Here is a 230,686-nt window from a genome sequence, read left to right as displayed (position 1 = left end):
CCCTGCGTGAACGCGCGGGTCTGTCGCAGCGGGCGTTGGCCAAAAAGTCGGATGTGCCGAACTCGACCATCTCGCTGATCGAGTCGGGCAAGATGAACCCTTCGGTCGGAGCGTTGCGGCGGATTTTGCAGGGTATTCCGATCGGCATGTCCGACTTTTTCTCGTTCGAGATCGAGGCCGAGCAGACCGTGTTCTATGCCGCAGAAGACCTGACCGAGATCGGCAAGGGCGGGCTGTCGCTGCGGCAGGTGGGATCGAACTTGCACGGGCGCGCGATGATGATCTTGCAGGAAACCTATGATCTGGGCGCGGATACCGGACGTGTAATGTATGGCCACGAGGCCGAAGAGGGCGGCGTGGTGATTTCGGGTCGGGTCGAAGTTACGGTGGGCGATCATCGCAAGGTGCTAGGGCCGGGGGACGCCTATTACTTCGACAGCCGCACCCCGCACCGGTTCCGTCAGGTTGGACCGGAAAAATGCCGGATCGTCAGCGCCTGTACCCCGCCGACTTTCTGACCGTCATCGCGGATGTATCCGCACTATGAACCATAGTGTTGCAATGAGTGACCAGTTGATCCACAGTATGATTCATACTGTGGGATTTTCCCGCATGTCTCATCGGGCGTTCCCCCGCCCAATTCGGAGATTTGAGATATGAAAAAGAAGCCTGCCACCCTACCTCGCGGCTATCGCACCTGCACGGCATCGCTGGCTGTTGCGGACGTGCCTGCGGCGCTGGCCTTTTACGAAAAAGCCTTTGACGCCAAGATTCAGGCCTTTGACGCGGATGAGGCCCCCGGCTTTGCCGCCATCAAGATCGGCAACTCGATGCTGTTCGTCACTGCGGGTTGGGGCGCACATGTTCCGACAGTTGCGGGCACCGTTACCCCGGTGGGCCACCACATGTATGTCGAAGACGCGGATGCCGCGCTGGAGGCCGCTTTGGAAAACGGCGCAACCCTGATGGCCGAGGCAATCGACACCTATTGGGGCGAACGTTGCGCCACGGTTGCCGACCCGTTTGGCCATATCTGGACACTGGCGACGCGGATCGAAAATCTGAAGTCTGAAGATATCAGCGAGCGCCGCAGGGCCCTGTTCCGCGCCATTCAGGATCAGGATGCTGAAGCTGTGGTCGAGACCACTGAGCCGGCAAACCAGACCGTGGCCGCGTGATCCGTCATATGCTGATCTACAGACGGATCGTGGGGTGCCGGAATGGGTGTGTTCATTAACAGGCTAATCATGAACGACGTTCCCTTTCCCACTTTCACGATCCGCCAGAACGACTTGGCCATCCTTGCCGCTGAGAACCGGATCGGAGACTATCCTGTCGCCGTGCGCACTGCGCGCGAGGTGGTTAGCGGCGGCTTTGCCAACCACTCGGCGCATCCCAACACCTGGACGGTCTATTTTTTGGTCGACGGTCAGTGGGCGCTGGTGGAATCCACGCGCGGTCTGCGGCGGGAATGGTCCAGTCTGGACCGGTTGGAGAAATGGCTGCGTAGTTGCGGGTTCCGGTTCTTTTGGGTGCGCAACGATATCGACTTTGTGGAATCCCCCGGCGAGGAGGAGGCCGACTAAATCACCCCCGTGCGGATCGTGGGCTTGCACCAATCCGTGCTTTCATGTTCCGATGAAGAACGCCGGACCACCTCGGCGGTCGCAATCGGCAAGAAGAAGAGACAAACAAGATGACCCCTTTTGCGATAACCGGAATTCAGATGCATGTGGGCGCGTTGCAGTCGAATGTAGATGCGATGCTGCACCGGATCGACATTATGATGGCGCGGTTTCCCTGGACCCAGATGGCGCTGTTCAGCGAGTTAGCCCCCTATGGTCCGCTCGACCGGTTTGCCCAGCCTTTTCCCAATGACGATCTGTCACGTTTTCAGGACGCTGCGCGTCGCTATGGAATTTGGCTGATCCCCGGCTCGATGTTCGAAAAGCGCGAGGACGGGCGGATTTTCAACACCTCGGTGGTGATCAACCCCGAGGGTGAGATCGTTTCGAAATACTCGAAGATGTTCCCGTTCAAACCCTACGAACAGAGCATTTCATCCGGCACGGAATTCTGCATTTTTGACGTCCCGGATGTGGGTCGGTTCGGCCTGTCGATCTGCTATGACATCTGGTTCCCCGAAACCACTCGCCACCTGACCAGCCAGGGGGTCGAGGTTCTGCTGCATCCGGTGTTGACCGGCACCACTGACCGTGAGGCCGAATTGTCGATTGCAAAGGCCACCGCGGCGCAGTTCCAGTGTTACGTGTTCGACGTGAACGGTCTGGCCGCTGGCGGGGTGGGGCGGTCGCTGGTGGTTGATCCCTCGGCCACAGTGCTGCACCAATCGGCGGGGCAAGAGGACATCTTCCCCATCGAGATCGATCTGGATCAGGTCCGCCGCCAGCGCGAGGTCGGGCTGAAAGGTCTGGGTCAGGTCCTCAAAAGCTTCCGCGACCGCGAGGCGGATTTCCCGGTTTATGACCGGGCCAGCGGAGCAGATGCCTATTTGCACACACTGGGGCCGCTGCGCATCCCGCAAAAGGGCGATGTTGCCGGTGTTGCCGCTTCCGACCCCAGAACAGCGCTGGGATATAACGAAGATACCTCGACCAAGCCCGATAATCTTTATCTCTACAAAGGGCGCTCAGGCACAGACTGATACCAGAGCAGCTTTTCGGGAATTGCAGAAAGGACATTGATCTCATGCACGGCTTATCCGACAGCGAAAAGCTCCACACCATCTCGGACTATTACAGCGCCTCGCAATTGCGGGCGGACAGGTGGAGCGCGCTGCGGGAAACAGCCGAATCTCTGGATCAAAACGCCGGTGACTCTGATCGGGACAGGGCGCGCCGTCTGCTTCAGGCACTGGCCCCTATCGAGGTTTATTTCGCGTTTCCTGGCGCGTCGGCGTTTGACTATTTGCGCAGGCTGCTGGACCACGGCAATTTCGGCGATTTCTCGACCGCCGTGCGCCGGGTCTCGCGCGCGCTGACATCGGGGGCGTATCGGCGTCGCTCGATCCCTCTGATCGCGGATGAGACCGAGGGCGACGAGTTCGAGGATGAAGCGGCTCAAAGCCACGAAGCCCGTGCGCTGGGGCGACCCTATTTCGAGGTAATGATCGTCGACAATGTCAACGAACATCAGGAACGGTTCCTGCAATCCAGCTTGCAACGGATGCGCCGCAGCGAAGACCCGTTCATTTATGAGACCGTCGTGGTGCCCAGCGTCGAGGATGCGCTGATTGGCGTTCTGTTCAACCAGAATGTGCAGGCCGTGATCGTTCGTCCGGGTCTGAGCCTGAAGTCCAAGAACGAAACCAACGTGTTGGGGCGCTATATCAGCCTTTACGGCGAAGGCGCAGATCTTGATGCGCTGTCCCCTTCGGAATACGGGCCGGAAACCTGTCGCCGGATTGGAATGCTGCGCCCTGAGCTGGATGCCTATCTGATCACCGACCGCTCGGCCGAGGATATCGCCGGGCTTGATCTGGGCCTGTGCCGACGAGTGTTCTATAATCAGGAAGATTTTCTGGAACTGCATCTGAACATCCTGCGCGGGGTGCAGCGGCGGTTCAAAACCCCGTTCTTCACCGCGCTGAAAGAATATTCCAAGCAACCCACCGGCGTTTTCCACGCCATGCCGATCAGCCGCGGCAAGTCAATCAGCCGTAGCCATTGGATTCAGGATATGGGGGCGTTCTACGGGTCGAACATCTTTATGGCCGAAACCTCGGCCACATCGGGCGGGCTGGATTCTCTGCTGGAGCCACGCGGCCCCATCAAGGAAGCGCAAGAGGCCGCCGCCCGTGCGTTCGGATCAAAACAGACCTTCTTTGCTACCAACGGTACCTCGACCTGCAACAAGATCGTGGTGCAGGCGCTGGTGCGCCCTGGCGATATCGTTCTGGTCGACCGTGACTGCCACAAATCGCACCATTACGGCATGGTGCTGGCGGGCGCGAGCGTAGTCTATATGGACAGCTACCCTCTGCACGACTACTCGATGTACGGTGCGGTGCCGATCCGCGAGATCAAGCACAAGCTGCTGGCCCTGAAAGCCGAGGGCAAGCTGGATCAGGTGCGCATGGTGCTGCTGACCAACTGCACCTTTGATGGCATCGTCTACAACGTTCAGCGGGTGATGCAGGAATGTCTGGCGATCAAGAAAGACCTTGTGTTCCTGTGGGATGAAGCCTGGTTCGGTTATGCCCGTTTCGCACCCAACACGCGCGTGCGAACGGCGATGCGCTCGGCCAATATCCTGCGTGAACAGTTCCGATCCGCAGACCATTCCGAAGCCTATGCAGCCCAACAGGTCGAGCTGGAGGGCGCGGATGATGAGACCCTGCTGAACACCCGTCTGATCGCCCCGCCGGACGCACGGGTGCGTGTCTATGCCACGCAATCCACACACAAGACGCTGACCGCGCTGCGGCAGGGCTCGATGATCCACGTAAACGACCAACAGTTCAAAGGCGCTGTGGAAGAAGCGTTTCACGAAGCCTACATGACGCACACCTCGACCTCGCCCAACTATCAGATCATCGCTTCGTTGGATGTTGGCCGCAGGCAGGTCGAGATCGAAGGTTATGAGTTCGTCCAGCGTCAGGTCGAAAGCGCCATGGCGATCCGCCGGGCGGTCACGACGCATCCGCTGCTGAAGAAATACTTCAAACTGGTCACTGCAGGCGACATGATCCCCGAGGAGTACCGTGAAAGCGGTATGACCAGCTATTTCGATCCCGATCAGGGCTGGGCGGACGTTTGGGATTGCTGGGCGAAGGATGAATTTGTTCTGGATGCCACGCGGATCACCCTGCATGTGGGCGCAACGGGCTGGGACGGAGATACGTTCAAGACCAAGATCCTGATGGACAAATACGGCATCCAGATCAACAAGACCTCGCGCAATACCGTGCTGTTCATGACCAATATCGGCACCACGCGCAGTTCGGTCGCCTATCTGATCGAGGTGCTGGTCGAGATCGCCAAAGAGCTGGACGATCTGATGGACGATGCGTCCAAGATGGAAAAGCGCGCCTTTGACAAGCGCGTCCGCAACCTGAGCGAACACGTCCCGCCACTGCCCGATTTCAGCCGCTTCCATGATGCGTTCCGCTGTGTTGATGGCACCGAGGCGGGCGATATCCGCACCGCGTTCTTCCTGTCCTATGACGAGGACAATTGTGACTACGTGGAACCCGATCAGGACATGCTGGACCGGCTGGAGGCGGGCGAGGAAATGGTCTCGGCCACGTTCGTGATCCCGTACCCGCCGGGCTTTCCCATTCTGGTGCCGGGGCAGGTGATCAGCCCGGAAATTCTCAAATTCATGCAGGAATTGGACGTGTCCGAGATCCACGGTTTCCGCGCCGATCTGGGCCTGCGCATCTTTACCGAAGACGCTTTGAAATCAGTCAAGAAAACATAAGGGACTGGGAGGACCATATGCCTAAGAAGGTGCTGAAGAACATCTCGGAAATCCGCCGGTATTTCCACACCAACAAGGACCCGATCTATTTCGTGTCGGCGACCAATTTCAACTTGTTGGGGTTGGATGAGTGGGTGATGAACTTCACCTATATCTGCTACATGGATTGCTTTGACGGGCGGCATCCGAACGTGTTCGTGCCCTCTGAGATGCCGCATGACGAATTCCAGTCGATCGAAGACATCAACAACTATCTGCTACAGCACAAAGAGGTCATCGACCTGGTCAAGCGGCGCGGTGGCAAGCCCAAGTTCGTGTTCCTGATGTTCGATGAGACGACCGAGAAACTGGTCAAGGAACTGGGCGGTCAGCTGTGGTTCCCCAAAGCCAAGCTGCGCACCAAATGCGACAACAAGATCGAAACGGTCCGCATCGGCAACAAGGCGGGTGTGCCGTCGGTGCCCAATACGCTGAGCGTGGTCAAAAGCTATGATCACCTGAAGAAAATTTGCGACAAAGCCGGGTTGGGGCATGATCTGGTGCTACAATCGGCCTTTGGCGACAGCGGCCACACCACTTTCTTCATCAAATCCGAGGCGGATTTCAACAAACACAAGGATGAGATCGTCGGCGAGGGCGAGATCAAGATCATGAAGCGGATCGATTGTCGCGGTGCGGCGATCGAGGCCTGCGCGACGTCCGAAGGCACTATTGTGGGCCCGCTGATGACCGAGCTTGTGGGCTTCAACGAACTCACCCCCTATCGCGGCGGTTGGTGCGGGAACGAGATATTCTCGACTGCCTTCCCACCCAAGGCGCGCGAACAGGCGCGGCAGCTGACCTACCAGTTTGGCGAGGAATTACGCAAATCCGGTTATCGCGGCTATTTCGAACTGGATTTCCTGATCGACAAGAAGACCGATGAGCTGTGGCTGGGTGAGTTGAACCCGCGCATCACTGGGGCCAGTTCGATGACCAACCATGCGGCTTTTGCCCATGCCGACGCGCCCCTGTTTCTGTTCCACCTGCTGGAATTTTCGAAGAAGCCCTTCGAGTTGGATGTCGAGGAACTGAACGCCCGTTGGGCCGACCCTGACATGATCGACAGCTGGTCGCAGATGGTGATCAAGCATACCGATGACAGCGTCGACCGCATCACGCAGGCCCCGCAATCGGGCATCTACAAGATGCTCGAAGATGGCCGTGTGGTGTTTGACCGCTTCGACTATCACCGCCGCGCAGTGGGAGAGAATGAGGCGTTCTTCCTGCGCATCTCGAATGTCGGCGACTACCGCTATGAAGGGGCCGATCTGGGCATTCTGGTGACGCGGGGACGGTCAATGACCAAGGGGTTCAAGCTGACGGACAAGTCGAAAAAGTGGATTCACGGCATTACGTCGGCCTACGCCGCCGAACCGCTGCCAGCCGCGCAGCCGATGGAAGATCCAGCGTTCAAAATCATGTAGAAGGCCTCATGGCGCTTGTTTTTCGCTCAATCGACGAGGAACAGCCCGGTCCCAAGCTGGCCGGGCTGTTTGCCGAATACTGGCCCGCCTACCATAAATGGTGGGTGCAAGAGGGGTATTCGGCGCGGCCCACCTATCGCGAATGCTTACGCGCGTTGCAAACGCACATGCCCGAGATCCTGCCGCTATATGAAGAGGTGGTTGAACTGGTGGGCGGCAGCGACAGTCAGGCGCGGTTTCTCAGCTTTTATTGCCCGCCCAAATATCTGTCGGGGTGTAGCCAGGCGATCTGGCGTGGCAAGACACCCATTTTGGTGCGCAACTACGACTACCACCCCAAAACCTTTGACGCTGCATTGTTGAAAACCCGCTGGGGCGGGCGCGGCGTGATCGGGATGAGCGATGGCATTCTGGGCCTGCTGGATGGCATCAACGATACCGGCCTCACGGTCTCATTGACCTTTGGCGGTCGGCGCGAGGTGGGCGACGGCTTCGGCGTGCCGCTGATCCTGCGCTATGTGTTGCAGACCTGTGAGACCACGGCACAGGCGGTAGATGCGCTCTGTCGAATTCCCTGCCACATGAGCTACAACGTCACCGTTCTGGACGCGAAATACAATCACAGCACGGTTTATCTTGCCCCTGACCGGCACCCGCAAATCTCGGACGTGCCGGTGGCTACAAACCATCAGGGGCAGGTTGAGTGGTCCAAACATGCGCGATTCACTGCAACGGTCGAGCGGGAACGGTTTCTACTGAACCGCCTGAGCCAAAACCCCGAAAGCGAAAAGCGTTTCATCGACGCGTTCCTGCGCCCGCCGCTTTATTCCACCGCCTTCAAATCCGGGTTCGGGACGCTTTATACAGCCGTCTACCGGCCTGTGAATAAACAGCTGCAACTTCTGTGGCCAGGCGCTGCATGGGACGTGTCTTTTGACCAGTTCGCGGAAGATGATCTGACCTTGTTGCTGCCCGATGCGGCTGAAGCGGTGTTTTGACGTCAGGTTTACGGGCCGTATCCTCAGGGAAGACACTGTGTGTTTCGACATTAAGTGCCAGTAATGCCCGGGCTAGATTCGCGTTCTGGCTCGATCCGTTACAATCGGATGCGCTTCCTTTTCCGGAACTGCAATTTCACCCAGGCGAATGCGATCGGGTTTAGCTGAGCAACGTAGCCAGCCCTCCACCGGCTGCCTTTCGCATTTCGGTAATGAGATTTGCGTTCGCCAACGCGGGTCAAGCTTTCTCCGGTGGTATCGCCCACACCTGAAAATATGCGGACCTTGTTGAAGCGGGCGGCATCGTGGCGGTGCGGTTTGCTTAGAAACTGTCGAAGATCCTTTTCGTCCCTTGGATCGGCATATTTAGCGAGCACATCGATGGGTATGGCCGAAGTGACCGACTTGATGGCACGCAGCGCGCCATCCTGAATCTTTTTGGCGCGTTGGAGGTTTTCAGCTTCTGCCGTACTGACGTCAGACGTCTTCCAAGCGATTTCGCCCTGCGGTTTTTCCTGTAGACCCAGAACGCTGCCATGATCGGCAGAAAAGAAGAATTCTACGATATCGCGGAAGTCTTCGACCCAAGGATACATGAACAGAGGAAGGCCATTGGACGCGGCGAAACTTTCGTACTCCAGCCCATTTCGGCGCAGAATAGAGGCAGCCTGAGCGCTCGTGCCAAAATAAAGACCCAGAACATGTGCGTCCTTGCCGATAATCTCATCAATAGACCGCTGTAAACTGCCGCGCCACCCGACGTCGAAGATGGCTGTATGTGTGCCTTCAGGGAAGACCGAGCGGTAGTAGTTGGACAGGACCTCCTTTTCATGCGCGAAAGATTGATAGAAAGCGTCAGGGTTTTCACGCAACAGGTTCAGGATGGTGCGGCGGCGCTCTTTTGTCAGTTCGTCCGTGCCGGATAGGCCGGCGTCTGTAAATAGAGATTTCAACAGCGGGCCTGCGGAAATCTTCCCGAGAAACGCGTCGAGCGTTTGCGAACCCTCAAGCGTGGCATGCAACATTCCCGCGATTGTATCAGGGTCTAACTCGGTAAAAGGAAGGGTCAACAAACGCCGGGAAGCAGCGACATATTGAGTTTCATATCCTTGCGGCCAAAGCAGATCGAAAACAGCTTTTGGAAACATTCCATCCCGTGCCAGAAACGCGAGCCGCGAAATACCTTGTTTGTCCATTTCCCGCTTTATCCAAATCAACAGCGATGTAATGAGCGGAGCAATCATCAAGGCGCCAAACGCTTCAAGATACTGGTCGTCGGACAGTTTTCGAAAGTCGACATTTTCCGAGTCGTAGTGATGTGTTTCCAAGTAGTTGGCGGTAAAAATCTGTGAGATCGGCTGCGTTCCATTCAGCAGACTAGTGTGTCGCCGGGGTTTTGGAGATCGCGTTGGCAGGTCTTTGCTGGCCAGTAGCACATGCGATATGAACCCTGCCTGCGTCGCCATTTTCCCGTCTGCATGGCGGTTGTCGCCAATGTGGAGGATCTGGTTGCGGGGTACATCAAAATGCGCTGCGACGTCGTCAAACAGGCTGCCCGTGTGCTTGGTCTTACCCTGTTCACCGGAGACGAAGACGCGCTCCCATCCGGTTATACCCTTTTGCGTCAGGAGATCTTCCAACTCGTCTTTCGGCAGGTACATGTCCGAGGTGATCACCCAACGCGACTTACTGTCCTGAATACGTGTCAGAAGTTTTCTACCCAGGCTCGTCACATGCAACAGATCGCGTTCAGTCCGAAGTTCCAGCTGTTTGATCTTGTCAGCCTGATCTTTTGTGCAATTTGTCAGTTGCGCGAAACAGGCATAGATCTGATCCAGCGTCACGTCTTCGATCCGCTGTGCGGAAGCATCCTCTCGCGCCATTGCCTCGGCGCCAGTGCGATAGTCTTTGAAATGTTGGGTAGCTAGGAGGACCTCAGGGTGGTCCGCCATGAATTCGAACAGATCAACAGGAGACTTGCAGTGGCGGAACAGAAGCGTGTCGAAAATATCGACCGATAGAAAATCAAAGGAATCGACGCGTTCGAGCAGTTGATCGCTTGGAGCCAAGTTGTTCATACCTGTTATTTAAGTTCGAGCCCTGTTGAAGGTGGCAACCAATTGAAACCGGGATCTGACCACCGCATTTTATCGCGGAAATGCGCCAGCCTTCAATGTATCGGTCCGCTCAGGTGCCGAGCCCAAGTAGTTTTTCCGCAGGCTCGTAGGTTAGTTGAACCTGCGGGAATTATCTTATTTTGGACGACAGACCACTGCATCATGCACATGCCCGAAGCCTTTAGGAATAATCTCGACGACTTCCACGAATTTTGACCAGTGGTTTTGAATGTACTGGGGTGTATGGCCAATATCGCGATAATATTCCGGGTCGGTTACGTCTGCGATGTCTGGGTTCGGGTCGGGTGCGTCTACGATGCCTTGCAACATGTAGTGTTCGACCGCGTAGGGGTTTTTCGACCACTCGGCGGTAGACACGCTATACGGGCCGTGAACAGACAGAACCATCAAGCCACGGGTTATGCGCGACAATTCTTTGAGCCAGTGATTTTGGTCAGGTTCTGCAAGATGGGTCAGCACACTATGAGAGTAGACCAGATCGAATTGATCGTCATCGTAAGGTGTTGCGCTGTATGGATCGAGCACTGTGTAGTCCCCGAACGGCATGTTCTCCTTGCAATAGGCAATATTGACAGGGTCAACGTCAGCGCCAAACAAGTTTGGTTTCAATATGTCGGGGATATGTCTGGCGATGCGTCCGCAACCGACGCCCCAATCAAGTGTAACGGTGTCCTTGGTTAGCGGCAGTCCCATAACCTCGCTGATGTTCATGACAACGGTCATGTCTTCTATGCCGCCTGAAATAAACGACTTATTCAGCGCATCCGGTTCAGATCCATCTGTGCCCACGACACAGGGATTATACTTACCCTGTATCCTGCCAATATTGTCGCGCGACGGTATGGGGGTTTCGTAGTCAGGAGCAATGTCGACATTGGGTGTCCGAGCCAGCGGCCATGTAGCAGCAACCGCGCTCCAGTTCCCTACGATCGCCTTGTGTAGATTCAATGCAAGTTCCGCAGGTTGCGCTGGATAAAGCGAACCGTCACCTGTCAGCGCCTGTTTTAGCTCGCTAACTTGTGCGATCAATTCGTCAACGCTGCGCTTGATGTGTTTGTTTCGAATCCGCGATTTCATAGGGTTTTTCATCTTACGGTGCCTTCCGTGTGCTCTACCGGCTATGCCACAACATTCTGAGTATCAAAATCGGGTAACTTCCGAAGCTGACCTGCAGAAATCCTGGGCCAGTTTCCGCAATTTACTCAGTTTCTTTTACTGCATGGGTCGATCTGTCCAGATCGTTCCACGTTTGGTCTTTCTGCGAAACTTCCTGAGCTGCCATAGGCCAATTGATGCCGATCGCCGGATCATCCCAACGCAGACCACGCTCACTTTCCGGCGCGTATGCCGCGCTGACCGGATAGATGATTTCCGTGTCATCAGTCAGGCTCATGAAGCCGTGGGCAAAGCCTTTCGGCACATACATCATCTTGCGGTTCTCAGCGGTAAGTTCAGCGCCGAACCATTGACCGAACGTCTTTGACCCATCCCGAAGATCGACGATGACATCGAAGATCGCACCTTTTACGCAGCGCATCAGCTTGACCTCGGCGTGGGGGGGAAGTTGATAATGCATACCCCGCACTGTGCCCTTCGACATGGTCAATGAATTGTTGATCTGCACGAACTTTCCGACAAGGCCATGTGCTTTGAACTCGTCCTCGCAGAACATTCGGGCAAAGAAGCCGCGGTCATCGCCGCGTTTTTCCAGCTCGATCAGGTAAGCCCCTTCAAGCGGGGTCGGGGTGAACAGCATTTACAGCGACCCCCAGCGAAGATCACGCGACAAACGTCCGCTGTCGATATGCGCACGCAGTGCGTTCAGGCGGATGAAAGACGAACTGCGGAAATCAGTGTCGCCAAAGCCGAAATGTTCCAGCCCTGCGCGCAGACGTTCGATGGATTGCTCGAGTGTCACTTGCGGGATGGACTCGGGGGCCAGCGATTTGAACAGCGCGAAGTCAACCTGGTACGAGCGTTTGTCGGGCGGCGCGTCGGTATTGATCTCGACCACGGTGCCGGGGAATTGTGCTTTGACCTTTTCGGCCAGCTCAGAGATACGCACATTGCTTTCGTCACGTCCGGCATTCACGGCCAGGAATTTACCGCCATTCGACGTTTCGCGCAGAGCTGCCCATTCAATGGCGCGAGCCATGTCCTCGACATCGATCAAGGGCCGCCACGGCGTTCCGTCGCTGAGAACGACGATCTTGTTGGTAGCCATGGCGCAGGCCACGAAGTCGTTCAGCACTAGATCCAGACGCAGCCTGTCGGACATGCCGCAGGCAGTTGCGAACCGCAAAGAGGTCAGGGTCATGTCGCCCAAATCGGCCTCTTGCAGGTCAAGCTCGGTGCCTATTTTGGACCGGGCATAGGCGGTTTGCGGGGCGGTAGCGTCGGTTTCCTTGCGCGGGCCGCCCTCGGCCGCGCCGTACATGGAACAGGAGGAGGCAAAGACGAAATTCGATACGCCACATTCGGCGGCAAGCTTGGCCAGCCGAACGCTTGCGGCGCGGTTGATGTCATGGGTGACTGTTTCGAATTCTTTGCCCATGGGGTCGTTGGAAACGGCGGCCAGATGGACCACCGCGTCGCAGCCCGCAAGATGGTCAGCGGTGATGTCGCGTGTGTCGCCATAGTGCTGTGTGTCATACACGATTTCGGGCAGGAAATCGGACCCGGTCAGCGAATGCGAGAAAAAGCCCGCGTCATACCCGACCAGATGCAGGTCCGCGTGTCGCTGTTTCAGAAAACGCCCCAGAACGGGGCCGACATAACCTGTGTTTCCGGTCACTAGGATTTTCTTAGACATGCTACGTCACCACACTTTCCATTTTGCTTCGTTGTTGGACCAAAGACGGTTCAAATGCTCCTTGTCCCGCAGGGTATCCATGGGTTGCCAGAAACCATGGTGGTACCAAGCCCGCAACTGATCGTCATTTGCAAGGTTTTCCAGAGGTTCGCGCTCCCAAACCGTGAAGTCATCGTCGATATAGTCCACGATTTTCGGAGAAACGATGAAATATCCGCCATTGATCCAGCCGCCGTCGCCAACCGGCTTTTCCTGAAACCCGAGCACCCTCTCGTCTTGAAGGTCCAGTGCGCCAAACCGCCCCGGAGGCTGAACGGCGGTGACGGTAGCCAGTTTTCCGTGTTGTTTATGGAATTCGATGGCAGCAGTGATGTTAACGTCAGCGACGCCGTCCCCATAGGTGATGCACACGGCCTCGTCATCTTTGAAATACCGCGAAGCCCGCTTGATCCGGCCACCAATCTGAGAGTTTTCGCCGGTTTCAACCAGTGTAACGGTCCAAGGCTCGGCTCGCATTTCATGGACGGTCATGCTGTTTTGTTTGATGTCAAAAGTGACGTCGGCATTGTGCAAGAAATAGTTTTGGAAATACTCTTTGATAAAGTAGCCCTTATATCCCAGGCAAATAACGAAGTCATTGATGCCATGGTGGGAATAGGTTTTCATGATATGCCACAAGATCGGTTTGCCGCCTATTTCAACCATCGGCTTTGGGCGCAATCCGGTTTCTTCTGCAAGGCGCGTACCGAACCCGCCGGCAAGAATAACAGCCTTCATTTTTCTATCTTTCAGTTCCTAGGTGTTTGGATTTATTGAACGCAAATAATTTCTTCGAGTATTTATTGTGGTTTACGCTTCCCAAATGCTGCTGCCCTTTGCAACAAGTATTCCATTCCTACTTTTGTTGCGTTGGCGCGTCCTTTTGATTGACGGCCGAGTTCAGACGATCCAGAGCGTCAGCGATTTCCTTTTGCTGCATATCTATCTTCGAAAGCTGGTCGACAGCCACCGCCTGCCGCTCGATCAGATAACTTTGTCCGGCTAACATGTGCCTCATCCGCATTCGGTTGCGTTTTCGGCTCTGGGTGAGGCGTCTCCAAGTTCTGACAAACCAGTTTTTATGCCGTTCCTGAGCATGGTGCAGCGTAGGTGTTGCCGAAAAATCTGGCTGATCGGCAATGCTTGCATCCCACATGACATGGTCTTTTTCAGGGCGCGCGGGCAAACGCTCGAGCTTTTCGATCAGGCGGCCATAGGTTTGCTGGCTATCATATTCAGCTGCAATTTCGCGCATCATGGCTGATTTTTCGCTGACAAGCTCCGGGCGATCCGTAATTTGCCGGAATATGGTTTTATACGATTCCGTATCTTTGGGTTTGCAAACGAACAACGCGTCGGGATGCCTGGTCGAAAAATCATCCCCGGACGTGTTGATCACTGGAATGCCGAAATACATGTAGTCCAGAAAGCGCATTCTGTAGCTTTGCCACGCCTCGAGCGTGTCCTGGCTGACATTGATCCCAACATCGGCGATGCTCAGATAGTCTTGGACATGTTTACCGCCCTCGTCCCAGTCTTCAAACAGGACAAGGTGTTTACCCAGCTTATCCCGGTATTTGTCCAGAATGGCACGGAATTGCGCGACGTATTCGTCGTGATCGCGGTTAAAAGGCTGCACAATTCCCATCATGTAGAGCCGCAGCCTATGAGACGGGTTTTCGACAGTAAATTCGCAGAACGCCTGGAAAAAAGTGTTGAAGTCTGTCCATTTCCAAATGCCGCCGGAATTCAGAACCATGATGTCATCGGGCTCAAGTCCCAGTTTCTGCCGCAGTTCCTGCCGATCAGGGGCCTGTCGCTTGACCTCATCCACGATCCCTTGGGGTGCGACCAGGATACGATCTTCGTAAGGAAACCGCGCCAGCAGGTGCAGCAAGGAAAACAGCACCTGCTTCATACGGATATTTTGGGTGACGTAATAGTCCACATGATAGCGGGCCGCGGTAATCACCCGCCGCAAGTAGTCGTGCGTAAACAAGCCGGGATCTTCAACCCAATGCAAAGCGGGCATAATGGCGATGATCTTGGCACTGGGAAATGTCGGCTTGATGTTGAGAGCGTCGGGGAAAACGCTCACGACAAAATCGACGTCCTTGTTGTTAATATCTGCGGTTTCGCACACATAGTTGGGGTAGGCGCTGACTACCTTCACGCGGAATTTCGGGTCCGTAGGTTCCTGCGCTGAGGCCAAAAATACAGTGTGACCGCGTCTGAGCGCTTCGTGCACAAATTGAAACAGGTTCTTGTCGTGGCTGTAGTTCAAGGCAAGCGGTTTGCCGTTTTCCAGCTTTGGAAACTGGATGTTGTCCAGCAGCGCGAGAGTTGTGAGCGTGTGTTTTTGCGACATTTACTTTGCCAGTCTCAATGCTTTGCGTTTTGATTCCCACACTCTTTCAAGACCTTTACGAAGACTGACGCGAGGGGACCACCCCGGAACGCGCGACAATTTGCGATTGGGCTCCATTATTTCATTCGGACGATACGGGCGTTCGCCCCATTGGATGGGGGGTGCTGCCTCCGTGATCTCGCCGATCAATGCTTCGAGATCGCGAAGCGAGTGATGCTCACCTGAAGACACACCATAGACTTCCAATTGGTCCAGCGGGTCGCCTGCCGCGCGCTCGGTCGCGGCGACAATCGCAGCCGCAGCATCTTCGACGTAGACGAGGTCCATTTTCTGAAACCCCGGCGACATTTTCAGAGGCTCTTGCGCGACTACCGCGTTAAAAACAAGATCGACAACTTTGTTGCGCCAATCTGATGGGCCGTAGTTGTCAAACATTCTAAGGGAAATGACATTCAGCCCGTTCTTTGCGAAAGGAACCAGAATATCTTCGGCGGCCTGCTTTGTCGCTGCGTAGTAGTTGAACGGGTCATAGATGTTTTCCGGCGACGAAGTTTGCCAGCTTGTGCCGCATACCACCATGCCCTTCGCCCCGCAGCGCGCCGCGCTTTGGGCCAGAAGCGACGGCAATAGCGTGTTGACCTCGAGCATCGCGCGTATGCCCTCTTCGTCTTCCTTGGCCCGAGAAACGGCCGCGATATGCACGATTACATCAGGCGAAAAGGCTTCGACCTGCGCGCAAATATCCTTCAGTTCTGGTTTCAGGATCAGTGTCTCAACGGTCGCGGATCCATCTGCGAGAAGGTCGTCAACAGAGGTAGATGATGCCCGTTGCAAGCTGCCTATGTGAAAAGGTTTCTCGGCCAATTGGCGTAAGACTGCTTGCCCCAGAAAACCGGTTCCACCCGTCACCAATACTCTCATCCTGAGCCTCATTCCGCATTCGTCGGGTAGGTCACTCGCACACTAAAGTGACATTTACCAGACACTAGCACATTGGATTTGAACAGGGGCAAATGCAGTGGAGCGGGACAAGCGGAAAATCGCCAGTTTCGAATGGGTTATTTAAGGGGTCATTGCTTGTGTTTATGTCGATTGACTTCTAGCGTGCGGGCTGACTTAACCGCACACAACAGCTATTTTGGGCCGTGAGCTTTTTTGGCCTCCGACGCCTCACTAAGGATCGCATTTGATGGAAGTATTTTCGACAAGCCCAGATTATATGACCTTCGAGGTCAGGGATAGAACAGCGCGTTTCGTCCGGGTTTCTCAAAATCAGGATATGCACTTCCATGTCGCATTTTTCCGCCTAGACCAGGTTCTTGACCTGTCAGGCGGAAAACAGTGGGTTGAAGTGTCGTTCTCATGGTTTGGGCGCCATGATCAAAGCGGCGACATGCCGCCTGTTTTCGAAGCTTATTTGGAGCACGGCGCCCCTGAAAATCGAAATTTCAACGCGGCTTCTCACCCGCGGTTACTGGATCATGCTTGGGGCCGCGAGACCTTGGTTTTCGAGCTGGATGGGTCCGAAGTGGATCCGATCATTGGCCTTCGGTTCAGCGACCCGCGTATAACCCTGATGACGTTCAAAGCGTTAAATCTAACGGTGCAATCCAGTCCTCAGGCACCGACGCCGCAGCAGTTGCAAACGCAGTATGCTCCGTTTGTAAAAGACGGCTGGTTTCCTGATCCATTCATGCAGGCGCTGCATGATGTTGTCCGGCTATATTATACGCCGGTGCTTGAACGCGGCGGTGACGCTATCGACATCGGGGCAAACAAAGGGTTTCACACCCATGCCATGCGCAATGCCTTTCGCCGACCGGACCAGAAGCTGATTGCAGTCGAACCGCACCCGACGCTGCATCGCGCGTTGCAGCAAGGTTTTGCGGGCGACCCGCAGGTCGACATTACCAATGTGCTTATCGGGTCTCGGGCGGCCAGCGATGTCAGTTTTACCTATTCCGAAACTCATCACGAGCTTGGCTCCGCGCGCCCAAATTACATTGAAGAGTTCTTCCCTGATATCGAGGATGATTTTGAAACCATCCGTATGGATATGCTGAACGTTGATGTGCTGGTCGATCAGTTCGGCCTGACACCTGGTTTCATCAAAATCGACGTGGAAGGGTTCGAGCTTGAGGTCCTGCACGGTGCTCACAAAACGTTCGAAAACTTCCGACCCGTTGTAGCGTTTGAGTTCAATGTCACGAGTTCACCCAATAACAGCTATCTGCTAGCCGATATGTTTGACCATTTCGACTATGTGATTTTTGATTGCTTTGGCAACCGGCTGGGGGCCACGACCTGGTGCAATCCCAGTATCGCTCCGATTGACCGCGTCGCCATTCCCGCTGAACAGGCCGAGGCCGTGATGGCTGCAGTACAGGGGCCTTTGGACCAGCATTGGCGAGAGTGGCAGCAGGCGCAGAAATCACCCGGCTAACGCAGTTCGGCCTCAGTGTTGCCGCCATCGACGGTAAGGACGTGGCCGGTGGTACGCTCGGACAGTGCAAGGGTCACGAAACCGTCGGCGACGTGGTGAGCCTGAACTTCGCGGCCCAGAAGATTTCCGCCCATATAGGTGTCTTCGCTGACACCACGGGCGGAGGCGCGTTCCTTGATGAAATCGTCCGTTAACAGGCCCGAGCGGATGCGGTCGGCATTCACCCCGTTCACGCGAATGCCCGCACCGGCCAGTTCCAAAGTCAACTGGCGCATCAGGAACATGGTGGCCGCTTTCGGCGTGCCATAGGCCCCGAAATTCTTGCCGGGATTGACCGCCTGTTTTGAGATGTTGAACAGAATCTGCCCGCTGCGTCCCTGCGCCTGTATCACGCGGGCGGCGGCGGTGGCAAAATTCTTGTGGGCAAAGAAATTCAATTCGAACGCCTGCCGGAAGGCCGCATCGTCCAGATCCAGCAAAGCCCCCGACGTTGCTGTGCCTGCGTTTGAGATCAGGATGTCCAAGCCGCCAAAGGCGAGGATCGCGGCGTCCATCGCCCGCTGGGCCGCGCCGTCCGAAGTGATGTCTTCGGCATGGGCGACGTGCCACCGCCCAAGCTGGTCCAGCGCCTGATCCAAGGCCTGCGGGTCCTTGTCGATCAGCACCAGGTTGGCCCCCTTGGCGGCAAAGGCTTTGGCCGTGGCCAGCCCGATCGCGCCCGCACCGCCCGTGATCATGACGACTTTGCCCTGAAACGGCGGTGGCGTTCCCTTGCCCAGCTTGGCCTGTTCCAGCGACCAATATTCGCAGTCGAACATGTCCTTTTCGCTGATTGGATAGAACCCGCCCGCATCTTCGCCAACGGCGCGCACGCGGATATTTTGCTCGGCCAGATCGGCCGCTGCTGCTGCTGCTTTGGCGTTTCCGCCCATGCCGGCGATGCCGATCCCTTCGATCCAGGCATGTTTGGGATCAGGGGTCAGCAGGGTTTTGGGTTCCTTGGCGTGCGGAGCCTGACGGTTGAAATAGGCGCGATACTCGTCGGCAAAACCTTCGACCTTGGCTTTGATGGTCTCGCGGTTGGCTAGATCGGCGCGGCGCAGCACCAGCGGGCGGCCCTTGGTGCGGATCACGTGATCGGGTGAGGCCATCCCACGTGTGGCCAGCGCGTCGATATCGGGGCGGGCCATGAAGGTATGGGTATGATCGCCGTTGCGCAGATCAAAGATGGGCATCGCGTCGTCGCGCTCGGCATTCACCTCGGCGATGACACCGCGCAGCATAGGCAGAACCTGCAAACCCTCAGCTGGACGGCGTTCGCCGATAGGGGTGACGCCCGTCAGGTCCAGATAGGCGGCGACCTCATTGCTGTGGCTGACGATCTTGTCATAGCTTTCCTGCGCCGTGTCACCGAAGGCAAAATGCCCGTGTTGCAGCAGCAAGAGCCCGTCGACGGCAGGGTTGGCGTCGTAGACATCAGCGGCCGCTTTGGCCAGATCGAAGCCGGGCATGATATAGGGTACAATGCCCAAACGATCGCCGAAGATCTCGCGGCAGATCTCGGCTGCGTTCGGCAGGTTAGCAAGGATCAGGAAAGGTGTCGCGTGGGTGTGGTCAACATATCTATGCGGCAGGAACGCATGCAGCAGCGTTTCGACCGACGGGTTGGGCGAGGTCGAATCCAGCAAGTTCGAGCGCTGGTAGTTGACCATGTCTTCGTCGGAAAGGGTTTCAAGTTGCCGGGCCTTCAGCAAAGGATCAAGCCAGACCCCTGGCAGACCCGGTGCCTCGATCGTGTCCAGATCCCAGCCCGAGCCTTTGACATGCAGCACCTGGCGCTGGTCGCCGAACAGATCAGGACGCTCCAGTTTAACCGAGGTATTGCCGCCGCCATGCATCAACAGGTCGGGGTTCTGGCCGATCAGGCGCGAGGTATAGACACGCTCTGCCAGTTCCTGATCGGCGGGGTCATCGCCCGCCGCCGCGCGCCATTCCTGTGCTTTTGCCGCGTCGTACCAGTTTTCAATCATCGGTGTTCTTTCGGTTTGCAGTCTGTGGGCTTTCAATGGGCTTTGTCGGGGAATAGGCCGGCCAGGCCTTGGGCGCTGGCGTGGCAGATGCCACGTTCGGTGATCAGCCCCGTGACCAGACGGTTGGGGGTGACGTCAAAGGCCGGATTGCCGCCTGATGTGCCCTGTGGCGTGACCAGAACCTCGCCGATCTGACCCTGATTCAGGCCCTGAATACGGGTAATCTCGGCCTCGGGGCGATCCTCGATGGGGATTTCGGCGACCCCGTCTTGCAGCGACCAGTCTATTGTGGGCGAGGGTAGAGCGACATAGAACGGCACCCTGTTATCATGGGCCGCCAGCGCCTTGAGATAGGTGCCGATCTTGTTGCACACATCGCCGCGTGCGGTGGTGCGATCGGTGCCGGTGATGACCAGATCGACCAGCCCGCGCTGCATCAGATGCCCGCCTGCATTGTCCACCACATAGGTGTGCGGGATGCCATGTTCGCCCAGCTCCCACGCGGTCAGGGCCCCTTGGTTGCGGGGGCGGGTTTCGTCGACCCAGACATGGATCGGAACCCCTTCGTTGTAGGCGTGGTACATCGGGCTGGTGGCCGTGCCCCAATCGACCGTCGCCAGCCAGCCGGCGTTGCAATGGGTCAGAAGGTTCACTGGCTCGCCTGCGGGCTTCTTCGCGGCGATCTCTCTGATCAGGGCTAGGCCGTTTTCACCAATGCGGCGGTTGATTTCGATATCTTCCTCGAACACCTCCTGCGCCAGCGCCCAAGCAGCGTCAGCCCGGTTTTCAGGGGGCAGCGGCAGCAGAGTCGCGCGGCACCGCGCAAGCGCCCAGGCCAGATTTACCGCCGTGGGCCGCGTCGCGTTCAAAACGGTGCTGGAGTGTTCGAAATTCACGTCCGAGGGGTCCCTCGTCATCGCTTCGGCCATGCCATAGGCGGCGGTCGCCCCGATCAGAGGCGCCCCGCGCACCCACATGTCGCGGATTGCGACTTCGAAATCTTCCAATGCGGACAAGGTGACGACTTTGAATTCATGCGGCAGCCAGCGTTGATCAATGATCCGCACTGCGCCGCTTTGCGCATCGCGCCAGATCGACCGATAGTGAATGCCGCCGACTTTCATTGCCTATCCTCCTGGTTGTGTCGTGCCCCCGAGGGCCGTGTCCCCGCCGCAACAGGCCCAAAACGCGCCAGCCCTTCGAAATGAGGATTGTAAACCACGGGCGCAGCGGGTCGGTTGACGAAATGAGACATGCAAGTTGTTGGCGATTGGCCCGGCATTGTCAAACCCTTGCAAGGTGAAAAGATCGGTGGATTTCAGCAGCCTATGGTTGTATCGCCACAATTCCGGGGCAGATTGGGTTGCACATCTTAGCTATCCGGTCTCTGCTACGGCAAACCGATTTGTAGGAGAGCACCATGCCCCAATCCCCCGACACAAACCGCCGTATTGTTCTGGCTGAACGTCCCAAGGGCCAGCCAGACGAGAACACTCTGCGGTTAGAGACAACCGATGTCCCGACGCCCGGGGCAGATGAAATGCTAGTGCGCACGGTCTTTCTGTCTTTGGACCCCTATATGCGTGGACGCATGAATGATGCAAAATCCTATGCCGAGCCGGTGGCGATCGGCGGTGTTATGACTGCGCAGGTTGTGGGACGGGTCGAGCAGTCGAACCTTCAGGGCTTTGCGGTTGGCGATTATGTCCTGAACATGAGCGGCTGGCAGGATTATGCGATCTCGGACGGGGCGCAGGTGGTCAATCTTGGTCAATTACCGGACAACCCGTCCTGGGCGCTGGGGATTTTGGGGATGCCGGGCTATACGGCCTATGCCGGGCTGCTGAAAATCGGTGAGCCTAAACCCGGTGAAACCGTTGTTGTCGCCGCAGCCTCAGGCCCGGTAGGGGCGACTGTGGGTCAGATTGCCAAGCTGAAAGGTTGCCGGGTGGTCGGCATTGCGGGTGGGCCCGAGAAATGCGCGCATGTGGTGCAAAATCTGGGATTTGATGCTTGTTTGGATCATCGCTCGGATGATTTGGCTGGACAACTGCGTGATGCCTGCCCGGATGGCATCGACGTCTATTTCGAGAATGTCGGCGGCAAGGTGCTGTATGCCGTACTGCCTTTGTTAAACCCGTTTGCGCGCGTTCCGGTTTGCGGCGTCATGGCCTGGTACAACCTGCCCGGTCTGCCCGAGGGGCCGGATATGGGCCCGGTGATCATGGGGACGTTGTTGCGGATGAAGGTACGCATGCAGGGTTTCATCATTTTCGACAATTTCGGCCCCGAAGTGTATCAGGAGTTCGTTCGCGATATGACCGGCTGGTTAAAAGACGGCTCGGTCACTTACAAAGAACACTTGGTCGAGGGGCTGGAAAACGCGCCTGAAGCGTTCAATCAGCTATTGGCCGGGGGGAACTTTGGTAAGATGGTCGTAAAGGTGGGGTGATCTGACCTCCTCTCATTTTAGTGCACCGCCCCGGACAAATCGGTCTGCCGGGGCGGTCGCGGGTTAACTTGCTGCCGCCAAAAGCGAGGCGTTGCCACCGGCGGCGGTGGTGTCAATACACACGTGACGCTCAAGCTGGCAGCGGTCGCCAAAATCCGCGTCATTGATCAGCGGGATCAAAGCACCGGGTCGCTGCGCCAAGGCCGCGCGGATGGCGCGAAGCTGCGCCTCTTCTCCCCAACAGACAACCGCATCGAAGCCCGAAATCGAGCCTAACACAGCGGGTTCCAGTACACCGTCCACCGTGTTCGGACCGCTCGCCGCAGGCGCAACGACGACGGCGGAACAGCCATGCGCCACAGCGATTTCGCGCTGCGCCTGCGCGGCCTCAAGCGATGGGCCAAGACACAGGATGATGCCACGGCCATAGGTCGACAGCGTGTTCGACTCGCCCGTCGGTCCTGGTAGCTGGTGCCGTTTCAACGCGATACGCGGCGGGCGTTTGGTTGCCGTCAGGACAGCCTGAACCGTGGCCTGATCGGCGGCCTGCCCCGTGGCCGCGGTAAGGCTATGCGTCGCGGGTTTGGTGAAACGCTTGACGTAAGACGGACCGCCCGCCTTGGGCCCGGTGCCCGACAATCCCTCACCCCCGAAGGGTTGGGACCCCACGATCGCGCCAATCTGGTTGCGGTTGATATACATGTTGCCGACGTTCAGTTGCGACGTAACCTGTTCGATCCGGTCGTCGATGCGCGAGTGCATTCCGAAGGTCAGGCCAAAGCCGGTGGCATTTATCGCAGCGACCACCGCGTCCAGTTCCGACGCCTTGTAGGTGGCCACATGCATGACCGGGCCGAACACCTCTTTTTCCAGATCAGCAATACCCGATACACGCAGGACGGTTGGGGCCACGAAAGTGCCGTCTGTCGGAGTATCCAGTTGTTTCAACACGCGTCCCTGCGCGCGGGCGCCTTCGACATAGGCTAGAATTTCACCCTGCGCGCCGTCACTGATCACTGGCCCGACATCTGTGCGCAAGTCCCATGGGTTGCCCACGACCAGCTCATCCATCGCTCCGTATAGCATCTCGAGGAATGGTTCGGCCACGTCCTCTTGCACGTAGAGCAGCCGTAGCGCAGAACAGCGCTGACCGGCGGATTGGAAGGCCGAGGCGACGATATCCTTGATCGCCTGTTCCGGCAGCGCCGTGGAGTCCACGATCATCGCGTTCAGCCCACCAGTTTCGGCGATCAAAGGGGCCTCGGGGGCGATCTGATCAACCATGGCGCGGTTGATCGTCTGCGCCGTGTGGGTCGAGCCGGTAAAGCACACCCCTTTGATCCTTGGGTCCGACGTCAGCCGTGCGCCCACGACCGAGCCGCGGCCCGGCAGCAGTTGCAACGCCGTCTTCGGAACCCCGGCTTCATGCATCAGGTTGACGGCGACCCAGGCGGTGATGGCCGTTGGGTCCGCCGGTTTGGCTAGGACACCATTGCCAGCGGCCAGCGCGGCGGCGATCTGCCCGGTGAAGATGGCCAGCGGGAAGTTCCACGGTGAAATGCAAGCCATCACACCGCGCGCAGGTCGCGTAACTTCGATACCGCGCACGGCGTAGTAGCGCAGGAAATCGACCGCCTCGCGCAGCTCGGCGATGGCGTCCATCGGGGTCTTGCCCGCTTCGCGGGTGAGGATGGCAAACAGCTCTCCTAAGTTCTGCTCATATAGCTCGGCGGCGCGAAACAGGGTCTGGCGACGCGTTTCAGCATCTGCGTTCCACTGGACCGCCGCGCCAAGTGCCGTTTCGACATCCTCCACCGATGCCTCAGCCACCACACCCACTTTGTCCGCGTGATCGGCGGGATTGAGGACAGGGCGGTCTGTGGTGTTTTGCGACGTGCCCTCCAAAAGCGGCCCAACCTGCCAGAACTTAGAGCGAAATGGCGCACGGGCCTGTTCGATCTCGGCCAGATCGTCTGTGTCGTGCAAGTCCCAGCCCCGCGAATTCGGGCGCTCGGTCCCATAAAGGTCCGCAGGCATCCAAACAGCCGCATTAGAGCCTGAGTCCAGCGCATCAAACGGGTCGGCGGCGACGATTTCCGGGGCCACGGATTGGTCCACGATCTGATTCACGAACGAAGAGTTCGCCCCGTTTTCCAGCAAGCGCCGCACCAGATAGGCCAGAAGATCCCGATGCGCCCCGACCGGCGCGTAAATCCGGCACCGGGTGCCGCTGCCCTTCAGGACCAGATCATGCAGGCTTTCGCCCATGCCATGCAGGCGCTGGAACTCAAAGCTGCGTGTGTCTGTGGCCATGTCGAGGATCGCGGCCACTGTATGGGCGTTATGGGTGGCAAATTGCGGATAAATTCGATCTGTCATGCCCAGCAGTTTCTGGGCGCAGCAGATATACGAGATATCGGTGGCCGCCTTGCGAGTGAAAACCGGGAAGCCGCGCAGCCCTTCGACCTGCGCGCGCTTGATCTCGGTATCCCAATAGGCACCTTTTACCAGACGCACCATGATTTTACGGTCCAATTCAGCAGCCAGCGCATGCAGCCAATCCAGAACATAGGCTGCGCGCTTGCCATAGGCCTGCACGACCACGCCGAACCCGTCCCAGCCCGCAAGCGACGGGTCGCGCAGAACAGCTTCGATCACGTCAAGGGACAGATCCAGCCGATCCGCCTCTTCCGCGTCGATATTCAGGCCCATATTGGCGGCCTTGGCCTGTTGAGCAAGTTGCAGCGTCAGGGGCACCAGCTCCGCCATCACCCGGTCTTTTTGCCCGACCTCATAGCGGGGATGCAGCGCCGAGAGCTTGATCGAAATGCCGGGGTTTTCCCGAATGTCCTGCGCGTCGCATTCCCTGCCCAGCTTGGCGATGGCGTCCGAATACGCGGCCAGAAACGCCTTGGCGTCGTGGGCTGTCAAAGCAGCCTCGCCCAGCATGTCGTACGAATAGGTATAGCCCTCGGCTTCTTGTTTCTTGCCGCGTTCCAGTGCTTCTTCGATGGTTTCACCCAGCACGAACTGCGCGCCCATTTCCTTCATCGCCCGCGCCACCGCGACCCGGATCACCGGTTCCCCCAGCCGTTTCACCGCCCCTTTCAGGGTCGCAGCAATGCCGGTGCCATCCTGCAGAACCTTGCCCGTCAGCATCAATGCCCAGGTGGAGGCGTTGACCAGAGACGACGACGATTGCCCTAGATGCTGCCCCCAGGCCGAAGGGGCGATCTTGTCCTCGATCAGCGCGTCAATCGTATCTGCGTCGGGCACGCGCAGCAGCGCCTCGGCCAGACACATCAGGGCCACGCCTTCATTGGTGGACAGGCCATATTCGGCCAGAAAGACTTCCATCAGGCCGGGGCGGCTGTCGTTGCGGATCGCGCGTACAAGATCAGCCGCGCGATTCTGGACCACCGCCCGCCTTGCTGCGTCAATCGGATAGCGGCTTGTCAGGTCCCGCAATACCTCGGATTCTGCCCGCAGGTGGTTGTGTCGAAGGTTCAGACGAATATCATGTAGCCTAGTCATGTTCTTTCCAATCCGCGTTCGATTTAAATAATCTTACCAAATCGCCGAAAGTTATGTTGACTAAAGCTTCAAAATAGGCGTGTTTATTGACCAAATTTCCTATTTAGTTTTGGCGATTGAGACCGTGTTAATAGAGAAAAATAGTCAACTAGACCGACATGACCTGAAAATCCTACGTATTCTGAGCCGTGAAGGCCGTATTCCGGTGACGGAATTGTCGGCGCGGGTCGGATTGTCCAAGACACCTTGTCAGGTGCGGATGAAACGTCTGATCTCGGAAGGGTATATACAGGGGTTTCGCGCGATTCTGGACCCTTCGAAGCTGGGGGTCGAACAGGTGGTCTTTGTCGAGGTTAGCCTGAAAATCACCACCGAAGCGGCTTTGACTGAGTTCAATGAAGCCGTGCAACGAGCGCCCGAGGTCGAACAATGCCACATGATTGCGGGTGCCTTTGACTATCTGCTGAAACTGCGCACCAAGGATATGCGCAGCTACCGTGAGATTTTGGGCCGTGTCGTGTCCACGCTCCCGCATGTGGACAGCACTTCGACCCATGTGTCGATGCAGTCGGTGAAAGACTGAGCCGCCCGACAGCGTTCATTGATGCAGGGCATCAATGATCTGTCGTGGCATTACCAGATCGCGGAAGGCGCGATGGATGGTTTCATCCGCTTCACTCAGCGGGGCACCACCAAGGTTGAAGCTGAGAAACCCGTGGGGAAGGCTGAGCGCCAGATAGAATTTGTTGCCCGAAAATGCCGCTGAGCAATAGTCGCGCCCACCTTGGTAGCGTTTGGCGATCTCGCTCAGCGTATAAGCGAATTCGGGTTTGACGTATTGTTCCAGCTGGTGCGGGTCGTCGGTAAAAACCTCAAAGATCTTCTCGGCATCCTCTAAGCCCAGATCCCAGCGATGTTGGGGCAAGACGTTGCGGCTTGCCCAGCTATACAGCTTGTTTAGGGTCTCACCGAAATCCTTGACGAAGACCGTGCGTGGCATTGCGGCCGGGCAATCGATTTCCAGCACGATGCCCGAGAACAGGGTTCTGGTCTTTCGTTTGTTGTCGCTGTCTCTGTAAGTGTCCGAGCAGCTCATTTGCAGCAGTTTGTAATTGGTGTCCCGCCAGGTGCCGCTGATCGCGTGATTTTCGCGCACGCGTTCGGATTCAGGTATGATTTGCAATGAAACCAAGCGCCCAATGGGAAGGAAGCTCATAGGTACGTCCGAGTGCAGCTCCATATGCCCTAGGAATTTGCACAGGATGGGGCGAATGTATTTCGAAACATCGGAACTGACTTTTCCGCCTCGTTCCAGAAAAAGGATCAAGGCCGCGGCCCCGCCGAAAGCAAGTGGAAAAATCGCAAAAAGAGGATGAATGTAGTACCCGCCTAATCCGGCCAGTACGACGGCAACAACGCCAGAGAACTTGATCCAGAACATACTGCGCGAGACGGCGGCCTGACGTTCAACTTCTTTCTCGCGTAGGAATGGGGCGATCTGCTGGTCAAAGATCCGGGAAAACCCGGTCTCGAACGGGGCAGATTCGACAAACTGGTATTCTGACATCGTTAAATCCTGACCAACAAACTACGAGTTTGGCGCAGATGCTAGCGATCCCTTGTCCGCCAGAATATCCCCAGACGTGTATCATTTGTATCGGATGTGTCCGTCTTAGCCATGTTCGCGCAGGCGACGCCATTTTCGACACAGAGAAGCGCCTCGCTGGACCTCGAGGCGCGATCTGATGCGCTATCGCAGGCCCAGTTTGGACAATAGCCAGTTGCGTTTCATCAGCCACCATCCGGCCTCGACGGGCCATAGGGCATGGTTCTGGTCGGCCCCTAGTGCAGCGGCGCTGCGCAGGGGCCAGTTCGGGTCGTCCAGCAATTCGCGGGCCACGGCGATCATGTCGGCGTCGCCCTTTTGAATCACCGAGTCGCACACCTTGGGGTCCCACAGGAAACCGACTGCCATTGTCGGCATATCCGCCCAGGACCGGACTTGCGATGCAAACGGCACCTGAAAGCCGTGTTCGATGGTCATCCGCTGTGGGCGATCCTTGCCGCCGATCCCGCCCGAGCTGCAATCGATCATGTCCACGCCGGCAGCTTTGAGCGCCTTGGCGATGTCAACGGTGTCTTCGACGGTCATGCCGCCGTCCACCCAATCCGACGCCGATAACCGAAAAGCCAGAGGATAGTCCTCGGGCCAGTTTCGTCGGATTTCACGTGCGATCTCGACGGCAAAGCGCACCCGGTTCTGCGCGCTTCCGCCCCAATGGTCCGCCCGCTGGTTGGTGATCGGAGACAGGAATTGATGCACCAGAAAACCATGGGCTGAATAGACCTCGATCATCTTGAACCCGGCCGCCTGTGACCGTCTGGCCGCTGCACCGAAGGCGGCGATGACGTCTTCGATATCGGCCTGGGTCATTTCGCGCGGGGTCGGCCAGCCCTCGGCATAGGGCAGGGCAGAGGGTGCCATTGCAGGCCAAGCCGCTTCCTTGCGCTGCGTGGCGTCTTCATCATTCAGCGGAGTTTCGCCGTGCCAGGGACGCCGCTCCGAGGCTTTGCGCCCCGCATGACTCAGCTGAATGCCCGGCACCGCGCCTTCGCGGGTGATGAAATCGGCGATGGGTTTCAGCGGGGCAATCTGGGCGTCTTCCCACAAACCCAGATCGCCGGGCGTGCGCCGCCCGTCACGGGTGACGGCGGTCGCTTCGGCATAGATCAGCCCCGCACCGCCCATGGCAAACCGGCCCAGATGCACCAGATGCCAATCATTGGCGCGGCCTTCATTCGCCCGATACTGGCTCATCGGTGAGACCGCGATACGGTTCTTGAACGACACAGATCGCAGGTCAAATGGACTGAACAATGAGGGCATTCTGGTCTCTCCGACTGTGATTTTCCGTCAACCTAGCGAAACCGAGCGGGCAACCCAAATAGATAATCTGTTAACGACGCCCGCGCCCAGTTTGACCGGCCCCGCCATCCTTGCGCATGGACAGGCCGATGCGTTTGCGTTTGACGTCCACTTCCACGACCGAGACTCTGACGATCTGACCGGTCTTTACGACCTCATGCGGATCTTTGACGAAGCGGTCGGCCAGTTGACTGATATGCACCAGCCCGTCCTGATGCACGCCGATATCCACAAATGCGCCGAAAGCCGCGACATTGGTGACGGTGCCCTCAAGCCGCATACCAGGTTTCAGATCAGTGATCTCATTGACCCCTTCCGCGAAAGAGGCGGTCTTGAAACTGGGCCGCGGATCGCGGCCGGGCTTTTCAAGCTCGGTAAAGATGTCCATCACGGTGGGCAGGCCAAAGGCATCGTCGACAAAACGCCGGGCTTGCAGCCCTTTCAGGGCGTCTTTCTGCCCCATGATCTGACGAATGTCGCGCCCGCAGGCGGCCACGATGCGGCGCGCCACGCCATAGGCCTCGGGGTGGACCGAAGAGGCGTCCAACGGCTCTGATCCGTCTCTAATCCGAAGGAATCCGGCGCATTGCTCGAAAGCGCGGGGGCCTAGGCGTGCGACGTTCAGCAGGTCTTCGCGGCGGTCAAACGCGCCGTTCACGTCCCGATGTGCCACGATCGCGTCGGCCAAACCCGGACCCAAACCCGATACGCGCGACAGCAAGGGGGCCGAGGCGGTGTTCAGATCGACACCGACCGCGTTCACCACATCCTCGATCACAGTATCCAGCGATTGCGACAGACGGTGCTGGTCGACATCGTGCTGGTATTGCCCGACGCCGATGGACTTGGGTTCGATCTTGACCAGTTCCGCCAGCGGGTCTTGCAAACGGCGGGCGATTGAAACCGCGCCGCGCAGGGACACGTCCAAATCGGGAAACTCGCGCGCGGCCAGTTCCGAGGCGGAATAGACAGACGCGCCCGCCTCTGAGACGATCACCTTGGTCGGGGCTTTCACCGCGCTTGGCAGCAGTTTCAGAGTATCGGCGACAAAGCTTTCAGTCTCGCGGCTGGCGGTGCCGTTGCCGATTGCGATCAGGTCAATGTCATGGGTCGAGATCAGCTTGAGAATGGCGGCTTGCGCGCCGCGCAGATCGTTTTTGGGCTGGAACGGATACAAGGTGTCGGTGGCGACCAGCTTGCCGGTGGGATCGACCACCGCCGCTTTGACACCAGTACGAATACCGGGGTCCAGTCCCAGCGTTGCCTTGGCCCCGGCGGGAGCGGAAAACAGCAGATCTTTCAGGTTGCGGGCGAAGACCTGAATCGCCTCGTCCTGCGCGCTGCTTCTGAGATCGGCCATCAACTCTACCATCATCGACAGAGACAGTTTGACCCGCCATGTCCAGCCCGCCACCTTGCGAAGCCAAAGATCGCCGGGTGAATTGGTCCGCGTGCCTAGATGGGCGGCGACCATAGCCTCGGCCCTTGCGGCGCCGGTTTCGGGGTCGGGGGCAATATCGAGCGTCACGATCCCCTCTTTCGAGGCGCGCAGCATCGCCAGCGCCCGGTGCGAGGGTGTATCGGCCCAGCGTTCGCTGTGGTCGAAATAATCGCTGAACTTGGCCCCTTCGGTCTGCTTGCCGTCGATTACTTTTGCGGTCAGCAGGGCCTCGCGTTGCATGAAGCTGCGCAACTCACCCAGCAGGACGGCGTTTTCGGTCAAATGTTCGGTGATGATGTCGCGGGCACCGTTCAGGGCGTCTTTGGTGGTGGGTACTGCGTCCGAGACATAGCCCCCGGCCAGCGCTTCGGGATCGGCAAAGCGGTCGGCCAATATCGCCTCTGCCAGCGGCTCCAGCCCGTTTTCGCGCGCGATCATCGCCTTGGTGCGCCGCTTTGGCTTGTAGGGCAGATAGATGTCTTCCAACTGCGCTTTGGTCTCGGCCCCGGCGATGGACTTGGCCAGGTCGTCGGTCAGTTTGCCCTGATCGCGGATTGAATTCAGGATCGTGTCACGGCGGGCATCGAGTTCGCGCAGATAGTCCAGTCGCTCAGACAGGGTGCGTAGCTGGCTGTCATCCAGCCCGCCGGTCGCCTCTTTCCGGTAGCGGGCGACAAATGGTACTGTGGCCCCCTCGTCCAGCAGTTTGACCGCAGCGCCGACCTGATCGGGGCGGGCGTTGATCTCGGCGGCGATGGTGCGTGCGATGCGGTCCAAGGGGGTCTCCTTCAACTGGGTCGGAGGGTCTTCTTAGCCACAGGCACCGGCAAGGGAAAGAGGTCGAATTCTAACGGACCAGAGCCAGCAGATCGTCGTGCAGCGTTTTTGAGATTTCTGCATAGCCCCGCGCCCTGTTGCGCGCACGCGCGGCATAGCGCCGTTGCGAGGGCAGGCGCGCGCCCTGACCCGTGATATCGGCAAACAGCCGCTCGGCGCGGGCATCGTTTTCGTCCACGCGGCCGCCGCTGAACTGGGCGGGGTCGAAGGCCAGGATGATCTCGCCATGATAAGGTGCGCTGCTGGTGCCGTCGGCATAGGCCAAGCTTTCCAGACTGGTCAGATCGTCGATCAAGGGCCCAGCCAAAAGCTCGATCATGATCGACAAAGCTGACCCCTTATAGCCGCCGAAGGTCAGCATCGCGCCTTCCATCGCAGCGTGCGGGTCGGTTGTTGGGTTGCCCTCCTTGTCGAGCGCTACGCCGTCGGGCAGGGGTTTGCCTGCGCGGCGGTAAAGCTCGATCTCTCCCCGCGCAAAGGCGCTGGTGGCAAAGTCGAAGGTGAATGGATCCTGACCCTGACGCGGCCAGCTAAAGGCCAGCGGGTTGGTGCCAAGTGACCCGCGTGTACCTCCGGCTGGGGCGACCCAGGAATGGCTGGGCACCATCGCCATCGCGGCCAGCCCAGCCGAGGACAATTGTTCAACCTCGGGCCAGAGGGCTGAGAAATGGAAACACCGGTTGATCGCCATTGCGGCGATGCCGTGCGTGCGCGTTTTCTCGATCAGGTGGGGAAGGGCCTCATGAAAGGCCAGCAAGGAGATCCCGCCGCGTGCATCGACACGGACAATGGCATTGTCTGAGGGGGTGATGACTGGCGCGACATGGCCGTCGACCTTGCCCGCGTCCATCGTTTCTGCACACATGAGCAGGCGAAACAGTCCGTGCGAGTGGCAATCGTCGATCTGGCAGGTGGTCAGCAAATCCGCGATGGCGGTGGCATGGTCCGGGCCATAGCCCGCGTTTTTTAGGATAGTCAGGCTTAGCCCGTGGATCTCATCCAAAGTCAGTTTGACCGTTTCGCTCATGCCCCGCCTTCCTTTTCCATGTTGCCATGGACAGGAATAACGCGGCGGGGCAGGCGAAGGAACAGCTTTCCGGCGTTAGCCTTCCGATTCTGATTGCAGATAGGCAATGACGTTGGTGATGTCCTCATCCTTCTTCAAGCCGGCGAACTGCATCTTGTTGCCGGGCAGAGTGCCCTTGGGGTCAGCCAGAAAAGTGGTCAGGGTCTCGACATCCCAAACAATGCCCGAGCTTTTCAGCGCGTCCGAGTATTTGAACCCATCCGCTTGGGCAGCCGACGCGCCAACGATGCCGTACAGCGAGGGGCCTACACCGTTCTTGCCCTCTTTAATCTGATGGCACGCCTTGCACTTGCGATAAACTTTTTTGCCCGCCTTGATATCCCCTTCAACTGCGGCAACAGCGGCAACCTCAACCGGAGCAGCGGTCCCAGCGTCGGCTTTTTGCTCGTCCATGTTGAAGAATAGGCGTGCGGTGATGGGCACGGTCCGGGTGATGCCGGGAAGGCTGGCCAGCTCCATCAGCTTGTCGACCCCGGCATTTACGCCCGCGTCTTCGGTGCTGAGAAACACCATGTCGTTGGTCGAGACCATCACGGATTTCTCAGAAACCCGCAGGACGAACATTTCAGTATCAAACTCAACATCCGTGCCGATCAGCGACAGTGCCGCTTCGACATCAACGACTGCTGTTTGACCGACGGCCAGCGCCTTCACCTCGTCCATATCGATCTGGGCGGTCAAAGTCGCCGTACCTGCATTGCGAAAGACATGCTCGATCATGCGCTCGTTGCGGATGTCTATATTCGTCTCGACCGAGGACAGGTCGATCTCGATCTCGGCCTTGCCATCGGGGCTGACATGGCCCGACAGGTTGGTGAAGGAATTGACTTCGCCCACGGTGTCTTTCTTGATAGTGCCATAGGCCAGGTGTGAGCCTTCGGGCGACAAGGTCCAATGTTCAGCCAAGGCCGGGGTTGCAATAATTGCCGACGCAATCGTGACTGCTTTCAACATAAGTTTCATTTCATTCCTCCACAGGTTATGACATTCCTGACCTCGCGGGCCCGATCCGTGAATGTCAAACACACACAGGTCACTATTTATTCAATGGGTGGTGAAATTAGTTCCGAACAGGCCGTGCGCGGCGCGATACAGACGCATTCGAAACGCGTCTGGCGCTTTGGGCTTGCCTTGTCCGGAGCCTCTGATGTGGCGGATGACTTGCTGCAATCCACGTGCCTGCGTGCGTTGGAGCGTCACCATCAGGTGACTTCGCATGATCGATTGGACAGTTGGCTGATGACGATCTGCCGCTCGATCTGGTTGAATGAGGTGCGCTCGCGCTCGGTCCGCAAGGCGCAGGCGTTGTCGGTGACGCCCGAGGCGGAATTAATTTCACATGATTCCGATTCCGAAACGAATATTTTCGCGGCTGAGGTGTTTACCCAAGTGATGCAACTGCCAGAAGCGCAGCGCGAAACGGTAATGCTGGTCTTTGTCGAAGGCTACAGTTACCGCGAAGCGGCGGCGATGCTGGACGTTCCCATCGGTACGATTATGAGCCGGTTGTCCAACGCCCGGCAGAAACTTAAAACCGTGATGCAGCAGGATGCTGCAAGCGCCGTTCGACGGAGTGGCAAATGAAGTTTTCCGATGAGACGCTGACAGCGTATCTGGAAGGCAATGTGGATGAGGCCGAGGCAAACGCGATTGAAACCGCGGTTGCGGCCGACCCCGAGCTGGAAGCGCGCCTGATGGCGCTGGATCCGTTTGCACCGGTTGTGCAGGCGGTGTTTGAAAACGTGCCTGCCGAGGCACCGCAGGTCGATCTGCCTGAACCGCAGTCGGCTGTTCCTGTTCACCATTCCGGAAGCCCGTGGCGTTTGGTGGCTGTCGCCGCTTCGGTCGCGGTGCTGGCGGTGTCGGCAACCTTCTGGAGCACCCGGCCCGAGCCGCTGGGCTGGGCCGAACAGGCGGCGATCTACCAGTCGCTATATGTGCCCGATACGATTGCTTCGCTGGACAATTCGGCTCAGGCGCTGGACGCGCAGTTCGAATTGGCCGAGGCCGAGTTGGGACGGTCGCTGAACCGCGACACGCTGGAAGCCCTGCCGGGGATGGAGCTAAAGCGCGCGCAGGTTCTGTCGTTCAACGGAAAGCCGTTGATTCAGGTCGTGTTCGCAGATGAACAGGGGCAGCCCTTTGCCTTCTGCATCATACGTCAGGGCGAAGGCGCCCCCAGCAAGGCCGTGAAGCTTGCCGAGTTGAGCGGTCTGGCAACCGCGACATGGTCCGAAGGAGGCTATGGCTATATGCTGATTGGCAGTAGCCCTCAGACCCCACTGAAGGGACAGTTGGACATTCTGACCACAGGTTTCGCCAGCTAGGTCCGCAGCCACAGAAACACCTTGTGAACCGGTGGAAATACCCGAAATATGTCGGGTATGACCACAAACCCTGCCATGCCTGATCCCGATGAGGATGACGAAACGCTGGGCCCCGGCAGTATCTATGATGTCGACCCGCCCGAGGATGACGATCTGTGGTTTCTGCCCCCCGACGAAGAGCCCGAAGAGGATTTTATCCTGCCGGGCCCAAAGGCCGATCGCAGGCTGTTGTTCGACTCTCGGGATTGGCGGGCAGCGCAGGCAGAACTGTCACTGGAACTGGCGGATCTGGCGGCCACATTCGGCGCCTTGGATGAAAGGCTACGGGCTGGTCCCAAAGGCTGGACGCATCGTCTGGCATTGATGGACGTGTCTGATCTGGGTTGGTGGACTGGTGACCGGATCGGTGTCGACCGCTTGGCGCTATGGACCGGGTTGCGGATCGGCGCGACCGGTGATGACGTACAGGCCTTGTTTCGGTCCGGCTGGGCCGTGCGGCGTCTGACATCAGGTGCAGGACCGTCCGAGGGCGGATGGGCCACCGGGGTAACTGCCTTTCTTGACCGGATGGCGCAGGGGATCGACGAAGTGCCCGAGGCCATCGCCGACCTGGCCGAGGTGATGGGGCATGCGGACGGGCTGCACCCGGTCACGCAAGCCGCGATTGCTTTTCATGCGTGGCGTGCGGTTTCACCGGGTGTCGGGCACGACACCGAAGCAGCCATCATCGCAGCACGCCATGCAGCCACGATGGGTCGGGGCGGCGCGCTTTTCATGCCATTGGCCCTGTCAGGCCCCGGCGCTTTGCGTGGCATGGGTGATACCGGGGAAAAGTTGGGCGCGTGGTATCGGGGTCTTGGGCAGGCCGCCTTGGCCGCCTTGTTGCATCTGGACCGTGTCAGCGCCTGGGATAACCGTGCCCGCGCCGCGACCGACGACCTGAGCGGACGAACCCCACCCAAACTGATCGAAGCGCTGACAGCCTGGCCCATGGTGTCGGCCCCGTTGGCCGAAGAGTTGACGGGTGCCTCGCGCGCGGCGGTTCAGCGCAATATCGACAGGTTTTCGGATCGCGGCTTGATCCGTGAAGTGACCGGGCAGGGGCGTTACCGCGTCTGGACTGCCGCGCTGTGATCCATGATCCAGTCCCGAAAACGCCGAGCCGGAGGGCGCAGAGTTCGGCGGGACGGATAGATCAAGTGATAAGCTTCTTGCCCCGGTACCTCGATCCCGTCGAGGCATGGAACCAAGCCTGACAGAGCTACAATACGGTCTGACGCAGGCGCTCGGGCAAGCGCAATGCCCGCGCCTGCCGCCGAAAGCTCGGCCGCGATAAGCGAGTTGTCTGCAAAGAAATACCGCGCCTGACCCCCGGGCAGGCGTAGCGTTTCGAACAGATGTGGCCAGCTTGCCCGGTGGGTCGAGACCTCGATCAGGGTGAAGTTGAACAAATCCTGCGGCGTGTCGATCTGCGCAGCCAATTCGGGCGGGGCCACGGGATACAGCCTTTCACGCACCAGTTCATCGCTTTCCGTGCCAAAGAGGTTTGGATTGCCAAACACAATCTGAAGATCGGTGAAACGATTGCTGAAATCAGCGTCCAGATTGCCGGTCGACAGCGACAGGTTGATATGGGGATTTTGCGTGTGAAAATCGGGCAGACCCCCGGCCAAAACCCCATGAGCGAACAGGAGAACCGACTGCACGTAAAGCCGCTGTTCGCGTGTTTCGCCGAACAATCCGGTCGTTGCGGTTTCCAGCATCAGCAGTGATTGCTGCACCGATGGCAGATAGGCGCGTCCGGTCTCGGTCAGGGTGACGGAATGCGCATGGCGGTGAAACAGAGGGGTGCCCAATTGCGTCTCGAGAGCCTTGACCTGTTGGCTGACGGCGGCGGCGGACATGTTTAATTGGGCTGCCGCGCGCGCAAAGCTTTCGGTTCGCGCGGCGGCCTCGAACACGCGCAGCCAGTTCAGCGATGGGATACGGCCTGCCATGGCAGTTAGACTAAGCTGAACTTAGCCTGACGGGCAAGAACCTGTGCTCTGCCATTAATGATGCATCAACTAGGCTGCAATCACATGCAGTAAGGAGGAGCGCGCATGTCTGACCCTGTCTCAATGGCTCAAACCGCCCTGACGCCCGAACAATCCGCTCAGTATTGGGAGGATGGGTATTTGTTTCCCCTGACCGTTTTCACGGGCACGGAAACGGCCGCCCTGCGGGCCGAGTTCGAACAGATTGAGCGGGAATGGCTGGATGCCGATCTGCCTTTGCCGTTGAACACCTATAAGCGGGTCAATTCGCATCTTGTAATGCCTTTGGCCGCCCGCGTTGCCATGGACCCCCGTGTTCTGGATCTGGTCGAGGGCGTTTTGGGCCCCGATATCATGATCTGGTCAGCCGAATTTTTCGTCAAGGAACCGCGGACAGCGCACACGGTCGGTATGCATCAGGACCTGACCTATTGGGGTATGGGCGAGACGCCGGATCAGGTTACGGCCTGGATCGCGCTTTCGCCTGCGACGCCTGAAAGCGGCTGCATGGATTTTGTGCAGGGCAGCCATAACAACCCGATCCTGCCGCATAACGACACCTATTCTGACACGAACCTTCTGTCACGCGGGCAAGAGATCGCCGTGGAGGTGCTGGAGGAGGACAAAACCCGGATAGAGCTGTCGCCGGGGCAAATGTCGCTGCATCACGGTTTAACGATCCACGGGTCAGGACCGAACAGCTCGAACGACCGGCGCATCGGGTTGGCGATCCGATATCTGAACCCCAATGCCAAACAATTGGTGGCCGAAAAGGACTATGCCATGCTGGCGCGTGGGCGCGACGGGCAGAGCAATTTTGTTCCCGTTCCTCCGCCCAACAGTTTGTTTTCAGCAGAATCGCTGGCTCTGTACGACCAGGTGCGGCGCGACCAGAGCAAGGCTTTGGCCGAGGGCGCGCAGGCGGATGTGCCGCTGTACGGTTAGCGACCGACCCCGGAATAGCTCTCGAACCCGGCCTTCAGGGCCATGTCGCGGGAATAGATGTTGCGCAGGTCGACCATTCTGGCCGAGGTCATCGAGGCCGCCATATCGCCGAGGTTCAGGGCGCGGAACTCGTTCCACTCGGTCAGCAGCACGACCGCATCCGCATCCTTTGCGGCGGCATAAGGATCGTCGAACCAGTCGACACCGGGCAGCAGGGCCTCGCCTTCGGCGCGGCCTTGCGGATCGACGACGCGGACACGGGCACCGCCCCCGATCAGGGCGGGCACGATGGTCAATGAGGGCGCGTCGCGCATGTCGTCGGTGTTGGGTTTGAAGGTCACGCCCAGCACCGCGATGGTCTTGCCATTGAAACTGTCGTCGCAGGCATCCCGGATCTTGTCGATCATCCGGTTTTTTACACCGTCATTGACCCGAATGACCGTCTCGGTGATTTGCATCGGATAGGCGTGATCCTGTCCGATCCGCGCCAGCGCGTTGGTATCCTTTGGAAAGCATGATCCGCCATAACCGGGGCCAGCATGCAGGAATTTATTGCCGATCCGACCATCCAGACCGATACCGCGAGCCACCTCTTTGACATCGCCGCCAACACGTTCGCACAGGCCGGCGATTTCGTTGATAAAGGTGATCTTGGTCGCCAGAAACGCATTGGCCGCGTATTTGATCATCTCGGCGCTTTCCAGATCGGTTGTCAGGATCGGAAAATCGCGCAAGTAGAGTGGGCGGTAGATATCGGCCATCACCCCGGCGGCCCGGTCGTTTTCGACACCGACAACCACCCGGTCGGGCCGCATGAAATCATCAATGGCGGCCCCTTCGCGCAGGAATTCCGGGTTCGAGGCGACATCGAATTCGGCCTGCGGGTTGGCGGCGGCGACCACCTGTTGAACTTGACGGTTGGTGCCCACGGGAACAGTGGATTTCGTGACAATCACGGTATACCCGGTCAGCGCATTGGCGATCTCTTCGGCGGCGGCCATCACATAGGTCAGGTCTGCATGCCCGTCGCCGCGGCGGGTCGGGGTGCCCACCGCAATGAACACTGCGTCCGCCCCATCTACGGCAGCGGCGAGGTCGGTGGTGAAACTCAACCGTCCCGAGGCGACGTTCTTGGCCATCAGCACGTCCAGACCGGGCTCATAGATCGGAACTTCGCCCGTCTGAAGCATCTCGATCTTGCCTTCGGCCTTGTCTACGCAAATGACGTCATGGCCAAAATCCGAAAAACAGACCCCCGACACGAGCCCCACGTACCCTGTGCCGATCATTGCAATACGCATGTATCAATATCCTTCTTCGGAAACCGCCTTGTGGCGCATTCATTCAGGAAAGTTTCGCCGGTTTCAATGCCCAGCCGTGACCTTGGGTTGCATTCCGGGGTATCTTGCTGTTTCTGAGTCTGCGATCAAGCAGATAGAATGTGTGGAATGGACCGATGACAAAAACAGCATTAATTACCGGCATCACTGGGCAGGATGGCTCTTACTTGGCCGAGTTTTTGCTGGAAAAAGGATATGAGGTGCATGGTATCAAGCGCCGTGCCTCGTCATTTAACACGCAGCGGATCGACCATATCTATCAGGACCCGCACGTGCCGAATCCACGCCTTCATCTGCACTATGGCGATCTGAGCGACACGTCGAACCTGACCCGGATCATCCAGCAGGTGCAACCGGATGAGGTTTATAACCTGGGAGCGCAATCCCACGTGGCGGTCAGCTTTGAGTCGCCGGAATACACTGCCGATGTGGACGCCATCGGAACCCTGCGCTTGTTGGAAGCGATCCGCTTTCTGGGGCTGGAGGAGAAAACCCGGTTCTATCAGGCCTCGACTTCGGAGCTTTACGGTCTGGTTCAGGAAATTCCGCAGCGTGAGACAACGCCGTTCCATCCGCGCTCACCCTATGCGGTGGCCAAGCTTTATTCTTATTGGATTACGGTGAACTACCGCGAAGCCTATGGAATGTATGCCTGCAACGGAATCCTCTTCAATCACGAAAGCCCACGCCGGGGCGAGACGTTTGTCACCCGCAAGATCACGCGGGGGTTGGCCAATATCGCGCAGGGTCTGGAAGAGTGTCTGTATATGGGCAATATCGACAGCCTGCGGGATTGGGGTCACGCCAAGGACTATGTGCGTATGCAGTGGCTGATGTTGCAGCAGGACACGCCAGAGGATTTCGTGATCGCAACCGGGGTGCAGTATTCGGTGCGTCAGTTCATCGAATGGTCAGCGGCCGAACTGGGCGTGACGCTGGCGTTTTCGGGCGACGGCGTTGATGAGATTGCCACTGTGGTCTCGGTCGAAGGCGCGGATGCGCCTGCATTGAAGGCCGGGGACGTTGTGATGCGGATCGACCCGCAATATTTCCGCCCGGCTGAAGTGGAAACTCTGTTGGGCGATCCGTCAAATGCCAAAAACAAACTGGGGTGGGAGCCCGAGTTGACCGTTCAGGAAATGTGCGCCGAAATGGTGCGTGAGGATTTGAAGACCGCCAAACGCCATGCCTTGTTGAAAGAGCACGGGTATGACTTGCCGGTCAGTCTGGAAAATGGCTGAGGAGCGGGGCATGCGAAAGATCTATGTTGCCGGACATCGCGGCATGGTCGGTGGCGCGATCCTGCGTCGGTTGCAAGGCCGTAAAAAAGCAGGTGAAGCGCTTGAGCTCATCACCCGCACCCATGCCGAGCTTGATCTGACCGATCAGGCGGCAGTTCGCGACTTCATGCAATCCGAACGCCCCGATGTGGTGGTGCTGGCCGCCGCCAAGGTTGGGGGCATTCATGCCAACAACACCTATCCAGCCGATTTCATTTACGAAAACCTGATGATCGAGTGCAATGTGATCCATCAGGCTTTTGCTGCAGGGGTTCAGACCCTATTGCAATTGGGCAGTTCCTGCATCTACCCGCGCGCGGTTCCGCAACCCATGCGCGAAGATGCCCTGCTAACTGGCGTGTTGGAGCCGACAAATGAACCCTATGCAGTCGCCAAGATCGCGGGGATCAAGCTGTGCGAAAGTTACAACCGGCAGCATGGGGTCGACTACCGCTCGGTCATGCCGACGAACCTTTATGGTCCGGGTGACAATTTCCACCCAGAGAACAGCCATGTGCTGCCCGCCCTAATCCGCCGCTTTCACGAGGCCAAGCGCGACGGGCTGGATGAGGTGGTGATCTGGGGCACTGGCAAGCCCCGGCGCGAATTCCTGCATGTGGACGATATGGCCGAGGCCTCGTTGTTCGTGCTCGACCTGCCGCGCGATATTTACGAGGCCAATACCCAGCCGATGCTGAGCCATATCAATGTGGGCTGTGGTGAAGATATCTCGATCGCGGAACTTGCCGCACTGGTGGCGCGGACCGTGGGGTATGACGGGCGAATTTCACAGGATAGCAGCAAGCCGGACGGGACGATGCGCAAGTTGATGGATGTCTCGCGGCTGGCCGACATGGGATGGCGCGCGCGGGTCGGGCTGGGTGACGGTATTCGCGAAACCTATGCGTGGTTTCTGGACCAGTCTCAGGCGCAAATCCGCGCGAAGTAGCCGCCCGACATATTGCCGGGCGTCCTAAGATCAGAACCAGCGACCGATGGCGACAGCGCCGGGGGCGACCATGGCGGCGTCTGAGGTGAACGATTGCACCTTATAGGCAACCTGCGTCGCGCTTGGGATGCCCCATGCAGCAAAGCGATTTGTGTCGCCGCCATCACCGGACAGTGCGGGCATAGAACCCGCTGCAAAGGGCATCGGGAAGGTCCAGATGGCTTCCGCGCTGGTAAATCCCGCGCCTTCGCCAGTGGTACAATCCGTCGGGTTTAGCCGGGCTGTGCAAATTTGGGTGCCATCTGCAAAACGGACATAGTCGCCATTCACGTTTGAACCCCGTTCGATCACTGCGCCCGTTGGGGTGCCTGCGGTTTCTTGCACCGAGCCCAAAAGGTTGCCGGGCCCATAACCGTAATCCGCCCGCATCAAGCGGCCGGTTGTGTTGTCACTGGCGTTTTGCTGGATCGCAGTACCGGATGCAGTGCCGGTTGCGGGGTCAAAAGCCAACGCGTCGCTCCAGTTGCTGCCATCCGGGGATACTTTGATCGTAAACCCAGTGGTTCCGGTCAAACCCATCTCGGCATGACCTGTCCATTCCGACTGGAACAGCAGCGACGCGGTCTCGCCCGCCGCTGCCTTGTTGATCTTCAACTGATGACCCGCGCCATCATGGCTTAGCAACGTAGCATTTGCCCGCACCGCCAGCTTGTTGGTGTCATCATACGATGTTCCAATGCCCACACCTTCTAGATTCTGCGTGCCCGCCGGGGGCGCGACCCAATTCGACCCGTCCCACAACTTGAGGACACTCGCACCCTGATCCCAGGCGCGCCATCCCAAGCTCGGGTCAAAAAACACCCAGCCATTGTCCAGCCATGCAGCCAGCTTCCCGCCTTGTCCCGCCCAATCGCCGGTGGGCGCGGCACCCAAAGCGTGGATGTCACCTTGCGCGGGCGTCGCGGGCGGGGTAACAGCATCGGTTGCGATAAGGCTGAGTTGCACGACCAGATCCAGATGGCGCAGAGCTTCGTTGTGGGTGACATGCTTTTGCGCCTGCGATGGCTGGATAAATGGCAGGTTCAAACGGGGTGAGTTCTGTGACATTGGGCGCGCCCTCCTGTGGTTGTCGGTCCGGCATTCACTGCGCGCCACAATGAGATTAAGCGCATGAATCCCGTGTGACCGGCACGCACGGCGGCGAAACCAGTTGGTAACTTTCAGTTTGCAAGCAGATGTTGGTTAGTCGCGGGCGTAGATGTCTTCGTATCGGATGATGTCGTCCTCACCCAGATACGAGCCTGTCTGCACCTCGATCAGAACCATCGGAACCTTGCCCGGGTTCTCCATCCGATGGACCGCGCCCAGCGGGATGTAGACCGATTGGTTTTCCGAGACCAGACGCGCCTCGTCATCAATCGTGACTTTCGCCGTTCCTTCCACAACGATCCAGTGCTCGGACCGATGGTGATGCGATTGCAAGCTTAGCGCGGCGCCGGGATGCACGTGGATGCGTTTGACCTGAAAGCGGTCGCCGATCACCAGGCTTTCGAACCAGCCCCAGGGGCGATGATCCACCGGCAGGGATTCTGCCTGCTTCGCGCCCTTTTCCTTCAGGGCGGCCACAGCTTTCTTCACGTCCTGCGCCCGATCCATACTGGCCACAAGAACGGCGTCTGGCATTGCAATGGCGATCATGTCTTGTACCCCCAACGCGACTACTTCCTGCGCCGAGGATTCCGAGCGGATCAGCACGTTCTGACAGTCGATAGCGGTCGCCTCGCCTGCAGTTGCGACCCCTTGCGCGTCTGGTTCTCCCAACTCGTGAACAGCGGACCAACTGCCGACATCGGACCAGCCTGCGGCATAGGGCACGACGCTCAGGTTCGGGGCTTTTTCCATGACGGCGTAGTCGATCGAGATATCCTCGACCTGCGACCAAGCCTCGGGGTCAAGGCGCAAGAAACCAAGGTCCGTTTTGGCGTTCGAGACTGCGGCGCGCACAGGGTCCATCAATTGGGCCGCATGGCCTTCAAAGGCTGCGATGATATCGCGGACCGCAAACAAGAAGATGCCCGAATTCCACAGATAGCTGCCATCCTCCAACATGGATTGTGCGCGGGCCAGGTCGGGCTTTTCAACAAACCGTTCCAGTGGAACAGCTTGGCCCTCACCGGTCGGTGCATGGCTGAGTTTCAAATAGCCATAGCCGGTTTCGGGGCGGTCGGGCTGAATACCGAATGTGACCAAATCACTGCGAGTGGTGATGGCGTCCACACCGGCTGCAACGGCCGTATGAAATGCCAGTTTGTCCGGAACCACATGATCGGACGGGGCGACCAGCATCACCGCATCGGGGTCGCTGGCGTGCAGATAGAGCGCGGCGGCCAGAACCGCCGGGGCAGTGTTGCGCCCTTCGGGTTCGATCAGAATGGGGCCGGGATCAATGCCGATTTCCGCCAGTTGTTCGGGCACCACAAAGCGAAAAGCATCATTGGTCAGAATCAATGGCTTGGCATAAGGGGCATCCGCAGGGCCACGCATCCGCTCGGCACAATCCTGCAACAGGCTTGTCGCGCCGATCAGCGGCACGAATTGCTTGGGATAGCTCTTGCGCGACAAGGGCCACAGTCGAGTCCCCGCCCCACCGCAAAGAATCACGGGATAAATCGTAGTCATCAATATCTGCCTATTAGCGCGTCGCGCCTATATTGCGCGTCTTGCGATCAAAGGAAAGAGTGGCCGATTACTGGGCCGCCTGATCCGTCGCAACAATGTCATGCAGATATTCGCGCAGATCGTCGCGCAGATCCGGGCGGGCCAGAGCAAAGGCCACGGTGGCTTGCAGGAACCCGGACTTGGAACCGCAGTCGAACCGCTGGCCTTCAAACTTGTAGCCAAAGACGGGAACTCCGTTGCCGATATCTTCTGCAATGGCGTCAGTCAGCTGGATCTCACCGCCGCTGCCTTTCTTCTTTTGGTTGAGGTTGTAGAGAACCGACGGCCCAAGAATATAGCGCCCGATCACAGCCAGATTCGACGGGGCTTCTTCGGGTTTTGGTTTCTCTACCATGCCGCGCGCGCGCACAACCGATCCGATGTTTTCACCGACATCCAGAACACCGTAAGATTTTGTTTTCTCTTGCGGAACTTCCATCGCGGCAACCATATTGCCGCCGGTTTCCTCATAGGCTTCGACCATCTGTTGAAGGCAAGGTTTGTCCCCCGCAATCACATCGTCGGGCAGCATAACGGCAAAGGGCTCATCCCCGATCAGGCGGCGGGCGCACCAGACTGCGTGCCCAAGACCAAGTGCTTTGTGCTGACGAATATAGGCAATCGCGCCGCTTTCCATATTGGTGGCATTCAGCGCTTCCAGCAGGTCATCCTTACCCTTGGCTTTCAATTCCTGTTCGAGGATGTGGTTGTGATCAAAGTAGTCTTCGAGGGCGGATTTCCCGCGTGACGTGACAAAGATGAATTCCGTAATTCCGGCTGCCCGGGCTTCGTCGATCGCGTATTGAACCAGCGGGCGATCCACCAGAGTCATGATCTCTTTTGGGACGGATTTCGTCGCAGGCAAAAAGCGGGTACCAAGTCCCGCTACCGGGAAAATTGCTTTGGTGACCTTGCGTGCCATAGTACCTCTCAAGTTCAATCTATAGTGCCGGAAATTCCGTCAAGTGCCCACGGCGAGTTCATAGGCGGTGCCGCCGGAATGTACAACGTCAACACTCGTATCAAATAACCAATCGCCGACAAGCGTGCCACTCAGACGGCAGGAAGTCAAAACGATCCGATGTCAAAGGTGCGCGCCGGGCGAATGAGTTCCAACGGTTTGGAAACAATCTTACTTATTTGAGTTAAACTAGTGCTGAATTATTAGTTAATCTTGCCTGCAAATTAAGCAGGGTTTGAATACGCCCGAAGTCAGCATTCTGACTTCGGGCCGGGTATCACCCATTGGCCATGATGGCATCCAACGGGTCGTGTTCGGCGACAAAGTGGTCAGGACGAACTTCGCTGAGGCTTGGAACATAGTCGGTCTCACCGGCAGACAACCGGCTGGGCAAAAAGCGCAGCGCGGCTTTGGGGTCCATGGGTGAGGGCAGCTCTCCTGGCAGCTTCAGCCGCTGACGGGTGCGTTCCACATCCGGGTCAGGGATCGGAACAGCCGAGATCAGCGACTTGGTGTAAGGATGGATCGGGTCCGAGCAGATCACCTCGCCATCGCCCAGCTCCACGATCCGACCCAGATACAACACCATGATCCGGTTCGACACGGCACGTACCACCGACAGATCGTGGCTGATGAAGATCATCGACAGACCGAACTCCTGCTGCAACTCGCGCAGCAATTCAACGATTTGCGCCTGAATGGACACGTCCAAGGCCGAGACTGCCTCGTCGCAGATGATCAGCTTGGGTTTGTTGATCATCGCGCGCGCGATGCCGACCCGTTGGTTCTGACCGCCTGACAACTCGTGCGGATAACGGTTGATCATGTTGGCATTCAGGCCCACACGCTCCATCATTTCGCTGACCATCTGCTTGCGCTCGCGGTCCGTCAGATCGGGGCGATAGGTCTTGAGCGGCTCGGCGATTGAGGCCGAGATTGTCATGCGCGGATCGAGGCTGGCCAGTGGGTCTTGAAAGACGATCTGCAAGTCCTTGCGGTACTTGTTCAGCTCGGCGCGTTTCAGACCCACAATGGGATGGCCCAACCAACTGACATTTCCACCGCTGGGTTCGATCAGTTGTAATACGGCGCGCGCCAGCGTGGACTTGCCGCAGCCGGATTCGCCCACAACACCCAGAGTTTCACCCTTGCGGATGTCAAAGCTGACGCCATCGACAGCCTTGAGCGGCACTTTGCGGCCGAACAACCCGCCTTTGACGTTGATCGGGAAATGCACCTTGACGTCATCGACCTTGAGCAGCGGTTCTTCGACCTTCTCCAACGCCTTGGGCGCATCGCCCGCATCAATGCGCGGCATCGCATCGAGGAGGGTGCGGGTATAGTCGTGCTGCGGGTCGCGGAAGATTTCGCGGGTGTCTCCGGCTTCGACAAATTCGCCCATGCGCATGACTTGAATGCGGTCGCACATACGGGCGACTACGCCCATATCATGGGTGATCAGGGCAATGGCGGTGCCTTCGTCTTTTTGCAGGCGCACCATCAGGTCCAGAATGTCGGCCTGAACGGTCACGTCCAGCGCCGTGGTGGGCTCATCCGCGATCAGCAGCTTGGGATTGCACAGCATCGACATGGCGATCATCACGCGTTGGCGCATCCCGCCGGACAGTTCGTGGGGGAACTGGTCCAGTCGCCGCGCGGCCTCAGGGATACGGACGCGGTTCAGCCAGTCCAGGCAGCGGGCCCGCGCCTTCGCGCCTTGCAACCCTTCATGCACCTGCAGAACCTCGCGCATTTGCTGGCCTATCCGAAGATGCGGGGTAAGTGCCGTCAACGGGTCCTGAAAGATCATGCCCACGTCAGAGCCACGTATCTTGTTCAGGCGGTTGATCGGCAGGTTCAGGATTTCGGTGCCGTTCAGAGTGGCTGACCCCAGCGCCCGTCCTGCGGGTGGCAGCAACCCCATCGCGGCCATGAAGGTCTGGCTTTTGCCCGACCCGCTTTCGCCCACGATGCCAAGGCATTCGCCGGGGTTGATGTCGAAGCTGATGCCTTTGACGGCCTCGACCACGCCATCGGGGGTGTCGAACTGGACCTTCAGGTCTTTTACGGAAAACAGGCTCATATCAGCGATCCTTCGGGTCCAGAGCGTCACGCAGACCATCCCCGATGAAGAACATCGTGATGATGATGGCGACGTAGAAAGTCAGCGGGAACATCAATTGCCACAGGGTGCCATACCCCATGGTTCCCGCCCCTTCCGCGATGAGACGACCCAGCGAGGTGTACGGTTCTGAAATCCCCAGCCCAAGGAACGAGATAAAGCTCTCGGTCAGGATCATTTCAGGCACCAGAAGCGAGGCATAGACGATCACAACGCCCAGCAAGTTGGGCAGGATATGGCGGTACATGATGGTAAATTCGCTGACACCTGCGGCGCGGGCGGCCTCGATGAACTCGCGGTTCTTCAGGGTCAGGGTCTGACCCCGTACGATCCGCGCCATGGTCAGCCAACCAACCGCGCCAAGGGCGATGAACAGCATGAAGAAGGATCGACCCGCCACGACAAGCAGCAGAATAATCACCAGAGTTGCCGGGATCGCCAGCAAGATGTCGACAAAGCGCATCATGACGCTGTCGGTCCGGCCACCGATATAGCCGGCGGCGATGCCATAGCAGGTGCCAACGATCAGCGCTGTCGCTGCACCGATCAGACCGACCAGCAGCGATGTGGTGGTGGCCTGAATGACGCGGCTGTACAGATCGCGCCCCAAATCATCGACGCCAAAGAAATGGCCCGTTTCGACCGAGGGCATACCCATGCCCTGCACGTCACCCATGACGTTCCAGTCGATCTCTTCATTGTTCCAGACCGCGAAGTAGGGTCCGATGAGGGTGAACAGAACGATCAGCGCCAGAATGATTACGCTGGCCATCGCGGCCTTGTTGCGCACAAAACGCATCCGTGCGTCTTGCCACAGTGAACGCCCCTGAATGACCGTGTAATCGGTGATATCTTCGGCCAGATGGGCGGCTTTTTGAGATTTTCCAAGCATGTTTCGCCCCTTAGTACCGGATTTTCGGATCGAACCAGGCATAGGCTAGGTCGGTCAAAAGGTTCACGATTACGGTCAGCGCGCCATAGAGGATCGTGACCCCCAAGAGCACCGCATAGTCACGCGACAGGGCCGAGCCGACATAGGCTTGCCCCAGACCGCCGGTCGAGAAATAGATGTCAACGAAGACCGAACCCGTCAGAACATAGACGAAGACCGGTCCCAGATAGGACACCACCGGCAAAAGCGTCGGTTTCAGCGCATGGCGCCAGATCACGGTTCTGGTCGGCAGTCCTTTGGCCCGCGCGGTGCGGATGAAGTTCGAGTTCAGAACCTCGAGCATAGACGATCGCGTGATCCGCGCGATCGAGCCGATATATGAGGTCGCGAGCGCGATAACGGGCATGATCAGATATGGCCATTGCCCTCCGTTCCAGCCACCGCCCGGCAGCCAACCCAGCCAAAGGGTGAAGGTCAGGATCAGGATCGGGCCCATGATGAAGTTCGGCAGCGCCTGAGCTGCAATGCCCAGACCGACAGCGAAATAGTCGATCCAGCTATTGTGCTTGATGGCCGCCGCAATCCCCAGCCCCACACCAATCGTAGTGGCAAACAGGAACGACAGGGACCCATAGGTCAGTGAGATCGGGAAACCTTGGGCGATGATATCATTCACATCGCGATCCTTGAACTTGAAGGATGGCCCGAAATCGAAATGCACCACGATGTTATACAGATAGTCCCAAAGCTGCTTCCACAGCGGCTGGTCCAGCCCATAGCGTGCCTCGATATTGGCCAGAACCGCGGGCGGCAGAGGCCGTTCCGAGGTAAAGGGCCCACCGGGCGCGAAGTGCATCAGAAAGAAACTGGCGACGATCAGCAAAAGGATCGTCGGAACGGCGACCAATAGCCGCCGGATAATATAGGCAAGCATTTCATGCCCCCAATTATTGGCTGTGCCCCAAAGCGGTCCTTGGGGCACAGCGGGATCTAAAGGTGATTACTCGGCTGTTTTGTAGAGGTTTTTGGAGTACCAGTTCTGCTCTACGTTATTGACCGGCCAGTTCCCCACATCGCTATCCATCATATAAACGCCAGCATAGTGATAGATCGGGATGACGGGGGTCTCTTGCGCGATGATACGCTCGACCTCGGTATAAAGCGGCGCGGCATCGTCTGCGGTTTTGGCAGAGGCCAGCAGTTCATCAACTTTGGCGTTGTTGTACTTGCCGTCGTTATAGCCCGAATCGGACTGCAACAGGTCCAAGAAGGTGGAGGCTTCGTTATAGTCGCCACACCATGCGCCACGGGCCAGATCGAAGTTCTGGTTGCCGCGCTCTTCCAGGAACACTTTCCATTCCATGTTGGCCAGCTCGGCGTTCACGCCCAGTTTCTGTTTCCACATCTGGCTCAGCGCCACGGCAACTTTCTTGTGCGCTTCTGACGTGTTGTAGACCATCTCGAAGCTCAGCGGATTGTCTGCGCCATAACCAGCCTCGGCCAGCAGTTCTTTGGCCAGTTCGTCCCGTTCGGCTTGCGACATCGACGCCATTTCGACGTCCGGAACGGTGAAGCCTGCGGTTGCTTCGGGTGCGAAAGTATATGCCTGCGGCTGACCGCCTGCCATGATGTTCTCGGTGATGATCTTACGATCGACAGCAAGCGACAGGGCCTGACGGACATTCGGGTCTTTGAACGCTTCCGGACCACCTTCGGACAGGTTGAACGTGTAATAATAGTTGCACAGACGCGGGAAGCTGATCGCCTCTTCCGGGTGCTCTTTTTGCAGGCGCGGGAACTGGCCTGCGGGCACTTCGGTGCGGTCCAGTTCACCGGCCAGATAGCGGGTCAGGGCCACGTTTTCGTCGTTAATGACCAAGGCCACGACTTTTTCGATAATCGTGTTGTCGTTGTCCCAGTACATCTCGTTGCGCTCGCGAACCGAGCGTTCCTGCGGCAGATGCTCGGTCAGAACATAAGCACCGTTCGACACGATGTTGCCGGGCTTGGTCCAGGCGTCGCCGAACTCCTCAATCACTTTCTGCGGGGCAGGGAAGGTGGTCGCATGCGTGGTCATCTGCGGGAAATAGGACAGCGGCGCGCTAAGTTTTACTTCCAGCGTGTGGTCGTCGATGGCTTTGACGGCCAGATCGTCAACCGGCTTTTCGCCTGCAATGATCTCGGACGCGTTCTCGATCGACATCAGCTCCATGTACCACGCATAGGGCGAGGACAGCGCGGGATCGACGGCACGTTTCCAGGCGTAAACGAAATCGCCAGCTGTAACCGGATCTCCATTGGACCATTTGGCATTGTCGCGCAGGGTGAAGGTATAGACGTCCTTGGCATCATTGGTGGTGAAGCTGGTGGCAACACCCGGCACCAGATTACCGTCTTCGTCCTGGTTCATCAGACCTTCGAACAGATCGCGGACGATCTCGGCGCCCGAAACATCCTCAACTACCTGCGGATCGACCGAGCTGTGCTCGTCCAGAATGCGATAGGTGAACGTCTGGTCATCGGCCAACGCTTCGCCCGTGGTCGGGTGGGTCCCGGCGGCAAAAGCCGCGCCGGTGATCATGGTCGAGGTCAGCAGACCTGCCAGAGATGTCCGAATATACTTGTTCATATTGTTAACTCCCATTTTTTGAAGGCAAGGCGCACGCAGCCGATCAGGGCGGCCCGTTGCCACCTTGATTGCCCGACCAGAAAGCGGCCCGGAACAGGTTCAGATTTTGCTTTGTCAGATCGCAATGAACACCGCGTCACTGGGTTTCGGTTTGCAGTCAGGAATGTTGTTGCGAAAGTCGCCTTTCACTGGGGCAGACGTTGGCATTATTTCAAAAAAGGTTAAAGCCTTTGCCTGCAAATTAGGCAACCTTAGGTGGATTGTGAATGAAACCGAGAGGTCGCAGGCAATAAAATGGCGAAACTTCACGTGTTCTTGACACTTTCGTGAAGCGCGGGGCTTGGACTTGACCTGAAGTCTTTGCATTTCCCTCACGTCACCTGATCCAAAAATGCGAATCGCTCCTGAATACATCTGTCCGTCTTGTGATCCGGCAATCAGGCGCTTGGGCCTTGGCACCGCGCACGACAGAGTATAACAGGGCGCATCCCGGTCGCAGCCTACCCGGGTATCAAAACAAGGGTTCAAAATATGAAAACGATCGTAATCTGCTCGGGCGGGCTGGATTCGGTATCTTTGGCGCATATGGTTGCGCAGGATCACGAATTGGCGGGCCTGATCTCTTTCGACTATGGCCAGCGTCACCGCAAAGAGCTGGACTATGCCGCGTTGTGTGCACAGCGCCTTGGCGTGTCTCATGACATCATCGACCTCCGCCCTGTGGGTGCGGTTCTGACCGGCTCGGCCCTGACCGATGATGTGGATGTGCCCGACGGGCATTATGCCGAGGACAGCATGAAAGTGACCGTGGTGCCCAACCGCAATGCCATCATGCTGACCGTCGCATTCGGTGCCGCCGCCGCCCGTGGTGCGGATGCTGTGGCCACTGCCGTGCATGGCGGGGATCACTTTATCTATCCCGATTGCCGCCCGGCCTTCACCGAGGCCTTTGAGGCGATGCAGAAACTGGCGCTGGATGGCTATGCCGATGTCTCGCTGTTCACGCCGTTCGTGCATCGCAGCAAGGCCGATATCGTGACCGAGGGCGCACGGGTGAACACCCCCTTCGCGCAGACATGGTCCTGCTACAAAGGCGGAGATCATCACTGCGGGCGCTGCGGCACCTGCGTGGAACGGCGCGAGGCGTTCCATCTGGCCGGCATCCCGGACCCGACCACCTATGACGACCCTGATTTCTGGGTGGCGGCCACGGCACAGAAGGAAAGCGCCTGATGTATCGGATCACCAAGGAATTCCACTTTTCTGCCTCGCACCAACTGACCCATCTGCCCGACGATCACCAATGCGCGCGGATGCATGGGCATAATTATGTGGTCGAGGTCGAACTGGCCGCCAAGGACCTGAACGCTGACGGGTTTGTCCGCGATTATGGCGAGCTGAAGCCGCTCAAGACCTATATCGACGAGACGTTTGATCATCGCCATCTGAACGATGTGATGAACATCCTGACCACGGCCGAGAATATGGCGCGTCATTTCTATGACTGGTGTGCTGCCCGTTGGCCGGAAACCGCTGCCGTGCGGGTCAGCGAAACTCCTAAAACATGGGCCGAGTATCGCCCATGACCCGCCTGCGCATTGCCGAGATTTTCGGCCCCACGATTCAGGGCGAAGGCGCGCTGATCGGGGAACCTACTGTATTCGTGCGCACCGGCGGATGTGATTACCGGTGCAGCTGGTGCGACAGCCTGCACGCGGTTGATACTGCCTATCGTCATGACTGGGCGGCGATGACCACGGATGCGGTTTGGAGCCGAGTGCGCGACCTGTCAGGCGGGCGGCCTTTGACCGTGTCGCTGTCGGGTGGCAATCCTGCCATTCAGGACTTTGCGCCCCTGATCGCGTTGGGACGGACAGAGGGTTATCGGTTCGCCTGCGAAACGCAGGGCTCCATCGCAAAGCCGTGGTTCAACCATCTGGATACGCTGGTTCTGAGCCCCAAACCGCCCTCGAGCGGGGAGACGGTGGATTGGGTCGCGTTCGACGCCTGTCTGACGGCTGCTGGAAACGGCCCCAAAACGGTGATGAAAATCGTGATCTTTGATGAGCGTGACTACGCTTGGGCCCGTGCCGCGGCGGATCGCTATCCGGCGCTGCCACTGTATCTACAGCCGGGTAATGAGACGGTCGACCCCACGCAGCCCGTCGATCCGCAAACCCTGTCGGATCGTCTGTTATGGCTGGTCGAGAAAGTTACCGCAGATGGCTGGTTCACCCCGCGGGTGCTGCCGCAACTGCATGTCCTTTTGTGGGGCAACAAACGCGGGGTCTAAAACCCCATCAGGAGAAGACAATGGAAACCATCTACAGCGACCTGACCCAATTGGGCGGCAAAACCGAACTGCCCACCTCTCCCGAAACCGCCGAGCTGGAACGGGTGCAAAACCCGCAGGCCGATATCGACTATTGCGTGCGGTTCACCGTGCCCGAGTTCACCTCGCTGTGCCCGATGACGGGGCAGCCGGATTTTGCACATCTGGTGATCGACTATGTGCCCGGCGAATGGTTGGTGGAATCGAAGTCGCTCAAGCTGTTTCTGGGCTCGTTCCGCAATCACGGCGCGTTTCACGAAGATTGCACCGTGTCCATCGCGCGTCGTCTGGTCGATTTTCTTGACCCGTGCTGGCTACGGATCGGCGGGTACTGGTATCCGCGGGGCGGTATTCCGATTGATGTTTTCTGGCAGACGGGGGCCATGCCTGAACATGTCTGGATCCCCGATCAGGGCGTGCCGCCCTATCGCGGGCGCGGCTGACACCGCCCACTTGGTTCGGGCGAAAACGCGACCCTAAAAAGCCTTGAGTAATCGTGTGGTTCTGCCGATAGTTGACCCTGATATCGGTATAAGGGCTTTTGGGTGTGAGGTATTTCAGTTGGTCGCGGGTGCTCGTGCTGGTTGTGCTTGCACTTGTGTCCGCGCAATCCGTTTTTGCCAGCGACAGTTTTCTGGACCCGCAGGGGCCGATTGCGGCCGTGCAGAAGACCCATCTGCTGCGCGCAACGGCTCTGATCCTGATTGCGGTGATCCCGGTGTTGGTGCTGGTACCCCTGATCGCCTACCGCTATCGCCGTCGCCCCGACACCTCTGCCACTTACCGACCCAAATGGGATTTCTCGGGGCCTCTGGAATTTGCTATGTGGGGTGTGCCGGTACTGATCGTGGCCATCCTGTCGTTCTACTTGTGGAAAGCGACGCATCGGCTTGATCCCTATGCCGCGCCGTTTGGAGATCAGCCTGCCGTGAACGTTCAGGTTGTGGGGCTCGACTGGAAATGGCTGTTCATCTACCCCGATCATGGCATCGCCAGCGTGGGAGAGTTCGGCATACCCGTGAACCAGCAGGTGGCCCTGACCTTGACGACCGATACGGTCATGCAATCCTTCATGATCCCGGCGCTGGCAGGGCAGATTTACGCGATGCCCGGCATGACAACCAAATTGCATCTGGTGGCCGACACCCCCCGGACCATGCAGGGCGAAAACACCCAATATAACGGCCGTGGGTTCACCAAGCAGAAATTCGTGACGCAAGCGATGCAACCGGGCGATTTTGAGGCCTGGGTCAACAGCGTCCGCACCCATGGCATTCCGCTGACCGATGAGACCTATCAAACATTGGCCATGCGCACCGACCGCGATGAGGTACAGGCCGCGTTGGGTACGCCGCTCATGCCGCTCAACGCGCTGTATTTCACGCTTGAGGAGGGGGATTTGTTCCACTCGATCCTGCACCGATATCACGGTGGGCAACCGCTACCGACAGATCAGCAACCCGGAACTGCAACCTATGGGCAGGAGGGTGCGCAATGACGTCGGAAGCAGGGGGGCTTATCGGGCGCCTAAGCTGGGATGCGTTCCCGATCGTAGGTCTGATCCAGACGCCGAACGCCAATGAGATCGTGGCCAATGCCGCCGCCGCCGTTGTTCTGGTCGGGGTGGGTGTCGTTGTAGGGCTGCTGACATGGTTCCGCCTGTGGGGGTCCTTGTGGCGTGATTGGCTGACCAGTGCGGATCACAAGAAAATCGGTATCATGTACATCGTCTTTGCGATCGTCATGCTGGCGCGTGGGGTGCTGGAAGGCGTCGTTATGCGCGCCCAGCAGGCTGCGGGGCCGGGGGACGGCTTCCTTGAAGCCGAACATTTCGCCGAGCTTTTCAGTACCCATGGCACCATCATGGTGTTCTTTGTTGCGGTGCCTTTTGTGTTTGGGGTCGCGAATTTCTTGATCCCCCTGATGATCGGCGCGCGTGATGTTGCCTTTCCGGTCATGAACCAGATCGGCTTGGGCCTGACGGTTTCTGCCGGGATGATGTTGATGGTTTCGCTGGTGGTGGGCGCGTTCTCGACCGGAGGGTGGACGGCCTATCCGCCCTATACCAGCGCCGCGTTCAACCCGGGGGTCGGGCCGGATTACTGGATTTGGGCGATTGTCGTATCGGGGATCGGCACCACCCTGACAGGGATCAACTTTGCGGTGACGATCTACAAGCTGCGGGCGCCGGGCATGACCTTCATGCGGCTGCCGATGTATTGCTGGACGATCATTTGCAGCTCGATCCTGATCATCTTTGCGATGCCGCCGTTGGGCGTGGCCGCTTTGATGCTGGCGGCCGACCGGTATCTGGATTTCCACTTTTTCACCAATGACCTTGGCGGCAATATGATGAACTACGCCAATCTGTTCTGGCTGTTCGGCCACCCCGAGGTCTATTTGTTGGTTCTGCCCGCCTACGGGATCTATTCCGAGATATTCGCCACCTTTTCGGCCAAACGGCTTTACGGGTACAATTCGCTGGTTATTGCGACCATGTCGATTGCGATTATGTCCTTTACGGTCTGGCTGCACCATTTCTTTACCATGGGGCAAAGCGCGCTGATCAATGCGGTTTTCGGCATCGCCACAATGCTGATCGCCATCCCGACCGGCGTGAAAGTCTATGACTGGATGGCGACGCTGTTTCGCGGGCGCATCCGGTTTTCGGTGCCGATGCTTTACGGTTTGGCGTTCCTGATGCTCTTTGTGATCGGAGGGCTGTCGGGTGTCATTCTTGCCAATCCGACCATCGACTATCAGGTGCACAATACTCTGTTCTTGGTGGCGCATTTCCACAATGTGCTACTGCCGGGGGTGCTGTTCGGGCTGTTGGCCGGGTATAACTATTGGTTCCCCAAGGCCTTCGGATTTCGCCTGAACGAAACATGGGGCCGGATTTCGGTGGCCCTGTGGACGGTCGGGTTCATGCTGACCTTCCTGCCGCTTTATTTCGTGGGGCTGATGGGGATGCCGCGCCGGTCGTTCAGTTGGGAAGACCCCAGCTTTCACCCTTATATGATCGTGGCTGCACTGGGCTCGCTGGTCATTCTGGCCGCACTTCTGTCGGTTGTCGCGCAGTTGTGGGTCAGTATCAAACAGCGTGAAACCACACGCGTTCCTGTCGGGGACCCATGGGACGCGCGCACGTTGGAATGGTCCATCCCGGCCCCGCCGCCGCCCTATAATTTCGCCGTTATCCCGCAGGTGACAGACCGTGACGACTTTGCCGAAACGAAAGAGCGCGGCGCGGCCTATCCAACGCCGGATGCCTACGAGGATATCCTGCTGCCGCGCAACACAAGCATCGGTTTCATCCTCTGCGTGCTCAGCGGGGTGTGGATGTTCGCACTTGTCTGGTGGATCTGGTGGCTGGCGGCGCTGACTACCGGTCTGATGCTCGTGTCCTTCATCGCCTGGACGTTCAGAACCGATACCGAAGAAGTTATCTCAGCCGAACAGGTGCGCAAGGAACACGAGGCCTGGCTGGATCTGGTCCGCGCAGCGACCCCCGTTGACCGCGATCACGAATATGCGTCGGAAAATCGCGGTCTCGCTCGCCCCGATCTGGAGGTGGCGGCATGAAACGCGCGCCCACTCACAGCTATCCGGGCCTGAATCTTGGTCGCCGCCACCCCGGCGCGGACAAGGCCAGTGAGGTCGTCTCGTTCGGGTTCTGGGTCTTTCTGATGAGCGATCTGGTTTATTTCGGCCTGATGTTCGCCATCTACATCACCATGATCGACGCTCAGGCCGGTGGCCCCGGTCCGCATGAGCTGTTCGATCTGACCAGTATTTTCGCCCAGACGCTGATCCTGCTGACCAGCAGCCTGACGGTCGGGCTGGCAATGCTGGCGCTGAAATACAACCTGCCCCGATCCCGCATCGTGATGTGGTTCGGGATAACGCTGGTCCTTGGCCTCAGCTTTCTGGTGCTGGAACTGCGCGACTTTATGGCCATGGCAGAGAAGGGCGGAGTACCCCAGCGCAGCGGCTTCCTGTCGGCATTCTACGGGTTAGTCCCGCTACACGGGCTGCATGTTGCGGCGGGGTGCCTGTGGTTGATCGTGCTGGGCATACAGCTGCGCGTCTTTGGCCTGACTGATGTGCTGATGTCCCGCGTTGTGCGTCTGGCGCTGTTCTGGCACTTTCTCGACCTGATCTGGATCGGCATCATCACTATCGTCTACTTCGGAGGGCTGACCTATGGATAACCTCACCGAGATGCACCGGCGCGAACGCAGACGCTATGTTGTCGGTTACGGCGGTTCATTGGTGCTGACGCTGATCGTTTTCATCATTGCCTATGTGTTCGGCATTAAAACCACGGGCGTCTACCTGACGATTGGTCTGTTGGGCCTGGCCCAACTGATCGTGCAACTGGTGTATTTCCTGCATATTGATCGCCGCCGCAGCAGCCGCGAGGATTTGGACCTCGTGCTGTTTTCAACGCTTGTCCTGTTGATCATCATCGTGGGCACGGTCTGGATCATGGGCAATCTGTCGGTGCGGATGCATACCTATCCGATGTAGCCCGCGGGGGCCGCGATCAGTCACTGCGTCAGCCACATTCCCAGTACTACCGCCCCCCAGCACAGGGCAAGGCTGAACGCGATGTTGCCAGCGGCCAACACAAGGGTGCGTTCTCGTTTCAGGTCCAGCGTTTGATAGGCAAAGCTAGAAAACGTGGTGAAGCCGCCGCAGAATCCGAATACCAGTCGCCGCGCCTCCTCCCCCATCTCGACTGGCCCGCCGAGAACCCCTATCCAAAGCCCCAGCAACAGGCTGCCCAGCACGTTCACAAACAGCGTTGCAATCGGCAGATCGTGCCGCAGCCGCAAGGCGATCCAATGGCGCAGAACCGCTCCCAACCCTCCGCCGAGGCCAAAGATGGCGTGCAGATAGGCTTCGGTCATCTGGCCCCCTTCACGCCGTGAACGCGCCGCCCGACTGCCTCACCCAACAGGGCTGCGGCAAGGCCTAAGACAATCTCGGACGTGGCAGCATAGACCGCGCCCCATGGGCTAGTTGAGGCGATCGCGGCCAGATCGGCCACGAAAGAGGAAAAGGTGGACAGCCCGCCGCAAAACCCCACAGCTCCCAGATGCAATACATGCGCATGAACCCGGCGCCGGATGGAATAGAGCCAGCCTAGGACGAAACAGGCAAGAACATTGATCCCGAAGGTCGTCGTTACGGCCAAGATACTGGGCAGCGGGACCGACAACCCTTCACGCAGCAGCGAACCTGCCGCGCCGCCGACAAAAACGGCAAGGAACATGCGCCCAATGTTGGGTTGAAGTTTGCTATCAGTCACAGACCCTGCCCAGTTCTTTGTGCCTTTCGGCATACCCACTGGCTGGGGACGGATCAACCATCGACCGCCACTATCACGAATCCGCTGGAACAGGTGACAAATGGCATAAACGCTTGCAACAAAAGATCGAATTGCCCAACTTCCGATGTAACGCAGGCCAGTTCAGGAGAGCCCCAATGATAGTCCGCCGACTCTATTACTTTCTAAGCTGTGTTTGCCTGCCGCTGACCCTGATCCTTGGGTTTGTCTGGTCTCCGATCCATTGGCTGTTGATCTTGCTGATCCCCTACGCAGTGATCGGTCTGTACGACATACTGACGACGAAGCACAATGTTCTGAACAATTACCCGGTGCTTGGGCATTTTCGCTATATGCTGGAGTTTGTCAGCCCCGAAATCCGCCAGTATTTCGTAGAAACGAACGAAAGTGGCCGCCCCTATAACCGAATTGTTCGCGGGTTGGTCTATTCCCGCGCGAAAGGTCAGGTGGACACGCAGGCTTTTGGGACGCAGTACGATATCAATTCCGTGGGTTATCACCGCACCAATCACTCACTCGCCCCCAAACATGTGGACGAAAGCGAAGAGCGCGTTTTGCTTGGCGGTCCGCAATGCTCCCAGCCTTACAATGCTTCGCGCCTGAACGTGTCGGCGATGAGCTTTGGCGCGCTTAGTGCAAATGCGATCAGGGCTCTGAACGGCGGTGCCAAGGATGGAGGATTTGCTCATAACACTGGCGAGGGCGGTTTGTCTCCGCATCATCTGGCCGAGGGTGGGGATATCATCTGGCAGATCGGAACCGGCTATTTTGGATGCCGCTCAGCGGATGGCGGGTTCGACAACGACAAATTCGCCGAAAAGGCCAAAAAGGACGTTGTAAAGGCAATTGAGATCAAACTGTCGCAGGGGGCCAAGCCCTCGCATGGGGGGGTGTTGCCTGCCGCCAAGGTTGATGAGGAGATTGCTGAAATTCGTGGCGTTCCGGTGCACCAGGACGTCATTTCGCCCCCCACGCACTCCGCCTTTGAGGGTCCGACCGGATTGATGCAGTTCGTTCAGCATCTGCGTGAGATGTCGGGTGGTAAGCCGGTTGGCTTCAAGCTATGCATCGGTCGCCCGTCGGAATTCATGGCAATCTGCAAAGCGATGCTTGAGACAGGCATTCTGCCGGATTTCATCACTATTGACGGGTCCGAAGGGGGCACTGGCGCGGCTCCGGTCGAGTTCACCAACCGTCTGGGCATGCCTCTGAACGAGGCATTGATCTTTGTGAACAATTGCCTGCGTGGCGCAGGGTTACGCGACAAGATCCGGGTGATTTGTTCGGGCAAAGTGGCCACCGGTTATGACATGATCGAGAAATTCGCGCTTGGTGCGGATATGTGTAACGCGGCAAGGGCGATGATGTTTGCCATTGGCTGTATTCAAGCGCTGCATTGCAACACCAACCGTTGCCCATCCGGCGTCGCCACGCAGGATCCGATCCGGGGACGTGCGGTGAACGTACCGCAAAAACGCCAGCGGGTACATCGCTATCACGACGCCACTCTGGAAAGCTTCCGCGAAATTCTGGGGGCCATGGGCAAAGAGAAAGTGTCCGAACTGAATCCGGCGGATATCCGGCGTCGTACAGCGGATGAGCGAGAGCACTCATATGCAGAACTCTACGATATCGTGGATGAGGGCGCGTTCCTGGGCGATGCCGTCCCGGACGAGTTTGCGGCCGATTGGAAAATCGCCTCGGCCCAGCATTTCTGATTTTTTTCACAAGCGCGCCAAGGATTGACCTTCTCCATCCGTCTTACTCATCGTGATGCGTATGGAAACATCGGATGAGGATCTGGCCCGGGCGGCGGCAAAAGGCGACGCGGACGCGTTCGCTTCTCTTTTGCGGCGCCACTATGACCGGATTTTCCGGCTGTGTTTCCGGCTGACCGGGCGGGCGGATCAGGCTGAGGACCTGACGCAGGATATCTGCGCGGCGCTTCCTTTGAAAGTCCAGGCCTTTCAGGCGCGGGCCAAGTTCACCACATGGCTTTATCGTGTGGTGGTCAATGCAGCCGAGGATGCGCGTCGCCGCGCCACTTCTCACAGTCGCGCCGCAGCAGGGTGGGGCGACGTCGAACAGATGCGCCGGGCCGAAGCGACCGAGGCCGCCGAGGCCGTGGATTGGTTGCAAAGGGCAATGCGCAGCCTGCCGCAGGATTTGCAGGAGACGCTTGCCCTGACCCTTGAGGAAGAGATGACCCACGCGCAGGCGGCTGAGGTTCTGGGCGTGTCTGAAGGGACGGTCTCGTGGCGTATGTCGGACATCCGAAAGCGCTTGCGGGCCATGCGGCAAGAGGAATTGGACCAATGACCGACGATCTTGACCATCTCAAATCGCTGATGGATGCGGCAACACCCGCCCCCGACAGCGCACGCCGGGCGAATAATCTGGACCGGGCACGAAAATCTTTTGCGCGTGCCCAAGGATCTCGCGTCGGCGCACGTCCCACTGTCAAGCGTGGCCCAGTAGCCCGCCTGACAAAAGGAGCGATTTTCATGCTGAATTCCCTGACTTCCCGTGGTGTTTTGACCGCTACAACAGCCCTTGGGGCTATCGCATTGGTGCTTATTGTCCCGCAGATGCAAACTGGCCCGCTGCGCGTAACGGACCAGATCGAAAGCCGGGTTGTTGAACCGGCACCCATCCCTCAGCCGTTGCCACAAGCCGAGGAAAAATTTGCCGACGCTATCGCCGCTGCCCCGCAGGCGCTGAGCAAGCGCGCGGAAGGTGCAAACAGCGAGCCGACGGTTCGCCTCGGTCGGGATAATGTCGCCGAGGTTGCCCGGATCGCCCCGGCTTCACCCGACGTCGTAGTCGCATCAACTCCGAACACAGAAACCTTCGCAAACGCCGATAGCAATCCACTGAAAGTCACGGCCGAGGACCCAGTTTCGACCTTCTCGATCGACGTCGACACGGCAACCTATGCGATTGTCCGGTCCTCGCTGTTGAATGGTCAGATGCCACCGAAAGACGCGGTGCGGGTGGAAGAGATGGTGAATTACTTCCCCTACGCCTATCCGGCACCCGATGGTGCGGCCCCGTTTCGTCCGACGATCACGGTCAGCCCGACGCCTTGGAACGCGGGAACGCAGCTTGTGCATATCGGTATTCAGGGCGCGCTGCCCCAGATTGCCGAACGTCCGCCGCTGAATCTGGTGTTTCTGATCGACAGTTCAGGCTCGATGCAGGATGCAAACAAGCTGCCGCTACTCAAGCAGTCTTTCCGGCTGTTGCTGTCGGAACTTGGGCCCGAAGATCAGATCTCAATCGTGACCTATGCAGGCAATGCAGGGCAGGTGCTGGAACCCACCTCGGCCACTGAACGGCGCAAGATTTTGGCCGCGCTCGACCAGCTGGAGGCTGGGGGCGGGACCGCCGGGCAGGCAGGGTTGCAACAGGCCTATCACGTGGCCGAGGGGATGGCTTCAGAGGGTGAGGTGACGCGGGTCATTCTGGCAACGGACGGAGATTTCAATGTGGGGCTGTCTGACCCGGAAGCCTTAAAGGACTTCGTCGCCCAGAAACGCGATAGTGGCACATACCTGAGCGTTTTGGGGTTTGGGCGCGGCAATCTGGATGATGCCACGATGCAGGCGCTGACGCAGAACGGGAACGGGCAGGCGGCTTATATCGACACGCTGGGCGAGGCGCGCAAAGTGCTGGTCGATCAACTGACCGGCGCGCTGTTTCCGATTGCCAATGATGTCAAAATTCAGGTCGAGTTCAACCCCGCGCAAATCGCCGAATATCGCCTGATTGGCTATGAGACGCGGGCACTTCGGCGTCAGGACTTTGACAATGATGCAATCGATGCAGGCGATATCGGGGCAGGGCACAGTGTGACTGCGATTTACGAAGTCACACCTGTCGGCTCCGACGCGATCCGCAATGGTCCCTTGCGCTATGGCGCGTCTCAGGTGGTCGCGGATACGGACGAGGAGATCGGATATTTCAAATTGCGCTACAAGCAACCCGGATCGGACCGCAGCCAGTTGATCGAAAACCCTATTCGTTTCGACCAGGGCGTTGTGACGGACGATGTCGCGTTTTCCCACGCGATTGCGGGATACGCCCAGGCGCTGCGGGGCGGTGAATATCTGGGCAATTGGTCTTATCCGCAAGCCATCGATATGGCCACGGCGGCACGGGGGGACGATCCGTTTGGATACAGGGCCGAGGCAATCATGTTGATGGGCCTGGCCCAGTCCTTGGCCGATTAGAACGACCTTGGGTTATTGGTCGAGTGTGTGTGTATTCTTCGAACGCTCCACTCGACCGCGTCGCGCATGGTTTTGCCCAGGGCGATATCGAAAGCGTTGACCAGATCCGGGGTTTGTTCACTTTCGGCGATTACGGCTTCCTGAAACGAACCAGACGCTATGATCTTGTCTTCGAACTCGTCGATTATCTTGATGTTCATGCGCACTTCTATGCGAACGGTCGACTCGCCATCTGTGCCGCTGACGACTATGCCCTGAAACTCGCGCAGATCGGGGACGATGACATAATCTGCTCGAAGGCCAACAGTGGACCGACCAACCGCGGCCACTTTGCCGCTGTTTTCATAGCTTTCAACCATTAGCGCCTGCACGATCAGGGGGGCTCGGTCGACCCACCGCGCGCGGGACAGGTACTGTACTTGCAGATGAGAAGGCTGGATCGCAATCTGATCCGTATTGACCGCCGCCGTTGCGGTCGGCTCTTCTACAACGATCTGTTTCTGTACGCGTGGCAGCGACGATGAAAATGTGCTTTTAGGCGTCAGCAGATACAGGTCGTTGGGCTTTGACGCCTGTTGCAACGTACCCAGCCCGGTGCATCCAGCCAGAACCACTGCCGCCAGAACGAAAGGAAGAAACCTGATCATTGGCGAAACTCCGATGCTTGAGTGCCCAGCAGGAACCGCGCGGGGTCACGTTCAACCTTGTCGACCAGCCGATCCAGAGTGACCACCAAACGTTGGGATTGCTCGATGAACCGGGTGAATTGGGGCAGGCCAACGCGCATGAAATCCGAAATCTGACGGCGATTTTCCTGGACGATTCCGTCAATCGTTCCCAGCAGGTTCGAGGCCGATTCCGACGCGCTGAGGATATCCTCGGAAATCTCGTCCAGCCTGTCGGTGACGCTGGTGACAGTGGTTGCCACCTGATTGGCGGCGTTGCGGATGTCGGCCATGACAGCGCCCACGTCTTCGTTGATCACGCGATTGGCTGAATCAAAGGCGCTCTCGGCTGATGTCAGTGTGCCTTTTGCTGTGTCCATTGCACCGGTGATAGAGCCGAGTGTTTCGTTGGCATTCAGGAAGGTTTCCGTGGCAGTCGCAAGCGCCACGCTGCCTTCATCTGACAGGCCGGACAGATTTTCTGCCAGAGATGAGGCGCGGTCAATAAACGGCCTCAGATCCTGCTGGATAACCTGGTCTGCGGTCTCAAAAGTCGTCTTGGCGCTATCCAGCGCGGCGGCAGCGGATTCAGAGGCCGTCTTGACGCTATTCAGTGTATCGGTTCCGGTGGTCAGAGTGGTCTCGGCCGTATCGGCGAGCTGATCCAGACGTTTGGAGAAGTCCGAAATCTCTCGGGCTGCGCCGCCCAGATCGGCCGAGAGGGATTCGAAATCTGACAGGGTCTTGTCCAGCCGCCCGGTGGCCGAGGCTACGTTGGCCAGAATATCGGAAACGGCCTGTCGGTTTTTTTCGTCTACAACCTCGTTGATGTCTTCAAGCAGGGTGATGGCTTTCTCCATCAACAAAGGCGCGCCTTCGAAGAGGGACTGAATGGCGCTGCGTTTGCTTTGGATCAGGCTGTTCTGCGGTAGGCGTTCTGCGGTTGACGATCCACCGGTCAGTTCCACGAAACTAACGCCGGTCACCCCAAGCGATTGTAATTGCGCAATAGTTTCGGATGTCACCGGGATTTCCGCGTCCACCTCAAGACGGACTCGTACTTTCGAAGGATCGTCCTCATCCAGCTCCAGCGAAATGACCTGTCCGACGGGCAACCCGTTATAGCTGACCCCACCGGCGGCGGAGAGGCCCGAGACATTGTCGAACAGCACCTCATAATACGCGTATTGGCGCGAGATTTCGAATTTGGCGAGCCAAAGGAAGAACCCGAACGCACCAAGAATGCCCGCAAGCGTGAAGGCACCGATCAGGATATAATTTGCTCGGGTCTCCATTGCCTTTACCTGCCTAGCCCTTTTTCTTGTGCCGCGCGTGCCCTTGGGCCGGTGAAATATTCTTGCACCCAAGGATGATCGACTTTGGTCATTTCTTCAATCGGACCTTCAACCAGAACGCGTTTTTCTGCAAGTACGGCAATCCGGTCACAGATGGCATAAAGGCTGTCCAGATCATGAGTTACCATGAAAACGGTCAGCCCAAGCGCGTGTTGCAACTCGCCGATCAGATCGTCATAGGCGGCGGCCCCGATCGGGTCCAAACCGGCGGTGGGTTCGTCCAGAAATACAATCTCGGGGTCCAGCGCCAGCGCACGTGCAAGGGCGGCGCGTTTACGCATCCCTCCGGATAATTCGGACGGAAACTTGCCGCAGCTAAATTGTGGCAGGCCGACAAGGCTGATCTTGAGGTTTCCTAATGCGCACATCAGGCTTTCACTAAGGCCCGTGTGTTCGCGAAGCGGCGCCATGATGTTTTGCAACACGGTCAGAGAGGAAAACAGCGCGCCATCCTGAAACGCAACGCCCCAGCGCTGTTCAATCCGGCGGCGTTCCTGTTCGGGGCCGTTCACAACATCGACGCCCAGAACCTCGATACTGCCAGCGGCCGGTTTGTTTAGCCCGACGATCGTGCGCAGCAGAACGGATTTCCCGGTGCCTGATCCGCCAACGATGCCCAGAACTTCACCGCGCCAGACATCTAAATCCAGATTTTGATGCACGATCTGAGGGCCGAATTGGTTGGTCAGGTTGCGCACGCGGATAACAGCTTCGCGCTGTGTGTCCGTCTTTTGGCTGTGCTGCGGCAAAGTCCCGTCCATGTCAGACACCCATCACCGAAAAGAAGATGGAAAACAAGGCGTCCAACGCGATCACCATAAAAATGGATTGAACCACAGACGCCGTTGTACGCTGCCCAACGCTTTGGGCCGAGCCCTTGACCTGTAACGCCTGCCAGCAGGCAATCACCCCGATCACAAGCGCAAAGAACGGGGCCTTGATCATGCCGATGGCAAATTGCCAGATGCCGGTGTTTTCCTTCAGACGCGTGGCGAACATGCCGGGGCTGACGCCCAGATCGATCCAGCTCATCAATCCGCCGCCGATCAGGGCCGCCATATTGGCAATGAACCCCAGAATGGGCAGCATGACCAGCAATGCCATGACGCGGGGTATGACCAGAACTTCGATCGGATCCAGGCCGAGGGTCCTCATCGCGTCAATCTCTTCTTGCACTTTCATCGACCCGATCGAGGCCGTAAAGGCCGAGCCAGAGCGGCCCGCCACGATGATGGCCGTGAGCAAAATGCCCAGTTCCCGAAGGACCGAGATCGAGATCAACTCGACCACGAAGATCTCGGCTCCGAATTGCTTCAGCTGGGTTGCGCCCTGAAACGCCAGAACCACCCCGATCAGAAAGCCCATCAGCGCGACAATCGGAATGGCGCGAAAGCCGGTTTCCTCCATTTGCGACACAAGCGCGGCGCCGCGCAGTCGTCGCGGCATCATTAGGGTGCGCATCAACCGGTGCAGGGTCATCCCAAGGAATTCCAGCATCGACAGCGTGTCTTTCCACCCTCCTGCAGTCCGTTTGCCCAGACTTTCGATCCAATCCGCGAAACTGCGACTAGTGTCTTCTGTTTCTGGATCCTCGGGGATGTTGCGTGTGACCGTCTCGATCAGGTCGGAATACGCGGGCAATGCCCCTTGAAACCGCACCTCTGCCCCGGCCAGTTTCGCCCTGTGCGCAAGGTCTGCAACCACCCAAGCCCCACTGGTGTCCAGCGCCTGGATTCCAGACAGATCAATGATCAGATTGCTATCGTCAGGCTTATACGCAGCAAAGCTCTGTTCGACGCTACTGAGTGTCTGAGTCAGCAAGTCTCCGGACACCCGAAGGTAAACGCCGTCGGCGCTTTTTTCCGAATTCAGGCTAGGTCGCGTCATGGCTGTATGTGATGTAAAACAGTGTGGGGCTGCAATGTAATTTTTTGGGAAGAAGCAATTTTGTCCCTGCATCATGTCGTGAATGCGACAAGCCCCAAAGCCTGATTGCGCATGGTCTATACCTATTGCTCAATTCACCTGTTCAGGACAGTGTGGCCGCAGGTTAAATTCGGGTTTGAGAGAATTGACATGCCGCAGTCGGGGAATGTCCTTTTCATTGTTATTGATCAGCTTCGGGCAGATTGTCTGAGCGGCGTTCTGGCGGATTGTATCGAGCTGCCGAATCTCAGGGCGTTGATAGCTGATGCCGTCCGCTTTGACCGCCATTTTTCAGTCACCAATCCCTGTGGGCCGTCGCGGGCATCTATCCTGACCGGGCAATATGCGATGAACCACCGGTCTGTGCGCAACGGAACGCCCCTGCGGCATGACACGCCCAGCATCGCATCGGAAATGCGAAAGGCGGGGTATCGCCCGATGTTATTCGGCTATACCGATACTTCGGCGGACCCAAGGGCCTATGATGCGTCAGACCCGATCCTCAAATCTTATGAGCATCCGATGCCTGGTTTTGATGAAGTGCTGGAGATGCGGTTGGAGGAGTCCTATCCTTGGCGCGCCCATCTGATGCAAAAGGGCTATGCGTTTCAGGACTATTGGGATCTTCACAAGCCAACCGCACCCGACGGTGGCGCGCCAAGGCTGAACGATCCCGCACTTTATCGGGCCGAGGACAGCGACACAGCCTTTCTGACGGACAGCTTCCTGAACCATATGGCGCCGATGGCCGGTCAGGGCTGGTTTGCGCATTTGACCTATATCCGGCCGCATCCGCCGCTGGTGGCCCCGTCGCCCTATAACGATATGTATGATCCCGCCGCGTTGCCTTTGCCGATCCGGCACGCAGACGAGGCGCAAGATCGCGCCATGCACCCGTTCTTTGAGCCGACCATAGACCGCCATAGCGCAGGAGACGTTGTGTTGGGGTTCGATGAAGTCGAACCGAGTGATCAGAATATTCAGACATTGCGGTCCGTCTATCTGGGCCTGACCACAGAGGTCGATCACCATATTGGGCGAGTTATCCAGTTTTTGAAAGACAGTGGCCAGTATGAGCAGACGCTTATCGTAGTGACCGCAGACCATGGCGAGATGCTGGGCGATCATCATAGCTGGGGCAAAATGACGGTGTTTGACGCCGCCTATCATACGCCACTGATCATTCGGGTGCCGGGCAATCAGGCACAAGCCGGTCAGGTTGTGACCGTTCCGACCGAGTCCATTGATATCACGCCCACCATCCTCGACTGGGTTGGCCGGACGCCGCCCAATGCGATGGACGGGCGGTCATTGCTGCCCTTTCTGAAGGGGGACGCGCCCGAAGATTGGCGCAATTATACCTACAGCGAACTGGATTTCGGAGACCCGCAAGCAAATACTCTGTGGCAACAGAAGCTTGGAACCGGCCATAGCGACTCGAACCTGTCCATCTTGCGCGACGCGCGGTTTACTTTGGTCGAATTTGCCGCCGACTTGCCGCCCATTCTGTTCGATCACCAACAGTCCGGTGAAATGCAAAACTTAGCCAACGATCCGGCCTATGCGGCTGATTTGGCGCGATTGGGGCGGCAGATGCTACGTCACCGGATGCGCAATACGGATCATACGCTGTCCTTGCACTCCATCACCTCGGATGGACCGAAGGTGCAAACCCGCTATTGACGCGCACTGGCGCGAATGTCGCGCCTGTGCCCTCTACACCTGTGAAAGATCCGGTGCTACGCATATGTCGGGGAGGACGGGTTTGGACTTAACTGACAAGAACATAAAGGCCATGACGACCGCAGGCCTAAACCTGATTGGTCAAGGGCTGTCGATCTATGACAGCCAGTTGCGGATGGTCGTCAGCAATCGTCCGTTTCAGGAAATGTTCGATTTGCCGGATCGCTTGGTCCAGCCCGGCGCGTTCTTTCATGACACGATCCGATATCTTGCCGAACTTGGCGAATATGGCGCCGTAGCCGATGTCGATACAATCGTTGAACAGCGTGTCCAACAGGCACTTGCTTTCGAACCCCACTATATGGAACGCGTGCGGGCCAATGGGCAGGTGATCTCGGTCGAGGGGGCACCGCTTCCTAAAGGTGGCTGGGTCGCCGTTTATACCGACATAACCAACACCAAACAGGCTGAGGCCCTGTTGCGCGCCCGATCCGAGGAATTGTCCGAACAACTTCTGGACCGGGCCGAAGAATTGACAGCAACAAACCGGAAACTGGCTGCGACGATCTCGGCGCTAGAGGAAGCCAAGCGACAGTTGACCGAGATCGAAGCCCGTACCCGGATGACGACAGAAATGATGCCAGCCCATATCGCGCATCTGGATTCTGAGGGACGCTATGACTACTCGAACCGCCGTCTGAGCACCGTACTGCCTGGCCGGCCGTCCGATATACTTGGGATGCATATTTCGCAAGCGTTGGGATCGGCCACATATCTCCGGGTCGAAGCGCATTTGCAAAATGCCTATGGCGGAGAACCTTCGGTTTTTGAGTTTAACGAGGATCAGGATTCTCGTCGCATTCGGGTCTCGTTCACGCCAGATGGCGAAGGAGGCGTCTATGTCATGTCGGTGGACATAACCGAAGAAACGCAGGCCAGAGTTGCGCTGCAACAAACACGTCGTCGGGCGATGGCCGCGCAGATGACCAGCGGGCTGGCGCATGATTTCTCGAACCTGTTGACGATCATTCTGGGCATACAGTCGCGGTTGCAAAAGATGGATCTGCCCGAAAGCGCCCGAGAACTTGTGGCTGCTACGCAACAGACGGCGCGCCGGGGCGGCCAGCTTCTAAACCGGATCGCTGACATGACCGGCAGCAGAACTCCGCAGCCCAAGGCAACCGATATGCGAGGTTTATTAGAGGATTTGCGTATCCTTGCCTCACCCTCCCTGCCACGCGGCGTGGGTCTTTCGGTGGTGAATACTTTGCCCGATGAGGCGCTGATGCTGGATCCGGGCATGGTGCAGGACGCATTGTTGAACTTGGTTCTGAATGCGCGCGATGCCTGTGGCGGCTCGGGGCAGGTGACGATCAGCGCACATACGATCGGGACGATCTGGATCGAAATTGCGGTGTCCGATACAGGCCCCGGTTTCTCGCCCGAGGCGCTGGACAAGGCGCTGAACCCGTTCTTTACCACCAAGGGCGACAAAGGATCGGGCCTGGGGCTGCCAATGGTCTATGACACGGTGAAACTGGCAGGCGGCGATCTGAGCCTGCGCAACACGCCGTCCGGTGCATCCGTCGTCCTGCGCCTGCCCTATCGTCCCGCGCCGCCGGTGCAGGAAGGGTTGGTCTTGTTGGTCGAAGATAGCGATGCCTTGCGCCAGAACTTTCGCGATATGCTGATTGATCTGGGGTTCACTGTAATCGAAGCCACCTCTGCCGATGAAGCGCTGGCTTTGACCAGTGACCTGAACGACATCGCGTTGGTTTTGTCAGATATTCGGCTTGAAGGGGATGCAACCGGTTTGGACTTGCTGACACGGATGCGGTCACGTTTACCAACAATCCTGATGACATCCCTGCCATATTCCGACCCGTTACACCGCGAAGCTCTGACGCGCGCCCCTGTTCTGCGCAAACCCTTTACGCGGGCACAACTTTCCGCCCTTCTCCGATCCGAGGTCGCTTGATGACTCAGCCATTGGTCACCATCGTCGATGACGAACCTGAAATCCGCCGCATCCTGACCGATGCCCTGGAAGATGCCGGGTTCCGGACTCAAAGCTTCGCCCGAGCCCGCGAATTCGAGGCGTCGCTAAAACGCGCCACACCCGATGTCTGCCTTGTGGATCTGTCTCTGCCCGACACGGACGGCTTGGCGCTGGTGCACCGGTTGGCGTTGGAGCAAGGCGCGGCAGTCATCATCATTTCCGGCCGAGCGCAAGTTCAGGACCGCGTCACAGGGCTTGAATTGGGGGCCGATGACTATATCACCAAACCCTTTGATCCTGCCGAAGTTGTTGCGCGTATCCGCGCCCGATTGCGATCGCCGCGGGTACAGGCCGTGCAGTCGGATACGGCCCGCTTTAACGGCTGGTCGGCTTATTTCGATCGCTACATCCTTGAGAACGAGGATGGTGCGGAAACTTCGTTCAGCCATGCGGAAGGCGAAGTTCTACGACTGTTTCTTGAAAGTCCTAAACGCTTGATCAGCCGCGCTCAGATGCAAGAGGCGCTGGGTGGGGGAGCCGGTGACAGTTTTGACAGGGCCATGGATGTGCGCATATCTCGGCTGCGGACGAAGCTGGGTGAAGACCCTAAAAACCCGCGTCTGATCAAGACGATTTATGGCGCAGGCTATATTTTTCTGGGGGATGTTGAGTGGGCCTGATCGGACGGTCTCATAGTCGTCGAGACCCCGCTGCCCAGTTTGTACATGAGATGCGGAGGCTTTCAGACGGGACTATTCGCGAAACGCTTGGTCTTTGACTTTGACGACGGGACGCAAAACGTAGTCCAGCACGGTTTTCTTGCCCGACAAAATATCCACTTCTGCGATCATGCCTGGGATGATTTCCACTTCTACACCATTGGCATCCAAAATCGAGTGTTTGGTCTGAATTTCGACGACAAAAACCTCTTCGTCATTTCGCTCGGACCGGGTGATGGTGTTGGCTCCAATCCGCGTGATCTGGCCATCCAATGCACCATAACGGGCAAAGTCGTAGGCCGTAATCTTTACTTTGACCGGCTGCCCTGCGCGCAGAAAGGCGATATCTTCCGGTTTTACATAGGCTTCGACCAGCAAGCGATCGTCGAGAGGGATAATCTCGATCAACTCTTCTCCGCTTCTGGCCAGCCCTCCGATCGTAGTACGGTAGATCCGATTAACCACGCCGCGCATTGGGGATTTGACTTGGGCACGTTCGGCACGATCCTTAAGGGCCGGTAAAAGAGGTTGTAGGGTCGCAAGTTCTGCCGTGGTGATCGCCAAATCGGTCAATGCTGCGCTTCGAAACCGGCTTTGCGCTGCTAAAATCCGATCGTCAATTTCATCCAGCCCGGTTTTCAAGCGATGCGTGATCGCAACAGCCCGTGTAAGCCGCCCCTCCCATTCGGCCTCATTTCGTCGCAACGTCAGCAGTGTCGTCGCGGGTTCCATGCGCTGTTCGACCAATGGTGTCATAATGGCGCGTTCCTCTGCCAGGATTTGCAAGGTTTCGTCGGCAGTTACCTGATCAACAAAGCTTTCCTCGTATTCCCGGTGACGTTGTTGTCGTTGTCGCTCCAGGATCGCGATCTCAGATCTCAACTCGGATTGCCGGGCGTCAAATAGGGCCGCTTCCGATCTGACGACTTCCGGCGCGCCTTCGACCAGCCTTGGCGCAAATCGCAATTCGGTTTCGTTTATTTCCGCCTGCAACCGGTGGACTCTGGCCATCAAGCCAAAAGCCCTTTGTTGTTCCTGGTTGAGTTGGCTGTCTATTTGCGTGGTGTCGAACTCCATCAACAATGTGCCCTCATCCACGATTTGGCCTTCTTTGACGTGCAGCGATCGCAATACGCCGGATTCTGTGGCGTCGATGAGTTGAACATTGGCTGATGGAACGATGCGCCCGTCCACGCGTGTGACGTCGTCCAACTCAGTAAAATACGCCCAGAACCCTACTGTCAGCAGGCAAGCCAGAATTGCAAACAACAACACAGAACCGCGCCAAGGAGATTGCCCCCTTATTTCATTGGCCAATGATGCAAAGTCAGGATGCTGCGACATTCAGATGCCTCCCATTGCGGCGTGGCTGCCGTGTCAAAATCGATTTTGGCCCATCTGCGGCAACCTGTCCGTTTTCGATCACGATAATCCGGTCAACAAGCGCCAGAAGGCTGGTGCGATGGGTCACGATAATCATCGTGTCGCGTTTGGTAGCGCTATGCAGGCGCTTTATGACCTCAGCCTCGGTTTTCACATCCATCGCGCTCGTGGGTTCGTCCAGTAAAAGTACCGGAGGACGGCCAATCAAAGCCCGTGCCAAGGCAATGGCTTGGCGTTGCCCGCCGGACAATCCCTCGCCACGTTCGGCAAGAGGCTGGTCATAACCGCCAGGATGGTCGGCGATGAAATCTTCCACTCCGGCAACTTGCCCTGCGTCAATTAGGTCCTGATCTTGCGGCCTGATCGTGCCACTGGCAATGTTTTCACGGATCGTTCCCGAAAACAGCCATATGTCTTGAAGCACTGAACCAATGTTGCGCCGCAGGTCGCCTGGATCAATTTGTCGGATGTCTACACCATCCAGCATCACTGACCCTGCGCGGGGCTGGTAGAGACCCAGCAATAGCCGCGAGATAGTGCTTTTGCCCGACCCGATGGGGCCTAGAATTGCGACTTTTTCGCCAGCTTCAATATCGAAGGACACATCGCTGAGGGTGTCACGGGTTTGACCAGGGTAAGAAAACGAGACGTTCTTAAATGCGATACGTCCTTCAATAGTGCCACGGGTGATCCATGTCCTCCCTTGGGGACGCTCGCTTTCTGCTTCCATCAGCGCGTTCAGATTGCGGTACGCGCTGCGCGCCTGATTTGCGCGTGTCAACGTTTGCGCGAGCTGCCCCAAAGGGGCGAGAGCCCGACCGGTCAACATGACCGATGCGACAAGGGCACCCATACTGGTCGCCCCTTCGGTGATCAGAAAGACACCATAGAACACGATCAAGACCTGGGCTGCTTGCTGAGTGAACCCTGTCAGGTTCAGAGCCAATTGAGTAATAGCTCGACTTTTTACACTGTGTGATGCCTGCCGTTCGACCGCACCTTCCCAACGGCAACGCATCTGATTGGCAGCGGCCGTAGTTTTGATGGTTTCAAGTCCCGAAACCGTTTCGACCAAAACGGATTGTTTGGATTGTCCTCCGGAAAAGCTTTGTTCGGCCAACCGGGACAAAAACGGTTGCACGGCCAGCCCCGAAAGCAACACGATTGGCACTGCCATGGCCGGTATTATGGCAAGAGGGCCACCAACAAGGTGGATGGCGAATACGAACAAAGCGACAAAAGGCAGATCAACGACAGCAACCAAGGTTGCCGAGGTGAAAAACTCGCGCAGCGTTTCAAACTCGCGAACTGTGCTGGCCATAGCGCCCGTCGATCCGGTTCTGGATTTCATCTGAATGTTGAGAAGGTGGTCGAAAATGCGTCGTCCCATCATCCTGTCCGATTTTTGACCTGCTCGGTCGATAAACCCGGCGCGCAACAGTTTCAGGACGAAGTCGAATACCAGTGCTAGACCGACACCAAGGGTCAATGCGATCAGCGATTCAGTTGCTTCATTGGGTAGCACTCGATCATAGACCACCATGATAAAGACAGATGTGGAAAGCCCGAGCAAATTTGCCACCGCAGCCGCAAGCGCAACTTGCGCGTAGGACCAGCGGTTTGAACCAATGGCCGACCAAAACCAATGACCGGTCTCGGGTCTGAATGTCCTGTTGTGATCCTCGTTGTGCACGCGCCGAAACAATATCGCGTAGCCAGTGTAGATCGTTGCCAACTTAGCCCCTTCGATCTCGGTTATTTCGTTTCCCATCTTTGGGTCAAAAATCAGGAGATCGCCGTTTTCCGAAAAACCGTGAAAGACGACGGCGTGTTGATCTGTCAGAAGTAAAATTGCGGGCGTAAAACTACTGTCCAAATCCCCGAGCGCCCAACGCCCATAACCGGCTTGCAACCCAGCATTCTGAGCCACCTCGAGCAGGTCGTGAATGGTCAGCCCGCCGCCGTCTCCGGTTAGTGCGGCATTCAATGCAGCGCTTGTAAGTGGACGATCGAGATGAGCTGCAACATGCAAAAAACACGTTTCAAGCCCAGACGTTTTGGACGGCCCAATCAGAATTTGTTGTTGTGTCATTGTCTTGCCCCCTGGGTCACGACCTCAAGGCCGAGAAGGTCCAAAATGTCACCTGTCAAACTGAGCGCAGCATAGTTCGTCAAAAAGAAATTCTGATCTGCCAGGATCAGCCTTTCCTGAGCGTTTACATAGTCACGTTGGGCGTCGAGAATTTCGATGAGACTACGCCGACCTATGGTGAATTGCGCCTGCGCTGCCTCCACGCTGTCTTCGTTTGCCTTCGCGGCGATCTTGGCAGCTTGCAGTCGCTTGGCGCCGGCTTGCTGGTCAGAGCGAATAAAGTCAAGCTCGCGCCGGATATCTCGTATCAGCGTCTCGCGCGCGAATTCGGCTTCGCTTACTCTGGCTTCAGCGGCAGAAATCGAAGCGCGGCGCTGGCCGGTGCTATCCAGCTCATAGTTCACGGACAGGTCAATTCCGAAATCTGTATCATCGTCATCGTCGCGGTCTGCAAAGGCAGCCAATTCAACGCCCGGACGACGGCGTGCCAAAGCCGCTGTCAAATCTGCCTTAGCGGCCAATAAGGCCGCGTCTGCTCGTCTGACCTGAGGGCTGTTAACTACAATTTCCGTGTCTGTTCGCGTCAGCTTCGGCGCCTTTGCCGGCTTCGATAGATCCCCGGCCTGTTGGCCGAAGATGTCGCGGAATTGCGCTTCGGCACGGTCGATTCTGGCGCGTGCATCTGCGAGGCGTGTCTGCGCATCCGCCATTCGAGATCGCGCCGCCATGACATCCGCCGTTGATCCGGCACCAAGAGAGGACCTTTCAGTGATCTGGTGCAGGATATCTTCGTGAACTTCGACGTTTCGAACTGAAATGTCGAAAATCTCACGACGGCTGAGAACCGAAACGTATGCTTCGATTGCTGCAAGAGCTATTGCGGACCCTGTTTGCAGTTGGTCTCCCCTGCTTTCAAGGACGCGCGCTTTTGCTGCGGTTAGCTCACTGGAGGCGACCCCGCCATCATAGACGAGTTGGGAAATACGAACGTAGGGCGTGAAATTCGCAAGGTCGGAATCGGATCGTTGCGATCGAGCGCTGAGACCGAGATTTACTTGGGGAAGAAAAGCTCCACGTGCCGCTTCTTCGGTTGCGGTAGCTCTTTTATAGCGGCTTTCACCTTCCGCAAGGCTCGGGTTGTTCTCGACCGCCTGCTTAACGCGTTGCCCAAAAGACGTTCGAAGCAGGGTCAGTGAAGGAGCAGTGGCCCCGCGACCGACTGCACCAGCGGAAAGAGACGAGTCGACATACGATAAATCCGGTCCGAAAGCGCAAGCGGTAAGCCAGCCTGAGAGGATGAAGTAAAGGACCAGTCTTCTAGGGGATAGCCGCATTTAATAACTACCGTTTTGTTGAATTTCGTTCCATTGGGCGAGGGCCATTGCGCCGAGGAAACCCGATAGATCTGAATTTTCGGTGTACGAGGTTTGGACTTGACAAGTTGTCAGATTTCGCTCGGCGCTTGCCAGCCAAGCGCAATGAGATAACGACACTTGATGGGCGTGAACCAGCCGCAGCGTTCCATCATTGATCAGCGCCAATTTGTCTTTGTCGGTCAGGGCCGCCAGCTTTCCAGAATCTACGATAAGAATACCTTCGGGAAATTCGATTCCTTCGTGCATTCCGGCGGATTTCAGCAAGTCAAACGTATCCAATTTATTGCAAATCGCTGCGGTTTTCTGTTTGTTTTGAGCCCGCATTTTTAAGAAGCCAAAGACCTGGCGCAGTTCAGGCGTTAGATCACCGCTGGCATTGAAGAAGGGTTCTCCTTCCTGACCTACAAACCCCAGTGACTCGTCGACCAAAAGCCCCTCTGCGTTCAAGTCCTGCTTGGCTGGATCTTGACTGGCGCGCCAGCGAAAAGGAGGACAGCGCAAATCGGATGGAACATAGCCTGCCAACCATCGCCCATCATCTGAGACGAAAGGGGTGCGGGCGCCGCTTAGACTCAGCAAAGCAAAGGGGTGAATTTCGGTGCCCGCGCGCCGAAACACGATCGGAAAAGCCGCCGCAACCTGACGAATCTCTTTCTCGACGATCGGACATTCCGTGAGGTTTTGCGCAAAGCGAAAAGAGGTAAAACGTTTCCAGTATTTTCCTTGGTACCTCGAAAACGTCAGTGGAAACTGACCGTTCTGTGCCATATTCACCTCATGCGGATATAAGACACCGCCGATTTTCAAATTCGGCGGTGTCGTTGGATCAGGCGGATGCGCCAGTTGGGTCGGTGTGCAGGATATTGTCGGGGGACAAACCGCTTAGGTCGTCCAGCCCTGTGAATTCTGCAACTGTTTCAACCGATGCTGCATTTGGTGCGCTGTATTCGACATGGACCAACACGCTGTCATCGCCATCTGTCGCCATGACATAGATTTCGTCACCCGCCTGCAGATCGCTCAAACTCTCGACAGCGTTTTCAATTGTGCCTGCGCTCAAATCTACCAAAGCGGTCGTAAGACCCACGAAACCAGTATTTGTGCCAACGGCGTCTCCCAGTTCCAGGGTTTCGAAATTAGTTCCGTCTCCCCGCAGTGTGGTACTGTCGAACCCATTGAACATAATCGCATCTGTGACCTCAGCCTTTGCGCCGAGCGTAAAGCCCGTAATGGTGTCCACGCCGTTGGCTGCTGGCGTAGCTTCGAAGACCACGACATCCCGCCCTGCGTTCGATACGTCTATGGTGTCGTTTCCTCCGAAACCTTGCAGGAAATTGTCGACGGCGTTTGCGGTAAGCGTATCGTCTCCTCCACTGCCCAATTGGTAGACCGAAGGACCGCCGTCGGGCGTATCTATGGTCAGAATGATTGGTTTGGAAGGATCAACGACAGCCGCGGTAAATGTCACAACGGGTTGTGACAGGTCCGAATAGGTCGTTGCGACCCCCGCGATGTTGACAGCTGATGCTCCGACTGGATTGGTCAGGAAAAGCCCGAAATCACTGTTCTCGGAAATGGAGGTAGGGTTGATTGTGACAACGGCCGGATCAAATCCGATTTCTGCTGTGACGGCCAGCCCGCCCGAGATATCGCGGTTCGGGTCGGCGTGAATTTGGAATATCACCGAAGAACCATCGTTGCTGACTTCCGAGATTGTGTATGCGGCGGGTAAATACGCGGTTGTTGTATCCGTTGTAGGTGCGGGATCCGGCCCACCCGTAACTGTTGCCTGAACTTGAAAAGTGAGGTCGTCACCAGCGTTTAGACCAGCAAAGTCGCTTGAAGAGACCGGCAAAGACCATGTCCCGTCTGCGCCAACCGAGGCTGTCCCCACAGGTGTTCCGTTCAGGGTTACACTAACAGTCTGTCCTGCTGTAAGACCTATCGAACTTCCAGAGACTGTGAGCCCCGTACTCTGCGCGTCTGCGAGCAAGACCGATCCGTTGGTACCCGTGGAATTCAAGGATAGTATCGGACGGAAATCCGTCGTTATCGCTGCCGTCGCCGGTGTCGCCGGATTGCCTGCCAAATCAGCGACATTTGCGCTTATGGTGAAGGCTGTTGTGTCTGCCAGGCTGCCGAGATCTCCAGAAGGGATGGTCGCGCTCCAACTTCCCGAAGCAATCGTGGCGACATAGTCCTGACCGTTCAGAGAGACCGTAACAGTTTGCCCATCCTCAGCGGTCGTGGTGCCGGATACCGTCAGGTCCGAGCCCCTTTCCGCGATGTCTAGCGTAGATCCGACAGCTAACGGGTCAATCGCTATGACAGGCGCTGAAAAATCGGTATCGAAAGTGCTGATGTCGGATGCGGTATTGCCTGCCGTGTCGGAAACAGAGGCGGATACGGTGTAGGATTCCGTGTCTTGTAATTCAGTCAGGTCAGAAGGTGTCGCGGTAAACGACCAGCTTCCCGAATTCACAGTGGCGGTCCCTGCGACGTCTACGGTGCCATCCCCCCGGACAATTTGGACGGAAACGACAGCTCCGTCGCCCGCATCGGAGGTGCCGGAAACCACGAGGTTGGTACTAAGTTCTGCGAAGTTCAGAACAGGCCCGTCCGAAAGTGAAGTCACGTTGATTGAGGGTGCGGAAAAGTCGGTGTCAAAGCTGCTTGTAGCTCGTACAGCTGGGTTTCCGGCCTCGTCGGACACATCAGCGGTGATGGCGATGGTTGCGCCGTCCGATAGGGCGGCTACGTCACTCGCAGGAGCAGTTGCTGTCCATGCGCCGCCAGATACCGTAGCGGTGTAGGATTGGCCTCCGAGATTGACAGTGACCGTTTGCCCGTCTTCGGCGTCGGTGGTGCCAGTGATTGTCAGATCCGTACCCCTCTCGGATGCATTCATGACAGCGCCAGCCGAAAAACTGTCGATGCTAAGGGTCGGCGCGGTGACGTCCTTGACGATGGCCGTGCTGGCTTGCGGTGCTATCAATCCATCCGTGTCAGACACATCTGCTGTGATGGAGAATGTTCCGCCATCGGTCAATGCGCCGAGATCGGATGCAGGGATAGTAACGTTCCATACTCCACTTGTGACCGTACCTGTATAGGTCTGGCCGTCCAGTATGACGGTTACGGTTTGACCATCCTGAACATTTGCCGTCGTCCCGGAAATTGTTAGGTCTGATGTCACTTCCGCCGTGTTCAGTGCGTCGCCAACGGGGAGGGTTGCGATCGAGATCGATGGCCCGGTCAAGTCGACCGGAATAGATGCGTTGACCAAGGTAGAAATGTTGCCAGCCGCATCTGCTACTGAAACGCCAATTGCGACAGGTGTGCCGGTCGACAGTCCGCTTAGGTCCGCGGCGGGGATTGTGACAGTCCAGTTTCCTCCGGATGCGGTGCCCGTGTAGACCTGCCCATTGAAGTCAAGCGAGACTATTTCGCCATCCGCAGCCGTGGTCGTCCCGGTAATATTAAGGTCACTCCCTACGTCAATCAGGTCGATGGATCCGCCAGCTACCGGATTGAGGGTCAACGTGGGCGCGGTGAAATCCGTTTCAAAGCTGCCTGTTGCCTGTGGCGCAGGGTTGCCCGCAGCGTCTGTCACATCTGCTGTTACCGAAATAGTTGTTCCATCTGGCAAAGCTGACAAGTCTGCCGCTGGTATTGTCGCTGTCCATTGGCCTGCGTTCACCGTGGTTGAATAGACTTGTCCGTTGACGGACACCGTGATGGTTTGCCCGTTTTCAGCGTCCGAAGCTCCGGATACGGTAAGGTCGTTTCCTTGCTCAATGGCGTTCACAACCGCGCCGTGCGAGAAATCGGTTATTGCCAGCGTCGGAGCAATTGTATCGACATTGAAGGTCACGTTTTCGACCGCCAGTTCGTTCCCGTCGCCGTCAAGATGACGGATCGTAACGGTGTTGACACCTTGGGGAAGGTTTGCCGCTTGGTCGGGTGTCAGTGCAACGTTCCAGCTTCCGTCTGGTTCGGGCTCCACCGATACGGAAACGGATCCGATCGACACTTCGATATCTGTTGTCCCATCGGGCGTGACCGAATTTAGTGCGGTGCTGCTCAGCGCGTTGGATTGGGCTCCTGCCAAATTCAGGTGGGGATATGTTGGTGCCGGAGCGGGATCATCGCCCCCGCCTCCGCCCCCGCCGCCTGCAGCAGCGGCCGCCCCGGCCAAACCAAGTCCACCTAGTGCGGCAGCGCCAACCCCACTGATGCCACTTGCGGCAGCCGCGCCGCCCGCTTCTGCGGCCAGGCTGAACTGCGCAATCTCAGCCACGATATCTTCCGCGATCATGATTGCACCACTATCGAGAATCTGGATGTTCTCTGCCGCCACGATCATCGATTTCCCGTTCGCCAATTTAACCAGGACATCGCCATCTTTCAGCAGTTTGACCGATCTGACACCTGGGATGGTTTCGGCGAATTGAAAGGCGTAAAGCTCTTCGATCGTGGCTTGCCCCAGAGCAGGCAGCGCCATCAGCGTTGAGCCCAACCCACCTGCAAGACCCCGACCTGCCCAGCGGCGCATTTTGTCATCAAGCCAACGACGAATCTGCGCTTTGTCCTCGACCCCGGTCACGGGGTTGTTCGCGTGGCGATTGGAATCGTGGTCTTTGGTCATCTTACCCTCACATGTGGTGTCCGCGTCCGCCCAAGGGGTCCAGCTTTTGTTCATCTGTCTTGCCCTCCAGTGACTCATGCGGTCGGACCAGAAAAAATTGAGTTAAACTGATGCCGAACTTCGCGTTTTCACCACATTTGTGCTTTGATTTCGGACCGGGCATCAGATCATCCTGTCATTAAAGCCAAGTGTGGCACGGGGTGATTTGACATGATGCTTCAATTCGAAGGCGTGGTTGCAACGGGAAGCGTAGCGCTCGATTCAGGTATCAGCGATACGGCTTTAAAAACGTTTAACGGGGACACGTTTCTATACAGCGTGACGGGCCCTGGAGGCGGCATCACGGTTTGGAAGCTGCTAGAAGGCATTGTTCCGCAACAGCAAGACATTCAATATTACAGCGGGACGATTTCGCAACAAATAGGCAATAGTGCCGAGCTCGTGACGCTTGCCGGTAGTGACCAACTGATTCTGGATGTCGATTTGGCCACGGGATTGGTAGGATACACACTTAATCCAGATGGAACTGTCGGAACGTTACAGACTATCGACAGTCTGATCGGGGGCGGAGATGTTTCCGCGCTTGTGCAATACTCGGTTGAGACGGGTGGAGTGCTGGCCTTGGCCCATGAAGATACGGGTCAAATCTCGACCTATCTAGTGAATCCGGACGGAAGTCTGACGGTGTCGGGATCCATCGCCGGTCGCGCCGACTCGATGGAGGTCATTCAATTTGGCAGTGAGAATGTCGTGGTGGCCTCTGATGCAGAGACGGATTCCATCGCGATTTACACAGTGGATTCCGCCACGGGGGGACTGTCAGAAGTTGATAACAGCGATGCGCTGAACCAACTGGGCATTGCAGTGCCTACCGCGGTTGACGTGGTGCAAGCGTACGGTCAGTCATGGGTCGTCGTCGCCGGGGCGCAGAGCAATTCCATCAGCTTGATGAAGCTGGATGCCTCGGGTTCGCTTGTACCCACGGATCACGTGTTGGATTCGTTGCACACGCGGTTCGAAACCCTTCAGGACATGTCCGTCATCGAGGTGGACGGCCATGTGTTCTTAGTGGCTGGGGGAGGCGATGACGGGGTCACACTTTTCACGATGACACCGGGCGGGCAACTGGTTTACCTGGACAGTTTTGCCGACACGTTGGACACCGGACTACAGAATGTTGAGACGGTGATCACGGCTCATGTCGGGGATGAGCTGCAAATATTTGCCTCCTCACAACAGGATAGTGGTCTGACGCAATTGACAGTCGACCTCTCTGATCTGGGGATCGTGCAGGAAGGGTTTGGCACGATCACTGGCACAGATCAAAACGACATGCTTAACGGAGGTATTCTCGACACGAATTTGTCGGGTGGGGCGGGAGATGACATCCTGATCGCCGGTGCCGGAGCCACAGAGATGACCGGTGGGGCCGGAGCGGATATTTTCGTCATGCAGCATGGCAGCGCCCCTGTGATCATTACTGATTTCGAGGCGGGTACAGACCGTCTGGACATGTTCGATTTCCCACTGCTGCGCACGCCGGATCAACTTACATTCACGGCTACAGGTCAGGGGGCCTGGATAGAGTTTCTGGACACTACGGTCGAACTCATATCCGCTGCGGGAGGTCCATTGTCCGAGCAACAGGTATTCGGCGCGGGCTTTGGTGGCCCCGATCATATACCCGTGGACCTGGGGACTTTGGGGGGCCTGGACCCCGGTAGCTCGGATGGTGTTCTGGGCGATATCTCGATCGATTCCCAAACGCAGAATCCGGCTTTGGCGAATGCAGAAATCCAGTTAGCGCTCGAAGGCGGGGGCATTTTGACCGTGCGCGCGGACGAGAATGGTGTATTCGACTTTGACCTCCCTCCTGGGATGTTCTCGGGTGAGTTTGACGTGATCAAGGGCTATTCAACGGCAAGTGCCGATATCAATGCTCTAGACGCGCTTCAGGTTTTGCGTATTTCCGTCGGGCTTGAACCAACATGGGGACCGGCCTCGGCCGAGAATCTGATTGCGGCCGACATCACGCAAGACGGCACTGTAAATGCGTTGGACGCGCTGGCGATTTTGCAGGTTTCTGTTGGGCAATCTACCCCACATTCGCCGGAATGGGTGTTCTTGGACGATGATGCGGATCTCAGCGGTATCACGCCGAACAATGTGTCCTACGAAACAGGGGTCGATATCGTTGCCGTAGACAACGTGATCACCGCAGATATGACCACTATCCTGCTTGGCAATATTGAACAGGCCTAGCCGCTCTATTCCCGGAACGCCCTGTTGAAATAGTCCGACAATGGTTTGACCAGATAGGACAGAGGCGTACGCTCATCTGTTTTAATCATGGTTTCGACGGGCATTCCGGGGAGCAGTTCCTGACCGTTCAGACGGCCAAGCTGTCCTTCATTTGGTACAACTTCGGCGCGATAAAAGGTCAGCCCGGTGTTGTCATCGGTAAAAGCATCAGCCGAAACGTTGATGACTTGCCCTTCGATTTCTGGTGTTTCACGCTGATTGAACGCGGTGAATCGCAGCAGGACAGGCTGTCCCACGTGCAGCTGATCGACATGAATGGCGTCCACGCGCGAGGCTACCAGCAAAGGTGTGTCCAAGGGCACCACATACATCATAGGCTCGGCGGGTTGGACCACGGATTGCAACGCGAAAACCTGACTGCCATAGACGACCCCTGTCACCGGTGCGCGAATATCCAGCCTGGACAGACGCACGGTCAGGGACAGGCGTCGCTCGGCCAGTTCAGCGATCTGTGCCTGAACATCGCGCAGGGTCGATATCGCCTCTTCTCGGCGGGCTGCTTTCAGCTCGACAATCTGGATCTCGGTTGCCGCGATCTGCCCGCGCAAACGGGCGATATTGGCCTCTAACCGGCCGATATCCCCGGTCAGGCTGGCCTCTTCCCGCAACAGCGCCGAGACCCTGCTGGCCTGTGTCAGGCCCCGATCGAACAAGCTCTGCTGATCTTCCAGCTCCTCCCGGATCAACTCGACTTGACGGCGCAGAGAGATAAGCTGAGCCTCCGTACCTTCAATCTCGCTTTCCGTCTGAATGCGTTGCTTCCCGAGCTGCTCGGCTTGTTGATTTAATGTGTCCAACCGGGCCTCGAACAAACGTTGCTGGCCGCTGACTAGTTCGGGTTCGATGGCCTCTTGCCGTTCCAATTCGTCCAGACGTGCGCGCAACTCCTGTGCCGGGATGCCGTCACGTTCCGCTTCCAGTCGGGCTTTGCGGGCCAAAAGCTCGAACAGTTGAGTTTCTACGATGATTTTCTCAGATTTCAGAAAAGTACCGTCCAACCGGATTAACAGATCGCCCTGCTGAACCTCGTCACCGTCGCGCACGAAAATCTCTCCGACCACGCCGCCGTCGGGGTGCTGAACGACCTGCCGGTTGCTTTGAACTTCGATCGTCCCCTGCGAAATAATGGCCCCTGCAAGTCGGGTCTGTACGGCCCAGATTCCCAAACCGCCAACCAGAATGGCCAAGGCGACAAACCCCACCATCGCCGGAAATGTGATGCGCCAAACAGGACGCGTATCAGAGCTGCTTTTTTGCATCAATTCCCCGCCTGACTGAGGCCGCGTTTGATCGCACCAGCGTTTTGGACCATGGCTCCCAGCACCTCGTCGCGGGCACCGGACTTGATGATCTGTCCACGTTCGACAACGATCAGGTTTTCACATTCCGAAATTGCCTGCGGACGATGCGTCATGATTATCACGGATTTCCCAGCTGCCTTGAAGCCGCGCACTGCGGTGTTCAGCGCCTCTGTCCCATCGGCGTCCAAGGCCGAGTTCGGTTCGTCCAAAATCAAAAGTACCGGGTCCCCGTAGAGTGCGCGCGCCAGAGCGATCCGCTGTTTTTGACCACCTGAAAGCTGGCTATCGTTGCCTTCAAGAAACGTGTCATAGCCTTTTGGCAGCGTTAGGATCAGCTCATGCGCGTTCGCTTTTCGGGCAGCTTCAACCACGGCCTCGGCGTCCGGGTTTTCCGACATTCGTGCGATGTTTTCCGCAACAGTGCCATTGAACAGGGTCACGGTCTGCGGCAGATAGCCGATATGCTGGCCCAGATCGGTCGGGTCGTATTGATCCAACGTCGCACCGCCCAAGCGGATTTCGCCGACCGCCGGATGCCACAATCCCAGCAAGGCTTTGGCTAGTGTCGATTTGCCCGAACCGCTGCGCCCGATCACGCCCAGAGCGCTGCCCGGTGCCAGGTTTAGGGAAATGTTGCGCAAAGTTGGTTTTTCCGCACCCGGTGGAATGACGGTTAGTCCCTTGGCCGTCAACCGGGCCTCGGGAACAGGCAGCTTGGTACGAGGCGTTTCAGGTGGAGTTGAATCCAGAAACTCGTTCAGAGACCCCCAGGCTGTTCGGGCACGTTCGATCATCGCCCATTGGCCAATTGTCTGCTCGATCGGAGCCAGCGCGCGACCCAGCAGAATAGAGCCAGCAATCATCGCGCCCGGTGTCAACTCGTTGCGCAGAACCAGCCAGGCTCCCAAAGCCAGCATAGCGGATTGCAGGAACAGTCGCAGTGATTTGGTCAGTGAGGTAAAACTGCCAGTCCAGTCGCTGGCTGCGATTGTCTGATGCAATGCATTGGTGCGTTGTTTTTGCCAACGCTGAATGATGTCCTTCTGCATCCCTTGAGAGCGTACAATTTCCGCCGCTTGCCGCGCGTGTTCGGAAAAGGAATTCGCCTGTGCCGAAGCCGATTGCGCCGTGGCCACCTTGCGCCGTGTCAGCGCTTGGTTCAGCAATGCTATAGTCACCAGAAATGCTCCGCCGCCTACGGCAAGCCATCCCAGCATCGGGTGGAACAGGAAGATGGCAGCCATGAAAACCGGTGTCCACGGAATGTCCATCACAGCCAACAATACCGGCGATGAGCAGAGGTTTTGAATGGCTTCCAAATCCCGCAAACCTGTTGAAGGCGCAGCCCGGACCTGAGGATTCAAAGATCGTTGTAACGTCGCCTCGAACACACGTTCGTCCAGGGTCGACTGGAATCGGGCACCAAAACGGGCTACGATACGGCCCCTGGCATAGTCCAGCATTGCCATCAACCCGTACAAAAGCGCCACTAACAGGAAAAGAGCAGTCAATGTTTCGACCGCGCGCGACCCCAGAACGCGGTCGTAAACCTGCAGCATGAACAACGGTCCGGTCAGCATCAGCAGATTCACGAAAATGCTGAACAAGAAGGCGAGCGTCAGAAAGGCTGATCCCTGATTGCGAACTTTGCGCAGCTCGTGTTGTGGAGGTTGAGAGAAACGGCTTGCTGGCTTCACGAGTAGGACTTTCGACGACAATGCTGTTTTGACTCTAACGCACCACAAAGACAGTTAAAATGCATGGGTTGTGAGATAGAGCGGAACACTGCCGCAAAAGCTACATCAAACACACAGTGATGGGAATGATCGGACCGCCGCGGATCAGACGCCGTTGCTCCCCTGCCGATTCCGGAATTGCGGCGATAATGTCTCACGACGCCCTCGGGCCGTTTCGGTCAGTTGAATAGCGGTGCAATCGGCGTCTACGATGAATCGGAACAAATTGATTAGTTTTTAAGTTCCGGTATCCGGAGATGAGAGAACTCGACTACACGTATCACTATGCAGGCCGGTCATCTCTGACCGGAATGTCATCTCAGCAGAAGCTGAGTCTGGTGGCTGATCAGTCCGATCCAGATGCTTCTCAGGATTTCCTGATCGCACACGCCAAACACCCTCTGATCACGGCTAGGTCTTTGCGCGCGGTTTCCGATATCGTCGGCAGCCGCTTTTACGTCCCACCCGCGATGCTGGCCCGGATTCTGCGCGAAGCGGACCCAGTGGTCACAGTAGGGCACGAAACCGTGCGGTTTGAGGGGTTTTCAGCTTGTTGCAGCACCTATGCCCGTCTGGACATAGATGAGGCCGCGCTAGACGCCGAACAGCGTCGCACAGGGACAACCAATGTGGATTTTGGCCCCAACTTGAGGGCTATGCTGGCCCAGGTTTCGCCCGACAGCCAGTTGCAGATCTCGATTGGGCCCAAAGCCGTGGCCCTGACACATGATGAAAACCGACTCGTCGAACGAAAAGTACCGCTTCCCTTGCGCTGGTTGAAGGGATTTGCCGAGGTGCAGAGCCATATGGCTGGTATGGTACCCGCTCTTTCATTGGCCCCGACACCAGCACAGAAATTTTTGCGCAGTTTGCCGCGATCGAAATCGGATCATCTGGTTTGGGTATCGGCTCAGGGGCAACGGGTCAGAGCAACAACCCGAGCTTCGCCGGGTAGCGTGCCGTTGCGCGGTGGTCATCGGTTAAACGTGTTGCTGTCTCTGGCCCCTAAGGCGAAGACACTGCGTGTTTTTGTCAACGAAGGTCTGAAAAGTTCGGCCTGGGTTTTGGATTTTGCTGGGCAGCGTTTGTGTCTGGTCTTGAATGCAGATCCTTGGCGCGGGTTTTCAGGCGACGGGCAGTTGCTCTCTGACCTCACGACCGAGGCCGAGAAAACGGCTGCAGTAACCGCGCAATTGAACTGGCAGGACCGGCTTGATCCCAATATCCTGGCACCCCTCATCAACGCCTCACCGCACGAGGTGCACATCGCGCTGTGCCAATTGGCTGCGTTGGGTCGTGTAGGTTATGATCTTTGGTCGCAAACCTGGTTTCACCGAGAACTCCCCTTTGGCTTCGAGCGCGTCAGATCTTTGAATCCAAGGCTGAAAGCCGCCGCAAACCTGGCGGACAACGGAGCGGTCGCATTGTCCCAAAACTATGCGGATGTGAAAAGTGGCGATGTTACGCATCGGGTTCGCTTTGCCGAGGACGGGCACAGCTGCACATGCCCGTGGTTTGCTGCCAATGGCCATACGCGTGGTCCCTGCAAACACATTTTAGCCGTCGAACTGATGATGGAGCGCCAAGCGTGACTGAACAGGAGTTTCTGACCCTGATTACAACGCGCACTGCGCGCTATGTTCTAAAGGCCCTCGCAAAGATGTCGGAGGCGGATCGAAGGCCATTTGCCCGGCATGCGCTGAAGATGCAAAAAGCTTATGAAAAGGTCTGGTGGGAAGCGCAGATGAAAGGCCAAAAGCCGCTCAAAGCATTTGCCAAAGACGGCGAAGCATTGGGGATCGCCGTGATTGCCACCGCCAGACCCTCGGAATATGCCTGTGGGGATTGGCGTATCTTGCCGCAATCCCTTCCTTTGGACGAAGTGTTTGCGCAGCTTAAGCTCAGTTGGATCGACGCCTGGGCCGAGGCTGCGGTTGAAGACAATCCCCGCCTGATCGACGCGGTACATTTGTTGAACCGAAAAGGGTTGTGCTCAATCCCTCAGACGGACGCCTATATTCTTGGCTACTACGCCATTCAGGCGGGCGTTCCCGACAACGCGCGGGATCAGTTTTTGTCTCAGGATGTCTGGCGGTTCTTCGAGGTTGAAGGCGGTGGTGATCTCAGCCTTGCTGCGCATGACAAATATTCAGGACCCCGCGCAGGATGGGCGGATGTTTTGCGAGCTCTGAGCGAAAACGGTGACCTGGACCGACAGCGCTTGTTGGATAGCTCACTAGAGGCCCTGAAGCGGGATTTTGCGCAGTTTCGCGCGGGTTGGTACTCGCGGTTTCATACAGCGCTAGAACCGAGCGATGCTGAAATCGTTGAGCGCGTGGATCAGTACCTCGGCCTCCTCAATAGTGCGGTTCCCCCGACAGTGGCGATTGCGGTCAAGGCGCTGAAGCGCGCCGACAAATGTGGTGAACTTGACGCAAAGGCCCTGCTCGACGCGATTGAACCTGCTTTGCAAAGCCACCAGAAATCGACGGCTTTGAATGCGTTAAGTCTTTTGAAATCCTGCGCCAAACGCAATCCGGATAGGGTAGCCGAAATTGCCGAAACCGCCACCTCGTCTTTGATATCAGAGGTTGGGGATGTGCAAACTCGAGCGGTGGATCTGATAGAAAGCCTCGGTCAGATGCATAATGCCGGGGTTCAGACGGCGATGGCGGACTATCTGGATGTGGTGACGCCGACGGTCCGCGCGCGGCTTGCTGACACCGCACCTTTGGCCAAAGCTGAAATCACCGACTTTCCCGTTCCTAGACCTGAGCCGTTTGAGCCTGTTTCCTCCGTAGATGAGGCGGTTTCGGCATATCTGGCCCTCCTGGAGGATTGCCATGACCCCTTCCTGATCGAGCAGGCATTTGATGGAATAGCGCGGTTCGGAGCCGAGGCTGCCCCGCTACTTGGCCCTCTAAAAAAGCGGGCAAATCAGATCAGAACGCGCGATCTCGAGGGCGGTTTTAGTCCGGGTAAGTATTTTCAGCGACCTATTTCGGTTGCGGGATTGAGCTGGGCCAACGGGTCCGATTTCGATGCCGAACTGCAACCCTATCTAGAGCCACGATATTCCGGTCACCAACCCTTGGGTATTTCGCCCCATAGTTTCGAAGGGATATTCGCGGCGCGCGCCAAAGAGCTGTTGTCTTTCGTTCAGGCGGGCCATTCGGTTCCGATGCTCTCGGCCCCTTCCGACAATAGCGGATGTGTTGACCCATTGCGTTTGATTGACAGGCTGGAACATTACCGTGGCCTGAGTGTTCGGCCGGGGGCCATGGATTTCAGACTTGCGATCCTGCGGCTGGGATCGGAAGGGCGCGAAAAGGCGTTGGCGGCTCTAAACCCGCAGACCGAAGCAGAGCGTGCGTTGGGATATGCCTTGGGCGGTGAGTTCAGGCCTGAAACAGATTGCCAACTCTGGGCTATGGCCTGGCAGGAGCGCCGACCGATTGAAGCCGACCCCAATATCCAGCGTTTGGTTGGGGGTATTATTCCCGGTCTGGGTACTCCTGCAGAGTATCGTTTCACGGCCAAAATCCGGCGTATCGACGAATATTTCTGGCCGCAGCCCAGCGTCTCTATTTTACCGAAAATGCCAGGTGATGTTGATCCGAGTTTGGGTTTTGCCCTGCCTGCGAAATTCGAACACTGCTATGGAGGCGATCCTGGTACCAGCTGGCTGCTAGGACTGAACCCGTGGGCAGTATTGATGAACCCAACGCAGCCAGAGTTGTATTTTGTTGCCGGTATTTTCGATCTGGAACTGGATCAAAAGCTGACGCGGCACCATTGCCTGACCTATCTGGACCCGTTTTTCCGCCCCGGATTGAAGCCGGGTAAAATGGCCCATGCGATGTTGGCGTGGTATCTGGCAAGTGCGGATGAAGGTATCGGAATGACCACCAGTGACTCAATCGCAACCTTGATTGCGCAGGGCAGATTTCAATCCGAAGAATTTGCCGACGCCGCGCGCGAGTTGGTCTTTTTCGGAGCGCTCCCCCTGCGGCGTTGGACCAAACGCATGGCGCAAGTCTCTGAGCTATCCAAAATGCACGCGCATGAGATTCAAAAAGCTTTGTCAGCGATGCTGTATGACTTGCCCGACACGCTTCCGCGGGATTTGGGCGGAATTCTGGAACTGCTCCATGAGCTTTGTGTGCTGTCAGGGTCTGGTTTGACAGCACCAAAGTCTACAGCAGCTTTGGCGGCGATCAAAGCTGGCGGAAAGACCGGTAAGTTTGCAAAGAAACTGTTGAAGCTTCATAGCCTATAGGGCCTTGAGCCCGTCAGGCCGCGGCGGAATTGACGAAGATCGAATAGACAGAGGTCGAGGCCGTGATGAACAGCATGTTCCCGCGCGTGCCCCCGAATGTTAGGTTCGCAACCGTTTCGGGCACTAGGATCTTACCCAGCAAATCTCCTGCCTTCGAAAAGACATGCACCCCGTCTGCTGCCGAGCACCAGATATTGTCGTAGCGATCCACCCGCAACCCATCCGGCAATCCGTTGTCGATGGTTGCAAACTCTTGACCGCCGCTCAGACTGCCATCCGTGTTCACGTCGAACGCTCGTAGCACTGAAGGAACTTCAGGGTCGTGGCTGCTGCCTGACTCCGCAATATAGAGCCGGTTTTCGTCCACCGAAAAGGCAAGTCCGTTGGGCTGAACGAAATCGGTGACAACCGCCGAAAGTGCCTGCCCATCCGGGCTGGCGCGATAGACAAAACTACCCTCTTGTTCCGGGGTGGCCTGATGCCCTTCCAGATCGGACAGAATGCCATAGGTCGGGTCCGTGAACCAGATGGACCCGTCCGAGCGAACCACCACGTCGTTAGGAGAATTCAGGCGCTTGCCCATGTAACTTTCGGCAATCACCTGCCGTGTGCCGTCATGTTCCGTGCGCACAACCGAGCGGCTTCCATGGTGGCAAGTAACAAGGCGACCGTTTGGATCGCGGGTGTTGCCATTAGAATATTCGGAGTGCTGACGATACACACTTGCCCCACCACCTTCGGTCCATTGGTAGATGCGGGCATGGGGTATATCTGAAAACAGCAACAGGTTGTGTGCGGGAAACCAGACCGGCCCTTCTGTCCAGCGGTGCCCCGATGAGAGGCGCGCAAGGCCCATATTGCTATGGATCAGATCGCGGAACTCCGGCCGGATGATGTCGTAGGTCTGCGAAAAAATCATACGTCATATCCTTTACGGCTGGCCAATGCGACGACTCCGACGATGACAAGGCCGGTCAAAATAAGCCGGACGCCAGCCCCTAAACCGTAGGAGTTCAGCATTGAGACGATGAGAAACATAAACAAAGCGGCGCCCCAGATACCGGGCACGTTGGAATTGCCGCCACCAATGGAAGATCCGCCGATCACGACGACCGCAATGGACATCAACATGTATTCAGTCCCCATATTCAGGTTTGCACCCCCCGAAAAGCTGGCCAGAAGAAACCCCGCCAGCGCAGCACAGACAGCCGAATTGACATAGACGCCAAAGCGGACCGCGTTGACAGGAACTCCGCTGAGTCGGGCAGCGCGCAGGTTCTGGCCGATGGCCGATATCCACCGTCCCGCGATCGACCGTTCCAAAAGTACCCAAGCGCAAATCGCCAGAAGGATACCGATCACGGCGACATTGGGAATTCCCAGCGCTCCGCCAGTTGCAAAATCGGCCAGCGGCTCGGGCGGTTTGATACGCAGTCCTCGGTTCGACCAAATGGCCAGTGATTGATAGAGGAAAGAGGCAGACAGGGTCGCGATGATCGGTGGAATACGCAGCAACAGGATCAAGGCGAAATTCACCAGGCCGCAGCCAATGCCGACGCCGATTGCAACCAATAGACCGGGTATGATCAGCACGGTTTCCGAGTCCATGAACTTCAGGGCCAGCGTCGCCGACAATGTCATTGATGCGGGGATCGAAAGGTCGACATTGCCGGGACCCAAGGTGATCACCAGCATCTGCCCGATCCCGACGATGGCGGAAAAAGCAGCAAATGTCAGGGCGGCATAGAACAGCGACCCAGCACCGGAACCGGCGATCAGACTGGTTGCCGCAAAAGTCAGGGCGGCGGCCACAAAGGCCCAGATCCAGGGTTTTGAGAACAAGATCCGTACAGGATTCACGGGCCCTTCGGTGGATGAGGTATTATCGGTCACGCCGCAGCCTCCCTCCGAACGAAGAGCAGCCGCACCGCCAGAACAAGGATCAGGATCGCCCCTTGCGCTCCGATCTGCCAGTCAGGCGACAAGCGCAAGAAGGACAGGAAACTGGCTGCAAGGGTCAGGGTAAGCGCGCCGATCACCGCCCCAAACGGAGAGATGCGTCCACCGACAAACTCGCCCCCGCCCAGAATGACACCGGCAATGGACAGCAGAGTGTATCGCAGCGCAATGTTGGCATCTGCCGCTGTTGTCAGACCGACAAGGCACATTCCGGCCAGAACGCCGAACAACCCGGCCAGCCCATAGGCGGACGCGCGCAGTTTGACCAGAGACCACCCTGCGCGCTCCATCGCGCGGTCATTGCCGCCGACCCCTTGCAGGATCACGCCGACCCAGGATCGTTTGATCAGCAGGTGTACCACCAATGCGATAACTAAAGGTGCGACCACAGCAATGGGGACCAGAGGTGTCTTGTAACTCATCAACGTCTTGAGCCATTCCGGCGATGCGCCACCGGGCGAAGGTAGGATCAAAACGGCCAGCCCGCCCCAGACAAAAGACATACCCAAAGTTACGACAATGGCAGGCAACCCTCGGAATTGGATCAGCGCGCCCAAACAAGCATAAGCCAGAATAGCCGTCGCCAGGATGGCATAGCCGATCAGTGGTGTGTCGTGAACGAACGTAGCAGTCACGCAGGCGCAGAAGCTGACAAATGTACCAATCGACAGGTCGATATCGTTGACCATGATGATCATCATCTGGGCGATGGTCGCTAAGGCGACCGGAATCGCCAGATTGAACAGCAGGTTCAGACCGAAATAACTCATCGCGCGCGGTTGCAGGTAGAAGACAGCCCCCAAAAGCACGGCCAGCGACAAAACGGGCAGGGCGAGACGCAGACGATCCCCGGTCATTCTGCGGCCTCCTGCATTTCGAATGAGGCGGCAAGAATGTTCTCTTCGGTGATCTCATCCCCGCTGAGTTCCGCTGCAATGTGTCCGGTGCGGAAGACAAACACCCGGTCGCATTCTAGAATCTCGTCCGTCTCGGTGGAGTACCACAAGAAACTGCGTCCCTTGGCGGCTTCGTCGCGGATCATTTGATAGACTTCCTTCTTGGTGCCCACATCGACACCGCGCATGGGGTCGTCCATCACCACAATCGGCGCTGATGAGGCCAATGCCCGTGCGAACAAAACTTTTTGCTGGTTCCCCCCGGACAGAGACAGGATGGGGTTCGATACGTTGTCGGTGCGAATTCCAATCCTCTGTTTCCAGTTCTGAACCAGATCGGATTCCTTTCCGCGATCCACCAAAATTCGGCTGCTGAATTCGGACAGGGTGGTCAAAGACAAGTTTCTGAGGATCGACCAAAGCGGCATAACCCCGTCCCGGGTACGGTCACCCGCGACGAAGACCACCTCGGGATCACCCGAGGATTTCCAGACCGATGAATGGTCGAAAAAGATCTGTGCGAGCGCCTCGGCCTGACCATGACCGGCCAGCCCGGCCAAGCCCACGATCTCGCCTTGACGGGCGTTCAGGCCATTCTCGGCGCGCACAACCTCGGCACCCAGCGTTTTGGTGGCGCGGGTTTCGCTGGTATCGGTGTCGTCTGGTGCCACGTGACCCATAGCGTCCACAATGCTTTCGCGGGTGAAATTTCGGGCCGGTTGGTCATCCACGATCTGACCATCCTTCATGATCACGATCCGGGTCGACACATCGAAAATCTCACCCATCATGTGCGAGATGAACAGAACCGCGCCACCCTCGGTGCAAAAACGTTTGATATGATCCAGCAACTGCTGCGCGATGGCCGCATCAAGTGATGAGGTCGGCTCATCCAAAATAACAAGGCTGGGTTCGCTGTCGCGGTCTGCGAAGGCAATGGCAATTTCGACCATCTGGCGTTCGGCAATGGTCAGGTTGCCGACAGTGGCACTTGGTTTGATGCCGTGGCCGGGAAAAACCAGATCCAGCGCGTCCTGCATTTTCTGCCGCGCCACGCGTCGCCAATTCTTGCGTGGCATGGTGCGAAATGGAATGCGTAGGTTTTCCAGCACGGTCAGGTTCGGGCAAAGCGACAATTCCTGAAACACGCTGCGCACGCCGGATGCCTGCGCTTTTTGTCCATTGGTCATCGTGGCATCCCCGGCGCGGTAGGTCACAGCGCCCTGAGTGGGGGACAGCCGCCCGTTGATTACATTGGCCAGTGTCGACTTGCCCGCGCCATTGTGGCCGACCAATCCGATACACTCGCCCGCGGCAATTTCCAGCGTCGCTGCGCGCAACGCGTGAACGGGCCCAAAAGACATATGGGCCGCGTCCAGAGAGACAACCGGCGCAGAAACTGCGCCGGGTATCGTGTGTAAATCGCTCATTGACTACTGAGCCGACGAAATCACGTTTTTGGCCTGTTCCAACGTATATTCAACGTTGGCGACCGACCCTTTGGGCGTGGTTTTCAGCGACTCTTCCAATTCGTCCTGGGTGATGGTCAGGAAAGGCACGGTCAGGTCCTTGGGCACGTCGTTTCCGTCCAGAATCTGCTGCGCGACCCAGAAAGCAAGCGTGCTGACGCCCGGAGCAATCGACAGCGACGTGGTTTCATACCCGTTGGCGGCTTTTTCGTCGGCCCACCACTGCAATTCGTCCTGACGGTTGCCCATGACGATGGTTGGCATCGAGCGGTCGGTGGCTCCAATGGCCTGTGCGGCGCCATAGCCGTCACCACCTTGGGTCACGACACCGACGATTTCCGGCAGGCTTGGCAGAATGCCCGCAACGGCCTTTTGCGCAACGTCCTGCGCCCAGTCGCCATGAACCGAACCTACGATCTCAAAGTTGGAGTTCTTTACCTCGTCATGAATACCCGCGCTGATTTCATCATCGACGAAGACACCGGCCAGCCCACGGATTTCCAAAAGGTTGCCGCCATCGGGATAGCGCTGTGCCAGGTATTTCACTTGTTCGCGGCCCATCTGTTGGAAGTCGACGGCGATGCGCCATGCGCAGGGCTCCTGCACGATCCCGTCAAATGAGACAACGGTGATGCCCGCGTCGCAAGCGGCTTTGACCGCGCCGTTGATTGCCGTGGGCGAGGCCGCGTTGATGACGATGGCGTCATAGCCCTGCAGGATCATGTTCTGAATCTGGGCAGCCTGTTCGGTCGCCTGATTTTCAGAGGTGGTGAAGGCGTCCGCTGCGGCAACCAAGCCTTCGGCCACCGCTGCATCCCCATTTTTTTGCCAGCTTTCCAGCATGGCCTGACGCCATGAGTTTCCGGCATAGTTGTTGGACAGCGCGATGCGTTTGTCGGATGTGTCTGCGGTGGCACCGGTGGCCGCCAATACGGTAATGCCGGCGACAGCGCCGAGCATGATTGCCTTGAGTGTCATAGTTTCCTCCCTGGGCGGCCCCTCCGCCGCACGTTCATCGGGCCCGCTCAATCCGGCAGGCAGCGAGAGGATTCCGCGCAATGGGCAAAAGTGTAAGAGTAGGATGCGCGCAAAGATTGCGGGTTCCCGCAAAACTATTGCGGTGATCCGCATGACAGGGTGGGGTCGGACTTCTATACTGTGTTGTGCCGGTCGCCGCGGACCGGTTTTTCGAAAGTGCGTCCATGGCCGATCTTGCCTATTACCTGCGGATTTCCAATCACCTGGCAGGCAACCTCGACATCAAGTCCGCTTTGCGCTCGGTCAAGTCCGAGATCGACCGCATTTTGCAGGTTGATCATCTGGATGTGTGTCTGGTCGATGACAAGGGAAACTGGAACACCAGCTACGAGGTCGGCTTGCGCACCAGTTGGAGCCGCACGCGCGCGCCTGTCGAGGTTTCTCCGGTGCGCGATATCCTGCGGGGGGAATGCGACAGCATGTTGACCGGCAACGCGCTGGAAGACCCGCGATATGTGTTCGAAGGGGCCGATTGCGAGCCGATCATCAAACATCAGATGCGCAGTCGCGTTAACGTGGCGATGAAAGTGCTGGGTCGCACGATCGGTGCCTTGAACTGCTCGTCGCAGAAGCTGGATTTCTATGACGATCAGGCGGTCGAACAGGTTCGCAACATTGCCGATATTCTTGCCCCCTATTTCTATGCGTTACGGGCCAATGAACAATCGCGGCGCGAAGCGATCATGCGCGCGGAATTGCAGGCGCGCGAAGAAGGGTTGCGTCTGGGCGCACTAAGCCTGACCGACGCGCTTGAGCTTGAGCGGCAGAGGATCGGCATGGATCTGCACGACCAGACGCTGGCCGATATGACCCGGATCAGCCGAGAGCTTGAGCGCTGCAAAACACAGAAAGATATCGAAGCTGTGCGCGGGTCGATGCAAACCTGCATCCAGGGATTGCGCGAGATTATCGACACCTCTATCCCGTCCCTTTTGGAACTTTTTGGATTTCAACACGCCGTGCGCACGCATCTTGAGCGCGCGGTCGGAACGGATCAGGAGATCGACATTGACGTGCGCGACCTGTCCGACGGGCTGATCGATGATCTGCCACAGACCAAACGGATTGCGCTCTTTCGTATCGCGCAGGAGGCAATCAATAATGCAGTACGCCACGCTCAGGCCTCGTCCATTTTGGTCGAGATCGAATGCCGGGATGGGCTGCATCTATCAGTGCGTGACGATGGGGCCAGCTCAGCAGCGATCGAAACTGGGAAAGTCTCGGGCGGTTTGACCCATATGCGAACGCGTGCCCGGTTGATCGCGGCACAATTTGACATCCGCTACGCCGAAGGGACTGAGATTAGTGTCAGGCTGCCGGTGTCGGAGTGCCGCGGCAGAGAGGAAGTGGCATGAAGGTTCTTCTGGTCGAAGATGATGCCATGCACGCCAACTACCTCAAAGAGTTGGTACTGGAGGCTTTGCCCGAAGCGTCGGAAATCAGCCTAGCCTCTAACGGGCGCGAGGGTGAGGTCAAGGCCCGAGAAGATGGTGTCGACGCCATCGTCATGGACCTGCGCATGAAAGAGCGCAACGGGATCGAGGCGGCCCGCACCATTTGGTCCGAGCGACCGGAAACGCGCATCTTGTTCTGGTCGAACTATTCAGACGAAGCGTATCTGCGCGGCATCGCCCGGATCGTCCCGAAAGAGGCCGCGTATGGCTATGTTCTGAAAACCGCCAGTCCATCGCGCATGCATTTGGCGTTAAGGGCAGTCCTGCTGGAAGCCCAGATCATGGTCGACCGTGAGATTCACCAAATTCAGCGGGATCAAAGCCGGTCGGGCGAGGCGCTGACCGAGGTCGAACTGGCGATCCTGACCGATCTTGCGCTAGGTCTTCCAGACAAGGCCATTGCCGTGCGCAGAAAACTGGCGCTGCGCACTATCCAGAACCGTTTGCTGTCGATCTACGAAAAACTGGACGTCAACGACTTGCTGATCGAAGCCGGAGATATTGCGATCAACAAACGCGTGCGCGCCGTGTCCAAGGCGATGACCTCGCAGATTTTGAACAACGAAGCCATCGTTGCTGCTGAAAAGGACCTGAGCGCGTGGCTGGCGCGCTCGGCCTTGTCGCTCTGAAATCTGCGCTCAGGTTGGCACGATATTGTGGTTGATCCGAAACAGGTTCTGCGGGTCGTATTGTCCTTTGATCTGACCCAGTTTTGCGCCATTGGAACCATAGGCTCCAGCCATGTGATTGGCCTCATCTTCGGGCATGAAGTTCACATAGGCGCTGCCTGTGGCGTGAGGTGCCATCTGATCGTACAATGCCCGCGCCCAACTGATGCAGGTAGCGTCTTTTGAGGGATCTTCCCATCGGGTGTGAACGTTCATGATGAAATGAGCGCTGCGCTCGGGATAGGCCGTTGCATCCGCGGGTACCCGCGCCATGGCACCGCCTACATGTGCGATGAACACTTCGCAAGCCGGATCAGGTAGCGTGGCGATTGCGGCAAGCAGGTCGGATGTCGCGTGGGATGTCAGCGTGCTGAAATCGTGGCTTTTCCAGTAATTGCGCGCGCCGGGCGTCAGAAGCCCATCAAAGGCCGCTTGCCAGTCCACGAATGCATGGGGCGAGATGACATCTGCAATCGGATCACCAAGACCGCGCAAGCCGGCCATAGCTTTTTCGCCGTCGGCCATTGGTCCGGCATAACACGCGGCAAAGATTAAGACCTCGCGCCCATGCCATTCCTCGGGCAAGAAGGGCAGAGGCGGGGCCTTGCGCATCACGGTCCAGACTGTCAGTTCATCCGGCGCGGAATCCGCGATTTTCACGTATTCCGGCAGTAGGTCGGGGGCCGCTTCGATCGGGTGAACGACCAAACCTGACAAGACATCGGGGCCCAGCGGATGCAGTTGGAATTCGAACGATGTGACGACGCCAAAGTTGCCACCTCCGCCCCGCAGGGCCCAGAACAGGTCAGGGTGACTTTTGGCAGATGCGGTGACGATTTCGCCTTCGGCGGTTACAACCTGGGCAGAGATCAGGTTGTCGATGGTCATCCCAAATTTCCGGGTGATCCAGCCAAAGCCGCCACCTAGTGTCAAACCAGCCGTTCCGGTGGTCGAGTTGATGCCCAATGGCACAGCCAGCGCATGGGCCTGTGTCTCGCGGTCGACATCGCCCAGTACGGCTCCGGGTTCTACGCGCGCGGTTCGGTTGACCGGGTCCACATGTACCGAACGCATCTGCGACAGGTCCAACATAACCGCATCGTCGGCGACAGCATGGCCCGCGATCTGGTGACCACCCGACCGAATGGACATGGTCAACCCGGCCTCGCGCACGAAATTCACCGCTTTTTGCACGTCACTGGACCCAAGCGCGCGGATCACGAAACTTGGGTGCCGCTCCACGATGCTATTCCAGGTTGTGCGGGCCTGATCATACTCGGGACTGCCGGGCAAATGGACGCCGCCGCGCAGCGTTGCGTTCAAAGTGTCCAAGGCAGCGCGCTCGATCCGAGCGGCGCTGCCGTCCAATGTCTTGACGTCAAACATCTTAAATTCCTTCCTGGTTCAAGGAAGGTTTCTTGCCCCTGTGCCCCGCCTGTTGTCCGGCGGGTACGCGCCTTTTATCGTTTGCGAGAACTCAGGCAAAAACGCCGGGGTCGATGCGATCTACCGGAGTAATCACATCAGCCGGAATATTCAGCCGTTTGGCGGCCTGTTTCAGGCTTTCTTCGTCAGGGGCCTCGTAAAGGCAATAAGTCTTGCGCTTGTCCGCGCTGAGGAAAGAAAAGATCCATTCGATCCCTTCTTCGTCATTTATTTCTTTAATATGTGCTTTGTCGCCTTCGGTCAGGTTTACCTGTTCGGCGAATTGGCGTTCAATAATATACCTTGGCATATTTCCCCCCCAGGAAATGAAAACAGGGTTCAGCTTGCAGTTCCTTCAAGCCTTTCCCTAAGGGAAACCATACTCAATTTCTGAGCTGTTGCCAACGCCTCGGCCTCGAGATGGATGGCCTGTTCAAGGTTGTCCTTGCCGCCAAGCCTGCGCAGAGCCGCCGCATAGGCGGCTTTGCTGTGTGCCACCCAGGGCGGGCAATCCATGTCCGTGTCAATCTGGATTGCCTTGGTAAACATCCGTTCTGCAGTTGGCCAATCTTCAAGCAATGCAGCCAGATTTCCCAACCGCCGCGCACCCGCGCCAGTACATACTGTCGTTGCCCCAGCGGTAATGGTGAGGTCTTCGTAAGGGGCCAACATTTCGAACAGCGTTTGCGCGTGCGTGGTATGACCGACTGCGACGCAAATATCGGACAGATAGGACAATGTGGTCGAATACATGGCGTCTGACGGCAGATAAAATCCGCTCTCGGCGACCTCGTTCAGGATGCGTTCAGCAGGGTCATGAAACCCCAGTTCAGCTGCGATGACGCCAAAACCGGGCTTCCAGGTCATGTCGTCAGCGTTTTCATCCATCAGTTTTTTTATGACCGGAGCCACTTCGTGCAAACGGCTTTGTTCTCGGCGCAGGGTGAACATCTGAACGCCAAACACGCCCTCGATATGTTTCCCGTGGGTTTTGCGGCCGATTTTCACCGCCTCGGTAGCTAGCTTTTCGGCCTTGCCAAAGTCGCCCTCCATGATCGCTATCATTGCCCGGGCATGGGTCTGAACCCAATAGAGCTGCAAGTGATTGTCTTTCTGGGACACCTCGGTCAGCAGTTTCAATGACCGGTCCAGCAGAGCCCGGTCAGCCATTTCGGCCCCAACAAACAGGCTGAGTGTGCGGTCCCGACCCTGATCAATCGAGCCAAGATGCTGCGCTACTTCGTGCATCTTGTCCAGATGTTCCCGCCATTTGTGCCTTTCGTCGGCGGGTCTTGCGATAAATGGCGCGCCGTATTGCATCATCATGACCGAGAACTGGGATTTGTTGTCTCCCAGCTTGGCGGCAAGCTCCATCGATTCCTGGGCGTATCGGGCACCCTCTGAGGCTTGACCAAGGAACAGACAGGCGCGGGCAAGCTGACTTTTTAGCTGGCACTGGCGTCTTTCGTCTTGCGCGGGCAGGTTTTTCAAAGCGGCCTCGCACAGGGAAATCACTTCGCCATGTCGTTGCCCAGCCATCATGCAGGAATCCGAAAAATGCAGGGCTACATCGGCGGCCAATTCGACATCCCCAAGGGCATTTGCCGCGTCCGAGGCGCTTTTGAGTTCCGCAATGCCTTCGGGTAGCTGTCCCAAACTATCAAAGCTGCGCCCGACAAGAACAGTTGCCCGGATTGTTTCGGACTGATTGTCGCCCTCAAGGTTCCGTGCTGCATTCAGCGCCTCGTGCGCGTTAGTCATTGCCTCGTGACTGGCGGAACGAGCCAGCGCCATTTCGGTTGCCGCCTGCCATTTTTTGAACGCCGCACTCCAGTCTTCGGCCTCGGTCAGGTGTCGGGCGACAAGTTCAGGTCGACGTTCAATCTCGGCGGACCGCAACGCTGCCAACGCCTTGGCAACATGGGCATGCTGCGCCCGCCGAGTTGTGCTGAGCATGGATTGATAGGCAGTGTCGCGGATCAGTGCGTGACGGAAAACGAAGTGACCTCTGGAGTTGCCGCTTTCGAAAACCAGTCCGGTTTTGCACAGTTCGTCCAGGCCCTTTGCGGTGTCGACCGTGGCATCCGTCAGTGCTGCACGCAGCAGGCCAGGTTCAAACTCGCGCCCGATCACCGAGCCTGTCAGTGCCACCTGTTTCGCGTCTGATGAAACCGCGTCCAACCGCGCCATCAACGCGCCTTTTAGTGACGAAGGAACAGCCACTGCACCCTGCCCACCTGTGGTTAGATAGGCGCGGGTCAGTTCTTCGACGAATAGTGGGACGCCGTCCGTCTTTTCTATGATCAGCTGAACCAGATCGGTGTCAGGGGTTTTACCCGAGAAATTGCGGATCAAGTTCGCCACATGGTCTGGATCAAAGCGGCGCAGGTGTAGGGTTTGAGTGTGTGCTTCCCCTTCGTCCCGCGCAAGATCCCAGCCGGGGCGGTGGGTGATCAACATCATCAATGGCAGGTCCGAACAGATGGACTTGAACCTTTCCAGCAAGGCGTTTGTCGAGGGGTCGATCCAATGCGCGTCCTCAACACACAAAACAACCGGTCGCACGGTTGAGCGGGCCTTGACCGTGTCGATCAACGTCTGGATGGTCAAATCCCGCTGTTCCTGTGGTGACAGGTCAAGAATCTTTTCGGCCACATCACTGTGCGGGGCGACCAGCGCCGCAAAAACCGGCAGGACGTGATCCAGTTCGATCCCCTCGCGTTTCTCAAGCATGGCGCGGACCAGCTCTACCACCCGATCGTCATCCAGATCCGGTCCGACACCTGCATCCTGCGAGATGCGCTCGGTCACCGGGTGAAAGGGGCTGCTGGTCAGATAGGGCGAGCAATTCAGTCGTATGACGTCTGCCGTCGCAGCGATGTCGTCGCCGCTCAGAAACTCTTCCGTCAGGCGGGATTTGCCGATCCCGGCTTCGCCAGACAGCAAAACGACCTCACCATGCCCGGCAGAGGCCCGTTGCCAAGTTTGATGCAGGATACCTTTTTCGAAGTCCCGCCCGATCATTTCCGTGCTTTCACTTTCACGATGCAACGCCTGAAAACGGCTGTCGGCGCTGCGCTCGGCCGTGACCTGCAGCAAGGTACGCGGGGTTTCAAAGCCCTTTAGCGAAACAGGGCCAAGTGAGGAAATCGAAAAGACCCGTCGCAGGCTGGCATCAGAATCCTCGCTTGTAGTCACGACCGAGTTTGGCTGCGCGTTTTCCTGCAACCGCGCCGCCAGGTTCAGAACCGGACCGGTCATTGCGCCCTCTTCGAAGGTATTTTCACCAACGGCGTCGCCTACGACCACGTCACCGCTTGCGATACCGATCCGAACGGACAAAGGCTCGCCGTCAGGGGTTTTCAGGATTTTCACGTGCGCAACTGAATCCAATCCCGCCTTCACCGCACGGATGGCGTGGTCTTCATAGGCCTGTGGCCAACCAAAAAAGACCAGCAACCCATCACCCAGATACTTGGCGACATAGCCACCAAAACGCGTCACTGCCCCAGCGACACTGTCTTGATAACTTTGCAACAAGGCGCGCATATCTTCGGGATCGAACTTGTTTGTCAATTCGGTCGATCCGACAAGATCGGCAAAAAACACGGTCAGATGGCGTCGCTCGGCAGCAGGTGCTCGGGTTTCGGTTTCACCGGGATTGTTTCCATCTGGTGGGGCGTTCGTGATGGGCAATCCGGGGTTGCCATCCAACTTTGCTATGGCGGCAAGGACGATCTTCCTGTGGCCAAGGGACAAGCCAAGTTCTTTGAGGTCCTCATTGGAGAGCAGCGGTAAGGCACGTGCATCGACGTCATTTTGCAGGAACGTGTCAGCATATTGCTCCATTCCAAGGTCTTTCAGCCATGACGTGACTTCAAAACTCATTTCGTGATCATGCGGGCTATTGGCCCACGGATCAAGCCGAGCGACGTTTCGGTCTGGCGGCCCTGCCATGTGCCCGAACGAACCGATCGAAAAGACTCGGGTATTTGAAACCCTTCTTTTGACTTTGGCGTTCAAAACACTGGACGAAGCCGGTTCCTTGATCAATGATAGCGCTGACATTCACTTTGGCCGGGACTTCGGTAAGAATGAACTTAAGTGTTTGGGAGTATTTCGCCGAGAAAACGCAATAAACGTTTCGGGTGAATGTGCGGTTGGAGGATGGCCGCAAGACGGAAGAAAGGGACCCCGAAAAGGGGCCGTGCAAAAAAGATCGCATATTGGGAGGAAAGAAAATGCGTAACTTACTGAAAACAAAATCTCTGATTGTGGCAGGGCTGTTGTGCACAACCAGCCTGGCGCAGGCGGAAGAGGTTGAGGTTCTGCACTGGTGGACGTCCGGTGGTGAAGCCGCCGCACTGAATGTTCTGAAAGACGACCTGTCCGGGCAGGGTATCGGCTGGACCGACATGCCTGTCGCCGGTGGCGGTGGTGAGCAGGCGATGACCGTTCTGCGTGCCCGTGTCACAGCCGGGAATGCCCCGACTGCCGTTCAGGCACTGGGTTTCGACATTCTGGACTGGGCCGATCAGGGCGCATTGGCGGACCTGAACGAAGTTGCAGCCAAAGAAGGTTGGGACGATGTGGTGCCAGACGCATTGAAGGCTTTTGCCAAGCATGACGGCAAGTGGGTTTCGGCTCCGGTCAATGTGCATTCGACCAACTGGGTGTGGGCAAACAAGGCGGTCCTGGATGCGAACGGTATCGCCCAGCCCACCAACTGGGACGAGTTCGTCGCGGCTGTCGAAGCGCTGAAAGCCGCCGGGATCACCCCGATCGCCCATGGCGGTCAGGCCTGGCAAGACGCAACCGTGTTTGACGCAATCGCGATGTCAACCTTGGGGGCGGACGGTTACAAGGCGGCGTTCATTGATTTGGACGAAGAAACGCTGGGCAGTGATGCTATGAAAGAAGCGTTCGATCGCATGTCCTTCATCGCCGCCAATGTGGACGAGAACTTCTCGGGCCGCGACTGGAACCTTGCCACCGCGATGGTGATCAATGGCGAGGCCGGTTTCCAGATGATGGGTGACTGGGCCAAGGGTGAATTCCTGAACGCGGGCAAAGTTCCGGGTCAGGACTTCCTGTGCTTCCGCTTCCCCGGCACGCAGGACCAGGTCACCTTCAACGCCGACCAGTTCATGATGTTCGACCAAGGCGGTTCGGTTTCAGCCGAGCAGGCCGCGTTGGCCAGCGCCATTCTGTCGCCAAGCTTCCAGATTGCATTCAACAAGGTGAAGGGTTCCGTTCCGGCCCGGACCGACGTGGATGGCAGCGACCTAGACGCTTGTGGTCAGCAAGGCATGAAGGATCTGGCCGCCGCTGCATCGTCGGGCAACTTGTTCGGTTCTATGGCGCACGGCCACGCGGCGCCGGCTTCGGTGAAAAACGCGGTCTATGACGTCGTGACGGCGCATTTCAACGGCGAGTATGACAGTGAAACAGCTGTGACCGAACTGGTCGACGCGGTTTCCATCGCCAAGTAATCCCGACTTGAACCTTCTGACGGGGCGGCTGCCTGGCCGCCCTGTCTTGAAAGGGGCAGGATAAGCCCCAAAACACCAACTCTGGAACGAGGAGGGCGCGCCATGGCTGCTTCAGCCGACGCGGATTTCAAGACACGCCTTCAGAACTGGATTCCCAAACTGGTCCTGTCGCCTTCACTGGCGATGGTTCTGGTCTTCGTCTACGGGTTCATCCTGTTCTCGGTCTACCTGTCCTTCACCGACAGTCGTATTCTGCCCAGCTTCGGCTGGGTCGGCTGGGAGAATTACGACAAGCTCTGGCGATTGAGCCATTGGGAAACCTCGCTCATCAATATGGGGATTTTCGCGGGGCTTTATATCGTGATCTGCACCTGTATCGGCTTGGGATTGGCGATCTTCCTCGATCAGAAAATTCGCGGTGAAGGCCTGCTGCGTCCAATTTACCTGTATCCGATGGCGCTCAGCTTCATCGTGACCGGAACGGCGTGGAAATGGTTCCTCGATCCCGGCATCGGGCTGGAAAACGTGATGCATACTTGGGGTTGGACCAGTTTTGAGTTCGATTGGATCAAGAACCGCGACTTTGCGATTTACACCGTCGTGTTAGCGGCGGTCTGGCAGACCTCGGGCTTTGTCATGGCGATGTTTCTGGCCGGTCTGCGGGGTATCGACAATGAAATCCTGCGCGCGGCACAAATGGACGGGGCGTCGAACTGGAACCTCTATCGTCGGATCATCATCCCGCAGCTGAGGCCCGCTTTCCTGTCGGCTTTCGTGATCCTCAGCCACCTTGCGATCAAGACCTTTGACCTTGTAATCGCGTTGACCGGCGGCGGTCCGGGCCGCGCGACCGAGCTGCCCGCAACCTTCATGTATTCCTACACGTTCACGCGGAATCAGATGGGGATCGGCGCCGCCTCGGCCACGATCATGCTGATGACCATAGCCGCGATCATGATCCCTTATCTCTACGCTGAATTGCGGGAGAAACGCTGATGTCTCAGGCCTCTCAAGATACCGCAATCCGCACGGGCCGCGTCACGCGCACGCTGATCTATCTGGTTTTGCTGCTGTTTGCCCTGTTTTACCTCTTGCCGCTTTACGTGATGCTGGTGAATTCGGTCAAACCCTTGGAGGAAATCACTGGCGGCGGCATGATGAACCTGCCAGAGGTCTTCACGCTCGAGCCGTGGCTGCAAGCCTGGTCCTCGGCCCAGATCGGGGTCGAACCGACGGGCTTGCGCCCGTATTTCTGGAATTCGATCAAGATGGTTGTGCCCGCCGTTATCGTCTCGACCATTTTGGGCGCGCTAAATGGATACGTACTGACCAAGTGGCGCTTCAAGTATGACACCATCCTGTTCGGGCTGATGCTGTTTGCCTGTTTCATCCCATTCCAGATCGTTCTGATCCCGATGGCGCGGATGCTGGGCCTGATGGGCCTAGCGGGCACCACATGGGGTCTGGCACTGGTGCATGTGGTTTACGGCATTGGCTTCACCACGCTTTACTTCCGAAACTACTATGCCGTTTTCCCTACCGAACTGATCCGGGCGGCACAGATCGACGGGGCGGGGTTCTTCCAGATATTCTGGCGCATCCTGCTGCCCAGTTCAGGCCCTATCGCGGTGGTGTCGATCATCTGGCAGTTCACCAATATCTGGAATGACTTCCTGTTTGGCGCGTCATTTGCCGATGCCAACAGCCAGCCAATGACGGTCGCGCTCAACAATCTTGTGCAGTCGTCGACGGGGGTAAAGGAATACAACGTACATTTTGCAGGCGCCATTCTGGCCGCGCTGCCAACGCTGCTCGTTTATATCGTGGCCGGTCGTTACTTCGTCCGCGGCCTGATGGCGGGTTCAGTGAAAGGATAACGGACCATGGGATTTCTTGATATCGACAACGCAACCAAGTCCTACGGTGCGGTCGAGGTGTTGCACAAGGTGGACATCTCGGTGCAGGAGGGCGAGTTTCTGGTGCTCGTCGGGCCCTCGGGCTGCGGCAAGTCCACCCTTCTGAACATGATCGCGGGGCTGGAGGAGATCACCAGCGGTGAGATCCGCATCAAGGATCAGGTGATGAACGGGGTTCATCCCTCAAACCGCAACATCGCCATGGTGTTCCAGAGCTACGCATTGTACCCCAACATGACCGTGGGGCAGAACATCACCTTCGGACTTGAAATGCACGGCGTGCCGAAACCCGAACGTGAAAAGGCCATGGCCGAGGTTGCCAAGCTGTTGCAGATTGAGCAGTTACTGGATCGTAAGCCGGGCCAATTGTCGGGCGGTCAGCGTCAGCGCGTGGCCATGGGGCGGGCTTTGGTGCGCAACCCTGATGTGTTCCTGTTCGACGAGCCTCTGTCCAATCTGGACGCCAAGCTGCGCGTCGACATGCGGACCGAGATCAAGAAACTGCACCAGAACCTTGGCACGACCATTGTCTACGTGACCCATGACCAGATCGAGGCGATGACCCTGTCCAGCCGGATTGCCGTCATGAACGGTGGCTACGTGCAACAACTGGGCACTCCTCAAGAGATCTATGACACCCCCGCCAATATCTTCGTCGCCACCTTCATGGGGTCGCCCGCGATGAATGTGGTGCCTGCCAAGGTGGTGATGGTGGATGGGTGCCCCCATGCCGAGGTTGCCTTGCATGACGGCGCGATGGCGCAACTGCCGTTCAGCCAGGACAACCTATCCGATTGGGGCGGGCGCGACATCCTGCTTGGTATCCGACCCGAGACGATCACGGATGTAGACGGGGCAGATCGGAAATCGTCGAATATCGCGCAGATGACCAATCGGATCGTCGTGACAGAACCGGCGGGGTCCGACACATTTGTGTCCATGACGCTGGGTGGTCGGGATGTGATTGCACGCATGCGGTCGGATGCCGAGGTTTCGCCTGGGCAGGACTTCACCTTTGCGGTCAACATGGAAAAAGCGGTGGCCTTCGATCCTGAAACCGAAAACCGCATTCAGGGCTAATTCACTGTGATGAAGGGGCTAAACGCATGACAACCGGCTACGACTTTGTCGTCGTGGGCGGGGGGTCTGCCGGGTCCGTCATCGCCGCACGCCTTTCGGAAAACCCTGATCTGAGGGTTCTGCTGCTTGAGGCCGGAGGCGGCGACCGTCACCCCTTGTTCCATCTGCCCGCAGGCTTCGCCAAGATGACTAAAGGCATTGGGTCATGGGGGTGGAGCACCGTGCCGCAGCAGCACATGCAGGGCAAGGTGTTCACCTATACACAGGCCAAGGTGATCGGTGGTGGTTCGGCCATCAATGCCCAAATCTACACCCGCGGAGCGGCACAGGACTATGATGACTGGCGTCAGATGGGCTGCGAGGGTTGGGGTTACGCGGACGTTCTGCCTTATTTCAAGAAATCCGAAGACAATGACACATATGGGGGAGAGTTCCACGGCCAAGGCGGCCCGTTGGGGGTTTCCATGCCCGCAGCCCCTCTGCCGATCTGCGATGCGTTTATCGAGGCCGCCGGTCAGTTGGGTATACCAAAGACAACGGATGTGAATGGGGCCAAGCAGGACGGGGCAGGGTATTATCAACTGACCCAGCGCAGTGCACGTCGTTCCTCTGCCGCGATGGCCTTCCTTGCGCCTGCGCAATCGCGGCCCAACCTGACCATTCAGACACACGCGCAGGTGCGCCGGATCACGGTTGAAAACGGGCGGGCAACGGGCGTCGAATTACTGGACGGCCGCAAAATCGTCGCTGGGGCTGAGGTGATCCTGTCCTCGGGAGCCATCGGCTCGCCCCGGTCGTTGCAGCTTTCGGGTATTGGTCCGGCAGACACGCTGAGAGCTTTGGGAATTGATGTCGTCTATGACCAACCCAATGTAGGGGCGAATTTGCAGGATCATCTGGACCTCTATGCGATATGCGAGGTTACCGGCCCACATACCTATGACCGCTATGCCAAGCCGCATCTGTCAGCGCTGGCGGCTTTGCAATACCTGCTCACGCGCAAGGGCCCGGTTGCCTCCAGCCTGTTTGAGACGGGTGGGTTCTGGTATGCAGATGAAAACGCCCGCTCACCCGATATCCAGATGCATCTGGGCCTTGGCACCGGGATCGAAGCCGGTGTCGCGGCAATGCCAAATGGCGGTGTGACGCTGAACGCCTGTCATTTGCGGCCACGGTCACGGGGATCGGTTCGGTTGCGCAGTGATAATCCCGCCGACATGCCTCTGATCGATCCGAATTACCTGTCAGATCCTTATGATCGTGAGATGTCCGTTCGCGGGCTGAAATTGGTGCAGAACATTCTGGCACAGGAGGCGCTGAAACCCTACATTCTGGCCGAACGCCTTCCGGGGCCGGATGTGCGCACGGACGAAGACTATTTCAATTTCATCTGCGAACATTCCAAAACCTCACACCATTGCGCCGGCACTTGCCGGATGGGCAGCGATACCGGAGCTGTTCTGAACCCGCGTTTGCGCTTCAACGGGATCGAGGGGCTGCGGGTCGCAGATGCGTCGATCATGCCAGCTGTCAACTCATCAAACACAAACGCGCCGTCGATCATGATCGGTGAAAAGGCTGCAGATATGATCAAACAGGACCACAACGTCTTCTAAAAAATGGCCATGCTGACGGGTCTGGATTTCTCGTGGTCCAGGGCCCATGGTCGATGGGTCTGAAAGGGCGCGCTACAAGAAACCGTTGTCGATTGCGATACATTGACGATACAAGGTTGTTATCGCCATCAATCCGTTGGAATTTTGAATGATGAACCCGCATGTGAGTGGCGGAATCGCTGAGTATTTTTTGGCCCGTTCTCGCATCGCGAAGGCGTTTCTTTTGCCAGATATAATCTGCTGCGCGCGGCCGCCCGGCGGAAAGCCCGAATTGGAGGTTGCCCAGTGTTAGCGTTTGGATCCCGAAAGGCGCTCGCTATCGGCGAAGCGATGATCGAAATGGCGGATATAGGCAACGAAACCTATCGCCGGGGCTTTGCCGGCGATACGTTCAACACCGCTTGGCACATGGCACAACTACTTGGGGATGCGGCCGAGGTCGGGTTTGTTACCAAAGTTGGCATGGATTCCGTTTCAGATGCTTTTGTCGAGCAGTCGCAGCAGGACGGGCTGGATGTCTCGGGTATTGGTCGATCAGAGGCTCGTACGATGGGTCTTTACATGATTGAGCTTGATGGGGTTGAGCGCAGTTTCCAGTATTGGCGGGATACGTCAGCGGCGAGGTTGTTGGCTGACGATCTGGAATGGCTGGTACAGGCCGTGACCGGTGCGGGGCTGATCCATCTGTCGGGTATTACACTGGCCATTTTGTCTGACCCCGCTCGTGAAACTCTGTTTGAAGCTTTAACCAAGGCGCGGGCGCAGGGAGCGATCGTGTCATTCGACCCTAACGTGCGCCCGCGACTATGGAGGTCTGCTGAAGAAACGCGGGCTGTTCTGGCCAGGTTCAATACTCTCACCGATATCGCGCTTCCCAGCTTTGACGATGAAAGCGCCCTGTGGGGCGACGAGTCGCCGGTTCAGACAGTTGAACGTTTGCGTCGCGCTGGCGTCGTTGAAATTGCCGTCAAAAATGGCGCCGCGGCTCTGACGGCGTTTTGCGACGATCATCTGAGCGAAGTTCCGACCCAATCCGTGGATGGTGTTCGCGACACATCGGGTGCCGGAGACGCATTCAACGCTGGATATCTTTCCGCTCGGTTCAAAGGCTGTGATCAGGAAAAGGCAGTTCATTGGGGGCAGAGGACGGCGGGCGAAGTTATCCGGCACTTCGGCGCGCGCATTCCCAAGGACAGAGTTCCGGAAATAGACTGATCATACAGTCTTGAGGCAGAACCTGTTCCCAAGACGGTTCTTTGGCATAGATGACAGATAGAACGATCGAAAATTAAATTCGAAGGGCAGTGTATGAAAACCAGAATTACCGAGCTGTTCGGCATCCAACACCCCATCATGCAGGGGGGAATGCACTACGTGGGTTTTGCAGAACTGGCGGCTGCGGTCTCAAACGCGGGCGGGTTGGGGACGATCACTGCACTGACACAGAAGACACCCAAAGATTTGGCCAATGAGATCGCGCGCTGCAAGGACATGACCGACAAGCCTATCGCGGTCAATGTCACCTTTCTGCCAACGGTAAACGCGCCCGACTACCCGGCCATCATCAAAACAATCATCGATGGCGGGGTGCAGATTGTTGAAACGGCCGGACGCAATCCCGTGCAGGTGATGCCCTACCTCAAAGAGGCCGGGATCAAGGTCATCCACAAATGCACGTCGGTTCGCCATTCGCTGAAAGCGCAAGAGATCGGCTGCGATGCGGTGTCGGTCGACGGGTTTGAATGCGGCGGTCATCCGGGCGAGGATGATATCCCGAACATGATCCTGTTGCCGCGCGCAGCGGATGAACTGGAGATCCCCTTTGTCGCATCGGGCGGGCAGGCGGATGGGCGCAGTCTTGTGGCTTCGCTTTCGATGGGGGCGGACGGGATCAATCTGGGTACGCGGTTCATCGCCACGAAAGAAGCTCCGGTGCATCAGAACGTCAAGGATGCCATCGTCGCGGCCTCGGAACTGGACACACGCCTTGTCATGCGCCCCTTGCGCAACACTGAGCGCGTTCTGAGCAACACAGCCGTCGAACGTGTTTTGGAAACGGAGCGTGCCAAGGGTACGGAGCTACAATTCGAGGACATCATGAATGAAGTCGCAGGTGTCTATCCGCGCGTCATGCAAGATGGTGAGATGGATGCAGGCGCGTGGTCCTGCGGGATGGTTGCGGGGTTAATCCATGACATCCCTACCTGTCAGGAATTGATTGATCGGATCATGTCAGATGCCAACGAGATCATCACAGATCGTTTGGCCGCTTTTAGCCGGGATTGATCCGGGCGGAGTGTCATTCTTGCTACAAAGCGAGGGTGTCGCCAAACACTAAAGCAAAAGGAGAACCTACCAGATGAAACAAGCCGTTCTGGTTTCAACCGCCCGCACGGGTTTGGCCAAGTCCTTCCGCGGTGGGTTCAACAACACGTTTGGGGCCTCTTTGATGGGGCATTCGATCCAACACGCGGTTGACCGCGCCGGCGTTGATCCTGCCTTGATCGAAGACGCCTTCATCGGTTGCGGGTTCCCCGAAGGCACGACCGGCGCAAATATAGCCCGCCAATCCGTGCTGCGCGCAGGCTTGCCCGTGACCGTGGGCGCGACGACCATCAACCGGTTCTGTTCCTCGGGCTTGCAGGCGATTGCCATGGCAGCGCATGCAGTGGTGCAGGACGGGGTGCCTGCCGCGATTGCGGGTGGGGTGGAATCCATCACGCTAAGGGATCAGACACCGGGGCCTTTTGACCGCGACCCGTGGCTGTTGGAACATAAGCCCGACGTTTATCTAACTATGATCGAAACCGCCGACATCGTAGCCGCGCGCTATGGTGTCACCCGTGAAGCGCAGGACGAACTGGCGTTGGAAAGCCAGAAACGCACCGCCGCTGCCCAAGCCGCCGGTAAGTTCAACGACGAGATCGTGCCGATGCAGGCGGTGCAACGGGTCAAAGACAAAGAAACGGGCGAAATCTCTGAAAAAGCCGTGACTATTGATCGGGACGATTGCAATCGGCCGAACACGACGCTCGAAGGTCTGGCCGGGCTAGAGCCGGTGCGCGGTGCGGACCAATTCGTGACGGCAGGGAACGCGTCGCAACTGTCCGATGGGTCGTCAGCCTGTGTGGTGGTGGACTCGGATTTCGCGGCGCGAGAAGGGCTGGAGCCGTTGGGTGCGTTCATGGGGTTTGCCGTTGCCGGTTGTGAGCCAGATGAGATGGGCATTGGCCCGGTTTTTGCCGTGCCGCGCCTGCTGAAACGTCATGGATTGACTGTGGATGATATCGACTTGTGGGAGTTGAACGAGGCTTTCGCCTCGCAAGCGCTGTATTGCCGTCAGACGCTGGGGATTGATCCTGAGATTTGTAATGTGAATGGCGGCTCGATCTCGATCGGGCATCCGTTTGGGATGACCGGCGCGCGGATGGCGGGCCACCTGCTGATCGAGGGCCGACGCCGCGGGGCGAAATATGCCGTGGCAACCATGTGTATCGGTGGCGGAATGGGCGCGGCGGGCCTTTTTGAGGTATTCTGACGAGTTTGTGTTCTGCATTGCGGAACAGAGTGCCGAATATTGACGCCTTTCTGACGGATTGCTAGAACAGTCGCACCGCATCTGAGGAGAATGCGTTGCACCGAATTCACCACTTGATCGACGGCAAGGACCCGGCAACGCTGGCGATCATCGACCATGATGAAACGCGGCTCAGCTATGAGGAGTTGCGGGGCGCGGTAAGGGAGGCCGCCCGGATGTTACGGGCGCATGGCGTGCGTCCGGGCGACCGGGTTGTTGTACTGGCCGAGAACTGCGCCACTTATGCGGCAGTTGTTCTCGCGCTCAGTGACTTGGACGCGTGGATCGTCCCGCTGAATGCGCGTGCGACCGAACAAGAGGTCGACACGGTCATCGCCCATTCCGGCGCGCGTTGCGTGATTTGCACATCGGATGTGTCCGATGCTGCGCGGGCCCATGCGCAACGGTTGGGGGCCGTTTCATCGGGGCAGTTGTGCTGCGGGTCTCTTGTGGTCTCACCTTTGCGGGATGAAACGCCCGAACCGGTCGAAGCCGGTGCGGGGCAGGTGGCGGCGATCCTCTATACCTCTGGCACCAGCGGCGCACCCAAAGGGGTGATGCTGACCCATGATAATTTGCTGTTCACGGCCAACGCCTCGAAACAACGTCGGCAGGCAACGGCGGCCGATCAGTCGCTGGTGGTTCTGCCGGGGACACATATTTTCGGGTTTTCCTCGATCATCCTGACCACGTTTCTGGCGGGCGGCTGCCTGCGGTTTCAACCCCGGTTCGACCCGGTGCAGGTGATCGCTGGGCTGCACAGCGGTGCAACGATGCTGTCGGGCGTGCCGCAGATGTTTGCGTTGATCCTCAAACATTGCAAAGACAACGGCATAGACCGCGTGGACAGTGGATTGCGCTATCTGTCTTCGGGGGGCTCGCCTCTGGACCCAAGCTGGAAGCGCCGGGTCGAGCGGATATTCGGTTGTCCGATCCATAACGGCTATGGTCTGACTGAGGGGTCTCCGGGCATTGCCACCACGCAGCCCGAGAACCCGCCGCAGGACGACTCGGTAGGTCCTGCTTTGCCGGGGATCGACGTGCGGTTGGACAATCCCGGCGCGGACGGAGTCGGCGAGTTGCTGGCGCGCGGACGTAACATCATGAAGGGATATTACCGTAATCCGGAAGCAACCGCGCAGGCCTTTACCCCGGACGGCTTCCTGCGCACTGGTGATCTGGCGCGAATAGAGGAAGACGGGCGCATCTACATCGTAGGGCGCTGCAAAGAGGTCATCATCCATTCCGGCTTCAACGTTTACCCGCCCGAGATCGAAGCCGCGCTGAACGCACATCCATCCGTCACGCAAGCCGCCGTTGTGGGCCGCGCGCGGGATGGGAATGAGGACGTGCTGGCCTTTGTGACCCTACGCGTTCCAGCGACCGTGGCCGAGTTGAAGGCTCATCTGGGGGAAACTCTGGTCCGCTACAAAATCCCCCATCACATTGTTGTCACCGACGCGTTGCCAGAAGCCGCGACGGGGAAAATTCTGAAACACAAGTTGGTTCGGGCCTTTGCGCCCGAACTGGCACAACTGGATCTAGAGGCCAAGAATGCTTGACGCTTACATATATGACGGGCTGCGCAGCCCTTTTGGCCGCCATGGCGGTGCGCTGGCCTCGGTTCGGCCCGACGATCTGGCCGCACAGGTGCTGGAGGCGCTGGTTCAGCGCAGTGCTTTTGATGCTGCTGAGATTGAGGATGTCATTCTGGGCAATGTCTGCCAGTCGGGCGAAGACAGCCGCAATGTCGCCCGCTACAGCGCTCTGCTGGCCGGTCTGCCGGTCGAGGTCGGGGGGCAAACCGTCAACCGCCTGTGTGGTTCGGGCATGTCGGCGGCGCTGGACGCGGCGCGGTCGGTCACGGTGGGCGAGGCGCCTTTGTATGTGGCGGGCGGTGTCGAAAGCATGACCCGCGCACCCTTCACAATAGCCAAATCTGAAACTCCCTATGCCCGTCAGACCCAAATCTACGACAGTGCCATTGGTGCGCGGTTTCCCAATCCGCGCATTGCCCAGATGCATGGCGAATATCCAATGCCCCAGACCGCCGACAATCTGGCGCAGGATTACCAGATCACCCGCGAAGCCTCGGATCAGTTTGGATACGCCTCTCAGGTCCGGTTCGAAACCGCCCGCGCGCGGGGGTTCTTTGATGCCGAGATCACTCCGATCACGATCAAAGGCCGTAAAGGCGCGACCCATGAGGTGACGCTGGACGAACATCCTCGCCCGGATGTACAGCTTGAGAAAATGGCATCGCTGCGCACGATCTTTCCCGAAGGTGTGACGACGGCGGCCAACGCCTCGGGCGTCAATGACGGCGCGGCGATGCTGATGATCGGCGCCAAGACCGACCGTGCCAAGCCACGCGCCCGTATCGTGGCCGGTGCTATCGCAGGCGTGCCGCCCCGGATCATGGGGATCGGGCCGGCGCTGGCCATCCCAAAGGCCTTGGACCGCGCGGGACTGAACATGAACGACATGGACCTGATCGAGATTAACGAGGCATTCGCCGCGCAGGTTCTGGCCTGCTGCAAACATCTGGACCTGGACCCCGCTGACAGCCGCATGAACCCGAACGGAGGCGCGATTGCGGTTGGGCATCCGCTGGGCGCGTCAGGCGCGCGGATCATCCTAACCGCCATGCGCCACCTTGAGGAAACCGGCGGGCGCTATGCCTGCCTGTCCATGTGCATCGGCGTAGGGCAGGGGATCGCGCTGATCCTCGAGCGCGTCTAACCTGGATGCCGGACGCGGAACGAGACCGCCGCTTCGCCGCGACCCTGGCCAAAGGGTTGCGGATCATGCAGGCGTTCAAGCCCGACGATGCGTCGCTGGGCAACCGCGAACTGGCCCGGCGCACAGGCATGCCGCCCTCGACCGTGGCGCGGATGACGTTCACGCTGGCCTCGATGGGGTTTCTGGAACAGTTGCACCCGTCCGAGGCGTACCGGCTTGGGCCCTCGGTCATGGCGCTGGGGTACACGGCGCGGGCGGGATTGTCCTTTTTGCCAATGGCCGAAAACATCATGCAGCAGTTGGCCGATGACACCGGCGTTCTGGTCGCCCTGACCATGCGCAACGGCGACGCGGTGATGCTGACGCGCTGCTGGCGACCGCGAAACGCGTCGTCACTATGGTTGAGTGAAGGGCATCGCATTCCGATGGAACAAAGCGCGGCGGGCCGGGCCATCCTGGCCGTAGAACCTGCGCAAGCGCGGGAAACAGATCAGGTGCGCACGGATCGCGAACAGTTGGAAAGCATGGGCTATGTGTCGTCTCTGGGCGGGTGGAACCGGGCCGTCAACGCCTGTGCAGTTCCCTTCAGCCCCGCCCCCGGTGCGCCGCCCTTTGCGTTTCTTTGCGGGGCCAACACGTCTGAGTTGGATCGCGAGAAACTGGAACAGATCGTGGGGCCGAAACTGCGCGACACGGTACAAACGCTGGGGCGCAACCTAGGCATATGTGGTTGATAACAGGAGGTTTTTATGGCAGCGGTTGAAACAAAGCTCGAAGGTCAGGTTGCGCTGGTGAAAATCGACAACCCGCCAGTCAATGCGGCGGGGATTGATGTGCGCATCGGGTTGGTGAATGCGGTGCGCGAACTGGAGGAGGACGATCGCGTCAAGGTCATCGCGCTTTATGCGGCGGGCCGCACCTTTGTGGCGGGCGCCGACATTCGGGAATTCGGCCAACCTCCGAAACAGCCTATGCTGCCTGAAGTTTGCGAAATCCTTGAGGGCAGCGCCAAGCCCATTGTTTGCGTATTGCACGGCACGACTTTGGGCGGCGGTCTTGAAATCGCGCTGAGCTGTCAGGCACGGGTCGGGATCAAGGGTCTTAAGTTGGGTCTGCCCGAGGTCAATCTGGGTCTTCTGCCCGGTGCTGGCGGCACGCAACGCCTGCCACGGCTGGTCGAGGGGATGACCGCGCTGACCATGATCACCTCGGGAAAACCGATTTCCGCCGAAGCCGCGTTAGAGGCCGGGCTGTTGGATGATCTGCAGGATGGCGACCCGGCCGAGGTCGCTCTGGCCGCCGGTCGGCAGGTTTTGGACAGTGCGCTTACGCCCCGAGTAACGGCACATCTGGAAAACCGCATAACCACTAACGATCTGGACTCCTTCCGCGCAAAGACAAGGGGCGAGGTCGCGGAACGCGCCTTAAAAGCGGCCGAGGCCAGCAACTTACCGCTGTCTGATGGACTAAAAGAAGAGCGGCGTCTATTCACCGAGGCTATGGCGAGCAATGCCCATAAGGGCCTGAAACACGCCTTTTTTGCCGAACGGGCCGTTTCTCATATCCCCGAATCCAATGCCGAGGCGCGCGATTTGCAAACCGGTGGGGTAATCGGCGGCGGTACCATGGGGTCGGGCATTGCCACTGCGCTGCTTCTGGCCGGGATGCCGGTCACTCTCATCGAGATGGAAGAGGACCGCGTGGCCTTCGCGCGCGATACGATCACCAAGAACCTCGAGGGTGCTGTGAAACGCGGCAAGCTGAACGCGGAACAGCGCGATGCGACGCTGGCGAAACTGACTTGCACCACCGATATGTCCGCGCTTGCCGACGCGGATGTGGTGATCGAAGCGGTATTTGAATCCATGGATGTCAAGCGTGAGGTCTTTGGCAAGCTGGATCATATTTGCAAGCAAGGGGCGATTTTGGCGACGAACACCTCGTACCTGGACGTGAACGAAATCGCTGGGGTTACTAGCCGACCGCAGGATGTGATCGGGCTACATTTCTTCTCACCCGCGCATGTTATGCGCCTTCTCGAGGTGGTGGTGGGCAAGGATACTGCGCCTGAAACTGTGGCGACCAGCTTTAAACTGGCCAAGAAACTGCGCAAGGTCGCGGTCCGGTCCGGGGTTTGCGACGGATTTATTGGCAACCGCATTCTCGCGCATTACCGCAAGTCGACGGCCTATATGCAGTTGGACGGCGCGCCATTTGAACAGATCGACGCGGCACTCGAAGATTTTGGTTTTGCCATGGGGCCGTTCGCCGTGTCCGATCTGGCGGGGCAGGACATCGGATGGGTCACGCGCAAACGTCAGGCCGCGTTCCGTCCGGACGAAGAGCGCTATGTCGAGATTGCCGACCGAGTGTGTGAACAGGGTTGGTTCGGGCGCAAAAGCGGCAAGGGTTTCTATATCTACGACGGCAAAAATCGCAGCGTGAACCCGACCGTGGCGGAATTCGCACAGGCCGAGCGGGAGGCTAAGGGTATCACTGCTCGCAGTTTTACCGATGCCGAAATTGTGGATCGTTATATGGCCGCGATGGTGTCCGAGGCCGCGCGGGTGGTCGAAGACAAGATCGCCCTGCGCCCGATCGACGTGGATGCGGTCTTTCTGTTTGGTTACGGTTTCCCGCGCCACTGGGGCGGTCCGCTGCAATATGCTGACATCACCGGGTTGGCTGTCATCGTGCAGCGGATCGAACAATATGCGCAGGAAGACCCCTATTATTGGCAGGTGCCCGCCCTGCTGCGCGAACTGGTCGAGGCGGGCAAAACCTTCAACGACCTCAACAAAGAGGGCTGAGCATGGACCTGAGTTTCACCCCCGAAGAAGAGGCTTTTCGCGCTGAAGTCCGCGCCTTTCTGTCGGAAAACCTGAGCCCGGAGCTGGTCCGAAAAGGCCGTAACTCGGAAAGTCTGACCAAAGAGGAAATGGAAGGTTGGCACGCCCGGCTGAACGCGCGGGGCTGGCTTGCTGTGACCTGGCCCACCGAATATGGCGGCCCCGGCTGGGGCGCGGTTGAGCGGCATATTTTTGACGAAGAATGCGCCCTCGCCAACGCCCCGCGCATCGTGCCCTTTGGCCTCAACATGCTGGGGCCGGTGCTGATCAAATTCGGCACCAATAAGCAAAGGGCTGAGATTCTGCCACGTATTCTGGATGGCTCAGACTGGTGGAGTCAGGGTTATTCAGAGCCGGGCGCTGGCTCGGATCTGGCCAGCCTGAAAACTCGCGCGGTGCGGGACGGGGGTGACTACGTCATCAACGGTCAAAAAACCTGGACCACGCTGGGTCAACACGCCAACAAGATCTTCTGCCTTGTGCGCACGTCGACCGAGGGCAAGCCGCAGGAAGGCATCAGCTTTGTTTTGGTCGATATGGACGCCCCCGGCGTTGAGCTGCGCCCGATCAAACTGTTGGAAGGCGGGCATGAGGTGAACGAGGTCTTTTTCACCGACGTTCGGGTGCCGGTGGAAAATCTGGTCGGTGAAGAGAACAAAGGTTGGACCATCGCCAAATATCTGCTGACGCATGAGCGGACCAATATCGCGGGTGTCGGGTTCTCGACCCGCGATCTGGAAAAGCTCAAGGCCTTGTCGCAGATGCTGGTGCGCGCGGGCAGGCCCTTGGCGCAGGATCCGTTATTCGCCGCCGAAATGACCGAGGTCGAGATTGATCTGGAGGCGTTGCGCGTGACAAACCTGCGGATGTTGTCGGCGGCCAAGGAAGGCGCGGCCTCGGGTACGCAAAGTTCGATGCTGAAGATCAAAGGCACGGTGATCCGGCAGCGGGTACTCAGCTTGACGCGCACTGCCCTGGGGGCAGCCGCCGCGCCGTTCCCCGTTGAAGACCTGCCCGAAAACGCGGTGACGGTGCCCGAAGACGCCCGGCGTGCAGCGGCGAGTTATTTCAACAATCGAAAACTCTCGATCTTCGGTGGATCGAACGAAATTCAGCGCAACATCATTGCCAAAGACCTGTTTGGAGGCTGACCTATGGATTTCAACTTAACCGAAGACAGGCAGATGTTGTCGGACACGGTGAGGCGCTATCTGGCGGATCAGTATGATTTCGACACCCGCTACGGCGTGCTGGACAATGCGCCGTTCCATTCCCCGGCCAAATGGGCTGAACTCTCCGAATTGGGCCTGATCGGTGCCTTTGTCCCCGAACAGCAAGGCGGCTTTGGCGGCACAGGTTTCGACATCACAACCATATTTGAGGAGCTGGGCCGTGGTCTGTGCCCCGAGCCGATGCTGGCCGCGTTGATGTCGGCTCGCGCCGCCGCCGATTGTGGTGCTGCAGCCTTGGTTGAAGAGTTGGTCACAGGTGGAAAGCGGATTGCTTTGGCTGTGTTTGAACCGGATGCGGACAGTCTGGCGTTGATCCGCACCAGCGCAGACAAATCCGGCGATCACTGGGTGCTGAATGGTCGTAAATCGGTGGTCTATGGATTGCCTGGGGCAGATGGCGTGCTGGTCGCAGCACGCCTTGATGAGGGACTTGGCCTGTTTCTGGTCGAAAATCCTGAAACCGTCGACTATGCGATGATTGACGGCGGTGGAGCAGGGGAGTTGATCCTCGACAGCGCAACCGCCATTTGCCTGAGTGGGAATGCTGGTGACATCATTGAATCCGCCCTGAACGCGGGTCGGTTGGCGCTGTGTGCCGAGGCTGTGGGCGTGATGGAGGTGTTGGTCAACATGACGGTCGATTACCTCAAGCAGCGCACGCAGTTCGGGCGACCGATCGCCAGTTTTCAGGCGTTGCAGCATCGTACGGTCGATATGGCCATCGAGATGGAGCAATGCCGCTCGATCACTATTCTGGCAGCAAGTAAACTGGGCTCCGATGCCGAGGCGAAGTATATCGCAATGGCCAAGAACCTGATCGGACGCGCAGGTACGATGATTGCAGAAGAATGCATTCAGCTTCACGGAGGGATCGGAATGACCTGGGAATATCCCGGCTCGCACTACGCCAAACGACTGATGATGATCGACCACCAATTGGGCGATCACTATGCGCAATTGCACCATGTCATGGAGAGCTGATCCATGAGCGAGGCTGTTTTGTTCGAAACTCGCGATGGGGTGCTGATCATCACCATCAATGAACCGGCACGGCGCAATGTTTTGTCGCGTCTGGTCTATGAACCGGTTGAGTCAGCGCTGCGCGACGCTACCGCAGCTGAATCCGGCGTCCGCGCCGTGGTGATCACGGGTGCCGGCGGGTTTTTTTCTGCCGGGGGCGATTTGCGGATGCTCAAGTCCCGTCGCGAAATGACCCTGCCGGAGCGTGAGGCACAGATTGAATACCTGCACCGCATGATCCGGGCCATCCGAGCGTGCCCTGTCCCGGTGATTGCGGCTGTGGAAGGGGGGGCTGCAGGGGCGGGTGCTTCATTGGCATTTGCCTGCGACATGATCGTTGCCGCGGAAGATGCAAAGTTCACGCTGGCCTATGTCAAAGCGGGGCTAGTGCCTGATGGGGGTGGTTCGGGATTCCTGACCATGAACTTGCCACGTCAACTTGCAACCGAGATGTGCCTGACCGGCAGGCCAGTTCTTGCCCCGCGCATGTATGACGTAGGTGTCGTGAACCGGGTGGTTGTACCCGGTTCGGCGTTGAAACAGGCATTGGAGCTAGCACGGGATCTGGTCTCGGGACCGCCAGAGGCGCAGGCGGCGATCAAGGCGCTGCTCTCTGCCCCCGATACGGCCGAGTTTGAGGCACATCTGCTACGCGAACGCCGGGAGATGGGCCTTGCTCTGGGCCGGGACGAAGCGCTGGAAGGCATCCGTGCGTTTGAGGAAAAGCGTAAGCCGGACTTCACGAACTGAACCAATAGAAAATGACGGCAGAGACCGACAGAACGGTCAAACGAAAACGGGCGGGAGAATTCCCCGCCCGTTTTTTTGTCTACCCGTAGACGATATTGGGTAACCACGTCACAACCCACGGGAACATCATACAGATGACCAATCCGACAATCTGCAGGAACAGGAAGGGCAACGCCGCCTTGAAGATATCCGTCATCGGAATCGACGGTGGGGCCACGCCGCGCAGATAGAACAGCGCATACCCGAAGGGCGGCGACAGGAAGCTCATCTGCATGTTTACCAGGTAGAGCACGCCAAACCACAGCACGAGATCGTTAGGGTCATCAAAGCCAAAGGCCGCAGCCCCCAGCGCCTTGATGATCGGCACAAAGATCGGAACGCACAGCAACAGGATGCCGACCCAGTCCAGGAACATCCCCAGCACCACCAGCAGGATTTGCATGACGATCAGGATACCCCAGGGCCCCAGACCTGCGCCTTGCATGGTTTCCTGCACGAATTGCTGTCCACCCTCCAACACGTAGAGACCCACAAAGATCGTGGCGCCGAACATGATCCAGATCACCATGGCCGAGGCTTTCAGAGTGGTCAGACATGCCTCGCGCACGGTGGGCCAGTCCAGCTTGTTGTGGATCGCCGCTACGATGAAGGCACCAAAGGTGCCGATACCCGCCGCCTCAACCGGGGTTGCAACGCCCGAGAAGATCACGCCCAGAACAATCACGATCAGCGCAATCGGAGCGGACATTTTGCCCAGCAGGCGCATTTTTTCTCGGTTCGAGATGCGCTCGTCAACCGGGATTGGCGGGCCAAGGACCGGATTGATATAGGACCGAACCACCACGTAGATGATGTACATGCCCGACAACATCAGGCCGGGAATGACCGCGCCGATGAAAAGCTCCCCAACCGATTGTTCGGCAACAACCGCGTAGATGATGGCCAGAATGGAAGGTGGGATCAGGATGCCCAATGTCCCCCCGGCCATGATCGAACCCATAGCGATCTTGGCGTCATAGCCGCGTTTCAACATGGCGGGCAGGGCAATGATCCCCATTGTCACCACAGCTGCGCCGATCACACCGACCATAGCCGCCAGAACGGTCGACGCAATAATCGTCGCCGCAGCAAGGCCGCCTTTCAGACCGCCAAGCACCTTGTAGATCACATCGAACATATCGTTGATGATCCCGGCCCGTTCCAGCATTGACGCCATGAAGATGAACAAGGGAATGGCGGATAGCTGATAGTTCGTCATCAGCGGGAAAATCCGGCTGGGTACGATATTCAGCGCACGCGCATCCCCCAGAACGAACAGAAACACACAGGCCAGGCCTCCGGTCACAAAGGCCAGCGGGAGGCCTGCCATTAGCAGAACCAGCAGCGAGCCGAACATTACGAGCGTCAACAGCTCGATGGACATATCAAGACCCATCGGTCAGTACCCCCGTGCAATCGTTCGGATGTCTTTGGATAGTTTCGACACCCCTTGCAAAATCAACAGAACCGCGCCCACGACCATCATCCATTTCATTGGCCAAAGCGGGATTTCCCATTCGTTAAAGCTGATTTCGCCCCAGCGGATGTTCGGATCGGTCCAGTCGCCGAAGGTCAGTGCGCCGAACATCTGGAAGAAGCTCATCTCGCCCCGCGCCCAGTCTGAGACGACGGAGTTACCGGTCGGAACGGCAATCGCGTCCATCGCGAAGATGTAGGATGTCACCAGGAGGGTTCCGGCGAAGATGAAGAAGAAAATCGAAGTGAACAGGTCCGCCCACGCGCGCTTCGGCTTGGTCAGCGGTGCATAGAAGATGTCCACACGCACATGGCTTTCGGTCAGCATCGCATAGGACCCGGCGATCAGGTACTGCATCCCGAACATCAGATACATGGATTCATGCGCCCAGTTGGTAGGGGCGTTGAACACGTAGCGGACGATCACTTCGTAGTAATAGACGAATACGGCAATCACGGCCCAATAGCTGACGAACTCACCTGCATAGAGAGACAGGCGGTCAATCCAGTTCTCGGCATAATCCTGATCAGCCTTACGGGCACCGGGGTCCATTTCCGCCGCGCGGGCTGCGGTTTCTTCGTCGATCTCCATCTCGGGCTCATGTGGATCCGCAGCCGCCTTGACGCGCGCACTGGCCACAAGGCGCGGCAGCATCAGCGCATCAATCGCCAAGAAGGCGAGGATCGTGAAGAACGCATAGCGCGCTACCGAGCTCCAGAAGGCACGATCAGCACCGGCAATTTCGGCCAGCGGTTGCGCCTCAGCCAGCGCTGCCTCGGATTCCGCAAGCCGTTCGCGCCCGGTCTCAATAGCTTTTTCCGCCCGATCCAAAGCGCGTTCTGCCCGGCGTTTTTGCAGCGCAGTGCCATTTTGCGCGGCCTCAGCGGCGGCGCGCAGATCTTCCAGCCCTTCTTCGGCAGTGGCGACCCGTTCGGTTTCGCGCGTGATCGTGCGTTCGGCCTGACGGACGATATTGACCGCGTTCGAGAATTCGTTGCGGGCCGTACGCTCTTCGCCATTGGCGAACAGGATCAGCAGGAAGACCGGTAGATAGACCAACCCCAGCAGGCTGCGCAGGTAGAAGCGGTGCAGACCCAGCATTCCCCCAGTGACAAGGATCAGATAGCCCAGCGGCAACCCATAGGTGCGCTGTTCAGGTTGGGCTTTGCGCGCCAGCACCATGGCCAGGGCCGGGAAAGCGATTAGCCCGACCCAGTATAGCCAGTGCGGCAGCGTGAAATCGACGCTCGGCATAGTACGTTCCGAATTCCAAAGAAAAGGCACGTCCGCGCGAAATTCGCGCGGACTTTTGATTAGGCTTCAGCGGATTACAGGTCCAGTGTATAGCCTTCGATCATTTCAGGCGTCACATAGCCCAAGGAACCCGACATCATGTAGTCAAGTTGGATCTTGAAGACACGCGCCGCGTCTTTGTCGCGGTTGGCATATTTGAACCAGATTGGCACGGCGACTTCGGTCATCAGCTCGACATCGTCCTGAGACAAGCGTGTGATTTCGGTGCCTTCTGCTTCGAACTTTTTCCAGGCTTCCTGATCGGCGGCCTGAATGGCGGCGTGATGCAGATCGGAATAGACGTGAGTTTCCATTTCCACGAATTCCTGCATCTGCGGGCTCAGTTTGTCCCATGCGGCCTTGCCCACGGTGATGTCCATGATGTCGACCGGCTGATAGACCGACATGAAGCCCGGAGGACCCATCACAATATAGTCCGTCACCTGACTGAAGCCCAAGGCGTGGTTCACGGCCGGACCCACAAAGTCTGCCACGTCGATAGTGCCTTTTTCCAGCGCCGGGAAGATTTCCGAGCCCGGCAGAACGGTTGTTTCAGCGCCCAACTCCGAGAATACCTCGGCCACCATACCGCCCGGCAGGCGCATTTTACGGCCCGCGAAGTCGTCAACCGACCGGATTGGAACTTTCGAGTGGATGATGTTCGGCCCGTGATGCACCGGTCCGACAAAGTGCAGACCCTGACGGCCTAGCAGCTCGCGCGCGATATCGATCCCGCCCAGGCCATAATAGAACGTGTCGTATTCATGCGGTTGGCGCAGACCCAGCGGGTACGAGCTGAGGAACACTGCGGCGGGAATGATGCCCTGATAGTAGATGGTGAACGGGTTGATGGCATCAAGCACGCCATTTTTCACCGCATCTGCCAATTGGAAATCCCCAACCACGTCATTGGCACCAAAGGCCTGGAAGGCCAGCTCACCGCCGGTTTTTTCTTCGATCGTGGCGCACCAGTCCTTAAAGGTCTGCAACCCGATTCCGCCGGGCCAGGATGTCTGGATCTTCCAAGTGGTTGTCTCACCTGCTGCGGTGGCGATATGCGGTGCAGCCAAAGTTGCCGCCCCGGCACCGGCAAGGGTGCGAAACGCGCTGCGGCGTGTAATCAGTTTATTGGTCATTTGATCCTCCCATAGATCATCACCATGCTTTCGCAGAAAACATGCTGATAGCTAGAGAGCATAGAGGAGACTTTAGGAATTGGTAATATTTTTTTTCCAATTTAGAAATCTCTCACCGTTCCGTGATTGCTCCAACGAAAAAATACTGGCTGACTATTGGCTGGGGACGGTTAGTTTGTGCCAGTCGAGGTTGAATTTCTGCAGGTATTTCCGCAGCCTATCCGCATCGTTCTGCGTGCTGCGCTTTTCCCGTGAGACCGAAAACAACGCCCGACCCGCCGCGCTGAGATTGGGCGTGCGTTGACATGTTCGGATGACATTCGCCAATTGCACCAGGTCGAAAGGATCAATGTCACGCGTGGCTGATCCCAAAATACCGCGCACCAGCGTCTGGTCGCTGTCTGAGGTCGAGGATGCCCAATCTTGTAGCAGCGCGGCTGTCTCATCCTCGACCATTGTTCGGGTGATCCGGCCCCGCGGGGCCAGTGTGCAGAGGCGTTTCACCAATCCGCTGAAGTCGCGGAAATTGCCCGGCCAATGGGTCGATGGGTTGGTGGCGAACTGTATGAACTTCTCGCGCGCGTCGATGTTGAAGCCGACCTGAATGCCCAGGCTGCGCTCCGACCGTGCGAGTTCATAGTGAAGGTTGGCCTCGATATCCTCACGCCGGTCGCGCAGGGCGGGCAATCTGAAGTTCCACATGCTCAGGCGGGCAAGCAAGTCAGGGCGAAAACGTCCCTCGGCCGTCAACGCACGCAGATCGTGGCTGGCACCTGCGATGACCTGAAACCGGCTGGACACCTCGTGATCCGATCCAAGTGGGTAAAACCGTCCGGTCTCGATCGCGCTGAGCAAGATGGATTGCTCGGACCAGCCTAATTCATCAACTTCGTCCAGAAACAGGACGCCGCCATCTGCTTCACGCAGCAGCCCGCCACGTTCGGTCCCGGCCTGCCCCAGATAGCTGCGTCGCTGGCCGAACAGGGTGGCCAGCGCATCGGGGCCGTTAAGCGTGGCACAATTGACATGGACTAGTCGTCCCTTGACCCTGCGCCGATCCAGTTTGAGGTTGTAAATCCGCTGAGCCAATTCCGTCTTGCCGGTCCCGGTCTCGCCCAGCAGCAGGATCGGTTCGTCCGAGTTGCTGGCAACCAACTCAATCCGGTCGATCAAGGTGTTATATTGCGCGTTTCGTGTTTCGATCCCGCCTTTTAACTGGTCGCTATATTCCCGCGAGAGCTGGTCAAAGCGCTGTTGCAAAGCGTTGTAGCGGCTCAGGTCCAGATCAATGACATCGAATTTCGGGGTTGGATCCTCCGGGCCGGGCGGGCCGGTCTGGATCAGCCGCGCCGGGACATGGCGACTTTCTGTCAGCAGGAACCAGCAGATTTGCGCCACATGCGTCCCGGTGGTCAGGTGCACATGATACTGCTCGCGGTCTTCGTCAAAGCCATAGGCGCGGGCAAAGTCAAACAGCTTGCCGTAGACCTCTTGGAAGTCCCAGGGGTCATCCAGATCCATCTGTTGCAACAGGACCTCGGTCTTGGGCGATATCTCGGCGATCTCATGTTTGACCTGATGGGCGAGCCGGTTGAACTTGCGGTCGTGCAACAATTCGAGCCGATGCACAGGAAAATGATCATGCGATGTCAGGCTGGGCGTCGGCTTCCAGCGCCGTTTTTTGCCCATATCTAGCTGCGTACCAAGAAACCCGATGACCACATTCTTCATGGTATATCCAATTCTATAATATAAGATACAAAAGTATAATATCGCGAGTTTACGCGTATCGCAAATCGCCGATTACTATATTATAAACAACAGCTTATACTATTTTCACTTTTTTCTCTGCGCTTTGGCTGGACCATGAGAAAACATCCTCAAGACAAAACGAGGATAGGAAAATGGCGAACAAATCCGTGTTTGCATCGTTGAAAGGCCGGTTGCTGCCGAAAGCAACTGCGAAGAACGCCCATGGCGCGCCGGCTTTTGCATATTCAGATGCCCATGCTCTGGCGCAGGTCGCCGTGACGGGAACGTTTGGCGGCATGTTCTATCAGTCGCCGCAGGAAGAGTTGGAATACGTTCTGGATGTGGCTGAGACCGTTGAGCCAAAGTACTTGGCGCAGGCTGCGATCTATGCCCGCCAGTCGGGGTACATGAAGGACATGCCTGCTGTCTTGTTGGCTGTTTTGGCCCGGCGTGATCCGGTCCTGTTTCGGGCGGCTTTCGCCCGTGTGGTCGATAACGGCAAGATGCTGCGCACGTTCGTGCAGGTTGTCCGGTCGGGTCAAACGGGGCGTAAGTCTCTGGGGTCGGCACCGAAAGCGATGGTCCAGACCTGGTTGAACACCGCCTCTGACCGGGCGCTGCTGAATGCCAATATCGGGAATGACCCGTCTTTGGCGGACGTGATCAAGATGGTGCACCCGAAACCGGCCTCGGCCGAGCGGGAGGCGCTGTTTGCCTGGATCGTCGGGCGGCCGTGCAATCTGGCACGGCTGCCGCAGGCCCTGAGGGATTGGATCGCGTTTCGGGAAACCGGCAAGGGTCCGTTGCCGGACGTGCCGTTCCAGATGCTGACGCAACTGGAACTGACGCAGGTCCAATGGGCGCGGATTGCGCGCAAGGGCTCGTGGCAGATGGTTCGTCAGAACCTGAACACCTTCCAGCGTCACGGCGTTTTCGACGTGACCCGCAACGTGGATCACGTGGCTGCTTTGCTGCGCGACCCAAAAGCCATCGCCAAGGCTCGGGCCTTTCCGTACCAGTTGATGGTGGCTGCGCAAACCGTGGTGCCGGATATGCCGCGCCTGATCGTGGACGCGCTGCACGACGCGATGGAGATCGCCGCGCAGAACGTACCGCAGGTTGCGGGGCAGGTGGTTGTGTGCCCAGACGTGTCAGGGTCGATGACGTGGTCCGTGACCGGGTATCGTCCGGGGGCGACCTCGGCCGTGCGGCATGTGGATGTGGCGGCGCTGGTGGCGGCGTCCTTCCAACGGGTGAACCGTGGGTGTCAGGTGTTGCCGTTCGATTTCGATGTGCGTGATGTGCGTCTGGAACCGCGCGACACGATCCTGACCAATGCCGAGCGTCTGGCCGCACTGGCCGGTGGCGGGACGAACTGTTCCGCGCCGCTGGCCTGGCTGAACAAGCGCGGCCGCGCACCGGATCTGGTGGTGTTCGTGTCTGACAACCAGTCGTGGGTGGATGCCCGGAATGGTGGTCAGGGCACAGCGATGTTGAAGGAGTGGGAGGTGATCAAGCGTCGCAATCCGCAGGCCAAGCTGGTCTGCATTGACATCGCCCCATACGGGACCACTCAGGCGCAGACGCGTGCCGATGTGTTGAATGTCGGCGGGTTCTCGGATGCGGTCTTTGACCAGATCGCGGCATTTGCCAGCGGTCAAACCGGCCCGGATCATTGGGTCGCTGAGATCGAAAAGATCGATGTATAAACAAGGCTCGGGCAGTGCGCTGCCCCGGCCATCAGAACAACATCAGGCAGAATGCCGGTGGGACTACATCGCTGTTACCGATCCGCGCCCTGACCAGGGCGTGGTCTCATCACCCCTTGTCTGCCTGACCCGAACGAAAGGCATGTCTCGGCGAATGCCGGTGGAACTACAGATTGTTAATCTCCAGGTCGCGGGTTCGAATCCCGCTCGTCCGAGCCCCACGGGGGACGGACGGTAGCTCAGTTGGGTAGAGCAGGGCGTTTCACCAAACTCTTGTCGTCGAGACCCAAAACGAAAGGACACCCCCGGCGAATGCCGAAGGAACTACATGGCACCTCAGGGACAGGTCGAGCGGGTTCAACTCCCCTCCGTGCCGGCGCCCAGACGGCAAACGCATCTGCCCATTCAGATGCGGGGCGGGCCTCCCGAACTGTTTCTTCCCAACTTGTCGCCGGGGCCTGAATTTGAGTGAATATGATGATGGAAAACACATTTGATCCCGTAACGGGCGAACACCTGAAAGACTGGGGGCATCGCCCTGGCAAGCAATTCCCCGTCCTGTTGGCGCGCGCGAATGAGATGCGGGCCGAAGGCTTCGGTCTGGTGCGCATCCGGCAGGAGCTGGAGGGTGAGATCCTTCCGACTCCGCCTACGCTGGATCTGCGCGCGCCCGGTGAGGTGCCGTTTCACGAAAATATCGACGCCAGCGATCCGGATGAGGAGGACAACGTCGAGAAAGTCCGCGAAACGATGACCGCGCTGATGCGGACCCCGACGATTGAGGCCGGGGCGATTATGCCCGATGCCTGTCCGGCTGGTCCGGTCGGCACGATCCCGGTTGGCGGCGTCGCGGCGGCGCGCAATGCGATCCATCCGGGGATGCATTCGGCCGACATTTGCTGCTCGGTCATGATCACTGATCTGGGCAATGCTGACCCAAAGGCCGTGCTGGATGCGGCGCAGTCAGCGACCCATTTCGGACCGGGTGGTCGGCCGCAGGGCAAGCGCTTCACAACCTCGCTGAAACTGCTGGATGCGTTCCGTGAAAATCCGTTTCTCGACAACCCGAAATCGCTGCGTATGGCGCAGGAGCATATGGGGACGCAAGGCGACGGGAACCATTTCCTGTTTGTCGGCCGGTCGCGCAAAACCGGGCGGACGGCGATTGTGACCCATCACGGTTCGCGCGGGCCGGGGGCTGTTCTGTATAAGAACGGCATGACCGTCGCGCATCGCTTCCGCAAGGAGCTGTCGCCGGGTACGCCGAAGCAAAACGCCTGGATTCCAGCTGACACGCAGGAAGGGCGCGACTATTGGGATGCCCTGCAACTGATCCGCAAATGGACCAAGGCCAACCACAACGCGATCCATCAGGCAACGGTTGAGGCCGCGCGAGTGGGCGATGTCGGGAACCGGTATTGGAACGAACATAACTTCGTCTTCAAACGGGGCGATCTGTTCTATCACGGCAAGGGCGCAACCCCGGCGTGGGGTGACTATGCCGCGGACGCGACCGGGCTGACCCTGATCCCGCTGAACATGTCCGAGCCGGTGCTGGTCGTGCGCGGCAAGGATGCAGGCCACGGTCTTGGCTTCAGCCCACATGGGGCGGGGCGGAATTTCTCGCGTTCCGAACATAAGCGCCGGATGGGGTCTGTTACGCCGGATGAGATGTTGAAGGCGGAAACCGAAGGTCTGGATATTCGCTTCCATGCCGGCGGTGTGGACGCCTCGGAACTGCCGTCCAGCTACAAAAGTGCGGACAGTGTTGTAGCGCAGATCAAATCCTATGATCTGGCCGAAATCGAGGATTATATCGACCCCTACGGCTGTATCATGGCAGGTGATGTGCCGCCTTTCTGGATGAACAGGAAGAAAGGCCGCCGCTAAAGCAAGGGCCGAAGTGTTCAACCACTTCGGCCCTTGTTCTTTAAGATCGGTTCCTCAGAACGACCAGCGAATGCCCGCAAGGAAATTCGGTCCCTGCGCATCGCTGCCAACCTCGTGCGAGGCGTTGGCCTCGAACTGCATGTTGGGGATGAACTCATGCTCATATCCAATCAGAACACTCCCGCCCGAGAAGTCGGTGGCCGCAAAGCTGAGGCTTTGGGTTGAGCCAAAGACAGTGACATCCGCATCCGAGTCGCCCAGACCCTGCCGGACAACGCCGGAAAGCTGACCGACCAACACGCCGCCTGTGTTCAGAGCCTTGGAGGCTTCGACACCCAAGCGGACCTCAATCACGTCAGTTGTGGCGTCGTCCACGGTCGCGTTCGCAGATGAGCCGGTTTCGGTGTAGCTGTCATCCTCTTGCCGGGTATAGCGGAGGTCGCCAAAACCGGTCAGGCCGATGGTGCCTGTGGTCTCGAAATCCCGCTCGACACCGGCGTAGACCGTCAGCAAGGTGCTGTCGAAATCGGCATCCGCATCAGCGCTGCCTGAAATCTCGCGCGTGCGGTCGGTGGACAGCCAGCCATAGCCCAGCCCGGCCTCGACCGTATAGGCGCCGATCTGACGTCCGATTGAGGCGTCGATATAGAAGCCGTCCGTGTCAAAATCGGTGGTGTCGGTGTCGCCATCCGTGCGGAACACGCCCAGCCCAAAGGCCAGCGCGGTGCCATTGTCCAACTGTCCCGAAAAGCCGACGCTACCGTTGATCGCCGTGACATCCGTATCAATGCCCGGCACATTTTCGAACCGGCGTGAGGCCGCGTCGAGATGCACATAAGGACGGAAGCCACCAATACTCAGACCCGAGACATTGCCGGTTTCAGCATTGCGTGTGACCTGCGCAGCCTCATAGCGCAGCGCGCCGTTCGAGCTGCCGATGAGAGTGCCGTAATAGGCTACGATATCGGCCGATGTCAGAATTTCGGCCGGATCGACAGCGGCATAGACCGGTGCTGGGCCACCTTCATCCTGCACGAACCATCCCGACCGGCCGTCCGAGATAATCGTGTTGAAATCCTCTGTTCCTGGCGCAGCATCTTCGAAAAAGAACACCGAGCTGCCGCCTTGGGCGAACAGATTGACCTGATGATCTTGAACACGGATCAAGCCGTCGACATTGTCCTGAGTGTCCAGATTCAGCGTCCCGGTTCCCGAGCCCAAGAAGATGGCATAGGCATCATCTGTGTCCGAACGCGCCGAGATAGAGCCAACCTCGGTAATCTCGCCGTCGAAATTCTGGATGTTCAGACCAAAGGCCTCGGAAGTGTCGCCGCCCGAAGCAGCGGCATTGATCACGCCAGTATTGGCGAATGTGCCCTGCAAATCGGCAATAAACACACCACTGGCGTCGGCATCACCGGTTCCGTTTGCGATAGCGGCGACTGCCGTCAACTGGCCCGAGTTGGTGACTGCGTCATTGTAGACCCCGCCCAGAGACAACGCCTGCGCCGTTGCACCCAATGCGCCGGTGGCAGACGCAGAGACATTGCCGGTATTACTTGCGGCTGCATCGCTGCTGTTGCCCGTGAAAATACCCTGCGACAGCGCTTCATCGGATTCTGAAATCGCCGTGGTCGAGATCGTACCCGAATTGGCAAAACTTCCCGTCAGTCCACCATTCGCGACAATGCCAGTTGCACGGGCCGAAGAAAGGGCCGAGGCTTCGGCAATCAGGGTGCCGTTGTTGGTCAGCACGCCATCAATTCCGCCATTCACAAGCAGACCAAAGGCGAGACCGTCGCCGGTTTCGGCTGATCCATTGGCCATGATTGTGCCTGAGTTGGTGAAATCTCCGCCCAACCCATTATTGGTCACGAAAACCCCGGCAGCGACACCCAGAGTTTGTCCGTTGGATTCAACAGTAAGCGTGCCCGAGTTTTCAATATTTCCGGTCATGCCGTTGGCAATAAACGCCCCGAAAGCAGAGGCCGAGGAGCCACCGGACAGATTGTCCGCTTCGGCGCGGACGGTGCCGGAATTGACAAAGTCGCCATTCAAGCCGCCGCTGATGTCGATGGCGGATGCAAAGGCGTTGGTCGATCCTTCGGCCCGCACGTTCAGTGTGCCACTGTTTTCGATCTGTCCTGTCGAGGTGCTCGTGATATCCAGGGCATGGGCGCGGGCCGACCCGGTGCTGGCCTCGGCCATTGCCGTGATTGTCTGGGTGTTCAGGAAGTTACCGTCAAACGGCCCGCCGACAATAAAGCCTGTAGCCACCGATGTTTGCGCCGCACTGGTTTGAGCGGCAATCGTGCCAGAGTTCGTGATGTCCCCATCGACCCCGCCAAAGGCGCGCAGGCCGAAGGCGCGGGCCTCGTTCGTGCTGCCAACGGCCGACACCATTATGGTACCGCTGTTGCTGAAACTGCCAACCATCCCGTTGGTGATCGTATAGCCCCCGGCAGTTGCGGTCGAAAACGCTTCGGCCTGAATACGCAGAGTGCCAGTGTTGGTGATTGATCCGGTCAGGGTGTTGCGGATATCGGCAGCCGCCGCAAAGGCCGAGAAATCGCCCTCGGCTTCGACTGTGATTGTGCCGTCATTGATGATGTCACCGTCCATTCCACCAAAGACGCGCAGGCCAGAGGCCGTTGCCTCGGAGGTATCGCTTGTCACATTGATCTGAAGCGTGCCGGTGTTGGCGAAATTCCCGGTCAGCCCGTTGCGGATGTAAAAGCCGGTGCCAGATCCCTCGGAGGAAGCGTTGACCTGGATCATAAGCGTGCCAGTGTTGCGAATTTCCCCGATCAAGCCGCCATTGATCGTCAGGGCCCGGGCTTCGGCCGAACTACCCGTGGCGCTTATGGTGATCGTGCCCGCATTGGTGAAATCACCGTCCATTTGTCCGCTGACAAACAGGCCAAAAGTCTCTGCCTCGGACGCGGTGGAGTCAGAGGCCAGCAGAATGGTGCCCGAGTTTTCGAAATCGCCGTCGAAATCGCCGCCTAGATAATAAGCCGCTCCGCTGGCAGATGCCGTCCCGGTGCCGCGTGCATCAATCGTCCCGCTGTTGGTGATGTTGCCAACCGTGTTGCCCTCAACATAGACAGCCGCGCCATCAGCGCTGCCCGAGGTCGTTTGCGCCGTTGCGACGATGGTGCCCGAGTTGATCAGGGCACCGTTCTGGTCGCCTTCGACATGGATACCCCAGGCAATCGCGTCATCCGCTGAACCATTGGCCAGAACTGAGATAGTGCCGGTGTTGTTGATGTCGCCGTTTACATCGGTGATCACCTCAACCCCGATGGCATAGACATCGTCCACCCCGTCCGTGGCCGTAGCGCTGATCGTGCCCGAGTTGGTCAGATTGCCGTTCAGGCTTCCTTCAAACTGAAAGCCGAAGGCCGAGGCCTGTTCGCCCGTCTGGGCTGTGACTTGGATCGTACCGGCATTGTCGATGTCTGTTTCGGCGGGGTTCACGAACAGAAACCCGGCCGCAGCCACGTTTTCAGTCGGAACCGACGAGGACTGTACCAGTATGTCCCCGTTGTTTTTGATCGTCGCCGTTGATTGAGCAACACCGTCGACCACAGTTCCAATCGCCAATGCGACGGCATTGTCGCTGCTGACATTGACGTCGATTGTCCCGTTGTTCTGATATGTTCCGGCAAGATCGTCGTCAAACAGGACACCAAGGCCAAGTGCGGACCCATTGGCGTCGATATCAATGTCGATCGACCCGTTGTTGATAACCTGTCCGGTTTCACCCAGATCTCCGTTTAGCTCCAGGCCGAACCCAAGTTGTTCTCCGGGGGCGGGGCCCGAGATCGTTCCGTCATTGGTAAAGACGCTGGTGTAATCGGTGTTGATCTGCACGGCGGGGCCAGAATCCGCGGTCAGATTAACAGCCCCGGTTTCGGTGATCGTTATGTCCTCGTCGATGAGAAAGTCCGCCGGGGTCGTCTGCGGTGCAGAAATGACAACATCCGCAGAAGCAACAGTTGCGCAAGCGCTTACCGCTATCGAGGCCAGGAATACCGAAGGCGCGACACTGGCCACCCGGCCCTTCCACTTCACAACACGACCGCCTCTTGCCACACGTGCCGGCGTGTGCTGCTTTGCGCAACTATTCATTGCATACCCCCAAAGATGAACTCGTTAACGATATGTTAACATTAGTAGCCAAAGCGAGTTGGGGGCGTAAATGGTGGAAAGTGTTTAGTTGGAAAATTTTGTCAGATTGCAATTTTGCAACAGCGGTCTTCGTATTGCGACTTCAAGATGCCCATCGAATCTTCTGGTCAACAAGCGTCGGAAAACGTTGAAATAAAAATTCAGCGCGTTTGTGCAAAAACCGAACCTTGTTGCACCCCAATGGACACCAATTTTTGAAGTATCTATGTGCCCTGGTGTTTCAATAATCCGCTAAAATGAGTCAGATTGTTTGATGTTTTATATGTTTGTGGGCCGTTTTCGTCGAGCGCAACTTTTGCGCGAAAAGAGAAGGCGGCGCCAATTTAGCACCGCCTTCAACTGTTAAATGCAAAGTTTGCTACGGCAAACCTGTTTGTCAAAACATCAAACAGTAGCGCCCTTGATGCGAATTGCCGAACCCAAGGCCCCTGCGCACATCCCGACGACCACTGCGATAAGCAGTTCGCCTGTTCCGAAATTGGCGAATGACCAATGCGCAAAGATTAGCGTTTCAGCGACGCCAACAACGCCTCCCATCACCGCGCCAAGCAAGGGGTTGCGGGTCATCATACCCAGTGCCAGGCCCAATATACCGGGCAGGCTGATTATGTTGGCTCCGATTGTTCCCAGAAGTTCCAGCATATCTGCCTCCTTTTTACTCGGACCGATTGGTCAGGAATGACCGGATTTCTTCACTTCCGTCCGCCACCTGTTGACCCAGCGGTGTCGGTGCGTCAGCAGCCAGCTCTTCGGTGATTTCCTGATACCGCTGCAGATGTCCAGGTGGCAGGCTGTGCGCGATCCCCTGGTGGCAGTCGATGCAGGTCATGCCGGTGTCGATGGCACGCTGATGCTCGGACGCCGCACGATTTTCCTGAAGGGTGAAATCCATATAGTCGAAGTTGTGACAGTTGCGGCATTCACGACTGTCTGAAGCTTTCATCTTTTTCCACACAGCGGTGGCCATGCTCAGTCGATGTTCTTCGTATTTCTCGGGCGTGCCGATGGTGCCGGCCAGCTCGTGATAGACATCCTTGACCGCCATGATCTTGGCTTTGATCTTGTGGTTCCACTCATGCGGCACGTGGCAATCCGAACATATAGCCCGCACGCCCGAGTGGTTGTTGTAGTGGATCGTCTCGCGGTATTCGCCGAGGTTCGTTTCCATCGTGTGGCACGAGGTGCAGAACTCTTCGGTGTTGGTCAGTTCCAGGGTCCAGTGGAACCCACCCCAGAACAGGATACCGGCGAGGAACCCTGCCAGCACCAGAAAGCCCGAGCTGAACAGAACGGTCGGTGTCCAGATCGCATTCCAGATGCGGCCGATCCAGCCGCGTTTTTCGGGGGAGTCTGCCATTTCGGTGCTCCTTTCAGTCAAGCGTTGGATCAGTTTCCGGAAGAAGGTTCAAAAACGTTATCGACAAGCGCCGGCGTGTCTGCCTGTGGGACATGACACTGGTTGCAGAAGTACCGAGTACCGGCGATTTGATCCAGTTCACGTCCTTCGCGGTCCAGATAGTGCGTCATCGATAAAGTGGGTGCGTTGCGCTCACCCGCCTTTGTCCAGTCGTGGCAGGACAAGCATTGGTTGGTCCGCAGATCGATTTGGTATTGTTCGATTGAATGCGGGATCAGCGGGGGTTGCTGCCGGTAATTCCTCTGCATACGCCCTTCGATAGTGCGGTGGACCTGATCGAGTGGAACGGGTTCATCAACCTCGGCCCCGCGCAGGGCTTCGACTTGCGCGGATTGGGCAAGGGCGAAACCGCTCAGGAGTATGACGGGGATCAGGGCTGTGACGCCGGTCAGGATTGGCTTGTTCATCTTGGCACTCCCTTAGGTGGGTCTGGCTGCGCGCTGAATGGGCGCGGGAACGGGATCGGAAGGTGCGGCGACGTGGTCGTCGAACCGGTGAGTAAACTTGAAAACATCAACCGCGCAAACATCGATACAGCGGCCGCAATTCGTGCAGTCGGGCGACAGGATCAGCGGTGTGGTGCCGGTTTTGCCGCGCAACGCGGGTGAGATGACGTGGTTTTCCGGGCAGACGGCAAAGCAATCCATGCAGTCGTCACAGGCTGCGCGATTGGGCGCGCTGACACGCAACATCGCTTTGGTGCCGATTAGGCCATAGAATGCTCCGACCGGGCACAGGTGCCCGCACCATCCGTGGCGAGACACGAACAGGTCGAAGAAGAAGATTGCAACGATCATCGCCCAGACAAAGCCCGCGCCAAAGATCAGCCCGCGATGCAGCATGGTGATCGGGTTGATCAACTCCCATGCGATGACGCCGGTCAGACCCGAGACGATCAGTACGGTGGCCAAGATCCACAGCCGCGTACCGCGCTTGGGTTGCCAGCCTTTGGGCAGGTCCAGCTTGCGGTGCAGCCAGTGGGCGGCATCGGTTACCGGGTTGATCGGGCAGACCCAGGAGCAATAGACGCGCCCGCCGATCAGCGCGTAGGCGACCAGAACAATCAGGCCTCCGATCAGGGCGGTCAGTTCGGGCCAGTGCCCGGCAACCACGCTTTGCAGCAGAACAAATGGGTCGGTCAGCGGCAACACGCCAAGGGTCAGCGACCCGGCCAGCGTGCCTTGAACGATCCAGATGCCGAACCATGGGCCCAGCAAGAACAGGACCAGAAAGAACAACTGTGAGGCTCGGCGCAGCAACAGGTATTTGTGCGCGCCGATCCAGCCTTTGACTTCGATGGCTTCCTGTCCGACAGGCATATGGGTGCGGATGCTCATTGTCCGGTCCCCGGCAAATTGTACTCCGGCGCAAAGCCGCCCGGCGTGACCAGATTGTCGGTGCCCGGTCCGGGGAGGCGGTCCGGCAGGTCAATGATACCTTCGACCACGGGCGCGCCTTTGGCGGCTTTTTCTTCCCAGCCTTTGCGATAGTGGTCGGCACTGCTGCCGCGCGCCAGCCGGGTGGGCAGAACCTTGATCGCGGCTTCGGGCAGAACGCAGCTTTTCTCGCACATACCACAACCGGTGCAGCGGTCGCCGTGGACGGTAGGGAGGAACAGCGCATGGTGACCCGAACGGGTGTTATGCGCGGTCTCAAGCGTGATTGCCTGGTCAATCACGGGGCAGACGCGGTAGCAGACGTCGCACCGCAGCCCTAGAAAGTTCAAGCAGTTTTCCTGATCGACCAGAACGGCCACTCCCATATCGGCGTCGTCGATATTGTCCAGCGCAGGGTCCAGCGCCCCAGTGGGGCAGGCGGCGACACAGGGAATGTCGTCACACATCTCGCAGGGCACGTCACGAGCGGTGAAATAGGGTGTGCCGGTGGCGACGGCATCGACGCCAAGCTCAGCAAGTTTCAGCGTGTCATAGGGGCAATCCCGCACGCACAGGCCACAACGGATACAGGCGGACAGGAAGTTTTGTTCCGGCAAGGCTCCGGGGGGACGCAATGCCTCGGCTGGTAACGCCCGCGCGTCGCGTGCCAGCCAGGCCAACATGGACCCGGCCGCCACGCAGCCGCCTGCGGCGCGCGCCGAGTCCTGAAGGAACCGGCGCCGCTGCGGCGAGAGGGGAGAGCCAACACCAGACATGAGACTTACCTTTGCCTTGCCAGTCTCTTACGCGCGCTCGACCTTGCAGGCGCATTTCTTGTAGTCGGTTTCCTTCGACAGCGGGCAGGTTGCATCCAGCGTCAGCTTGTTGGTCAGCTGGCCTTCGTCGAACCAGGGCATAAAGACCAGTCCGCGTGGTACCTTGTTGCGCCCACGGGTCTCGACCCGGCTGGTGACATCGCCACGACGGGTCGACAGAACAATTTCCTGACCGCGCCGCAGACCTCGATCCCGGGCGTCGTCGGGGTGCATGAAAACAACAGCCGACGGGAAGGCGCGGTGCAGTTCCGGAACCCGACGGGTCATCGAACCCGAATGCCAGTGTTCCAGAACCCGACCGGTACAGAGCCACAAATCATATTCATTGTCCGGCTCTTCAGCAGCAGGTTCATAAGGCGCGAAGATAATTTTGGCCTTGCCATCCTTGTGCCCATAGAATTTGACGCCCGCCCCTTCGGGGACATACGAGTCATATCCTTCGCGGAAGCGATAAAGCGTTTCTTTGCCATCCACGACCGGCCAGCGCATACCGCGTGCCTGATGGTACATTTCGAACGGTGCCAGATCGTGCCCATGACCGCGCCCGAATTCGGCATATTCTTCGAACAATCCTTTCTGCACGTAGAACCCAAAATGCTCTGCTTCGTCATTGTCGAAACCTTCGGCGGTTTCCGAAAGCGGGTATTTGTCCACATTCCCGTTCTGGAACAGAACCTCGAACATTGTCTTGCCGCGATGCTCTGGCATCTTGGTCAGCAGCTCTTCGCCCCAGACTTCTTCTACAGTGAAGCGTTTCGAGAATTCCATCAGTTGCCAAAGGTCGGACTTAGCCTCTCCCGGCGCTTTAACCTGTTGATGCCAGAACTGAGTGCGGCGCTCGGCGTTGCCATATGCGCCTTCTTTCTCGACCCACATTGCCGTTGGCAGGATCAGGTCAGCTGAAACTGCGGTGACGGTTGGGTAGGGATCTGAAACTGTGATGAAGTTTTCAGGATTGCGATAACCGGGGTACCCTTCCTCATTGATATTCGGGGCGGCTTGCATGTTGTTGTTGCATTGAACCCAATACGCGTTCAGCACCCCGTCTTTCAGCATTCGGTGTTGCAAAACAGCGTGGAAGCCAGGTTTTGGCGGGATTGTACCTTCGGGAATTTTCCATGCGGTTTCGCAAATCTCGCGGTGCTCGTCATTCGCGACAACCATGTCCGCGGGCAGGCGATGGGCAAATGTGCCAACCTCTCGGGCGGTGCCGCAGGCAGATGGTTGGCCGGTCAGCGAGAAGGGCGAGTTGCCGGGTTCGGAAATTTTGCCAACCAAAAGGTGGACGTTGTACATCAGCGAGTTCACCCACGAACCGCGCGTATGCTGGTTGAAACCCATGGTCCAAAGGCTCATGACTTTCCGGTTCGGATCCGCATATTGTTTCGCAAGTTTCTCAAGCTTGTCAGCGGGAACACCTGAGAGTTCAGATACATATTCCAAAGTGTAAGGCTCAACAGCTTTGGCATATTCTTCGAAGCTGATGGGTTCCATTTTGCCCGAGTTCGGGTTTTCCGCGTCTTGCTGAAGTTGGTTTTCGTCGCGCAGGCCGTAACCGATATCGGTTGCCGTCTTGGTGATGTTTACGTGCTTTTTGACGAAGTCTTCGTTCACCGCGCCATTCTGAATGATGTAGTTGGCGATGTAGTTCAGGATCGCCAAATCGGTCTGTGGGTTGAACACGATGCCATTGTCCGCCAATTCGAAAGAACGATGTTCAAATGTTGACAGAACATGAACTTCGCTGCCCGGTTTGGTCAGACGCGTGTCTGTCAGGCGCGACCACAGGATGGGGTGCATTTCGGCCATATTGGAACCCCACAGAACGAATGTGTCTGCGTGCTCGAAATCGTCGTAGCAGCCCATCGGCTCATCTATGCCGAAGGTCCGCATGAACCCAACAACAGCAGAAGCCATACAATGGCGCGCGTTGGGGTCGATGTTGTTGGAGCGGAAGCCCGCTTTCATCAGTTTGGCGGCGGCATAGCCTTCCCAGACCGTCCACTGACCCGAGCCAAACATGCCCACGCTGGTCGGGCCTTTCTTGGCCAGCGCCTCTTTCCACTTAGCGGCCATGACATCAAAGGCTTCGTCCCAGCTGACCGGTTCGAACTCGCCATTCTTGTCGTATTCGCCATTGGTCTTGCGCAGCAACGGAGTGGTCAGGCGGTCTTTGCCATACATGATCTTGGACAGGAAATAGCCCTTGATACAGTTCAGGCCGCGGTTCACCGGCGCGTCCGGGTCGCCCTGAGTGGCCACAACGCGGCCTTCCTTGGTGCCAACCAGAACGGAACAGCCCGTTCCGCAGAACCGGCACGCGGCCTTGTCCCAGCGGATATCCGGTGTCGCCGCCTGAGCGTCGGCCGCGCCTGTGGCCAGCGGAATACCGGCGGCCGAGGCCGTGGCTGTGGCCGCAGTGGCCTTGAGGAATGTCCGGCGTGATTCAGAATGTGTCATAGCGTGAGCCTCCGGCTGGTGGTTTGGCTTAGGGCATCGGGACGCGGGCGGGTCTCTGCGAGGTCCTCGAAATGGTGATAGGTCAACGTCAGAGACACGACCCCGGGGATCTGGTGCAGATCCATGATGGTCTCGGACGCAAGGCGTTCAGGGGTATCTTCGACCACGACGACGAAACGGCCGTCTTCGGTCTGGGCGTGGATTTCCACACCCGGTGTATCGCTCATGGATTGCGCCGCAGCCGTAGCGTAGTCGGGCGCGACATGGGCAAGGCAACCGCAGATGTTCATTGCACAGCTTCCATTTTGGGTTGAGGGGTGTGGTCCAGCGAGATGGCATCCGCCGGGCAAACGGTAGGGCAGAGCCCGCAGCCGGTGCAGGCCGCCACATCCAGTGTCGGTTTGGCCCGACCACCGGTTTGCAGCGAGAACCGGATCGCGCTTTCTTCGCAATTGTCCTGACAGAGGCGGCAACTGACGCCATTCATCGACAGGCAGGAGTCCAGCTTTAGCGCGGCACGCCAGGGCCAGTTGGACACAAGGTCGATATCCAAAGCAGGGGTTGGGCAGGCATTGGCGCAGTCACCGCAAAAAGTGCAGGGATTGTCTGAGGGTTGAAAAACAGGAAAGCCGTCCGCAGCGATTGCAATCACGTCCTCAGGACAAACCGAGGCGCAATCGCCGCATTTCGTGCAGTGCTTCAGAAAGTCAGGCCCGACCGATCCCGGAGGTCTGGCTGTCACACCGTCCTCATCGTGAAATCTCGCGCTCAGGAAGGCGCGCCGGGTAGTCACTTGGCCCATTCTCAAAGACCTGGCTTTGCTAGATTCTGTTCGTCGCTATTCCCGATTAACGGCTTCGTTCAGCGCCGGATTTGATATTGATCAATTTCTTGGCAGTTTTTGCATGGAACTTAAAAAAATATGCATGCAAAAAATCTGTTTTGTCAAATTGTTGCAGGTGCGCTGACAGCTCGGCAAGCGTCGGGACTGACAAAGACAAGCCAATTTATCTTTTGGGCTTCGCCGTTCTGAGCAGCAGAATGAAAACGAAAATTGACCCCAGTGAGGTCGTCACAATTCCGACCGGCAGTTCTTGCGGGGCAAGCATCAGGCGGCTGAGGATATCGGACCCGGTCAGCAGTACCGCGCCAACCACGGCTGCCGTCGGGACAAGGTGATTGTGCAAAGGACCAGCGATGCCGCGCGCAATATGTGGAACCATCAGGCCAACAAAGCCGATCACTCCGGCGACCGAAACAAAAACGGCGGTCGCGAGCGCTGCAACAAAGAACATTTTGAACCGTAGCGACTGAACCGGAACGCCCAGTGTTGTTGCCGTGACATCTCCGGTCAGCAGCGCATCCAGCCAGCGGCTACGATAGAGGGCATAGGCCAGAATAAGCGCCAGCCCGGCGCAAACCAGCGGGAAGGTTTCCCATCGCGCCAGACCCAAACCGCCAAGCATCCAGAAGATGACGGAATGGGCAGCACGGTTGTCGCCTGCGAAAATCAGGTAATTGGTTAGGGCTGAGAACAGGAAGGACACCGCAAGCCCGGCTAGAATCAATTTCTCAGGCGCGCTCGTCCGCAATCCGTGTACCAAAGCCAGCACGATGCCAGAGGCCACCAGCCCTCCGCAAAACGCCGCCAGCGGCAAGGTCCAGAACCCCAAAATGTCCCCGGTTACGGTGATGACGAACACAGCACCCGCTGCAGCGCCCGAAGACAGCCCGAACAGAAACGGGTCGGCCAGATCGTTCCGCGTGGTTGTCTGCAAGACAACTCCGACAATCCCCAAACCAGCGCCGATCACGGCCGCAAACAGCGCGCGGGGCAGGCGCAGGTCAAAGACGATACGGTGCAGGGGCGACACGTCTCCATCCACAAGGCCTGTGCCCAGCAATATGGCCTTGAATGTATCGGACAGAGGGATGGATGTGGTTCCGTAGATTGTTGAAACCAGAAGAAGGGCGGCCAGAATGACCGCCCCCACCAAAAGTGTCAGCCCGAGACGGCCCAAATTAGTTCAGGCCCTTATGCATGGCCTGTGCCATTTTCGAGATCGCCTGAATGTTCGCGGGTCCCGGCGTTAGTTCTTCGTACCGCAGACCGATCCAGCGCTCGTTTTTGACCGCATCGGTTTGCGACATCACCGGGTGCTCTTGCAGGAATTTGAACGTATCCGCCGCGCCGTTTCCGGTTTGATAGTCCAACAGCACCAGGAACTCGGGGTTCGCGGCGGCCACGGCCTCCCAAGAGCTACGGCCCCAGCTTGTATCCATGTCATAGGTCACGTTCTGACCGCCCGCAGCGGCAATCATCGCATCAGGGATGGCGTATTTTCCGGCGGTGAAGGGCGCATCAGCGGGCCCGTCCAGCAGGAACACGCGCGGTTTTGGCAGATCGGCGGTTTTCGCCTCAATCGCGGCCAGCTCGTCTTTCCAGCCTGAAACCAACGCTTCGGCCTTGTCTTCAACATGCATGACCTTGCCCAGACGCAGGACATCGTCAAACAGCAGGTCCATGCTGGCCTTGGGGCGGTCCTTATGCAGGTGAACGCAGCTTTCCGACAGGATCATAGTCTTGATCCCGAAGGGCGCCAGCGTTTCCGGTGTCACATCACCGCCGGGCCGCATTCCGTAGTACCAACCGGCAAAGAACAGGTCGGGTTCAACGGCCACCAGGTTCTCGACCGTCGGATATTTCGGGGCCAGTTCAGGGATATCGCCGCGCAGCGAGTCGAACTCGGGGCTGGTTTTGTACCAGCCGGTAATCCCGGTCAGGCCGACGATCTTGTCTTGTAGACCCAGTGCAAAGGCCATGTCGGTCATGTTCATGTCATGCACGACCAGACGCTCGGGCTGGGTTTCAAACACCAGCGGTTCGCCGCAATTGTCGACGGTAACTTCATGCGCGGCGGCACCGCCCGCCATGGCTGTAACCAGCGCCACGGACAAGATGTGTTTCATTCGGAAATGCTCCTAACAGGGTTGGAAACTGAGGTTTTTCGGATGTCCAGCGCCGGGATCAAGCGGCCCTCGTGCTGGAAAAACAGGTAATCGACACCGAACGTGTCACGCACGCGGTCGGTGGTCAGCACGTCGGCCACAGGTCCGAACCCGGTAAGACGGGTGGATTTCATCAGCGCGACATGCGTCGCAAATTCCGGGATCATGACCAGATCGTGGACGATCATCACCACTGTGATTCCCAGCCCGGCCACCAGTGACAACATCCGCCCCTTGGCGTCCGGGTCCAGATGGTTGGTGGGCTCGTCCAGAAACAGCAGTGCCGGGTTTTGTGCCAATGCCCGCGCGATATGGGCGCGCTGCCGTTCCCCGCCCGACAGAACCGCCATGCGCTTGTCGGCCAGATCGTTCAGGCTGGTCAGGTCCAAAATTCGCGCAAGATCGGCGGCAAGGGCCTCGGCGGAGCGGTCGGCCCGGATCGGGATCTGTCCCAGCGCTACATACTCGCGCAAGGAGAGCCGCCCGTCGGGATATTCCTGCTGGCTGACAACAGCGATCATCCGCGCACGCTCGGTCGCCGACATGCTGCGCAAATTTCGCCCCTTGAACAATACATTGCCGTCCGAAGGATGCTCGGACCCGCATAGAAGGTTCATCAGCGTTGTCTTGCCCGCGCCGTTGGGCCCGGCGATGGCCAGAACCGCGCCTTCGTGAAGCGCAAAGGTGATGTCCTGAAGCAGAACTTCGCCGTGATAGGCGTGATAACCGACGCCGTTGACCTGAAGGAACGCATGTTCGGTCATGTGGCCCCCGTCGCCAAGGGCGGCATCCGCGACAAGGTCTTGTGCAACAGCGCCTCGGGGCGATCCGTTGCCTTGGTCCAACCTGTGGAACTGTTTTGGTATTGCCGCGCGAAAGCGGCCAAAGCGTCGATATCGGCCGAGGTTTGAATTTCGCCAAACAGATATTGTGCCTTCGCACCCGCCTGAAATCCAACGGTCAGTGGGTGATCGCAACCGGCCATACACTCAATCATCCGTGTGCCGTAGCCCTCGGGCAGGCGCTCTCGCAGGGCCTCGGCAATCGATTGCGCCGCCTCTGCCCCTTGGCAGGTCGTGCAGATCAGCACCACATGATCCGTCATGCTCCGCCCCACCTGCATGCCAGACGGGCAGGGAGAGGAACGGTTCTGATGACATCGGGTCGATGTGACATTGAGCCTCTTTCCAGGACACCCCGCCCCGGTTTGGTTGCGTTTGAGATGGCAGGTCTCCTGACTCGCGGGTCTGTGCTTGGCCACCCTTCCCGACCTGATCCGGCCAGTGGGATATTGGCGTCGCTCACCGCCTACAGTTGCGGGGGCAGTTACGGATTTGGTCTGCACCTTACCGTATTCCCTTTTCATCCCGCGCGTGCAGCATCGGGAACCATCGTAGCGTCACTGCCTCAGATCAGAGCATGGGTCAATATGGATTCCGCAACGTTCCGGTGAAGACAGCGCAAAGGATATTGCTGCTCAGTGGGCAATCAGTTATGCTGCGACGCAGCAAAATTTGAAAGCCGAGGCTACGTTTTGCGGGCTCAAGGGTGCTGGACGTACCATTGTGACCCCGAACTGACCTGCATCAATTAAACCCGCGACCCAAGTCGGTAAGACGTCCGAAAAACCAAAGTTGGCACGCTATGAAAATCCAGGAAAATAAAACCTTCGAGCAGCTCAAGGTTGGCGACGCGGCACAACTGACCCGCTTGTGCACGGTTGACGACCTTTATGCTTTTGCCTCGGCCTCGGGCGATCACAATCCGCTGCATCTGGCAACCTATGACGGGGATGGCGACGGCCTTGCCGAAGCCGTCGCACCCGCGCTGTGGCCCGCCGGTCTGGTCGCAGCCGTGCTGGGAAACTACATGCCCGGCGCCGGAACGCAGACTCGCCGCGCGGATTTGGCCTTCCACCTCCGGGTGCTTGCGGGTGAAGAACTGACTGCCTTTGTCGCTGTTGAGGAAAAGCGCGACGATGGTGATCTGCTCTGCTCAGCCGAAGTGCGACGGGTCGTTGACAATGCACTGGTTCTCAGCGGCACCGTTCAGGTCACACCGCCTTCGACGCATATGGAGTTCGACTCGGTCGAGGTCCCTGGCCTGATCGTGCAGCGGCACCGCCATTTCGACGCGCTGTTGGAAAAAGCGCGCCCACTAGAGCCGATGCCAACCGCCGTTGTTGCGCCAGAAGAGCCCAACTCTCTGAGCGGCGCGTTGCTGGGGCATGCCAATCATATTATTTCGCCGATCCTCGTCGGGGACCCCGATAAAATCGCCGCTGCTGCCGCTGAGCTGGGGGCCGACTTGTCTGGCATCGAAATTGTCGAGGCCCGCAGCCACGGCATCGCCGCGCACCGTGCCGTGGATCTTGTAGTCGACGGACGCGCGCAGACCCTGATGAAGGGGTATCTGCATACCAATGAGTTGCTGCACGCGGTTTTGCGTCGTGAAAAAGGGCTGCGCACAGGGCGGCGACTGTCACATGTGTTCGTAATGGATGTTCCGGGCATGTCGCGCCCGATCATGGTGACGGATGCGGCGGTGAATATTGCGCCTGATTTGGAAACCAAGGCGGATATCGTGCAAAACGCGATTCACCTGGCACATTCTTTGGGAATCGAACAGCCCAAGGTCGGCGTGTTGTCGGCGGTTGAGACGATCAACCCGCATATGCCGTCATCGGTCGATGCGGCCTTGCTGTCGAAAATGGCCGAGCGCGGTCAGATCACCGGCGGGTTGGTCGATGGGCCGCTGGCGATGGACAATGCGGTTGATCTGAACGCCGCCCGTACCAAAGGGATCACGTCAGAGGTTGCCGGTGCTGCCGATATTCTGGTCGCGCCTAATATTGAGGCCGGGAATATGGTGGCAAAACAGTTGACCTTCATCTCTCATGCCGAGGCGGCAGGGGTCGTGATCGGTGCGGCCGTTCCCATCATTTTGACGTCACGATCCGATGATGATGCCTCGCGATTGGCATCCTGTGCTGTAGCCGCGCTTCATGCGCATGCAAACAAGGGTAAAATCCATGGCTGATCATGTTGTGGCGCTGAACGCCGGGTCTTCTTCCCTGAAATTCGCGCTTTATGAGCTGGTTGAGGGCAATCGCCCCAGTATGCGCTGGCGTGGCCAGATCGAACGTTTGGGCGACGCACCACGTTTGCTGGCCCAATCCGCTGGAGGACGCTCGATCGACCGTCCTTTGACCAACACCAAAAGCCATGACGAGGCGATCCACGCCTTTCTGGAAATGGCGCGGGAATACCTGCCGGACATCCATGTACGTGCCATCGGGCACCGCGTCGTCCACGGGGGCACTGTTTATTCCGAGCCGGTGCGCATTGACGCCTCGGTTGTCGAGACGTTGTCTGGGTTCATACCTTTCGCGCCGCTGCATCAGCCCTATAGTCTTGCAGGGATACGCGCAGCCAGCGCGGCCTTCCCGGATACAGCGCAGATCGCCTGCTTTGACACGGCGTTCCATCGGACACACCCTTGGGTCAACGACACCTTCGCCCTGCCGCAGAGCTACTATAACAAAGGCGTACGACGGTACGGGTTTCACGGGCTCAGCTACGACTACATAACGCAAAAGCTGAAAGAGATCGCGCCGGGCTTGTACGACGGGCGCGTGGTTATTGCGCATCTGGGTAACGGGGCCTCGATGTGTGCGGTTTCGGGTGGTCGGGCGGTGGCCTCGACTATGGGGTTCTCGGCGCTGGACGGGTTGCCAATGGGAACGCGTAGCGGGCAGCTTGACCCTGGTGTTGTGCTTTACATGATGCAGCAGGAAGGCCTGTCGGCGGATGAGATTGCCGAGATTCTGTATCGCAAATCCGGTCTGCTGGGTCTGTCGGGGATATCGTCGGACATGCGCACCCTTCTGTCCGCTGACACGTCCGAGGCGCGTAAGGCCATTGACTATTACGTCTTCCGCATACGCCGCGAATTGGGCGCATTGTCAGCCGCACTGGAAGGGATCGACGCGCTGGTCTTTACGGGTGGTGTTGGCGAGAACTCGGCCGCAATCCGGCAGATGGTGTGTGACGGCATGCGTTGGATCGGGATCGAGATGGATCACGCCCGGAATGCCGATGGTGGCACGGTTCTTTCAACCGATTTCAGCCGCGTGCGGATTCTGTCGATTCCGACGAATGAGGAAATGGTGATCGCCCGCGCGGCTGCGAACCTAATGGAGTGACCTAGTCCTGCGGCTTTTTACGGGTCTTGGCGTATTTCAGCAGGACCCCAAGAAGTGCGCTGACAATTTCAGGTGTCAGCGTGCCAAGCGGATCGCGCCTAATGCCGGTTACGGCGTTGCGCGCATCCGCGAAGTTTTCTCGGATTTCGGTTTCAATATCTCGCAAAGCCATGTCTCGCAGTTCGACGGCATCCGACGTGTCTGTCTGTGCCGTCATGGAATTCGCAACTACCGCAAGCAGAACGGCCACCACCAGATCAATCCCGGCCACAATCAGCGCGGCCGAGGTCGTCGACAGAGTCTCTGACAGCCAGAAAAACCCGGCCACGTTCAGCATCACGGCGGCAAGACCCACGGCAAGACCTGCTGCGGCATAGATGCCTGTGCGCTTTGCGGCAACTGCGACTTGACGCTGTGCAATCAGCCGTTCAGCGCGCAAAATGATCGAGATATTTCGGGAAATGCGGCTCATGTCAGGCTCCTATCGGGATCGACCGATCATGTACCCAAGCGCAAAGACGCCAAGGGCGAATAGGATGGGCTTTTTATGCGGCAAATCCTCGAATTCTGTCAGAACTTCATCAATTTGGGCAGTCCAATGGCCGAGGTTGTCGACGAATGCATCGGCTGGTTCCGGGGCCTTGGGTGGCTCGGGGTTGGCGTGTTCGGCCAACTGGCGGCGCAGTTCGGCGACCTCTGCTTCCAATTCTGCTTTTGTTACCATGGTTGCGTCCCTCTACCGCGATGAACCGCATGTTAGACGGTTTTTCTGTTTCGGTAAAAGGGACTTATCCAGATAGTTGAGCGGGCCAGTGCTTAGCCTGTGCGACACCAGACGCAATCATGATCCGAAAGCGGCGTACCTTCGTCCGAGATTGAAGTCAGAATGCCTTTGTCTAGACACTTCAGACCCCGTCCGGCCAACCAATCCAGTTTCATGACCCGCTCAGGATGCGGAGTGATCAGGCTGGGTCGGGTTGTAGGACCTTCTGCGGTGAAAGACCATGAGTAGCCTTCGCGTTCGGCCAACCCAAACAAGGTTTCACGTCGCCAGTCAAAATCGGGGGGCAGATGGTTGCCGGTGTTCAGGTCCCCACCGATCAGAACGGGCAGTCCGGGCGCAAACGCGTCGATTTCATCTAACAACCGTTGGAACTGTTGATGGCGGTGCGCTGCATCTGCGTTGCTTTCCAGATGAGTGGACACAACGCAAAGCGAACCCTGCGTGGCCGGGATAATGGCGGCGATGGCATTGCGACCGCCGACCCGCGGTTGATCCGGGTCCGTCGCGCCAGGGTCCGAGGCAAACCAATGGCCGTGATCGTCCAGTCGGATCAGTGACGTGCGTTCAAACGGCACCGAGGACAGGATTGCGTTCCCATGCCAGCCAAGACTGTTGAAGTCATCCGTGCAAAAGCCCCGCTCGGTCGCGCCGCCGAGATCAAGTTCGTGAAACTCGACACCGAAGGCGTAGGTCATGTCAAGCGCGTCGGCTATCACTTCAGTGGTATGCCGCTGTGCAGTGCGGGCCATGCCGTGATCGACCTCGGACAACAAGACGATATCGGGGCAGACCTTGCCAAGATGTGCGGCGGTTTCTTCGGGGAAAAGACACCGTTCCACATTCCAGGCAGCCACTGTGAAATCGCTTTGCAAATGAGTGGACGTAGCACGGCCTCCAACTTGCACGGCATTCATGGCAGGCAGGCTGGACAGCAAATCGCGATGCGCTTCAGCCGTGCGCGGCGCAGCCAAGATCGCGTTACGCTGTTCCAGCGTCACGGCGGGCAATGTCTCAAACGTTTGCCCCGTCACAGTTTGCGCCCCGTTTCAGGATCAAACAGTCGCAGGGCCTCGGGCTTCAAATTCAATGTCGCGGTCCCGGTGGAGGCTGCATCATCCTTGCCGATCATCACCGAAAAAGGTTGTTCCCCCACCACGCCATGCAACAGGCGATGGGCGCCGAGCTCTTCCAGAATGTCCACACGGAACGGGATGTTGCCGTGATCGTCCAGTACCACATCCTCGGGGCGAATGCCCAAAGTCACCGGCCCGTTTTGCGAAGCAGGTGCTGGCATCAGACCGTCATAGCCATTGATGCGCACCTCGCCTTGCTCGACCTGAGCCCGGATCAGGTTCATCGGCGGTGCTCCCATGAATGAGGCCACAAAGGTCGAGGCTGGGTTGTGATAGATTTCCGACGGCGTGCCGATCTGTTCGATCCGGCCAGCGTTCAGGACGATGATCCGGTCGGCCATCGTCATCGCCTCGACCTGATCATGGGTCACGTAGACGGCTGTGGTGCCAAGGCGGCGTTGCAGGGCCTTAATCTCGATCCGCATCTGGTTGCGCAGCTTGGCGTCGAGGTTCGACAACGGTTCATCAAACAAGAAAAGCGCCGGATCACGCACTACGGCGCGGCCCATGGCGACGCGCTGACGTTGACCACCCGACAGCTGCGCTGGTTTGCGGTCCAGATATTCGGTCAGGTTCAGCATCTTGGCGGCGTCTTCGACCTTGGCCGCGATCTCGGAGGCCGGGTTGCCGCGATTCTTGAGGCCATAGCCGATATTTTTTCGGACGGTCATATGCGGGTAGAGCGCATAGTTCTGGAACACCATCGCGATGTCCCGGTCCGCCGGATCCACGTCATTGACCACCCGGTCGCCGATCTTCAGTGTACCTTCGGTGATCTCCTCCAACCCCGCGATCATCCGCAGCAGGGTGGATTTGCCACAACCCGAGGGGCCGACCAGCACGACAAACTCGCCGTCCTGAATGGTGAAGCTGGTGGTCTGAACCGCCTGAAAGCCGTTGGGATAGACCTTGCGGATGCCCTCTAATGAAACCTGAGCCATGCGCGTATTCCTTATTTGTCGGATTCTGTAAGGCCCTTAACGAACCAGTTTTGGAAAAAGACGACGATCGCCACGGGTGGGATCATCGCGACAATGGCCAGCGCCAATGCCTGCCCGTGTTCTGGGATCTGACTATCTGTGTAGGACAGCACGATCTGTTTGATGCCCCGGACCAGGGTGAAAAAGCTCTCATCCGTCGTGATCAGTGTCGGCCACAGATATTGGTTCCAGCCAAAGACAAACATGATGATGAAGATCGCAGCGATCATCGTCCGGCTAAGCGGTACAAGGATATCGACAAAGAACTTCCATGGGCCTGCGCCGTCAATCCGGGCGGCCTCGGCCAGCTCCTCAGGGACGGACATGAAGAACTGACGGAAAAAGAACGTGCCGGTTGCGGATGCGATCAGCGGTACGATCAGACCGGTATAGGTGTTTGTCAGGCCCAGTTTCTGGATCGCCTCGTATGAGGGCAGGATGCGCACCTCCAGCGGCAGCAACAGGGTGGTGAAGATCACCCAGAAGGCCAGCGTGGCAAAGCGCAGGCGAAAATAGACGATGGCATAGGCCGCCATCATCGAGATGATAATCTTGCCCATCGCAAAGCCGATGCCAAGGATGAAGGAATTCATCAGCATCAGCGTGCCATCCACCGTCTGGGTGAACCCACCCTTTTCGAACATGGCGGCATGGAAGTTCTTGCCCAGATTGTCGCCCAGCGTCAGCTGCAACCCCTCGCGGTGGATCGTCACCGCGTCATGGCTGGCCGTGGTCAGCGCCAGCAGCGGTGGTATCATCATCAGCAAAGCGCCTAGGATCAGGACGGTGTGATCGCCGATCGCGCCCCATTTGATGCGGCGGGGGCGATGGGTTTCAACGGGAGTTTCGAGTGTTGTCTCAGCCATGTCCAAAGCCCTTACGTATAGTGAATCCGGCGTTCCACCAGGCGGAACTGAAACACGGTCAGGATCAGCACCAGCACCATCAGGATCACCGATTGCGCGGATGAGCCGCCAAGGTCATTGCCTCGGAACCCGTCCAGATAGACCTTGTAGACCAGCGTCATCGGGTTGTTGCCCGGCTCACCCTTCATCAGCGCGTCGATCACGCCAAAGGTGTCGAACAGCGCGTAGGTGATGTTGATGATTAGCAGGAAGAACGCGGTGGGGGCCAGCAGCGGGAAAGTCACCTGCCAGAACCGTCCGATAGCCGAGCGGTTGTCGATCATCGCCGCCTCGCGCACGGATCGCGGAATGGATTGCAGGCCCGAGAGGAAAAAGATGAAATTGACCGGGATCTGCTTCCACACGGCCACGATGACCATAGCGGTGGCCGTGGCGTTATAGTCCACGCCCAGTTTGAAATCCCAGCCGAACATCTGGAAAAACTTGGTCAGCGGCCCAGTGCTTTGATCAAAGAATAGGATGCCCAGAAACCCGGCCACAGGTGGTGCGATGGCATAGACCCACATCAGCAGCGTGCGATAGGTCTTTGCCCCTCGGATTACCTTGTCCGCCTTGACCGCTAGCAGCAGCGCGATGGCGAGCGAAAAGAACGTCACAAGCACCGAATAAAGGATCGTGAACCCTGCCACACGCTTGTACTGATCATTGCCCAGCAGCGAGGTATAGTTTTCCCCCCCTACAAAGGTCGAGCCGAACCCAAACGGGTCCTGCAAGTAGAACGAGGATTGCAAAGCCCAGCCCGCAGGCCAGTAGAAGAAGATGGCAATGATCAGCAGTTGCGGCATCAGCAGCGCCACAGGAAGCCAGATCGTGTCAAAGCCCGCGCGTTTCATGAATGGTTCCGTGCGAATAATGAGCGATGGTCGCACCCGGAGGCACGACCATCCAGGGGGTGATAACGGGGATTAACCCTGGGTCTTACCAAAGCGTGCCAGCAGTTCGTTGGCTTCTTTTTCGATTGTCTTGAAGGCGGTCTCGACGTCGGTTTCACCAGTCAGGATACGTCCATATTCGCGGTTCATGATGTCGCGGATCTGGACGTAAAAGCCCATGCGGTAGCCCTTGGTGTTGTCGCCCGCCTTAGCCTGCAACTGGTTCACACCAACTTCGGCGGCCGGGAAGCGGTCATAATGGCCGTCTTTCTTGGCAACCTCATATGCGGCTTCGGTGATCGGTACGTATCCGGTTTCCTGGTGCCAGAAGTACTGGGTTTCAGGCGCGGTCAGGAAGCGGAAGAACTCAGCCGTGGCCTTGTTCTCGTCGTCCGATTTGCCGGACATTGCGAACAAAGCGGCGCCACCGATGAAGGTTTGGGTAGGCTCGGCGGTCACGGCTTCCCAATAGGGCAGCTCGGTTGCACTGAATTCGAACGGCAGGTCTTTTTGCAGGAGGCCACCAAAAGAGCCCGACGAACCCAGCCACATGGCGACTTTGCCTTCTTCGAACGGCTTGGCGTTGTCGCCCCAGCCGGTACCATACCATTCGAACAGACCTTCGTCTTTCCAATCGGTCACGGCGGTGAAGTGGGCCTTGATGGCGTCATTGTTCACCAGGATCTGCGTGTCGATGCCGTCATAGCCATTGTTGTTGGTGGCAAACGGCAGGTTGTGGCGCGACATGAAGTTTTCGGTGAAAATCCAGGGCAGGTGCGACTGGCTGAGCGCGATGTAGCCCGCGTCTTTCAGCGCAGGAGCAGTGGTTGTCTGGAACTCTTCCCAGGTTTTCGGCGGAGTGACACCTGCAGCTTCCAGCGCGTCCACGTTGAAATACAGGATTGGCGTAGACGAGTTGAAGGGCATGCCGATCATCTTGCCGTCGCTGTCGGCATAGAAATACCGCACACCGGCGATGTAGTCGTTGATGTCGAAATTCACGCCATTATCGGCCAGCAGATCCTGAACGGGGATAGTTGCTCCCTTGGCTCCGATCACGGTGGCGGCACCGGCGTCGAAGACCTGCATGACGTTGGGCTGCTCGCCCGCACGGAAGGCGGCGATACCTGCGGTCAGTGTTTCCTCATAGCTGCCCTTGTAGACCGGAGTGATCTTGTAATCGTCCTGCGAGGCGTTGAAATCTTCGGCAATCTTGTTGACGGTTTCACCCAGTTGGCCGCCCATTGCGTGCCACCATGTGATCTCGGTTTCGGCAAAAGTTGCGGTCGCAGTAAAGGCGAGCGCGGCGGCGGTAGCGCTGAGGGTCAGCTTGGTCATGTCTCTCTCCGGTTTGGCCGCGGACCAAGGTTTTGGTCAGCGCACCAGGTTGCGGGGCCGAAGCCCCAGGCAGCGTCAAAAATCTGCACAAATAGGGCGAATCCCATTCGTGATGCACATCTTGTGCACACGTGGTCACATACGCTTTGCATGTGACAGTTCGGTGAAAGATTTTTAGCATTATTGACAAATTATTCAGAAACAGAGGACAGCTAGTGCGTGAGCAGTGACAATGAATATAACACCCCGCGACCCCGGCGGGTGACTGCCCAGATTGTGGCCGAAGCGGCAGGTGTATCGCGGTCGTCTGTGTCACGCGCGTTCACACCTGGCGCCTATCTGGATGCAGATAAGCGGAAAAAGATACATGAGGTCGCGGCGCAGATGGGGTATCAGCCCAATGCGCTGGCGGCAGGGCTGAAAGATGGCCGCTCGCATCTTGTCGCCGTTTTTGTCGGAAATATGCGCAGTGCTTATGACACCGAGTTCGTAATGGCTTTGGTTGGGCAATTGAACGCGCTGAACAAATGGCCGATCCTGATCGACGGCGGCGATCAGTCTGCGGAAAAGGCAATTCAGCAAGTCTTGCGCTACCCGTTGGACGCGTTGATCCTGCGAGGTGGAAGTATGCAGGCCGAAGTCGTCACGCAATGCAGCAAGATCGGGGTTCCAATGATTTCCGCTGGGCGCGTCGTCGAGGCCCAGGGTGTTGACAATGTTTGTTGTCGAAACGCCGAGGGCACCCGGATTGCCACTCGGGTTCTGATCGAAAAGGGAAGAAAGAAATTCGGCTATATCGGTGGCCCCGAGGCTTTCTCCTCTTCTAGCGGTCGCCGGGCTGGGGTACTGGACAGTTTGGCTGAGGCTGGGCTTTCGCTGGTTGCCGAAACCGACGGCGACTTCACTGTCGACGCCGGCCACAGGGCGGCCACCCGCCTGCTGACCACGCATTCACTGGATGCATTGATTTGTGCCAATGATGCAACCGCGATTGGGGCTTTGACAGCGGCCCGAGACTTGGGGGTATCAGTTCCAGAAACCCTGTCAGTTGTGGGGTTCGATGATATTGAGATGGCTGGCTGGCCAACATTCGATCTGTCAACGGTTTGCAACCCGATCGACGAAGCTGTCGAGCACGTCATCCAACTTTTGGAGAAACGGCTGAAGAACCCTTTGAAAGCCAGCGAAACAATTCTGATTGAACCTCACTTCGTGCCCCGCGGCACGCATTGAGATTTTCAGTAATCGGCCACCAGCAGGAAATCGGGCGCGGCATCTTCCTCGATCGTGGCAAAGCGCGGAATTGGGTCCTCGAACACATTGTCGGTTCGGTCATCGTTGACGGTTGAGACTTCGCCTATCAGGCAATCGCCTTTCTCCGCCCAAAAGGCATGCCAGATACCCGGCATCAATGTCACGCTTTCACCGGGCTTCAGGCGCAACAGTTCACCGGGTTGGATCGTGACCGGGCAGTTGTCGCTTGGCACAATGACCGGGTTGTCGCGGTCGATGCCGCCATCCGTGTCCGAGGCATAGATCTCCATCACCAGATCACCGCCGCCCCGGTTGATGATGTCTTCGGCCTTCACGATATGGCGGTGCATGGGTGAGAGTTGTTTGTCCCGCGAGACCAGCAGTTTTTCCGCATAAAGCATACCGCGCCCTTTGCTCAGGTCAGTGACATCGCCGTTGCGCAGTGTAAACAAGAACAATCCAAGCTCATCAAATCGGCCCTGACCGTAATCGGTGATATCCCAGCCCAATCCCCGCGCGCGAATGCCGTCGGCCCGAGCGCTGCGCATCTGTTCAGGCGACCATGTGGCGAAAGGCGGCAGAACCGCACCAAAGGAATGAATGAACGCCTCGGCTGCGGATTTGATCTCGTTGATTTCGGAACGTTTCATCGGTTTGGCCTTCGTGGTCAGAGTTCGTGTGCCCAGGGCGGATTCGCCCCGGCGCGGGATACGGTGACGGCGGCGACCTCGGCCCCTTTGCTCAGAGCCGACCGTAAGGCACTGGCGTCCACCGAGCGTAGACCGGATTTGGTCAACAAGCCGTCCGCGTCAAGCTGGGCCAGAACGCCCGCATTGAACGTGTCGCCGGCACCGACTGTGTCGACCACCTGCACCTGTTTGACCGGCACCGAGAGCTCGGACCCGTCGTGTAGATAGGCCGAGGCGCCCTCGCTACCCTTGGTGACAATGACAACAGAAGGCCGGGCTTCCAGCAGGGCAGGGACTTTCTCGGTCAGGGATTCTGGTCCGGGGACGATCCAATTCAGGTCTTCGTCAGATACTTTTACGATGTCGGCCTGTTCGATCATGCGGTTCAGGCGGGTGCGGTACCGGGTCTCATCCGCGATAAAGCCGGGGCGGATATTGGGGTCGAGCATGACGGCGCAGGTGCCGGCATGTTGATCCAACAAGGCCGCATACGCATCCGCACAAGGTTCGCAGGCCAGACTGATACCGCCGAAATAGAGCGCTGTGGTGCCGGGCAACTGCGCGGGCATATCCTCGGGCCGCAGCATCCGCCCGGCCGAGTTTTCATCGAGAAAGCTATAGCTGGCCTGTCCGTCTTTCAATTGCACAAAGGCCAGTGTCGACGGGCGGTCCGAGCGGATGACATGAGTCTGATCCACGTGGCTGTCGGTCAGCGCGTCGGACAGTTGTGCCCCGAACATGTCGCTGGACAAGCCAGTCAGCATCCCAACCGACGCGCCCAGACGACCAAGCGCTATGGCGGTGTTGAAGATCGCTCCGCCTGAATGGGGGACAAAGCCCTGTGCCCCGTCGGTGGTTGGGGTGGGGATCATGTCGATCAGCGCTTCACCGCAGCACAGGATCATGCCGGGACCTTTCCAGTTTGGCCGCGTCAGGCCATCCGACGCGCGAGCGCACTTTTGCAGAAATTGTTAGCGCCAACAATGCCAAATTCATCCTGTTCCGAGACATAAAGGTTCATCGACCGGCGTAGCTCGCTGAACCGACCCCCGGCGTTGAAAGCGTCTCGGAAGGTGTCCTTGAACAGCCAACGGTTCTTTTCGGCCACGCCGCCCACCAGAAAAACACCGCCCGCAGGCATCATGGTCACGGCCATATCGCCCATGACAGCCCCCAGATGAGTGGTGAACATATGGGCCGCGCGTACCGCATGAGGGTCGGTTTGGGCCAGCGCGTCTTGCAGGATATCCTTTGCAGGCCGGGTTTCTGCGTTGGCTTGACCGGCTGCGAGTTGGATGGCTTGGTAGAGGATGGGCAGGCCGGTGCCGCTCAGGAACATCTCGGCTTCAAGGGTCAGCGAGTCGTCAAAGAAACACTCGGGCGCGACCTCGCGGGCGGCGAGAAAAACTTCAACCTCGTCTGCGTGGCGCGGGGACAGGCCCACATGGCCGCCTTCGCCGGATGCCGTATGATAGTGCCCCTCGGAATAGAGTAACGACCCAACCCCGAGGCCGGTGCCCGGCCCAACGACCAAGCGGGTGCCGACCGGTGGGGTTTCCGCACCCTGCAACACTTCGACGTCACCGGCACCGATTTCGGCCACAGACCACGCCGCTGCGGTGAAGTCATTGATCACAAAGGTATGCTGCGCGCCGGTCGCACGACCGATGTCGTCCTCGGACAAATCAAGCTGCGCGTTGGTCAGTCGGATCGTACCATCTCGCACCGGCCCCGCCCCGGCGGCGACAACCGCTCGGGGGTCGGTGCCGATCTCGTCGCGCAGGCTGTGAAATGCCTCGAGCAGTTGCGGCAGCTGACCCGTTGGGTATTTGCGCAGATCGGTGAGTTTCCCGTTTGAGATAACTCCCAACCGGGTGTTGGTACCGCCGATATCAGCCACCAGATTCCAGTGTTCATGCATGGCTCCGGCGGGTTGTGCCAGGGGGACAGAGACTTGTGCACCGACGAGGGCAGTTTTCACCGCCTCAAAGGACGCTTTGGGTGTCCGCTCCATCGTGTCGAAATCCACATCAACCAGACCAAAGCGCTTCTCGTAGCCCAAGGCCCATTCGTAGTTGTCCAGCAGCGACCAGATAAAATAGCCTTTGACGGGCACATCCTGATCCAACGCGTCTTTCACAGCGGCCCAATGCTGGTTGAGGTAGTCGATCCGGTCCTCATCTTGCTGGCGCTCAGAGCTGGCCATGCCATTTTCGGTCACATAGATCGGCAGATCGCCGGTATATTCACGAGCGGTCCGGGTCAGGAAACGTGTCAGGGCGGAAGGCTCAATTTCCCACCCCATTTGCGTTTTGGGCAGGGGGCCAGGGACCTCTTGCAGGCCGGGCCAGGCGGTGTCGGCGGGCGCGATCAGTTTGCGGGTGTAGTAGTTCAGCCCGCACCAGTCCACGGGCGCGCCGATCGTGTCGAAATCATCCTGCCAGCCAGCGGGTAGATAGGGCTCCAACCCGTCCAGAACATTTTGCGGATAGGCTTTGTTAAACACACCGCCCAGAAAGAACCGGTTGTAGATACCGTCATAGAGGTCAGCGGCCTTGCGCGCCTCAGCGCTGTCATCGGCGGGTTCGGCCCATTCCAGATTGAACACCGCTCCCAAATTGGACATGCCCAGACCACGCATCGCCTCGATCGCACGGCCATGCGCCAGCAGAACATGATGCATCGCGCGAGCCGTCGCGCGGATATCGCGCAGGCCGGGGGCGTGGTGGCCGTCGAAATGGCTCAACCAGCTGACACACCAGGGTTCGTTGATGGGGGCAACATTGAACATCCTGTCGCCGATGCGGCCCATAATGATCTCGGTGAAATCGGCGAACCATCCGGCAATATCCCGGTTGCGCCACCCGCCTAAATCCGCCAGCGGCGAGGGCAGTTCCCAATGATAGAGCGTCGCACAGGGGCGAATGCCGCGTTCCAGCAGCGCATCGGCCAGTCGGTCGTAATAGTCCAATCCGGCTTGGTTCACGGCCCCTCGTCCTTCGGGCAGAACCCGGGCCCAGCTGGTTGAAAAGCGATAGCAATCAAACCCCGCTTCGCGCACCAGATCAAAGTCCTGATCGAAACGGTTGAGGTGATCGCAAGCGAGATCTCCGTTTTCGCCCCGCACCACATTGCCGGGCGTGCGGGCAAAGGTGTCCCAATGGGTCTGACCTGCGCCACCCTGCGCGTGGCCTTCGATCTGATAGGCAGAGGTTGCGACACCAAAGAGGAAATCTTTGGGGAAATCAGCGCGGGTATATTTCATGTTCAGAACCTGTCAGGAGCGGGGCCGGTCGAGCCGCCAACTACCAGTTCGGCCTCCAGCAATCTAGTTTTAACCGGGTCGTCCGGTGATTTGATCCGGTCGATCAACATTTCGGCGGCGATTTCCCCAGCCTGCCGGACCGAGGATCGCGTTGCTGTGAAGATCGGCACGTCTTGTCCATTCTTGAGATAGGACAGGTCGTCATCATGGGCGATAACCGATACATCGCGCCCCATTTTCAGCCCAGCCTCATTCAAAGCGCGTCGCACCCCGATGGCAGATATCATTGACGAGACCAATATGGCCGTAGGGGGGTTGTCCAGCTGCAGCATGTCGCGGGCTTCGTGATGGCCGTAAACCTCGGTCATCTCGGCGCTGCGCATCAGGGCGCGTTCGGGCGTAAGACTGGCTTCTTGCAGAGCCTGCAGATATCCTTCGCGGCGACGTTGGGCGAAATCCATATCCTCTAACCCATTGATCAGCGCGATACGTTTGTGCCCCAGATCAATCAGAAACCGGGTTGCCCTCAGGAATGAGCTTTTGTTGTTCACATCGACCCAGTCATACGGCACCTCGATCCCGGTCGAGCGGCCATGTACGATGAACGGAACCGCCATGCGGGTCAAAACCTCGATCCGGTGTTCGTTGACCTTGGGGCCTTGCAGAACGACCCCATCGACTGCGCCGCGTTGGAAGAGGTCCCGATAGGTGCGTTCGATCGAGGTATCGTCGGCATTGGTGAACATCATGTCATAGCCATGCGCGCCATAGGTTCGAGCGGCCCCGGCGACAAAATCCCCGAAGATCGGGTTGACCATTTCATGTTGCGAGGAACTGGGGATCACGTGCCCGATCACCATAGAACGCCCCGTGGCCAGCCCTTTGGCGCGGCTGTTCGGCCGATAGCCGTGTTTGGTCGCCGCAGCTTGAACCCGCTCTCGCGTGGCCTCGTTCACCTCGGGGTATCCGTTCAGCGCGCGACTGACCGTTGTCTGCGAAAGACCAAGGATTTCTGAGAGCTGCTTTAGGTTCATTTCGCTTCAAAGCGCCTTCAAATTGGTGGCAAAACTGTTGTGAGTGGGTTTTCCTATTGGGTCAACCTGTTTCTACTCACCGTGTGTTTTATTAATTTTTAGGCGAATTTCAAACCTAATATTGACAGAACTTGAATGTTAGCGGATAAAACCCGTCATTCAAAGCGCTTTGAAAACTGAGTCTCATGGGCGCAATAGAGTTGGGAGGAGAATTCATGAAACACTCGCTTTACGCAGGCGCGGCAACGTTCGCCCTGATGGCGGGCGCGGCGCATGCCGACAAGGTCACGGTGTTTGGCCCCTGGTTGGGACCGGATCAGGAAAATGTCGAAAAGGTGCTGGACGGCTTTGCTGCCGCGACCGGGCATGAGTACGCCTATGTCGGCTCGGATAGTTTCGAACAGCAGATCCGCATCGATGCGGAAGCAGGATCTGCCCCTAACGTTGCGGTGTTCCCGCAGCCCGGTCTGGCGGCGGATATGGCCAAATCCGGCTTTCTGACGCCTTTGGCAGATGGCACATCCGATTGGATTCGCGATAATTACGCTGCGGGTCAATCCTGGGTCGATCTGGGGACTTACGCAGGTCCGGACGGCGCAGACAATCTTTACGGATTTTTCTACAAGGTCGATGTAAAATCGCTGGTCTGGTATGTTCCCGAGAACTTCGAAGACGCCGGGTACGAAGTGCCGACCACGATGGAGGAACTCAAAGCTCTGACGGACCAGATCGTGGCGGATGGCGAGACGCCTTGGTGTATCGGTCTAGGGTCTGGCGGAGCGACCGGCTGGCCCGCGACCGACTGGGTCGAGGACATGATGCTGCGCACGCAATCGCCCGCGGATTATGACGCCTGGGTCGCAAATGAAATGAAATTCAATGACCCAAAGGTCATCGCGGCCATCGAAGAATTCGGAGCCTTCGCCCGCAACGACGACTATGTCGCTGGTGGGGCAGGGGCAGTGGCCACGACCGATTTCCGCGACAGTCCCAAAGGCATGTTCAGCTCTCCGCCGCAATGCTATCTGCACCGTCAGGCCTCGTTCATTCCGGCTTTCTTCCCCGAAGGCACGGTCGTGGGTGAGGATGCGGATTTCTTCTATTTCCCGGCCTATGAAAGCAAAGACTTGGGCAGCCCGGTTCTGGGTGCGGGCACACTTTGGGCGATCACCAATGACAGCCCCGGCGCTCATGCTTTGATCGAGTATCTGCAGACCCCCGAAGCGCACGAGACCTGGATGCAGCTAACCGGCTTCCTGACACCGCATAAGGGCGTTGATACCTCGCTGTTCTCGGACCCGACGTTGAAGAAGATGAACGACATCCTTCTGGGAGCAACCACTTTCCGGTTTGACGGGTCTGACCTAATGCCCGGCGGTGTTGGCGCAGGGACGTTCTGGACCGGCATGGTCGACTATGCTGGCGGGGCCTCGGCGGAAGAGGTTGCCAACGAAATCCAATCCTCCTGGGACGCGCTGGACTAAGCGTTCCTGATCGGGCAACCCGCCAGTTCGGGTTGCCTGCCACCGTCGCAAGGGAGACGCGGCATGCATCCGGCATTACAGGGCCTGCTGACCATCGCCATCGGCGTGTCAGGGTGTGTGGGCTATTTCTACCTCTCCAACCAGTTTCTGGACAAAGTGCTGTTCCCGGCGCGCGGCCCGAATGCAGGGCGCAATATCAACCGCGCCAATATGATCCGTCCGTGGTTGTTTCTGTTCCCGGCGTTGGCGGCGTTGGGTCTGTATCTGGCCTATCCGGTGGTCGAAACGCTGCGCTTGTCCCTTACGGATCGGGTACCCGGTGGGGGCTATGAATGGGTGGGCCTGGAAAACTACATCCAGATGGCGAATGAGCCCAAATTCTGGGAAGCCATGCGCAACAACATGTTCTGGTTGATCATCGTGCCGGCAATGTCCACCGCTTTGGGTCTTTTGGTTGCGCAACTGACCGACCGCATTCGTTGGGGCAATATCGCCAAGTCACTGATCTTCATGCCGATGGCGATTTCTTTTGTGGGTGCATCGGTGATCTGGAAGCTGGTCTATGACACTCGCCCGGCCGAACAGGATCAGATCGGGATGCTGAACGCGCTTTATATCTTCTTTGGCGGGACCGAGCCGCAAACTTGGCTGACCATCCCGTTCTGGAACAGTTTCTTCCTGATGGTCGTCCTGATCTGGATACAAACCGGTTTTGCCATGGTGATCCTGTCCGCGGCCCTGCGTGGTATCCCCGAAGAAACCATCGAGGCCGCCATTCTGGACGGCGCCAACCCGTTCCAGATTTTTTTCCGCATCAAGGTGCCGCAGATCAAGACCACAATTCTGGTCGTATGGACCACGATCACCATCACCGTGCTCAAGGTCTTTGACATCGTCTTTGCCATGACCAACGGCCAGTGGGAGACACAGGTTCTGGCAAACTACATGTATGACAAGCTGTTCCGCGCCAATGACTGGGGTGTGGGGTCGGCCTCCGCCATGGTGATCATGCTGCTGGTCACTCCGATCCTGATCTGGAACGTGCGCAACGCGCGCAAAGAGATGGAGTGAGGCGATGAGCGATATTGCAGGAACTAAACCGGCGCTGCGCTGGGTCGTCCATGCCTCGGTCATATTTCTGGTCGTGCTTTGGGTGGTGCCAACACTGGGGTTGTTGATCTCGTCTTTTCGCACGGCCGATCAGATTGCCACAAGCGGCTGGTGGAAATCTCTCTTCCCGTCCGAACAGAATCTGACTTTGCGGTCTGCAGCGCCGGACACACAGGTTCTGGAAAACGGGATTTACGTGATCGAAGGCAACCTGTTCGACGCGGGAACGACGGCTACGATCTCTCAATGGGGTGTCAGCTCTCGGGCTGTGGACGCGTTTGTTCCGGGTGACACTGCTGAGCTGCGTCGGGGTGGTACGATCACCGTGGACGCGCAAGGCAACTACAGGATGGAGAATTCGGAAGAATTTACCGGCAGCCGGGGCGCCCGTGTGTTCGTGACCGCAGAATTGCCGCCCGAGTTCACGTTGGCCAATTACCACAAGGTTTTGTTGGCCGAAGATTCCTCTGACAGCATGGGGCGAGCGTTCTTCAATACTCTGACTGTGACCATCCCGGCGACAATCATTCCGATCTTGGTGGCCGCCTTTGCGGCTTACGCGCTAGCGTGGATGGATTTCCCCGGCCGCGCCCTGCTGATTGCTGCCGTAGTTGGATTGTTGGTGGTGCCGTTGCAACTGGCATTGATCCCACTCTTGAAATTCCACCTCAATATCGGGATCGGGAAAGGATATCTTGGGGTTTGGATGGCCCATACCGGGTTCGGGATGCCGCTGGCAATTTACCTGCTGCGCAACTACATGGCTGGCCTTCCCCGAGACCTGATCGAAAACGCGCGGGTTGACGGAGCGACCGAGTTCCAGATCTTCACCAAACTGATCCTGCCGCTAAGTTTCCCGGCGCTGGCCTCTTTTGCGATCTTCCAGTTCCTGTGGACTTGGAATGATCTGCTGGTTGCCAAGGTCTTTTTGATCGACGCGTCTGGTCAGACCACCGTCATGACCAACCAGATTGTCGAACTGCTGGGCACGCGGGGCGGCAACTGGGAAATTCTGGCCACGGCGGCGTTCGTATCGATCGCCGTACCGCTGATCGTTTTCTTCGCAATGCAAAAATATCTGGTCCGGGGCTTGCTGGCCGGATCCGTCAAATAGAGGCTTCTGATGAACGTGCAGAACACTGTGGACACAACCAAGGTAACCCAAGCAGCGTCCGATTGGTGGCGCGGCGGTGTGATCTATCAGATCTATCCCCGCAGCTTTCAGGACAGCAACGGCGACGGAATTGGCGACCTGAAAGGGATTACTCAGCGTCTGGGCTATATCGCCTCGCTTGGGGTCGATGCGATCTGGATATCGCCTTTCTTCAAGTCTCCGATGAAGGACTTCGGATATGATGTCAGCGATTACCGCGATGTCGACCCGATGTTCGGAACGATGGCGGATTTCAAAGAGCTTCTGGATCAGGCGCATGGGCTTGGGCTGAAAGTGATGATCGACCTTGTGCTGTCGCATACCTCGGATCAGCACCCGTGGTTTAGCGAGAGCAGGTCCAACCGCGAAAACGAAAAGTCCGATTGGTATGTCTGGGCGGACCCGAAACCGGACGGAACGCCGCCAAACAACTGGTTGTCGATCTTCGGAGGCTCGGCCTGGCAGTGGGATTCGCGCCGGTTGCAGTATTATCTGCACAACTTCCTGACTTCGCAGCCCGACTTGAATTTTCATTGCCCGGCGGTTCAGGACGCCTTGCTGGATGTGGCCCGATTCTGGTTGGATTTGGGTGTCGACGGATTCCGGTTGGATACGATCAACTTCTACTTCCATGACAAGCAGCTGCGCGACAACCCCGGCCTGCCGATGGAGCAGCGCAACGCCTCAATCGCGCCCATGGTGAACCCTTATAACCATCAAGATCACCTTTTCTCCAAGAGCCAGCCTGAGAATATCGCCTTCCTCGAACGGTTGCGTGCGTTGACCGACGAATACGAAGGCCGCGCCTGTCTGGGTGAGGTCGGCGACGCGCAGCGCGGGCTTGAGATCATGGGCGAATACACCACCGGCGATAAGCGGATGCACATGTGCTATGCTTTCGAGTTTCTGGAAAAACGCGCGCTAACGGCGACTTATGCCAAACAGGTTTTCGATCAGTTAGAGGACAAGGCCGGTGATGCGTGGCCTTGCTGGGCCTTCTCGAACCATGACGTATCGCGACACGCGACGCGTTGGGGATTAAGCGACGAGGCCGTTCGACAGCATGCGGTTCTGATGATGTGCCTTCGCGGCTCTGCCTGCCTGTATCAGGGTGAGGAACTGGGTCTGCCCGAGGCCGATGTGGCGTTCGAAGATCTGCAAGATCCCTACGGCATCGAATTCTGGCCCGAATTCAAAGGACGCGACGGGTGCCGCACACCGATGGTCTGGGCCGCGCAGGACGAGCAATCGGGTTTTAGTGCTGGCCGGCCGTGGCTGCCAGTCAGCCCGCTGCAAGCCGAACGCGCCGTCGACAGGTTGGAACAGGACCCCAATTCGATGTTGCATCACTATCGCCGCGCGATTGCGCTGCGACATGCGCATCCGGCACTGATGTCCGGGGAGCAGAAGCAGATGACCCAAACCGGACCTGTTCTGACTTTCCTGCGGGACGCCCCGACCGAGCAGGTTTTCTGTGCCTTCAATCTGGGCTCGGATCCGACCCAAATCACTCTGCCGGAGGGGAACTGGTATGTAATCGGGGAGGAGTTGGGCAGCGTCGACGGGGAAGGGGCATTGTCCCTCGACGCTGCGCAATTCTGTCTGCTGGCGCGGGACAAGGGGTAGGTTATGTCTGAACTCAAACTCACGGACGTGGCCAAGACATATGGTCATGTAGATGTTCTGAAGAACATCAATCTGGACATTGACCGGGGCGAGCTGATCGTATTCGTCGGTCCTTCGGGCTGCGGCAAATCCACCTTGCTACGTATGATTGCAGGGTTGGAGAAGATCTCGGACGGAACGCTTGAGATCGAAGGGCAGGTGATGAACGATGTGCCCCCGGCGCAGCGCGGCATTGCGATGGTGTTCCAAAGCTATGCGCTTTATCCCCACATGACCGTGCGCGAGAATATGGCCTTTGCTCTCAAGATCGCCAAAATGCCTGCGGCGGATGTGGATGCCGCTGTCGAACGCGCCGCGCGTATACTTCAGCTTGAGCCATTTCTGGATCGGCTCCCCAAGGCACTTTCGGGCGGACAACGTCAGCGGGTTGCCATTGGGCGGGCCATTGTCCGCGATCCCAAGGTCTATTTGTTCGACGAACCGCTCTCGAATCTCGACGCCGCCTTGCGAGTTGCCACCCGGATCGAAATCGCGCGGCTGAAAGAGGCGATGCCTGACAGCACCATGATCTATGTGACCCATGATCAGGTCGAGGCGATGACTTTGGCCAGTCGCATCGTGGTGCTTGCTAATAAGGGGATCGCGCAAGTTGGGACTCCGCTGGAATTGTACGAGACGCCGGATAACGAATTTGTCACGCAATTCATCGGCTCGCCTTCGATGAACCTGCTGCCCGGTATCATCACACAAACGGGCGAAACGACAGTTGTCACGCTAGAGGCCGGTGGAACGATCACGAGCGCTATCGCGACCCAGGCGGAGGACATGGGCAAACAAGTGAATGTCGGCATCCGGCCAGAAGATTTTGTTCCAGCTGACGCGGACGCGGCCTTTCAAGGGGTGGTGGACTTCACCGAGGCACTAGGCGAAGTCACACTGCTGTACTTTGAAAACCGCACCGGGGCTGAATCTGTGATTGCCAAGTTGCAGGGTATCCAGCGCAATATGCGGGGACAAACTGTTGGTGTCTCAGCCCGTCCCGAAAAGGTGCATTTGTTTCACGACGGAAAATCTATGCGCAGCAAGTCCTGACTTTTCTGCGAATTGGTGAAGTCCAATTTAATCATCAGCGTTGATCGTTTCGATTGTACCTGTCGGCCACGCCGCCAGGTATTCCAACGTGCCTTAATCGGATAATGGAACGTGTTTTTTAGCTTGTGAACGCACCGGTTGGTTAAATCTTCCGACCCGTCGACCAGCGGTGTTACGCGGTCGCAAAGGCGCCAAGTCAATTCAAACTGGACTTATGGAAACTGCCAACTGTCACTTTTGGACTGACAGCTGGATCGCAAAGGTCTAACCTGTATCCACAAAAACAAAAAAACGGATTTACAACGGGAGATCTAACAATGACTAAACTAACAAACCTGTCCAGGCGGACGGTGCTGAAAAGCGCAGGTGCCGCGGCTCTGGCGGCCCCTCTTTACAGCAAAAGCGCACTGGCCTCTTCAGGTGAGATCAACATTCTGATGTGGTCGGATTATCTGCCACCCAGTTTCCTGCAAGAGTTTGAAACTCTGACCGGAATCAAGGTTAACTATACCGGCATCGGGTCGAACGAAGAGATCATCAACAAGATGAAGGCGACCAAGGGCCAAGGCTTTGACATCGTCTCGCCCACCAACAACCGGTCCTTGCAGTGGGAACCGCTTGAGTTGCTGCAGCCCTTCGACATGAACAAGGTACCGATTGATCTGGTGAACCCGGCGATGGCCGCTATTGGCACAGATGCGTGGAACTTTGGCGATGCGGGCGTGCACTGGCTGCCGCATATCTGGGGCACCGAGGGCATTGCCTATCGCACCGATCTATGGCTGCCCGAAGGCGATGCGCCGTCTTATGGCGATGTTTGGTCCGAGGAGAATGCGGGCAAAACCATGGGCCGCGCGCATTCGATGATGCTGGGCGCAGGTCTTTACATGGAACGTTCGGGTGAGATGGAGCCGGGCTCAGTCTGGGCCGCTTATGGTGACGAGGACACCATGCGCAAGGTTTGGGGTCAGATCACCGACTGGTGCATCGAACGCAAGAACCGGATCAAACTGATCTGGAACGACGCGGATACTCAGAAAAACGGCCTGCTGAACGAAGGTGTTGTTGTCGGCCAGACCTGGGATGGTCCGCCGCTAGCGCTGAAATCGGCGGGCGAGCCGGTGCACTACCAAGCTCCTGTCGAAGGTGCGATGGCCTGGGTTGACGGTATGTCGATTCCGACCGGTGCGGCAAATATCGACCAGATCTACGCCTTCATCGACTTCGCTTATCAGGCGAAGCCGGCTGGTGTGGCGATTGATAGCCATGGCTATAACTCGCCGGTTCTGGGTGCCGATCAATACTCTGGCGACACCTATAAGAAGAACTTTGCCGAGGCCTATCCGGGCGACTCGCTGGCCAACCTCAACCCGTGGCCGGCCGAAGCACCGTGGTACGCTGAAACCCGGACCGAATTCGTCAACAAGTTCAAAAGCGCCTGATCGCTTTGAAACGACGCCCTCCGCGATGTCGCGGGGGGCCATCCATCCGTGCGCTTTGGCGTGACGGACCCTATATCGGTGTGGTCCCCATCCGCACCAGACGGAGATACCTAAAATGAGTGCAGGGGTCGGTGTAGATCTGGAAAACCTGTGGATTCGGTTCGGCGATTTCGTCGCCGTGCGGGATGCCAATGTGAACATCAACGGGGGCGATTTCTTTTCGTTCCTTGGCCCCTCGGGCTGTGGCAAGACCACGATCCTGCGTGCGGTTTCGGGCTTTCTGGACCCCAGCGAGGGCAAGGTTCTGATCGGCGGCAACGACATGCGCGGGATTGGACCGAACAAACGCCCTACAGCTCTGATCTTCCAGAACCTCGCGCTGTTTCCACTGATGAAAGTGTGGGAGAACATCACCTTTTCCATGGAGATCAAGGGCGCCAGCGCCAAGGAACGCCGCAAGCGCGCCGATGAGCTTTTGGACATGATCGCGCTGCCGGGGCAGGGCGACAAACTGCCCAGCGAGCTGTCGGGCGGTCAGCGCCAGCGGGTCGCCATTGCCCGTGCGCTCTGCGCCGAACCCGATGTGCTGTTGTTGGATGAACCACTGTCGGCACTGGACCTGAAGCTGCGCCAGCATATGCGCACCGAGCTGCGCGAGATTCAGCAGCGTGTTGGCATCACCTTCATCTACATCACCCACGACCAGGGCGAGGCGTTGACCATGTCCGACAACATCGCCGTGATGCGTGCGGGCGTGATCGACCAGATCGCCGATGGCAAGACCATCTACAATGATCCCAACACAGCCTTCGCGGCCTCATTCGTTGGGGAAAACAATGTGTTCCGGGGCAAGATCAAGCAGGTCATGGGCAATGAGGCGATGATCGCGACCAATCGCTCTGGTGATCTAGTGGCGCGAATTTCCACCGCCAACCAAGGCAAGTTGAAAGAGGGGGATGACGCCATGATGTTCATCCGCCCCGAGGCGTTTGCCATCGCCCCCGATGGGGCGACGGGCGACCATTTCGTCACCGCCCGCGTTAACCACGAGGAATTCGAGGGGAACGTCTTCAACATCTTCACTGAGGGTGAGGGCGGGAAGGAGATCAAGGTCTCGATCCCGAACCATGGTCAATCCTTCCAGGATCACACCGGACAGAACATCACGCTGGAATATGAGGCGCAGAATGCGGTTCTGGTTCCGGCGGGTGAACTGGCCGCGGAATAGGGGGAACTGAAATGCCCCGCTTCCTGAGAGAGTTCTTTAACCGCAACGGCACCGGTATGGGGCTAGCGATTCTGGGTCTGGTGATCTTCTGGACCATCGGACTGATCATCCTGCCGCAGCTGTCGATGCTGGATTTCTCATTCCGGCCTAACCTGCCCCCGCCTGAGATTGGCGGGCCCAAGGATGTCTACACGCTGGAGAATTACAAATATCTGATCTACGGCCCCGAGGGCGGCAGTCAGGATTACAACGCGGTCGACCTGCGCGTGTTCTTCCGCACTCTGGTTGCGGCGGTCTGCGTAACGATCTTCAACCTAATCCTCTGCTACCCAATCGCTTACTATCTGGGCCAGTCCAAGGGCAGTCATATTCGCATCTTTGCGATCATGCTGATCATCCCTTACTGGATCAACGAAATCCTGCGCGCCTTTGCCTTGCGCATCATCTTCGGTGAGACAGGCGTGCTGAATACCCTGTTCGTCGGCCTTGGCGTCTTTGACACGCCGTTCGACTTCATCCGCAACGACATAGCGCTCTATGCAGGGCTCGGCTACGCCTACATCCTGCTGATGATTTTCCCGATGTATAACGTGATTGAAAGCCTCGACGGCAACCAGATCGAGGCCGCACGGGATCTGGGTGCCCCGTGGTGGCGGATTCACTGGCGGGTCGTCATCCCCTATGCCAAGCCGGGGATCAGTTCGGGCTGTACGATGGTGTTCATGCTGTCGGCAGGTGCGCTGGCTGCGCCGCAAATTCTGGGCGGGCCGTCCAGCTTGTGGTTCACGCAGCTGATCTATCAGCAATTCAACGATAACAATGACTGGCCGCAGGGTGCCGCTTACGCGATCGTGCTGTTGGTGACCTGTATCCTGTTTGTGTTGGCCGTAATGCGCCTGTTCAAGGTGAATATGGGGGATATCGGCAAATGAACCTGTCCTTCCTTCGTGTAAGTATCTGGGTCTATCTGGCAATCTTCTTCCTGTATCTGTTGGGCCCGCTGGTGATCATGTCGGTCACGGCCTTCAACTCGTCTGCCTTCCCGCGGATGACCCCGTGGGAATGCCTGACCTTCCAGTGGTTCGGAGAGCTGTTTCAGGATCAGCGCATCCTGAACGGCATCAAGAACTCGCTGATCATCGGGGCCGGTACGGTGGTTCTGTCGGTGGCGATGGGGCTGGCGGGGGCGCTGATGCTGACCCAGATCTGGCCCAAGCTGCGCGCAACCTATTACACAATCATCATCGCGCCTATCCTGATCCCCGGGGTTGTTCTGGGGATTTCAACCCTGGTGTTCTGGGACCGGATCAACCGGATGCTGGGGCTGGGCGCGGATAGTGTCCTGTCGAACGGCATTTTCCTGACGGTGATTGGCCAGTCCACCTTTATCGCCAGCTATTGCATGTTGGTTCTGGTGGCGCGGCTGCAGCGGTATGACGTGGCCTTGACCGAGGCCGCACTGGACCTTGGCGCGACCCATGCGCAGGCGTTCCGCAAAATCCTGCTGCCGTTTATGCGGCCCGCGATTGCAAGCGCCGCAGTGCTGGCGTTCCTCGCGTCGTTCGAAAACTACAACACGACCACCTTCACCTTCGGCGAATACCCGACACTGACCATCGAACTGGCACAGAAAGTACGCTATGGCATAACGCCGTCGATCTCGGCCCTGGCCTTTATCATCGTGGCGCTGACGGTGTTTTTTGCCCTGCTGAACGAGGCGAAGTTGAAGCGACAGGAACTGGTCGCCGCCGCGCGCAAGAATGCCACGGTCGAAGAACTGGCGGGCAAGATCAAACTGCCCAGTTTCTTTGCAGGCAATGTCGCCGCCATGCTCGTGGTTATCTTCGCGGCCGCTACGATCACAGTTGTGGGCACGGCAACCGCCTACAGCCCGGACCAATGCATCGCCAACGTGAAAGAGCAAAAGCAGATTGAAGCCGACCAGCGTATCCAAGAGCTGCGTAAGCAGCGCGAAGAACGCCGCAAACAGCGCGAAGCTGACGAGGCAGAACAAGGCGAGACGCAATCCGCTCCGAAACCGTCGAACAATAGCGGGTTTGGCAATGTCTTCGCGCCAAATGCTTTGAGTGGTGACGAAGATGAATCCAAGGCCGAGCCGCAACCTTCGACCAATGGCGGGTTCGGCGGAGCGTTTGACCCCAACAGTCTGAAAACGGACGAATAGCGCAATCTGCGCCCGCCGGGATTACCCCTCGGCGGGCGCGCCTTTTTCCAGAACAAGCGCATCACAGGCATCAATCACATGCCCGTTCCACGTGACCGGCGCGGCGTTGTAGTTGATCAGGAATGTATGTTCGCCTGTCTCACGACGTCTGAGGCCGCTCAACATGGGATACACACTCAACCCCGTATGCTGAGCGGCCATCCGAACGACACGATCCCAAAGAGTGTCGTCCGGGAAACTGGCCAGATACCACATGGATTCGGTGCCCGTCAGTGCTGGCGTTCCGTTTTCATGGGTCAACAGTGTTGGGGCGGTCCCAGATAAACGCTCGACCCAGTGACAGGCAGCTCCTCCGCCTGAGACATCGCGTTTGGACGTGGGCGGCAGGGTTTCGACCAAGTCAACATGGCTGTCCACACCGACCAGGCCCGGTCGACCAGCCTGAGGAATCTGAAAATCGCGGGTAATCGCCCCGCTGCGCGGTCCCAGAATGGCCAGATCACAGCCGTTTGAAATACTCCGCTCCAAGTCCTTATCGATCGTGGCCAGACCAGGTGCCAGTATGATTTTGTAGCCATCCGCCGGAATGCTGTCGGTCGACAGGAAGTCCACCGACAAGCCCGCCCTTCGCAACGCGCGGTAGGTCGAGAAGACCAGCCGGAAATAATCAAACCCTGCCCCCTGAGGTTGGGTCGCCCACGCCCAGTCTGAGGCGTAGTCGAACAGAATGGCTACATCCGCCTTGCGCTGTGTAACAGAACCGATTTGGGCAAGGGTATCCGCTGTTTCTCGCGCCTCGGCCAAGGCTGGGGCAGGGCGATTGTCTGGTGTCAGTAATCCTGCATGCATCTGCTCTTGCGCGAAGGGAGCTTGTCGCCAGCGGAAATAGCTGACCACCTCGGCCCCGTGGGCGACAGCCTCAAGCGACCAGAGCCGGACCATACCCGGCAACGGTGCCGGGTTGTAGGGCGCCCAATTCACCGGGCCAGGCTGCTGCTCCATCACCCACCAGCGGCCCCGCCCCACGGCGCGGTATAGGTCGTGGTGGAACGCCTGCATGTCGGGATCACCCTGTTGCAAAAAGGCGGCTTTATGCGCCTCGTCCACCTCAAGCCGGTCAGACAAGAAGCCAATCGGATAGCTGTCCCACGTGGCGATATCCAGGTCATCGCCCACCTTGAAATGGTCGAATTCCAATACCCGGCCCATGTAGTTGTGCAGCAGCGGCGCGTCGGTCAGCTTGCGCAGCACATCCACTTGCGCCTTGTTGAACACCACCACCTGATCCGAGCTGAACCGGCGGAAAGCCAGAACATGGGCGGGGTTGGGTTCAGTCACAGTCAGGTTGGGCAGGTCAATCTGGTCGAAACCATCATATTCCATCGACCAGAACACATTCCCCCAAGCTGTATTCAATGCATCGATCGAGCCGTATTGACCCTCAAGCCAATTCTGAAACGCGGCAAGGGCGACCGGGCTATAGCTGATGGTGGTATCGTGGCAGCCATATTCATTGTCGATCTGCCACGCGGCGATGTGGGGATTCCGGCCATATCGCTCACCCATGATCTGCGTGATCCGAGCGCATTCCTCAATATAACCCTGATGGCTAAAGCAGTAATGCCGCCGCGATCCGAATTTGCGTGGGTTCCCGTCCGCGTCAACTGCCAGCATGTCCGGGTATTTCTCAAGCATCCAGCGCGGTGGCGTGGCGGTTGGTGTCCCCAGAACCACTTTCAAACCCGCCGCGCCCAAAGTGTCGATGGCCCGGTCAAGCCAGTCGAATTGCAGATCACCCGGAGTTGGTTCCATCCGGCTCCAAGCGAATTCGCCGATGCGCACCCAGGACAGGCCGTTTTCGACCATGCGTGCGGCATCTTCGGCCCATATCACTTCTGGCCAATGTTCAGGATAATAGCAGACGCCAAGTTCCGGTTTCATAGGATAACTCTGTATTCTGGCTGACCTTTTCCCGCGCTGTGTGCCGCAAAGGTCATGCCGTTTGAAGGCTGTTTTGCAAGGATATCCGCATCCAGCCCCTGCCGGGCCGAAGTACAGAACAAGGTTGTCAGATCAGCCCCTCCAAAGCAGGGACATGAGGTATGTGCCGCATCGAATTCCACCGACTGCAGGAACTGACCGTCCGGCGCATGGGCTGCAACGCGATTTGCACCCCATTGGGCAATCCAAATGTTGCCTTGGGCATCTACCACTGCACCATCTGGGTTCAGATCATCTGCGCGTAAATCAAGAAAAACGGAGCTGTCGCCCTCGGGCCAGCCATCCGACGGGTTCAGCGTCCAGCGCATCACCTGCTTGGTCGCCGTATCGGTGAAATAGGCGCAGGATCGGTCGGGCGCGAAACAGATCGCGTTCGAGATCGTGACGTCAGGCACCAAACGGCGCAGTTCCCCGCGCCAAAACCGATAAATCGCGCCTGCTCCACGCTCAGCATTTTTCCCCATCGTTCCGATCCAGAACCCGCCCCACGGATCAGCCCGGCCATCATTCGAGCGTGTGACAGAGTTTTCTGCCTCAAGCGCAGTGATCAGCGCCTTTTTGCGGCTTTCAAGATTGAAGTGCCACAACCCGGTTTCGGACGCGATCAGCAGCGTCTCAGTGTCGACCCACCCGGCGGCCGAGACATGTTCGTCGAACTGCCATTCAACGGGCGCGCTATCGACCTGCGTCATCAAACGTTTGCCAAGAATGTCGAACCAGAAAAGCTGCTTCCGTTGGGGATGCCACAGCGGCCCCTCGCCCAATGCGCAAGGGCGGTCGTCAAAGACGGTGCTCATCCGGCGGCCTCGTTGTAGGCTGCGACGATTCCGCGTGCACGTTCCGAGATCTCGGCTACTGAAAAGCCGGGCTTGAAAAGGGCCGATCCAATGCCGAAACCGTCCGCCCCCGCATTGATCCACACATCGAAATTATCGGGCCCAGCACCACCAACGGCGTAGACCTTTGCCCCTTCCGGCAATACTGGGCGCATAGCGGCCAATCCGGTCGGTCCCGCTATCACACCGGGAAACAACTTGAGCCCCGTTGCGCCTGCCTTGAGGGCGGCAAACGCCTCGGTTGGGGTGTAGACGCCGGGCCAGCTTTGCATGTTCAGCGCGACCGTGCGCTGGATGACATCCGTGTCGCAATTGGGCGAAACGATCAGCTTGCCGCCAACCTTGGCCACGGCATCCACTTGTTCCACGGTCAACACCGTGCCCGCACCAATCAACGCCGTGTCACCAAATTTTTCGGCCAGTATGCCGATGCTTTTCAGCGGCTCGGGCGAGTTCAGCGGCACTTCGATTTGGTCGATACCGGCATCAATCAGAGCCTGGCCAACATCGGCCGCTTCGGTCGGGTGAAGACCTCTGAGGATTGCAATAATGGGACGGCTCATGCGGTCTGCCTCGTCAGGTTTCGGGCCTTATGCAGACCCGCCAGAGTGGTGTTCGTACTATCGGCGATTTCAAAAAAAGCGCCTTGCTGTTTCAGGGCGTGACCATAGACATCCGACAGCCCCTCAGCCCCGATGATCGCGATCTGCTGACCCAGCCAATAAGGTCGCGTGGCAGCCAGTTCTGCCCCGATTAGAAATCCTGACAGACGGGCGCGGGCAACAGAAGCATCCTGCCCATTCAGCAAATCAGCTGCGCGCAGTCCAAACAGGCGCGCCGCCATCTGTTCAGGTTTGGACAAAGCATCTGCCGCGGCTTCGGCAAAAGCCGCATCGTCCCATCCTTCTCCGACCGAGTGACGCAGCACCGAATGCCCGCTGAGAAGGCTGAACATCTCACCGGTCATGAAGGTGCGAAAGCTGACCACTTCGCCCGCGCTGACTTGCACCCACTTAGTATGGGTCCCCGGCAAGCAGATCACGCCGTCCCAATTCTTGTATCCTGCCAGATAGCCTGCGATCTGAGTTTCCTCACCCCGCATGACGTCTGGCGGGTTGGCCTGTTTCAAACCGGGCACCACAAAAGCGCGGAAGCGCGGGTCCGTGCCCGGCACCCTGATCGGAGCGCGTGGCACTGGCGCTGAAGGCACAGCAGAGTAAGGGGCCTCGACCCAGCCCTGACGCGCGCCTACCATACCACAGGCGATGACATCGACCGGCTCGGCACCAAGCCAATCCTCGATCAATTCCAGCAATGCATCCTGAAACGCGCCCCGGGTCAGACTTCCCATACCCTTGTCCGAGTCCGCCTGATCCAGAACATGGCTGCCCTGCATCGCCCAAACTCGTAAATGAGATGTTCCCCAATCTGCTGCGATCCATTCGATACTCATGGTCTCATCCCGTCACCACGACACCGCCATCGACCGCCATGCACTGACCAGTCATCGCTCGGCTGGCCTGCGAGGCCAGAAAAAGCGTAGGCGCAATCATGTCTTCTGGGGTCAGATGTTCTTTCAGGCATTGCCGGTCCAGATGCGAGGCCAGATCTTCGGGCGTGGCCCACATGTCCAGTTGTTTCTGCGTCAGCACCCAGCCGGGGGCCAGCGCGTTGACACGGATATTCCTGGGGCCAAGTTCACGTGCTAATGAGCGGGTCATGCCGGTTATCCCTGCATTCGAAGTGGTGTAGACCGGATAGCCGGCATTGCCCATCATGTAACTGATCGAACTGAAATTGATGATCGCGCCGCCTTCAGTCATCTGACGTGCGGCTTCCTGTGAGGCAAAGAAATACGCCTTGAGGTTCACCTCGATCATCCAATCCCAGAATTCGGGCGTTGTTTCTTCGAGTGAGTGGCGCTTGTCATTGGCTGCGTTGTTGACCAACACGTTGAGCGGTCCGTGCGCCTCGGCCGCTTTGGTCATCGTGGCGCGTAGCAGTTCGGTATCCGTCATATCCCCTTGCAGGAACAGCGGCGCACGACCGTGTTTTTCGCGCATCTCTTCTACAAAAGCACTGGCATCAGACCGGCCGATGAACGCGACATTAGCCCCCTGCGCCATGAACCCGTCGGTTAGCGCAGCGCCAACGCCTGAGCCTCCACCGGTGATATAAACCGAGGCACCGTTTAGGTCGTGGAATGTGGCGGGTTGGCTCATCAGCGGCTCTTTCTGCTTACGGGGCGCGTAGTTTGGCCCGTTTGGAAAAATAATTTGTCGGGCCTCTCACGCGGCCCTGGCAGGCTGACACCAATCGGGCAGCCATTCGGAATGCGCGGTCAGGAGATCGGTGACCAGATTGCGAATTTGCCGCAAGTCCAGTTCCGCAGCTGTATGCGGGTCCATCATCGCGGCGTGATAGATATATTCAGGGTTTTGGTCGACAAGCGCACGCACGGTCAACTCCTGCACATTGATCTGGCTGCGCATCAGCGCGATCAGTTGCGGAGGGATATCTGTCACGACCGAGGGCTGTACCCCGTTACTATCCACCAGACAGGGCGTTTCAACCGCCGCGCCCAAAGGTAATTGCGGGATTTGGCCGGTGTTGGGCAAGTTGCCATAAGCCACATAAGGCGTGTCGGTTACGATAGCATTCATCAAATCGGCCGCAAATTCGTGGCTGCGCGTCACTGCGATGTCGCGCCCATCCGTCAGGGTCTTTGCCTGTTCTTTCCAACTGACGATTTGTTCCTCGCAGCGGGTGGGATATTCATCCAGCGGAATCGAAAACTGCTCGATCAGGTCCTCACGACCGTCCTTGATGAACCATGGAACATACTCGGCCAGATGCTCGGAACTCTCGGTGCAAAAATAGCCAAGGTGGTCCATCACCTCGTACCGCACTTTGTTGGGACAGCGGGGCATCAACAAAGGCGGCTTCGGGAACCGCCCACCGGCATAGCCCTGACGCAGCGCGGGATAAAGATCGTGTCCTTCATGCTCCAACCGCAGGAAAAAGGCGACGTGGTTTACGCCCGCTACTTTGTAGCGAATATCGCTTTTTGGAAGGTCCAGATCATGGGCCAGTTCTTCGACGGTGTTCTGGACCGAGTGACACAGCCCGACATGTTTGAGCGTCGGGAAACGTTCGGCCAGAGCCCAGGTGTTGATCGCCATGGGGTTGACGTATTGCAACATCGTTGCATTTGGACAAAGCTGCAGCATTTCATGCGCGATATCCCAAAGAACCGGAACCGTGCGCAGGCCCCGCATGATGCCGCCGACGCCCAATGTATCGGCGATGGTCTGGCGCAGCCCGTATTGCTTGGGAATATCGAAATCCGTGACCGTGCAGGGTTTGTAGCCCCCCACCTGAAACGCTGTTACCACGAAATCCGCCCCCTCAAGCGCCGCGCGGCGGTCTGAATGGGTCGTGACGGTTGCGCCGGTCCCGACCGAGCGGATCATGGCGCGGGCAACGGTTTCACTTTCTGCCAAGCGGTTCGCGTCGATATCCATCAACGCAAAATGGCTGTCTGCAAGTGCAGGGGTCAGCAGGGCATCGCCGACGATATTCTGCATGAAGATCGTGGAGCCCGCTCCGACGAAGGCAATCTTTGTCATTTTGCAAACCTTTGGTTTGACGTTATTTTACGGCACCGAGGGTCAGACCCGCGATGAAGTGTTTCTGCATCAGGAAGAACATCGCCACGGGCGGTAGCGCCGCGACGATGGAACCAGCGCTCATCAGTTGATAAGCGGCGCGGAATTGGGCGTTAAAGCTGGTGATCCCGGCGGTAACAGGCTGGCTTTCAGCCCCTTGGGTCAACACCACCGCCCAGAAATAGTCGTTCCAGATGAAGGTAAAGATCAGCACGCTCAACGCAGCGATGGCCGGCTTCATCAGCGGCAGAACGACGTACCAAAAGATACGCACCTCGCTAATACCTTCTACCCGCGCGGCCTCGATCAGCTCAAACGGAAGCGCCCGGATGAAGTTGCGCATGAAGAGGGTGCAGAACCCAGTCTGGAAGGCAATGTGAAACAACACCAGCCCGGTTTTGGTGTTGTAGAGGCCCAATTCCAGCGTGAGATCGCGCACCGGCACCATCAGGATTTGGAAAGGCACGAAGTTGCCGGCCACGAAGAGGAAGAAAATCCATAGGTTCGACCTGAACTTGTAGATACCAAGGGCAAATCCAGTCATGCAGCTGAGCGCAACGGCACCAATCACAGTAGGAATGGTGATTAGGAACGAGTTCAACAGATATCGCGGCATGTCCGAGTTGAAGAACACCTGCCCATAGTTGAATGCTCCTTCAAAACTGGACGGCATACCCCAGTAGTTGGCGTTGGTGAAATCCGCCGCGGGTTTGACCGAGAACAGCGCCACCGCCAGCAATGGTCCCAACCACAGCAGTAGGGCAACGGGTAGCATGGCCTGATAGGTGATCCGCGCCGCGCGGGGCTGTTTTTCGATAGGTTTGGGAAACATCTCAGTGTCCCCTTTCTTCGCGGTACATCGACCACAGGAAGTAGGCGATGAAGCACAGCATGATGAGGAACAGGATAACCGCAATGGCGGCACCGTAACCCATGCGGAATCCATATTCGGACAGGGCAACTTCGAACATGTAGTAGGCCAGCACGCGAGACGAACCGAAAGGACCGCCCTGGGTCATTATCGAAATCAAGTCAAAGCTGCGCAAGGCGCCGATGATTGTAACGACGAAAGCAATGAATGTGGCAGGGCGCAGTTGCGGCAGGATGATGTGCCACAGCATCCGCCAACCCTTTGCGCCATCCAAGCGGCCGGCTTCAATCTGTTCCGGGTCCACGGCGTTCAAACCTGTCAGATACAGGATCATACAATAAGCGGTTTGCGGCCAGAGACCGGCAACGATGATGCCATAGGTCACAAAGCGCTCGTCGCCCAGCACGTTGAGCGGGCCAAGACCGAAGAAGGCGAGGAATTCGTTCAGCAATCCAAAGGTCGGGTCGTAAAACCATGTGAAAACAAGGCCCACAACAACCTGTGAGATCACGAACGGAAAGAAAAACAGCGACTTGTAGAGGCGAATACCCCAAACGGTCTGGTTCAGGAACAGCGCGATGAAAAGTCCTGCAGGGATCGCGGCCAGATACAGTATAAGCCAGATCAGGTTATTCTTGAGTGAGATGAAAAAGGCATCACGGTCGACCCACTCCCAATAGAGGTCCTCATAGTTGCGAAAGCCTACATATTCCGCAGCACCCAGCCCATCCCACTCATAAAGAGAGAGGTTAAAGGACTGAAAAACTGGAATGATGACGTAGACCATGAAGAACAGCAGGCCAGGGGCAAGGAACAGCCACGGGGCGATGCGCTGCTGGTTGCGGTGAAACCAGCTTTCCTGTTCAGGAGCTTCGGCGGCAATGGTCATGGGGACACTCGGATTGGATCAAAGGAGCAAGGCGGGCTTTACCCGCCTTGCGCAGGTCTTGGTACAAACCGGGCCAGAGGCCCGGTCTGACCGGTTCAGTTGTCGTAGATGCGCTGACGCGCGCGTTCCAGCTTGGCCAGGATGCGGTCGGCATTGTCAGGCTTGACCATGAATTCCTGGAAGCCTTCCATCGACACTTTGGCCATTTCTGCCGGTGCGTCGCGGTCCCAGAACTGGGCGACACCGCCGGGGCTGTTGGACGACAGCATCTCGAAGCCCTGGTTCAGGAATTTGTCGTCATCCACGGCCGATTTGGCGTTAACAGGAAGCTGGCCCAGGTTTTTTCCGTTGTTGATTTCGGTCTGTTCGTCAGGCGAGACAACAAAGCGCAGGAATTCACGCGCAGCTTCCTTGTTCGAGGCGTTCGACGGGATGTGGAACGTATCCGTTGGCGCGTCCTCGGCAAGTTCGACATCGGGGTTGATCGACACAAACTGATAGAAATCCAGTTGATCGTCGCTCAGACCGGCTTCGCGCAGCGGGGCCACGGCGAAGTTGCCCATCAGATAGGCTGCAGCTTCGCCATTGACCATGAAGGGCAGGGCTTCTTGCCAGCTATAGGTCTGGTGGTTGTCGATGAACGCGCCCATGTCGATCAGCTGTTTCCAATTGGCGAAGGTCTGCTTGACGCGGTCGTCTTCCCAGCTCACTTCGCCATTGGCCAACTGCTGGTGGAAGTCGAAGCCGTTGGTACGCATGTTCAGATAGTCAAACCAGCCGCCTGCGGTCCACAAGAATTTGGTGCCGATCGTATAGCAGGCGCGGCCGGAATCGACGATCTTCTGACAGTTGGCCAGCTCTTCTTCCCATGTGGTCGGCTCGGTCAGACCCAGCTCATCGAAGATGTCTTTGCGATAGTAAACACCCCACTGGTAATAGGTATAGGGCACGCCCCATTGCTTTCCGTCGATGGTCATCGCGCCTTTGGTCGAGGCCAGATTGTCGCCAATCTCGGCTTCGGCCCAAAGGTCCGACACGTCTTCGAACAGGCCAGCCTCGACATAGGGCTTCATCCGGTTGGCAGCATACCAGGTGGCAACATCCGGAGTATCAGCAGTCAGAAAGTTGCGTATCTGAGTCTTGTAGGCTTCACGGTCGATCACAGTGGTCTCGATCTCCAGACCAGGGTGTTGCGCCGCAAACCGGTCGATCATCGCTTCCATCGTTGCGCGAGGCGCCGGGTTCGATGTGTCCAGGAAAATGCGCAGCTCGCCGGTCAGTTCAGCTGCTACAGGCGCTGCAAGTGCCACACTCGCCGCCAAAGCTGCCGCAGTGCGCTTGAAGATGGAATTCATGGTGTCCTCCCTTAGATTCCATTTTTTTTGGTTATTTTGGTTCCAAATAATGAAACCTTGTTTTACATATTGAAAACTACACATCGAATCGGTTAATCTTGTCAAGACCCTCGTGACGAAGACGGTGGATCAATGGGAGGATGGAAGGCGCTCGTGGCTGGCGACGGTACTATAGGAAAAGCGTGCGACGTATTGGAACAGGTGGCAGCGTTTGCCCGCCCGGTCCGATTCGCGGAACTTTTGGAAAGCAGCGATTTTCCAAAGGCGACCCTGTATCGCTTTCTTCAAAGCCTGACAAACCAGGGCATGCTGTCTTATGACCCGGACCGGCAGACATACGCGCCCGGGCTGCGCCTTGTCCGTTTGGCGCATGCGGCGTGGACCCAAAGTTCGCTTGCCCCGATTGCACGACCTTTTCTGGACGCGCTCAGCCGCGAAACGGGCGAGACTGTACACCTTGCCCAACTGGATTCAGGTCAGGTTCTGTATGTCGACAAGCGCAACGCAACCCAACCGGTAGAAATGTATTCGCAAGCGGGTAAAGTTGGCCCCGCTTATTGCACAGGCGTGGGAAAGGCCATGATGGCATATCTGGACGCTGACGCGCTGGATAAAGCTCTGTCGCAGCAAAGCTTTCATCGGTTTACCGACAAGACCTTGGCGTCGGAACAACTCTTGCGGGCGGATCTCGATGTCATCCGTGCGCGGGGATACGCCGTGGATGATGAAGAACACGAACCGGGCATTATCTGCGTAGCCTGTCCCGTCCTGACCGAAGGGGGGCGGATTTTGGGTGCGATTTCGATCACCGGATCGACGGAACGAATGAGCTTTGATCAGTTGCAGGCATGGGTGCCTCGTGTACGCCGCGTGGCTGATCAAATTGGAATTGAAGCGCAAGCGTGGCGGTTTCCCGAAAGCCGTCCAAACGGATCTAAGGACAGGATGCAAGCGACATGACAGGCGTCACTCTGAACAGTGCGATCAAGCGATATGGTGAGACGCAGGTTATTCACGGAATCGATTTACAGATCGAGGATGGCGAGTTTTGCGTCTTTGTGGGTCCATCTGGGTGCGGCAAATCCACTTTGCTTCGGATGATCGCGGGGCTTGAGGAAACGACAGAGGGTGAGATCCGGATCGGGTCGCGCGATGTGACCCATTTGGACCCGGCCAAACGGGGGGTTGCAATGGTGTTCCAGACCTACGCGCTCTACCCGCATATGACAGTGGCCGAGAATATGGGTTTTGGTCTTCGTATGAACGGCGTCGCCAAGACCGAAATCGACAAGAAGGTACAAGAAGCGTCGAGCATTCTGAAACTCGATCAGTATCTGAAGCGCAAGCCCAAAGCTTTGTCCGGTGGCCAGCGGCAACGTGTTGCTATCGGTCGAGCCATCGTGCGCGGCCCCGAGGTGTTTCTGTTCGATGAGCCTCTGTCCAACTTGGATGCCGAGTTGCGCGTCGAAATGCGGGTCGAGATCGCGCGCCTGCACAATGAAATCGGCGCGACCATGATCTATGTGACCCATGATCAGGTCGAAGCGATGACCATGGCGGACAAGATCGTGGTTCTGCGCGATGGCCGGATCGAACAAGTGGGCGCGCCGATGGACCTCTATCGCGACCCGGACAACCGGTTCGTCGCGGGCTTCATCGGTTCGCCTGCGATGAACTTTTTGGAGTGCGACGTGACAGATGGCCATGTGACGCATCCCGCGTTCAGCCAGCCAGTGCCGGTGACGTCTTCGGTTCCTGCTAACGCAACGAAAGTGACGCTGGGCGTTCGCCCCGAACACCTTCAGGTGGACCGTTCTGGCGACAGTTGCACCGTGGACCTGACCGAAGCTTTGGGGGGTGTCAGTTACTCGCATCTGCTGACCGCGAATGGCGACAAGCTGATCGTGGAAGAGCGGGACGATGAACGCAGCAAGCAAGGCGCACGTATTGGCGTCACCTTCTCGCCCGACCGTGCAATGATGTTCGACGCCGAAACGGGTGAACGGTTGCGGTAAACGCAGACCAGTCCATCGCAGAAGGGCGTTGGCCACGAGACACGGCGCCTTTTGAAGCGCAATTTTGTTGTGGATTTTGTATCCAATATCCGATATCGCGGTTGAAACGGCGCATCTCCTGCGCCGCAACCTCAGATTTGTCGAAGGATCGCCGTATGACGACCAATGTTTTCACCGGCACAATGCCAGCGCTCATGACCCCCTGCACAGCGGACCGTCAACCAGATTTCGACGCGTTGGTGCGCAAGGGGCGACAGATGATCGACGCAGGCATGTCTGCGGTTGTCTATTGCGGGTCGATGGGGGATTGGCCTTTGCTGACCGATGCCCAGCGTATGGAAGGGGTTGAACGTCTGGTGGCCGCGGGGCTGCCCGTTGTCGTGGGCACCGGGGCGATCAATACCAAATCCGCTGTGGCGCATGCGGCGCATGCGCAAAAGGTGGGTGCCGTTGGGTTGATGGTGATCCCACGTGTTCTGTCGCGTGGCAGCTCGCCGACCGCGCAGAAGAACCACTTCAAGGCAATCCTGACCGCAGCACCGGATGTGCCTGCGATCATCTATAACAGCCCCTACTACGGGTTCGCCACGCGGGCCGATTTGTTTTTTGCACTGCGAGCCGAGCATCCCAACCTGATCGGCTTCAAAGAGTTCGGCGGCAAAGAAGACCTGCGCTATGCAGCGGAAAATATCACCAGCCAGGACGATCAGGTCACGCTGATGGTTGGCGTCGATACCGAGGTTTATCATGGGTTCGTGAATTGCGGCGCAACCGGCTCGATTACGGGCATCGGCACCGCATTGCCGCGCGAGGCGCTGTTGCTGGCCGAACTGTCCAAGAGGGCAGCCAAAGGTGATGCCGAAGCCCGCCAGCGCGCGCAGGAACTAACCGAGGCGATTCACGTTCTGTCCAGCTTTGACGAAGGGCCGGATCTGGTGCTTTACTACAAGCATCTTCTGGTGCTGAACGGGGACGAGGAATACCGGTTGCACTTCAACGAAACGGACGAGCTGACTGACGCGCAGCGTAACTATTGCGAACAGCAATATGCCTTGTTCGGCGCGTGGTTCGCCAATTGGTCGAAACAGGGCAGAGTGATCGCTGAATGCATGTGATCGACAGCCATACCGGAGGCGAGCCCACGCGGGTTATTCTGGATGGTGCACCCGATCTGGGTACTGGGTTGCTGGCCGACCGCGCCCGCAGGCTGGCAACCGATCACGAAGAATTCTACCGCTCGATCATGCTGGAGCCACGCGGTCAACCCGCCATGGTCGGGGCGTTGCTGGTTGAACCGGTCGACGCAACATGCGTAACCGGCGTAATCTATTTCGACGTTGACGCAGTGCTGGGTATGTGTGGCCACGGCACCATCGGGCTGGCGGTGACGCTGGCGCATCTGGGACGTATCGGCATCGGGGAACATCGCATCGAAACCCCCGCTGGTGTGGTGACGGTCACTTTGCACGACGCAAACACAGTGACCGTCCAGAATATCGAAAGCCGCCGGGTGCATCGCGACGTGACACTGGACGTGCCGGGTCATGGCCAGGTGACCGGCGATGTTGCATATGGCGGAAACTGGTTCTTTATAGTAGATCCCAGCCCGATTGCCGTTGAATCTGCCAATATTCGCAAACTCACCGATATGACGGTCGCTATTCGCGAGGCCTCGATTGCGCAGGGGATAGGCGGCGAACAGGGTGAGCCGATAGACCATGTGATCTTTCAGGGCGCGTCGGATGATCCAGCCATTCACAGCCGCAATTTTGTGCTGTGCCCGGACGATAACTATGACCGCTCGCCCTGCGGCACCGGCTGTTCGGCCCGGTTGGCCTGTTTGGCCGCCGATGGCGCGCTGGCCCCCGGCGATGAGATCACGCAGCAGAGCGTTATCGGCAGCACCTATCGCCTGTCTTATCAGCCCGGCCTGGATGGCGGCGTGATCCCCTCCATCACCGGGCAGGCTTATGTCATGGCGGAAACCACGCTGATCTTCCCGGAATCTGACCCGTTCAGAACAGGGATACAAGTTTGAGCGAGCAGGTCGTCATCATCGGGGCTGGGGTAATTGGCATCACGACCGCGCTGGAACTGCAGCGCCGAGGGCATTCGGTTCTGGTGCTGGACAGGGACGGGGTCGCCTCTCAAACCTCGGCGGGGAATGCAGGGGCATTTGCTTTCCCCGAGGTCGAGCCTCTGGCTACGCCCGGTATCATGCGCAAAGCGCCAAAATGGCTGCTGGACCCGCTGGGTCCTTTGTCTATCCCGCCCTCATACGCGCCGAAGATCGCACCGTGGATGTACCGCTTTTGGCGGGCAAGTCGGCCTTCGCGCCATGCGGATCTGCTGGACGCGCAGGCCCGACTGATGCAGGTCTCAAGCTCTGCGTTAGAGCGTTTGATACCGGCCGTCGAGGGCGAGACGATGATGCAGCGCGATGGACAGATGCAACTTTACGAATCCGAAGCTGAGTTCCGCATCAGTTTGCCCGCTTGGGACCAGCGGCGCGCGCATGGGATTGAATTCGAACTGCTTGAAACGCGCGAAGCGATAGCCGAGAAACAACCGGGCCTCAGCCCCCGCTTCACCCATGCAGGGTTTACGCCGAACTGGATGAATACAATCGATCCAAAGACGTGGGTCCAACATCTGGCCAAAGCATTCAGCGACCGGCAAGGGCGGATCGAGACGCGCGGCGTCCGGGCCCTGACCCCGCTGGAACATGGGACACGCATCACCCTTGAGGATGGAACGTTGGATGCGGCAAAGGTCGTCGTCGCGGCGGGCGCGTGGTCGCACCATCTGGCACAAACGCTGGGCGATCACATCCCCCTTGAGACCGAGCGCGGCTACAATACGACCCTGCCGCCGGGCGCCTTCGATCTGCGGATGCATCTGACGTTTTCCGGCCACGGCTTTGTAGCCAGTCGGATCAACGGCGGCGTGCGCATCGGTGGTGCGGTCGAATTGGGAGGGCTCTCCCTGCCACCCAATTTCAAACGCGCCGAGACTCTGCTGAACAAGGCCGCGCAGTTCATGCCTGGACTGAACACGCAAGGGGGCACACAGTGGATGGGCTTTCGACCATCGCTGCCAGATAGTATCCCGGTCATCGGGCCGTCCCCCAACGCGCCCGATGTGATCTATTCGTTCGGACATGGCCATCTGGGGCTGACGCAATCCGCAGGCACCGCCGAATTGGTTGGTGCGTTGCTGGACGGGACACAGCCGCCCATCTCGATGAACCCCTATTCCGCCACTCGGTTCTAGGGAGGTCAGATGCGCAGCGTGAAAACCATCCACATCATCTCCGCCCACGCAGAAGGCGAGGTGGGCGATGTCATCGTCGGGGGCGTTTTGCCTCCGCCCGGTGAAACGCTCTGGGATCAACGCTCTTTCATCGCGCGGGACCAGACACTGCGCAACTTCGTGCTCAATGAGCCGCGCGGCGGCGTGTTTCGGCATGTGAACCTGCTGGTCCCGCCCAAACACCCCGAGGCGGATGCAGCGTTTATCATCATGGAGCCTGAAGACACCCCGCCTATGTCCGGGTCGAATTCCATCTGCGTAGCGACCGTGCTGCTGGATAGCGGGATGATCCCTATGCAGGAACCCGTCACGCATCTGACGCTCGAGGCCCCCGGCGGGCTGGTCCGCGTGCGGGCCGACTGTCGCAATGGCACGGCCGAGCGCATCTATGTGCAGAACCTACACAGCTTCGCCGACCGGATTGCGGCATCGTTGGAGGTCCCGGGGCTCGGGCACCTGACAGTGGACACCGCCTATGGCGGCGATAGTTTCGTCGTGGTCGACGCGACGCAGCTTGGCTTTGACATCGTAGAATCTGAGGCACGTGAACTGGCGCGTGTTGGCGTTGCAATCACCAATGCTGCGAATGAACAACTCGGTTTCCGGCACCCCGAAAACCCCGACTGGACCCATATCTCGTTTTGCGCATTCTGTGGCCCGGTTGAGAAGACAGAAACCGGGCTGCGGGGCAAATCCGCCGTCGCTATTCAACCGGGCAAGATCGACCGCTCGCCCACAGGAACTGCTGTATCGGCGCGCATGGCCCTGATGGCCGCCAAGGGTGAACTGGCCGTTGGGCAGACTTTCGAGGCCGTCTCGATCATCGGCTCGCGCTTTACCGGCAAAATTCTGGACACCGCAACAGTCGGGTCACACCCCGCCATCATCCCCGAAATCAGCGGTCGCGGCTGGATCACCGGCACGCATCAACACATACTGGACCCCAGCGATCCCTGGCCGGGCGGCTACAAGCTGAGCGACACCTGGGGCGTCTGAAAATTGAGCGCGACGGGGTGATTGACGCGATTTTCCGCAAACCGTGTCAAAATGCGCGGTCAGATGTGATTGATCCCAAGCCAAACGTGATTTAAGGGAGGCCCTGTCAAATCAGAGTCACCGTTGGGGCACCAGGATAGCCGTGCCCCGCCTATGCCACTCGAAAGTGGCCAACTCTTGGAACGCACGCCCCGAAAGGCTTTAAAAAAGGTAAAAGAATATGGCAGATAAATCAGACTTCGACATATTGTATACCATTGTAGACGAAGCGCCCGAGCTGGCCAGCGCCTCGTTCCTGCCCATCATCCGCAAGTTCGCATCCGCCGCAGGCGTAAGCGTTGGGACCAAGGATATTTCGCTGGCCGGACGTATTCTGGCGACCTTCCCCGAAAACCTGACCGACGCGCAGCGCATCACCGATGATCTGGCCGCCCTGGGTGAACTTGTGAAAACACCCGAAGCGAATGTGATCAAGCTGCCCAACATCTCGGCCTCGGTCCCGCAATTGGTGGCCGCCGTCGACGAGCTGCAATCGCAGGGTTACAACATTCCGAACTATCCCGAAGAACCCTCGAGTGACGAAGAAAAGGCTATTCGCGCGCGCTATGACGCCATCAAGGGCTCGGCCGTGAACCCGGTTCTGCGCGAAGGCAACAGCGACCGTCGCGCGGCAAAGGCCGTGAAGAACTACGCCCAGAAGAACCCGCATTCGATGGGCGAATGGGTCTCGGACAGCAAAACCAAAGTGTCGTCCATGCCCGGCAACGATTTCTACGCAAATGAGAAATCGGCCACCATCTCCGCAGACCAAGCAGGCGACGCAAAGATTGAATTCGTCGGCAAAGATGGCAGCACCACCGTTCTGAAAGACGGCTGGCCGCTGGCTGAGGGCACTGTGGCAGATGCAACATTCATGTCGGTCAAAGCTCTGTCCGCGTTTCTGGCCGAGGCCATCGAGGACACCAAAGCAGACGGCACCATGTTCTCGCTGCACATGAAAGCCACCATGATGAAGGTCTCGGACCCAATCATTTTTGGCTATGCAGTCAAAGCGTGGCTGGCCCCGGTGTTTGACAAATTCGGTGCGGAACTGGATGCGCTGGGAGTGAACCCGAACTCGGGCCTTGGCGACCTGTTGGAGCGTGTCCAGGGCAATGCCGATATCATGGCCGCCATCGACGCGATAAAGGGCGACCGCCCGTCCATGTATATGGTCGACAGCGATAAAGGCATCACCAACCTGCACGTGCCCTCGGACGTGATCATCGACGCCTCGATGCCCGCCGTGATCCGCGCGGGTGGCAAAGGCTGGGATGAGGCAGGCGCCAAGGGTGACACCAACTGCGTGATCCCCGACCGTTGCTATGCGTCCGTCTATGACGAAGCGATTAACTTCTTCAAAGACAATGGCGCGCTGAACCCGGCCACCGCCGGCGCGGTCGCCAATGTGGGCCTGATGGCGCAAAAGGCCGAAGAATACGGCAGCCACCCGACGACGTTCCAGGCACCCGCCGACGGCACCATTCGCATCGTTCTGGCCAATGGTGACGTGCTACATTCGCACGACGTCGAAAAGGGTGACATCTGGCGTTCTTGCACCGTAAAGAAAGCCCCAATCGAGAACTGGATTCAGCTGGCTATGGACCGTCAGCGCCTGACCGGGTCCGAGGCGATCTTCTGGCTGGACGCAAACCGCGCACATGACGCTGAGTTGATCAAATACGTCAAACCGGCGCTTGAGGCCGCAGGCGTGGCTGACAAGTTCATGATCCTGGCCCCGCGCGAAGCGACCCGTCAATCGCTGGAGACGATCACGGCCGGCAACGATTCGATTGCGATTACCGGCAACGTGCTGCGCGACTATCTGACCGATCTGTTCCCGATCCTCGAACTGGGCACCTCAGCCAAGATGCTGTCCATCGTCAAGCTGATGAATGGCGGTGGCCTGTTCGAAACCGGCGCGGGTGGTTCCGCCCCGAAGCACGTGCAGCAGCTGGTCGAGGAAAGCCATCTGCGATGGGATTCGATGGGTGAATTCTGCGCGTTGGGCGAGTCGCTGAACTTCCTGGCCGACAGCAAAGGTAATACCAAGGCGGGCGTTCTGGGCGCGGCAGCCGAGGCCGCGACGCAAGGCATTCTGGACAACAACCGCTCGCCCAGCCGCAAGGTCGGTCAGCCCGATAACCGCGACAGCCACTATTGGTTTGCGCGCTACTGGGCCGAGGCTTTGGCGGCGCAATCGGACGATGCCGACCTGGCCGCCGAGTTCGCGCCTTTGGCCAAAGCGCTGGCCGATGGCGAAGCGGCGATCCTGTCCGAGCTTGCCTCGGCTCAGGGTGGGGCGGCTGATTTGGGTGGCTATTTCCACACCGATCCGGCCAAGACCGCCAAGGTTATGCGCCCCAGTGCCACGCTGAATGCGTTGATAGACGCATAAAACACAGCGAACGCGCACATTATCAAAAATAGAAAAAGGGCCGACCCCCAAAGTCGGCCCTTTATTAGAGTGAGTAGGAAAGAATTGCGCCTTTCCGATCGAGGTTCTTGGTCTGCAACGCCTTCTATGCGGCGGCGTCGTAAAAAAGGGGCCGATCGTGGGACCAGCCCCAATCTATTAGTTCGATGCTGCGTTCAGCTTTTCATTCTGCTCGCGCAGCGTGTCCGAAATGATCGCATACCATTCGCCACTTTCGCGCATCTCGTTCAGGCCCTTGTTCATCATGGCGATGTATTCGCGTGCGAACGGGTTGGTGCGGTGCGCCAGGAAACTCATAGACGACAGGGTCGAAACATAGGGGTTTTCCACGATGTCAGCCGACGTAAGGCCCATGTCTTTCTTCGTGGCCGCAAACAATTCAACTTCGAACGCTGCGACATCGGCGGTACCAGTCAGAACCGCATCCAAGCATTCGCGGGCCGAGTTGGGTTGAACCACGGTGGTGTTGCTGCGGTTCAGGCCAACCTCTTCCAGAACGACCATGCTCCAACCGGCCATCCGGCAGATGGTTGCGCCTTCGAAATCCGAGAAGGAAGTTGCGTCGACATATTCGCTCTCGGGCAGGGTGAAAAAGCCGCCTACGACGTCATAGACCGGAACCGAAGCCACAAATTGCGAGCAGCGTGCTTCGGTTTCTTCGGACCATTCATAGGTGCGGTTGGTGCAATCCGGAACTGTCCAGGCGATCGAGATATCGAACGCGCCAAGCGGCAGCAGCGTATCCAGGTGCGATGCCCAATCATCCACAAAGCTGACCGAATATTCACGCTGGTTTCCTGCACGCTGGAGGCTGGTGGTCGCCAGACGGGTCATGATACCGCCGCCGCCCAGACCTTCGCTGGTGAAAGGTTCCCAGCCATTGCCGGCAACCATCTTGATCGGCGGAGCGTAGACATTCGAACGTTTGACACTGGCGGCGCGCTGCTCTTCGGCGGCGATGATGTCCTGCGCGCTCTGGCCGTTCGGCAGGCTGCCATCGTCACAGGGCAGGGCCAGAACCAGACCGGGCTCCAGCGCGTTGGGGTTGGTGATGTCATTGCGGTTCGCGTTGAAGATCGGCTGATAGTTTGAGGTGCCATAGGCCGCGATGGCAATGGTTGCCATCGTGTCGCCATCCTGCACGGTGTAGTTGGTACACGCTTCCTGAGCCGCCGCCGCGCCAGCGCTGAGGGCAGTTACAGCCGTGGCCGACAATGCCACCTTCTTCAGATTGAAATTAAACATGTCTCGTCCTCCAGACTTTTGTTGTTTTCAGGCCAGTTGGGGCCTTATCCATTTTCCATTTGATAGCGCAGAGCGGTTGAGACGATGTCCCGCCACTCTCCGGATTGCTGCATGATCGACAGACCCTGGTTGAGCGTCTCAAGGATCGCTTCCCCATCCGGATTATCTCTGTGGGTCATGATGTTAAGCGACTTGATCGCCGCAAGGTTGGGGTTTTCTACAATGCGATGTTCATAGCCAAGGCGCGCAATTGCTTCGACCGCCAGATGCGCTTCGACCGCGACGATATCGGCCGTACCGTCCATCAAGGCGTGGAAGCAGTCGTCAGGCGACACCGGGCGCAGCATCGAAATCGCTGGCTCATACAGACCCACCGCATCCATATGCGACAGTGACCAGCCTTCGGGGCGGCAGATCGTGGTACCCGCGAAATCGGCATAGGTCAGGGTCTGCTCATAGCCCGAGCCTTCACGGGCAAAGAAGGTATCCACAACCTCGTAGAACGGGTTCGAGAAGTTGTAGGTCTCGCACCGGTTCCGGTCAGTTTCAGACAGGGCGGCGGGTTCTTCGCAATTCGGGCGCGACCAAGGGAAGGTTGCGTCAAAGGCCAGCGTCGGCATCAACAGGTCCAGATGCGAGGACCAGTCATTCACGAACTGGATCTTGTACCCTTGCTCGGGCGCGGCGCGCAGCATCGCGGTCTCAACCAGATTGGTGTAAAGGCCACGGTGGGGCAGGGCCTCATCGGTGAAAGGCGCATAATTGCCGCCTGTGATCAACAGCAGCTGACGATCCTGAAACTCGGGACGGCCACTTGTATCGGCGTCGCGGATCAGCGCAGCGGCTTCGGCGCGGGCAGCTTCGATTTCTGTCTTGGCGGCAGCTTTGGCCTCAAGCACCGCGTCTTCGCTGGCCTGTTTGGCCTCGGCCTCAGCGGCGGCCACGCGGGCTTCGGCCTCAGCTATGGCTTTGGCGGCACGTTCCTCAGCGGCTTTGACCAGTTCAGACGCCATCTCGGCGGCCATGGCTTCGGCCTCGGTCGCAGGTGGTTCCGGCGCGCGGCCCACGTCTTCCAGACAGGGCATTGTCAGAACGTCGCCCACGCGAATGATGTTGGGATTGTTCCCGATCACATCGCGGTTGGCGTCAAAGATGATGCTGAAGTCTTCGGTCGAATAGACCTGAATGGCCAGCTCGCGCAGGCTGTCACCGCGCTTGATTTCGTAGGTCGAGCACGCCTCTTGCGCCGAGGCGGCACCTGTTGCCGCCGCAAGAGCCAGGCTGGAGATGATCAGTTGAGGTCTCATGTGTCCTGTCGCTTTGCCTTCATTCGTTTCTTGTCAATTTCACGACCGCAATGGACGCGTTGTCCTGATCGGGGTCGCCTTTGTCCCGAAGCGCCTGCCAAAGCGCGTCAGCTATATCCTGTGCCAAGTCACCCGATTGGGCCTGAACTATGGCCTCGATCTCAGCATCGCTGAGATATTGCAGCCCATCGCTGCCCGCGATCAGAACATCCGACGCAGTCAAAGCGACGGGGTGTTCGGGACAATCCACTTTTGGGATCGCCGCGCCCATGATGACCGAGGTCAGTTGGTTGCGATCTGGGTGCGTTTGCGCTTCGTCCTGTGTCAGCTTGCCTTCGGCGCATTGCGCGTCGATGATCGGCGCCATCGAATGATCTTCGTTGATCTGGCGCAGCGCTCCGTCGCGGAACAGGTACAAAGGGCTGTCCCCGATCGAGATCCAATAGACGTCCGACCCCATCAGAAGAGTACCCAACAGGGTCGAGCCCATGTTGAAACCATCACCCTGTTCTTCGGAATGCTGCGCGATCAGCGCATTTGCCTGCATTGCCGCCAAGGGCAGGGCGTCGATCAGGGCGGGCTTCGATGGCGCACCCGTTTCCAGTTCAGGGTCCAGCGCACCCCGCCAGGCTTTGATCACAAGCTCGGATGCGATGTCACCTGCCGCATGCCCGCCCATGCCATCAGCAACCACGATATACCCAGCATTCGCCACATCGAACATGCGCGCGGCGACCGCGTCTTCTTGCGTGTCGCGCCGACCCTGATCGAGGATCAGCGCAATGTCATATGCCGGGGTCGCCAGCATCTATCAGGCATCCCGCCAGTCGAAATTGTCACCGCAGAATTCTGCAAACCGGATCGAGGTTTCGCTGATGCGGATCAAATCGCCGCTGGCCAGCGCCACGGTGCTGAGAACGGGTTTACCGTTCAGACGTACCAGATTGGCCTTGCCACCATGACCCAGATAGCATTTGCGATCTTCAGGGTCATAGGCAATCACAGCGTGGTTGCTGCGCGAAATGCCGGTGTCGCCAAAATCAAGCTGGATCGCCTGATCGTCGTTGCGACCAATCTGCATCAGCCCTTCGGTCAGAGTAATGCACGCGCCGCGACCGGGGCCACCTGTTACAACCAGCCAACCGACCGGGAAGGTCTGCTGTGCAGTCTCGGTTTTGGCGACGGGCTCGGCGGTTTCCATCAGGTCCTGAACATGGGTGTCGGCCCGCTCAAACCCCAGGAAGGTGGTTTTGACACGACCACGACGATCAGACTGGGCCGGTTGCGCGGCGGACGGTGTTTCCGCCATCTGCGCCACCGGAGCCTCGAGCAAGGGTTCAGGTTGCGGGTCCACAGCCTCGACGATCTCGGCCACCGACTCGGGCACAGGATCTTCCGCGACGACTTCGATCACAGGATCGGCCGGCGTCGTATCAAACAGGTTACTGTCTTCTTCTTCGGCCTCGTCAACCTCTTCGTCCGATGCAACGTGCAGCGTCACAATCGGGTCTTCTTCGGTCATCTCTTCCTCGGCGGCGGGCTCTTCGGTCGGCTCAAGGACGTCCACAACATCCGCAAGGATTGCCGCATCATCGGTTTCAGCGCTGTCTTCGGCATCGGCCTCGGAGAAGTCCGGCATCTCGGCTTCGGGGATCAGGTCCTCAGCCTCATCGTAGCTGTCCGACGCTGGCATGTTGTTTCCAGCAAGCGCCACGCGCAGTGCGTTGAAATCTGCAATCGGCTCGGGCTTGTCTTCGCTGGTTTCAGCGATGTCTTCCGCCTCGGCTTCTTTCGGTTTGCCGGCACCTTCGAGAAGCCGGCTGAGAGGGCTTTTATATTTGAACATGGTGACGACACCTTTGTTTCTTGGCACGGGGCACTGCCCCGCTGGGCTTCTACTCACCCCTTCGCAGATCACGCAGAGGCACTGATGATGGAAAACAAACGTCACTGGTACTTTCCGCGACGGGCCGGTTCCCGTCGGGGTCACTCCACTGTCGTGACCCTCAGCAAACACACACTGGCGGATTACAAACGAACCGGTCTGATTACTCCTGCGTCAACTGCATGGTGGCATCTGCTTCGGTACCGTTCCGTAGAACGTTCAACTGGGCTTCAGCTTGTCCTTCGGACACAAGATCAGCCAGCATGGAATCCAGGCTTTCCGGCCCGTCGATGGCCAGCCCCGTCTGCGCCTCTGAGATCAGGATATCGCCCGCCTGCAGGCTACCAGCGGTTGCGGCGGGAACGCTTTTGACCACGGTTTGCCATCCGGTACCGCCACTGTTGCGAACTGTGAAGCCATAGCCGTTGTCCAGCCCCACCATGCGCATGGTGGGCAGAGCCAACAGGCCGTTCTGCGCGCGGGTCTGACCCAGCGGGCGATAGCGCGCGGTGATGCGGGTATAGCCGTCAGGATCCACGTTGAGATCATTGAGAACCTGAGCCGCAAAGCTGGTGTCGGCCTCGATCGGTTCGCCATTCAGAGTGTAGATCGCGGCCCCACGCTGCACCCAATCTCCGATCACGGACATGTCCAGCGCCGGATTAACACCAGTCACAGCAATGACACTGCCGGTCGATGCGCGCCGTTTCGAGGTCTGAAACGGAATTTCAACGTCCCAATGGGAAAACGCCACCTGTTGCTCGGCCAAAGTGACCGGAGTTGCAGGCTCAACCGGGTCTTCCGCGACAGTTTCGGTCGCATCTTCAGCGGGAAGGTCGGCTGCCGGGGCTTCTAGCCCTTCTGTGGCAGCCGTTTCGGCCAGGGTCTGCTCGACAGGTTCTGGCACTGCTTCCGCCTGCTTGGGTGACGTCGGTTCGCCAGCGTAAACCTCGGGTGAGGTCAGCTCTGGCGCGATGTCTTGCGGTTCGGTGGTCGCGGTCAACTCAACAGGGGCCGTGTCTTGCAGCACGGCCAGCTCGGGTGGTTCGACCGGTTCAATCTCGGCAGGAGTTTCGTCAAGGGCTACGTCCTGAGTTGCAGGCGCGTCCTGACCCGACATCACGAAAAACCCACCTGCGGCTGCGGCCGCGATGACGACTACGGCAGCAGCAATCAGTTTTCCACTACCACCCGAGCCGCTTTTGACCACGGTATCAACGGCGACCGGGGGTTCCTCAGGCGCGGTGAATGTGGCCAGTTCCTCTTCTTTCTTGTCCTCATGACCCAGAACGATATCCGGGTTGCCTGCCAGCAGTGCGGTCACCACTGCCTCGGCGTTTTCGCTTTCTGCTTTGATCCGGGCTTTCTCGGCCTCTTCATCCTTGCGATCCATCCCGACAATGACCGAGATGGGACGGTGAGCGAAGGTATCGAACATTACGCCAGGCCCACGGAACATCCGCAGCCAGTCCAGCGCGCTTTGCAGACGATCGGTTGCGTGCACCTCCATCGCCTTGTCAATCGCCTCAAGGAACCCATCGGGGTATCCATCATACCGACCTGTCAGAGGCTGATAGGGATCATCCTGCCCGTTATTGAAGGCAGTCAGCCGCGTCTGACCATCAATGGGGCGTTCGCCACTGATGGCATGGTAAAGCGTTGCCGCCAGAACATAGAGGTCGCTGCTTGGGCCTTGCTCGGCCCCCCGCACATAGAATTCATGCGGCGAATACCCGTCCTTGATCACACGCAGGGTCAACAGCGCCGCCGATTGATTGGCCGCCTGATCCCGCGCCGCACCGAAGTCAATCAGTTCGGGCTCACCATGTTCGTTGATCAGAATGTTATCGGGCGAGATATCCCGGTGCAGCATCCCGCTTTGATGGATGAAGGACACGGCCGACAGCATCTTTTCGGTGACCTGCACGATGAAATCGGGACCGGCATCATTCTCGGGGTTTTCAACATAATCCAGCAGGTCGCAACCTTTGATGAAGTCCATCGCGATATAGGCTGTGTCATTGTCCTCAAACACCTGATGAACGTCGACAATGTTGGGGTGCACCAGCCGCGCATGGTTGCGGGCTTCCAAAATAAACAGGTCAATGATCGAGCGCAGGTCGTCCTTGTAGGAAGGATCGATTGGTTCGACCGTATCGCCGTTGCGATGACACAGGGCGCCGGGGAAGCATTCCTTAATAACCACGTCGCGTTCCAGACTGTCGCGCGCCAAATAGGTGATGCCAAAACCGCCATTGCTGAGAAACCGCAGGATTTCATACTGCCCGCGCAACAGCTTTGCACCGGGTGCCAGGCCTTCAATTTTGGGTTCGTCATGCGTCGTATCGACAGCCTGATTGTGGCTCATTTCTTTCCGCCCGTTCTAAACATTTTGCGGTTCGTGTTCGGGTAAACTGCCCGTCAACTCACGACCAAACACAACCGCAGGACACTCAAGAACGTTAGACGTTTCAAATTTGACTTTATTGGGGCCGCCTCATGGCTTCACTGAGAACCAAAACTTCGCGAATCGCATATATTGTTTCCCGAACGACTAGCGGCACAATATATAGCCCGACACCCGCAAGAAATTGCGGACTGAACGCAGGATTTAGGATGATTGTTGCGCGATTCCGAAACAATAAGCGCGCGATTCTTGACAACTCGAATCGCGCCCTGCGGCGCGATTCAAATGCGATATGACCTCAGGTTCCGGTTTTTGTGTGAGCGGACTCGGCGCGACTTCCGGCCCAGGCAAGGCAGTCACTCAGCTGTGTGAGGATACTGACGGCATCCCTAAGCGGCCCGGCCCCGGTTTCGAATTGCAGCAACAACAGCAGGTCGGTCGCCTTTTCAAACTCGGCTGGAATCCAATCGGCTGACGGATCAATCTCACCACCCTGTTCCAGACGCTCGGCAAAATCTTCGACAATCTCCTGACAGCTGCTCAGAAAACTGCTGGGCTCCATATCCGAGGATTCACGTAAGTCCTCATAGATGCTGGCGATAGCAGCCAACCAATCTTCGAGGATCGGGTTTTCCAACGGAGGCAACGCAGCCTCAAGCGGGGCTTGAACCGAGGGCGACGCGACAGGTGCAGGCTGGTCGAGGGTCAAACTGTCGAGGAAGGGCAGAAACTCGCGTTCCAGCGCATCCCGCGCGGCCTTCAGATCTCCCATCCGCCGGTCTGAGGCGATTTGCAATACTTGCTCAGCAAGGTTCTGACCACCACAGCTCTGCCACAGGGCAAAATCGGGCTCGGGCTCTTGCGCCATGGCTTTGACGGCAACCGGCGTTCCAATAGGCACGACCGCCCGGAACATATCGCCTTTTTCCTTGTTCAATCGGGCCAGGACCCGATCCAGCGCGTCATGAACCGGCGGAAGGTCCGTATGTGTGATGGCCAGCAGGCTGTTTGCACGCAATTCGGGTGGGACTTTGGACCACAAATGCCGCTCTGACTCGCGCCAGGCGCTGGTGCCATTGGTGCACCAGATGGCGCAATCGACATATTGCAACAAATCCAGCGCAGTTTTCGACGCGTCATCAAGCGACCCCGTACCAGGCAGGTCAAACAGGGAAATTTCCTTCAAAGCGGGGGTATTTAGCCCAACCGAGATGAAATCAGGCTTGTCTGCCGCTGCCTTTTCCAAAACGATGCCAGAATAGACCTTGGGTTCCTTGTCCCACCAGCCCACCGTAGTTTCCGGCTCATCCGCATAGGCCACGATCACCAAGGGCAATTTAAGATGCTGTGGTCCGGTTGGCAGGATATCGGCCCCTGCCAACATATTGGCGAGGCTCGACTTGCCAGCTCCAAACTCCCCAACAAACCCAATGTTGATCGCATTCGACAGCCGCTCGGCATGGCTCAATGCACGCGCGCGCATGTCATCCAGAGAATCGTCGGATGGTAGTTTTTCAGTCGCGGTCAGGAAACGCTCGAGTTGGCGTACTTCCTGTTCGGTCCCTGGAAATTCGATCATTCCGCAGCCTTTGGTATTTCATTTTCTGATTGGCCCGGTCCGTAGACAGCACCCAGTTCATCCGCAATCCGTTGCGCGGTGTTAAAGGCAGTTTGCGCCTCGGTCCGTTCGTTGGTCTCACCACTTCCAGCGCGATGCTCAAGGTGTCCTGCCAGAAGGGCCAGATAGTGGTCGAGCACTGTGTTCAAACGCCCCAGCAGGTTTTCACGGGCCGTGTCGACAAGATCGTCGCCAATCATTTCGAATTCCTGAACGATCATGCGTTCCGCCCGATTGACCACGCTTTTGCGCGAGATCAGGCGCGACAACCATGTCACGCGCAGTTCCACAGTGATGCCACGCGTCAAGGCCGTCGTATCAGGGCGGAACCAGCGAACCGCGCTGGTGTTCATCCGGTTGTCCCCGGAGTCCTGCCAGCCCGGCAGGGACCGCAACGCCGCATTGCTTTGCATGTCAACCGCATAAAGCTCGCTCAGCATACGCTGGCGGACAACTTGGGTTGCGCCTTGCACCAGCTCTCTCATCCGATCACGCAAGGGGCCAAAGTTCAGCTCTGTCTCGCCCCCTTTGGCCAACAGCGGAGAATCTCCGTTCGGGCCACGCACCACGTCCGATACGGCCTCGGCCACGGTATCGTCCATGACACCACGCAGGTTGGCCAAAACGTCATCCATATCCTTGACGATCATCTCGGTCTTGTCTTGGACCAGCGCGCGCAGGTCGGCCAGAGTCTTGTCGTTTTCGCTGGGGTCATCCGCCCCGTCTGCGCCCTGATCCTCGATCGCGCGCAGATGCGCCTTGGTGCGGTCAAGCTCACCCTGCGCAAAGCTGTTGAGGTGTTGCCACGCCATTTGCATCTGCTCGTTGCGCGGCCCATCTGCCAGGGCGCGGGTCACATGGCGACGCAAATCCGGCAGGCCCGAGGCGATCATGGCCGCAAAACGCAGAACGCCCTCACGGCTAATCGGGCCGGGGCCTTGCTTGATCTCTTCGACACCGTCCAGATATTGCTTCATCTGCTCGGGGTGGGCACGTAGCCAGGCCAGAACATCGTCATGGTTCACGCCGGTTTCATCGCCGGTCAATGCGTAGTGCGCCCATTGCGCACTGCCCATGAGAACGTCGATATCCGAGTTCCCAAGCGCTTTTTCCAACCCGTCCATTACATCAGCGCGGACTTTGGTCGCGTCATCTGCACCCCCGCCCAGCTCATCGACACGGTTGATGAAAACCACAATCTGGCCCAGCTCCAACGCCTGCATAAGACGGAACAGCTTGAGGTCCGCCCGCGAAAGCGCCTGATGCGCCGACAAGACAACCACGAAGAAATCGCTTTCCTTGAGATACTGGCGTGAGATTTCCTCGCGGATCAGCAGCGGGTCATTGACGCCCGGCGTGTCCGTCACAGTGATCGGGAACGGGAAATGGCCAATGTCGAAATATACCTCGGCCTTGCGGGTGATGTCGCTGTAAAGCCCGCGATCGGAACCGGGATCAAGCGTGCCATCCTCGGACGGCTCATCACCGGCGCAGACATAGCGCGCCAGATCGTCAGATGTCAGATGATCCAGATCGTGATGCTGGCCCAGTAGCTGCGTATAGCTTTCGCCCAACCGCAGCTTGGCGCGGGTTTTCATCGCCTCGACCTGCTGTTCGATCATCTCGCGCTTATAACTGTCCTCGTCATCGGGGAACATGTTGCGCAGTTCTTCGCCCTCTGCGATCAGGGCTTGCCATTGGCGATTGTCGAAAAAGTGGAACTCGGCGCCCTCTGTCCGACCCGAAGGATGGCCGAAATGCATGTCAGTAATCACGGTCGTCCACGGGTTGACGTCCGACGGCAAATACTCGGCCTGACCAGTGAAGCCATTGATCAGGCGCGATTTCCCGGCCTTGATCTGACCCACAAAGGCGATCGAGGGCTTGAGGTTCGACAGATCTCCCACGATGCGCGAGATAAACTGACGTGTTTCGTCATTGCTGACCTCGTTCAGGTCTTCGGCGATGCGGATCAACTCGCGGCGATTACTCTCACTCATAACACTTACCCTGGTAACACTTGTTCACTGATGGGATTCTTGGAAAATTTGAATGGTTGGGGCGCGATCATTCGTCCGTCCCCTTTAACGCAGCCCATACTCCCACAACAGCACCCAGCCTGCGCGCCTCGTGGGTCACGACCGAGACCCTTTCACCGTCATGCAGAACGGCCAGCCCGGTGCCTTTGCCGCCTGAGGGACGCATGACGATTAGCTGCGGATAATCCAGATCTGCCTGGGTATCCTTGTCCCAACCCGCCAGATCACGCGCGAAACTCTGCATCAGGTCCTGACTTACATGCGCGGAACCGTCGGCAGCACAATCGCCCGCGGTGGACATGAGGGTCCCGTCCTTGGCCGAAGCCAACACGCGACCCAATCCGAACCGGTCAGACCCGTCATAGAACAGATCGGCCAAGCCCTGCGTTTCCTCTGCCTTTGGCGCATCTGGCACCAGCGACACCACTGGTTCAGCAGACAATTCAATCGCTTTGCAGCATTTGGAAATCTCGCTGAACGTGATCCCGACATCATCTGCATCCAGCGTTGTATCAGGTTGCAAGGACACAAGCTCCAGCGGGGCAGGGGCAGTGGCAATGTCACTGACAAGCTGCGCCAGGCGGTCAGCCAACTCTTCCCTCGATGTTGTTTCAAAATCAGGGGCAACCCCGTCGCTCACGCAGAAAACATCTGTGACGCGCGAGCTGTTGACCTCAATCGCGAGGCAGTCACCATTGGCTGCCGTAAACTCCAACCTGCGGGGCAAAACGGTTCCGCGAATAGTGCGCAAAACCTGATCACGCCGATCCTGAGCCGTTGTTCCTGTCAAGGTTACCGCTGGATTCACCCGCGCGACAACGCTGCGCCCGATATTCTCGAGCATGTCGAGTATGTTCGCGTCGATCATGCCGTGACCCCCTCTGGTCCCGCTCATACCGCAGCCGCAACCGGCCCGCGGGTTAGGTGTGATTTCGTTAGCGCAAGGCCCAGATTGGCGCTGCTGCGGCAGATGTAGCAGAGCACATGGTCCGGATAGGCCTTGGTACGCAGGAAAATGTTCAAACGGTCCTTCGAGAACACCGCAATTTCACCAAATCCAGTCGGTTCATTCGCATCCTCGCCGGCCTCGCGCAGCAGTGCTTCGAACCCCTTTACACCACGCCCCTGAAACAGGTTGGCAACCGCGATCGCGAGCGTATCCAGATTCTCTGCATCGTTTGGGTCCGGAGTGACCGAGCCCAACAACATCCCCGTCTCCATATCGACATACCCGGCTGCGATGCAGTCGGGTATTGTGCTCATGGCGGCATTCAAAGCGGCTTCGATAGGCATCTGAACGTCTACTTTCTACCTGCCGGTCGGTTACAGAACATGCCACTCGGCCCCGCCGGATTTGTTGCTTTTGGCAAGCGAAGACATGTCCTGCTTAGATTTGCGTGCGCTATGTTCTGCCGCGATCTGGTCAAACTCGACCAGGAAGGACTGGAACATAGCTTTCAGGCCGTCCGCATCCTGAGGCAGGTCCTCGTTTTCGGTAATGTCGCGCCACATCGCGGCCGCACTCAGCGGTGATCCGGCGGGCACATTCAGCAGATCTTCCAGCTTTTCGGGCTGCGCGTCGCTGTCGGTCCGTTTGGCACCGGTGAGAGGGACAACCTGAATGTCGATCAGGCTGTTGCTTTCGGGCTCAGGCTCGAACTCATCCTCGGCGCTTTCGGGTTGTTCGGCCATCAACGCGGCAATGGACGAAACGGAACCTTCTGCGCTAATTTCCGGAGCCGAAGTATCCTCAACCTCGGGCTGTTCTGGAGTTGAAGCCAGTTTTTCCTCAAGCGCATCGACAAATGTTTCCTCGTCCGAGTCAACTGGAGTTTCGAATGCAGCAACTTCCTGTTCGAACGCATCAACCTCGGTGTCGTCGCTCTCCGCTCCAGCGGACATTTCTGTCAACGTCACTTCGGGCTCTTCGGCGTCCCGGAAGAAGGATCGCAGGTCTTCCTCCTGTGCGTCCTCGGGCGAGTTCGTCATCTCCGCACGCATCCGTTCCGCTTCGTCCGCGTCGATCCGAGGCGCGCGATCCGCGTCGTCCTTGCGAAGTTCCACTCGGGCGGGGCGAACCGGGAAGGATGTCACAACATCCTCGGCATCCGAGACATCAACCGGGTCTACCAGCTTCAGTGGTGCGCGCGCACCGTTGGCATCGGGGCGCAAAGCGTTCATGTCAGGCGCGCCGGTCAGGCTGTCATCAATCTGGTATCTGGCCAACTGATGGGCCCGGTTGTCCATGATCTGTTCGGTGATCTCAAGAAAACTGTCCACCATCTTGCCACCGCCACTGCGCGCCCATTGCTCGGCATCACCGCTTTTGTCACGGGCCATGATCGCATCGCGGGCCGAGAACAGAATGGAACGGTTGAACAGATGCCCAGCCTCTCGGTTGACCCGGCGCAACACTTTCTGGCGGTCCTTTGCGTCCAAAACATCTGCCCGCGTGACCAGCAACAGTGAATTGTGCTGCAACCGCTCTGGCAAAGACACCCATGTCGCGCGTTCAGTCTCGCGCCAGGCTTGCGTTGCATGGGTACACCACAACACGCCATTCGCCTGACCCACAGCACGCCGCCAGACATCGTCCGAGATCTTCGGATCCGAGATACCGGGCGTGTCGATCAGATCGACAGCTTCCAGAATATCCGATTGCAGGAAAATCCGAACGAACTGAGCGTCGTTGACCCCGACCGATTCAAGCTGATCCAATCCGATTGTGTCCCGGGACCCATCCGGTCGTTGGACATAGGCGGACTGCTTACCCCAGCTAAACCACACGGGCGGAAGTTGGGTGGCGGTGACCTGCGTCGGCAAAGCGTCCGAGCGCAGCAGGAAGTTCATCAGCGTCGATTTGCCTGCGCTGAACTCTCCCATTAGCGCGAAAACGGGTTTGCGCCGGGACCAGTTTTCAATGCGCTCCCAAGCCTTGGTTGAAACGAAGCGGGTTTGTGAATCTTTTGCCATGTCGCTACTTATGCTGCCTCGTTGCTTAGATCTTTCAGGATGTCGCCCAGGATATCGTCGCGCGATTTCTGCGGGGCCATGCCCGCCATCAGCGCATTCCGGGATGCGTCGGTCTCGGCGGTGGCCGATATGTTCAGCAATGTCTCTTTCTGCTCGCGCAGGAAGTCAGACAGAACAGCACGCACGTTTTCCAACACCGCCGCGATCTGGTTTTCTTCGATATCCTTGGTGATCGAGCTCGCCTCGGACGCAATCAGGCGGGTGTAGTCTGCGGCGTAAGCCTCGAACCCTTTGCGGCGTTGCCACCAGCGGCGCCACCACGTGCTTTGCAAATCCAGCGCAATCGTGCGCCCGATGCCCAACGGGGGCGGGACACGCGGCACAATTGGTGCTTCGATTGCGAACTCGCCAAGATGATTACCCAGCAGCTTATGATAGAGAGCTTCAACATCCGCCGCAGCAGCACTGTAAAGCGCACCAGCCTCTTTACGCATCGCGCGGGCAAAGCTGAAATAGGCCGCCTTTTGCAAGGTCCGCAGTCCGGCGGGATCGTATTGCCAAGTGCCTTCTTCGCCATTCTCTTCCAGATGCGCAATCAAGGAATCCGTCGCGCGTTTGACAAAGTTCTTTTCGGCCGAGTTCAGGCGCTCCAGCACTTTTTCCCGCAGGGATGTGGTCAGCACAGCGGCCTTTTTGTCATATTCCGCAATAACGGTCGCAATGGCCTGCTCAGGAGAGACACCGTCGAGGTCACGCACCACACCATCACCATCTGACAGTTTCTTGGCCACGGCAGTCGCGCGGATTTGGCTGGCAATGTTGCGCGCTTTGTGACGCACACGGTCCAACAGGCGGGTGCCTGCGCCTTCGGCGATCCGTTCGTTAATCGCCAACAGCAGATCGGGCAGGCCTGAAAGCGCCCAGATCTTGTCCAGCGAGGGGGCCTGATCGCCAAACCCGGCAGCCAAATAGAAGGTGTTCAGTGCCTGCCGCGATTCCTCGTTCATGATGTCAGGATTACCGGTCAGTGCGGCCTCGGCCCAAAGTGCGCTGCCAAACACGACGCTGGTATTGCCATCGATATTGTTCTGTTTCAGCGTGTCCTGAATACGGTCGCGGATTTCGGGCACCTGATTGACCGGATCGGCCAGTTCATCAATTCGGTTCACGAACAGGATGATTTGGCGGTTCTCGAACTGCGCGATGATGCGCATCAGTGCCATATCCATCGTGGTCAGCGCCTGACTTGCCGCCAGTACGACCACGCAAACCTCGGACCCGCGCAGACTGCGCAAGGTGATTTGCTCCCGCACCATGAAGGTATCGTTGACGCCGGGCGTGTCACACAGTCTGAGCGAAATCGGGTATTGCGGGATGTCCATGAACAGTTCCGCAGACTTCGTCACATCGGCAAATCGCCCAGTCTTTGGATTGATATCCGGGTCATCCTCATCCCCGAGGCAAACATAGCGCTGGATCAGTTCTTCGTCGAAATAATCGTATTGGTGGCTCTGGCCCAGGATCAGGTCGAAATGCTTGCCCAGACGATCTTCCGACTTGGCCTTCATCTCGCCGATTTGGCGGCGGATATCGTCCATCTCGTCATCGGCCCCAGCGCGATTAGCCAATTCACCCAGACGGCCACCGCCGACCATTAGGTTGTCCCATTCTTCCTGTTCGAAGAAAGTAAACTTGGCCTTTTTGTCGCCCTCAGTCCGGGTGTTGATGTTCAGCGTCGTCACCACCGAAGTCCACGGGTTCACATCCGAAGGCAAAAGGGCAGGGCGCCCGGCCAGGATATTCACGATCGAGGATTTCCCTGCCTTGACCTGTCCCACAAGCGTGACGCTGGCGGTGAAGTTCTCCATCCGCGTTTTCAGCGTCGCAAGACGCGCCGAGGAGCGCGCATCAGCCACCTCTGTCAGCTGGTCGATCTGCGTGGTCAAAGCCTTCATGGCCGAGGTCATCGGCGTCAGAGCTTCGTTGCCAACGGACAAAAGGTGATCGTTACGCGCCATGGTTAACCTCCGGTTCCTGTAGCGGCGATGGGGTGGTCGATCTGGTCGTGCTGCACGCTGGTCAGCGTGTCGATCCGCGCGATCAGGTTCAGTGCATTGCCCAGAATGGCAGCCTCGGCCGAGGGCGAAATCTTTTCATAAGCACCGGAATCGGCCAGCACTTCGATCGAGCTGAAACTGTCACTGTTTTCCAAACAGGCCAGACGACGGCCCGTGGGGAAACCTGCGGCTTTGGTTTCGGGCAGCGGCATGCGGGAATTTGCCAACAGATAATGGCCCCCCGAATGTGTGCGCAACGAAATGCCAAAACCCGTATTCGGATGATCCCGGTTCAGGGATTTCAGTTCGCCCAGAAAACTTTCCCGTGCAAGGCCAACGGCGTCTTGCTCGGTCACAGCGGAATTCATCATGTTGGTCACGTTTTCGACCCTTTTTCTGGAGTTGAGCAAAAGCTCTTCAACAACGCCCGGAGGCAAAAAGACTCATCTGGTCCCAGCGCCCATCAACCATCTGCAAGGGGGTCTTAATTTGACGCGAATAAGATTTTTTGGCGTTTGAAATGTGGCGCAAATATGTTTCTTTTTTATATACAATATCTTAGCGATAATTTTTGTGCGACCGCAGGCGACAATAATGCCTCAACCACCAAGCTGTCCACGCGAGCAAGCGGCAAACGCTGCCGGCCCGTGATTACGACGTGATCCGACCAGCCGAATTTATTGACCTGAGTCGAAATTTCCCTCTCGCACTTGGGTTCAAGCTTTGCTATTTGGCCCTCAGTCTGGCACGAGATGCCACGATGCGGGTGTGGCGAAATTGGTAGACGCACCAGATTTAGGTTCTGGCGCCGCAAGGCGTGGGGGTTCAAGTCCCTCCACCCGCACCATTTCTTTCTAAAGTTTTTGTTGGAATGGAACCGGTTTCCGCGCTCCAAAGATTGGGACGACGGTTCGCTCGATGAGGCTTAGGTAAAGCCAAATCGACCGATCAAAGGATTTCGATCCGGCCCTTCATATGAGGATGAAACTCGCAAAAATAGGACTGTTCCATCCCTTCCGTAACCTGAATTTCACTGCTTGAGTCTTTTTCAAGCTCAAACGTGTCCCAACTGCGATCAACTGCGGTCGCTGTATGGGGTGCGATATCCAGATTGACCCACTTGATCCTATCCCCCGGACGAACCTGTATTTGATCGGGCTCGAACTTGAAGCGACGGATTTGGATTTCATGCGTCATTGGGGCATTCTCTGCACTTCCCCGCGATACAAAAGCGGCTGCCGAAGCAGCCGCTCCGATCACGACGAATCGACGTGACACAGGTTTGGACATCAGTTCAGAGACTCGACCATCATTTCCGCATGACCTTCATGCGCCTTGAAAATCTCAAGGCCCTGCTCGAACAGCGCCTTAACCTCGGCATTGTCGATATTGGGGATCATGGTGTTCTCAACCAGCTCGTTGACGGCCTGATGATACGCCAGTTCATTGGCCGCATAGGCCTTGTCGAACTCGGCACCACGCAGCTGCGACAGATTGTTGATGATCTCTTCCGCGTTGGAATTCAATGTCTGGCTGAATGCATTGTCCTGCGCCGATGCACCCAACTTGTCCAGCAGTCCCAGCGCCGCTGCGTTAACGGCGGTATGATCCCGGATCATCGTATTGGCAAACTCGTGGATGTCGGGATTTTCCGACAGCGCCAAGGCCAGATGCGCATAGCGAATGTCAATGTTGTCAGCAGTATAGGCGATATGCGCGTATTCCAGGTCGCTCATATCAGCAACGTCCTGCGCCGAAGCAGCGGTTACGACAGCCAGCGAAATGGCGAAAGTGGCGAGGAATCTTTTCATGACGGATCTCCGTTGGATTGGACTGATGCGCCCAGTATCCCCAACGATGATCAAGACCACATACTCAGCCGTTCAAAATCCAGCACAGATCGTTCAGATTTCGGAACGCGCGCGCAAATGTGAACCAGGATTGGCAAGTCAGACCGTCCAAACCCACAGAAAAGGGACTAAAATGCGCGGCGCTGTTTGGGATCAGGCAGCGCCGCGCGAGGCAAGCAGATCAAGCGGCTGCAATCTGCTTTGCTTTTTCGACCATGACTTCGGCCTGCCGGATCGAAGCATAGTCAATCAGGCGACCATCCAGCGATACGGCCCCTTTGCCGGCAGTCTCGGCCTCGGCCATGGCGACCAGAATGCGCTGTGCTTTGGTGACTTCAGCATCGCTGGGCGACATGACTTCGTTGGCCAGCGCGATCTGGGTGGGGTGGATGGCCCATTTACCCTCGCAGCCCAGAACGGCTGCGCGTTTGGCAGCCGCCATATAGCCTTCGGGGTCCTGGAAATCGCCGAACGGGCCGTCAATCGGGCGCAGGCCGTTGGCGCGCGCAGCCACGACCATACGCGCCAGCGCATAGTGCCACATGTCGCCCCAATGGGTTGCGCGGGATGCGTCACCATCGGGATCGGTCAGTACGGAATAGTCCGGGTTCACGCCACCAATGATCGTGGTGCGCGCGCGGGTCGAGGCCGCATAGTCAGCCACACCGAAATGAAGGCTTTCGTTGCGTTTCGAGGCGGCCGCGATCTCGCTGACGTTCTGCATGCCCAACGCGGTCTCGATAATGTGCTCGAACCCGATGCGTTTCTTGTACCCCATCGCGTCTTCGATCTGAGTGACCATCATGTCGACCGCATAAACATCTGCTGCGGTGCCGACCTTGGGGATCATGATCAGGTCCAGACGTTCACCCGCTTGTTCGACCACATCGACCACGTCGCGGTACATATAGTGGGTATCCAGACCATTGATCCGCACGGACATGGTCTTGTTGCCCCAGTCGATGTCATTCAAAGCCTGAATGATGTTCTTGCGGGCCTGTTCCTTTTCGTCGGGCGCAACCGCGTCTTCCAGATCAAGGAAGATCACATCGACATCCGACTGGGCCGCTTTTTCGAACATACTGGGCTGGCTGCCCGGCACGGCGAGTTCGCTGCGGTTCAGGCGCGCGGGTGCCTGTTCGATGGCATAAAAGCTCATGGGTTTGGTCCTTTGAAAGAAGTGTGCGTTAGATCACGCGGTCTCGGGGTGAGCGGCCTGCGAAGAAGTCGCCCAGATTGTCCAACACGCGAAAGCCCATGGCCTCGCGCGATTCACGGGTGGCGCTGCCCAGATGCGGCAGCATCACCAGATTGTCGCATTGCAGCAGGTCCGGGCTAATGCGCGGCTCGCCATCGAACACATCCAGCGCGGCCCCGCCGATGGTTTCGAACATCAGCGACTGCACCAGAGCATGCTCGTCTACCACCTCACCGCGCGCAGTGTTGATCAGGAAGGCATCAGGCTTCATCAGGTCCAGCCTGCGCCCGTTGATCAGGTGACGGTTCGCGGCCCCACCGGGGCAGTGCAGCGAGACGAAGTCGCATTGCGGCAGCAAATCGTCCACCGTGTCGACCTGTGTTGCGTTGAATTGCTTCAGTACGTCAGGCGAGACCGTGCTGCGGTTTTGCACCAGAATGTTCATGCCGAACCCGTGATGAGCGCGGCGGGCCATTTCCTGACCGATGCGGCCAAAACCGATAATGCCCAACGTCTTGCCGCTGACCTTGGTGCCCACAAGATGGGTCGGGCGCCAGCCGGTCCAGCCACCTGCGCGCAGCTCGCGCTCACCTTCACCGGCGCGACGGGCGGCCATCAGCAACAGCGTCATGGCCAGATCGGCGGTGCATTCGGACAGGACGTCTGGCGTGTTGGTCACGGTCATGCCCAGATCACGGGCGGCCGGTTCGTTGATATGACTATAGCCAACGCCATAATTGGCGAGGATTTTGGTTTGCGCGGCGGGCACGTCCAGCGCCTCGGCGCTGAGCGTATCGGTCACAGTGGGCAGAACCGCGTCGTATTTTTTCAGCGCGTCGCGGATCTCGGCCGGGGACATCGGAATGTCCCCGGTATTCAGCACGGTGTTGTAGCTTTCGGCCAGTTGCGCCTCGACGGCGGCAGGCCAGCGACGGGTGACAAGGACCGAAGGTTTGACCATCACGCAGCCTTTCCCATGACACGAGCGATGGTTTCACCGATCACTGCCGGGTTTTCGGCCACGGTCACGCCCGCCGCCGACAGGATTTCCACCTTCTCGCTGGCGCTTTCGCCAAAGGCAGAGATGATTGCACCTGCGTGGCCCATCGTCCGGCCCTTGGGCGCGGTCAGACCCGCGACATAGGCCACAACGGGCTTGGTGATGTGATCGCGGATATATTCCGCCGCTTCGGCTTCCTGAGGGCCGCCGATCTCGCCGATCATAGCAATAACCTCAGTGTCTTCATCCTGTTCGAAACGCTCAAGAATATCGCGGAAGGACGAGCCGTTGATCGGGTCGCCGCCGATGCCGACGCTGGTCGAAACACCGATGCCGCGCTCTTTCAACTGCGCTGCGGCTTCATAGCCCAACGTGCCTGAGCGTCCGATGATGCCCACATTGCCAGGCAGGTAGATATGGCCCGGCATGATCCCCAACAGCGCCTTACCGGGGCTGATGGTTCCAGCGCAGTTCGGGCCGGTCAGCACCATGCGTTTGTCCTTGGGATAGCGGTACATGTAGCGTTTGACGCGGATCATATCCTGCGCCGGGATACCGTCGGTGATGCAGACGCAATAACGGATACCGGCATCTGCGGCTTCCATGATCGAATCCGCCGCAAACGGGGGCGGCACGAAGACAAGGCTGGCATCGGCGCCGGTGGCCTCGACCGCTTGTTTGACGGTGTCAAAGACGGGCACACCTTCAACGGTTTCGCCACCCTTACCCGGGACAACGCCACCGACGACATTGGTGCCGTACTGCACCATATCCTTAGTGTGTAGGCGTGCCATGCGTCCGGTGATGCCCTGAACGATCACGCGGCTATCACGGTCCAGTAGAATGCTCATTGCACGGCCCTCATCTTGGTGTTTTGGGTCAAATCGTTGCGCCATGCGCCTACGGCGCGCTCGGCGGCTTCCATCAGTGTCGTCGCGCGGATGATCGGCAGGCCCGACTTGGCCAGGATTTTCTGACCTTCTTCAACATTCGTGCCCGCAAGGCGCACGATAACTGGCAGGTCAATCTCAAGCTCGCGCAGCGCCTGCACGACACCTTCGGCCACCCAGTCGCACCGGTTGATACCGGCGAAAATATTGACCAGAACCGCCTGAACATTGTCATCTGACAGAACCAGCCGGAAGGCCTTGGCCACCCGCTCGGGCGAGGCACCTCCACCGATATCCAGAAAGTTCGCAGGCTCGCCACCGGCCAACTTGATCGTGTCCATCGTGGCCATAGCCAGACCGGCGCCGTTCACGATGCAGCCGATATTGCCATCCAGCCCGACATAAGACAGGCCCCGATCCGCCGCGCGGCTTTCGCGCGGGTCTTCCTGACTTTTGTCGCGCAGTTCAGCGATCTGAGGGCGACGGAACAGAGCGTTGTCGTCAAAGCTCATCTTCGCGTCCAGTGCCAACACACGGTCGTCGCCAGTGATGACCAGCGGGTTGATCTCGACCATAGTTGCGTCCAGCTCGCTGAAAGCGGCATAGCAACCCTGCAAGGTGCGGACCATGTGTTGGGTCAGCTTCGGCTCAAGCCCCAATTTAAACGCGATCTCGCGGGCCTGGAATTCCTGCAGGCCCACCGCCGGTTCAACGATCGAGCGCACGATGCTGTCGGGACGCTCGGCTGAGATTTCCTCGATCTCCATCCCGCCTTCAGACGAGGCAACAATCATCACCCGCTGGCTGGACCGATCCAGCACAAAACCCAGATAGATCTCACGATCAATCGGCACCGCGGATTCCACATAGACGCGGTAGATGCCTTTGCCTTCGGGCCCGGTCTGATGCGTGACCAGCTTACGGCCGAACATGTCGTCACAGGCCGCATGGATTTCGCTTTCCGAGCTGCACAGCTTGACGCCACCGGCCTTGCCACGCCCACCGGCATGGACCTGCGCCTTGACGATCCACTTGTCACCGCCCAGTTCGCGCGCGCGATAAGCGGCCTGTTCGGGGCTGTAGGCCAAGGCCCCCGAAGGGGTCTCGACACCAAATTTCGACAGCAATTCTTTCGCTTGATATTCATGGATATCCATCTGCATTCCTCCCGTTCATGCAGCGCGGTCAGGCCGCGATCGACGTGCCGTAGCGGCTTTCCAGCAGGGCCTCGACCGCCTCAAGATCAACCGAGCCGCCCATGTCCTGCACCGCTTGGCCGAACAGGCGCACGATGTGGCTGATGGCCTGGTGGTTCAGCTGGTTCAGGATGCCAATCCGGACCTGAACAGGCGCGCTGAGCGTCGGCCAGATACCAAATCCCTGTGCCCGACAATTCTGCACCAGCTCCATCTCACGACCGGCCAGTTCCGGCGGCAGGTTCAACACCACAAGGCTGGGCATATCCGACGTCACCTGGCATCCCATCACAGTCACGGCATCGCGCAGCACGGCCTCGTGCGTTTTGTAGGATTGGGCACGTTTGGCCAACCCCTCGATCAGGGTCAGGCGCAGGGATTCATGGAAGGCGGCCACGGCATAGCCCGAATGGGTGCGGTGGTAAGTGCCTTTCTCGACATCTTGTCCATCGACGATGCCCCAGTGGCGTGCCTCGAAGATCGGGTTGTGAACGTAGGAATAAGCGCCCGACGTCTTCAATACCTCGATATAAGCGTCGGTAAAGCTGACTGGTGCATAGGTCAGCGGCAGGCAGCACAGGCCTTTTTGCGGACACGACGCCCATCCTGCGACGCCAGGGAAATCGTCAATGCGGAAATCCGACACACCGAGAGACGACACAGCGTCGATCAGGCCCATCGCGCCATGACGTTCGCACGCGTCCGAAAAGCCCTGAATATCGTTCACACGGCCCGAACCGGTTTCCCAGTGCGCCATGAAGGCCCATTTCGGTTTATGCTGCGCCAAAACCTCGTCGACCATCTCGCCGGTGACGGGTTGGCCATGGGGCACCTCAATCACGGTGACGCTGGCAGCTTGCGGGTCCAGCGGGTTTGCTGCGTGCTCGGTCGGGGTGGCGGCTTTGATCCGCAGGGTCAGCGCATCGATGCCCGAGAAGGTGCCGTTGGTAAAGGCGACAACCTTGTCACCCGGCATCACGGCCGAGAACATGGTGTCCAGCCCGCTCCAACCGGTTCCGGCGACAGCGAAAGTATAGGTGTTCTCAGTCCCCCAGATCTGACGCAGCATGTGCTTGCATTCGATCATACCGCGCAGAACGTCGCCCTGCATATGGTCGGCAACACCGGCACTGGCGAATGCCTGCAAAACCCGGGCATCCGTATTGCCGGGGCCAGGACCCGCAGCAAGTGTTTCAGGGATTTCGAGGGTAGGGTAGATTTGAAATGTCACGTTCGATCCTCCAAAACGACCGGGGTTGGGGGCGCCCGGCCAGACGTGTTGAGGGTGAGGAAAATCGAATCTTGCCTCGTCACGCAACGTAACTTACTACTGCCTTTGGATATCTGTTGGGGTGGGCAAGAAACTACCCATTCTGGTAAATATGCCGTTGTATACGGATTTTGAGCCTACCCATACGGGTAGTTTTTGTAATTTTTCGGGGAAAATCAATGTCCGATGCCGCCTCACGCCCCATTGATGTCATGCTGGCCAACAACAACCCGCTGGTTCTGTCGGCCATGTCTGAAATATTCGAGCGTGACCCCCGATTCTCTCTGGTCGCTACGTCAGCAACGGCCGAAGGGTTTCTGGGTGCCATCATGCGGGTGCCGGTCAAAATCTGCGTGATCTCGTGGAATTTGCCCGTTCTTGGTGCTGCAAAGCTGATCGAGGTCCTGCGCGAACAAGAGAACCCGCCGCGTTTTGTCGTCTATGGCGATGACGGCGGAGAAATCCCCCGATTGGCGATGCAGGCGGGGGCGGCCGGGTTCGCCTCGCGCTCGGGCGAGGTCGAGGGGCTGCTGGAAACCTGCATCGACGTTGCGCGCGGCAAGATGGTGTTCCCATTTATCGACGTGCGCAAAATGCAAAGGGACCCGCTGCAAAGCCTGTCGCGCAAGGAAATTGTAATCCTTGAAGCCTTGGCCAAAGGCTTATCCAACCGTGATCTATCGAAAGAGCTGCAAATTTCGGCCAACACGGTGAAGTTTCACCTGTCCAACATCTACGAAAAGCTCTCGGTCAAGAACCGGGCCCAGGCAATTGCTTTCTACTATTCGTCCAAGACGGCATCGGACTAGCTCTGCTCTTTCACCGGTTCGATCTGGGTGAAAATGGCCGTGCAAATCTGATCCATCTCAAGCGCAAAGAAGTTTTTCGCGGCCGCTTCGTTGGGATGGTAGGGATCCTTGACCAGCCCTTTCTTGTTCAGCCGGAAATACTCTTTGTTACCCTGATTGGCCGCAACGGTTTCCGGCGTCGCCCCCGGCACGAAAGAACAGCGCAGGCCAGAGGTCTCAAACGCCTTCATCAGGTTTTCCTGCGCGCGCAGACGCAGGTCCACGATCTTTTTCTTATAGGCCGGTGCCGTCGTCATGAAGATACAGGGCAAATCCGGCGGCAGCTGGCTTTTCAGGCGCTGCACATCGCGGATCGCGGCCTCGGGGCTGTTGGCCCAACGTTTGGCCGAATTGCCCAGAAATGACATCAGTATCAGCTTTGGGTCATAGTAATCCTCGCGCAGCATCTGCTCCAAAGGCGAGGTCCCCGGCGCGCAGAACTGGTATTCGCGCCCTTGCCCGATCTGGACGAATTTCTTGTCGGAATTGTTGACAAAACCATAGGCACCCGCGTTCACCCGCCATTTCGGATCGACCTTGCAGATCGTGTCCTTTCCGGCCCCCGATCGCGCCGTCCACGCGCTGATCGAGCTGGAACGAACACCAATGACACCCACGCGCATCTTCCCCAAACGTTTCAGATGGCTTTTTTGCTGGGCGTTTGGTTTGCAATGGCTTTTTATGTCGCTGAAAAACTCTAGAAATGCCGGGCCTGACCCGAAAGATATCTGGCTGTCACCGATAATCAAAATCTCGGGCGAGTCGAAAGGTTCCGCCTGCGCTGCAGGCACCATCATCAACGCGCCTATGACAAGGCTCAGTGCTTTTGTCAGAAACTGCATGTTTCCCCCTTTATGCGGTCTCTTTATTCAAGGGCCGAGAATATGGCGTCGCAAAACTCGGTCGTGTTGATCTTTAAAAATTGGCGAATGGCGGCGTTGCTGGGATGATGCGGGTCTTTGACGCGACCGGCATCGTTGCGGCGAAAAAACTTGGGCTTCCCTTCGATTGCCGCACGTGTTTTCGCGTTGAACCCCTCAACCGCAATACACTGCGCATCGGCGCGGTCGAACGCGCGGGCGATGGCGGTTTGCGCTTTCATCCGCTTGTCATTGGTCTTTTTCAGGTAAACCGGCGCGCTGGAGATATAGATACATGCCGTATCTTCAGGCACCTGAGCTAAAGTCCGCCGCACATCCTCTTCGGCCGCGTCGGGTGAGTTTGCCCATCTGTCCGCAGAATTGCCCAGAAAGGTTAGGATCAGCAGGTCAGGGTCATAGTAGCCATCTGCAAACATCGACTCGAAGGCGGTCTGTTTCGGCTTGCAGAACTGATAGGACTTGCCTTTACCGATCTGGATGAACACTCGGTCCGGGTTGCCGTCGATGCCGTAGGCGCCTGCATTCACGCCGTATTTCTTGTCAACGTCACAAATGGCACCGCGCGTAGGCCCGCTGGTCGAGGTCCATGATTGAAGCGATGTCGACCGCACCCCGATGGCCGCCGTCTGGCGCGTGCCCAGCTTTTCCAGCAGTTTGATGCGCTTTTGCGTCATCTCGCAGCGGTTCGGCAATTCCGCAAAGAACCGAACATATTCCTTGCCCGCCCCGAACGAGATCTGGCTATCCCCAAGCACCAGAATATCTGGCTGTGCCGAGGCCGAGTGGCCGCCCAACATCAGCACCGAAACCAGCGCTGCGTTTAGAAATGAAACTATCTTTGTCGTCACGCAGTCACCTTGATCGTGCGGTCAAATTTCAACCCGTTTTCTTACTGATCGGTAAAAGATGGCGTATTGGGCAATGAAATACCAATCAACACCAGGTTACAAAAAGGGTTCGTTGCGCTGTTGCATCGGTGAGCACGACGGAGTCGATCTCACATCGTCAAGTGATCCGTTGAAAGTTTGGGCAGTTCGGCCAACAAACCCGAAACACGTTGATGGCATAGCGCAAGCGGGCCGTCTGGACATAGTGAGATATGAGCCCAGCTTGACCCTCGCAGCGCAATTTTGCGCCAATGGTGCAGAAGCAGAAGGCGTATCGTGGCTTGGGGCAGGGCGGGCAGGGTCAGAAAATCCATGCGTCCCGCCAGATCATGAAGACGCTGCACATGCGTTATGGTCTGCGGTGCAACAATCTTGCCGGCGAACCACATGGGCACGGGCTCGGGTTCAAACCGCAGCCGTGTCTGATCGGTGCGCGTAGCCTCGGATACCGGCACCAGAAACAATGCCCGGTCCAGACGGATCATCGCGCCGTTCGGCTCACAATCCTGTCGAGTCAAAGCCACACACCAACCATCGGGAAATTTAACATCCTGACGGTACACGTCCTCATAGACCGCGCGGGTTTCGGCCATACCATGGCTGGACAGGCTATAGGTCACTTCGCGGCCGATTTTGGTGGATACGATCCAGCCGTCCTTGCGCAGCCTGTGCAGGGCAACGCGCATGGCTTCGGTCTTGATCCCGACCCGTCCCAGAATTGCACCCAGTTGCTTGCCGGTGACGGGCTGACCATTCAGATCACCAAACAGCGTCACGATCAGGGACCAGGTCTTGATCGGCTCCAGCGCGCTAAGGTCTTCAATCAATGTCTCGGCAGGCGTCAAATGTGGGTCTTTCCAAAGGGGTACACTCTGTTGCGCCCCTTTGAATACCATGCCGACGGGCCACGTGGCTACGTTTATCCCGCAGGATCAGGCTGCGCATAGGCGTTCATAGTCAGCAACTCGTATTCGGCGGTCAGCTCGTCCTCTTGGTTGCGGATCGAGACATGCCAGCGCACCTCACCATAGTCCTGGTTGCGCGGGGTCTTTTGCATGACCGTCAGGTGCACGCGGATACTATCGCCCGCCTGCACCGGTTTCAGGAACCGCAGATTGTCGAGGCCGGTATTGGCCAGTACCGGGCCTTCGTCCGGCTGTACAAACAGCCCCGCCGCAAAACTCAGCAGCAGGTATCCGTGGGCAACCCGCCCCGGAAAGAACGGATTTCGACTGGCCGCTGCCTCGTCCATGTGCGCGTAAAACGTGTCGCCGGTAAAATGGGCGAAGGTTTCAATATCGCCCAACGATATCTCGCGCGGGTCCGTCACCAGCGTCTCACCGACCTCCAATTCGTGGAACGTCCGGATGAAGGGATGGGCGCGGTCCGTGGCCTCAGTCGCCCCCGGCACCCATTTCTTGCCGATCCGCGTCAACAGGTCCGGGCTGCCTTGTACGGCAGTTCGCTGCATATAGTGCATTACACCGCGTATGCCGCCCAGCTCTTCGCCGCCGCCTGCGCGACCAGGGCCGCCATGAACCATGTGGGGCAGGGGGGACCCATGGCCGGTGCTTTCTTTCATCGAGTCGCGGTTGTTGAGGTAGAGCCGCCCATGAAACGCCCCGACACCAATCACAAACTGGCGCGCGACCTCGGGGTCATGTGTGATGACCGAAGCCACAAGGCTGCCCTCGCCCTTGTTGGCCAGTTCAATCGCGTGATCCAAATCCCGATAGGGCATCACGGTAGAAACAGGACCAAAGGCCTCGACCGCGTGCAGAGTTTGGGCCGCATCCGGCGTATTACAGCGGAACAGCATCGGCGGGACAAATGCCCCTTTGTCTGCGTCGGCGCCGTGGACAGTAAAATCATCGGGGTCGCCGAAAATACGCTCGGCCTCTTGCCCGATCAGAGCCGCCTTTTCCAACACATCACGGCGTTGCGCTTGCGAAACCAGCGCTCCCATCTGAGTCTTCTCATCCGCCGGATTCCCGATCACGACCGAGCTCAACCGATCCCGCAGGGCATCTGACACCGCGTCGATATGCGCCTCAGGCACCATGATGCGGCGGATGGCGGTGCATTTCTGCCCGGCTTTCGCGGTCATCTCACGCTGGACCTCCTTGATAAACAAGTCAAACTCGGGCGTTCCGGGCACTGCGTCCGGACCAAGGACTGACGCGTTCAGGCTGTCCTGCTCGGCCACAAAGCGGGTGGCGTTGTCCAGAATACTGGGCGCACTGCGCAGCTTGCGGGCCGTCGCCGCCGAGCCTGTGAAGCTGACGACATCCTGCCCGCCCAGATGATCCAGTATCGGGCCCAGATTGCCGCTGACCAGCTGCACGGCCCCTTCGGGCAGCAGACCACTGTCCAGCATGATCCGAACGCACAGCTCAGTCACATAGCAGGTCGCGGTGGCCGGTTTCACAATCGCGGGCATACCGGCCAGCAGGGTCGGAGCCAGCTTTTCCAGCATCCCCCAGACAGGGAAGTTGAACGCGTTGATGTGAACGGCCACACCGGCCAGCGAGGTGCAGACATGCTGGCCCAAAAACGTACCCTGCCGCGACAGACGTTCAACCGGGCCGTCCAGATAGATCGTGTCATCGGGCATCTCGCGCCGACCCTTGCTGGCGATGACCAAAACCGTGCCGATCCCACCATCGACATCAATCATGTGATCTCTTTGAGTCGCCCCTGTCGCGAAAGAGGCGTCATAAAGCGCTTGTTTATGCTGACCCAGATGCAGCGCCAGCGCCTTAAGCATTCTGGCCCGGTCGTGAAAGCTCATCTTGCGCAGGGCTGGGCCGCCTTTAGTCTGCGCGTATACCAGCATCGCGCCCACATCCAAGTGACTGGTTCCGGCGCGCGCGATCAGCTCACCGGTAACGGCCGAATGGATCTCGCGTGCGGTGCTGTCGCTGCCGATCCATTGCCCGCAAACATAGCTGTGCACGTCCTGAATATTCATCTGGCGATCCTCGCGATAAGGACCGGCAAGGCGTCACTGATTAATTGACCTACCGGTCGGTTTATGGAATGTTTAGATTTAGGACGGGCAAAGATCAAGGAGAATATCGTGCTGGATAACGCGCCTGACAGACGTCCAAAGGTGCCATCATGACCCCGAGAGAGCGCGCCGAACGTGCAGCCCGGGTCATGTGGGCCTCGGACAATGCCAGCCCCTGGGCAGGTATGCAGATTGATATGGTGGATGAGGGGCAGGCGCAGCTGTCCCTGACCGTCGCAGAACACCACGTCAACGGGCACGGGATTTGCCACGGTGGGCTGATCTTCATGCTGGCCGACAGCGCCTTTGCCTTTGCCTGCAACAGCCGCAATCAATCCACTGTCGCCCAACACAACACGATTTCTTACATCACGCCCGGCCGCTTGGGCGACCGCCTGACGGCCCGCGCGCGCGAGGTCGCTCTGACCGGGCGTAGCGGCATTTATGACGTGACCGTCACCAACCAAAGCGACGCTGTGATCGCTGAATTCCGCGGCGGCTCTCGGGCCGTGCCCGGACAGTTGTTCGAAGAATAGGGAGGCGCCCATGAAAGACCTGACACCGGCCCGAGACACGCTCGACCCGATCGAAATTGCGTCTCTGGATGAAATCAGAGCGCTTCAGTTACAGCGGCTCAGATGGTCACTGAAACACGCCTATGACAATGTGCGCATGTATCGACAACGGTTCGATGCAGCAGGGGTTCACCCGGATGACCTGACGGACCTGAGCGACCTGTCCAAATTCCCATTTACCTACAAAAATGACCTGCGCGACAATTATCCGTTTGGGCTTTTCGCCGTGCCGCAGGATCAGATCCTGCGCCTTCATGCCTCATCCGGGACCACCGGAAAGCCAACCGTGGTCGGGTATACGCGCACGGATATCGACAACTGGGCCCATCTGGTCGCCCGATCAATGCGCGCCAGCGGCACCAAACCCGGTGATACTGTGCAAGTCGCTTATGGCTATGGCCTGTTCACCGGCGGCTTGGGTGCACACTACGGTGCGGAAAATCTGAACTGCACTGTCGTCCCGGTCTCGGGCGGTATGACCGAGCGGCAAGTGATGCTGATTCAAGACTTCAGCCCCAGCACGATCATGGTGACGCCGTCCTATATGCTCAACATCCTGGAACAATTCCACGCGGCGGGGATCGACCCGCGTGACACCTCTTTGGAGGTCGGCATTTTTGGCGCAGAGCCATGGACCAATGCCATGCGTGCCGAGGTCGAAGAGGCGTTCGACATGCATGCGGTCGATATCTACGGCCTGTCCGAGATCATGGGGCCGGGTGTGGCCAATGAATGTGTCGAAACCAAAGACGGGCTGCATATTTGGGAAGATCACTTCTTTCCCGAAATTATCGACCCCGAAACCGGTGAAGTTCTGCCGGATGGCGAAATGGGCGAGTTGGTTTTCACCACCCTAACCAAAGAGGGCCTGCCCATGATCCGCTACCGGACCCGTGATCTGACACGGCTGTTGCCGGGCACAGCGCGGTCAATGCGGCGGATGGAGAAGATCACCGGGCGCTCGGACGACATGATCATTCTACGCGGCGTGAATGTGTTTCCCACTCAGGTCGAGGAACTGGTTCTCGCAACTCCTGATCTGGCCCCTTATTTCCAGATCGAACTGACCCGCGACGGGCGCATGGACGCGATGACAGTGCATGTTGAGGCTGCGGCAAGCGAGGACTCCAGACAGGCCCTGTCCGGGGTCTTGGCCAAAAAGATCAGGGACACGATCGGCGTCGGCGCGACCGTGTCTGTCGGCACCCCCGGCAGTGTTGAACGCAGTCAGGGCAAAGCCCGCCGCGTGATCGACAACAGACCCAAGGGCTAAACCAGTGGCCCGCACCATCGCAAAGGATCACGACCAGAAACGTCAAAGCATCCTGTCGGTCGCCGCCAGCGTGTTCGCAAGCGAAGGCATTGCGCGCGCCTCGATGAACCAAGTGGCTAAGGCTGCGGGGATTTCGAAGGCCAACATCTACCACTATTACGACAGCAAAGAGGCTTTGCTGTTCGACATTCTGGACACTTACCTGTCCGAGTTGAACAGCCGCGTCACGGCCATTGATCTGGACGGCATACCCCCTGCAGATCAATTGCAACTGGTTCTGCGGGAATACCTGTTGGCCTATGAAGGCATGGATTTCGAACACAAAATCCAAAGCGAAGGCGTGTCGCTGCTGCCGCAGAACATGCAGAAGGTTCTGAAGGCCTACCAAAAAGACATGGTCGCGCAGATGAGCGCTATTCTCAACGCGATCAGTGACGGCAAGCTGGGAGATAACCAGCAGCTTTTGCGCGAAGTGACAATGTCAGTCTTCGGAATGCTGAACTGGTACTATATGTGGCAACCCAAATCCACGCGGGCCGATCGCGAAGGCTATGCCAGAACCATCGCGCGCCTAACCGTTGCCGGGTTGCCCGGAGTGCAGAACGCGGGCTAGTGCCCCGCCTCGTCATAGTCCCAGACCACCTTGTCGGACAGTGCAAAGCACTGACAAGTCAGAACGAACCCTGCCTCAACCTCATAGTCTTCCAGCGCATGGTTGGCGACCATCTCGACCTCGCCCTCCAACACTTTCGCCTTGCAGGTCGAGCACACGCCCGCCTTGCAGGCATGGGGCGCATCCAGGTTTTCAGCCAGCGCGGCCTCGAGCAGGCTGGTATCCTTGGGAATGGTGAACTGCCGCGTTTCGCCGCCCAAAGTGACGCGCCCCTTGATACCGTTCTCGGCCACCGACCGCGAGACAGCGCGGGTTCTGGCACGCCCCGGTTGGGATGAAGCAAACAGCTCGAACCGGATCTGATCCTTGGTCAGGCCGTGATCTTTCAACGACTGCGAAATCGCCAGCATCATCGGTTCTGGCCCACAAACATAGGCCAGAGAGACCGAGTTGATGTCGATCCAGTGCTGGAACAGGGCCGCGCATTTTTCGGCATCGACGCGGCCTTTGAACAGGTCAATCTCCTGACTGTCATCTTCCAGGATATGCACGATGTTCAACCGGTGCAGAAAGCGGTTCTTGAGGTCCTCCAACTCTTCCCGAAACATGATCGTATTGGGGGTACGGTTTGCGTAAACCAGTGTGAACCGGGCCGACGGGTCCTCGGTCAATGCGGTTTTCAGGATCGAAAGCACCGGCGTGATGCCAGAGCCCCCGGCGAAGCCCAGGTAGTGCGGCGCATCGGCATTGGCGGCCGCATGGAAATTGCCCATCGGCGGCATGGCGTCCATGACATCGCCCACTTGCAGCTCGGTATTAGCCCAGGTGGAAAAGGCACCGCCATCCACACTTTTGATGCCAACCTGCAAGATACCTTCATGCGGGGCGGCGCAGATCGAATAGGACCGGCGCAACTCATCTCCATCGAAATCCCGTTTGAAGGTGAGATACTGGCCCGGCGCAAACGCAAAATGCTCGGGGTTTTCGGGTTTCAAGGTCACGACCACCGCGTCGCGGATGGTTTTGTGGATGTCCGTTACTTTAAGGGGATGAAACATAGCCATAACGGGACCTCAGATACATTTGAAATAGTCAAAGGGTTCAAGACAATCCATGCAGCGCCACTGGGCCTTGCAAGGGGTCGAGCCGAACTGGCTGATCTTTTCGACCTGCTCAGATTTGCAATGCGGGCACCGTTCAGGGCCACCTGCGGGTTGCGGCGGGGCGATGCCGAACTCCTCCAGCCGCGCGCGGCCTCTTGGGGACAGCCAGTCGGTTGTCCATGCCGGCGCTATACGGATCTGGATGTCCAGATTGTCGATACCGTTGCGCGACAATTCGGTTTCTATATCCAACGCAATCACCGCCATGGCGGGACACCCGGAATAGGTCGGCGTGATCGTCACAGTCACACTGTCATTCCTGACGTCCACCCCCCGGATCACGCCCAGATCAACGACCGAGATCACCGGAATCTCGGGGTCGGGCACGTTTTCAAGCCAATCCCAGACCTCCGCTTCGGTGACAGCCATCGTACCTACCACGTGGCCCCCGGATAGGAGCGCTGCAAGGTTTGCATCACCGCCAGCATATGGCCCAGGTGTTCTGTATGGCGGAACCCTGTACGCCCGCCTTTCTGCGCATAGTCGCTGTCAGGCAGGGTCAGACAGGCCTCTGCCGCAACAGCTTCGACGGTCTCCAACCACGGCGCGCGCAGCTCCGAGGGCAGGGGGGCAACGCCCGTATCGGCCATCGCCTGATCGGTTGCGTCATCAACAAACATCTCGCCGCTATAGGGCCACAGGAACATCAACGCCTCAACCATGCGCGCGCTGCTGTCCTCGGTTCCATCACCCAAAGCGATCACGGTCTGGGACGACCGTTCCAAATGATAAAGCGCCTCTTTCACGCATTTCGCCGCGATCTCGGCAATGCGGGTATCGCCGGAGTCTTGCAAGCGCGTCAGCCAAGGCACCTGAAACGCATCGAACAGGAATTGACGCATCTGGGTTCGGCCAAAGTCACCATTCGGGACCTCAAGCATCAACAGGTTGCGAAAATCGTAGACGTCGCGCAGATAGGCCAGATCATCGGCCGAGCGACCGGTCCCTTCGACCTCGCCCGCATAGCCCAGCCACATCTGCGTCTGACCGATCAGGTCCAGCGCCATATTGGCCAGCGCTATATCTTCTTCCAGAATTGGCGCAACCCCGCACCATTCCGACGTGCGATGCCCCAGCACAAGGGCATTGTCCCCTTGTCTGAGCAGGAATTCGAACAGGGGGTTTTCCAGAGCCATCACATTTTCCCAACTTCTTCCGGGATGTCGTAAAACGTCGGATGACGATAGACCTTGTCCCGCGCCGGATCGAACAGAGGCCCCTTATCCGAGGGGCTGGAGGCGGTGATCTTCGCGGCCTCGACCACCCAGATACTGACGCCCTCGTTCCGACGGGTATAGACATCACGCGCATTGCGGATCGCGTGTTCCGCATCGGCTGCGTGCAATGAGCCGACATGCCGGTGGCTCATACCGTGCTGGCCGCGAATAAAGACTTCCCACAGGGGCCATTCGTTTTCATGTGTCATTGCTTACTCCGCCGCTTGCGCGCGTTTTTGGGATTTGCGGGCATGGGCCAGCATGGCCTCTCGCACCCACGCGCCATCGTCCCAGGCCTTCCGCCGGGCGTTCAGACGCTCGACATTGCACGGGCCATTGCCCGAGATCACCTCGAAGAATTCGGACCAGTCGGGTTCGCTGAATTCATAGTGTCCGGTCTCATCGTTCCATCGCAGGTTCTCGTCGGGGATGGTCAGGCCAAGGAACTCGGCCTGCGGGACGGTTTCGTCCACGAATTTCTGCCGTAGCTCATCATTGGTGTTGATCTTGATTTTCCACGCCATCGACTGCGCCGAATGCACACTTTCCTTGTCGGACGGCCCAAACATCATCAGCGCGGGGTACCAGAACCGGTTCAGCGCATCCTGCGCCATGCGCTTTTGATCAGCGGTGCCCTCTTTCGCCATCTTGATCATGATGTGGTAGCCTTGGCGCTGGTGAAAGCTTTCTTCCTTGCAGATACGCACCATCGCCCGCGCGTAAGGACCAAAAGAGGTGCGCTGCAACGGCACCTGATTCATGATCGCAGCCCCATCAACCAGCCAACCAACCGCGCCCATATCGGCCCATGTGAGGGTGGGGTAGTTGAAGATGGACGAATACTTCATCCGCTCGGAGTGCAACATCTCGACCAGCTCATCCCGGCTGACCCCCAGCGTTTCGGCCGCGCAATAAAGATACAGCCCATGCCCGGCCTCGTCCTGCACCTTGGCCAGCAGATTGGCTTTGCGTTCTAGTGTCGGGGCGCGGGTGATCCAATTGCCTTCGGGCAGTTGCCCGACAATCTCGGAATGGGCGTGTTGGCCGATCTGGCGGATCAACGTCTTGCGATAGGCATCGGGCATGTAATCCTTGGGCTCGATCTTTTCGCCGCGATCAATGCGGTCTTGAAAGGCCTGATCCTCGGGGCTCATCTCCTTGCGGTCCTGAACACCTTTTCCGGTCGACTGTACCATCTGCGCGTACATGGCTGCGTCCTCCTTACACACCCTAGGGTGACTGATTCAGTCGTCCCATCCTCTATTATGTTACATTTTTTCTAATATTCAATATTTTTGTAACATATTTTCACCAGCAAAAAACCGAACGTGAAATCAAAGCTTTCGGTAGATCAGATCATTCGAACCTGCTTCCGGCTCTTCCTGCAAAATGGCCGAGACCTGCGCATGCAAGGGCGACTTGCGACACACCGGATCAGTCGCAGCCGCATCCCCGGCCAAGGCCAAGGCCTGACAGCGGCAGCCGCCAAAGTCGATCTCTTTCCGCTCGCAACTCTGGCAGGGTTCCGGCAACCAATCCGTCCCGCGATAGGCGTTGAAGGCCGGACTGTTTTGCCAGATTTCCGCCAGCATTTTATTTTGGACGTTGTCAAACTGCAGATGTTTGATGGTTTGCGCGGCGTGGCAGGGTAGAACAGTGCCATCTGGCGTCACGTTCAACCCGGTCGAGCCCCAGCCGCCCATGCAGGCCTTTGGAAAATCCGCATAGTAGTCTGGCGGAACAAAATCGAACGCCAGAACGCCTTGCAGACGCTGCGCGGCTTTGGCGACCGTGTCCTTCACGGCCAGAGTCTGCTCACGTGTCGGCAACAGTGCGGCACGATTTTTCAAAGCCCATCCATGGAATTGGACACAGGCAACCTCAAGCCTGCGTGCTCCCAATTCGACGGCCATTTCAATCGTGCGGTCCAGATCATCCAGATTTTGCCGATGCATCACGGCATTCAGGGTCAAGGGAATGCCCCGATCCCGGATCTCGCGCGCAACGATCATCTTACGGTCAAACCCGCCGCGATACCCGCCGATATGATCAGCCAAAGCGGCATTCGTCCCTTGCAGCGACAGTTGGACATGATCCAGCCCGACCTCTTCCAGCCGGTCCAGCCTTTTGGGGGTCAGCCCGATGCCCGAGGTGATCAGATTGGTGTAAAGCCCAATTTGTGATGCGTATTCTGTCAGTTCTTCCAGATCGCGGCGGGATGCGGGCTCCCCCCCGGAGAGATGCAGCTGCAAAACACCCAGCGCGCGGGCCTGTTTGAACACGTCTTTCCAGGTTTCAGTGTCCAGCTCGGTCTCTTTGCGTTCAAGTTCCACCGGATTGCTGCAATAAGGGCAGCTCAGCGGACAGCGATGCGTCAGCTCGGCCAGCATGGCGATGGGGGCAGGGGTACTCATTCCCGCACCATCAGATAAACGCGGCTGCGCAAGGTCTGCAGAAAACGCTGCACATCCGTTTCAATCTGATCGGCCGGGGCGTTATAGGTTGCGGCAAGGTCCTGCACGATCTCGGAAAACCGGGCAGAACCATCGACGCGGGACAAGATGGCCATCCCGATCTGATCCAGCTCGATCACCTTCTCGGGCGCCATCAACACCGTCCGGTCGCGCACCTCATCGCGCTGCACCCGCACGCCGCGCGGCAGATATGGACGGTCGGTCTGGCGCAGTTCCAGCGTCATAGCAAACCCTCGTCCGGTTGCCACGCACCCGGAGGGATCATCCCAGGCTCAACATAGGCCGACCACAGCGCATCCAACTGCGCCCACAACACATTGGTTTTGAAGATCAGAGCCTCGCAGGCCATGTCCTCTTTCTCGGTCGTGTCGGCATGATCCAGAACCCAACTCAGACCAAAAGCCACATCCTTGGGGGCCTGAGTCAGACGTTTGCGGAAATAGGACAGGCTGTCGGCATTGGCAAAATCGTAATGCTCGAGCAGTCCTTCGATCCGCTGTTCATGAATCTTCGGCGCAAAAAGCTCGGTCAGCGAGGACGCGACTGCCTGCAACAGCGGCTTCTCACGCACATAATGCACATAAGCATCCACTGCGAATTGCGTGGCAGGCAAAATCCCACGCCCCGAGGCGACATAGTCCGGATCAAGCCCAACCGCCTCGGCCAGTTTCAACCAGCGCCGGATGCCGCCGCCTTCGTCAACGTCACCATCGTGGTCCTCGATGCGCGAGCGCCATTCTCGGCGGATGTCCGGATCGGTGCAGCGCGACATGAAGGCCGCGTCTTTCATCGGGATCGCGGCCTGATAGGCCCAGCGGTTGATCACCCAGGCCCGCACCTGATCCGGGGTACATTCACCGCTGTGCAGGCGATGATGAAATGGGTGTTTGTCGTGATAGCGCTCGGCCCCTATCTGACGCAGACGGGCTTCAAGGCTCTCTCGGCTCATATCGTGATCTCCTGCCCGTCATAAGCTATGGTCCAGCCTGCGGCCTCGACAAAGGCACGCTCCGGCCCGTCCGGTTGTAAAATAGGATTGGTGTTGTTGATATGGATATAGGTCTTGGCCGCCGCGATGCCCTTTAAGCCCTCGATCGAGCCGTCCCCACCACTGACCGAGATATGGCCCATACGATGACCCGTCTTTATACCGGTGCCGGTGCGGATCATCTCATCATCATCCCAAAGTGTTCCGTCAAAGAACAACTGATCCGCATCCACAAGTTGATCCAGCAGAGCCGGGGTGATTTGCGCGCATCCCGGAATGTAATAGGCAACCTTGTCCCCTGTCGTCAGGCGCACTCCAACAGTTTGCTCCCCAATGAGATCGGTTTGAACACTGTCACCTTCCATGAACAAAGGCACTTTGCCCGGAACCGCAAACAAGCGCGCCTGTAACCCATCCTGCAAAGCAAAGTCCTGATCCAGAGATATCCGTGTCCGTTCGACCTTTTCACGGTTCACAGCATCGAAGATCCTGTTCTGGGCCAGAACATCCAGAATATCCCCCGTTGCAAACAGCGAAAACGGCGTCTGTTCACGCAGGCTCAACAACCCGGCGATATGGTCGATATCCCCATTGGTCAGCAACACTGACGCCACAGGCGTGTCGCGCAGCGCACGGGGATGCATTTTCGGATTGTCCAGCATCTGCTGCCGGATGTCAGGTGATGCGTTCAGAATGCTCCACCGAACGCCGTCAGGCGAGACTGCCAATGACGATTGGCCGGAAGGCGGGATAAGGCCCTTGCGGGCATCCTCGCAATTCCGGCAACCACAATTCCATTGCGGTAAACCACCGCCTGCAGAAGCCCCAAGAACCAGAAAATGCACCTCGGGCCTCCGCTAGAGATCACGTAATCAGAACAGGTCGCGCTCGTGCTCGCGGCCTTCATCCTCGGACGGAGAATACATGTTGATCTCCATACCGCAGTTCACTTCTTTCAGTTTCGGTGTGCTCCAAGTCATCGCTACCTCCCATGAGTGACTGGCAATTTCAAAAAACCTACAACCCACATCATTTTCGGAAAATGCTGCTTTGGTCGTACGCTCCGGTCACAGTGTCCGAGCCGCGCCCCACCACGTCAACCGTCTTGGGGTCGTAGATAAGGCTTAGGACTTTTGTCGAATGTCGCGGCTTGGGGCGTAAATATAATGTTGCGTATATGCGCGTGATCGTTGCCCTGCTTTTGCTGATCCTAAGCGGTCTGACGGCCATGGCCGAGCCGTTGCCACGTGAGAAACTGGCGACGTTCGTTCGCGCGCCCTTTTCGCTGGGCGAGGCCCTGAACGACGACGGCGTCTATTCCTTGCTCAACTCTGGCGGGATCGAGGCGGGCTATGTCTTTGAAACAAAACCACTAGCCCCGCTGCCCGGTTTTTCGGGCGCGCCCATCAATATGCTGGTCGTGCTCGATCTCGAAGGGCGTTTTCTGGATGTTCAACTGATCGACCATAATGAGCCGATTTTTGTGTCCGGTCTGGGCCAGGCACCGTTCCACAAGTATTTCGAACAGTATGGCGGGCTGTCTATTTCAGACTCGATCGTCGTCGGCACGCCCTATGGGGATGCCGCCAGCGGCTCACAGCTTGTTTACCTCGACGGCGTCACCAAGGCCACGGCCAGCGTCCGAATTGCCCACGAATCTGTCATGGGGGCCGCCTTGGCGGTTGCCCGCGAAAAGATGCAGGGACTGGCCACCGCGCCCCCGGCCTATCCCGACCCCGACTATGACGAGGCGCTGACATGGGACGCTCTGGTTGATCAAGGCATCGCCACCCACAAGACCCTCAGTAATGCCGAGGTCGACGCGCTGTTTGCTGGAACATTGTGGGAGGATGACGATCCCGAAGCGCAGGACTACCCGGCCGAGCCGTTCCTGGACCTCTGGATTCTGGACCTCGGACCGAAATCCATCGCCCGCGCGGCCCTGTCTGAAGACAGTTTTGATGAGCTTCAACGCTTCATGGAAATCTCGGACAATGATGAGCCGATCCTGCTGATCGAAACCGCCCGTCACGGCTTGGTCAGCGACGAGTTTGTGCGCAACACCGCGCCCGATTGGATCTCGGCCGAACAGGATGGACTGCCTGTCGCGCTGCGCGATGCAGACCTGCTGGTCGAGCTTGCCGACGGAATGCCGGACGGCACCGCTATGATCCTGCGCACCGACCGGCGACTGGGCTTCGATCCATCGCGGGAATGGGTGCTTAAGGTACTGGCTGTGCGCGAACACGGGATGTTTCAACCCGAGATCGGCTCGGTCACCATGGACGTCCCCCATGTCACCCCTGCGCGGTTCTTTCAGCGCCCCGTGCAAATCAAGCCCGCGCCACCTTGGCTCGAAGCACTGCGCAATCGTCAAAACGATATGATTGTGCTTGGTGTCCTGCTGACCGTGCTTGTTGGCATCTTGAGCCTGCGCATGAATGCACTGGCCGCGCAACCTATGTTCACACCACTGCGCCTGACCATTCTGGCGGTGGTGGTTGGCTTTGTCGGATGGTGGGGACAGGGACAGCTTTCCATTGTCACCGTACTGGGCACGCTTAGAACAGCCCTCGACGGGGGCAGCTATGCGTTCCTTCTATACGACCCGTTTTCGCTGCTGATCTGGGCCGTGTCGATTGCAGGCCTCGTCGCGTGGGGCAGGGGGCTGTTCTGTGGCTGGCTCTGCCCCTTCGGCGCGTTACAAGAGTTTGCACATCATATCGGAAAAGCCCTGCGCATCCCGCAAATCGAACCCTCTCGCGTTTGGGACCAAAGGTTGAAGTGGTTGAAATACATTGTGCTGGGCGGTCTGATCGTCACCGTCTTCGTTGCCCCTGATCAAGTCGACAAAGCCGCCGAGGTCGAGCCCTTCAAAACCGCCATCACCACGTTCTTCATCCGCGAGTGGTACTATGTGGCTTATGCTGTCTTCTGGTTGCTGCTGGGCATGGTCCTGTTCAAAGGCTTCTGTCGCTATGTCTGCCCCCTGGGCGCATTTCTGGCGATCGGTGGGCTTCTGCGCGGACGCGACTGGATCGATCGACGCGCCGAATGCGGCTCTCCCTGTCAGCTTTGCCGTGTGAAGTGCAAATACGGCGCGATTAAGAAAACAGGCCAGATTCAATATGACGAGTGCTTCCAATGCCTCGACTGCGTCGCCATCCACGATGACAAACAGCGCTGCGTACCACTGATCGTCGCGGCCCGACGTCAGGCCAGAAAGGTCGCCGCCGAATGATCGCCCGCCGCCGTTTCCTTACTATATCCGCCGCCGCACTGGCCACGCCTGCCGCGGCGAGGTCCATCCACTGGCAGGGATACGCCATGGGGGCCGAGGTCAGCCTGACCCTGGATGCCACCCCCGAAGATGCCCAAATCGCCATTTCCCGCGTTGAGAGGCTGCTCAAACGATGCGAGGAGATGTTCAGCCTCTATGATCCAAACTCGGTCCTATCTGAACTCAACAAGACCGGTTTGCTGAGGAACCCTCCGCGCGAAATGCTGGACCTGTTGCGCATCTGCGGGCAAGCACATCGAGTGACCAAAGGCCTGTTTGACCCAACGGTACAACCGCTCTGGGCCGCTTTGCGGCAGGGCGGGGATGTGAATGATGCGCGCTCCCTGATCGGTTGGGAACGCGTTAGCATCACAGCCGAACGGATCAGGCTGGACAATGGTCAGGCATTGACGCTGAATGGCATCGCGCAAGGATATGCGACCGATCTTGTGGCACATGCGCTGAAACAGGCCGGATGGTCCAGCGTTTTGGTCAACATAGGTGAATTCTACGCAGGGGGCCGCCCCTGGACTATGGGCATTGCTGATCCCCTACATGGCCTGGTAGAAACGGTCGCGCTCAAAAACCGTGCCGTCGCAACCTCCAGCCCTGGCGCGATGTACCTGGAAGGAACTCAATCCCACATCCTGAACCCCGACGGGCAAGATCCAGCCTTGTGGTCAACCGTCAGCGTCACCGCCAACACGGCCACTTGGGCAGACGCGCTTTCCACGGCTTTTTGCCATGCGAACGCTGCGGAAATCTCGCGCACTTTAACCCGATCGCCGGACAATCCGACCGCAATCTGTGTGCAAGACGACGGTACCATTCAATCTATTAAAACATAAAAAGCCCCGCTTTTGTTGCGGGGCTTTTGGGTTCGTTTTTCTAGGCGGTTACGCGCAGGCTTGTACGGCGCGTTTGGTCATGACGCTGA

Annotated in this window: 192 protein-coding genes, 1 tRNA gene, 1 pseudogene and 1 riboswitch (1 of these 195 cut by a window edge); of the genes and pseudogenes, 78 read left to right on the top strand and 116 right to left on the bottom strand. The window is 58.0% G+C overall.

Annotated elements, in window-relative coordinates; translation table 11 throughout:
* From ACR0C5_RS12375 to ACR0C5_RS12345, 7 genes are all read left to right on the top strand, one after another.
* Positions 1–518: the 3' portion of a cupin domain-containing protein gene (locus ACR0C5_RS12375; protein ID WP_170773261.1), read on the top strand. 49 nt of this gene lie to the left of the window's left edge; 518 of the gene's 567 nt are visible here — the last part of the coding sequence; its start codon lies beyond the left edge, outside the window; the stop codon is at positions 516–518.
* A 138-nt stretch (positions 519–656) separates the two neighbouring features.
* A complete protein-coding gene (locus ACR0C5_RS12370) occupies positions 657–1,178 on the top strand; it encodes a VOC family protein (protein WP_170789906.1) in 522 nt (173 codons plus the stop codon).
* 69 nt (positions 1,179–1,247) lie between these two features.
* Positions 1,248–1,586 carry a hypothetical protein gene (locus ACR0C5_RS12365; protein WP_170789907.1) on the top strand — a complete coding sequence of 113 codons (339 nt, stop codon included), beginning with the start codon at positions 1,248–1,250 and terminating at the stop codon, positions 1,584–1,586.
* A gap of 110 nt (positions 1,587–1,696) precedes the next feature.
* Positions 1,697–2,665, top strand: a complete 969-nt coding sequence (locus tag ACR0C5_RS12360; RefSeq protein ID WP_170773267.1) for a carbon-nitrogen hydrolase family protein — start codon at positions 1,697–1,699, stop codon at positions 2,663–2,665.
* Positions 2,666–2,709: 44 nt separating this feature from the next.
* Positions 2,710–5,442, top strand: coding sequence for an aminotransferase class I/II-fold pyridoxal phosphate-dependent enzyme (locus tag ACR0C5_RS12355; RefSeq protein WP_480876941.1), 2,733 nt, complete (start codon positions 2,710–2,712; stop codon positions 5,440–5,442).
* Between the two features lie 17 nt (positions 5,443–5,459).
* Complete coding sequence (locus ACR0C5_RS12350; RefSeq protein ID WP_480551210.1) at positions 5,460–6,908, top strand: biotin carboxylase; 1,449 nt, start codon at positions 5,460–5,462, stop codon at positions 6,906–6,908.
* 8 nt (positions 6,909–6,916) lie between these two features.
* Positions 6,917–7,906 carry a C45 family autoproteolytic acyltransferase/hydolase gene (locus tag ACR0C5_RS12345; RefSeq protein ID WP_480876938.1) on the top strand — a complete coding sequence of 330 codons (990 nt, stop codon included), beginning with the start codon at positions 6,917–6,919 and terminating at the stop codon, positions 7,904–7,906.
* Positions 7,907–8,004: 98 nt separating this feature from the next.
* Here ACR0C5_RS12345 and ACR0C5_RS12340 read toward each other — a convergent pair whose 3' ends face one another.
* From ACR0C5_RS12340 to ACR0C5_RS12310, 7 genes are all read right to left on the bottom strand, one after another.
* Positions 8,005–9,984 carry an HAD-IA family hydrolase gene (locus ACR0C5_RS12340; protein ID WP_480876935.1) on the bottom strand — a complete coding sequence of 660 codons (1,980 nt, stop codon included), beginning with the start codon at positions 9,982–9,984 and terminating at the stop codon, positions 8,005–8,007.
* A 174-nt stretch (positions 9,985–10,158) separates the two neighbouring features.
* Positions 10,159–11,133, bottom strand: coding sequence for a class I SAM-dependent methyltransferase (locus ACR0C5_RS12335; RefSeq protein ID WP_170789911.1), 975 nt, complete (start codon positions 11,131–11,133; stop codon positions 10,159–10,161).
* Between the two features lie 109 nt (positions 11,134–11,242).
* Entirely contained in the window at positions 11,243–11,800 is a 558-nt protein-coding gene (gene rfbC, locus ACR0C5_RS12330) for a dTDP-4-dehydrorhamnose 3,5-epimerase (protein ID WP_480551217.1), read from the bottom strand.
* Positions 11,801–12,856 carry an NAD-dependent epimerase/dehydratase family protein gene (locus ACR0C5_RS12325; RefSeq protein ID WP_170773282.1) on the bottom strand — a complete coding sequence of 352 codons (1,056 nt, stop codon included), beginning with the start codon at positions 12,854–12,856 and terminating at the stop codon, positions 11,801–11,803.
* 6 nt (positions 12,857–12,862) lie between these two features.
* A complete protein-coding gene (rfbF, locus tag ACR0C5_RS12320; RefSeq protein ID WP_480876930.1) occupies positions 12,863–13,633 on the bottom strand; it encodes a glucose-1-phosphate cytidylyltransferase in 771 nt (256 codons plus the stop codon).
* A 118-nt stretch (positions 13,634–13,751) separates the two neighbouring features.
* Positions 13,752–15,263, bottom strand: a complete 1,512-nt coding sequence (locus tag ACR0C5_RS12315) for a glycosyltransferase family protein (protein ID WP_480876927.1) — start codon at positions 15,261–15,263, stop codon at positions 13,752–13,754.
* Positions 15,264–16,184: an NAD-dependent epimerase/dehydratase family protein gene (locus ACR0C5_RS12310; RefSeq protein ID WP_480859189.1), complete on the bottom strand. Its 921-nt coding sequence runs from the start codon at positions 16,182–16,184 to the stop codon at positions 15,264–15,266.
* A gap of 472 nt (positions 16,185–16,656) precedes the next feature.
* On the opposite strand from ACR0C5_RS12310, the gene ACR0C5_RS12305 reads away from it, so the two are divergent.
* On the top strand, positions 16,657–17,706 hold the full coding sequence (locus ACR0C5_RS12305; RefSeq protein WP_480876924.1) for an FkbM family methyltransferase: 1,050 nt from the start codon (positions 16,657–16,659) through the stop codon (positions 17,704–17,706).
* Here ACR0C5_RS12305 and ACR0C5_RS12300 read toward each other — a convergent pair.
* Positions 17,703–19,736 carry a bifunctional aldolase/short-chain dehydrogenase gene (locus ACR0C5_RS12300; RefSeq protein WP_480876921.1) on the bottom strand — a complete coding sequence of 678 codons (2,034 nt, stop codon included), beginning with the start codon at positions 19,734–19,736 and terminating at the stop codon, positions 17,703–17,705. The two genes, ACR0C5_RS12305 and ACR0C5_RS12300, sit on opposite strands and share 4 nt — an antisense overlap.
* 32 nt (positions 19,737–19,768) lie before the next feature.
* Positions 19,769–20,860 (bottom strand): S-methyl-5-thioribose-1-phosphate isomerase, encoded by a 1,092-nt coding sequence (gene mtnA, locus ACR0C5_RS12295; protein ID WP_480876918.1) that lies wholly within the window; start codon positions 20,858–20,860, stop codon positions 19,769–19,771.
* A gap of 296 nt (positions 20,861–21,156) precedes the next feature.
* Between mtnA and ACR0C5_RS12290 the strand changes: the two genes are divergently transcribed.
* Positions 21,157–22,188 (top strand): NADP-dependent oxidoreductase, encoded by a 1,032-nt coding sequence (locus ACR0C5_RS12290; protein ID WP_480876915.1) that lies wholly within the window; start codon positions 21,157–21,159, stop codon positions 22,186–22,188.
* A 63-nt stretch (positions 22,189–22,251) separates the two neighbouring features.
* Here ACR0C5_RS12290 and putA read toward each other — a convergent pair whose 3' ends face one another.
* Positions 22,252–25,722, bottom strand: coding sequence for a bifunctional proline dehydrogenase/L-glutamate gamma-semialdehyde dehydrogenase PutA (gene putA / locus ACR0C5_RS12285; protein ID WP_480876913.1), 3,471 nt, complete (start codon positions 25,720–25,722; stop codon positions 22,252–22,254).
* 79 nt (positions 25,723–25,801) lie between these two features.
* Between putA and ACR0C5_RS12280 the strand changes: the two genes are divergently transcribed.
* Positions 25,802–26,305 (top strand): Lrp/AsnC family transcriptional regulator, encoded by a 504-nt coding sequence (locus ACR0C5_RS12280; RefSeq protein ID WP_480876910.1) that lies wholly within the window; start codon positions 25,802–25,804, stop codon positions 26,303–26,305.
* Between the two features lie 15 nt (positions 26,306–26,320).
* Here ACR0C5_RS12280 and ACR0C5_RS12275 read toward each other — a convergent pair whose 3' ends face one another.
* The 5 genes from ACR0C5_RS12275 to ACR0C5_RS12255 all read right to left on the bottom strand — a co-directional run bounded on the left by ACR0C5_RS12275 (position 26,321) and on the right by ACR0C5_RS12255 (position 32,976).
* Entirely contained in the window at positions 26,321–27,289 is a 969-nt protein-coding gene (locus ACR0C5_RS12275; protein ID WP_480876907.1) for a DUF3137 domain-containing protein, read from the bottom strand.
* Positions 27,290–27,472: 183 nt separating this feature from the next.
* Positions 27,473–28,609, bottom strand: coding sequence for an NADH:flavin oxidoreductase/NADH oxidase (locus tag ACR0C5_RS12270; protein WP_480876904.1), 1,137 nt, complete (start codon positions 28,607–28,609; stop codon positions 27,473–27,475).
* Between the two features lie 70 nt (positions 28,610–28,679).
* Positions 28,680–30,866: a Tex family protein gene (locus tag ACR0C5_RS12265; RefSeq protein WP_480876900.1), complete on the bottom strand. Its 2,187-nt coding sequence runs from the start codon at positions 30,864–30,866 to the stop codon at positions 28,680–28,682.
* Between the two features lie 70 nt (positions 30,867–30,936).
* Positions 30,937–31,953: an Ldh family oxidoreductase gene (locus tag ACR0C5_RS12260; RefSeq protein WP_170789922.1), complete on the bottom strand. Its 1,017-nt coding sequence runs from the start codon at positions 31,951–31,953 to the stop codon at positions 30,937–30,939.
* 75 nt (positions 31,954–32,028) lie between these two features.
* Positions 32,029–32,976 carry a c-type cytochrome gene (locus tag ACR0C5_RS12255; RefSeq protein WP_480503692.1) on the bottom strand — a complete coding sequence of 316 codons (948 nt, stop codon included), beginning with the start codon at positions 32,974–32,976 and terminating at the stop codon, positions 32,029–32,031.
* Between the two features lie 84 nt (positions 32,977–33,060).
* Here ACR0C5_RS12255 and ACR0C5_RS12250 point away from each other — a divergent pair, with 84 nt between their 5' ends.
* From ACR0C5_RS12250 to ACR0C5_RS12240, 3 genes are read left to right on the top strand one after another with little or no spacing between them, the layout of a single operon-like run.
* A complete protein-coding gene (locus ACR0C5_RS12250; protein ID WP_170789923.1) occupies positions 33,061–33,597 on the top strand; it encodes an RNA polymerase sigma factor in 537 nt (178 codons plus the stop codon).
* Positions 33,594–34,340 carry an anti-sigma factor gene (locus ACR0C5_RS12245; RefSeq protein ID WP_170789924.1) on the top strand — a complete coding sequence of 249 codons (747 nt, stop codon included), beginning with the start codon at positions 33,594–33,596 and terminating at the stop codon, positions 34,338–34,340. The genes ACR0C5_RS12250 and ACR0C5_RS12245 overlap by 4 nt, the downstream gene beginning before the upstream one ends.
* A gap of 48 nt (positions 34,341–34,388) precedes the next feature.
* Positions 34,389–35,474: a helix-turn-helix domain-containing protein gene (locus tag ACR0C5_RS12240; protein ID WP_480876895.1), complete on the top strand. Its 1,086-nt coding sequence runs from the start codon at positions 34,389–34,391 to the stop codon at positions 35,472–35,474.
* Here ACR0C5_RS12240 and ACR0C5_RS12235 read toward each other — a convergent pair.
* Entirely contained in the window at positions 35,447–36,337 is an 891-nt protein-coding gene (locus ACR0C5_RS12235) for a LysR family transcriptional regulator (protein WP_170773310.1), read from the bottom strand. The genes ACR0C5_RS12240 and ACR0C5_RS12235 overlap by 28 nt on opposite strands.
* 105 nt (positions 36,338–36,442) lie before the next feature.
* Between ACR0C5_RS12235 and ACR0C5_RS12230 the strand changes: the two genes are divergently transcribed.
* Positions 36,443–37,321, top strand: coding sequence for a phytanoyl-CoA dioxygenase family protein (locus tag ACR0C5_RS12230; RefSeq protein WP_480876892.1), 879 nt, complete (start codon positions 36,443–36,445; stop codon positions 37,319–37,321).
* Here ACR0C5_RS12230 and ACR0C5_RS12225 read toward each other — a convergent pair.
* Positions 37,318–38,622, bottom strand: coding sequence for a UDP-glucose dehydrogenase family protein (locus ACR0C5_RS12225; protein ID WP_170789928.1), 1,305 nt, complete (start codon positions 38,620–38,622; stop codon positions 37,318–37,320). The genes ACR0C5_RS12230 and ACR0C5_RS12225 overlap by 4 nt on opposite strands.
* 155 nt (positions 38,623–38,777) lie before the next feature.
* Between ACR0C5_RS12225 and gmd the strand changes: the two genes are divergently transcribed.
* Positions 38,778–39,902 (top strand): GDP-mannose 4,6-dehydratase, encoded by a 1,125-nt coding sequence (gmd, locus tag ACR0C5_RS12220; protein ID WP_170773314.1) that lies wholly within the window; start codon positions 38,778–38,780, stop codon positions 39,900–39,902.
* 10 nt (positions 39,903–39,912) lie between these two features.
* A complete protein-coding gene (gene fcl / locus ACR0C5_RS12215; RefSeq protein WP_480876888.1) occupies positions 39,913–40,890 on the top strand; it encodes a GDP-L-fucose synthase in 978 nt (325 codons plus the stop codon).
* A 30-nt stretch (positions 40,891–40,920) separates the two neighbouring features.
* Here fcl and ACR0C5_RS12210 read toward each other — a convergent pair whose 3' ends face one another.
* The 7 genes from ACR0C5_RS12210 to ACR0C5_RS12180 form a co-directional block, all read right to left on the bottom strand.
* Positions 40,921–41,997, bottom strand: a complete 1,077-nt coding sequence (locus ACR0C5_RS12210; RefSeq protein ID WP_480876885.1) for a DUF2793 domain-containing protein — start codon at positions 41,995–41,997, stop codon at positions 40,921–40,923.
* Between the two features lie 135 nt (positions 41,998–42,132).
* Positions 42,133–43,569 carry a mannose-1-phosphate guanylyltransferase/mannose-6-phosphate isomerase gene (locus ACR0C5_RS12205; protein WP_480876883.1) on the bottom strand — a complete coding sequence of 479 codons (1,437 nt, stop codon included), beginning with the start codon at positions 43,567–43,569 and terminating at the stop codon, positions 42,133–42,135.
* A 67-nt stretch (positions 43,570–43,636) separates the two neighbouring features.
* Entirely contained in the window at positions 43,637–44,530 is an 894-nt protein-coding gene (galU, locus tag ACR0C5_RS12200) for a UTP--glucose-1-phosphate uridylyltransferase GalU (RefSeq protein ID WP_170773319.1), read from the bottom strand.
* Between the two features lie 316 nt (positions 44,531–44,846).
* Positions 44,847–46,652: an ABC transporter ATP-binding protein gene (locus tag ACR0C5_RS12195; RefSeq protein ID WP_170773322.1), complete on the bottom strand. Its 1,806-nt coding sequence runs from the start codon at positions 46,650–46,652 to the stop codon at positions 44,847–44,849.
* Between the two features lies 1 nt (position 46,653).
* The gene (locus ACR0C5_RS12190; protein ID WP_170773324.1) at positions 46,654–47,583 is read right to left on the bottom strand and encodes an ABC transporter permease subunit; all 930 of its coding nucleotides are present in this window, start codon (positions 47,581–47,583) and stop codon (positions 46,654–46,656) included.
* 10 nt (positions 47,584–47,593) lie between these two features.
* Positions 47,594–48,517 carry an oligopeptide ABC transporter permease OppB gene (oppB, locus tag ACR0C5_RS12185; protein WP_170773326.1) on the bottom strand — a complete coding sequence of 308 codons (924 nt, stop codon included), beginning with the start codon at positions 48,515–48,517 and terminating at the stop codon, positions 47,594–47,596.
* A gap of 66 nt (positions 48,518–48,583) precedes the next feature.
* A complete protein-coding gene (locus ACR0C5_RS12180; RefSeq protein WP_170773328.1) occupies positions 48,584–50,212 on the bottom strand; it encodes a peptide ABC transporter substrate-binding protein in 1,629 nt (542 codons plus the stop codon).
* A gap of 531 nt (positions 50,213–50,743) precedes the next feature.
* Here ACR0C5_RS12180 and queC point away from each other — a divergent pair.
* From queC to ACR0C5_RS12140, 8 genes are all read left to right on the top strand, one after another.
* Complete coding sequence (gene queC, locus ACR0C5_RS12175; protein ID WP_170773330.1) at positions 50,744–51,445, top strand: 7-cyano-7-deazaguanine synthase QueC; 702 nt, start codon at positions 50,744–50,746, stop codon at positions 51,443–51,445.
* The gene (gene queD / locus ACR0C5_RS12170) at positions 51,445–51,798 is read left to right on the top strand and encodes a 6-carboxytetrahydropterin synthase QueD (protein ID WP_170773332.1); all 354 of its coding nucleotides are present in this window, start codon (positions 51,445–51,447) and stop codon (positions 51,796–51,798) included. The genes queC and queD overlap by 1 nt, the downstream gene beginning before the upstream one ends.
* Positions 51,795–52,505 carry a 7-carboxy-7-deazaguanine synthase QueE gene (gene queE / locus ACR0C5_RS12165; protein ID WP_480876876.1) on the top strand — a complete coding sequence of 237 codons (711 nt, stop codon included), beginning with the start codon at positions 51,795–51,797 and terminating at the stop codon, positions 52,503–52,505. The genes queD and queE overlap by 4 nt, the downstream gene beginning before the upstream one ends.
* A gap of 20 nt (positions 52,506–52,525) precedes the next feature.
* On the top strand, positions 52,526–52,987 hold the full coding sequence (gene queF / locus ACR0C5_RS12160; RefSeq protein WP_480876873.1) for a preQ(1) synthase: 462 nt from the start codon (positions 52,526–52,528) through the stop codon (positions 52,985–52,987).
* Between the two features lie 104 nt (positions 52,988–53,091).
* Positions 53,092–54,042, top strand: a complete 951-nt coding sequence (locus tag ACR0C5_RS12155; protein WP_480876871.1) for a cytochrome ubiquinol oxidase subunit II — start codon at positions 53,092–53,094, stop codon at positions 54,040–54,042.
* Complete coding sequence (locus tag ACR0C5_RS12150; RefSeq protein ID WP_480876868.1) at positions 54,039–56,129, top strand: cbb3-type cytochrome c oxidase subunit I; 2,091 nt, start codon at positions 54,039–54,041, stop codon at positions 56,127–56,129. The genes ACR0C5_RS12155 and ACR0C5_RS12150 overlap by 4 nt, the downstream gene beginning before the upstream one ends.
* Positions 56,126–56,758, top strand: coding sequence for a cytochrome c oxidase subunit 3 (locus ACR0C5_RS12145; RefSeq protein WP_170773341.1), 633 nt, complete (start codon positions 56,126–56,128; stop codon positions 56,756–56,758). Before ACR0C5_RS12150 ends, ACR0C5_RS12145 begins: the two co-directional genes overlap by 4 nt.
* Entirely contained in the window at positions 56,751–57,077 is a 327-nt protein-coding gene (locus tag ACR0C5_RS12140) for a cytochrome o ubiquinol oxidase subunit IV (protein WP_237217442.1), read from the top strand. Before ACR0C5_RS12145 ends, ACR0C5_RS12140 begins: the two co-directional genes overlap by 8 nt.
* A gap of 20 nt (positions 57,078–57,097) precedes the next feature.
* Here the strand turns inward: ACR0C5_RS12140 and ACR0C5_RS12135 are convergent, their stop codons facing one another.
* Complete coding sequence (locus tag ACR0C5_RS12135) at positions 57,098–57,460, bottom strand: fluoride efflux transporter FluC (RefSeq protein WP_170773343.1); 363 nt, start codon at positions 57,458–57,460, stop codon at positions 57,098–57,100.
* A complete protein-coding gene (locus ACR0C5_RS12130) occupies positions 57,457–57,861 on the bottom strand; it encodes a fluoride efflux transporter FluC (protein WP_480876863.1) in 405 nt (134 codons plus the stop codon). Before ACR0C5_RS12130 ends, ACR0C5_RS12135 begins: the two co-directional genes overlap by 4 nt.
* Positions 57,862–58,037: 176 nt before the next feature.
* Here ACR0C5_RS12130 and ACR0C5_RS12125 point away from each other — a divergent pair, with 176 nt between their 5' ends.
* The 3 genes from ACR0C5_RS12125 (at position 58,038) to ACR0C5_RS12115 (ending at position 62,132) form a co-directional block, all read left to right on the top strand.
* Positions 58,038–59,618, top strand: coding sequence for an FMN-binding glutamate synthase family protein (locus ACR0C5_RS12125; RefSeq protein ID WP_170773345.1), 1,581 nt, complete (start codon positions 58,038–58,040; stop codon positions 59,616–59,618).
* Between the two features lie 61 nt (positions 59,619–59,679).
* Entirely contained in the window at positions 59,680–60,219 is a 540-nt protein-coding gene (locus tag ACR0C5_RS12120) for an RNA polymerase sigma factor (RefSeq protein ID WP_170773347.1), read from the top strand.
* Positions 60,216–62,132 (top strand): vWA domain-containing protein, encoded by a 1,917-nt coding sequence (locus tag ACR0C5_RS12115; RefSeq protein WP_480876859.1) that lies wholly within the window; start codon positions 60,216–60,218, stop codon positions 62,130–62,132. Before ACR0C5_RS12120 ends, ACR0C5_RS12115 begins: the two co-directional genes overlap by 4 nt.
* On the opposite strand, the gene ACR0C5_RS12110 is transcribed toward ACR0C5_RS12115, so the two are convergent.
* The 4 genes from ACR0C5_RS12110 to ACR0C5_RS12095 are packed head-to-tail and all read right to left on the bottom strand — an operon-like array spanning position 62,129 to position 66,039.
* Positions 62,129–62,779 carry an ABC-type transport auxiliary lipoprotein family protein gene (locus ACR0C5_RS12110; RefSeq protein ID WP_170785788.1) on the bottom strand — a complete coding sequence of 217 codons (651 nt, stop codon included), beginning with the start codon at positions 62,777–62,779 and terminating at the stop codon, positions 62,129–62,131. The genes ACR0C5_RS12115 and ACR0C5_RS12110 overlap by 4 nt on opposite strands.
* Complete coding sequence (locus ACR0C5_RS12105; protein WP_170773352.1) at positions 62,776–64,092, bottom strand: MlaD family protein; 1,317 nt, start codon at positions 64,090–64,092, stop codon at positions 62,776–62,778. Before ACR0C5_RS12105 ends, ACR0C5_RS12110 begins: the two co-directional genes overlap by 4 nt.
* A gap of 5 nt (positions 64,093–64,097) precedes the next feature.
* Positions 64,098–64,913 carry an ABC transporter ATP-binding protein gene (locus tag ACR0C5_RS12100; RefSeq protein WP_170773353.1) on the bottom strand — a complete coding sequence of 272 codons (816 nt, stop codon included), beginning with the start codon at positions 64,911–64,913 and terminating at the stop codon, positions 64,098–64,100.
* 1 nt (position 64,914) lies between these two features.
* Entirely contained in the window at positions 64,915–66,039 is a 1,125-nt protein-coding gene (locus ACR0C5_RS12095) for an MlaE family lipid ABC transporter permease subunit (protein ID WP_480876855.1), read from the bottom strand.
* Between the two features lie 189 nt (positions 66,040–66,228).
* Between ACR0C5_RS12095 and ACR0C5_RS12090 the strand changes: the two genes are divergently transcribed.
* The 3 genes from ACR0C5_RS12090 to ACR0C5_RS12080 all read left to right on the top strand — a co-directional run bounded on the left by ACR0C5_RS12090 (position 66,229) and on the right by ACR0C5_RS12080 (position 70,440).
* Positions 66,229–67,761, top strand: a complete 1,533-nt coding sequence (locus ACR0C5_RS12090; protein ID WP_480876852.1) for an alkaline phosphatase family protein — start codon at positions 66,229–66,231, stop codon at positions 67,759–67,761.
* A gap of 112 nt (positions 67,762–67,873) precedes the next feature.
* Positions 67,874–69,739 carry a PAS-domain containing protein gene (locus ACR0C5_RS12085; protein WP_480876849.1) on the top strand — a complete coding sequence of 622 codons (1,866 nt, stop codon included), beginning with the start codon at positions 67,874–67,876 and terminating at the stop codon, positions 69,737–69,739.
* On the top strand, positions 69,739–70,440 hold the full coding sequence (locus ACR0C5_RS12080; protein WP_170785802.1) for a response regulator transcription factor: 702 nt from the start codon (positions 69,739–69,741) through the stop codon (positions 70,438–70,440). The genes ACR0C5_RS12085 and ACR0C5_RS12080 overlap by 1 nt, the downstream gene beginning before the upstream one ends.
* Positions 70,441–70,512: 72 nt before the next feature.
* Here ACR0C5_RS12080 and ACR0C5_RS12075 read toward each other — a convergent pair whose 3' ends face one another.
* The 5 genes from ACR0C5_RS12075 to ACR0C5_RS12055 are packed head-to-tail and all read right to left on the bottom strand — an operon-like array spanning position 70,513 to position 79,978.
* Positions 70,513–71,823, bottom strand: coding sequence for an HlyD family type I secretion periplasmic adaptor subunit (locus ACR0C5_RS12075; protein ID WP_480876846.1), 1,311 nt, complete (start codon positions 71,821–71,823; stop codon positions 70,513–70,515).
* Positions 71,807–73,954: a type I secretion system permease/ATPase gene (locus tag ACR0C5_RS12070; RefSeq protein ID WP_480876844.1), complete on the bottom strand. Its 2,148-nt coding sequence runs from the start codon at positions 73,952–73,954 to the stop codon at positions 71,807–71,809. Before ACR0C5_RS12070 ends, ACR0C5_RS12075 begins: the two co-directional genes overlap by 17 nt.
* Entirely contained in the window at positions 73,951–75,288 is a 1,338-nt protein-coding gene (locus ACR0C5_RS12065; protein WP_480876841.1) for a TolC family protein, read from the bottom strand. Before ACR0C5_RS12065 ends, ACR0C5_RS12070 begins: the two co-directional genes overlap by 4 nt.
* Positions 75,289–76,098, bottom strand: a complete 810-nt coding sequence (locus tag ACR0C5_RS12060) for a SapC family protein (protein WP_480876838.1) — start codon at positions 76,096–76,098, stop codon at positions 75,289–75,291.
* Between the two features lie 58 nt (positions 76,099–76,156).
* Positions 76,157–79,978, bottom strand: a complete 3,822-nt coding sequence (locus tag ACR0C5_RS12055) for a beta strand repeat-containing protein (protein WP_480876836.1) — start codon at positions 79,976–79,978, stop codon at positions 76,157–76,159.
* 210 nt (positions 79,979–80,188) lie between these two features.
* Here ACR0C5_RS12055 and ACR0C5_RS12050 point away from each other — a divergent pair, with 210 nt between their 5' ends.
* Positions 80,189–82,240, top strand: coding sequence for a dockerin type I domain-containing protein (locus ACR0C5_RS12050; RefSeq protein WP_480876833.1), 2,052 nt, complete (start codon positions 80,189–80,191; stop codon positions 82,238–82,240).
* 5 nt (positions 82,241–82,245) lie between these two features.
* Here the strand turns inward: ACR0C5_RS12050 and ACR0C5_RS12045 are convergent, their stop codons facing one another.
* Positions 82,246–83,559 (bottom strand): HlyD family type I secretion periplasmic adaptor subunit, encoded by a 1,314-nt coding sequence (locus ACR0C5_RS12045; protein WP_480876830.1) that lies wholly within the window; start codon positions 83,557–83,559, stop codon positions 82,246–82,248.
* On the bottom strand, positions 83,559–85,256 hold the full coding sequence (locus tag ACR0C5_RS12040; protein WP_174819457.1) for a type I secretion system permease/ATPase: 1,698 nt from the start codon (positions 85,254–85,256) through the stop codon (positions 83,559–83,561). The genes ACR0C5_RS12045 and ACR0C5_RS12040 overlap by 1 nt, the downstream gene beginning before the upstream one ends.
* A 338-nt stretch (positions 85,257–85,594) precedes the next feature.
* On the opposite strand from ACR0C5_RS12040, the gene ACR0C5_RS12035 reads away from it, so the two are divergent.
* Together ACR0C5_RS12035 and ACR0C5_RS12030 are read left to right on the top strand one after the other, a co-directional pair.
* Positions 85,595–86,929, top strand: a complete 1,335-nt coding sequence (locus tag ACR0C5_RS12035) for an SWIM zinc finger family protein (protein WP_170773365.1) — start codon at positions 85,595–85,597, stop codon at positions 86,927–86,929.
* Positions 86,926–89,616, top strand: a complete 2,691-nt coding sequence (locus ACR0C5_RS12030) for a DUF6493 family protein (RefSeq protein ID WP_480876827.1) — start codon at positions 86,926–86,928, stop codon at positions 89,614–89,616. Before ACR0C5_RS12035 ends, ACR0C5_RS12030 begins: the two co-directional genes overlap by 4 nt.
* A 13-nt stretch (positions 89,617–89,629) precedes the next feature.
* Here the strand turns inward: ACR0C5_RS12030 and ACR0C5_RS12025 are convergent, their stop codons facing one another.
* The 5 genes from ACR0C5_RS12025 to ACR0C5_RS12005 are packed head-to-tail and all read right to left on the bottom strand — an operon-like array spanning position 89,630 to position 94,918.
* Positions 89,630–90,535: an SMP-30/gluconolactonase/LRE family protein gene (locus ACR0C5_RS12025; RefSeq protein WP_480876824.1), complete on the bottom strand. Its 906-nt coding sequence runs from the start codon at positions 90,533–90,535 to the stop codon at positions 89,630–89,632.
* On the bottom strand, positions 90,532–91,509 hold the full coding sequence (locus tag ACR0C5_RS12020) for an ABC transporter permease (protein WP_480876821.1): 978 nt from the start codon (positions 91,507–91,509) through the stop codon (positions 90,532–90,534). The genes ACR0C5_RS12025 and ACR0C5_RS12020 overlap by 4 nt, the downstream gene beginning before the upstream one ends.
* A complete protein-coding gene (locus tag ACR0C5_RS12015; RefSeq protein ID WP_480876818.1) occupies positions 91,506–92,432 on the bottom strand; it encodes an ABC transporter permease in 927 nt (308 codons plus the stop codon). Before ACR0C5_RS12015 ends, ACR0C5_RS12020 begins: the two co-directional genes overlap by 4 nt.
* Positions 92,429–93,901 carry a sugar ABC transporter ATP-binding protein gene (locus ACR0C5_RS12010; protein ID WP_480876815.1) on the bottom strand — a complete coding sequence of 491 codons (1,473 nt, stop codon included), beginning with the start codon at positions 93,899–93,901 and terminating at the stop codon, positions 92,429–92,431. The genes ACR0C5_RS12015 and ACR0C5_RS12010 overlap by 4 nt, the downstream gene beginning before the upstream one ends.
* A gap of 3 nt (positions 93,902–93,904) precedes the next feature.
* Positions 93,905–94,918: an ABC transporter substrate-binding protein gene (locus ACR0C5_RS12005; protein WP_170773370.1), complete on the bottom strand. Its 1,014-nt coding sequence runs from the start codon at positions 94,916–94,918 to the stop codon at positions 93,905–93,907.
* A 224-nt stretch (positions 94,919–95,142) separates the two neighbouring features.
* Between ACR0C5_RS12005 and ACR0C5_RS12000 the strand changes: the two genes are divergently transcribed.
* On the top strand, positions 95,143–96,333 hold the full coding sequence (locus ACR0C5_RS12000; RefSeq protein ID WP_170789955.1) for a GAF domain-containing sensor histidine kinase: 1,191 nt from the start codon (positions 95,143–95,145) through the stop codon (positions 96,331–96,333).
* Positions 96,330–97,061, top strand: coding sequence for a response regulator transcription factor (locus ACR0C5_RS11995; protein ID WP_170789956.1), 732 nt, complete (start codon positions 96,330–96,332; stop codon positions 97,059–97,061). The genes ACR0C5_RS12000 and ACR0C5_RS11995 overlap by 4 nt, the downstream gene beginning before the upstream one ends.
* Positions 97,062–97,070: 9 nt before the next feature.
* Here the strand turns inward: ACR0C5_RS11995 and ACR0C5_RS11990 are convergent, their stop codons facing one another.
* The 3 genes from ACR0C5_RS11990 to ACR0C5_RS11980 form a co-directional block, all read right to left on the bottom strand.
* The gene (locus tag ACR0C5_RS11990) at positions 97,071–98,486 is read right to left on the bottom strand and encodes an FAD-binding oxidoreductase (protein ID WP_480876811.1); all 1,416 of its coding nucleotides are present in this window, start codon (positions 98,484–98,486) and stop codon (positions 97,071–97,073) included.
* Between the two features lie 91 nt (positions 98,487–98,577).
* Positions 98,578–98,835: a DUF4242 domain-containing protein gene (locus ACR0C5_RS11985; protein ID WP_170789958.1), complete on the bottom strand. Its 258-nt coding sequence runs from the start codon at positions 98,833–98,835 to the stop codon at positions 98,578–98,580.
* Between the two features lie 29 nt (positions 98,836–98,864).
* Positions 98,865–102,413 (bottom strand): adenylate/guanylate cyclase domain-containing protein, encoded by a 3,549-nt coding sequence (locus tag ACR0C5_RS11980; protein ID WP_480876807.1) that lies wholly within the window; start codon positions 102,411–102,413, stop codon positions 98,865–98,867.
* 353 nt (positions 102,414–102,766) lie between these two features.
* On the opposite strand from ACR0C5_RS11980, the gene ACR0C5_RS11975 reads away from it, so the two are divergent.
* The 15 genes from ACR0C5_RS11975 to ACR0C5_RS11905 all read left to right on the top strand — a co-directional run bounded on the left by ACR0C5_RS11975 (position 102,767) and on the right by ACR0C5_RS11905 (position 120,799).
* On the top strand, positions 102,767–104,017 hold the full coding sequence (locus tag ACR0C5_RS11975) for an ABC transporter substrate-binding protein (RefSeq protein WP_170773381.1): 1,251 nt from the start codon (positions 102,767–102,769) through the stop codon (positions 104,015–104,017).
* Between the two features lie 102 nt (positions 104,018–104,119).
* Complete coding sequence (locus tag ACR0C5_RS11970) at positions 104,120–105,013, top strand: carbohydrate ABC transporter permease (protein ID WP_170773383.1); 894 nt, start codon at positions 104,120–104,122, stop codon at positions 105,011–105,013.
* Positions 105,013–105,894, top strand: a complete 882-nt coding sequence (locus ACR0C5_RS11965; protein ID WP_170773385.1) for a carbohydrate ABC transporter permease — start codon at positions 105,013–105,015, stop codon at positions 105,892–105,894. The genes ACR0C5_RS11970 and ACR0C5_RS11965 overlap by 1 nt, the downstream gene beginning before the upstream one ends.
* A gap of 6 nt (positions 105,895–105,900) precedes the next feature.
* A complete protein-coding gene (locus tag ACR0C5_RS11960) occupies positions 105,901–107,013 on the top strand; it encodes an ABC transporter ATP-binding protein (RefSeq protein ID WP_480876803.1) in 1,113 nt (370 codons plus the stop codon).
* Positions 107,014–107,039: 26 nt separating this feature from the next.
* Positions 107,040–108,629, top strand: coding sequence for a GMC family oxidoreductase (locus ACR0C5_RS11955; protein WP_480876800.1), 1,590 nt, complete (start codon positions 107,040–107,042; stop codon positions 108,627–108,629).
* 285 nt (positions 108,630–108,914) lie between these two features.
* A complete protein-coding gene (locus tag ACR0C5_RS11950) occupies positions 108,915–109,844 on the top strand; it encodes a sugar kinase (RefSeq protein ID WP_480876797.1) in 930 nt (309 codons plus the stop codon).
* Between the two features lie 93 nt (positions 109,845–109,937).
* Entirely contained in the window at positions 109,938–110,915 is a 978-nt protein-coding gene (locus ACR0C5_RS11945; RefSeq protein WP_480876794.1) for an NAD(P)H-dependent flavin oxidoreductase, read from the top strand.
* A 73-nt stretch (positions 110,916–110,988) separates the two neighbouring features.
* Positions 110,989–112,167 (top strand): acetyl-CoA C-acyltransferase, encoded by a 1,179-nt coding sequence (locus tag ACR0C5_RS11940; RefSeq protein WP_480876791.1) that lies wholly within the window; start codon positions 110,989–110,991, stop codon positions 112,165–112,167.
* A 95-nt stretch (positions 112,168–112,262) separates the two neighbouring features.
* Complete coding sequence (locus tag ACR0C5_RS11935; RefSeq protein ID WP_480876788.1) at positions 112,263–113,768, top strand: class I adenylate-forming enzyme family protein; 1,506 nt, start codon at positions 112,263–112,265, stop codon at positions 113,766–113,768.
* Positions 113,761–114,948 (top strand): acetyl-CoA C-acyltransferase, encoded by a 1,188-nt coding sequence (locus ACR0C5_RS11930; protein ID WP_480876786.1) that lies wholly within the window; start codon positions 113,761–113,763, stop codon positions 114,946–114,948. Before ACR0C5_RS11935 ends, ACR0C5_RS11930 begins: the two co-directional genes overlap by 8 nt.
* 5 nt (positions 114,949–114,953) lie before the next feature.
* On the top strand, positions 114,954–115,682 hold the full coding sequence (locus tag ACR0C5_RS11925; protein ID WP_480876783.1) for an IclR family transcriptional regulator: 729 nt from the start codon (positions 114,954–114,956) through the stop codon (positions 115,680–115,682).
* A 15-nt stretch (positions 115,683–115,697) separates the two neighbouring features.
* The gene (locus ACR0C5_RS11920) at positions 115,698–117,758 is read left to right on the top strand and encodes a 3-hydroxyacyl-CoA dehydrogenase NAD-binding domain-containing protein (RefSeq protein WP_170773401.1); all 2,061 of its coding nucleotides are present in this window, start codon (positions 115,698–115,700) and stop codon (positions 117,756–117,758) included.
* A gap of 2 nt (positions 117,759–117,760) precedes the next feature.
* Positions 117,761–118,948 carry an acyl-CoA dehydrogenase family protein gene (locus tag ACR0C5_RS11915; protein ID WP_480876780.1) on the top strand — a complete coding sequence of 396 codons (1,188 nt, stop codon included), beginning with the start codon at positions 117,761–117,763 and terminating at the stop codon, positions 118,946–118,948.
* Positions 118,949–118,951: 3 nt separating this feature from the next.
* Complete coding sequence (locus ACR0C5_RS11910) at positions 118,952–120,010, top strand: acyl-CoA dehydrogenase family protein (protein WP_480876778.1); 1,059 nt, start codon at positions 118,952–118,954, stop codon at positions 120,008–120,010.
* Between the two features lie 3 nt (positions 120,011–120,013).
* The gene (locus ACR0C5_RS11905; protein WP_480876775.1) at positions 120,014–120,799 is read left to right on the top strand and encodes an oxepin-CoA hydrolase, alternative type; all 786 of its coding nucleotides are present in this window, start codon (positions 120,014–120,016) and stop codon (positions 120,797–120,799) included.
* 79 nt (positions 120,800–120,878) lie between these two features.
* On the opposite strand, the gene ACR0C5_RS11900 is transcribed toward ACR0C5_RS11905, so the two are convergent.
* The 4 genes from ACR0C5_RS11900 to rtcR all read right to left on the bottom strand — a co-directional run bounded on the left by ACR0C5_RS11900 (position 120,879) and on the right by rtcR (position 126,475).
* Entirely contained in the window at positions 120,879–122,222 is a 1,344-nt protein-coding gene (locus ACR0C5_RS11900) for a TRAP transporter large permease (protein ID WP_480876772.1), read from the bottom strand.
* Between the two features lie 15 nt (positions 122,223–122,237).
* The gene (locus ACR0C5_RS11895) at positions 122,238–123,569 is read right to left on the bottom strand and encodes a TRAP transporter small permease subunit (protein WP_170789970.1); all 1,332 of its coding nucleotides are present in this window, start codon (positions 123,567–123,569) and stop codon (positions 122,238–122,240) included.
* A 74-nt stretch (positions 123,570–123,643) separates the two neighbouring features.
* Positions 123,644–124,744: a TRAP transporter substrate-binding protein DctP gene (gene dctP / locus ACR0C5_RS11890; protein ID WP_170773413.1), complete on the bottom strand. Its 1,101-nt coding sequence runs from the start codon at positions 124,742–124,744 to the stop codon at positions 123,644–123,646.
* A 153-nt stretch (positions 124,745–124,897) separates the two neighbouring features.
* Positions 124,898–126,475: an RNA repair transcriptional activator RtcR gene (gene rtcR / locus ACR0C5_RS11885; RefSeq protein WP_480876769.1), complete on the bottom strand. Its 1,578-nt coding sequence runs from the start codon at positions 126,473–126,475 to the stop codon at positions 124,898–124,900.
* A 173-nt stretch (positions 126,476–126,648) separates the two neighbouring features.
* Here rtcR and ACR0C5_RS11880 point away from each other — a divergent pair, with 173 nt between their 5' ends.
* Both ACR0C5_RS11880 and ACR0C5_RS11875 read left to right on the top strand, forming a co-directional pair.
* Positions 126,649–128,205 carry a vWA domain-containing protein gene (locus ACR0C5_RS11880; protein WP_480876766.1) on the top strand — a complete coding sequence of 519 codons (1,557 nt, stop codon included), beginning with the start codon at positions 126,649–126,651 and terminating at the stop codon, positions 128,203–128,205.
* Positions 128,206–128,682: 477 nt separating this feature from the next.
* Positions 128,683–130,095 (top strand): RtcB family protein, encoded by a 1,413-nt coding sequence (locus tag ACR0C5_RS11875; protein ID WP_480876763.1) that lies wholly within the window; start codon positions 128,683–128,685, stop codon positions 130,093–130,095.
* A gap of 54 nt (positions 130,096–130,149) precedes the next feature.
* Here the strand turns inward: ACR0C5_RS11875 and ACR0C5_RS11870 are convergent, their stop codons facing one another.
* From ACR0C5_RS11870 to ACR0C5_RS11810, 13 genes are all read right to left on the bottom strand, one after another.
* Positions 130,150–134,172: a beta strand repeat-containing protein gene (locus ACR0C5_RS11870; protein ID WP_480876760.1), complete on the bottom strand. Its 4,023-nt coding sequence runs from the start codon at positions 134,170–134,172 to the stop codon at positions 130,150–130,152.
* Positions 134,173–134,673: 501 nt separating this feature from the next.
* On the bottom strand, positions 134,674–134,931 hold the full coding sequence (locus ACR0C5_RS11865; RefSeq protein ID WP_170773424.1) for a hypothetical protein: 258 nt from the start codon (positions 134,929–134,931) through the stop codon (positions 134,674–134,676).
* Between the two features lie 13 nt (positions 134,932–134,944).
* Positions 134,945–135,646, bottom strand: a complete 702-nt coding sequence (locus ACR0C5_RS11860) for a NapC/NirT family cytochrome c (RefSeq protein WP_170773426.1) — start codon at positions 135,644–135,646, stop codon at positions 134,945–134,947.
* Positions 135,647–135,675: 29 nt separating this feature from the next.
* A complete protein-coding gene (locus tag ACR0C5_RS11855; protein ID WP_170773428.1) occupies positions 135,676–136,113 on the bottom strand; it encodes a nitrate reductase cytochrome c-type subunit in 438 nt (145 codons plus the stop codon).
* 12 nt (positions 136,114–136,125) lie between these two features.
* Positions 136,126–137,043 carry a quinol dehydrogenase ferredoxin subunit NapH gene (gene napH / locus ACR0C5_RS11850; protein ID WP_480876756.1) on the bottom strand — a complete coding sequence of 306 codons (918 nt, stop codon included), beginning with the start codon at positions 137,041–137,043 and terminating at the stop codon, positions 136,126–136,128.
* A complete protein-coding gene (napG, locus tag ACR0C5_RS11845) occupies positions 137,040–137,858 on the bottom strand; it encodes a ferredoxin-type protein NapG (protein WP_480876753.1) in 819 nt (272 codons plus the stop codon). The genes napH and napG overlap by 4 nt, the downstream gene beginning before the upstream one ends.
* Positions 137,859–137,885: 27 nt before the next feature.
* Positions 137,886–140,378, bottom strand: coding sequence for a nitrate reductase catalytic subunit NapA (gene napA, locus ACR0C5_RS11840; RefSeq protein ID WP_480876750.1), 2,493 nt, complete (start codon positions 140,376–140,378; stop codon positions 137,886–137,888).
* A complete protein-coding gene (locus tag ACR0C5_RS11835; RefSeq protein WP_170773436.1) occupies positions 140,375–140,668 on the bottom strand; it encodes a chaperone NapD in 294 nt (97 codons plus the stop codon). The genes napA and ACR0C5_RS11835 overlap by 4 nt, the downstream gene beginning before the upstream one ends.
* Complete coding sequence (locus tag ACR0C5_RS11830) at positions 140,665–141,180, bottom strand: ferredoxin-type protein NapF (RefSeq protein ID WP_480876748.1); 516 nt, start codon at positions 141,178–141,180, stop codon at positions 140,665–140,667. Before ACR0C5_RS11830 ends, ACR0C5_RS11835 begins: the two co-directional genes overlap by 4 nt.
* Positions 141,181–141,385: 205 nt before the next feature.
* Positions 141,386–142,399 (bottom strand): FecCD family ABC transporter permease, encoded by a 1,014-nt coding sequence (locus ACR0C5_RS11825; RefSeq protein WP_170773440.1) that lies wholly within the window; start codon positions 142,397–142,399, stop codon positions 141,386–141,388.
* Position 142,400: 1 nt separating this feature from the next.
* Positions 142,401–143,348, bottom strand: a complete 948-nt coding sequence (locus ACR0C5_RS11820) for an ABC transporter substrate-binding protein (protein WP_480876746.1) — start codon at positions 143,346–143,348, stop codon at positions 142,401–142,403.
* Positions 143,345–144,151, bottom strand: coding sequence for an ABC transporter ATP-binding protein (locus ACR0C5_RS11815; RefSeq protein WP_480876743.1), 807 nt, complete (start codon positions 144,149–144,151; stop codon positions 143,345–143,347). Before ACR0C5_RS11815 ends, ACR0C5_RS11820 begins: the two co-directional genes overlap by 4 nt.
* The gene (locus ACR0C5_RS11810) at positions 144,148–144,492 is read right to left on the bottom strand and encodes a DUF1636 family protein (RefSeq protein WP_170773446.1); all 345 of its coding nucleotides are present in this window, start codon (positions 144,490–144,492) and stop codon (positions 144,148–144,150) included. Before ACR0C5_RS11810 ends, ACR0C5_RS11815 begins: the two co-directional genes overlap by 4 nt.
* A gap of 102 nt (positions 144,493–144,594) precedes the next feature.
* Positions 144,595–144,794, bottom strand: a riboswitch (cobalamin riboswitch).
* Between the two features lie 237 nt (positions 144,795–145,031).
* Between ACR0C5_RS11810 and ACR0C5_RS11805 the strand changes: the two genes are divergently transcribed.
* Together ACR0C5_RS11805 and ACR0C5_RS11800 are read left to right on the top strand one after the other, a co-directional pair.
* The gene (locus ACR0C5_RS11805; RefSeq protein ID WP_480876740.1) at positions 145,032–146,426 is read left to right on the top strand and encodes a bifunctional enoyl-CoA hydratase/phosphate acetyltransferase; all 1,395 of its coding nucleotides are present in this window, start codon (positions 145,032–145,034) and stop codon (positions 146,424–146,426) included.
* On the top strand, positions 146,419–147,591 hold the full coding sequence (locus ACR0C5_RS11800) for an acetate/propionate family kinase (RefSeq protein ID WP_170789985.1): 1,173 nt from the start codon (positions 146,419–146,421) through the stop codon (positions 147,589–147,591). The genes ACR0C5_RS11805 and ACR0C5_RS11800 overlap by 8 nt, the downstream gene beginning before the upstream one ends.
* Position 147,592: 1 nt before the next feature.
* On the opposite strand, the gene ACR0C5_RS11795 is transcribed toward ACR0C5_RS11800, so the two are convergent.
* The 7 genes from ACR0C5_RS11795 to ACR0C5_RS11765 form a co-directional block, all read right to left on the bottom strand.
* Positions 147,593–148,063 carry a phage holin family protein gene (locus ACR0C5_RS11795; RefSeq protein ID WP_480503765.1) on the bottom strand — a complete coding sequence of 157 codons (471 nt, stop codon included), beginning with the start codon at positions 148,061–148,063 and terminating at the stop codon, positions 147,593–147,595.
* 9 nt (positions 148,064–148,072) lie between these two features.
* Positions 148,073–148,315: a hypothetical protein gene (locus tag ACR0C5_RS11790; RefSeq protein WP_170773454.1), complete on the bottom strand. Its 243-nt coding sequence runs from the start codon at positions 148,313–148,315 to the stop codon at positions 148,073–148,075.
* Positions 148,316–148,407: 92 nt separating this feature from the next.
* A complete protein-coding gene (locus ACR0C5_RS11785) occupies positions 148,408–149,406 on the bottom strand; it encodes an endonuclease/exonuclease/phosphatase family protein (RefSeq protein ID WP_480876736.1) in 999 nt (332 codons plus the stop codon).
* Positions 149,403–150,449: an ABC transporter ATP-binding protein gene (locus ACR0C5_RS11780; protein WP_170773458.1), complete on the bottom strand. Its 1,047-nt coding sequence runs from the start codon at positions 150,447–150,449 to the stop codon at positions 149,403–149,405. The genes ACR0C5_RS11785 and ACR0C5_RS11780 overlap by 4 nt, the downstream gene beginning before the upstream one ends.
* 11 nt (positions 150,450–150,460) lie before the next feature.
* Positions 150,461–151,354: an ABC transporter permease subunit gene (locus tag ACR0C5_RS11775; RefSeq protein WP_170751513.1), complete on the bottom strand. Its 894-nt coding sequence runs from the start codon at positions 151,352–151,354 to the stop codon at positions 150,461–150,463.
* 11 nt (positions 151,355–151,365) lie between these two features.
* Entirely contained in the window at positions 151,366–152,247 is an 882-nt protein-coding gene (locus tag ACR0C5_RS11770; RefSeq protein WP_480876731.1) for an ABC transporter permease subunit, read from the bottom strand.
* A gap of 72 nt (positions 152,248–152,319) precedes the next feature.
* The gene (locus ACR0C5_RS11765; protein ID WP_480876728.1) at positions 152,320–153,624 is read right to left on the bottom strand and encodes an extracellular solute-binding protein; all 1,305 of its coding nucleotides are present in this window, start codon (positions 153,622–153,624) and stop codon (positions 152,320–152,322) included.
* Positions 153,625–153,843: 219 nt separating this feature from the next.
* On the opposite strand from ACR0C5_RS11765, the gene ACR0C5_RS11760 reads away from it, so the two are divergent.
* A complete protein-coding gene (locus ACR0C5_RS11760; RefSeq protein WP_480876725.1) occupies positions 153,844–154,857 on the top strand; it encodes a LacI family DNA-binding transcriptional regulator in 1,014 nt (337 codons plus the stop codon).
* A gap of 5 nt (positions 154,858–154,862) precedes the next feature.
* On the opposite strand, the gene ACR0C5_RS11755 is transcribed toward ACR0C5_RS11760, so the two are convergent.
* The 5 genes and pseudogenes from ACR0C5_RS11755 to ACR0C5_RS11735 all read right to left on the bottom strand — a co-directional run bounded on the left by ACR0C5_RS11755 (position 154,863) and on the right by ACR0C5_RS11735 (position 159,866).
* A complete protein-coding gene (locus ACR0C5_RS11755) occupies positions 154,863–155,528 on the bottom strand; it encodes a D-lyxose/D-mannose family sugar isomerase (protein WP_170785901.1) in 666 nt (221 codons plus the stop codon).
* Positions 155,529–155,545: 17 nt separating this feature from the next.
* A complete protein-coding gene (locus tag ACR0C5_RS11750; RefSeq protein ID WP_480876722.1) occupies positions 155,546–156,472 on the bottom strand; it encodes a carbohydrate kinase family protein in 927 nt (308 codons plus the stop codon).
* A 26-nt stretch (positions 156,473–156,498) separates the two neighbouring features.
* Positions 156,499–157,488, bottom strand: coding sequence for a glucokinase (locus ACR0C5_RS11745; RefSeq protein WP_480877059.1), 990 nt, complete (start codon positions 157,486–157,488; stop codon positions 156,499–156,501).
* A 45-nt stretch (positions 157,489–157,533) separates the two neighbouring features.
* Positions 157,534–158,832, bottom strand: a pseudogene (locus tag ACR0C5_RS11740) (GH1 family beta-glucosidase); the annotation flags it as partial.
* 2 nt (positions 158,833–158,834) lie between these two features.
* Positions 158,835–159,866 carry a LacI family DNA-binding transcriptional regulator gene (locus ACR0C5_RS11735; protein WP_480876720.1) on the bottom strand — a complete coding sequence of 344 codons (1,032 nt, stop codon included), beginning with the start codon at positions 159,864–159,866 and terminating at the stop codon, positions 158,835–158,837.
* Positions 159,867–160,081: 215 nt separating this feature from the next.
* Here ACR0C5_RS11735 and ACR0C5_RS11730 point away from each other — a divergent pair, with 215 nt between their 5' ends.
* The 9 genes from ACR0C5_RS11730 to ACR0C5_RS11690 all read left to right on the top strand — a co-directional run bounded on the left by ACR0C5_RS11730 (position 160,082) and on the right by ACR0C5_RS11690 (position 171,186).
* Positions 160,082–161,350 (top strand): ABC transporter substrate-binding protein, encoded by a 1,269-nt coding sequence (locus ACR0C5_RS11730; RefSeq protein ID WP_170355129.1) that lies wholly within the window; start codon positions 160,082–160,084, stop codon positions 161,348–161,350.
* 63 nt (positions 161,351–161,413) lie between these two features.
* Complete coding sequence (locus tag ACR0C5_RS11725) at positions 161,414–162,421, top strand: carbohydrate ABC transporter permease (RefSeq protein ID WP_170785909.1); 1,008 nt, start codon at positions 161,414–161,416, stop codon at positions 162,419–162,421.
* 4 nt (positions 162,422–162,425) lie between these two features.
* Entirely contained in the window at positions 162,426–163,574 is a 1,149-nt protein-coding gene (locus tag ACR0C5_RS11720; RefSeq protein WP_480876716.1) for a carbohydrate ABC transporter permease, read from the top strand.
* A gap of 9 nt (positions 163,575–163,583) precedes the next feature.
* Positions 163,584–165,239: an alpha-amylase family glycosyl hydrolase gene (locus ACR0C5_RS11715; RefSeq protein ID WP_480876713.1), complete on the top strand. Its 1,656-nt coding sequence runs from the start codon at positions 163,584–163,586 to the stop codon at positions 165,237–165,239.
* Positions 165,240–165,242: 3 nt separating this feature from the next.
* On the top strand, positions 165,243–166,331 hold the full coding sequence (locus ACR0C5_RS11710) for an ABC transporter ATP-binding protein (RefSeq protein WP_480876710.1): 1,089 nt from the start codon (positions 165,243–165,245) through the stop codon (positions 166,329–166,331).
* A gap of 317 nt (positions 166,332–166,648) precedes the next feature.
* On the top strand, positions 166,649–167,773 hold the full coding sequence (locus tag ACR0C5_RS11705; protein ID WP_170773495.1) for an extracellular solute-binding protein: 1,125 nt from the start codon (positions 166,649–166,651) through the stop codon (positions 167,771–167,773).
* A 115-nt stretch (positions 167,774–167,888) separates the two neighbouring features.
* Positions 167,889–169,001, top strand: a complete 1,113-nt coding sequence (locus ACR0C5_RS11700) for an ABC transporter ATP-binding protein (protein ID WP_170785917.1) — start codon at positions 167,889–167,891, stop codon at positions 168,999–169,001.
* An 11-nt stretch (positions 169,002–169,012) separates the two neighbouring features.
* Complete coding sequence (locus ACR0C5_RS11695; RefSeq protein WP_480503779.1) at positions 169,013–169,933, top strand: ABC transporter permease; 921 nt, start codon at positions 169,013–169,015, stop codon at positions 169,931–169,933.
* A complete protein-coding gene (locus ACR0C5_RS11690; RefSeq protein WP_480876706.1) occupies positions 169,930–171,186 on the top strand; it encodes an ABC transporter permease in 1,257 nt (418 codons plus the stop codon). The genes ACR0C5_RS11695 and ACR0C5_RS11690 overlap by 4 nt, the downstream gene beginning before the upstream one ends.
* Positions 171,187–171,207: 21 nt before the next feature.
* Here ACR0C5_RS11690 and ACR0C5_RS11685 read toward each other — a convergent pair whose 3' ends face one another.
* From ACR0C5_RS11685 to ACR0C5_RS11645, 9 genes are all read right to left on the bottom strand, one after another.
* Complete coding sequence (locus ACR0C5_RS11685) at positions 171,208–173,127, bottom strand: beta-galactosidase (protein WP_480876703.1); 1,920 nt, start codon at positions 173,125–173,127, stop codon at positions 171,208–171,210.
* Positions 173,124–173,984: an SMP-30/gluconolactonase/LRE family protein gene (locus ACR0C5_RS11680; RefSeq protein ID WP_480551390.1), complete on the bottom strand. Its 861-nt coding sequence runs from the start codon at positions 173,982–173,984 to the stop codon at positions 173,124–173,126. Before ACR0C5_RS11680 ends, ACR0C5_RS11685 begins: the two co-directional genes overlap by 4 nt.
* Complete coding sequence (locus tag ACR0C5_RS11675; RefSeq protein WP_480876700.1) at positions 173,981–174,586, bottom strand: 2-dehydro-3-deoxy-6-phosphogalactonate aldolase; 606 nt, start codon at positions 174,584–174,586, stop codon at positions 173,981–173,983. Before ACR0C5_RS11675 ends, ACR0C5_RS11680 begins: the two co-directional genes overlap by 4 nt.
* Positions 174,583–175,476, bottom strand: a complete 894-nt coding sequence (locus ACR0C5_RS11670) for a 2-dehydro-3-deoxygalactonokinase (RefSeq protein ID WP_480876697.1) — start codon at positions 175,474–175,476, stop codon at positions 174,583–174,585. Before ACR0C5_RS11670 ends, ACR0C5_RS11675 begins: the two co-directional genes overlap by 4 nt.
* Positions 175,477–175,480: 4 nt before the next feature.
* Entirely contained in the window at positions 175,481–176,245 is a 765-nt protein-coding gene (locus ACR0C5_RS11665) for an SDR family NAD(P)-dependent oxidoreductase (protein WP_170773505.1), read from the bottom strand.
* A gap of 66 nt (positions 176,246–176,311) precedes the next feature.
* Entirely contained in the window at positions 176,312–177,652 is a 1,341-nt protein-coding gene (melA, locus tag ACR0C5_RS11660; RefSeq protein ID WP_170773507.1) for an alpha-glucosidase/alpha-galactosidase, read from the bottom strand.
* Between the two features lie 22 nt (positions 177,653–177,674).
* Positions 177,675–178,523, bottom strand: coding sequence for a carbohydrate ABC transporter permease (locus ACR0C5_RS11655; RefSeq protein WP_170790005.1), 849 nt, complete (start codon positions 178,521–178,523; stop codon positions 177,675–177,677).
* A gap of 1 nt (position 178,524) precedes the next feature.
* Entirely contained in the window at positions 178,525–179,451 is a 927-nt protein-coding gene (locus tag ACR0C5_RS11650; protein ID WP_170773511.1) for a carbohydrate ABC transporter permease, read from the bottom strand.
* Between the two features lie 95 nt (positions 179,452–179,546).
* Complete coding sequence (locus ACR0C5_RS11645) at positions 179,547–180,806, bottom strand: ABC transporter substrate-binding protein (protein ID WP_170773513.1); 1,260 nt, start codon at positions 180,804–180,806, stop codon at positions 179,547–179,549.
* A gap of 153 nt (positions 180,807–180,959) precedes the next feature.
* Here ACR0C5_RS11645 and ACR0C5_RS11640 point away from each other — a divergent pair, with 153 nt between their 5' ends.
* From ACR0C5_RS11640 to ACR0C5_RS11610, 7 genes are all read left to right on the top strand, one after another.
* On the top strand, positions 180,960–181,766 hold the full coding sequence (locus tag ACR0C5_RS11640; protein ID WP_170773516.1) for an IclR family transcriptional regulator: 807 nt from the start codon (positions 180,960–180,962) through the stop codon (positions 181,764–181,766).
* Positions 181,763–182,821 (top strand): ABC transporter ATP-binding protein, encoded by a 1,059-nt coding sequence (locus ACR0C5_RS11635; protein WP_480876693.1) that lies wholly within the window; start codon positions 181,763–181,765, stop codon positions 182,819–182,821. Before ACR0C5_RS11640 ends, ACR0C5_RS11635 begins: the two co-directional genes overlap by 4 nt.
* Positions 182,822–182,976: 155 nt before the next feature.
* Entirely contained in the window at positions 182,977–183,936 is a 960-nt protein-coding gene (locus ACR0C5_RS11630; protein WP_480876690.1) for a dihydrodipicolinate synthase family protein, read from the top strand.
* A complete protein-coding gene (locus ACR0C5_RS11625; RefSeq protein WP_170773521.1) occupies positions 183,927–184,859 on the top strand; it encodes a 4-hydroxyproline epimerase in 933 nt (310 codons plus the stop codon). Before ACR0C5_RS11630 ends, ACR0C5_RS11625 begins: the two co-directional genes overlap by 10 nt.
* Positions 184,856–186,094, top strand: coding sequence for an NAD(P)/FAD-dependent oxidoreductase (locus tag ACR0C5_RS11620; RefSeq protein WP_480876687.1), 1,239 nt, complete (start codon positions 184,856–184,858; stop codon positions 186,092–186,094). Before ACR0C5_RS11625 ends, ACR0C5_RS11620 begins: the two co-directional genes overlap by 4 nt.
* A gap of 9 nt (positions 186,095–186,103) precedes the next feature.
* The gene (locus ACR0C5_RS11615) at positions 186,104–187,129 is read left to right on the top strand and encodes a trans-3-hydroxy-L-proline dehydratase (RefSeq protein WP_480876684.1); all 1,026 of its coding nucleotides are present in this window, start codon (positions 186,104–186,106) and stop codon (positions 187,127–187,129) included.
* 220 nt (positions 187,130–187,349) lie between these two features.
* Positions 187,350–189,566 carry an NADP-dependent isocitrate dehydrogenase gene (locus tag ACR0C5_RS11610; RefSeq protein ID WP_480876681.1) on the top strand — a complete coding sequence of 739 codons (2,217 nt, stop codon included), beginning with the start codon at positions 187,350–187,352 and terminating at the stop codon, positions 189,564–189,566.
* A gap of 177 nt (positions 189,567–189,743) precedes the next feature.
* Here the strand turns inward: ACR0C5_RS11610 and ACR0C5_RS11605 are convergent, their stop codons facing one another.
* The 12 genes from ACR0C5_RS11605 to ACR0C5_RS11550 all read right to left on the bottom strand — a co-directional run bounded on the left by ACR0C5_RS11605 (position 189,744) and on the right by ACR0C5_RS11550 (position 205,507).
* Positions 189,744–190,850, bottom strand: a complete 1,107-nt coding sequence (locus tag ACR0C5_RS11605; RefSeq protein ID WP_170773525.1) for a LysM peptidoglycan-binding domain-containing protein — start codon at positions 190,848–190,850, stop codon at positions 189,744–189,746.
* A 44-nt stretch (positions 190,851–190,894) separates the two neighbouring features.
* On the bottom strand, positions 190,895–192,157 hold the full coding sequence (locus ACR0C5_RS11600; protein WP_480876678.1) for a peptidoglycan-binding protein LysM: 1,263 nt from the start codon (positions 192,155–192,157) through the stop codon (positions 190,895–190,897).
* A gap of 19 nt (positions 192,158–192,176) precedes the next feature.
* The gene (locus ACR0C5_RS11595; protein WP_170773528.1) at positions 192,177–192,965 is read right to left on the bottom strand and encodes a PP2C family protein-serine/threonine phosphatase; all 789 of its coding nucleotides are present in this window, start codon (positions 192,963–192,965) and stop codon (positions 192,177–192,179) included.
* A 3-nt stretch (positions 192,966–192,968) separates the two neighbouring features.
* Positions 192,969–194,003 (bottom strand): FHA domain-containing protein, encoded by a 1,035-nt coding sequence (locus tag ACR0C5_RS11590; RefSeq protein ID WP_170773530.1) that lies wholly within the window; start codon positions 194,001–194,003, stop codon positions 192,969–192,971.
* Positions 194,004–194,205: 202 nt separating this feature from the next.
* Positions 194,206–196,410, bottom strand: coding sequence for a serine/threonine protein kinase (locus ACR0C5_RS11585; protein ID WP_480876674.1), 2,205 nt, complete (start codon positions 196,408–196,410; stop codon positions 194,206–194,208).
* A gap of 337 nt (positions 196,411–196,747) precedes the next feature.
* Positions 196,748–198,028 carry a dynamin family protein gene (locus tag ACR0C5_RS11580; protein WP_480876670.1) on the bottom strand — a complete coding sequence of 427 codons (1,281 nt, stop codon included), beginning with the start codon at positions 198,026–198,028 and terminating at the stop codon, positions 196,748–196,750.
* Positions 198,025–200,067, bottom strand: a complete 2,043-nt coding sequence (locus tag ACR0C5_RS11575) for a dynamin family protein (RefSeq protein ID WP_480876667.1) — start codon at positions 200,065–200,067, stop codon at positions 198,025–198,027. Before ACR0C5_RS11575 ends, ACR0C5_RS11580 begins: the two co-directional genes overlap by 4 nt.
* A gap of 67 nt (positions 200,068–200,134) precedes the next feature.
* Entirely contained in the window at positions 200,135–200,974 is an 840-nt protein-coding gene (locus tag ACR0C5_RS11570; protein WP_480876664.1) for a hypothetical protein, read from the bottom strand.
* Positions 200,975–200,997: 23 nt separating this feature from the next.
* On the bottom strand, positions 200,998–201,399 hold the full coding sequence (locus ACR0C5_RS11565; RefSeq protein WP_170785957.1) for a hypothetical protein: 402 nt from the start codon (positions 201,397–201,399) through the stop codon (positions 200,998–201,000).
* Positions 201,400–201,429: 30 nt separating this feature from the next.
* Complete coding sequence (locus ACR0C5_RS11560) at positions 201,430–203,079, bottom strand: dynamin family protein (protein ID WP_170773537.1); 1,650 nt, start codon at positions 203,077–203,079, stop codon at positions 201,430–201,432.
* Positions 203,080–203,087: 8 nt separating this feature from the next.
* Complete coding sequence (locus ACR0C5_RS11555) at positions 203,088–205,097, bottom strand: dynamin family protein (protein WP_480876660.1); 2,010 nt, start codon at positions 205,095–205,097, stop codon at positions 203,088–203,090.
* 2 nt (positions 205,098–205,099) lie between these two features.
* The gene (locus ACR0C5_RS11550) at positions 205,100–205,507 is read right to left on the bottom strand and encodes a hypothetical protein (RefSeq protein WP_174819453.1); all 408 of its coding nucleotides are present in this window, start codon (positions 205,505–205,507) and stop codon (positions 205,100–205,102) included.
* Between the two features lie 391 nt (positions 205,508–205,898).
* Between ACR0C5_RS11550 and ACR0C5_RS11545 the strand changes: the two genes are divergently transcribed.
* Positions 205,899–205,983, top strand: a tRNA-Leu gene (locus tag ACR0C5_RS11545).
* 101 nt (positions 205,984–206,084) lie between these two features.
* On the opposite strand, the gene ACR0C5_RS11540 is transcribed toward ACR0C5_RS11545, so the two are convergent.
* The 7 genes from ACR0C5_RS11540 to ACR0C5_RS11510 form a co-directional block, all read right to left on the bottom strand.
* Positions 206,085–206,426, bottom strand: coding sequence for a cupredoxin domain-containing protein (locus ACR0C5_RS11540; RefSeq protein WP_480876657.1), 342 nt, complete (start codon positions 206,424–206,426; stop codon positions 206,085–206,087).
* The gene (locus ACR0C5_RS11535; RefSeq protein WP_170773541.1) at positions 206,426–206,947 is read right to left on the bottom strand and encodes a DUF4142 domain-containing protein; all 522 of its coding nucleotides are present in this window, start codon (positions 206,945–206,947) and stop codon (positions 206,426–206,428) included. Before ACR0C5_RS11535 ends, ACR0C5_RS11540 begins: the two co-directional genes overlap by 1 nt.
* 220 nt (positions 206,948–207,167) lie before the next feature.
* A complete protein-coding gene (locus ACR0C5_RS11530; protein ID WP_170773543.1) occupies positions 207,168–208,145 on the bottom strand; it encodes an HpcH/HpaI aldolase/citrate lyase family protein in 978 nt (325 codons plus the stop codon).
* 28 nt (positions 208,146–208,173) lie between these two features.
* Positions 208,174–209,145: a 2-hydroxyacid dehydrogenase gene (locus ACR0C5_RS11525; protein ID WP_170773611.1), complete on the bottom strand. Its 972-nt coding sequence runs from the start codon at positions 209,143–209,145 to the stop codon at positions 208,174–208,176.
* Positions 209,145–210,035 carry a succinate--CoA ligase subunit alpha gene (gene sucD / locus ACR0C5_RS11520; RefSeq protein ID WP_170773545.1) on the bottom strand — a complete coding sequence of 297 codons (891 nt, stop codon included), beginning with the start codon at positions 210,033–210,035 and terminating at the stop codon, positions 209,145–209,147. Before sucD ends, ACR0C5_RS11525 begins: the two co-directional genes overlap by 1 nt.
* Positions 210,032–211,231 carry a malate--CoA ligase subunit beta gene (locus tag ACR0C5_RS11515; protein ID WP_170790024.1) on the bottom strand — a complete coding sequence of 400 codons (1,200 nt, stop codon included), beginning with the start codon at positions 211,229–211,231 and terminating at the stop codon, positions 210,032–210,034. The genes sucD and ACR0C5_RS11515 overlap by 4 nt, the downstream gene beginning before the upstream one ends.
* A 28-nt stretch (positions 211,232–211,259) precedes the next feature.
* Positions 211,260–212,501 carry a pyridoxal-phosphate-dependent aminotransferase family protein gene (locus ACR0C5_RS11510; RefSeq protein WP_480876655.1) on the bottom strand — a complete coding sequence of 414 codons (1,242 nt, stop codon included), beginning with the start codon at positions 212,499–212,501 and terminating at the stop codon, positions 211,260–211,262.
* 218 nt (positions 212,502–212,719) lie between these two features.
* Between ACR0C5_RS11510 and ACR0C5_RS11505 the strand changes: the two genes are divergently transcribed.
* Positions 212,720–213,349: a response regulator transcription factor gene (locus tag ACR0C5_RS11505; RefSeq protein WP_170773551.1), complete on the top strand. Its 630-nt coding sequence runs from the start codon at positions 212,720–212,722 to the stop codon at positions 213,347–213,349.
* Here ACR0C5_RS11505 and ACR0C5_RS11500 read toward each other — a convergent pair.
* From ACR0C5_RS11500 to paaZ, 4 genes are all read right to left on the bottom strand, one after another.
* Positions 213,346–214,230 carry an SGNH/GDSL hydrolase family protein gene (locus ACR0C5_RS11500; protein ID WP_170773553.1) on the bottom strand — a complete coding sequence of 295 codons (885 nt, stop codon included), beginning with the start codon at positions 214,228–214,230 and terminating at the stop codon, positions 213,346–213,348. The two genes, ACR0C5_RS11505 and ACR0C5_RS11500, sit on opposite strands and share 4 nt — an antisense overlap.
* Before the next feature lie 23 nt (positions 214,231–214,253).
* On the bottom strand, positions 214,254–215,117 hold the full coding sequence (locus tag ACR0C5_RS11495) for an SGNH/GDSL hydrolase family protein (protein WP_480876652.1): 864 nt from the start codon (positions 215,115–215,117) through the stop codon (positions 214,254–214,256).
* A 149-nt stretch (positions 215,118–215,266) separates the two neighbouring features.
* The gene (locus tag ACR0C5_RS11490; RefSeq protein ID WP_480876649.1) at positions 215,267–216,052 is read right to left on the bottom strand and encodes a hypothetical protein; all 786 of its coding nucleotides are present in this window, start codon (positions 216,050–216,052) and stop codon (positions 215,267–215,269) included.
* Positions 216,053–216,075: 23 nt separating this feature from the next.
* The gene (gene paaZ / locus ACR0C5_RS11485; RefSeq protein ID WP_480876646.1) at positions 216,076–218,127 is read right to left on the bottom strand and encodes a phenylacetic acid degradation bifunctional protein PaaZ; all 2,052 of its coding nucleotides are present in this window, start codon (positions 218,125–218,127) and stop codon (positions 216,076–216,078) included.
* Positions 218,128–218,276: 149 nt separating this feature from the next.
* Between paaZ and paaI the strand changes: the two genes are divergently transcribed.
* Genes paaI through ACR0C5_RS11470 form a run of 3 tightly spaced genes read left to right on the top strand, consistent with a single transcriptional unit; the run spans position 218,277 to position 220,627 of the window.
* Positions 218,277–218,702 (top strand): hydroxyphenylacetyl-CoA thioesterase PaaI, encoded by a 426-nt coding sequence (gene paaI, locus ACR0C5_RS11480; RefSeq protein WP_480503814.1) that lies wholly within the window; start codon positions 218,277–218,279, stop codon positions 218,700–218,702.
* A 10-nt stretch (positions 218,703–218,712) separates the two neighbouring features.
* A complete protein-coding gene (gene paaK, locus ACR0C5_RS11475; protein WP_480876643.1) occupies positions 218,713–220,014 on the top strand; it encodes a phenylacetate--CoA ligase PaaK in 1,302 nt (433 codons plus the stop codon).
* Between the two features lie 4 nt (positions 220,015–220,018).
* The gene (locus tag ACR0C5_RS11470; RefSeq protein WP_480876640.1) at positions 220,019–220,627 is read left to right on the top strand and encodes a TetR/AcrR family transcriptional regulator; all 609 of its coding nucleotides are present in this window, start codon (positions 220,019–220,021) and stop codon (positions 220,625–220,627) included.
* Here ACR0C5_RS11470 and ACR0C5_RS11465 read toward each other — a convergent pair.
* The 10 genes from ACR0C5_RS11465 to pqqA form a co-directional block, all read right to left on the bottom strand.
* Positions 220,624–221,691, bottom strand: a complete 1,068-nt coding sequence (locus ACR0C5_RS11465; protein WP_480876637.1) for a 2Fe-2S iron-sulfur cluster-binding protein — start codon at positions 221,689–221,691, stop codon at positions 220,624–220,626. The two genes, ACR0C5_RS11470 and ACR0C5_RS11465, sit on opposite strands and share 4 nt — an antisense overlap.
* A 9-nt stretch (positions 221,692–221,700) precedes the next feature.
* Positions 221,701–222,159, bottom strand: a complete 459-nt coding sequence (paaD, locus tag ACR0C5_RS11460; protein ID WP_170773569.1) for a 1,2-phenylacetyl-CoA epoxidase subunit PaaD — start codon at positions 222,157–222,159, stop codon at positions 221,701–221,703.
* A gap of 5 nt (positions 222,160–222,164) precedes the next feature.
* Positions 222,165–222,926: a 1,2-phenylacetyl-CoA epoxidase subunit PaaC gene (paaC, locus tag ACR0C5_RS11455; protein ID WP_480876633.1), complete on the bottom strand. Its 762-nt coding sequence runs from the start codon at positions 222,924–222,926 to the stop codon at positions 222,165–222,167.
* Entirely contained in the window at positions 222,926–223,216 is a 291-nt protein-coding gene (paaB, locus tag ACR0C5_RS11450) for a 1,2-phenylacetyl-CoA epoxidase subunit PaaB (protein WP_170785990.1), read from the bottom strand. The genes paaC and paaB overlap by 1 nt, the downstream gene beginning before the upstream one ends.
* 3 nt (positions 223,217–223,219) lie before the next feature.
* Positions 223,220–224,215 (bottom strand): 1,2-phenylacetyl-CoA epoxidase subunit PaaA, encoded by a 996-nt coding sequence (gene paaA, locus ACR0C5_RS11445; RefSeq protein ID WP_170790034.1) that lies wholly within the window; start codon positions 224,213–224,215, stop codon positions 223,220–223,222.
* Positions 224,216–224,341: 126 nt separating this feature from the next.
* Entirely contained in the window at positions 224,342–225,421 is a 1,080-nt protein-coding gene (gene pqqE, locus ACR0C5_RS11440) for a pyrroloquinoline quinone biosynthesis protein PqqE (RefSeq protein ID WP_170773577.1), read from the bottom strand.
* On the bottom strand, positions 225,418–225,705 hold the full coding sequence (gene pqqD, locus ACR0C5_RS11435; protein WP_480876628.1) for a pyrroloquinoline quinone biosynthesis peptide chaperone PqqD: 288 nt from the start codon (positions 225,703–225,705) through the stop codon (positions 225,418–225,420). The genes pqqE and pqqD overlap by 4 nt, the downstream gene beginning before the upstream one ends.
* Positions 225,702–226,430, bottom strand: coding sequence for a pyrroloquinoline-quinone synthase PqqC (pqqC, locus tag ACR0C5_RS11430; protein WP_170773581.1), 729 nt, complete (start codon positions 226,428–226,430; stop codon positions 225,702–225,704). Before pqqC ends, pqqD begins: the two co-directional genes overlap by 4 nt.
* Positions 226,427–227,314: a pyrroloquinoline quinone biosynthesis protein PqqB gene (gene pqqB / locus ACR0C5_RS11425; RefSeq protein ID WP_480858995.1), complete on the bottom strand. Its 888-nt coding sequence runs from the start codon at positions 227,312–227,314 to the stop codon at positions 226,427–226,429. Before pqqB ends, pqqC begins: the two co-directional genes overlap by 4 nt.
* A 27-nt stretch (positions 227,315–227,341) precedes the next feature.
* Positions 227,342–227,449, bottom strand: coding sequence for a pyrroloquinoline quinone precursor peptide PqqA (gene pqqA, locus ACR0C5_RS11420; RefSeq protein ID WP_170537497.1), 108 nt, complete (start codon positions 227,447–227,449; stop codon positions 227,342–227,344).
* Positions 227,450–227,646: 197 nt separating this feature from the next.
* Between pqqA and ACR0C5_RS11415 the strand changes: the two genes are divergently transcribed.
* Together ACR0C5_RS11415 and ACR0C5_RS11410 are read left to right on the top strand one after the other, a co-directional pair.
* A complete protein-coding gene (locus ACR0C5_RS11415) occupies positions 227,647–229,710 on the top strand; it encodes a 4Fe-4S binding protein (protein ID WP_480876624.1) in 2,064 nt (687 codons plus the stop codon).
* On the top strand, positions 229,707–230,597 hold the full coding sequence (locus ACR0C5_RS11410; protein WP_480876621.1) for an FAD:protein FMN transferase: 891 nt from the start codon (positions 229,707–229,709) through the stop codon (positions 230,595–230,597). Before ACR0C5_RS11415 ends, ACR0C5_RS11410 begins: the two co-directional genes overlap by 4 nt.
* The last annotated feature ends 89 nt before the right edge of the window (positions 230,598–230,686 follow it).

The organism is Ruegeria sp. N8 (genome assembly GCF_056531325.1).
Note: the sequence above shows the minus strand (reverse complement) of the source record. Positions and strands in the feature narration are given on the sequence as shown.

Coding starts and splice junctions, on each gene's coding strand:
- ACR0C5_RS11745 (WP_480877059.1), bottom strand. CDS start 157,488: ATGCATGAACACTGGAATCTGGTGGCTGATATCGGCGGTACCAACACC.
- ACR0C5_RS11665 (WP_170773505.1), bottom strand. CDS start 176,245: ATGAGCCAACCCGCCACATTCCACGACCTAAACGGTGCCTCGGTTTAT.
- ACR0C5_RS11985 (WP_170789958.1), bottom strand. CDS start 98,835: ATGCCAAGGTATATTATTGAACGCCAATTCGCCGAACAGGTAAACCTG.
- ACR0C5_RS11835 (WP_170773436.1), bottom strand. CDS start 140,668: ATGAACATCTGCGGTTGCCTTGCCCATGTCGCGCCCGACTACGCTACG.
- ACR0C5_RS12300 (WP_480876921.1), bottom strand. CDS start 19,736: ATGATTGAAAACTGGTACGACGCGGCAAAAGCACAGGAATGGCGCGCG.
- ACR0C5_RS11625 (WP_170773521.1), top strand. CDS start 183,927: ATGCATGTGATCGACAGCCATACCGGAGGCGAGCCCACGCGGGTTATT.
- ACR0C5_RS12000 (WP_170789955.1), top strand. CDS start 95,143: ATGGCCGATCTTGCCTATTACCTGCGGATTTCCAATCACCTGGCAGGC.
- ACR0C5_RS12035 (WP_170773365.1), top strand. CDS start 85,595: ATGAGAGAACTCGACTACACGTATCACTATGCAGGCCGGTCATCTCTG.
- ACR0C5_RS12310 (WP_480859189.1), bottom strand. CDS start 16,184: ATGAGAGTATTGGTGACGGGTGGAACCGGTTTTCTGGGGCAAGCAGTC.
- ACR0C5_RS12230 (WP_480876892.1), top strand. CDS start 36,443: ATGTCTGACCCTGTCTCAATGGCTCAAACCGCCCTGACGCCCGAACAA.
- ACR0C5_RS11895 (WP_170789970.1), bottom strand. CDS start 123,569: ATGCCGAGCGTCGATTTCACGCTGCCGCACTGGCTATACTGGGTCGGG.
- mtnA (WP_480876918.1), bottom strand. CDS start 20,860: ATGAAAGTCGGCGGCATTCACTATCGGTCGATCTGGCGCGATGCGCAA.
- ACR0C5_RS11910 (WP_480876778.1), top strand. CDS start 118,952: ATGGATTTCAACTTAACCGAAGACAGGCAGATGTTGTCGGACACGGTG.
- ACR0C5_RS11695 (WP_480503779.1), top strand. CDS start 169,013: ATGCCCCGCTTCCTGAGAGAGTTCTTTAACCGCAACGGCACCGGTATG.
- queD (WP_170773332.1), top strand. CDS start 51,445: ATGTATCGGATCACCAAGGAATTCCACTTTTCTGCCTCGCACCAACTG.
- paaK (WP_480876643.1), top strand. CDS start 218,713: ATGAAAGACCTGACACCGGCCCGAGACACGCTCGACCCGATCGAAATT.
- ACR0C5_RS12010 (WP_480876815.1), bottom strand. CDS start 93,901: ATGAGCGATTTACACACGATACCCGGCGCAGTTTCTGCGCCGGTTGTC.
- pqqC (WP_170773581.1), bottom strand. CDS start 226,430: ATGAGCCGAGAGAGCCTTGAAGCCCGTCTGCGTCAGATAGGGGCCGAG.
- ACR0C5_RS11720 (WP_480876716.1), top strand. CDS start 162,426: ATGAGCGATATTGCAGGAACTAAACCGGCGCTGCGCTGGGTCGTCCAT.
- ACR0C5_RS11655 (WP_170790005.1), bottom strand. CDS start 178,523: ATGTTTCCCAAACCTATCGAAAAACAGCCCCGCGCGGCGCGGATCACC.
- ACR0C5_RS11865 (WP_170773424.1), bottom strand. CDS start 134,931: ATGCTGGAACTTCTGGGAACAATCGGAGCCAACATAATCAGCCTGCCC.
- ACR0C5_RS11820 (WP_480876746.1), bottom strand. CDS start 143,348: ATGAAACACATCTTGTCCGTGGCGCTGGTTACAGCCATGGCGGGCGGT.
- ACR0C5_RS12345 (WP_480876938.1), top strand. CDS start 6,917: ATGGCGCTTGTTTTTCGCTCAATCGACGAGGAACAGCCCGGTCCCAAG.
- ACR0C5_RS12245 (WP_170789924.1), top strand. CDS start 33,594: ATGAAGTTTTCCGATGAGACGCTGACAGCGTATCTGGAAGGCAATGTG.
- pqqA (WP_170537497.1), bottom strand. CDS start 227,449: ATGACTTGGAGCACACCGAAACTGAAAGAAGTGAACTGCGGTATGGAG.
- ACR0C5_RS11730 (WP_170355129.1), top strand. CDS start 160,082: ATGAAACACTCGCTTTACGCAGGCGCGGCAACGTTCGCCCTGATGGCG.
- ACR0C5_RS12145 (WP_170773341.1), top strand. CDS start 56,126: ATGAAACGCGCGCCCACTCACAGCTATCCGGGCCTGAATCTTGGTCGC.
- ACR0C5_RS12100 (WP_170773353.1), bottom strand. CDS start 64,913: ATGGACGGGACTTTGCCGCAGCACAGCCAAAAGACGGACACACAGCGC.
- queF (WP_480876873.1), top strand. CDS start 52,526: ATGGAAACCATCTACAGCGACCTGACCCAATTGGGCGGCAAAACCGAA.
- ACR0C5_RS12270 (WP_480876904.1), bottom strand. CDS start 28,609: ATGCCCTCATTGTTCAGTCCATTTGACCTGCGATCTGTGTCGTTCAAG.
- ACR0C5_RS12210 (WP_480876885.1), bottom strand. CDS start 41,997: ATGTCACAGAACTCACCCCGTTTGAACCTGCCATTTATCCAGCCATCG.
- ACR0C5_RS11975 (WP_170773381.1), top strand. CDS start 102,767: ATGCGTAACTTACTGAAAACAAAATCTCTGATTGTGGCAGGGCTGTTG.
- ACR0C5_RS12305 (WP_480876924.1), top strand. CDS start 16,657: ATGCCGCCTGTTTTCGAAGCTTATTTGGAGCACGGCGCCCCTGAAAAT.
- ACR0C5_RS11970 (WP_170773383.1), top strand. CDS start 104,120: ATGGCTGCTTCAGCCGACGCGGATTTCAAGACACGCCTTCAGAACTGG.
- ACR0C5_RS12365 (WP_170789907.1), top strand. CDS start 1,248: ATGAACGACGTTCCCTTTCCCACTTTCACGATCCGCCAGAACGACTTG.
- ACR0C5_RS12110 (WP_170785788.1), bottom strand. CDS start 62,779: ATGATCAGGTTTCTTCCTTTCGTTCTGGCGGCAGTGGTTCTGGCTGGA.
- pqqD (WP_480876628.1), bottom strand. CDS start 225,705: ATGACGCTGGAACTGCGCCAGACCGACCGTCCATATCTGCCGCGCGGC.
- ACR0C5_RS12105 (WP_170773352.1), bottom strand. CDS start 64,092: ATGGAGACCCGAGCAAATTATATCCTGATCGGTGCCTTCACGCTTGCG.
- dctP (WP_170773413.1), bottom strand. CDS start 124,744: ATGACCAATAAACTGATTACACGCCGCAGCGCGTTTCGCACCCTTGCC.
- ACR0C5_RS12095 (WP_480876855.1), bottom strand. CDS start 66,039: ATGACGCGACCTAGCCTGAATTCGGAAAAAAGCGCCGACGGCGTTTAC.
- ACR0C5_RS12070 (WP_480876844.1), bottom strand. CDS start 73,954: ATGACACAACAACAAATTCTGATTGGGCCGTCCAAAACGTCTGGGCTT.
- queE (WP_480876876.1), top strand. CDS start 51,795: ATGACCCGCCTGCGCATTGCCGAGATTTTCGGCCCCACGATTCAGGGC.
- ACR0C5_RS11680 (WP_480551390.1), bottom strand. CDS start 173,984: ATGAGCACCGTCTTTGACGACCGCCCTTGCGCATTGGGCGAGGGGCCG.
- ACR0C5_RS11750 (WP_480876722.1), bottom strand. CDS start 156,472: ATGATCCTGTGCTGCGGTGAAGCGCTGATCGACATGATCCCCACCCCA.
- ACR0C5_RS11735 (WP_480876720.1), bottom strand. CDS start 159,866: ATGAACCTAAAGCAGCTCTCAGAAATCCTTGGTCTTTCGCAGACAACG.
- ACR0C5_RS11675 (WP_480876700.1), bottom strand. CDS start 174,586: ATGAGCCGTCCCATTATTGCAATCCTCAGAGGTCTTCACCCGACCGAA.
- oppB (WP_170773326.1), bottom strand. CDS start 48,517: ATGCTTGCCTATATTATCCGGCGGCTATTGGTCGCCGTTCCGACGATC.
- ACR0C5_RS11600 (WP_480876678.1), bottom strand. CDS start 192,157: ATGAGACCTCAACTGATCATCTCCAGCCTGGCTCTTGCGGCGGCAACA.
- ACR0C5_RS11630 (WP_480876690.1), top strand. CDS start 182,977: ATGACGACCAATGTTTTCACCGGCACAATGCCAGCGCTCATGACCCCC.
- ACR0C5_RS12195 (WP_170773322.1), bottom strand. CDS start 46,652: ATGAGCCTGTTTTCCGTAAAAGACCTGAAGGTCCAGTTCGACACCCCC.
- ACR0C5_RS11725 (WP_170785909.1), top strand. CDS start 161,414: ATGCATCCGGCATTACAGGGCCTGCTGACCATCGCCATCGGCGTGTCA.
- ACR0C5_RS12055 (WP_480876836.1), bottom strand. CDS start 79,978: ATGACCAAAGACCACGATTCCAATCGCCACGCGAACAACCCCGTGACC.
- galU (WP_170773319.1), bottom strand. CDS start 44,530: ATGGCACGCAAGGTCACCAAAGCAATTTTCCCGGTAGCGGGACTTGGT.
- ACR0C5_RS12125 (WP_170773345.1), top strand. CDS start 58,038: ATGATAGTCCGCCGACTCTATTACTTTCTAAGCTGTGTTTGCCTGCCG.
- ACR0C5_RS11790 (WP_170773454.1), bottom strand. CDS start 148,315: ATGGTAACAAAAGCAGAATTGGAAGCAGAGGTCGCCGAACTGCGCCGC.
- rtcR (WP_480876769.1), bottom strand. CDS start 126,475: ATGAAGAATGTGGTCATCGGGTTTCTTGGTACGCAGCTAGATATGGGC.
- ACR0C5_RS12260 (WP_170789922.1), bottom strand. CDS start 31,953: ATGAGCGAAACGGTCAAACTGACTTTGGATGAGATCCACGGGCTAAGC.
- ACR0C5_RS11710 (WP_480876710.1), top strand. CDS start 165,243: ATGTCTGAACTCAAACTCACGGACGTGGCCAAGACATATGGTCATGTA.
- ACR0C5_RS11860 (WP_170773426.1), bottom strand. CDS start 135,646: ATGGCAGACTCCCCCGAAAAACGCGGCTGGATCGGCCGCATCTGGAAT.
- ACR0C5_RS11715 (WP_480876713.1), top strand. CDS start 163,584: ATGAACGTGCAGAACACTGTGGACACAACCAAGGTAACCCAAGCAGCG.
- ACR0C5_RS11535 (WP_170773541.1), bottom strand. CDS start 206,947: ATGAAAAGATTCCTCGCCACTTTCGCCATTTCGCTGGCTGTCGTAACC.
- ACR0C5_RS11875 (WP_480876763.1), top strand. CDS start 128,683: ATGATGGAAAACACATTTGATCCCGTAACGGGCGAACACCTGAAAGAC.
- ACR0C5_RS11705 (WP_170773495.1), top strand. CDS start 166,649: ATGACTAAACTAACAAACCTGTCCAGGCGGACGGTGCTGAAAAGCGCA.
- ACR0C5_RS11755 (WP_170785901.1), bottom strand. CDS start 155,528: ATGAAACGTTCCGAAATCAACGAGATCAAATCCGCAGCCGAGGCGTTC.
- ACR0C5_RS11770 (WP_480876731.1), bottom strand. CDS start 152,247: ATGAAACGCGCGGGCTTTGACACGATCTGGCTTCCTGTGGCGCTGCTG.
- ACR0C5_RS11590 (WP_170773530.1), bottom strand. CDS start 194,003: ATGTTCAAATATAAAAGCCCTCTCAGCCGGCTTCTCGAAGGTGCCGGC.
- ACR0C5_RS12005 (WP_170773370.1), bottom strand. CDS start 94,918: ATGACACTCAAGGCAATCATGCTCGGCGCTGTCGCCGGCATTACCGTA.
- ACR0C5_RS11575 (WP_480876667.1), bottom strand. CDS start 200,067: ATGAGTGAGAGTAATCGCCGCGAGTTGATCCGCATCGCCGAAGACCTG.
- ACR0C5_RS12350 (WP_480551210.1), top strand. CDS start 5,460: ATGCCTAAGAAGGTGCTGAAGAACATCTCGGAAATCCGCCGGTATTTC.
- ACR0C5_RS12150 (WP_480876868.1), top strand. CDS start 54,039: ATGACGTCGGAAGCAGGGGGGCTTATCGGGCGCCTAAGCTGGGATGCG.
- napH (WP_480876756.1), bottom strand. CDS start 137,043: ATGAGCATCCGCACCCATATGCCTGTCGGACAGGAAGCCATCGAAGTC.
- ACR0C5_RS11595 (WP_170773528.1), bottom strand. CDS start 192,965: ATGCTGGCGACCCCGGCATATGACATTGCGCTGATCCTCGATCAGGGT.
- ACR0C5_RS11530 (WP_170773543.1), bottom strand. CDS start 208,145: ATGAGCTTTTATGCCATCGAACAGGCACCCGCGCGCCTGAACCGCAGC.
- melA (WP_170773507.1), bottom strand. CDS start 177,652: ATGACAAAGATTGCCTTCGTCGGAGCGGGCTCCACGATCTTCATGCAG.
- ACR0C5_RS11955 (WP_480876800.1), top strand. CDS start 107,040: ATGACAACCGGCTACGACTTTGTCGTCGTGGGCGGGGGGTCTGCCGGG.
- ACR0C5_RS12050 (WP_480876833.1), top strand. CDS start 80,189: ATGATGCTTCAATTCGAAGGCGTGGTTGCAACGGGAAGCGTAGCGCTC.
- ACR0C5_RS12015 (WP_480876818.1), bottom strand. CDS start 92,432: ATGACCGGGGATCGTCTGCGTCTCGCCCTGCCCGTTTTGTCGCTGGCC.
- ACR0C5_RS11605 (WP_170773525.1), bottom strand. CDS start 190,850: ATGTTTAATTTCAATCTGAAGAAGGTGGCATTGTCGGCCACGGCTGTA.
- ACR0C5_RS12140 (WP_237217442.1), top strand. CDS start 56,751: ATGGATAACCTCACCGAGATGCACCGGCGCGAACGCAGACGCTATGTT.
- ACR0C5_RS12075 (WP_480876846.1), bottom strand. CDS start 71,823: ATGTCGCAGCATCCTGACTTTGCATCATTGGCCAATGAAATAAGGGGG.
- ACR0C5_RS12235 (WP_170773310.1), bottom strand. CDS start 36,337: ATGGCAGGCCGTATCCCATCGCTGAACTGGCTGCGCGTGTTCGAGGCC.
- napA (WP_480876750.1), bottom strand. CDS start 140,378: ATGACACATTCTGAATCACGCCGGACATTCCTCAAGGCCACTGCGGCC.
- ACR0C5_RS11830 (WP_480876748.1), bottom strand. CDS start 141,180: ATGGGCCAAGTGACTACCCGGCGCGCCTTCCTGAGCGCGAGATTTCAC.
- ACR0C5_RS11795 (WP_480503765.1), bottom strand. CDS start 148,063: ATGAGCCGCATTTCCCGAAATATCTCGATCATTTTGCGCGCTGAACGG.
- ACR0C5_RS12255 (WP_480503692.1), bottom strand. CDS start 32,976: ATGAAACTTATGTTGAAAGCAGTCACGATTGCGTCGGCAATTATTGCA.
- ACR0C5_RS12090 (WP_480876852.1), top strand. CDS start 66,229: ATGCCGCAGTCGGGGAATGTCCTTTTCATTGTTATTGATCAGCTTCGG.
- ACR0C5_RS11915 (WP_480876780.1), top strand. CDS start 117,761: ATGGACCTGAGTTTCACCCCCGAAGAAGAGGCTTTTCGCGCTGAAGTC.
- ACR0C5_RS11465 (WP_480876637.1), bottom strand. CDS start 221,691: ATGGCTATGTTTCATCCCCTTAAAGTAACGGACATCCACAAAACCATC.
- ACR0C5_RS11900 (WP_480876772.1), bottom strand. CDS start 122,222: ATGTCCATCGAGCTGTTGACGCTCGTAATGTTCGGCTCGCTGCTGGTT.
- ACR0C5_RS11805 (WP_480876740.1), top strand. CDS start 145,032: ATGAAAATCCAGGAAAATAAAACCTTCGAGCAGCTCAAGGTTGGCGAC.
- ACR0C5_RS11490 (WP_480876649.1), bottom strand. CDS start 216,052: ATGGTATTCAAAGGGGCGCAACAGAGTGTACCCCTTTGGAAAGACCCA.
- ACR0C5_RS12080 (WP_170785802.1), top strand. CDS start 69,739: ATGACTCAGCCATTGGTCACCATCGTCGATGACGAACCTGAAATCCGC.
- napG (WP_480876753.1), bottom strand. CDS start 137,858: ATGTCTGGTGTTGGCTCTCCCCTCTCGCCGCAGCGGCGCCGGTTCCTT.
- ACR0C5_RS12225 (WP_170789928.1), bottom strand. CDS start 38,622: ATGCGTATTGCAATGATCGGCACAGGGTACGTGGGGCTCGTGTCGGGG.
- ACR0C5_RS11500 (WP_170773553.1), bottom strand. CDS start 214,230: ATGCAGTTTCTGACAAAAGCACTGAGCCTTGTCATAGGCGCGTTGATG.
- ACR0C5_RS12065 (WP_480876841.1), bottom strand. CDS start 75,288: ATGCGGCTATCCCCTAGAAGACTGGTCCTTTACTTCATCCTCTCAGGC.
- paaB (WP_170785990.1), bottom strand. CDS start 223,216: ATGACACATGAAAACGAATGGCCCCTGTGGGAAGTCTTTATTCGCGGC.
- ACR0C5_RS11550 (WP_174819453.1), bottom strand. CDS start 205,507: ATGATGAATTCCGCTGTGACCGAGCAAGACGCCGTTGGCCTTGCACGG.
- ACR0C5_RS12205 (WP_480876883.1), bottom strand. CDS start 43,569: ATGACTACGATTTATCCCGTGATTCTTTGCGGTGGGGCGGGGACTCGA.
- ACR0C5_RS11815 (WP_480876743.1), bottom strand. CDS start 144,151: ATGACCGAACATGCGTTCCTTCAGGTCAACGGCGTCGGTTATCACGCC.
- ACR0C5_RS11700 (WP_170785917.1), top strand. CDS start 167,889: ATGAGTGCAGGGGTCGGTGTAGATCTGGAAAACCTGTGGATTCGGTTC.
- ACR0C5_RS11780 (WP_170773458.1), bottom strand. CDS start 150,449: ATGGCTCAGGTTTCATTAGAGGGCATCCGCAAGGTCTATCCCAACGGC.
- ACR0C5_RS11945 (WP_480876794.1), top strand. CDS start 109,938: ATGAAAACCAGAATTACCGAGCTGTTCGGCATCCAACACCCCATCATG.
- ACR0C5_RS11410 (WP_480876621.1), top strand. CDS start 229,707: ATGATCGCCCGCCGCCGTTTCCTTACTATATCCGCCGCCGCACTGGCC.
- paaD (WP_170773569.1), bottom strand. CDS start 222,159: ATGGCTGTCACCGAAGCGGAGGTCTGGGATTGGCTTGAAAACGTGCCC.
- ACR0C5_RS11650 (WP_170773511.1), bottom strand. CDS start 179,451: ATGACCATTGCCGCCGAAGCTCCTGAACAGGAAAGCTGGTTTCACCGC.
- ACR0C5_RS11560 (WP_170773537.1), bottom strand. CDS start 203,079: ATGGCAAAAGATTCACAAACCCGCTTCGTTTCAACCAAGGCTTGGGAG.
- ACR0C5_RS12370 (WP_170789906.1), top strand. CDS start 657: ATGAAAAAGAAGCCTGCCACCCTACCTCGCGGCTATCGCACCTGCACG.
- ACR0C5_RS11580 (WP_480876670.1), bottom strand. CDS start 198,028: ATGATCGAATTTCCAGGGACCGAACAGGAAGTACGCCAACTCGAGCGT.
- ACR0C5_RS11775 (WP_170751513.1), bottom strand. CDS start 151,354: ATGGCTGAGACAACACTCGAAACTCCCGTTGAAACCCATCGCCCCCGC.
- ACR0C5_RS11810 (WP_170773446.1), bottom strand. CDS start 144,492: ATGACGGATCATGTGGTGCTGATCTGCACGACCTGCCAAGGGGCAGAG.
- ACR0C5_RS11765 (WP_480876728.1), bottom strand. CDS start 153,624: ATGACCAAGCTGACCCTCAGCGCTACCGCCGCCGCGCTCGCCTTTACT.
- ACR0C5_RS11685 (WP_480876703.1), bottom strand. CDS start 173,127: ATGAAACCGGAACTTGGCGTCTGCTATTATCCTGAACATTGGCCAGAA.
- ACR0C5_RS12315 (WP_480876927.1), bottom strand. CDS start 15,263: ATGTCGCAAAAACACACGCTCACAACTCTCGCGCTGCTGGACAACATC.
- ACR0C5_RS12290 (WP_480876915.1), top strand. CDS start 21,157: ATGCCCCAATCCCCCGACACAAACCGCCGTATTGTTCTGGCTGAACGT.
- ACR0C5_RS11995 (WP_170789956.1), top strand. CDS start 96,330: ATGAAGGTTCTTCTGGTCGAAGATGATGCCATGCACGCCAACTACCTC.
- ACR0C5_RS11920 (WP_170773401.1), top strand. CDS start 115,698: ATGGCAGCGGTTGAAACAAAGCTCGAAGGTCAGGTTGCGCTGGTGAAA.
- ACR0C5_RS11525 (WP_170773611.1), bottom strand. CDS start 209,145: ATGGTCAAACCTTCGGTCCTTGTCACCCGTCGCTGGCCTGCCGCCGTC.
- ACR0C5_RS11990 (WP_480876811.1), bottom strand. CDS start 98,486: ATGTTTGACGTCAAGACATTGGACGGCAGCGCCGCTCGGATCGAGCGC.
- ACR0C5_RS11925 (WP_480876783.1), top strand. CDS start 114,954: ATGCCGGACGCGGAACGAGACCGCCGCTTCGCCGCGACCCTGGCCAAA.
- paaA (WP_170790034.1), bottom strand. CDS start 224,215: ATGTACGCGCAGATGGTACAGTCGACCGGAAAAGGTGTTCAGGACCGC.
- ACR0C5_RS11940 (WP_480876791.1), top strand. CDS start 110,989: ATGAAACAAGCCGTTCTGGTTTCAACCGCCCGCACGGGTTTGGCCAAG.
- ACR0C5_RS12135 (WP_170773343.1), bottom strand. CDS start 57,460: ATGACCGAAGCCTATCTGCACGCCATCTTTGGCCTCGGCGGAGGGTTG.
- ACR0C5_RS12190 (WP_170773324.1), bottom strand. CDS start 47,583: ATGCTTGGAAAATCTCAAAAAGCCGCCCATCTGGCCGAAGATATCACC.
- ACR0C5_RS12025 (WP_480876824.1), bottom strand. CDS start 90,535: ATGATTTTTTCGCAGACCTACGACATCATCCGGCCGGAGTTCCGCGAT.
- ACR0C5_RS11610 (WP_480876681.1), top strand. CDS start 187,350: ATGGCAGATAAATCAGACTTCGACATATTGTATACCATTGTAGACGAA.
- ACR0C5_RS11540 (WP_480876657.1), bottom strand. CDS start 206,426: ATGTCCAAACCTGTGTCACGTCGATTCGTCGTGATCGGAGCGGCTGCT.
- ACR0C5_RS11565 (WP_170785957.1), bottom strand. CDS start 201,399: ATGCCTATCGAAGCCGCTTTGAATGCCGCCATGAGCACAATACCCGAC.
- ACR0C5_RS11855 (WP_170773428.1), bottom strand. CDS start 136,113: ATGAACAAGCCAATCCTGACCGGCGTCACAGCCCTGATCCCCGTCATA.
- fcl (WP_480876888.1), top strand. CDS start 39,913: ATGCGAAAGATCTATGTTGCCGGACATCGCGGCATGGTCGGTGGCGCG.
- ACR0C5_RS11615 (WP_480876684.1), top strand. CDS start 186,104: ATGCGCAGCGTGAAAACCATCCACATCATCTCCGCCCACGCAGAAGGC.
- paaC (WP_480876633.1), bottom strand. CDS start 222,926: ATGGCTCTGGAAAACCCCCTGTTCGAATTCCTGCTCAGACAAGGGGAC.
- ACR0C5_RS12275 (WP_480876907.1), bottom strand. CDS start 27,289: ATGTCAGAATACCAGTTTGTCGAATCTGCCCCGTTCGAGACCGGGTTT.
- ACR0C5_RS11415 (WP_480876624.1), top strand. CDS start 227,647: ATGCGCGTGATCGTTGCCCTGCTTTTGCTGATCCTAAGCGGTCTGACG.
- ACR0C5_RS12240 (WP_480876895.1), top strand. CDS start 34,389: ATGTCGGGTATGACCACAAACCCTGCCATGCCTGATCCCGATGAGGAT.
- ACR0C5_RS11585 (WP_480876674.1), bottom strand. CDS start 196,410: ATGAGCCACAATCAGGCTGTCGATACGACGCATGACGAACCCAAAATT.
- ACR0C5_RS12250 (WP_170789923.1), top strand. CDS start 33,061: ATGGGTGGTGAAATTAGTTCCGAACAGGCCGTGCGCGGCGCGATACAG.
- ACR0C5_RS11960 (WP_480876803.1), top strand. CDS start 105,901: ATGGGATTTCTTGATATCGACAACGCAACCAAGTCCTACGGTGCGGTC.
- ACR0C5_RS11645 (WP_170773513.1), bottom strand. CDS start 180,806: ATGAATTCCATCTTCAAGCGCACTGCGGCAGCTTTGGCGGCGAGTGTG.
- ACR0C5_RS11635 (WP_480876693.1), top strand. CDS start 181,763: ATGACAGGCGTCACTCTGAACAGTGCGATCAAGCGATATGGTGAGACG.
- sucD (WP_170773545.1), bottom strand. CDS start 210,035: ATGAGCATTCTACTGGACCGTGATAGCCGCGTGATCGTTCAGGGCATC.
- paaZ (WP_480876646.1), bottom strand. CDS start 218,127: ATGAATATTCAGGACGTGCACAGCTATGTTTGCGGGCAATGGATCGGC.
- ACR0C5_RS11670 (WP_480876697.1), bottom strand. CDS start 175,476: ATGAGTATCGAATGGATCGCAGCAGATTGGGGAACATCTCATTTACGA.
- ACR0C5_RS11930 (WP_480876786.1), top strand. CDS start 113,761: ATGCTTGACGCTTACATATATGACGGGCTGCGCAGCCCTTTTGGCCGC.
- ACR0C5_RS12060 (WP_480876838.1), bottom strand. CDS start 76,098: ATGGCACAGAACGGTCAGTTTCCACTGACGTTTTCGAGGTACCAAGGA.
- ACR0C5_RS11965 (WP_170773385.1), top strand. CDS start 105,013: ATGTCTCAGGCCTCTCAAGATACCGCAATCCGCACGGGCCGCGTCACG.
- putA (WP_480876913.1), bottom strand. CDS start 25,722: ATGACTAGGCTACATGATATTCGTCTGAACCTTCGACACAACCACCTG.
- ACR0C5_RS12085 (WP_480876849.1), top strand. CDS start 67,874: ATGACGACCGCAGGCCTAAACCTGATTGGTCAAGGGCTGTCGATCTAT.
- ACR0C5_RS11555 (WP_480876660.1), bottom strand. CDS start 205,097: ATGGCGCGTAACGATCACCTTTTGTCCGTTGGCAACGAAGCTCTGACG.
- ACR0C5_RS11505 (WP_170773551.1), top strand. CDS start 212,720: ATGTCCGATGCCGCCTCACGCCCCATTGATGTCATGCTGGCCAACAAC.
- rfbF (WP_480876930.1), bottom strand. CDS start 13,633: ATGAAGGCTGTTATTCTTGCCGGCGGGTTCGGTACGCGCCTTGCAGAA.
- ACR0C5_RS11515 (WP_170790024.1), bottom strand. CDS start 211,231: ATGGATATCCATGAATATCAAGCGAAAGAATTGCTGTCGAAATTTGGT.
- ACR0C5_RS12180 (WP_170773328.1), bottom strand. CDS start 50,212: ATGAACAAGTATATTCGGACATCTCTGGCAGGTCTGCTGACCTCGACC.
- rfbC (WP_480551217.1), bottom strand. CDS start 11,800: ATGCTGTTCACCCCGACCCCGCTTGAAGGGGCTTACCTGATCGAGCTG.
- gmd (WP_170773314.1), top strand. CDS start 38,778: ATGACAAAAACAGCATTAATTACCGGCATCACTGGGCAGGATGGCTCT.
- ACR0C5_RS12360 (WP_170773267.1), top strand. CDS start 1,697: ATGACCCCTTTTGCGATAACCGGAATTCAGATGCATGTGGGCGCGTTG.
- ACR0C5_RS11690 (WP_480876706.1), top strand. CDS start 169,930: ATGAACCTGTCCTTCCTTCGTGTAAGTATCTGGGTCTATCTGGCAATC.
- pqqE (WP_170773577.1), bottom strand. CDS start 225,421: ATGAGTACCCCTGCCCCCATCGCCATGCTGGCCGAGCTGACGCATCGC.
- ACR0C5_RS12120 (WP_170773347.1), top strand. CDS start 59,680: ATGGAAACATCGGATGAGGATCTGGCCCGGGCGGCGGCAAAAGGCGAC.
- ACR0C5_RS11570 (WP_480876664.1), bottom strand. CDS start 200,974: ATGATCGACGCGAACATACTCGACATGCTCGAGAATATCGGGCGCAGC.
- ACR0C5_RS12355 (WP_480876941.1), top strand. CDS start 2,710: ATGCACGGCTTATCCGACAGCGAAAAGCTCCACACCATCTCGGACTAT.
- ACR0C5_RS12045 (WP_480876830.1), bottom strand. CDS start 83,559: ATGCAAAAAAGCAGCTCTGATACGCGTCCTGTTTGGCGCATCACATTT.
- ACR0C5_RS12325 (WP_170773282.1), bottom strand. CDS start 12,856: ATGTCTAAGAAAATCCTAGTGACCGGAAACACAGGTTATGTCGGCCCC.
- ACR0C5_RS11980 (WP_480876807.1), bottom strand. CDS start 102,413: ATGAGTTTTGAAGTCACGTCATGGCTGAAAGACCTTGGAATGGAGCAA.
- ACR0C5_RS11800 (WP_170789985.1), top strand. CDS start 146,419: ATGGCTGATCATGTTGTGGCGCTGAACGCCGGGTCTTCTTCCCTGAAA.
- ACR0C5_RS12115 (WP_480876859.1), top strand. CDS start 60,216: ATGACCGACGATCTTGACCATCTCAAATCGCTGATGGATGCGGCAACA.
- ACR0C5_RS12340 (WP_480876935.1), bottom strand. CDS start 9,984: ATGAACAACTTGGCTCCAAGCGATCAACTGCTCGAACGCGTCGATTCC.
- queC (WP_170773330.1), top strand. CDS start 50,744: ATGAAAACGATCGTAATCTGCTCGGGCGGGCTGGATTCGGTATCTTTG.
- ACR0C5_RS11905 (WP_480876775.1), top strand. CDS start 120,014: ATGAGCGAGGCTGTTTTGTTCGAAACTCGCGATGGGGTGCTGATCATC.
- ACR0C5_RS11880 (WP_480876766.1), top strand. CDS start 126,649: ATGGCGAACAAATCCGTGTTTGCATCGTTGAAAGGCCGGTTGCTGCCG.
- ACR0C5_RS12335 (WP_170789911.1), bottom strand. CDS start 11,133: ATGAAAAACCCTATGAAATCGCGGATTCGAAACAAACACATCAAGCGC.
- paaI (WP_480503814.1), top strand. CDS start 218,277: ATGACCCCGAGAGAGCGCGCCGAACGTGCAGCCCGGGTCATGTGGGCC.